The 224530-nt window shown below is 68.1% G+C and carries 211 protein-coding genes, 2 tRNA genes, 1 other RNA gene, 1 pseudogene and 1 riboswitch (2 of these 216 cut by a window edge); of the genes and pseudogenes, 99 read left to right on the top strand and 116 right to left on the bottom strand.

Annotated features, from left to right (window positions below):
* Nucleotides 1-419, top strand: the 3' portion of a protein-coding gene (locus ACZLZY_RS03190; RefSeq protein ID WP_472932002.1) for an endonuclease III domain-containing protein. 211 nt of this gene lie to the left of the window's left edge; the window shows 419 of its 630 coding nt (coding positions 212-630); its start codon lies beyond the left edge, outside the window; it ends in the stop codon at nt 417-419.
* On the opposite strand, the gene ACZLZY_RS03195 is transcribed toward ACZLZY_RS03190, so the two are convergent.
* The 14 genes from ACZLZY_RS03195 to infC all read right to left on the bottom strand — a co-directional run bounded on the left by ACZLZY_RS03195 (nt 409) and on the right by infC (nt 13489).
* Nucleotides 409-1029, bottom strand: coding sequence for a 2,3-bisphosphoglycerate-dependent phosphoglycerate mutase (locus ACZLZY_RS03195; protein ID WP_472932003.1), 621 nt, complete (start codon nt 1027-1029; stop codon nt 409-411). The genes ACZLZY_RS03190 and ACZLZY_RS03195 overlap by 11 nt on opposite strands.
* Nucleotides 1030-1288: 259 nt before the next feature.
* Nucleotides 1289-2116 carry a 4-hydroxy-tetrahydrodipicolinate reductase gene (gene dapB, locus ACZLZY_RS03200; RefSeq protein ID WP_472932004.1) on the bottom strand — a complete coding sequence of 276 codons (828 nt, stop codon included), beginning with the start codon at nt 2114-2116 and terminating at the stop codon, nt 1289-1291.
* A gap of 26 nt (nt 2117-2142) precedes the next feature.
* A complete protein-coding gene (locus ACZLZY_RS03205; RefSeq protein WP_472932379.1) occupies nt 2143-3942 on the bottom strand; it encodes an ABC transporter ATP-binding protein in 1800 nt (599 codons plus the stop codon).
* 94 nt (nt 3943-4036) lie between these two features.
* Complete coding sequence (locus ACZLZY_RS03210; protein WP_472932005.1) at nt 4037-5062, bottom strand: glucokinase; 1026 nt, start codon at nt 5060-5062, stop codon at nt 4037-4039.
* Between the two features lie 109 nt (nt 5063-5171).
* Nucleotides 5172-6194, bottom strand: a complete 1023-nt coding sequence (gene mepA, locus ACZLZY_RS03215) for a penicillin-insensitive murein endopeptidase (protein WP_472932006.1) — start codon at nt 6192-6194, stop codon at nt 5172-5174.
* A 121-nt stretch (nt 6195-6315) separates the two neighbouring features.
* A complete protein-coding gene (gene modA / locus ACZLZY_RS03220) occupies nt 6316-7101 on the bottom strand; it encodes a molybdate ABC transporter substrate-binding protein (RefSeq protein ID WP_472932007.1) in 786 nt (261 codons plus the stop codon).
* 136 nt (nt 7102-7237) lie between these two features.
* Nucleotides 7238-9664 carry a phenylalanine--tRNA ligase subunit beta gene (gene pheT, locus ACZLZY_RS03225; protein WP_472932008.1) on the bottom strand — a complete coding sequence of 809 codons (2427 nt, stop codon included), beginning with the start codon at nt 9662-9664 and terminating at the stop codon, nt 7238-7240.
* 104 nt (nt 9665-9768) lie between these two features.
* On the bottom strand, nt 9769-10200 hold the full coding sequence (locus ACZLZY_RS03230) for a hypothetical protein (protein WP_472932009.1): 432 nt from the start codon (nt 10198-10200) through the stop codon (nt 9769-9771).
* Nucleotides 10200-10484 (bottom strand): DUF2442 domain-containing protein, encoded by a 285-nt coding sequence (locus ACZLZY_RS03235; protein ID WP_472932010.1) that lies wholly within the window; start codon nt 10482-10484, stop codon nt 10200-10202. The genes ACZLZY_RS03230 and ACZLZY_RS03235 overlap by 1 nt, the downstream gene beginning before the upstream one ends.
* Nucleotides 10465-10701, bottom strand: a complete 237-nt coding sequence (locus tag ACZLZY_RS03240; protein ID WP_472932011.1) for a DUF4160 domain-containing protein — start codon at nt 10699-10701, stop codon at nt 10465-10467. Before ACZLZY_RS03240 ends, ACZLZY_RS03235 begins: the two co-directional genes overlap by 20 nt.
* Before the next feature lies 1 nt (nt 10702).
* The gene (gene pheS, locus ACZLZY_RS03245) at nt 10703-11785 is read right to left on the bottom strand and encodes a phenylalanine--tRNA ligase subunit alpha (protein WP_472932012.1); all 1083 of its coding nucleotides are present in this window, start codon (nt 11783-11785) and stop codon (nt 10703-10705) included.
* A 235-nt stretch (nt 11786-12020) separates the two neighbouring features.
* Complete coding sequence (gene rplT, locus ACZLZY_RS03250) at nt 12021-12437, bottom strand: 50S ribosomal protein L20 (protein WP_472932013.1); 417 nt, start codon at nt 12435-12437, stop codon at nt 12021-12023.
* A gap of 36 nt (nt 12438-12473) precedes the next feature.
* Nucleotides 12474-12674, bottom strand: coding sequence for a 50S ribosomal protein L35 (gene rpmI, locus ACZLZY_RS03255; protein ID WP_472932014.1), 201 nt, complete (start codon nt 12672-12674; stop codon nt 12474-12476).
* A 275-nt stretch (nt 12675-12949) separates the two neighbouring features.
* Complete coding sequence (infC, locus tag ACZLZY_RS03260; RefSeq protein ID WP_472932380.1) at nt 12950-13489, bottom strand: translation initiation factor IF-3; 540 nt, start codon at nt 13487-13489, stop codon at nt 12950-12952.
* 260 nt (nt 13490-13749) lie between these two features.
* Here infC and ACZLZY_RS03265 point away from each other — a divergent pair, with 260 nt between their 5' ends.
* Together ACZLZY_RS03265 and ACZLZY_RS03270 are read left to right on the top strand one after the other, a co-directional pair.
* A complete protein-coding gene (locus ACZLZY_RS03265; protein WP_472932015.1) occupies nt 13750-14553 on the top strand; it encodes an alpha/beta hydrolase in 804 nt (267 codons plus the stop codon).
* 270 nt (nt 14554-14823) lie between these two features.
* Nucleotides 14824-15429 (top strand): transglutaminase-like cysteine peptidase, encoded by a 606-nt coding sequence (locus ACZLZY_RS03270; RefSeq protein WP_472932016.1) that lies wholly within the window; start codon nt 14824-14826, stop codon nt 15427-15429.
* A gap of 29 nt (nt 15430-15458) precedes the next feature.
* On the opposite strand, the gene yacG is transcribed toward ACZLZY_RS03270, so the two are convergent.
* The 9 genes from yacG to betB all read right to left on the bottom strand — a co-directional run bounded on the left by yacG (nt 15459) and on the right by betB (nt 22313).
* Nucleotides 15459-15656, bottom strand: coding sequence for a DNA gyrase inhibitor YacG (yacG, locus tag ACZLZY_RS03275; protein WP_472932017.1), 198 nt, complete (start codon nt 15654-15656; stop codon nt 15459-15461).
* The gene (locus tag ACZLZY_RS03280; protein WP_472932018.1) at nt 15653-16294 is read right to left on the bottom strand and encodes a Maf-like protein; all 642 of its coding nucleotides are present in this window, start codon (nt 16292-16294) and stop codon (nt 15653-15655) included. The genes yacG and ACZLZY_RS03280 overlap by 4 nt, the downstream gene beginning before the upstream one ends.
* A gap of 21 nt (nt 16295-16315) precedes the next feature.
* Nucleotides 16316-16534, bottom strand: a complete 219-nt coding sequence (infA, locus tag ACZLZY_RS03285; RefSeq protein WP_056509387.1) for a translation initiation factor IF-1 — start codon at nt 16532-16534, stop codon at nt 16316-16318.
* 200 nt (nt 16535-16734) lie between these two features.
* Nucleotides 16735-18024: a UDP-N-acetylglucosamine 1-carboxyvinyltransferase gene (gene murA / locus ACZLZY_RS03290; protein WP_472932019.1), complete on the bottom strand. Its 1290-nt coding sequence runs from the start codon at nt 18022-18024 to the stop codon at nt 16735-16737.
* A gap of 278 nt (nt 18025-18302) precedes the next feature.
* Nucleotides 18303-18458 (bottom strand): hypothetical protein, encoded by a 156-nt coding sequence (locus ACZLZY_RS03295; RefSeq protein ID WP_472932020.1) that lies wholly within the window; start codon nt 18456-18458, stop codon nt 18303-18305.
* A 143-nt stretch (nt 18459-18601) separates the two neighbouring features.
* On the bottom strand, nt 18602-19150 hold the full coding sequence (locus tag ACZLZY_RS03300; protein ID WP_472932021.1) for a fasciclin domain-containing protein: 549 nt from the start codon (nt 19148-19150) through the stop codon (nt 18602-18604).
* Between the two features lie 345 nt (nt 19151-19495).
* On the bottom strand, nt 19496-20212 hold the full coding sequence (locus ACZLZY_RS03305) for an anti-sigma factor (protein WP_472932022.1): 717 nt from the start codon (nt 20210-20212) through the stop codon (nt 19496-19498).
* Nucleotides 20209-20760 (bottom strand): sigma-70 family RNA polymerase sigma factor, encoded by a 552-nt coding sequence (locus ACZLZY_RS03310; protein ID WP_472932023.1) that lies wholly within the window; start codon nt 20758-20760, stop codon nt 20209-20211. Before ACZLZY_RS03310 ends, ACZLZY_RS03305 begins: the two co-directional genes overlap by 4 nt.
* 89 nt (nt 20761-20849) lie before the next feature.
* Nucleotides 20850-22313 carry a betaine-aldehyde dehydrogenase gene (betB, locus tag ACZLZY_RS03315; protein ID WP_472932024.1) on the bottom strand — a complete coding sequence of 488 codons (1464 nt, stop codon included), beginning with the start codon at nt 22311-22313 and terminating at the stop codon, nt 20850-20852.
* A 177-nt stretch (nt 22314-22490) separates the two neighbouring features.
* Here betB and ACZLZY_RS03320 point away from each other — a divergent pair, with 177 nt between their 5' ends.
* Entirely contained in the window at nt 22491-22844 is a 354-nt protein-coding gene (locus ACZLZY_RS03320) for a DUF427 domain-containing protein (RefSeq protein WP_472932025.1), read from the top strand.
* Nucleotides 22845-23052: 208 nt separating this feature from the next.
* Entirely contained in the window at nt 23053-23634 is a 582-nt protein-coding gene (locus tag ACZLZY_RS03325) for a DUF1236 domain-containing protein (RefSeq protein WP_472932026.1), read from the top strand.
* A gap of 131 nt (nt 23635-23765) precedes the next feature.
* Here ACZLZY_RS03325 and ACZLZY_RS03330 read toward each other — a convergent pair whose 3' ends face one another.
* The gene (locus ACZLZY_RS03330; RefSeq protein ID WP_472932027.1) at nt 23766-24041 is read right to left on the bottom strand and encodes an Rdx family protein; all 276 of its coding nucleotides are present in this window, start codon (nt 24039-24041) and stop codon (nt 23766-23768) included.
* Nucleotides 24042-24128: 87 nt separating this feature from the next.
* The gene (gene msrA, locus ACZLZY_RS03335) at nt 24129-24854 is read right to left on the bottom strand and encodes a peptide-methionine (S)-S-oxide reductase MsrA (RefSeq protein WP_472932028.1); all 726 of its coding nucleotides are present in this window, start codon (nt 24852-24854) and stop codon (nt 24129-24131) included.
* Nucleotides 24855-25184: 330 nt separating this feature from the next.
* Here msrA and ACZLZY_RS03340 point away from each other — a divergent pair, with 330 nt between their 5' ends.
* The 4 genes from ACZLZY_RS03340 to ACZLZY_RS03355 all read left to right on the top strand — a co-directional run bounded on the left by ACZLZY_RS03340 (nt 25185) and on the right by ACZLZY_RS03355 (nt 31056).
* Nucleotides 25185-27995, top strand: a complete 2811-nt coding sequence (locus ACZLZY_RS03340; protein WP_472932029.1) for an ABC transporter transmembrane domain-containing protein — start codon at nt 25185-25187, stop codon at nt 27993-27995.
* Nucleotides 27996-28210: 215 nt separating this feature from the next.
* A complete protein-coding gene (locus tag ACZLZY_RS03345; RefSeq protein ID WP_472932030.1) occupies nt 28211-28672 on the top strand; it encodes a cyclic nucleotide-binding domain-containing protein in 462 nt (153 codons plus the stop codon).
* Nucleotides 28673-28739: 67 nt separating this feature from the next.
* On the top strand, nt 28740-29627 hold the full coding sequence (locus tag ACZLZY_RS03350; RefSeq protein WP_472932031.1) for an MBL fold metallo-hydrolase: 888 nt from the start codon (nt 28740-28742) through the stop codon (nt 29625-29627).
* Nucleotides 29611-31056 carry an adenylate/guanylate cyclase domain-containing protein gene (locus tag ACZLZY_RS03355; protein WP_472932032.1) on the top strand — a complete coding sequence of 482 codons (1446 nt, stop codon included), beginning with the start codon at nt 29611-29613 and terminating at the stop codon, nt 31054-31056. Before ACZLZY_RS03350 ends, ACZLZY_RS03355 begins: the two co-directional genes overlap by 17 nt.
* 86 nt (nt 31057-31142) lie before the next feature.
* On the opposite strand, the gene ACZLZY_RS03360 is transcribed toward ACZLZY_RS03355, so the two are convergent.
* The 12 genes and pseudogenes from ACZLZY_RS03360 to ACZLZY_RS03415 form a co-directional block, all read right to left on the bottom strand.
* Nucleotides 31143-32303 (bottom strand): ABC transporter permease, encoded by a 1161-nt coding sequence (locus ACZLZY_RS03360; protein ID WP_472932033.1) that lies wholly within the window; start codon nt 32301-32303, stop codon nt 31143-31145.
* On the bottom strand, nt 32300-33298 hold the full coding sequence (locus ACZLZY_RS03365; protein WP_472932034.1) for an ABC transporter permease: 999 nt from the start codon (nt 33296-33298) through the stop codon (nt 32300-32302). The genes ACZLZY_RS03360 and ACZLZY_RS03365 overlap by 4 nt, the downstream gene beginning before the upstream one ends.
* Before the next feature lie 160 nt (nt 33299-33458).
* Complete coding sequence (locus tag ACZLZY_RS03370) at nt 33459-35417, bottom strand: ABC transporter substrate-binding protein (RefSeq protein ID WP_472932035.1); 1959 nt, start codon at nt 35415-35417, stop codon at nt 33459-33461.
* Nucleotides 35418-35419: 2 nt separating this feature from the next.
* Nucleotides 35420-36682 (bottom strand): FkbM family methyltransferase, encoded by a 1263-nt coding sequence (locus ACZLZY_RS03375; protein WP_472932036.1) that lies wholly within the window; start codon nt 36680-36682, stop codon nt 35420-35422.
* The gene (locus ACZLZY_RS03380) at nt 36679-37479 is read right to left on the bottom strand and encodes a polysaccharide lyase family 20 protein (RefSeq protein ID WP_472932381.1); all 801 of its coding nucleotides are present in this window, start codon (nt 37477-37479) and stop codon (nt 36679-36681) included. Before ACZLZY_RS03380 ends, ACZLZY_RS03375 begins: the two co-directional genes overlap by 4 nt.
* Before the next feature lie 6 nt (nt 37480-37485).
* A pseudogene (locus ACZLZY_RS03385) lies at nt 37486-39354 on the bottom strand (ABC transporter ATP-binding protein); the annotation flags it as partial.
* Nucleotides 39355-39369: 15 nt separating this feature from the next.
* Nucleotides 39370-40134 (bottom strand): polysaccharide deacetylase family protein, encoded by a 765-nt coding sequence (locus ACZLZY_RS03390; protein WP_472932037.1) that lies wholly within the window; start codon nt 40132-40134, stop codon nt 39370-39372.
* Nucleotides 40131-41315, bottom strand: a complete 1185-nt coding sequence (locus ACZLZY_RS03395) for a glycosyltransferase family protein (protein WP_472932038.1) — start codon at nt 41313-41315, stop codon at nt 40131-40133. The genes ACZLZY_RS03390 and ACZLZY_RS03395 overlap by 4 nt, the downstream gene beginning before the upstream one ends.
* Nucleotides 41316-41325: 10 nt before the next feature.
* Nucleotides 41326-41976, bottom strand: a complete 651-nt coding sequence (locus ACZLZY_RS03400) for a histidine phosphatase family protein (RefSeq protein ID WP_472932039.1) — start codon at nt 41974-41976, stop codon at nt 41326-41328.
* Nucleotides 41973-43133 carry a glycosyltransferase family 4 protein gene (locus tag ACZLZY_RS03405; protein ID WP_472932040.1) on the bottom strand — a complete coding sequence of 387 codons (1161 nt, stop codon included), beginning with the start codon at nt 43131-43133 and terminating at the stop codon, nt 41973-41975. The genes ACZLZY_RS03400 and ACZLZY_RS03405 overlap by 4 nt, the downstream gene beginning before the upstream one ends.
* The gene (locus tag ACZLZY_RS03410; RefSeq protein ID WP_472932041.1) at nt 43130-44410 is read right to left on the bottom strand and encodes a glycosyltransferase; all 1281 of its coding nucleotides are present in this window, start codon (nt 44408-44410) and stop codon (nt 43130-43132) included. The genes ACZLZY_RS03405 and ACZLZY_RS03410 overlap by 4 nt, the downstream gene beginning before the upstream one ends.
* A 4-nt stretch (nt 44411-44414) precedes the next feature.
* Nucleotides 44415-45614: a glycosyltransferase family protein gene (locus ACZLZY_RS03415; protein WP_472932042.1), complete on the bottom strand. Its 1200-nt coding sequence runs from the start codon at nt 45612-45614 to the stop codon at nt 44415-44417.
* Nucleotides 45615-45865: 251 nt separating this feature from the next.
* Here ACZLZY_RS03415 and ACZLZY_RS03420 point away from each other — a divergent pair, with 251 nt between their 5' ends.
* From ACZLZY_RS03420 to ACZLZY_RS03445, 6 genes are all read left to right on the top strand, one after another.
* Nucleotides 45866-47608, top strand: a complete 1743-nt coding sequence (locus ACZLZY_RS03420) for an alkaline phosphatase (protein WP_472932043.1) — start codon at nt 45866-45868, stop codon at nt 47606-47608.
* 84 nt (nt 47609-47692) lie between these two features.
* On the top strand, nt 47693-48139 hold the full coding sequence (locus tag ACZLZY_RS03425; protein WP_472932044.1) for a hypothetical protein: 447 nt from the start codon (nt 47693-47695) through the stop codon (nt 48137-48139).
* A complete protein-coding gene (locus tag ACZLZY_RS03430; RefSeq protein WP_472932045.1) occupies nt 48139-48813 on the top strand; it encodes an ABC transporter ATP-binding protein in 675 nt (224 codons plus the stop codon). The genes ACZLZY_RS03425 and ACZLZY_RS03430 overlap by 1 nt, the downstream gene beginning before the upstream one ends.
* A gap of 4 nt (nt 48814-48817) precedes the next feature.
* Nucleotides 48818-50119, top strand: coding sequence for an ABC transporter permease (locus ACZLZY_RS03435; protein WP_472932046.1), 1302 nt, complete (start codon nt 48818-48820; stop codon nt 50117-50119).
* A 456-nt stretch (nt 50120-50575) separates the two neighbouring features.
* On the top strand, nt 50576-51301 hold the full coding sequence (gene gntA / locus ACZLZY_RS03440) for a guanitoxin biosynthesis heme-dependent pre-guanitoxin N-hydroxylase GntA (protein WP_472932047.1): 726 nt from the start codon (nt 50576-50578) through the stop codon (nt 51299-51301).
* A complete protein-coding gene (locus ACZLZY_RS03445; protein ID WP_472932048.1) occupies nt 51298-51891 on the top strand; it encodes a DUF1989 domain-containing protein in 594 nt (197 codons plus the stop codon). Before gntA ends, ACZLZY_RS03445 begins: the two co-directional genes overlap by 4 nt.
* Nucleotides 51892-52026: 135 nt before the next feature.
* On the opposite strand, the gene cobO is transcribed toward ACZLZY_RS03445, so the two are convergent.
* The 6 genes from cobO to ACZLZY_RS03475 form a co-directional block, all read right to left on the bottom strand.
* Nucleotides 52027-52665 (bottom strand): cob(I)yrinic acid a,c-diamide adenosyltransferase, encoded by a 639-nt coding sequence (gene cobO, locus ACZLZY_RS03450; RefSeq protein WP_472932049.1) that lies wholly within the window; start codon nt 52663-52665, stop codon nt 52027-52029.
* 1 nt (nt 52666) lies between these two features.
* Nucleotides 52667-56812 carry a cobaltochelatase subunit CobN gene (gene cobN, locus ACZLZY_RS03455; RefSeq protein WP_472932050.1) on the bottom strand — a complete coding sequence of 1382 codons (4146 nt, stop codon included), beginning with the start codon at nt 56810-56812 and terminating at the stop codon, nt 52667-52669.
* Nucleotides 56812-57903: a cobalamin biosynthesis protein CobW gene (cobW, locus tag ACZLZY_RS03460; RefSeq protein WP_472932051.1), complete on the bottom strand. Its 1092-nt coding sequence runs from the start codon at nt 57901-57903 to the stop codon at nt 56812-56814. The genes cobN and cobW overlap by 1 nt, the downstream gene beginning before the upstream one ends.
* Nucleotides 57904-57905: 2 nt before the next feature.
* Complete coding sequence (gene cobU, locus ACZLZY_RS03465) at nt 57906-58511, bottom strand: bifunctional adenosylcobinamide kinase/adenosylcobinamide-phosphate guanylyltransferase (RefSeq protein WP_496253519.1); 606 nt, start codon at nt 58509-58511, stop codon at nt 57906-57908.
* Complete coding sequence (locus ACZLZY_RS03470; RefSeq protein ID WP_472932052.1) at nt 58508-59260, bottom strand: CbtA family protein; 753 nt, start codon at nt 59258-59260, stop codon at nt 58508-58510. The genes cobU and ACZLZY_RS03470 overlap by 4 nt, the downstream gene beginning before the upstream one ends.
* Nucleotides 59261-59484: 224 nt before the next feature.
* Nucleotides 59485-59679 carry a CbtB domain-containing protein gene (locus tag ACZLZY_RS03475; RefSeq protein WP_472932053.1) on the bottom strand — a complete coding sequence of 65 codons (195 nt, stop codon included), beginning with the start codon at nt 59677-59679 and terminating at the stop codon, nt 59485-59487.
* 32 nt (nt 59680-59711) lie between these two features.
* A riboswitch (cobalamin riboswitch) is annotated at nt 59712-59961 on the bottom strand.
* A gap of 116 nt (nt 59962-60077) precedes the next feature.
* On the opposite strand from ACZLZY_RS03475, the gene ACZLZY_RS03480 reads away from it, so the two are divergent.
* Complete coding sequence (locus ACZLZY_RS03480; protein WP_472932054.1) at nt 60078-60923, top strand: SDR family NAD(P)-dependent oxidoreductase; 846 nt, start codon at nt 60078-60080, stop codon at nt 60921-60923.
* A gap of 6 nt (nt 60924-60929) precedes the next feature.
* Here ACZLZY_RS03480 and ACZLZY_RS03485 read toward each other — a convergent pair whose 3' ends face one another.
* Nucleotides 60930-62441, bottom strand: a complete 1512-nt coding sequence (locus ACZLZY_RS03485) for a cobyric acid synthase (RefSeq protein WP_472932055.1) — start codon at nt 62439-62441, stop codon at nt 60930-60932.
* Entirely contained in the window at nt 62438-63181 is a 744-nt protein-coding gene (locus ACZLZY_RS03490; RefSeq protein ID WP_472932056.1) for a TSUP family transporter, read from the bottom strand. Before ACZLZY_RS03490 ends, ACZLZY_RS03485 begins: the two co-directional genes overlap by 4 nt.
* Nucleotides 63182-63670: 489 nt before the next feature.
* Between ACZLZY_RS03490 and ACZLZY_RS03495 the strand changes: the two genes are divergently transcribed.
* The 6 genes from ACZLZY_RS03495 to cobM are packed head-to-tail and all read left to right on the top strand — an operon-like array spanning nt 63671 to nt 70382.
* On the top strand, nt 63671-64834 hold the full coding sequence (locus tag ACZLZY_RS03495) for a sirohydrochlorin chelatase (protein ID WP_472932384.1): 1164 nt from the start codon (nt 63671-63673) through the stop codon (nt 64832-64834).
* Entirely contained in the window at nt 64831-65469 is a 639-nt protein-coding gene (locus ACZLZY_RS03500; RefSeq protein ID WP_472932386.1) for a precorrin-8X methylmutase, read from the top strand. The genes ACZLZY_RS03495 and ACZLZY_RS03500 overlap by 4 nt, the downstream gene beginning before the upstream one ends.
* On the top strand, nt 65466-66806 hold the full coding sequence (cbiE, locus tag ACZLZY_RS03505; protein ID WP_472932057.1) for a precorrin-6y C5,15-methyltransferase (decarboxylating) subunit CbiE: 1341 nt from the start codon (nt 65466-65468) through the stop codon (nt 66804-66806). The genes ACZLZY_RS03500 and cbiE overlap by 4 nt, the downstream gene beginning before the upstream one ends.
* Nucleotides 66803-67531: a precorrin-2 C(20)-methyltransferase gene (gene cobI / locus ACZLZY_RS03510; RefSeq protein ID WP_472932058.1), complete on the top strand. Its 729-nt coding sequence runs from the start codon at nt 66803-66805 to the stop codon at nt 67529-67531. Before cbiE ends, cobI begins: the two co-directional genes overlap by 4 nt.
* Nucleotides 67528-69561, top strand: coding sequence for a precorrin-3B C(17)-methyltransferase (cobJ, locus tag ACZLZY_RS03515; RefSeq protein ID WP_472932059.1), 2034 nt, complete (start codon nt 67528-67530; stop codon nt 69559-69561). The genes cobI and cobJ overlap by 4 nt, the downstream gene beginning before the upstream one ends.
* Nucleotides 69558-70382, top strand: a complete 825-nt coding sequence (cobM, locus tag ACZLZY_RS03520; RefSeq protein WP_472932060.1) for a precorrin-4 C(11)-methyltransferase — start codon at nt 69558-69560, stop codon at nt 70380-70382. Before cobJ ends, cobM begins: the two co-directional genes overlap by 4 nt.
* Here cobM and ACZLZY_RS03525 read toward each other — a convergent pair.
* Nucleotides 70379-71167, bottom strand: coding sequence for a cobalt-precorrin-6A reductase (locus ACZLZY_RS03525; RefSeq protein ID WP_472932061.1), 789 nt, complete (start codon nt 71165-71167; stop codon nt 70379-70381). The genes cobM and ACZLZY_RS03525 overlap by 4 nt on opposite strands.
* Nucleotides 71160-72341: a cobalt-precorrin-5B (C(1))-methyltransferase gene (locus ACZLZY_RS03530; RefSeq protein ID WP_472932062.1), complete on the bottom strand. Its 1182-nt coding sequence runs from the start codon at nt 72339-72341 to the stop codon at nt 71160-71162. Before ACZLZY_RS03530 ends, ACZLZY_RS03525 begins: the two co-directional genes overlap by 8 nt.
* Nucleotides 72342-72394: 53 nt before the next feature.
* Here ACZLZY_RS03530 and ACZLZY_RS03535 point away from each other — a divergent pair, with 53 nt between their 5' ends.
* On the top strand, nt 72395-73699 hold the full coding sequence (locus ACZLZY_RS03535) for a cobyrinic acid a,c-diamide synthase CobB (protein ID WP_472932063.1): 1305 nt from the start codon (nt 72395-72397) through the stop codon (nt 73697-73699).
* A gap of 157 nt (nt 73700-73856) precedes the next feature.
* Entirely contained in the window at nt 73857-74900 is a 1044-nt protein-coding gene (gene cbiB / locus ACZLZY_RS03540; protein WP_472932064.1) for an adenosylcobinamide-phosphate synthase CbiB, read from the top strand.
* 3 nt (nt 74901-74903) lie between these two features.
* On the opposite strand, the gene ACZLZY_RS03545 is transcribed toward cbiB, so the two are convergent.
* On the bottom strand, nt 74904-75680 hold the full coding sequence (locus ACZLZY_RS03545; RefSeq protein ID WP_472932065.1) for an adenosylcobinamide-GDP ribazoletransferase: 777 nt from the start codon (nt 75678-75680) through the stop codon (nt 74904-74906).
* A gap of 222 nt (nt 75681-75902) precedes the next feature.
* On the opposite strand from ACZLZY_RS03545, the gene cobT reads away from it, so the two are divergent.
* Nucleotides 75903-76919, top strand: a complete 1017-nt coding sequence (gene cobT / locus ACZLZY_RS03550; protein ID WP_472932066.1) for a nicotinate-nucleotide--dimethylbenzimidazole phosphoribosyltransferase — start codon at nt 75903-75905, stop codon at nt 76917-76919.
* 49 nt (nt 76920-76968) lie between these two features.
* Here the strand turns inward: cobT and ACZLZY_RS03555 are convergent, their stop codons facing one another.
* The 5 genes from ACZLZY_RS03555 to ACZLZY_RS03575 all read right to left on the bottom strand — a co-directional run bounded on the left by ACZLZY_RS03555 (nt 76969) and on the right by ACZLZY_RS03575 (nt 80624).
* A complete protein-coding gene (locus ACZLZY_RS03555) occupies nt 76969-78504 on the bottom strand; it encodes a putative bifunctional diguanylate cyclase/phosphodiesterase (RefSeq protein WP_472932067.1) in 1536 nt (511 codons plus the stop codon).
* A 171-nt stretch (nt 78505-78675) separates the two neighbouring features.
* A complete protein-coding gene (locus ACZLZY_RS03560) occupies nt 78676-78876 on the bottom strand; it encodes a DUF3329 domain-containing protein (protein ID WP_472932068.1) in 201 nt (66 codons plus the stop codon).
* A gap of 222 nt (nt 78877-79098) precedes the next feature.
* Nucleotides 79099-79392 (bottom strand): type II toxin-antitoxin system RelE/ParE family toxin, encoded by a 294-nt coding sequence (locus ACZLZY_RS03565; RefSeq protein WP_472932069.1) that lies wholly within the window; start codon nt 79390-79392, stop codon nt 79099-79101.
* Nucleotides 79379-79633 (bottom strand): ribbon-helix-helix domain-containing protein, encoded by a 255-nt coding sequence (locus ACZLZY_RS03570; RefSeq protein ID WP_472932070.1) that lies wholly within the window; start codon nt 79631-79633, stop codon nt 79379-79381. The genes ACZLZY_RS03565 and ACZLZY_RS03570 overlap by 14 nt, the downstream gene beginning before the upstream one ends.
* A 109-nt stretch (nt 79634-79742) precedes the next feature.
* Nucleotides 79743-80624, bottom strand: coding sequence for a LysR family transcriptional regulator (locus ACZLZY_RS03575; RefSeq protein ID WP_472932071.1), 882 nt, complete (start codon nt 80622-80624; stop codon nt 79743-79745).
* Between the two features lie 122 nt (nt 80625-80746).
* Here ACZLZY_RS03575 and ACZLZY_RS03580 point away from each other — a divergent pair, with 122 nt between their 5' ends.
* Nucleotides 80747-82246, top strand: a complete 1500-nt coding sequence (locus ACZLZY_RS03580; RefSeq protein WP_472932072.1) for a CoA-acylating methylmalonate-semialdehyde dehydrogenase — start codon at nt 80747-80749, stop codon at nt 82244-82246.
* A 275-nt stretch (nt 82247-82521) separates the two neighbouring features.
* Here ACZLZY_RS03580 and sthA read toward each other — a convergent pair whose 3' ends face one another.
* The gene (gene sthA, locus ACZLZY_RS03585; protein ID WP_472932073.1) at nt 82522-83997 is read right to left on the bottom strand and encodes a Si-specific NAD(P)(+) transhydrogenase; all 1476 of its coding nucleotides are present in this window, start codon (nt 83995-83997) and stop codon (nt 82522-82524) included.
* Nucleotides 83998-84300: 303 nt separating this feature from the next.
* Between sthA and pabB the strand changes: the two genes are divergently transcribed.
* From pabB to ACZLZY_RS03600, 3 genes are read left to right on the top strand one after another with little or no spacing between them, the layout of a single operon-like run.
* Nucleotides 84301-85728 (top strand): aminodeoxychorismate synthase component I, encoded by a 1428-nt coding sequence (pabB, locus tag ACZLZY_RS03590; protein WP_472932074.1) that lies wholly within the window; start codon nt 84301-84303, stop codon nt 85726-85728.
* Complete coding sequence (locus ACZLZY_RS03595; protein WP_472932075.1) at nt 85725-86321, top strand: anthranilate synthase component II; 597 nt, start codon at nt 85725-85727, stop codon at nt 86319-86321. The genes pabB and ACZLZY_RS03595 overlap by 4 nt, the downstream gene beginning before the upstream one ends.
* Entirely contained in the window at nt 86302-87168 is an 867-nt protein-coding gene (locus ACZLZY_RS03600; RefSeq protein ID WP_472932076.1) for an aminotransferase class IV, read from the top strand. The genes ACZLZY_RS03595 and ACZLZY_RS03600 overlap by 20 nt, the downstream gene beginning before the upstream one ends.
* A gap of 13 nt (nt 87169-87181) precedes the next feature.
* On the opposite strand, the gene ACZLZY_RS03605 is transcribed toward ACZLZY_RS03600, so the two are convergent.
* Nucleotides 87182-87592, bottom strand: coding sequence for a diacylglycerol kinase (locus ACZLZY_RS03605; RefSeq protein ID WP_472932077.1), 411 nt, complete (start codon nt 87590-87592; stop codon nt 87182-87184).
* A gap of 245 nt (nt 87593-87837) precedes the next feature.
* On the opposite strand from ACZLZY_RS03605, the gene ACZLZY_RS03610 reads away from it, so the two are divergent.
* Together ACZLZY_RS03610 and ACZLZY_RS03615 are read left to right on the top strand one after the other, a co-directional pair.
* The gene (locus tag ACZLZY_RS03610) at nt 87838-88323 is read left to right on the top strand and encodes a MarR family winged helix-turn-helix transcriptional regulator (protein WP_472932078.1); all 486 of its coding nucleotides are present in this window, start codon (nt 87838-87840) and stop codon (nt 88321-88323) included.
* Between the two features lie 207 nt (nt 88324-88530).
* Entirely contained in the window at nt 88531-89487 is a 957-nt protein-coding gene (locus ACZLZY_RS03615; protein WP_472932079.1) for an aldose epimerase family protein, read from the top strand.
* 52 nt (nt 89488-89539) lie between these two features.
* Here ACZLZY_RS03615 and ACZLZY_RS03620 read toward each other — a convergent pair whose 3' ends face one another.
* Nucleotides 89540-90421, bottom strand: coding sequence for an SMP-30/gluconolactonase/LRE family protein (locus ACZLZY_RS03620; protein ID WP_472932080.1), 882 nt, complete (start codon nt 90419-90421; stop codon nt 89540-89542).
* Between the two features lie 167 nt (nt 90422-90588).
* On the opposite strand from ACZLZY_RS03620, the gene ACZLZY_RS03625 reads away from it, so the two are divergent.
* The 6 genes from ACZLZY_RS03625 to ACZLZY_RS03650 all read left to right on the top strand — a co-directional run bounded on the left by ACZLZY_RS03625 (nt 90589) and on the right by ACZLZY_RS03650 (nt 97524).
* Complete coding sequence (locus tag ACZLZY_RS03625; protein ID WP_472932081.1) at nt 90589-92229, top strand: OpgD/OpgG family glucan biosynthesis protein; 1641 nt, start codon at nt 90589-90591, stop codon at nt 92227-92229.
* Nucleotides 92226-92591 carry a hypothetical protein gene (locus ACZLZY_RS03630; RefSeq protein ID WP_472932082.1) on the top strand — a complete coding sequence of 122 codons (366 nt, stop codon included), beginning with the start codon at nt 92226-92228 and terminating at the stop codon, nt 92589-92591. Before ACZLZY_RS03625 ends, ACZLZY_RS03630 begins: the two co-directional genes overlap by 4 nt.
* Nucleotides 92592-92691: 100 nt before the next feature.
* Complete coding sequence (gene mdoH, locus ACZLZY_RS03635; protein WP_472932387.1) at nt 92692-94575, top strand: glucans biosynthesis glucosyltransferase MdoH; 1884 nt, start codon at nt 92692-92694, stop codon at nt 94573-94575.
* A 68-nt stretch (nt 94576-94643) separates the two neighbouring features.
* A complete protein-coding gene (locus ACZLZY_RS03640) occupies nt 94644-95870 on the top strand; it encodes an OpgC family protein (RefSeq protein WP_472932083.1) in 1227 nt (408 codons plus the stop codon).
* 168 nt (nt 95871-96038) lie between these two features.
* Nucleotides 96039-97394, top strand: a complete 1356-nt coding sequence (locus ACZLZY_RS03645; protein ID WP_472932389.1) for an L-lactate MFS transporter — start codon at nt 96039-96041, stop codon at nt 97392-97394.
* 10 nt (nt 97395-97404) lie between these two features.
* Nucleotides 97405-97524 (top strand): MFS transporter small subunit, encoded by a 120-nt coding sequence (locus ACZLZY_RS03650; RefSeq protein ID WP_472932084.1) that lies wholly within the window; start codon nt 97405-97407, stop codon nt 97522-97524.
* A 92-nt stretch (nt 97525-97616) separates the two neighbouring features.
* Here ACZLZY_RS03650 and ACZLZY_RS03655 read toward each other — a convergent pair whose 3' ends face one another.
* Entirely contained in the window at nt 97617-97781 is a 165-nt protein-coding gene (locus ACZLZY_RS03655) for a hypothetical protein (protein WP_472932085.1), read from the bottom strand.
* Between the two features lie 159 nt (nt 97782-97940).
* On the opposite strand from ACZLZY_RS03655, the gene ACZLZY_RS03660 reads away from it, so the two are divergent.
* The gene (locus tag ACZLZY_RS03660; protein ID WP_472932086.1) at nt 97941-98387 is read left to right on the top strand and encodes an RbsD/FucU family protein; all 447 of its coding nucleotides are present in this window, start codon (nt 97941-97943) and stop codon (nt 98385-98387) included.
* A gap of 19 nt (nt 98388-98406) precedes the next feature.
* Here the strand turns inward: ACZLZY_RS03660 and ACZLZY_RS03665 are convergent, their stop codons facing one another.
* The 7 genes from ACZLZY_RS03665 to ACZLZY_RS03695 form a co-directional block, all read right to left on the bottom strand.
* Nucleotides 98407-99228, bottom strand: coding sequence for a sulfite exporter TauE/SafE family protein (locus ACZLZY_RS03665; protein WP_472932087.1), 822 nt, complete (start codon nt 99226-99228; stop codon nt 98407-98409).
* Between the two features lie 155 nt (nt 99229-99383).
* A complete protein-coding gene (locus tag ACZLZY_RS03670) occupies nt 99384-100811 on the bottom strand; it encodes a gamma-aminobutyraldehyde dehydrogenase (protein ID WP_472932088.1) in 1428 nt (475 codons plus the stop codon).
* Nucleotides 100812-100822: 11 nt separating this feature from the next.
* Complete coding sequence (locus tag ACZLZY_RS03675; protein ID WP_472932089.1) at nt 100823-101635, bottom strand: ABC transporter permease; 813 nt, start codon at nt 101633-101635, stop codon at nt 100823-100825.
* Nucleotides 101625-102563: an ABC transporter permease gene (locus ACZLZY_RS03680; protein ID WP_472932090.1), complete on the bottom strand. Its 939-nt coding sequence runs from the start codon at nt 102561-102563 to the stop codon at nt 101625-101627. The genes ACZLZY_RS03675 and ACZLZY_RS03680 overlap by 11 nt, the downstream gene beginning before the upstream one ends.
* Complete coding sequence (locus ACZLZY_RS03685) at nt 102560-103558, bottom strand: ABC transporter ATP-binding protein (protein ID WP_472932091.1); 999 nt, start codon at nt 103556-103558, stop codon at nt 102560-102562. Before ACZLZY_RS03685 ends, ACZLZY_RS03680 begins: the two co-directional genes overlap by 4 nt.
* Nucleotides 103559-103782: 224 nt before the next feature.
* Complete coding sequence (locus ACZLZY_RS03690; protein ID WP_472932092.1) at nt 103783-104934, bottom strand: ABC transporter substrate-binding protein; 1152 nt, start codon at nt 104932-104934, stop codon at nt 103783-103785.
* Nucleotides 104935-105049: 115 nt separating this feature from the next.
* Nucleotides 105050-105532 carry a hypothetical protein gene (locus ACZLZY_RS03695; RefSeq protein ID WP_472932093.1) on the bottom strand — a complete coding sequence of 161 codons (483 nt, stop codon included), beginning with the start codon at nt 105530-105532 and terminating at the stop codon, nt 105050-105052.
* 110 nt (nt 105533-105642) lie between these two features.
* On the opposite strand from ACZLZY_RS03695, the gene ACZLZY_RS03700 reads away from it, so the two are divergent.
* Complete coding sequence (locus ACZLZY_RS03700) at nt 105643-106611, top strand: Bug family tripartite tricarboxylate transporter substrate binding protein (RefSeq protein ID WP_472932094.1); 969 nt, start codon at nt 105643-105645, stop codon at nt 106609-106611.
* An 82-nt stretch (nt 106612-106693) separates the two neighbouring features.
* Here ACZLZY_RS03700 and ACZLZY_RS03705 read toward each other — a convergent pair.
* Nucleotides 106694-106783, bottom strand: a tRNA-Ser gene (locus ACZLZY_RS03705).
* A gap of 245 nt (nt 106784-107028) precedes the next feature.
* On the opposite strand from ACZLZY_RS03705, the gene ACZLZY_RS03710 reads away from it, so the two are divergent.
* On the top strand, nt 107029-107328 hold the full coding sequence (locus ACZLZY_RS03710) for a hypothetical protein (RefSeq protein WP_472932095.1): 300 nt from the start codon (nt 107029-107031) through the stop codon (nt 107326-107328).
* Nucleotides 107329-107538: 210 nt separating this feature from the next.
* Nucleotides 107539-108540, top strand: coding sequence for a BMP family lipoprotein (locus ACZLZY_RS03715; RefSeq protein WP_472932096.1), 1002 nt, complete (start codon nt 107539-107541; stop codon nt 108538-108540).
* 171 nt (nt 108541-108711) lie between these two features.
* On the opposite strand, the gene ACZLZY_RS03720 is transcribed toward ACZLZY_RS03715, so the two are convergent.
* Nucleotides 108712-108915, bottom strand: coding sequence for a SlyX family protein (locus tag ACZLZY_RS03720; protein WP_472932097.1), 204 nt, complete (start codon nt 108913-108915; stop codon nt 108712-108714).
* Nucleotides 108916-109090: 175 nt separating this feature from the next.
* Between ACZLZY_RS03720 and ACZLZY_RS03725 the strand changes: the two genes are divergently transcribed.
* From ACZLZY_RS03725 to deoA, 7 genes are read left to right on the top strand one after another with little or no spacing between them, the layout of a single operon-like run.
* The gene (locus tag ACZLZY_RS03725) at nt 109091-110617 is read left to right on the top strand and encodes an ABC transporter ATP-binding protein (RefSeq protein WP_472932098.1); all 1527 of its coding nucleotides are present in this window, start codon (nt 109091-109093) and stop codon (nt 110615-110617) included.
* A complete protein-coding gene (locus ACZLZY_RS03730; protein ID WP_472932099.1) occupies nt 110614-111099 on the top strand; it encodes a VOC family protein in 486 nt (161 codons plus the stop codon). The genes ACZLZY_RS03725 and ACZLZY_RS03730 overlap by 4 nt, the downstream gene beginning before the upstream one ends.
* Nucleotides 111096-112235, top strand: coding sequence for an ABC transporter permease (locus tag ACZLZY_RS03735; RefSeq protein ID WP_472932100.1), 1140 nt, complete (start codon nt 111096-111098; stop codon nt 112233-112235). The genes ACZLZY_RS03730 and ACZLZY_RS03735 overlap by 4 nt, the downstream gene beginning before the upstream one ends.
* Nucleotides 112235-113203, top strand: a complete 969-nt coding sequence (locus tag ACZLZY_RS03740) for an ABC transporter permease (protein ID WP_472932101.1) — start codon at nt 112235-112237, stop codon at nt 113201-113203. Before ACZLZY_RS03735 ends, ACZLZY_RS03740 begins: the two co-directional genes overlap by 1 nt.
* Before the next feature lie 45 nt (nt 113204-113248).
* Nucleotides 113249-113641, top strand: coding sequence for a cytidine deaminase (locus ACZLZY_RS03745; protein WP_472932102.1), 393 nt, complete (start codon nt 113249-113251; stop codon nt 113639-113641).
* A complete protein-coding gene (locus tag ACZLZY_RS03750) occupies nt 113638-114435 on the top strand; it encodes a purine-nucleoside phosphorylase (protein WP_472932103.1) in 798 nt (265 codons plus the stop codon). The genes ACZLZY_RS03745 and ACZLZY_RS03750 overlap by 4 nt, the downstream gene beginning before the upstream one ends.
* A gap of 59 nt (nt 114436-114494) precedes the next feature.
* Nucleotides 114495-115811 carry a thymidine phosphorylase gene (gene deoA / locus ACZLZY_RS03755; RefSeq protein WP_472932104.1) on the top strand — a complete coding sequence of 439 codons (1317 nt, stop codon included), beginning with the start codon at nt 114495-114497 and terminating at the stop codon, nt 115809-115811.
* A gap of 7 nt (nt 115812-115818) precedes the next feature.
* Here deoA and ACZLZY_RS03760 read toward each other — a convergent pair whose 3' ends face one another.
* The 4 genes from ACZLZY_RS03760 to ACZLZY_RS03775 form a co-directional block, all read right to left on the bottom strand.
* Nucleotides 115819-116361: a retropepsin-like aspartic protease family protein gene (locus tag ACZLZY_RS03760; RefSeq protein ID WP_472932105.1), complete on the bottom strand. Its 543-nt coding sequence runs from the start codon at nt 116359-116361 to the stop codon at nt 115819-115821.
* A gap of 125 nt (nt 116362-116486) precedes the next feature.
* A complete protein-coding gene (upp, locus tag ACZLZY_RS03765; protein ID WP_472932106.1) occupies nt 116487-117116 on the bottom strand; it encodes a uracil phosphoribosyltransferase in 630 nt (209 codons plus the stop codon).
* 133 nt (nt 117117-117249) lie between these two features.
* Complete coding sequence (locus tag ACZLZY_RS03770; protein WP_472932107.1) at nt 117250-118446, bottom strand: phosphopentomutase; 1197 nt, start codon at nt 118444-118446, stop codon at nt 117250-117252.
* Between the two features lie 148 nt (nt 118447-118594).
* Nucleotides 118595-119077 (bottom strand): pilus assembly protein N-terminal domain-containing protein, encoded by a 483-nt coding sequence (locus ACZLZY_RS03775; RefSeq protein ID WP_472932108.1) that lies wholly within the window; start codon nt 119075-119077, stop codon nt 118595-118597.
* Nucleotides 119078-119309: 232 nt separating this feature from the next.
* Between ACZLZY_RS03775 and ACZLZY_RS03780 the strand changes: the two genes are divergently transcribed.
* The 9 genes from ACZLZY_RS03780 (at nt 119310) to ACZLZY_RS03820 (ending at nt 128319) form a co-directional block, all read left to right on the top strand.
* Nucleotides 119310-119486, top strand: a complete 177-nt coding sequence (locus ACZLZY_RS03780) for a Flp family type IVb pilin (RefSeq protein ID WP_472932109.1) — start codon at nt 119310-119312, stop codon at nt 119484-119486.
* Between the two features lie 101 nt (nt 119487-119587).
* A complete protein-coding gene (locus tag ACZLZY_RS03785; RefSeq protein WP_472932110.1) occupies nt 119588-120082 on the top strand; it encodes an A24 family peptidase in 495 nt (164 codons plus the stop codon).
* A 140-nt stretch (nt 120083-120222) separates the two neighbouring features.
* Nucleotides 120223-121038, top strand: a complete 816-nt coding sequence (cpaB, locus tag ACZLZY_RS03790; RefSeq protein ID WP_472932111.1) for a Flp pilus assembly protein CpaB — start codon at nt 120223-120225, stop codon at nt 121036-121038.
* An 8-nt stretch (nt 121039-121046) separates the two neighbouring features.
* The gene (locus ACZLZY_RS03795) at nt 121047-122651 is read left to right on the top strand and encodes a type II and III secretion system protein family protein (RefSeq protein ID WP_472932112.1); all 1605 of its coding nucleotides are present in this window, start codon (nt 121047-121049) and stop codon (nt 122649-122651) included.
* A complete protein-coding gene (locus tag ACZLZY_RS03800) occupies nt 122648-123391 on the top strand; it encodes a CpaD family pilus assembly protein (RefSeq protein WP_472932113.1) in 744 nt (247 codons plus the stop codon). Before ACZLZY_RS03795 ends, ACZLZY_RS03800 begins: the two co-directional genes overlap by 4 nt.
* Before the next feature lie 14 nt (nt 123392-123405).
* Entirely contained in the window at nt 123406-124674 is a 1269-nt protein-coding gene (locus ACZLZY_RS03805; protein ID WP_472932114.1) for a CpaE/TadZ family protein, read from the top strand.
* 69 nt (nt 124675-124743) lie between these two features.
* A complete protein-coding gene (locus tag ACZLZY_RS03810) occupies nt 124744-126246 on the top strand; it encodes an ATPase, T2SS/T4P/T4SS family (protein WP_472932115.1) in 1503 nt (500 codons plus the stop codon).
* 3 nt (nt 126247-126249) lie between these two features.
* The gene (locus ACZLZY_RS03815; RefSeq protein ID WP_472932116.1) at nt 126250-127257 is read left to right on the top strand and encodes a type II secretion system F family protein; all 1008 of its coding nucleotides are present in this window, start codon (nt 126250-126252) and stop codon (nt 127255-127257) included.
* A 69-nt stretch (nt 127258-127326) separates the two neighbouring features.
* The gene (locus tag ACZLZY_RS03820) at nt 127327-128319 is read left to right on the top strand and encodes a type II secretion system F family protein (RefSeq protein ID WP_472932117.1); all 993 of its coding nucleotides are present in this window, start codon (nt 127327-127329) and stop codon (nt 128317-128319) included.
* A gap of 99 nt (nt 128320-128418) precedes the next feature.
* Here ACZLZY_RS03820 and ACZLZY_RS03825 read toward each other — a convergent pair whose 3' ends face one another.
* The gene (locus ACZLZY_RS03825; protein WP_472932118.1) at nt 128419-129231 is read right to left on the bottom strand and encodes a tetratricopeptide repeat protein; all 813 of its coding nucleotides are present in this window, start codon (nt 129229-129231) and stop codon (nt 128419-128421) included.
* 111 nt (nt 129232-129342) lie between these two features.
* On the opposite strand from ACZLZY_RS03825, the gene ACZLZY_RS03830 reads away from it, so the two are divergent.
* Genes ACZLZY_RS03830 through ACZLZY_RS03840 form a run of 3 tightly spaced genes read left to right on the top strand, consistent with a single transcriptional unit; the run spans nt 129343 to nt 131985 of the window.
* Nucleotides 129343-130725: a leucyl aminopeptidase family protein gene (locus ACZLZY_RS03830; RefSeq protein ID WP_472932119.1), complete on the top strand. Its 1383-nt coding sequence runs from the start codon at nt 129343-129345 to the stop codon at nt 130723-130725.
* A 52-nt stretch (nt 130726-130777) separates the two neighbouring features.
* Nucleotides 130778-131128 (top strand): MarR family transcriptional regulator, encoded by a 351-nt coding sequence (locus ACZLZY_RS03835; RefSeq protein WP_472932120.1) that lies wholly within the window; start codon nt 130778-130780, stop codon nt 131126-131128.
* Nucleotides 131125-131985, top strand: coding sequence for a C40 family peptidase (locus ACZLZY_RS03840; RefSeq protein WP_472932121.1), 861 nt, complete (start codon nt 131125-131127; stop codon nt 131983-131985). Before ACZLZY_RS03835 ends, ACZLZY_RS03840 begins: the two co-directional genes overlap by 4 nt.
* A 35-nt stretch (nt 131986-132020) precedes the next feature.
* Here the strand turns inward: ACZLZY_RS03840 and ACZLZY_RS03845 are convergent, their stop codons facing one another.
* The 11 genes from ACZLZY_RS03845 to ACZLZY_RS03895 all read right to left on the bottom strand — a co-directional run bounded on the left by ACZLZY_RS03845 (nt 132021) and on the right by ACZLZY_RS03895 (nt 144830).
* Nucleotides 132021-132962 (bottom strand): 2-hydroxyacid dehydrogenase, encoded by a 942-nt coding sequence (locus ACZLZY_RS03845; protein ID WP_472932122.1) that lies wholly within the window; start codon nt 132960-132962, stop codon nt 132021-132023.
* Nucleotides 132963-132984: 22 nt separating this feature from the next.
* The gene (locus tag ACZLZY_RS03850; protein WP_472932123.1) at nt 132985-133638 is read right to left on the bottom strand and encodes an NUDIX domain-containing protein; all 654 of its coding nucleotides are present in this window, start codon (nt 133636-133638) and stop codon (nt 132985-132987) included.
* Nucleotides 133635-135296 carry an ABC transporter ATP-binding protein gene (locus ACZLZY_RS03855; protein WP_472932124.1) on the bottom strand — a complete coding sequence of 554 codons (1662 nt, stop codon included), beginning with the start codon at nt 135294-135296 and terminating at the stop codon, nt 133635-133637. The genes ACZLZY_RS03850 and ACZLZY_RS03855 overlap by 4 nt, the downstream gene beginning before the upstream one ends.
* A complete protein-coding gene (locus tag ACZLZY_RS03860) occupies nt 135293-136405 on the bottom strand; it encodes a cation diffusion facilitator family transporter (RefSeq protein WP_472932125.1) in 1113 nt (370 codons plus the stop codon). The genes ACZLZY_RS03855 and ACZLZY_RS03860 overlap by 4 nt, the downstream gene beginning before the upstream one ends.
* Nucleotides 136402-136866, bottom strand: a complete 465-nt coding sequence (locus ACZLZY_RS03865) for a type II toxin-antitoxin system VapC family toxin (RefSeq protein ID WP_472932126.1) — start codon at nt 136864-136866, stop codon at nt 136402-136404. The genes ACZLZY_RS03860 and ACZLZY_RS03865 overlap by 4 nt, the downstream gene beginning before the upstream one ends.
* On the bottom strand, nt 136835-137074 hold the full coding sequence (locus ACZLZY_RS03870) for a hypothetical protein (RefSeq protein ID WP_472932127.1): 240 nt from the start codon (nt 137072-137074) through the stop codon (nt 136835-136837). The genes ACZLZY_RS03865 and ACZLZY_RS03870 overlap by 32 nt, the downstream gene beginning before the upstream one ends.
* Nucleotides 137075-137084: 10 nt before the next feature.
* Nucleotides 137085-138206 (bottom strand): ABC transporter permease, encoded by a 1122-nt coding sequence (locus tag ACZLZY_RS03875; protein WP_472932391.1) that lies wholly within the window; start codon nt 138204-138206, stop codon nt 137085-137087.
* 103 nt (nt 138207-138309) lie between these two features.
* The gene (locus tag ACZLZY_RS03880) at nt 138310-139395 is read right to left on the bottom strand and encodes a microcin C ABC transporter permease YejB (RefSeq protein WP_472932128.1); all 1086 of its coding nucleotides are present in this window, start codon (nt 139393-139395) and stop codon (nt 138310-138312) included.
* Between the two features lie 72 nt (nt 139396-139467).
* A complete protein-coding gene (locus ACZLZY_RS03885) occupies nt 139468-141345 on the bottom strand; it encodes an extracellular solute-binding protein (protein WP_472932129.1) in 1878 nt (625 codons plus the stop codon).
* Nucleotides 141342-143291, bottom strand: coding sequence for an extracellular solute-binding protein (locus ACZLZY_RS03890; protein ID WP_472932130.1), 1950 nt, complete (start codon nt 143289-143291; stop codon nt 141342-141344). Before ACZLZY_RS03890 ends, ACZLZY_RS03885 begins: the two co-directional genes overlap by 4 nt.
* Nucleotides 143292-143543: 252 nt before the next feature.
* On the bottom strand, nt 143544-144830 hold the full coding sequence (locus tag ACZLZY_RS03895) for a c-type cytochrome (RefSeq protein WP_472932131.1): 1287 nt from the start codon (nt 144828-144830) through the stop codon (nt 143544-143546).
* Between the two features lie 210 nt (nt 144831-145040).
* Here ACZLZY_RS03895 and ACZLZY_RS03900 point away from each other — a divergent pair, with 210 nt between their 5' ends.
* The gene (locus ACZLZY_RS03900; RefSeq protein WP_472932132.1) at nt 145041-145787 is read left to right on the top strand and encodes a 3-deoxy-manno-octulosonate cytidylyltransferase; all 747 of its coding nucleotides are present in this window, start codon (nt 145041-145043) and stop codon (nt 145785-145787) included.
* Nucleotides 145784-146677, top strand: a complete 894-nt coding sequence (locus ACZLZY_RS03905; protein WP_472932133.1) for a prephenate dehydratase — start codon at nt 145784-145786, stop codon at nt 146675-146677. Before ACZLZY_RS03900 ends, ACZLZY_RS03905 begins: the two co-directional genes overlap by 4 nt.
* Nucleotides 146678-146705: 28 nt before the next feature.
* Here the strand turns inward: ACZLZY_RS03905 and nudC are convergent, their stop codons facing one another.
* The gene (gene nudC / locus ACZLZY_RS03910; RefSeq protein WP_472932134.1) at nt 146706-147632 is read right to left on the bottom strand and encodes an NAD(+) diphosphatase; all 927 of its coding nucleotides are present in this window, start codon (nt 147630-147632) and stop codon (nt 146706-146708) included.
* A complete protein-coding gene (locus ACZLZY_RS03915) occupies nt 147629-148042 on the bottom strand; it encodes an HIT domain-containing protein (RefSeq protein ID WP_472932135.1) in 414 nt (137 codons plus the stop codon). Before ACZLZY_RS03915 ends, nudC begins: the two co-directional genes overlap by 4 nt.
* Before the next feature lie 191 nt (nt 148043-148233).
* Between ACZLZY_RS03915 and ffs the strand changes: the two genes are divergently transcribed.
* Nucleotides 148234-148330, top strand: an RNA gene (gene ffs / locus ACZLZY_RS03920) — signal recognition particle sRNA small type.
* Nucleotides 148331-148418: 88 nt separating this feature from the next.
* Here ffs and ACZLZY_RS03925 read toward each other — a convergent pair.
* On the bottom strand, nt 148419-149021 hold the full coding sequence (locus ACZLZY_RS03925) for a methyltransferase family protein (protein ID WP_472932136.1): 603 nt from the start codon (nt 149019-149021) through the stop codon (nt 148419-148421).
* A 326-nt stretch (nt 149022-149347) separates the two neighbouring features.
* Between ACZLZY_RS03925 and ACZLZY_RS03930 the strand changes: the two genes are divergently transcribed.
* The 5 genes from ACZLZY_RS03930 (at nt 149348) to ACZLZY_RS03950 (ending at nt 154389) form a co-directional block, all read left to right on the top strand.
* Complete coding sequence (locus tag ACZLZY_RS03930) at nt 149348-151249, top strand: DNA polymerase III subunit gamma/tau (protein WP_496253527.1); 1902 nt, start codon at nt 149348-149350, stop codon at nt 151247-151249.
* 11 nt (nt 151250-151260) lie between these two features.
* Nucleotides 151261-151584 carry a YbaB/EbfC family nucleoid-associated protein gene (locus tag ACZLZY_RS03935; RefSeq protein ID WP_472932138.1) on the top strand — a complete coding sequence of 108 codons (324 nt, stop codon included), beginning with the start codon at nt 151261-151263 and terminating at the stop codon, nt 151582-151584.
* A 292-nt stretch (nt 151585-151876) separates the two neighbouring features.
* On the top strand, nt 151877-152482 hold the full coding sequence (gene recR, locus ACZLZY_RS03940; protein WP_472932139.1) for a recombination mediator RecR: 606 nt from the start codon (nt 151877-151879) through the stop codon (nt 152480-152482).
* 40 nt (nt 152483-152522) lie between these two features.
* The gene (locus ACZLZY_RS03945; RefSeq protein ID WP_472932140.1) at nt 152523-153140 is read left to right on the top strand and encodes a LysE family translocator; all 618 of its coding nucleotides are present in this window, start codon (nt 152523-152525) and stop codon (nt 153138-153140) included.
* A gap of 16 nt (nt 153141-153156) precedes the next feature.
* Complete coding sequence (locus tag ACZLZY_RS03950; protein ID WP_472932141.1) at nt 153157-154389, top strand: lytic murein transglycosylase; 1233 nt, start codon at nt 153157-153159, stop codon at nt 154387-154389.
* Nucleotides 154390-154585: 196 nt separating this feature from the next.
* On the opposite strand, the gene ACZLZY_RS03955 is transcribed toward ACZLZY_RS03950, so the two are convergent.
* Nucleotides 154586-155746 carry a DNA recombination protein RmuC gene (locus tag ACZLZY_RS03955; protein WP_472932142.1) on the bottom strand — a complete coding sequence of 387 codons (1161 nt, stop codon included), beginning with the start codon at nt 155744-155746 and terminating at the stop codon, nt 154586-154588.
* Between the two features lie 144 nt (nt 155747-155890).
* On the opposite strand from ACZLZY_RS03955, the gene def reads away from it, so the two are divergent.
* The 4 genes from def (at nt 155891) to ACZLZY_RS03975 (ending at nt 159919) form a co-directional block, all read left to right on the top strand.
* Nucleotides 155891-156400 (top strand): peptide deformylase, encoded by a 510-nt coding sequence (gene def, locus ACZLZY_RS03960; RefSeq protein ID WP_472932143.1) that lies wholly within the window; start codon nt 155891-155893, stop codon nt 156398-156400.
* Between the two features lie 235 nt (nt 156401-156635).
* A complete protein-coding gene (gene fmt, locus ACZLZY_RS03965) occupies nt 156636-157598 on the top strand; it encodes a methionyl-tRNA formyltransferase (protein WP_472932144.1) in 963 nt (320 codons plus the stop codon).
* Nucleotides 157598-158341, top strand: a complete 744-nt coding sequence (gene truA, locus ACZLZY_RS03970; protein ID WP_472932145.1) for a tRNA pseudouridine(38-40) synthase TruA — start codon at nt 157598-157600, stop codon at nt 158339-158341. Before fmt ends, truA begins: the two co-directional genes overlap by 1 nt.
* A gap of 342 nt (nt 158342-158683) precedes the next feature.
* Complete coding sequence (locus ACZLZY_RS03975; RefSeq protein WP_472932393.1) at nt 158684-159919, top strand: MFS transporter; 1236 nt, start codon at nt 158684-158686, stop codon at nt 159917-159919.
* Here ACZLZY_RS03975 and ACZLZY_RS03980 read toward each other — a convergent pair whose 3' ends face one another.
* Nucleotides 159920-160555: a hypothetical protein gene (locus tag ACZLZY_RS03980; protein ID WP_472932146.1), complete on the bottom strand. Its 636-nt coding sequence runs from the start codon at nt 160553-160555 to the stop codon at nt 159920-159922.
* 301 nt (nt 160556-160856) lie between these two features.
* Between ACZLZY_RS03980 and ACZLZY_RS03985 the strand changes: the two genes are divergently transcribed.
* A complete protein-coding gene (locus ACZLZY_RS03985) occupies nt 160857-162257 on the top strand; it encodes a lytic transglycosylase domain-containing protein (protein WP_472932147.1) in 1401 nt (466 codons plus the stop codon).
* 70 nt (nt 162258-162327) lie between these two features.
* On the opposite strand, the gene dapD is transcribed toward ACZLZY_RS03985, so the two are convergent.
* A complete protein-coding gene (gene dapD / locus ACZLZY_RS03990; protein ID WP_472932148.1) occupies nt 162328-163176 on the bottom strand; it encodes a 2,3,4,5-tetrahydropyridine-2,6-dicarboxylate N-succinyltransferase in 849 nt (282 codons plus the stop codon).
* A gap of 118 nt (nt 163177-163294) precedes the next feature.
* Between dapD and ACZLZY_RS03995 the strand changes: the two genes are divergently transcribed.
* Both ACZLZY_RS03995 and ACZLZY_RS04000 read left to right on the top strand, forming a co-directional pair.
* Complete coding sequence (locus ACZLZY_RS03995) at nt 163295-164143, top strand: LOG family protein (RefSeq protein ID WP_472932149.1); 849 nt, start codon at nt 163295-163297, stop codon at nt 164141-164143.
* A gap of 80 nt (nt 164144-164223) precedes the next feature.
* A complete protein-coding gene (locus tag ACZLZY_RS04000; protein ID WP_472932150.1) occupies nt 164224-164529 on the top strand; it encodes a hypothetical protein in 306 nt (101 codons plus the stop codon).
* Nucleotides 164530-164581: 52 nt separating this feature from the next.
* Here ACZLZY_RS04000 and ACZLZY_RS04005 read toward each other — a convergent pair whose 3' ends face one another.
* Entirely contained in the window at nt 164582-165292 is a 711-nt protein-coding gene (locus ACZLZY_RS04005) for a pyrimidine 5'-nucleotidase (protein ID WP_472932151.1), read from the bottom strand.
* A gap of 85 nt (nt 165293-165377) precedes the next feature.
* Between ACZLZY_RS04005 and ACZLZY_RS04010 the strand changes: the two genes are divergently transcribed.
* Nucleotides 165378-166283 (top strand): EamA family transporter, encoded by a 906-nt coding sequence (locus ACZLZY_RS04010; protein WP_472932152.1) that lies wholly within the window; start codon nt 165378-165380, stop codon nt 166281-166283.
* An 18-nt stretch (nt 166284-166301) separates the two neighbouring features.
* On the opposite strand, the gene ACZLZY_RS04015 is transcribed toward ACZLZY_RS04010, so the two are convergent.
* Nucleotides 166302-167600 carry an MFS transporter gene (locus tag ACZLZY_RS04015; protein ID WP_472932153.1) on the bottom strand — a complete coding sequence of 433 codons (1299 nt, stop codon included), beginning with the start codon at nt 167598-167600 and terminating at the stop codon, nt 166302-166304.
* Between the two features lie 148 nt (nt 167601-167748).
* Here ACZLZY_RS04015 and ACZLZY_RS04020 point away from each other — a divergent pair, with 148 nt between their 5' ends.
* Together ACZLZY_RS04020 and ACZLZY_RS04025 are read left to right on the top strand one after the other, a co-directional pair.
* Nucleotides 167749-168054, top strand: a complete 306-nt coding sequence (locus tag ACZLZY_RS04020) for a type II toxin-antitoxin system RelE/ParE family toxin (protein WP_472932154.1) — start codon at nt 167749-167751, stop codon at nt 168052-168054.
* Nucleotides 168051-168329 carry an addiction module antidote protein gene (locus tag ACZLZY_RS04025; protein WP_472932155.1) on the top strand — a complete coding sequence of 93 codons (279 nt, stop codon included), beginning with the start codon at nt 168051-168053 and terminating at the stop codon, nt 168327-168329. Before ACZLZY_RS04020 ends, ACZLZY_RS04025 begins: the two co-directional genes overlap by 4 nt.
* A 4-nt stretch (nt 168330-168333) precedes the next feature.
* Here ACZLZY_RS04025 and argB read toward each other — a convergent pair whose 3' ends face one another.
* Nucleotides 168334-169227: an acetylglutamate kinase gene (gene argB / locus ACZLZY_RS04030; RefSeq protein WP_472932156.1), complete on the bottom strand. Its 894-nt coding sequence runs from the start codon at nt 169225-169227 to the stop codon at nt 168334-168336.
* Between the two features lie 199 nt (nt 169228-169426).
* Between argB and ACZLZY_RS04035 the strand changes: the two genes are divergently transcribed.
* Entirely contained in the window at nt 169427-170023 is a 597-nt protein-coding gene (locus tag ACZLZY_RS04035; protein WP_472932157.1) for a histidine phosphatase family protein, read from the top strand.
* Between the two features lie 44 nt (nt 170024-170067).
* Here ACZLZY_RS04035 and ACZLZY_RS04040 read toward each other — a convergent pair whose 3' ends face one another.
* The gene (locus ACZLZY_RS04040) at nt 170068-171279 is read right to left on the bottom strand and encodes a winged helix-turn-helix domain-containing protein (RefSeq protein WP_472932158.1); all 1212 of its coding nucleotides are present in this window, start codon (nt 171277-171279) and stop codon (nt 170068-170070) included.
* A 90-nt stretch (nt 171280-171369) separates the two neighbouring features.
* Complete coding sequence (locus ACZLZY_RS04045) at nt 171370-173271, bottom strand: propionyl-CoA synthetase (RefSeq protein ID WP_472932159.1); 1902 nt, start codon at nt 173269-173271, stop codon at nt 171370-171372.
* A gap of 233 nt (nt 173272-173504) precedes the next feature.
* On the opposite strand from ACZLZY_RS04045, the gene ACZLZY_RS04050 reads away from it, so the two are divergent.
* Nucleotides 173505-174287: a hypothetical protein gene (locus tag ACZLZY_RS04050; protein ID WP_472932160.1), complete on the top strand. Its 783-nt coding sequence runs from the start codon at nt 173505-173507 to the stop codon at nt 174285-174287.
* Between the two features lie 33 nt (nt 174288-174320).
* On the opposite strand, the gene recQ is transcribed toward ACZLZY_RS04050, so the two are convergent.
* A complete protein-coding gene (gene recQ, locus ACZLZY_RS04055; RefSeq protein ID WP_472932161.1) occupies nt 174321-176132 on the bottom strand; it encodes a DNA helicase RecQ in 1812 nt (603 codons plus the stop codon).
* 386 nt (nt 176133-176518) lie between these two features.
* Here recQ and ACZLZY_RS04060 point away from each other — a divergent pair, with 386 nt between their 5' ends.
* Nucleotides 176519-176758, top strand: a complete 240-nt coding sequence (locus ACZLZY_RS04060) for a hypothetical protein (protein WP_472932162.1) — start codon at nt 176519-176521, stop codon at nt 176756-176758.
* A gap of 49 nt (nt 176759-176807) precedes the next feature.
* Here ACZLZY_RS04060 and ACZLZY_RS04065 read toward each other — a convergent pair whose 3' ends face one another.
* On the bottom strand, nt 176808-177080 hold the full coding sequence (locus ACZLZY_RS04065; protein WP_472932163.1) for a ribosome modulation factor: 273 nt from the start codon (nt 177078-177080) through the stop codon (nt 176808-176810).
* A gap of 161 nt (nt 177081-177241) precedes the next feature.
* Nucleotides 177242-177874, bottom strand: coding sequence for a glutathione S-transferase family protein (locus tag ACZLZY_RS04070; protein WP_472932164.1), 633 nt, complete (start codon nt 177872-177874; stop codon nt 177242-177244).
* Between the two features lie 383 nt (nt 177875-178257).
* Between ACZLZY_RS04070 and rpsU the strand changes: the two genes are divergently transcribed.
* The 3 genes from rpsU (at nt 178258) to ACZLZY_RS04085 (ending at nt 179544) form a co-directional block, all read left to right on the top strand.
* Nucleotides 178258-178515: a 30S ribosomal protein S21 gene (gene rpsU, locus ACZLZY_RS04075; protein WP_472932165.1), complete on the top strand. Its 258-nt coding sequence runs from the start codon at nt 178258-178260 to the stop codon at nt 178513-178515.
* Between the two features lie 172 nt (nt 178516-178687).
* On the top strand, nt 178688-178900 hold the full coding sequence (locus tag ACZLZY_RS04080) for a cold-shock protein (protein WP_472932166.1): 213 nt from the start codon (nt 178688-178690) through the stop codon (nt 178898-178900).
* 353 nt (nt 178901-179253) lie between these two features.
* Entirely contained in the window at nt 179254-179544 is a 291-nt protein-coding gene (locus tag ACZLZY_RS04085; protein ID WP_472932167.1) for a hypothetical protein, read from the top strand.
* 92 nt (nt 179545-179636) lie between these two features.
* Here ACZLZY_RS04085 and ACZLZY_RS04090 read toward each other — a convergent pair whose 3' ends face one another.
* Nucleotides 179637-179804: a hypothetical protein gene (locus ACZLZY_RS04090; RefSeq protein ID WP_472932168.1), complete on the bottom strand. Its 168-nt coding sequence runs from the start codon at nt 179802-179804 to the stop codon at nt 179637-179639.
* A 298-nt stretch (nt 179805-180102) separates the two neighbouring features.
* On the opposite strand from ACZLZY_RS04090, the gene ACZLZY_RS04095 reads away from it, so the two are divergent.
* Nucleotides 180103-180435, top strand: coding sequence for a hypothetical protein (locus tag ACZLZY_RS04095; RefSeq protein WP_472932169.1), 333 nt, complete (start codon nt 180103-180105; stop codon nt 180433-180435).
* Nucleotides 180436-180462: 27 nt separating this feature from the next.
* On the opposite strand, the gene ACZLZY_RS04100 is transcribed toward ACZLZY_RS04095, so the two are convergent.
* Entirely contained in the window at nt 180463-180882 is a 420-nt protein-coding gene (locus ACZLZY_RS04100) for a DUF1810 domain-containing protein (RefSeq protein WP_472932170.1), read from the bottom strand.
* Nucleotides 180883-181152: 270 nt separating this feature from the next.
* On the opposite strand from ACZLZY_RS04100, the gene ACZLZY_RS04105 reads away from it, so the two are divergent.
* Nucleotides 181153-181557, top strand: a complete 405-nt coding sequence (locus tag ACZLZY_RS04105; protein WP_472932171.1) for a host attachment family protein — start codon at nt 181153-181155, stop codon at nt 181555-181557.
* Between the two features lie 75 nt (nt 181558-181632).
* Here ACZLZY_RS04105 and ACZLZY_RS04110 read toward each other — a convergent pair whose 3' ends face one another.
* The 10 genes from ACZLZY_RS04110 to ACZLZY_RS04155 form a co-directional block, all read right to left on the bottom strand.
* Entirely contained in the window at nt 181633-182361 is a 729-nt protein-coding gene (locus ACZLZY_RS04110; protein ID WP_472932172.1) for a GntR family transcriptional regulator, read from the bottom strand.
* An 8-nt stretch (nt 182362-182369) separates the two neighbouring features.
* Nucleotides 182370-184169, bottom strand: coding sequence for an allophanate hydrolase (gene atzF, locus ACZLZY_RS04115; RefSeq protein WP_472932173.1), 1800 nt, complete (start codon nt 184167-184169; stop codon nt 182370-182372).
* Between the two features lie 111 nt (nt 184170-184280).
* Nucleotides 184281-184634 (bottom strand): cupin domain-containing protein, encoded by a 354-nt coding sequence (locus tag ACZLZY_RS04120; protein WP_472932174.1) that lies wholly within the window; start codon nt 184632-184634, stop codon nt 184281-184283.
* Nucleotides 184631-185293 carry a cysteine hydrolase family protein gene (locus ACZLZY_RS04125; protein ID WP_472932175.1) on the bottom strand — a complete coding sequence of 221 codons (663 nt, stop codon included), beginning with the start codon at nt 185291-185293 and terminating at the stop codon, nt 184631-184633. Before ACZLZY_RS04125 ends, ACZLZY_RS04120 begins: the two co-directional genes overlap by 4 nt.
* Entirely contained in the window at nt 185293-186864 is a 1572-nt protein-coding gene (locus tag ACZLZY_RS04130) for an ABC transporter ATP-binding protein (protein WP_472932176.1), read from the bottom strand. Before ACZLZY_RS04130 ends, ACZLZY_RS04125 begins: the two co-directional genes overlap by 1 nt.
* The gene (gene biuH, locus ACZLZY_RS04135) at nt 186861-187580 is read right to left on the bottom strand and encodes a biuret amidohydrolase (RefSeq protein ID WP_472932177.1); all 720 of its coding nucleotides are present in this window, start codon (nt 187578-187580) and stop codon (nt 186861-186863) included. The genes ACZLZY_RS04130 and biuH overlap by 4 nt, the downstream gene beginning before the upstream one ends.
* A gap of 14 nt (nt 187581-187594) precedes the next feature.
* Nucleotides 187595-188611 (bottom strand): formamidase, encoded by a 1017-nt coding sequence (locus ACZLZY_RS04140; protein WP_472932178.1) that lies wholly within the window; start codon nt 188609-188611, stop codon nt 187595-187597.
* Nucleotides 188612-188622: 11 nt separating this feature from the next.
* The gene (locus tag ACZLZY_RS04145) at nt 188623-189546 is read right to left on the bottom strand and encodes an ABC transporter permease (RefSeq protein WP_472932179.1); all 924 of its coding nucleotides are present in this window, start codon (nt 189544-189546) and stop codon (nt 188623-188625) included.
* The gene (locus ACZLZY_RS04150) at nt 189543-190652 is read right to left on the bottom strand and encodes an ABC transporter permease (RefSeq protein WP_472932180.1); all 1110 of its coding nucleotides are present in this window, start codon (nt 190650-190652) and stop codon (nt 189543-189545) included. Before ACZLZY_RS04150 ends, ACZLZY_RS04145 begins: the two co-directional genes overlap by 4 nt.
* Before the next feature lie 20 nt (nt 190653-190672).
* Nucleotides 190673-191785 carry a BMP family ABC transporter substrate-binding protein gene (locus tag ACZLZY_RS04155; protein WP_472932181.1) on the bottom strand — a complete coding sequence of 371 codons (1113 nt, stop codon included), beginning with the start codon at nt 191783-191785 and terminating at the stop codon, nt 190673-190675.
* A 446-nt stretch (nt 191786-192231) separates the two neighbouring features.
* Between ACZLZY_RS04155 and ACZLZY_RS04160 the strand changes: the two genes are divergently transcribed.
* A complete protein-coding gene (locus ACZLZY_RS04160) occupies nt 192232-193695 on the top strand; it encodes an amidohydrolase family protein (protein WP_472932182.1) in 1464 nt (487 codons plus the stop codon).
* A gap of 46 nt (nt 193696-193741) precedes the next feature.
* The gene (gene atzD / locus ACZLZY_RS04165) at nt 193742-194830 is read left to right on the top strand and encodes a cyanuric acid amidohydrolase (protein WP_472932395.1); all 1089 of its coding nucleotides are present in this window, start codon (nt 193742-193744) and stop codon (nt 194828-194830) included.
* 111 nt (nt 194831-194941) lie between these two features.
* Here atzD and ACZLZY_RS04170 read toward each other — a convergent pair whose 3' ends face one another.
* Entirely contained in the window at nt 194942-195586 is a 645-nt protein-coding gene (locus ACZLZY_RS04170) for a GntR family transcriptional regulator (protein WP_472932183.1), read from the bottom strand.
* A gap of 200 nt (nt 195587-195786) precedes the next feature.
* On the opposite strand from ACZLZY_RS04170, the gene ACZLZY_RS04175 reads away from it, so the two are divergent.
* The 9 genes from ACZLZY_RS04175 (at nt 195787) to ACZLZY_RS04215 (ending at nt 208548) form a co-directional block, all read left to right on the top strand.
* Nucleotides 195787-197409 (top strand): ABC transporter substrate-binding protein, encoded by a 1623-nt coding sequence (locus ACZLZY_RS04175; protein ID WP_472932184.1) that lies wholly within the window; start codon nt 195787-195789, stop codon nt 197407-197409.
* Nucleotides 197409-198356: an ABC transporter permease gene (locus tag ACZLZY_RS04180; RefSeq protein ID WP_472932185.1), complete on the top strand. Its 948-nt coding sequence runs from the start codon at nt 197409-197411 to the stop codon at nt 198354-198356. The genes ACZLZY_RS04175 and ACZLZY_RS04180 overlap by 1 nt, the downstream gene beginning before the upstream one ends.
* A complete protein-coding gene (locus ACZLZY_RS04185) occupies nt 198356-199243 on the top strand; it encodes an ABC transporter permease (RefSeq protein WP_472932186.1) in 888 nt (295 codons plus the stop codon). Before ACZLZY_RS04180 ends, ACZLZY_RS04185 begins: the two co-directional genes overlap by 1 nt.
* Nucleotides 199240-200247 (top strand): ABC transporter ATP-binding protein, encoded by a 1008-nt coding sequence (locus tag ACZLZY_RS04190; RefSeq protein ID WP_472932187.1) that lies wholly within the window; start codon nt 199240-199242, stop codon nt 200245-200247. Before ACZLZY_RS04185 ends, ACZLZY_RS04190 begins: the two co-directional genes overlap by 4 nt.
* Nucleotides 200244-201257, top strand: a complete 1014-nt coding sequence (locus ACZLZY_RS04195; RefSeq protein WP_472932188.1) for an oligopeptide/dipeptide ABC transporter ATP-binding protein — start codon at nt 200244-200246, stop codon at nt 201255-201257. Before ACZLZY_RS04190 ends, ACZLZY_RS04195 begins: the two co-directional genes overlap by 4 nt.
* 22 nt (nt 201258-201279) lie before the next feature.
* Nucleotides 201280-202860 (top strand): gamma-glutamyltransferase family protein, encoded by a 1581-nt coding sequence (locus ACZLZY_RS04200; RefSeq protein WP_472932189.1) that lies wholly within the window; start codon nt 201280-201282, stop codon nt 202858-202860.
* Nucleotides 202861-203255: 395 nt separating this feature from the next.
* A complete protein-coding gene (gene gmd, locus ACZLZY_RS04205; RefSeq protein WP_472932190.1) occupies nt 203256-204230 on the top strand; it encodes a GDP-mannose 4,6-dehydratase in 975 nt (324 codons plus the stop codon).
* A gap of 63 nt (nt 204231-204293) precedes the next feature.
* Nucleotides 204294-205223 (top strand): GDP-mannose 4,6-dehydratase, encoded by a 930-nt coding sequence (locus ACZLZY_RS04210; RefSeq protein ID WP_472932191.1) that lies wholly within the window; start codon nt 204294-204296, stop codon nt 205221-205223.
* A gap of 163 nt (nt 205224-205386) precedes the next feature.
* Nucleotides 205387-208548: a glycosyltransferase gene (locus ACZLZY_RS04215; protein WP_472932192.1), complete on the top strand. Its 3162-nt coding sequence runs from the start codon at nt 205387-205389 to the stop codon at nt 208546-208548.
* An 18-nt stretch (nt 208549-208566) separates the two neighbouring features.
* Here the strand turns inward: ACZLZY_RS04215 and ACZLZY_RS04220 are convergent, their stop codons facing one another.
* Both ACZLZY_RS04220 and ACZLZY_RS04225 read right to left on the bottom strand, forming a co-directional pair.
* Nucleotides 208567-209523, bottom strand: coding sequence for a rhamnan synthesis F family protein (locus tag ACZLZY_RS04220; protein WP_472932193.1), 957 nt, complete (start codon nt 209521-209523; stop codon nt 208567-208569).
* Nucleotides 209524-209693: 170 nt separating this feature from the next.
* On the bottom strand, nt 209694-214013 hold the full coding sequence (locus tag ACZLZY_RS04225) for a glycosyltransferase (protein WP_472932194.1): 4320 nt from the start codon (nt 214011-214013) through the stop codon (nt 209694-209696).
* 711 nt (nt 214014-214724) lie between these two features.
* Between ACZLZY_RS04225 and ACZLZY_RS04230 the strand changes: the two genes are divergently transcribed.
* Nucleotides 214725-215921, top strand: coding sequence for a metal-dependent hydrolase family protein (locus tag ACZLZY_RS04230; protein ID WP_472932195.1), 1197 nt, complete (start codon nt 214725-214727; stop codon nt 215919-215921).
* Nucleotides 215922-216138: 217 nt separating this feature from the next.
* Here ACZLZY_RS04230 and ACZLZY_RS04235 read toward each other — a convergent pair.
* From ACZLZY_RS04235 to ACZLZY_RS04255, 5 genes are all read right to left on the bottom strand, one after another.
* Nucleotides 216139-216215, bottom strand: a tRNA-Arg gene (locus tag ACZLZY_RS04235).
* Nucleotides 216216-216370: 155 nt separating this feature from the next.
* Nucleotides 216371-217792, bottom strand: a complete 1422-nt coding sequence (locus ACZLZY_RS04240) for a sensor histidine kinase (protein ID WP_472932397.1) — start codon at nt 217790-217792, stop codon at nt 216371-216373.
* 153 nt (nt 217793-217945) lie between these two features.
* Nucleotides 217946-219388 carry a dihydrolipoyl dehydrogenase family protein gene (locus ACZLZY_RS04245; RefSeq protein WP_472932196.1) on the bottom strand — a complete coding sequence of 481 codons (1443 nt, stop codon included), beginning with the start codon at nt 219386-219388 and terminating at the stop codon, nt 217946-217948.
* Nucleotides 219385-220137: a TVP38/TMEM64 family protein gene (locus ACZLZY_RS04250; RefSeq protein WP_472932197.1), complete on the bottom strand. Its 753-nt coding sequence runs from the start codon at nt 220135-220137 to the stop codon at nt 219385-219387. The genes ACZLZY_RS04245 and ACZLZY_RS04250 overlap by 4 nt, the downstream gene beginning before the upstream one ends.
* 222 nt (nt 220138-220359) lie before the next feature.
* Nucleotides 220360-220830: a phasin family protein gene (locus ACZLZY_RS04255; RefSeq protein WP_472932198.1), complete on the bottom strand. Its 471-nt coding sequence runs from the start codon at nt 220828-220830 to the stop codon at nt 220360-220362.
* Nucleotides 220831-221190: 360 nt separating this feature from the next.
* Between ACZLZY_RS04255 and ACZLZY_RS04260 the strand changes: the two genes are divergently transcribed.
* On the top strand, nt 221191-224530 hold the 5' portion of the coding sequence (locus ACZLZY_RS04260) for a histidine kinase dimerization/phospho-acceptor domain-containing protein (protein ID WP_472932199.1). It continues 944 nt past the right edge of the window; only the first 3340 of its 4284 coding nucleotides appear in the window; its start codon is at nt 221191-221193; the stop codon falls past the right edge of the window.

A 224530-nucleotide genomic window follows, 5' to 3' on the forward strand; every position in this document is an offset into this window, starting at 1 on the left:
ACATGAAGACGAAGAACATTCTGGCGCTCTGCCGGACCTTGATCGCCGAGCACGGGCGCATCGTGCCGGATACCCGCGAAGGGTTGATGGCGCTGCCGGGCGTCGGGCGCAAATGTGCCGACATCGTCTTGAGCTTCAGTTTCGGGCAGGACGTCATCGCCGTCGACACGCATGTCTTCCGCGTCGCCAACCGCATCGGCCTGACGGCGGCGAAGACCGCCGACGAGACCGCGCGGCAGCTGGACCGGGATGCTCCGGACTTTGCCCGCGCGGACGGCCATTTCTGGCTGATCCAGTTCGGCAAGGCGGTCTGCCAGGCACGCCGGCCCCTCTGCGAGGCCTGCTTCCTCACCGATCTCTGCCGCTGGTACGCCGCCGTCCGGGACGAGGGCGAACCGGCTGCGCTGATCAGGCGCTGAGGACGGCCTTTTCGGCGACGGTTGAATCGGCGTTCAGCCGGTAGACGATCGGGATGCCGGTGGCGATTTCCTCGGAAACGATGTCGGCGGGGCTCATGCCCTCCAGCGCCATCACCAGCGCGCGCAAAGAGTTGCCGTGTGCGGCGATGATGACGTTGTCGCCCGACAGCACCTTCGGCAGAATGTGGTGGATGTAATAGGGCCAGACGCGGGCGCCGGTATCCTTCAGGCTCTCGCCGCCGGGCGGGGCGATGTCGTAGGAGCGGCGCCAGATGTGCACCTGGTCCTCGCCCCACTTGGCGCGGGCATCGTCCTTGTTGAGGCCGGAGAGCTCGCCATAGTCACGCTCGTTGAGGGCGATGTCGCGGATGGTCGGGATGTGCGGCTGGCCGAGTTCCTCGAGCAGCAGGCTGAGGGTGCGCTGGGCGCGGAACAGCTCGCTGGTGAAGGCGGTGCCGACATGCAGCCCGTATTTGCGCAGGCGGCGTCCCGCGGTGCGGGCCTCCTCGACGCCCTTATCGGTGAGGTCGGGGTCTTTCCAGCCGGTGAAGAGGTTCTGAAGATTCCATTCGCTCTGACCGTGGCGGACGAGGACGAGGGTGCGGGTCATGCTTCACTCCAGCCAGCCGGATCGACGAGGGCCCGTCGCTCACGGCAGAAGCGAGTAACGGGTCGGACCATGAATCGCGGTCCTCAGGTGGTTTTGCCGCAAGCCGCGTCGCTTGGGAAGAGTCGCAGCCGCCCATCCGTCCTGCAACGCAAGGTTCAGGTGTGCCTGGCGACAGGCAGGATAGCCGGCTCCGGATGCAAGGGGCGACCCGGTCTCTCAGGATGGGGACGCCCCGGGGGGCGATCGAGGAAGGCGAGGGTCAGTCTTGCCCGGCCGTGCCGAGGCCGAGCACGTCGCGCATGGAATAGAGGCCTGGCGCCTTGCCGCGGGCCCAAAGCGCTGCTCGCAGCGCGCCGCGGGCGAAGATCGCGCGGTCCTCGGCGCGGTGGACGAACTCGATCCGCTCGCCTTCGCCGGCGAAGATCACGCTGTGCTCGCCGACCACCGAACCGCCGCGCAGCGTGGCAAAGCCGATCGCACCGGCCGGACGGGGGCCGGTATGGCCGTCGCGGACACGGACCGACGCTTCGCCGAGGTCGACCAGGCGGCCGGTGGCGGCGGCCTGGCCCAGCAGAAGCGCGGTGCCGGAGGGGGCATCCACCTTGTGGCGGTGGTGCATTTCGAGGATCTCGATGTCGAATTCCTCTTCCGGCAGCGCGCGCGCGGCCAGTTCGACCATGCTGGCCAGAAGATTGACCCCGAGACTCATATTGCCCGACTTGACGATGACCGCGCCTTGCGCCGCCTCGGCGATCGCGGTGTCATCTTCTGCCGAGCAGCCGGTGGTGCCGATGATGTGGACGATGCCGGCGTCCGCCGCATGGCGGGCGAGGGCGACCGAGGTGGCGGGCGTGCTGAAGTCGACGATCCCGTCGGCGCCAGCGAGCGCTTGCGCGATGTCGCTGGTGATGATGACCCCCGACGGCGAGAGGCCGGCGAGCTGGCCGGCGTCAGTGCCGAGTGCCGACGAGCCATCGCGCTCGATCCCGGCGTGCAGCACGGCGCCTTGCAGGGCGTCGATCGTCAGCACCAGCATGCGTCCCATCCGCCCGGCGGCGCCGACGACGACCAGTTTCATCGCGTCCATCGAACGCTCCCCTTGAGATCAGGCGGTCAGCGCGTCACCGAGGCGGCGAGCGCCGCGGCATGGTGGTCACGCGGCTGAAGGCCGTGGAATTTCGAATAGAGCCCGTCCTGCCGGCCGAGCAGCTCGCTGTGCGTCCCGCGTTCGACGACCTCACCGCCATCGATGACGAGAATCTGGTCGGCGCCGACGATGGTCGACAGCCGGTGGGCGACGACGAGCGTGGTGCGGCCCTTCATCACCGTGTCGAGCGCCGCCTGCACCAGGGTCTCCGACCGGTTGTCGAGCGCCGAGGTCGCCTCGTCGAGCAGGAGGATCGGCGCATTGCGCACCAGAGCGCGGGCGATCGAGAGGCGCTGGCGCTGGCCGCCCGACAGCGTCGTGCCGTTCTCGCCGAGCGGCGTGTCGAAGCCGTTCGGCTGGGTCAGGATGAACTCGGTCGCCTGCGCAAGGCTCGCTGCCGCCTCGATCTCCGCATCGGTCGCGTCGGGCCGGCCGTAGCGGATGTTGTCGCGGATCGTGCCCTCGAACAGATAGGGCTGCTGCGAGACATAGGCGATGTTGCCGCGGAGCGACGCCTTGGTGACGTCGCGGATGTCCTCGCCATCCACCAGGATCCGGCCTTCGGCGACGTCGTAGAAGCGCTGGACGAGCGAGATCACCGTCGACTTGCCGCCGCCGGACGAGCCGATCAGCGCCGTCGTCTTGCCGGCGGGCGCACGGAAGCTCAGCTTCCGCAGCACCAGTTCCTCCGGATAATAGCCGAAATCGACGTTCTCGAAGACGATCTCGCCGCGGTCGACGGTCAGCACTTTTGCGTCCGGGGCATCCGGCTGGCGGGGCTTCAGGTCGAGAATCTCGTAGATCATCTGGGCGTTCACCAGCGCCCGCTCGAGCTGCACCTGCAGCTTGGCGAGGCGCCGGGCGGGATCGTAGGCGAGCAGCAGCGCGGTGATGAAGGCGAACATCGAGCCGGGCGAGTAGCCGTGCTCGATGGCGCGGTAGCCGGAATAGCCGATCACCGCCGCCACCGCGATGCCCGCGACCGTCTCGGTCACCGGACCCGACCGCTCGGTGATCGCCGCGATGCGGTTCGACCGGCTTTCGGCGGCGAGGATCAGCGTCTCGATGCGGGCGCGCAGCGTCTCCTCCATGGTGAAGGCCTTCACCACAGTGATGCCCTGCGCCGTCTCCTGCATCGAGGCGAGGACGCGGGCGTTCAGGTCGATCGACTGGCGCGTCGCCACCCGCAGCTTCTTCGACAGGCTGGAGATCATCCAGGCCACCGGCGGCCCGGCGAGCAGCGCGATGCCCGAGAGCACCGGATCCTGGAAGATCATCACCCCGACCAGGAAGATCAGCGTCAGGAGGTCGCGCGCGATCGAGGTGACCGTGAGGTTCAGCGTGTCGCGGATGCCCGAGACGTTCTGGTTGATGCGCGCGGCAAGATGCGCGGAGCGGTTCTCGCCGAAGAAATCGACGGACAGCTCGGTCAGGTGGCGAAACAGCCGCCGCTGGTAGCGGGCGACGATGTTGTTGCCGATCCGCGACAGGATCACGCCTTGGAAATAGGTCGCGACGCCGCGCACCAGGAAGGTGAGGAAGATGGCGATCGGCAAGGCAAACAGCAGCGCGCGGTTCTGCTCGACGAAGATCTGGTCGATGACGTCGCGCATGATCCAGGCGAGGAAGGCGGTCGCGCCGGACACCACGACGAGGCAGCCGACCGCGATGGCGTACTGGCCGAGATAGTCGCGGCCGTTCTCGGCGATCACGCGCTTCAACAGCCGGATCACGAGGCCACGCTCGCGGTGGTCGGTCAGGGAGATCTTGGGTTTTTTCACGCTGGGCTATGCCGTCCGGAACACTCGATCGGGGGTCTATAGCCTCTCAGGCGCGTCCTGCCTATGCGCGAAGCCGGGGTCAGGCCGTCCAGCGGCGGCCTGTGGTCTCGATGCCGAAGAACCGCGGGGTCCGCGCGAAGGTCGCAAGACCCGACAGCGCCGCCAGCGGCTCGGTGATGATGTAGAGCGGGATCTCGCGCATCAGCGCTGAATGCGGCGCCTTGTCCTCGAAGGCCTGGCGCAGGCTTTCCTGCTTCAGGATCGGGATGATTCGCTGGAAGATGCCGCCACCGATGTAGACGCCGCCCCGCGCCATGAAGACCAGCGCGAGGTCTCCGGCGACGCGCCCGAGATAGGTGGCGAAGAGCTCGACCGCCTCGCCCGACTGGTCGTTGCGGCGGCTCGAGGCGGCCTCGGTGATCTCCGCCGGATCGGTATAGACCGGCGCCACGCCGTCGACCTTGCACAGCGCGTCGTAGATGTTGACGAGCCCGCGGCCGCACAGCACCTGTTCGGCCGAGACCCGGCCCTCGATGGTTTCGAGATGCGGCCAGATGGCGGTGTCGCGGTCGCTGCGCGGGCCGATGTCGATGTGGCCGCCTTCGCCGGCGACCGGGATCCACATCTTGCGGGCCCGCACGAGGCCAGCGACGCCAAGGCCGGTGCCGGGACCGACGACGACGCGGCTCGCGCCCTCGTGCGGCGTGCCGCCGCCGATCTTCTGGCGGGAACGCTCGGGCAAGGATGACACCGCCAGCGCCTGCGCCTCGAAGTCGTTGAGGACGATGATTTCATGCAGGCCGAGGGTCTGGAGCATGCCGCGCGGCCGGACGACCCAGGCGCAGTTGGTGAGCGCAATCTCGTTGCCGTCGATCGGCCCGGCCACCGCCAGCACCGCCGATTTCGGCTGCAGCGAAGTCTTGTCGAGCACGGTCGCCTGGATCGCGTCGTCGAGCGTCGCGAAGTCGGCGGTCTTCACCACCGGAAAGGTCTTCGGCTCGGCGAAGGCGTCCACCAGGAGCGCGAAGCGGGCATTGGTGCCGCCGATGTCGCCGATCAGGATCGGAAACTTCAGGGCCTGGCTGCTGTCGAGCGTCAGGGACATGGACCACCTGCCTTAAATCGATTGGTAAGCCCGCGGATTATCGCATTCACCGTCGAAAGCAAAGCCTGACCGGCAGGTCCTCCAAGCCAAAACCTGTCCGGTGCTCGGCCTATTGCAGCGGCCGGGACGAGGGGATCGGCACGCTCATTGGCGGCGTCCGGGCAAAGCCCGCGGCGGAAGCCGGCAAGGCGGTGGAGGCCGATGGCGTCAAGGCCGGGCGCGTCGTCCCGGCATAGGCGGTGCCGGCACCATCGGGGGCATTCAGGACGACGCGGCAGGCCTTGGGCATCGCCGACATCATCAGCGGCGCGCGGGGCTTTGGCGGCGGCGAGCCCGGCTTCGGCGGCTTCAAGGCGACATTGAACCAGTAGTCGAGATCGCCGCAGCCATCATTGCTCGACGGCCGGTCCTGCGCCTCGCAACCGGGCGAACCCGCCTGGCAGGTGAGGCGGACGTGGAAATGCTCATCATGCCCGTACATCGGCCGGACCTTGCTCAGCCAGGAGCGGTCGCCCCCGACGGTCTGGCAGAGCTTGCGCTTGACCCCGGGGTTGACGAAGATCCGCTCGATCTTCGGGTTCACCGCGGCCAGCTTCAGGATGTTCTCGTAGCTTTTGTTCCAGACGCGGTCGTCGACCTGGAACGTGCCTTTCCGCAGCACCGAGCGGAACGGAAAGTCCTCGCGTTCAGCGGCCGTCAGGCGCGGCGAGGGCATCGGCTGGAACCAGATGTCGGCGTCGAGGCCGATCTGGTGCGAGGCGTGTCCCGACGCCATGGGCCCGCCGCGCGGCTGCGAGATGTCGCCGACGAGAATGCCCGGCCAAATGCCCTTGGCGGCCGAGTCCTTGGAGAACTGTTCGAGGAAGGCGATCATCGCCGGATGGCCCCAGCGGCGGTTGCGCGAGAGGCGCATTTCCTGCCAGGTCGGACCGTCCACCGGCAGGGCCACGGCGCCGGCAATGCAGCCCTTGGAGTAGAAGCCAAGGCTCTCGGTCGGCATTGCCGCCGGCAATTGCGCCGCGCCGAACAGCTGCTTGGCCGGTACGGATTGCGCCGCGGCCGGAAGGCAGCCCAGCGCGAGCGCGGCAAGCGTCGCGATCCCAACGACCCGGTTCAGCGTTTTCCTGCTCATGCCCTGCACCCCGTCGGCGTCGCGCCGGCTCCCATCCCGCATGACGTGCACGCGGGGTGGGACCTTTTCGTGACCTTGGCGACACTGGCGCCGGAAAGCCTGCGCGAAGCTGGCGGGCGGTTCAGGGGAGGATGGGCGTCATTCCGCTTTTCTCGATCGCCGGGGCGGCGGTCTTGGAGGCGAGGAAGTCGATCAGTTCCTTGGCGGCCTCCGGCTCCTTCGACCCGACGACGAGGCCGGCGGAGAAGACCGTGACCTTCTGGACGTCGTCCGAAAGCACGCCGACGAAGTCCAAGCCCTCGATCGGCAGCAGTTCGGAGACCTGCTGGAAGCCGAGCTCGGCATCGCCGCGGGCGACCACCGTCCCAACGCGCTCGCTCTCGATCCGCTTCGCCTTGTCCTTGATCGCGTCCATCACGCCGAGCCGCGGAAACAGCTCTTCAGACAGGTAGGTCCCGCTGGCGCTGGCGGAGTAGGCGATCGACTTGGCGTCGAGCAGCGTCTTCTTCAGGGCGTCGGCCGAGGAGATGTCGGGCTTCGGCTCACCCTTGCGCACGGACACGCCGATCAGGGAGTTTGCGAGATCGACGCGGCTGCCGGGCACCACCTCTCCCGCCTCGATCAACTTGTCCATCGCACCGGACGCCATGATGACGACGTCGGCCGGCTCGCCGCGCTTCAGCCGGCTGGGGATGGAGTCGGAGGCGCCGCCTTGCGACGCGCCATAGGCGCTCTCGACGTCGTGCTGCGTGGTCTTCTCGAACGCCGGAAGGACTTCCTTATAGGCGGCGGTCAGCCCGCCGGAGGCCATCACGTGGATCTCGGCCGCCAGCGGCGAGACCGTCGAGAGAACAAGGGCGGCAAGGCCCGCGACGGCGGTCCCGGAAAGCCTGGAGATGTGAAGCATGCGATTCCTCCCAAATGCGTTCTGCCCCGACAGCGGCCGGGGCAGAAATGCACCTAGAAGGAGAATGCGACGAAAAGGCGCAGGAGATGGGTCGCATCGCCAGAGAGTTGTGGGCGCGCATTCGTCCTAAAGAGCGTCAGGTCCGCAGCACGCCGCCCGCGGCCTTCGCCACCTGCGCGACGATCTTCGCCGACACCGCCTCCAGCTCCTCGTCGGTCAGCGTGCGCTCCATCGGCCGCAGCGTCACCTCGACCGCGACCGACTTCTTGTCGTCGCCGAGCGCTGCACCGACGAAGATGTCGAACACCCGGACCTCCGACACCAGCTTGCGGTCGGCGCCCTCCACCGCGCGCAGGATCTTCTGCGTCTCGGTAGCAGCATCGACGACGAAGGCGAAGTCGCGTCGCACCGGCTGGAAGCTCGACAGGTTCAGCACCGGCTTGGTGCGGGTGGCCTTGCGCTTCGGCTCCGGGATCTCGCCGAGGAACACCTCGAAGCCGGCAAAGGCACCGGTGGCCCCCATGGTCTTCAGGGTCCGCGGGTGGAACTCGCCGAACTCGGCGAGCACGACCTTCGGGCCGAGCTTGATCCGGCCCGAGCGGCCGGGATGATACCAGGCGCTGGCGCCGGCCTCGATCTGTAGGTTGGCGACCGGCGCGCCGGCAGCCTCTAGCGCGGCGATCGCATCGGCCTTGGCGTCGTAGACGCCGACGGGCGCGGCATTGCCGCTCCAGAAGCGCCCGGCGCCGGCAAGGCCTGCCGTGCCGCGGCGGATGCCGCCGGCGACGCGCCGCTGCCCGTCCGGGAGGTCCGAGGCGTAGACGTGGCTGACCTCGAACAGCGCGACGTCGGGATTTCCGCGCGCGGCGTTGCGGCCGGCGGCGGCGATGAGGCTCGGCAGCAGCGAGGGGCGCATGTCCGAGAGGTCGGCCGAGATCGGGTTGGCCAGCCGCAGCGCGTCCGCCCCGCCGCCGAAGGCTTTCGCGTGGGCTTCCGGCACGAAGGAATAGGTCACCGCCTCGACCATGCCGCGGGCGGCGAGCGCCCGGCGCGCGGCCTTGTCGCGGATCTGCGGCGTCGTCAGGATGCGGCCGTTGACCGAGCCGAGGGGGGCGAGCGGCCGCGGCTCGATGAGGTCGACGCCCTTCATCCGCATCACCTCCTCGACGAGGTCGGCGCTGCCCTCGACGTCCGGCCGCCAGGTCGGCGGCACGACGGTCGCGCCGTCCGCATCGGCGCTGACCTCGAAGCCGAGGCGGGCGAGGAAGCCGGTCTGCTCCTCCGCCGACACGGCAAGGCCGGTCAGCCGCTCAACCTCGGTGAAGGCGAGGCGGATCGAGCGCCGATCGGGCGTTGTCTTGCCGGTGACGGCTACGTCCGACGCCGTGCCGCCGCAGATCTCCAGCACCAGCCGCGTCGCGAGTTCCAGCCCTGGCTCCATGAAGTCGGGGTCAACGCCGCGCTCGAAGCGGTAGCGGGCATCGGTGATGATGCCGAGCGCGCGGCCGGTGCGGGCGACGTTCAGCGGCTCCCACAGCGCCGATTCGATCAGCACGTCGGTGGTGGTCTCATCGCAGCCCGACGCCTCGCCGCCCATGATGCCGGCGATCGATTCGACGCCCCGATCATCGGCAATGACGCACATGCCGGGTGCGAGCGTGTGGGTGCGGCCGTCGAGGCCGAGGATGGTCTCTCCCTCGCGGGCGCTGCGCACCACGAGATCGCCCGAGACCTTGGCGGCATCGAAGACGTGCAGCGGGCGGCCGCAGTCTAAGGTGAGGTAGTTGGTGATGTCGACCAGCGCCGAGATCGGGCGCAGGCCGATCGCCAGCAGCCGCTTCTGCATCCAGTCCGGCGAGGGGCCGTTCTCGACGCCCGACACTTTGCGCAAGCCAAAGCCGCGGCAGAGCGAGGCGCCCTCGGCGAAGTCCAGGCGGACGGCGACGGGGCAGGGACCGTTGCCGGCGATCGGCTCGGTCGCCAGCGGCTTCAGCTTGCCGAGGCCGGCGGCGGCGAGATCGCGCGCGATGCCGTGAATGCCGGTGGCATCCGGCCGGTTCGGCGTCAGCCCGATCTCGACCACGGGATCGGCAAGATCGGCATAGTCGGCGAAGGCCGTGCCGACGGGGGCGTCCGCCGGAAGGTCGATGATGCCGTTGTGCTCGTCGGAGAGCAGCAGCTCGCGCTCCGAGCACATCATGCCGTTGGACACGACGCCGCGAATCTTGCCGACGCCGAGCGTCACGTCGAGACCGGGGACGTAGGTGCCGGGCAAGCCGAGCACGCCGATGAGCCCGGCGCGGGCGTTCGGCGCGCCGCAAACCACCTGCAGCGGCTGGCCGCCGTTCACCTCGGGCCCGGCGTCGACCATCAGCACCTGCAGCTTGTCGGCGTCGGGATGGCGCTCGGCGGAGAGCACCCGCGCGATGCGGAACGGGCGCATCGCCGCCTTGTCGTCGATGCCATCGACCTCGAGGCCGAGCGAGGTGAGCTTGTCGCAGAGCTCGGCGAGCGGCGCCTCGGTCTCGAGATGGTCCTTCAACCAGGAGAGCGTGAATTTCATGATGTCATCGACCTCAGGTCATCGGCCGGGCTTTCCCGCGGCAGAAAGGGTGTTGCGTGGGGGCCGGCGCACTGGCGCCCTCGCGGGCATGCCGGCGCCGGCCGTCAGAAGGGACCGCGCGGGGGATCGGCGGGCGGCAGCGGCGCGGTCGGCTGGACCGTCTGGATCGGCGTCCGCTCGGCCGCCTTCGTGAAGACGAAGCGGTAGACGAGAAGCGCCGACAGCGCGAAGCCGAAGACCGCGAGCAACGGCCCGATCGTCGTCGCGACATTGCCGATCATGACCGCTCCGACCAGGACCGGCAGTGCGAAGCCGACGAAGAAGGAAGCGAGCGCTGCCGGCGTCTGCGACATGTAGTGGTAGAAGACGGCGAAGATCACGCTGACCACCACGGCGACCGCGATGCCGCCGAAAGTGTCGACGAGCGCGAGGTAGTCGCCCGCGAACAGCCAGGCGAGAACGAGGAACACCAGCACGCCGATCACCGCGCCGCAGACGACGCCGATCGCTTCCAGGAAGATCAGTCGGATGGACATCAGGACCCCGCCGTATTGCGCGAGGGCGGAATTGCCCCCGGCGCCTTCTGGCCGCGCAGGATGCTGGCGACCGAAATGTCTTCGTCTAGCGCCGGCCAGTGCAGGCCCATGGGCGACAGCTCGATCAGGGACAGCGAGACGGCATCGGCCGAAAGAAGACGCGGATACCACCACAGCGGCGCGCTGAGCTCGCGACCGTCCTGCAGACGGACCCACAGTGATCCATCGCGGCAACCCGCCACGATCGGCTGCGTCGCTTCGACGTCAACGTCCAAAATGCTCATGCCAGACCTCCAGGAACTCTGCCTGCTTGTCTCGAACAACCTTCAGCACGTCGCCGAGGTCCCGGTCCGATAGACCGGCATTGGCAGCAAGACGGATATCCCGCAGCCAGATTTTCGCTTCGCGCCCATCCCGCACAACGTGGATGTTGGGCGGCTCCCAACCATCTACCGAGTAGAAGAAAAAACGATATCCCTTCCACCGCAGCAGCGGCGGCATGTTAGCTGCTCAAGCCACCGAAGAGCGTCGGCACGTCGAGCGGGCGGAAGCCGTAATGCTCGATCCAGCGCACGTCAGCGTCGAAGAAGTCGCGCAAGTCCGGCATGCCATATTTCAGCATGGCGATGCGGTCGATGCCCATGCCCCAGGCAAAACCCTGGTACTCCGCCGGGTCGAGCCCGACGCCGCGCAAGACATTCGGGTGCACCATGCCGCAGCCAAGGATTTCGAGCCAGTCCGTGCCCTCGCCGAAGCGGATCTCCGAGCCCGAGCGGTCGCACTGGATGTCGACCTCGAGGCTTGGCTCGGTGAACGGGAAGAAGGACGGGCGGAAGCGCATGTTGAGGCTCTCGACCTCGAAGAAGGTCTTGCAGAACTCGGTCAGCACCCACTTCATGTTGGCGACGTTGGCCGTCTTGTCGATGACGAGCCCCTCGACCTGGTGGAACATCGGCGTATGCGTCGCGTCCGAGTCCTGGCGGTAGGTCTTGCCGGGGATGACGATGCGGATCGGCGGCTTCTGCGCCTCCATGGTGCGGATCTGCACCGGCGAGGTGTGCGTTCGCAGCAGCTTCCTCTCGCCGTTCGCGTCCGGCTGGAGGAAGAACGTGTCGTGCATCTCGCGGGCGGGATGGCCGACGGGGAAGTTCAGCGCGGTGAAGTTGTAGTGGTCCGTCTCGATGTCCGGCCCCTCGGCGATCGAGAAGCCCATGTCGGCGAAGATCGCGGTGATCTCGTCGATCACCTGGCTGATCGGATGCAGCCGGCCGCGGGAAGCGGGCGTCGCGCGCACCGGCAACGTGACGTCGAGCGTCTCGGCGGCCAGGCGGGCTGATATCGCGACATCGGCCAGCGCCTCGCGGCGTTCCGCCAGCGCCACGGTCACGCGGTCGCGCAGGCCGTTGAGCTTCGGCCCCTCTTCGCGCCGCTCGTCCGGGCTCATCTTGCCGAGCCCCTTCAAGAGCTCGGAAATCTCGCCCTTCTTGCCGAGCGCGGCGACGCGGATCGCTTCCAGCGAGGCCTCGTCGGAGGCGCCGGCGATGTCGGTCGTCAGTTGCGCCTCGAGCGCGGCAAGATCGGTCACGGTCCACTCCATCCGGGTAGGTCGATTGGCCCAGAGCGTCGTCCGTCCGCTAGGACGCAAGACGCACTATCGGCCTTTGCCGGGGTTCTAACGTGCCGGGACGGCGAAGAAAAGCGCTCCCGCCATTCAGGCGATGCGCTGGCGCCCCTGCCACGAAAAAGGCCCGCGGGCGGATGCCGGCGGGCCTTTTGAAGGTCGGATGGAAAGTCTGCTGCCTCAGGCAGCTAGGCTGCCTTTAGGCGGCGCGGACTTCGCCGATCGCCCGCTCGTACGAGTTGGGGTTCTGTTCCTTCAGGTAGTCGAGCGCCGCCTTGGCCGAGGCGCAGAGCGCCGCGAAGGCTTCCGGCTCGTGGATCGCGAGGTCGGACATGACTTTCCGGTCGACTTCGATGCCGGTCTTGGTCAGGCCGTCGATGAAGCGGGCATAGGTCAGGCCATGCTCACGGACTGCCGCGTTGATGCGCTGGATCCAGAGGGCGCGGAAGTTGCGCTTCTTGGTGCGACGGTCGCGCGTCGCGTACTGCTTCGACCGGTCTACGGCGGCGAGCGCCGTGCGGATGGTGTTCTTCCGGCGGCCGCGGAAACCCTTGGCCTGCTCGAGAACCTTCTTGTGCTTGGCGTGCGAGGTGACGCCTCTTTTAACGCGTGCCATGATCTTGCTCCTTGATCTCTAACGCTGCCGGGCCGCTTAGCGGTTGTACGGCATGTAAATCTTGACGATCCGCTCGTCGGGCTTGGACAGAATCATCGTCCCGCTCGTGTTGCGCAGAAAGTCGTTGGAGCGTTTGATCATGCCATGGCGCTTGCCGGCAGGACCGGCCTTGACGCGGCCGTTGGCAGTGAAGCGGAAGCGCTTTTTCGCGGCCGCCTTGGTCTTCATCTTGGGCATTTTGCTCTCCTTGAGTGGAAGCGCGGCAGCGGTCACCGCTCGGGGAGCGGGGTCGCCAGCAATTCGAAGAATTTCGGATTGTCGCGCGGGGCATTTGGAGCGGCCACGGCATGCCCTGCCGGGTCGCTCGGTCGAAGACGGTCCCTATAGCGGACGGACCGGTGAAAAAGCAAGACCGGAAGCAGCTTTCGCCGTCCCGGTCCTGCTCTATTCTGCTGCTCCGCTTGCTGGCGAAGAAGTATCTATTGCCGGGACGCTCGCCCGGCCTCAGCTGGTCAGCCGCGCGGGGCGAGGACCATCATCATCTGGCGGCCTTCGAGCTTGGGCTCGGCTTCCACCTTGGCGATTTCAGCGGTCTCGTCGCGAACCCGGTTCAAAAGGACCATTCCGAGGTCCTGATGCGCCATTTCACGGCCACGGAAGCGCAGGGTCAGCTTGACCTTATCGCCTTCCTCGAAGAAGCGGCGGACCGCCTTCATCTTGGTCTCGTAGTCATGATCGTCGATGTTCGGACGCATCTTGATCTCCTTGACCTCGACCGTCTTCTGGCGCTTGCGCTGTTCGGCGGCCTTCTTCTGGCCTTCGTACTTCAGCTTGCCGAGGTCGAGGATCTTGCAGACCGGCGGATTGGCGGTCGGAACGATCTCGACCAGGTCGAGGCCAGCTTCTTCGGCGAGCGCCAGAGCTTCGGCCGTCGGCGTCGGGCCACGATTCTGGCCTTCAGCATCGATCAGCTGGACGAAGGGAATCCGGATGTCCTTGTTGGAACGCGGCCCTTCCTTCTGGACCGGCGGCGCACGAAATGGTCTGCGAATGGTCGTTGTCTCCTGGCTGTTGACGACACACGTTGACGATACACGGTGGCGGCGGATCGAGGGGCCGGCGGGTTGCCAGCCGGGCCCGCTCGGGCTCCGCTCACGCTGATGCTTTATCTCAGATGCCGGGCCTGATGCAGGTGTTTGATTCCACGCGTCACCCCGGTAGCTCCCCTGATATAGCACGGACGAACTGCATTTTCACCTCATCGTGTCAAGAAATGACGCGCCCCGCCTGAAACGGTCCGCAGGAAATCGCCATGAGCATCACGACCTATCCCGACGCCCCGCATTTCATCGCCGTCGGCGAGGGGGAGGCGCGCCGCGACATCGCCTGCTGCAGCTTTGCCGGCGAAGCGCCGGCGCTGCTCTGGCTCGGCGGCTATCGGTCCGACATGCGGGGCGGCAAGGCCGAGCGGCTGTCGGCGCTGGCGGCGGGCGCAGGGCTCGGCTTCTGCCGCTTCGACTATTCCGGCCACGGCGAGTCCGGCGGCAGCTTCCTCGACGGCACCATCTCGCGCTGGCTGGAGGAGGCGCAGGCGGTGCTCGCCGCCATGCCGGCGGGTCCGGTCATCCTCGTCGGGTCGTCGATGGGCTGCTGGATCGCGCTGCGCCTCGTCGCGGAGCTTCGCAAGGCGGGCGCCGGACAGCGGATCGCAGGCCTCTTGCTGCTCGCGCCGGCGCCCGACTTCACCCGCCGGCTCGTCGAGCCCGCTCTGTCGGACGCGCAGAAGGCCGATCTCCTGGCGAAAGGCCTCTGCACCGAGCCTTCCGCCTACTCACCCGAGCCGACGATCTACACCCGTGCCCTGCTCGAGGACGGCGCCCGGAACCTCGTGATGGACGATCTGATCGAGACCGGCTGCCCCGTCCACGTGATCCAAGGGATGATGGACCCGGACGTTCCCTTCAGCCATGCCCTCGACCTCGTCACGCTGCTGCCCTCCGAGGGCGTGGTGCTGACCCTTGTCCGCGACGGCGACCACCGGCTGTCACGCGAAGAAGACCTTCTGCGCATCGAGCAAGCCGCGCGCGATCTCATCTCCCAGGCGCGCGGCAGCTGACGGACTAAGGTTCCGGCCTCGAGATAGGGCTGACAGAATTGTCGCAGGCCTGTGACCGAAACGTCACAAGCCTGTTGTGAGCCGGGCGAAGTGCCTGTGCCATCGAGGCTTTTCGGTTCTTCCTACCACACACCCGCCTGCCGATGGCGTGTCATCGACCGTCTAAGCTTGCTTCAGCCGTGTCCCGGCTGGAACCGCCGCGTTGACTAGTTTTTGCGATGCACCCACCATCCCTTGGTCAGCAGATATTTCCGGTCTCGGAGGTCAGGCATGCAGGGAGCTCGCGCCATCGGCGCCGGGTTGGCGGTTGTCCTATGGGTTTTGACAGGGGTGGGCGCCGCGCGCGCCGACGCCATGACCGTCGGCCTTTCGACCACGGTGCCCATCGGGCATCATCTCTTCTGCCAGGAAAACCAGGGCGACTGTACGCGCCAGCCCGGGCCGCTCGCACCGCCGGTGGCACTGACCACCGGCCTTGCGGCCACCGTCGCCGCGATCAACACCGCCACCAATGCCGCGATCGAGCCGATGTCGGATGTCGAGCAGTACGGCGTCGAGGAGCGCTGGACCTATCCCGGCCGGCGCGGCGACTGCGAGGACTACGTCCTCTCAAAGCGCCGGGCCTTGCACGCCGCCGGCATCTCGCTCGACGACCTCCTGATCACCGTGGTGCGCAAGCGCAACGGCGAGGGGCACGCGGTGCTGACGCTGCGCACCACGGCGGGCGACTTCGTGCTCGACAACCTCGACTGGCGGGTCAAGCCCTGGCGGGACACGCCCTATACCTACGTCAAGCGGCAGAGCGCCCTCGATCCGCGCGACTGGCTGTCGATCGCCGACGGCCTCGACGTGGCGACCAGCGCGGTGCGGAAGTAACGGAGCGGATGTGAGAGGGGTTTGCGGCGCTACCGCTCGTCCTCGTCGGTCTCGGGGCTCGACAGCTCCTCGGCCGGGCCGGGGATGACGTAAGCGCCGGAAAGCCAGCGGTTGAGGTCGACCGCCTTGCAGCGCGGCGAGCAGAACGGAAACGTCGCCTGGCTCGATGCCTTCTTGCATTCCGGGCATTTTCCGCGCGGGCGCAGCGGGGTGACCGTCGCGGTCATGTCGCAGCCGGTGCGGCGCTGGAATCGCGCCAGCGCTGGTGGATGTCGAAACCTTCGCCGCCGATCAGCGCGATCGTCTCGTAGAGCGGCAGGCCGACGACATTGGTGTAGGAGCCGACGAGCCGCACGACGAAGCTGCCGGCGAGGCCCTGGATGGCGTAGCCGCCGGCCTTGCCGCGCCATTCGCCGGAGGCGAGGTAGCTGTCGATGTCGTCGCGCGACAGGCGCTTGAAGCGCACCCGCGTCTCGACCAAGCGCTGGCGCAGCTTCTCCGACGGGCCGATCAGGCATACGCCGGTGTGGACGCGGTGCGTGCGGCCCGAGAGGATGCGCAGGTTCGCCACCGCGTCGTCGATGAGCTCGGCCTTCGGCAGGATCTGCCGGCCGACGGAGACGACGGTGTCGGCCGAGAGCACCAGACGGTTCTCGCCCTCGCCGCGCTCCTTGAGGATGGCGAAGGCGGTCTCGGCCTTGGTCTTCGACAGCCGCTTGGCGAGCGAGCGCGGGTGCTCGGCGCGTTCCGGCGTCTCGTCGACGTCGGCCGGCAGCAGCCGCTCGGGCTCGATGCCCGCCTGCTGCAGAAGCTCCAGCCGCCGGGGCGAACCGGAGGCGAGCACGAGGTGGAGCTTCGTTGCCATCAGGCCGATACGTCCCGCCCGCTACTTGAAGCGGTAAGTGATGCGACCCTTGCTGAGGTCGTAGGGGGTCATCTCGACCAGCACCTTGTCACCGGTCAGCACGCGGATGCGGTTCTTGCGCATGCGGCCGGCGGTGTGCGCGATGATCTCGTGGTCGTTCTCGAGCTTGATGCGAAAGGTCGCATTCGGGAGGAGTTCGGTCACCAGACCCGGGAATTCGAGAACTTCTTCTTTCGCCATACGGACCTCAAACGGGAAAGGCGGCCGACGCTTTGGTCGGAGCCGCCAGGGACGGCCACGTCGCGACGTGGCCCTGAAGGAATGAATTGCGCCTTAAATCAGGCCTTTCGGCCGAAAAAGCAAGGCGGCGGGCGGCACGACGCCGTCCGCAAGGTAAAATCGCGCCAGCGCCGCCCCGGCAGAGGGACGGCGCGGACGGGTTAGCCGGAGATGCGCTCGACGTCGGCGCCGCAGGCAACGAGCTTCTCTTCCAGCCGCTCGAAGCCGCGGTCGAGATGGTAGACGCGGTTGACCGTGGTCTCGCCGTCGGCGACGAGGCCGGCGATGACCAGCGAGACCGATGCGCGCAGATCGGTCGCCATCACCTGGGCGCCAGCGAGCCGCGGCACGCCCTCGATCGTCGCGACCTGGCCCGACAGCGAAATCTTGGCGCCGAGGCGGGCCAGTTCCTGAACATGCATGAAACGATTCTCGAAGATCGTTTCGGTGATGTGCGAGACGCCGCTCGAGCGCGTCATCAGCGCCATGAACTGCGCCTGAAGGTCGGTTGGAAAGCCCGGGAAGGGGTCGGTGATGACGTCGACCGGCTGCACGCCGCCGCCATTGCGCACCACCCGCACGCCGTTCGGCACGTCGGTGATGACGGCGCCGGCCTGGCCGAGGGCGGTGAAGGCGTTCTGCAGGAGATGCGAGTTGGTGCCGTCGAGGATCACGTCGCCGCCGGCCATGGCGACCGCGATGGCGTAGGTGCCGGTCTCGATCCGGTCCGGCAGGACGCGGTGGCGGGCGCCCGACAGCGCGGTGACGCCGTCAATGGTGATGGTCGGCGTGCCGGCACCCGAGATCTTCGCGCCCATGGCGTTGAGGCAAGCGGCGAGATCGACCACTTCCGGCTCGCGCGCGGCGTTCTCGAGGACGGTCTGGCCCTTGGCGAGCGCTGCCGACATCATCATCACATGCGTCGCGCCGACCGAGACCTTCGGGAAGACGAAGCGGTTGCCGACGAGGCCGCCCTTGGCTTCGGCGACGATGTAGCCGTTCTCGATGTCGAGCGTTGCGCCGAGCGCGCGCAGGCCGTCGATGAAGAGGTCCACCGGCCGCGTGCCGATGGCGCAGCCGCCGGGCAGCGAGACCTTCGCCTTGTGCATCCGGGCCAGCAGCGGCCCGATCACCCAAAAACTCGCGCGCATCTTCGAGACCAGCTCGTAGGGCGCCACGGTGTCGACGATGGTGCGCGCGGTAAAGTGGATGGTCCGGCCGTTCGACGGCGTCTGGCTCATCCGCTTGCCGCTGACGGAATAGTCGACGCCGTGATTGCCGAGAATGCGGATCAGCTGCTCGACATCGGCGAGATGCGGCACGTTCTCCAGCGTCAGCGTGTCGTCGGTGAGCAGCGAGGCGATCATCAGCGGCAAAGCGGCGTTCTTGGCGCCGGAGATCGGGATCGTCCCGTTCAGCGTGTTGCCGCCCCTGATGCGAATACGGTCCATGTAAATACTGTCCAGCCTGGCACGAGCGGTAGAAGATTTCAGCGGCGCTACCAGCCAAACGCGCTGACAATGAGGCCCGAACGATCTGTCGTTGCAGCCGTGAGCGGCTGTTGCGGCGATGTCACGATCGGTGGACCGCTCTACACCAGCACCGTCCGACATTCAAATCCGCCGGACATCGCCGGCAAAAGACCGGCTTCAGGCAAATCCGCCGGACATCGCCGGCAAACGACCGGCGTCAGGCAAATCCGCTGGACATCACCGGCAACCGATCGGCGTCAGGGGCGGATCAGCGTGGTGATGCCGAAGATGACGAGGGCTGCCAGCGCCAGCCGCCAGAAGTCGATGCGCCGGCGGAGCAGCGGCAGGCCCAGCGGGCGGATCACCTGGACCAGCATCAGCAGGCAGATCAGAAGGGAGAAGAGCTTGGTCATCGGCCGCCTCTTCTAGCCGAGCCGCCCGCTGCCCGCCATGCGCTGCGGCATTATCTTCGCGACCTGACCAAAAAAGCCCGGCCGCCGTGCAGCGACCGGGCTCGTGCTTCACGCTGCCGGCGACGTCTCGCCGCGGTGCGCTCTTACTTCGGCATCAGGACGGAGCCGATGACGTGCACCACGCCGTTCTTCTGCTTGACGTCGGCGGTCTGAATGACCGAGCCGTTGCCCTTCTGGTCGATGACGATGAGCTTGCCCTTGCTCATCTTGACGGTCAGCGGGGCGCCCTCGACCGAGGTGAGGTGCATGCCGCCCTTCTTCTTGGCGCCGGCCATCAGTTCCTTGGCCGAATAATTGCCCGAGACCACGTGATAGGTCAGGATCTTGGTCAGCGTCGCCTTGTTCTCCGGCTTCACCAGCGTCTCGACGGTGCCGGCCGGCAGCTTGCCGAAAGCCTTGTCGGTCGGGGCGAAGACGGTGAACGGGCCCTTGGACGCCAGCGTGTCGACAAGGCCGGCGGCCTTCACGGCGGCGACGAGCGTCGACAGGTTCGGGGCGTTGGGCGCGTTCTCGGCGATCGTCATGGACGCGTACATCGGCGCGCCGCCGACCATCACCTGGGCGGAGACGGGGCTGGCCAGCGCGAGTGCTCCGGCGAGGATGGCGGCATAGGTCGAAAGGCTGCGGCTCATGTCAGGGCTCCCTGTTTCTCCCCGTTGTGGAGAGGTGCGGGATATACGAGTGCCCCCGAAGCAACGGATGCAGGCGGCCCGCTAATAAATTTGAAGGCGAGGCCAGTTCATTGCAAACGCGTCCTCTTTCACCGTCGCTAACAGCAAAAAGCACTTAAAAAACGCGGGCTTGCTTGCGCAGCGCATGTAACGGCGGCGGAATGTCGCAGCATCGTGTCCTCGGGCATGCTGGCGTCGACGCTGGTCGAGTGCCCGCACGCCCCCGGACGATGAGAGGCGCCAGGCCGCCGAACCCATCGTCCGGGGGCGTGCGATCGCCGTACGCCCGATCGGACGCACGGCACGCTAGATTTCCTTCAGCTCGCCCGTGGCGATGACCGGGCCGGTCGGCTGCCCGGTCGGCGAGCCGCCTGGCGGCTCCAGCGAGATCGCCAGCATCCCGCCCTTGGCGAGCTGTTCGCGGGTGATGTCGATGCGCAGCGGCGCGGTAGCGCTGAGAAGGCCGAGCGAGACCGGGTTCTCCTCCGGCGCGATCAGCCACAGTTGCTGCGCTTTCGCCGGATCGGTGTTGGCCGAGACCGGCACCAGCGTTGCGCTCAGTGCTCCTGGGTAGACCACCGCGGTATAGAGCGGCACACCGCCACCTTCGGCCGCGAGCGAAGCGGTGAGCGGCGGCAGCTGCGGCCGCGGCTGGACCACAACGAACAGCAGCGCGAGGCTGGCGGCCAGAAGGCCGAAAGAGCCGACGCCGAACCATTGCCAGAGATGCGACACGCGGCCGGCCGTTGCGGGCACAGCTGCCGGCGTCAGCGCAGCGCGGACGCGAGCGATGCGGGCGAGGTCGGTGTCGATCGCCTGCCAAAGGCCGGCGGGCGGCTCGACCGGCTCGATCGCGGTCAGCATCGGCGCGAGCCGCGTCTCCCAGTCCTCGACGGCGCGGGCGAACGCCGCGTCGCGGCGGACGCGCCGGGCGGCGCGGCTGCGGCCGGGACCATCCAGCACGCCCAGGGCGTATTCGGCGGCAAAGATGTCGTCGTCGACGAAGTCGGCAGCGTCGCTCATCGGTCGAGACACCCCTTGAGCTTGGCAAGGCCGCGGCGGATGAGGCTCTTCATCGTCCCGATCGGCGTATTGTCGCGCGTCGCCAGCTGCTCGTAGGTATGCCCGCCGTAGAAGGCGGACACGATGGCGCCGCGCGCCCGCTCGTCGAGGGTCTCGAGGCAGTCGACCAACTGCTGGTTGGCTTCGGTGCGCTCGAGCACGGCCAGCCCGTCAGGATCGGGCGCCGCGATATCCAGCGCCGCGTCGACCGGGCGGTCGCGCAGCCGGGGGCCGACGACCCGCAGGCGGTCGATGGCACGGTTGCGGGCGATGGTGGCCAGCCAGGTGATCGGGCTCGCCCGCGCGGCGTCGAAGCGATCGGCCTTGTTCCAGACCGTAAGATAGACTTCCTGCAACACGTCTTCCGCCTCTTCCCTGTCGGACAAGATACGCAGGCAGACGCCGAATAGCTTCGCGGAAGTTCTCTCATAGACATCACGCAAGGCGGAGCGGTCACCGTCGGCCACGGCCTGCAGCTTTTCCACCAGGAATTGACGCGCTTGGTCCACGCTCACGGTCTCATCAGCCAGTCTCGCATTGCGTGTCCTAACCACCAGCGGCGGCAGCGCTTGTCAATCGCCGCCGCCCTCTGCCCCGCTTAGTAAGGTGCCTCTGCCGATCCCATCTCGACATAGACGGACTTCAGCTGCGTGTAGTGTTCGATCGCCGCGCGGCCGTTCTCCCGGCCGAAGCCCGAGCGCTTCATGCCGCCGAACGGCATCTCGACCGGCGTCAGATTGTAGGCGTTGATCCAGCACGTCCCCGCCTGCAGCCTGGCGACCACGCGGTGGCCGCGGGCGATGTCGCGGGTGAAGACGCCGGCGGCAAGGCCCATCTCCGACGCGTTGGCGCGTTCGATCACCTCGGCCTCGTCGTCGAAGTCGAAGACGCACATCACCGGGCCGAAAATCTCCTCGCGGCCGATCCGCATGGTGTCGGTGACGTCGGTGAAGACCGTCGGCTCGACGAACAGGCCGTCGGCGAAGTTGGCGGGCCGTGCCGCCTTGCCGCCGAGCGCCAGCGTCGCGCCCTCCTCGGTGCCGAGCGCGAGATAGGACAGCACCCGGTCGTACTGCGCCCGCGAGACCAGCGGCCCCATGTCGGTCGCCTCGTCCATCGGATCGCCGAGCCTGATCTTTTCCGCGCGCGCCACGAGCTTTTCGACGAAGGCCGCGCGCACGCTGCGCTCGACGAAGACGCGCGTGCCGTTCGAGCAGATCTGGCCGGTCGAGTAGAAATTGCCGAGGATGGCGCCGGAGACGGCGGCGTCGAGGTCGGCATCGGCGAAGACGATGATTGGCGACTTGCCGCCGAGTTCGAGCGTCACCGGCTTGGTCTGCGCGGCGGCCGCCTGCATCACCCGCGCGCCGGTGGCGATCGAGCCGGTGACCGAGACCTTGGAGACCTTGGGATGGCCGACCAGCGCCGCGCCGACGTCGCCGGCGCCCTGGACGACGTTGTAGACGCCTTTCGGAACGCCCGCCTCGATCAGGATCTCGGCAAGCTTTAGCGCCGACAGCGGCGTCACCTCCGAGGGCTTGAAGATCATCGCATTGCCGCAGGCCAATGCCGGCGCGGCCTTCCAGCAGGCGATCTGGATCGGGTAGTTCCAGGCGCCGATGCCGACGCAGATGCCGAGCGGCTCGCGCCGGGTATAGGCGAAGGAGCCGCCGAGATCGATGTATTCGCCTTTGATGTCGGCGGCGAGCGCGCCGAAATATTCGAGGCAGTCGGCACCCGAGGCCGCGTCCGCCACCAGCGTCTCGGCGAGCGCCTTGCCGGTGTCGAGGGTTTCCAGCTCCGAGAGTTCGCGGTTGCGCGCGCGGATGATCTCGGCGGCGCGGCGCAGGATCCGGCCGCGCTCGGCGCCGGTCTTGGCCGCCCATTCCGCCTGGCCGAGGGCGGCCGAGGCGACCGCCTTCTCCACCGTCTCCGTCGTCGCGGCATGCAGCCGCGCGATGGCTTCGCCGGTCGCGGGGTAGAGGCTTTCGAATACCGCACCGGCGGGATCCTCGACATAGGCGCCGTGGATGAAGTGGGTGGCTGTCGGCTGGGCGCGCATGGCGATCTCTCCTGACCTGAAGACGTCGAGCCCCTTCTAGAACATCGCGGCGGATCGGCTAGCGGTTTTGCGACAGCCTCGGGCGGGGCAGGGCTGGGCGGGACCGGGGCGGGAGGGCGGCGGAACCGTGCCGTCCGGCCGCGGTTCTGAAGAATGAGACCTTCAAAGGAGCACGCCATGACCCCCGGTCAGGACCCATACATCACCATCGAGCGCGAGACGCGGCCGGTGACCGTCCACTTCAACGGCAACATCCTCGCCTCGACCAAGGAGGCACTGATGCTGCGCGAGGGCGGACACGAGCCGGTCTATTACATCCCGAAAGAGCATGTCGCGATGGAGTTCCTGCTGCCGACCGACCGGCACACAACCTGTCCGCACAAGGGAGAGGCGCAGTACTGGACGATTTCCGCTGGCGGCCACGCCGCCGAGAACGCCGTCTGGGGCTATGCCGCGCCGAAGGCGGGCGTGACCGAGATCGCCGATCACGTCGCCTTCTATCCCGACAAGGTCGTCATCGAAGTCGGCTGAACGGGCGGAGCGCATTCCCGCCGCCCTTTGCCAGCGGGGCTTGGGGGCCTGCTTCGATGGGCCCGACGAGGCGATGCCAGCCTGCCGGACTATCCTTCTGGCAGCGCTTCCGGCCTCAACCGGCCACATCCTGTGATCACGAAATCCGGAACATGGAACGACGAGCAGGGTTTTGACCCCGAAGGACATGCTCCAAAGGATCAAGCCCATGCGCAAGTTTCTCCTCTCGACGGCCCTTATGGCCGTGATAGCCGGCCCGGCGCTCGCCCAAGGGATCATCGTCGATCAGGGCGGGCCATCGGCGGGACCCGTCATCGCCGTGGTGCCTGCACCGCCGTCGGTTCGCCGCTACGTCGTCGACAATCCGACCCCGCCTGTCGTGCTCGAAGGACGTATCAGCCAGGGCAGCGTCGTGCCCGTCGACGTGCAACTCACGCCGGTGCCGGAACATCCCGGCTACGTCTATTTCTACGATGCCGACAACCGGCCGATCGTCGTCCGGGCCGAGGACCGCCAGGTGGTTTACGTCGACGAAGACGGCATTCCGGTCGAAGAAGGGGCGCTGGCCGCCGCACCGGACGACATGCCGGACGAACTCATCGGCTACGTCACCGACAATCCGCTAGACCCGGTGGCGATCGATGGCGATGTCGAAATCGGCTACGAGGTGCCCGCCAGCGCCGAACTGCAGCCGGTCGAGGGTTATGACGGCTATTCCTACTTCTACCATGACGGCCGTCCCTACGTGGTGAAGACCGCGGAACGGCGCGTCGTCTACTACGCCCGCTAAGCCGAAGGCACATCGCCCCGCCAGACATAGAAAGGCCGCGACACTTTTGGTGTCGCGGCCTTCGTTTGTTCAAAGGTCAGACTCTGAGATTTTGCGTGCTTGGTAGCGCGTCCTAAGAACGGTAACTTGGCTCAGCGGTCGTTGTGGCCGAGGTCGCGGCCGGGATCCATCCGGTCGCGCACCCGCTGCTTCAGCACCTTGGCCTCCGGAAAACCGCCATCGCGCTTGCGCTCCCAGATGACGTCGCCGTCATAGGCGATCTCGAATACACCTCCGGTCCCCGGCACCAGCGAGACCTCGCCGATGTCGGTGCCGAAGGTGGAGATGAGCTCTTGCGCCATCCAGCCGGAGCGCAGCAGCCAGTGGCACTGGGTGCAGAAGGTGATGGTGATCTTCGGTCCCGCCATGTCCGTCTCCTCCGGCGATTGCCTGAAGGCGAAGAGATGGCGGCACGGCGCGCCTGTGGCAAGCACCGACGCCCGCTTGCGCTGTGATCAGCTCTTGGCGTCGGCGACCAGCACAGGACTGGCCCGGAACATCGCGGGGAAGACCTGCTTTAGATTATCGATCTTCGGCTGGTCGTTGACGACGATGTACGGGTATCTCGGATTCTGCGCGAGAAAATCCTGGTGGTAGGCTTCGGCCGGATAGAACTTCGCCGCCGCATCGGTCCGCGTCACGATCTTCTCTCCGAACACGCCGGCCTTGTCGAGCTGGGCGATGTACTTCTCGGCAATGGTTTTCTGCTCCGGCGTCACCGGAAAGATCGCCGAGCGGTACTGCGTCCCATGGTCGGGCCCCTGGCGGTTCAGCTCGGTCGGATCATGCGCCACCGAAAAGTAGATCTGCAGGATCTGGCCGTAGGTGATCTGCTTCGGATCATACGTCACCGCCACCGTCTCGGCGTGGTCGGTCGAGCCGGTCGAGACCTGCTCGTACGTCGCCGTGTCAGCCTTGCCGCCGGCATAGCCGGAAACGGCGTTCTCGACGCCTTTCACGTGCTGGTAGACGCCCTGCACGCCCCAGAAGCAGCCGCCGGCGAGGAGCGCCGTCTCCATTCCCTTGGCCCCGCTCTCGTCGACCGCCGGGGGCGGGATGATGACGGCTTGCTCGGCCGCCTGCGCCGGCAGCTGGCTGACAAGGGCGCCGCCCCCGGCAAGCAGTGCGAGCGTCAGGGCGGCGATGCCGAAACGTTTCGTCAGATGGCTGTTGGCGGACATCGGTCCACTCCTTGGTAGCGTGAGAGGCGACAGGGCGAAGATGACGGAACCATTGGCGTCCGGACGGGCCAGCCGCGCGTGGAGCTGTCCCGCAGGCTGCATCGGGTCTTATTCTGCAGAAAATGGTCGCTCGCGCGCTCTCCCGCAAATCACAGCTGCGGCACGGCACTGCAACCGGTGTGGCGGGTCGGGACCAAGCCGGAGGTGAGCTGAGAAGGAGCGGGGTCGGCGGTACGGCAACACCTTTGCGATGGCGAGGGCGCTATTCTGGCGCCGCGTTCGCCGGACTGCTAGCATCGCCTCTCGCGAATCCAGGATATGACGGCGCCGATGTCAGTTTCGCTCTACCGTTATGCTTGGCTTCACACCAAGAAGCAGCAGATCTGGATGCTGTTCGTGGTCGTGGCCTCGATCCCGGCACTGTTCCTGTCGCTGAACCTTCCCAAGCTGATCGTCAACGGACCGATCCAGGGCCAGGGTTTCGAGGAGGGGGCGTCCGCGACGCACAACTATCTCGGCTTCTCGATTCCGCTGCCCGATTTCATCGGCAACGACCTGCCGGTGTTCGGCGGATTCGACCTCAGCCGCTTGCATGCGCTCTACCTCCTCAGCGGCCTCTTCCTGCTCTTGGTGATCATCAACGGCGGGTTCAAATACTACCTCAACACCTACAAGGGCCGGCTCGGCGAGCGCATGCTCCGGCGGATGCGCTACGAGTTCGTCGACCTCGTCCTGCGCTTCCCGATCCTGCGCTTCCGCCAGCTGCGCTCGCCCGAGATCGCCTCGATGATCAAGGACGAGCTGGAGCCGATCGGCGGCTTCATCGGCGATGCGGTGGTGACGCCGGTCTACCTGATCAGCCAGGTGCTCACCGCCATCGTCTTCATCTTCGTGCAGAGCTTCACGCTCGGCCTCGTGGCGCTCGGCGTGATGATGATCCAGGTGGTGCTGATCCCGCGCATGCGACGGCGCCTGCTGGTGCTCGGCCGCCAGCGCCAGCTCACCGCCCGCCAGTTCGCCGGCCGGGTCGGCGAGATCGTCGAGGGCATCTCGAGCGTCCACACCAACGACACGTCCAATTACGAGCGGGCCGGGGTGTCCGAGGAACTCGGGCGGATCTTCCTGATTCGCTTCGACATCTACCAGTGGAAGTTCCTGGTGAAGTTCCTCAACAACTTCCTCAGCCAGGTCACGCCTTTCATCTTCTATCTCTTCGGCGGCTATTTCGCGATCACCGGCCAGCTCGACATCGGCCAGCTCGTCGCCGTCATCGCCGCCTACAAGGACCTGCCCTCGCCGCTGAAGGACCTGATCGACTGGGACCAGATCCGTCTCGATGTCACCGTGAAATACGAGCAGGTGGTCGAGCAGTTCGACATTGACGACATCGCCGAGATCACGCTGCAGGAGCCGTCGAAGGCGGTGGTGGGGCCGCTCGCCGCGGGCTTCGTGCTGACCAATGTCAGCGCGCAGGACGAGTCGGACGGCCGACTGTTCGAGGAGGTGACGCTCGACCTGCCGATCCACCAGAAGGTGGCCGCGGTCGCCGCGATCGGCGAGGGGGCCGAGCATGTGGCGGAAGTGCTGGCGCGGCTTCGCCCGCCCGGCGCCGGACAGTTGACGCTGAACGGCACGCCGCTCGCCGCCCTGCCGGAGGCCGTCACCGGCCGCCGCATCGCCTATATCGACGCCTCCACCTATTTCCCCCGGACCAGCCTGCGCGAATCGCTTCTCTACGGCCTGAAGCACTACCCCGTCGGCCATGTCGAGCGCCCGAAGGATCGCCAGGAGGCACTGCTGCGGCACGAGACCCGGCTGTCGGGAAACACGCTGCTCGACGTTCGCGACGAGTGGATCGACTACCAGGCGATTGGTCTTTCCTCTGCCGCCGATCTGAACGGGCGGATCGCCACGGTGCTCCGGCTCGTCGTCCTCGACCGCGACGTGCAGCTCTTCGGCCTGCGCACGCGCGTGCCCCAGGCCTTTGAGGAGGAAGCTGCCGCGACCATCCTGCAGGCGCGGCACGCCTTCCGCGAGCGGCTGAAGGCCGAGGGCATGGAGGCCTATGTCGAGCCCTTCGATCCCGACCGCTACATCGTCAACGCGACGATCATGGAGAACATCGTCTTCGGCGCCCCGCGCGATGCCCGGCTCGGCCTGTCGCAGTTCTACGTGCATCCCTTTGCCCGGGAGACGCTGCGGGCCACCGGTCTTGCCGCCAGCCTGTTCGAGATCGGCCGCGATATTGCGGCGACGATGATCGACCTGTTCGGCGACCTCGAGCCCGGCAATCCGTTGCTGCAGCGCATTTCGGTGATGACGGCGGAAGAGCTCGGCGACTACCGTCAGGTGCTCGCGCGGGCCGCCGGTCGGAGCTACGAGCAGGCAGCCCAGCCCGAGCGGGCCGCCCTCGTGCGGCTGGCGCTGAGCTATATCGAGCCGCGCCACCGCCTCGGCTTCATCGACGACGCCTTCATGGCCAAGGTGGTGGAGACGCGCAAACTGTTCCGGAAGGAGATCCCGCCCGAGCTGGCAGAGGTGCTGGTGTTCAACGAGCCCGAGGAATTCAACCCGGCCTCCAGCATTCAGGACAACGTGCTCTTCGGCCGCATCGCCTACGAGCTCGCCAACGCCGGCGAGGCGGTCGAGGGACTGCTGCTCAGGAGTTTCGAGGAGATGGGGCTCGGCGGCATCGTGCAGGAGGCCGGACTGTCCTACGATCTTGGCGCCGGCGCCAAGCGCCTGTCGCTCGGCCAGCAGCAGAAGCTCGGCCTGGCGCGCGCGCTGTTGAAGGCGCCGGACTATCTCATCGTCAACCGCGGCCTGTCGGCGCTCGACCAGGAGAGCCAGTCGAAGATCTGCGCCTCGACGATCGCGTATGGCTCACAGGCCGAACAGCCTTTCGGCACGTTCTGGGTGCTGTCGGCCGCTGCCAACGCACAGCATTTCGAACGCGTCGTCGAGTTCAAGGGTGGCCGCGTCGTCGGCGACGAGCCGGTGACATCCGAAAAGCTGCCGGAGTTCGTCGAGGAGGTGGAGGCCGAACAGGCGGCGGAAACGCCGGCCGCAGAGAAGCCGCAACCGGTCGGCGAGGCGGATGCGGCGCCGCCACGCGTCGCTGCCGATGCGGCAGCTGAGTAACCCGGCGCCGCGCCGGGGCCATCCGGCCGCCGAAGCCGCTTCTTTGCCGGGCTAACGGTGGTCCCGGCAAAGCGAAGACTTGTCATGCGGGGTGGGATGACCGACAGTCCCCTCGACATTACATGGATGTCATCGCTCTTTCGCACGTTTGCGCGAATGAGACGGTGGCACGCTGCCAGCATGCGTAATTATCTCTCGCGGAGATCGTGGTCGTCATGAGCCTTTTGAAGAACGAGGTCGATATTCTGCGGCGCGTGCCGCTGTTTTCCGGCGTCGATGCTCCCAAGCTGAAGCTCCTGGCCTTCACCTCCCAGGTCGTGCGCTACCGCGCCAAGGAGAAGCTGTTCGCACAAGGCGATGCCGGCGACAGCGCCTATGTCATCCTCAGCGGCAAGGCGCGGGTGTTTGCCGACACCGACCGGGGCGAGATCGAGCTGGCCGAGGTGGGCGAGACCGACTTCGTCGGCGAGATCGCCATCCTCTGTGACGTGCCGCGCACCGCCACGGTCGAGGCGACCTCGGACCTGACCGCCCTGCGCGTCAACAAGGAGTGCTTCGGCGAGCTCCTCACCACCTTCCCGTCGATGGGCATCGCAATGCTGCGTGAGCTTGGCTTCCGCCTGAGCCGCACCACCGCGGACCTCGTCGCGGCGGAGTCGCGGAACGCGCACGGGTGATCGCTGTCCGCACGCGCATGGACACGGCCGGGTGCGCCGGCAAAGGGCCTGACGAGGGCATTCTTCAGTGAGCGACGACGGTGCGGAGGCGTTCAGCGTCAAGGTCTGGGGTGCTCGGGGCACGCTGCCGGGGTCGGGAGACCGGCAGCGGGTCTACGGCACCGAGACGTGCTGCGTCGAGATGCAGGTCGGCGGCCACCGCCTGATCTTCGATGCCGGCACCGGGATCGTGCCGCTCGGCTGGCAGCTCGCGGTGGAGGGCACCTGCGACATCGACCTGTTCTTCAGCCATGTCCATTACGACCACATCATGGGCCTGCCCTTCTTCGTGCCGCTGTACCGCAAGGGCTGCGCGATCTCGGTCTCGGCGGGGCATATGCTGGACGGGCGGTCCTGCGCCGACATCGTCACCGACTACATGCGCGCGCCCTTTTTGCCGATCACGCCGAAGGTCTTCGCCGCCGACATCGACTACCGCACCTTTGCGCCGGGCGACGTGCTGCATCCGCGTGACGGCATCCAGATCTCGACGGCCCGGTTGCAGCATCCGAACGGCGCCGTCGGCTACCGCGTCGCCCATGCCGGCAAGGTCGCGGCCTACGTCACCGATACCGAGCACGTGCCGGGCGAACTCGACGCGGCGGCGCTGGCTTTGTTCGAAGGGGCCGACGTGGTGTTCTACGACACCACCTACAGCGATGCGGAGATGGAGCGGCACAAGGGTTTTGGCCATTCCTCCTGGCAGCAGGGCGTGCGCCTGGCCGAGGCGGCCGGGGCGAAGCGGCTGGTGCTCTTCCACCATTCGCACATCCGCGACGACGACGAGCTGGCGCGGATCGAGGCGCAAGCGCAGGCCGCGTTTCCGGGTGCCATGCTCGGCCGGACCGGCCTGACGCTCGACCTGACGCTCGAGCCGGATCGGGCGCCGGCCACCGCCGATGTCGACCTTGGATGAGAGCCCCGACACCGCGCGGGTGAGCGGCCGGATCCGCTGGGCGGAGATCGCCGCGCAGCTGCGCGGAGGTTCGAGCGCCGAGACGCTATCGCCGACCATCCAGGCCCGCGTCGTGCGCCGCGACGATGTCGGCGAGGTGCTGGTGAAGATCATCCAGCTGTTCGTCGTCTCCTTCGTCTTCGGGCTCTACCTCATCGCCCCGCGGCCCGACGATGTCGGCATGCTGTCCTCGCCGACGCCCTATTTCTTCGTGGCCTATCTCGTGGCGACCTCCGCCGGCCTTGTCTGGGCGCTGCGCCCGCCGGTGCCGTCCGCCGTGGTCTACGCCTCGATCGCGCTCGATTTCATGCTGCTCTATCTCTTGATCTGGAGCTTCCACAAACAGTACGGCCAGCCGCCGAGCTTCGTCCTGAAGTCGCCGACGATGCTCTACGTCTTCCTGTTCATCGCGCTGCGCACGCTGCGCTTCGAGGTCCGCTTCGTCATCGCCGCCGGCGCCATGGCCGCCATCGGCTGGCTCTGCATCCTCGGCTGGGTGCTGATCTTCGATCCCGAGCACGCGGTGATCACCCGCAACTACGTCACCTACCTCACCAGCAACATGGTGCTGCTCGGCGCGGAAGCCGACAAGATTCTGCTGATCGTCCTGGTGACGGCGATCTCGGCGCTGTCGCTGACGCTCGCCAAGCGCCTCCTGGTGTCCTCGATTTCGGAGGCGGAGGCGGCTGGCAATCTCGCGCGCTTCTTCGACCCGACGGTGGCGGGCGACATTCGCGGCCAGGCGATCGACATCGCGCCGGGTGGCGGCACGTTGCGCGAGGCGTCGATCCTCAATGTCGACCTCCGCGGCTTCACCACCATCGCCGCGCGGCATCCGCCCGCCGACGTCATCTTCATGCTGGCAAGGGTCCAGGCCGTGCTCGTGCCGATCATCCGCGCGCATGGCGGCACGATCGACAAGTTCCTCGGCGACGGCATCATGGCGACCTTCGGCGCCGTCCGGCCGTCCGAGACCCATGCGGCTGATGCGCTGCGCTGCACCGAGGCGGTCCGCGAGGGCTTTGCCGGTTTCGTGCGGGCGGAGGGGCACGCCTCCTGGTTCGCCGCCGACGGCATCGGCGCCGCCGTCGTCGCAGGGCCGGTGATCTCGGGGCTCGTCGGCGTCGAGGGGAGGCTGGAGTTCACGGTGATCGGCAGCGCGGTGAACCTCTGCGCCAAGCTCGAGAAGTTCAACAAGGAGATCGGCTCGCTGGCGCTGACGACGCGGAAGACGCTGGCGAAGGCGGAGAGCCAGGGATTTGTCCCCGGCCGGTCGCTGATGCGGCAGCATACCGCCATTCCCGGCGTCGAGAGGCCGGTCGAGATTGTCATCCTGCAAGCGGGATCGACGCCGCGCCCCACACCGCCGCCATCCCGCGACGCCCTCTAGGCCTTGAACAGCAGAGCGTTTCTCCCGTGTCCCATCGGATGGCCGCCTCACCGCGGCGCTGCCTTGCCGCAGCGCCGGATGCTGTCTCAGTTCGACGAGTGGGGATCGACGGCGTCTCGCAGGCCATCGCCCAGGAACGAGAAGGCGAGCACCGTTAGCATCACCGGCAGCATGGGCAGCAGCAGCCAGGGATAGAGCGCCACGGCCTCGATGTTCTGCGCCTCCGACAGGAGAACGCCCCAGGAGGTGATGGGCGGGCGGAGGCCCAGGCCGAGGAAGCTCAGCGCGGTCTCGGCGAGGATCATCGAGGGGATCGACAGCGAGGCCGAGGCGATGAGATGGCTCATGAAGTTCGGCAGGAGATGGCGCGAGATGATGCGGCCGGGCGTCGCGCCCATCACCACTGCGGCGGCGGTGAAGTCCTCCTCGCGCAGCGACAGAAGTTTGGAGCGCACGGCGCGGGCGAGGCCCGGCCAGTCGAGGAGGGCCAGGATCAGCGTGATGCCGAAATAGACAAGGATCGGGCTCCAGGTCACCGGCAGCGAGGCCGACAGTGCGAGCCACAGCGGCAGTTCGGGGATCGAGCGCAGCGTCTCCGTCGCCCGCTGGACCCAGTAGTCGATCCTGCCGCCGAAATAGCCGGCGAGGCCGCCGAAGAAGAGGCCGAGCGCGAAGGAGATGGCGACGCCGACGAGGCCGACGGTCAGCGAGATCCGCGCCCCGTGGATCAGCCGCGACAGCATGTCGTGGCCGAGCCGGTCGGTGCCGAGGAGGAACATCGTGCCCCCCTCCGGCGGGCAGACGAGATGGAAGTCGCCGGGGATGAGACCCCAGAAATCATAGCGGTCGCCGCTGCAGAAGAAGCGGATCGGCATCGGCTTCGACGTGTCGGGGGTGTAGTTGCGCTGCAGCGTGTCGAGGTCGAGCACGCCCTTCATGTCGTAGACGAAGGGGCCGACGAAGCTGCCCTCATGGAACAGGTGGATGCCCTGCGGCGGCATGAAGATGTGCGAGGTGTTGCGCGTCTCCAGCCCATAGGGCGCGATGATCTCGGTGAAGAACACCGTGAGATAGGCCGGGACGAGGAAGCACAGCGCGATCAGCGCGATCCGGTGCCGCTTGAAGCGCCACCAGATCAGCTGGCGCTGCGAGGCCCGCATGTACTTCTCGGAATAGACCGAGCCTTCCGCGATGGTGCGGTCGGGATCGAAGGGCGCGGTGGAAACGACGTGTTCGAGCCGGCTCATGCCTTGCGCTTTCCGGTCAGGCGGACGCGCGGGTCGATCATCGCCAGGAGAATATCGGAGACCAGCATGCCGACGACGGTGAGGACGGCGAGGAACATCAGGAACGAGCCGGCGAGATACATGTCCTGGCTGCGCAGCGAGGAGAGGAGCATCGGCCCCGTCGTCGGCAGCGACATCACCACCGAGACGATCACCGAGCCCGACACCACTTGCGGCAGGAGCGTGCCGATGTCCGAGACGAAGGGATTGAGCACAGCCCGCAGCGGGTACTTTCGCAGGATCTTGCCCTCGGGCAGCCCCTTGGCGCGGGCGGTGACGACATAGGGCTTCTGCAACTCGTCGAGGAGATTGGCGCGCAGGCGCCGGATCATGCCGGCAGTGCCGGCCGTGCCGATCACCAGGACGGGCACCACGAGATGGCCGATCAGCGAACTGGTCTTGGCCAGTGACCACGGCGCGTCGGTATAGACCGGGTCCATCAGGCCGCCGACCGAGATGCCGAAGAAGGTGTTGGAGGCATAGAGCAGGATCAGCGCCAGGAGGAAGTTCGGGGTCGCCAGGCCGATATAGCCGAGGAAGGAGAGGCTGTGATCGGCGACGGAATACTGGTGCGTCGCGATGTAGACGCCGACCGGAAACGACACGGCGTAGATGAAGAGGACGGTGACGAAATTCAGCAGCAGCGTCAGGAACAGGCGGTCGCCGACCACTTCCGAGACTGGCATGTTGTACTCGAAGGAGTAGCCGAGATCGCCGCGGAACAGCCCGGTGACCCATTCGAAATACTGCAGCGGCAGCGACTTATCGAGACCGTACTGCTCGCGCAGGAAGGTGATGCGGTCGTCGGTGACGGACTCGCCCGCCGCCCGGAGCTCGGCGATATAGGTGGTGAGATAGTCGCCCGGCGGCAGCTGGATGATGATGAAGACGAGCACCGAGATCACCACCAGGGTGCCCAGCATCGTCAGGACGCGGTTGGAGAGATAGCCGAGCATGGGGCCTCGAGGCTGGGGCTGGCGGGAGCGCCATGCCGGACTTGCCGTTTCAGGAGGGGCGTCATGCCGGAGCCTGAACGCGAAGGGTGCGAAGAAGCCCCGCGGTTGGCGGGGCCTCCAGTCTCGTGCCCGGCCTGCTGCCAGGTCTTAGATGGCGCCCTCAGGGCGTCGCGGCCGCCTGCTGCTGCTGGCCGTCGCCGAAGTAGAAGGTGTCCGGTCGGTAGACGCCGAAGAACGCCCCCGGGTTGAAGTTGTAGATCGCCGTCTGCGGCACGTTCTGCAGCTTGTTCGACACCACCACCACCTGGTCGACGCCCGAGACGATGCCGATGCGGAAGGCCTCGTCGGCGCTGATGTCGAGCATCCGCTTCCAGATCGCGGCCTTCGCCCCCTCGTCCAGCGTCACCTTCCAGGTGCTGTTCAGCGACAGCAACTGCTGCACAGCCGGCAGGTCGGGCGCCTGGCCCATCGAGCCCTTGGTCTCGTAGTACTGGCCCCAGAGCGGCCACTCGTTCTGCTCGGAATTGGTCGCGGCCATCTCGCCGGGATCGCTGTCCGGCGTCGGATAGGCGTTCTCCATGCCGGTCCACACCGACATCAGCGTCGCGCCGGAGCCAAGGCGGCGCGAGAGCGTGTCGCGCTCGGTCGGCTTAGCGAGGATCTTGATGCCGATCTTGCGGTAGTCCTCGGCAATCAGCCCGAGCACGTCGATTTGCTCGAGGTCCTCGCCCGCCGTCTCGACGACGATCATCATCTGGCGCCCATCGGGCAGCATGCGGATGCCGCCGGAATCCTTCTCGGTCAGGCCGAGCCCGTCGAGCAAGGCGTTCGCCTTGTCGGGATCGTAGCTCGCCCATTTCTTGGTGCGTGCCTCGTCGTAGAGCGGCGAGCCCGGCAGCACGGTGTCGGTGATAGGCAGCGCCAACCCGTAATAGATCGCCTGGTTGATATCCTCGCGGTTGAAGCCGATCGACAGAGCGCGGCGGAAGTCGCTGTTCTGGAAAAGCTTGCGCCATTCCGGATCCTCGCAGTTGAGGTTCGGGTAGAGCGCCACCTGCGCGCCCTTGCCGTTCTTCCAGCGGCGAACCTGGTAGTCGTGCCGGGGCGCCGCCTGCTTCAGGAAGGCGTAGTTGCCGAAAGACAGGTAGCTCGCCTGCAGGTCCGCCTCGCCGGCGCCGGTCTTCGCCGGCACCAGGCGCGAACTCGCGATCGTCATGGCGACCTCGTCGATATAGGGCAACTGGTGCCCGGCGGTGTCGACGCGGTGGAAATAGGGGTTGCGGGCGAAGATGAAGCGGTCCGACGGCGGCTCGGTCGCCAGCACCCAGGGCTGCAGCGAGGGCAGGTCGGGATTGGCGTTCTTGTAGGACTGGTCGTACTTGAAGTGCAGCGCCACCCAGTTGCGCTGGCCCTTCTTTTCGACGAGCGCCGCCAGCTTCTCCGGATTGGCGTATTTCTTGTGGAATTTCTTGAGGTAGTGGGCCGGGCGATAGATGTCCAAGGGCTGCGCGCCGGCCAGCGCCGGCAGGAAGAAGGGATTGGGTTTCGCCCATTCATAGCGGATCGTCACGTCGTCGATGAAGGTCATGGTCGGCGGCTTGCCGTCGACCATCAACTCGCGCGGCGGCCCCTTGGCGCTCATCTCGGGATTGTTGACGATGTCTTCCCAGTAATAGCGGAAGTCGTCGGCGGTGAAGGGCTCGCCATCCGACCAGCGGTGACCCTTGCGCAGGTGGATGGTGAAGATCCGGCCTTCCTCGACGTCGATGGCGCGGGCGATATCGGGCACGATCTCCTGCTCGGGCGTATAGCCGGCAAGCCGGGCATAGCCGTAGACGACCATGCGCCTGGTATCCTTGGCCTGTCCCTCGACCAGCCGCAGCGTGCCGCCGTACTCGCCTTGGGTCGCGCCGCGCGCGGCCATGTCGACCACCAGCGGCTCGGCCGGCACGCGCTCGGTGATCGGCGGCAGTTCCTTGGCCGCGACTTTCTCCGCGAAGACCGGCTGTTCCTTCATGTCGGCGGCAAAAGCCGTCGCCGACAGGAGCGCGGCGGTGAGGGCGCCGAGCGCCGCGACGCGCAGGCGCCCCGAACGGGATGGGGATGGCGCGAAGAACATCGTCAATTCCCTCGTCTGTCGCCCAGTGGGGCGATCAAATAGTTGGAATGGCCCTTGTCGGAGAAGATTCGCTCGACCCGATAGTTCCGTTGCGTCATCCATTCAAAGAAAGCCAGTGTATTGTCATTGGCGATCTCGATGAAGATCAGCGGCCGTTCGCGCGCAATCGTCGCTTCCGCACCGGCCAGCACGCGCATCTCCATGGATTCGACGTCGATCTTCAGAAAGTCCACGCCTTTCGTCAAGGCATCGTCGAGGCGCATCACCGGGATCTCGCCCGCGGGGTCGTCGACGAGGCGCGAGGCGCCCAGCCCACCGCGCTCGGAGCGCACGGCATTGACCCGGCCGGGCCCGTCCGAGAGGCCGATGCCGAGCTGCGACAGGTCGACGTTCGAAAGATGGTTCGCCGCCACCGCCCGCCGCAGGATGGCGGCGACGTCGGGCAAAGGCTCGAACGGCAGCACCGAGGCCGCCTGCATCGGGCCGGCGAAGAACACCGTGTGGTTGCCGGTATTGGCGCCGACGTCAACGATCCGGCTGCCCGGCGCGACCCGGCGCATCAAAGCGTGCAGTTCTTCTGCCTCGAAGAAGTCGCCCCGGGTCTGGTCGCGCTCGATGCCGGCGTTCTCGCCGGTATAGGGCAAGAGGAAGGTCTCGCGCCCGAAACGCACCGGCAGCAGCACGGGATCGGCCGCGAGCCGCCGGATGACCGTCGCGCGCAGATCGGGGCCCGCCAGCGCCGGCGCAGCAGTGACGGTGGTCAGCGGCTGCGCGAGCTTGATCGCCGGAACCTTCGCCCAGAGCGCGAAGAGATAGTCGAGCCAGCGGGCGTCGGCCGGAAGCCCTGCAAGGATCGTCTCGGCTTCCGCGACGCGGACGAAGTGCGTCTCGCCGACCCACCAGTGCAGCAAGGCATGCCCCAGCCGCTCGGGCTCGTCGAAGGCGAGGCGCGACGGCCGCCAGACAGCCTCGCCGCTGCCGGCCACCGCGACCCCACCGAAGATGGCGCGATAGGGCGTGAGCGCCGGCGCGGCGATCGCCAGCGCGTCGGGGCGGAGCGTCTCCCCCAGCGACGGCGCGATCATCCAGTCGCAGCCCTCGGCACGTGCGCCGCTGCAAGCCTGCCGCAGCCGTTCCAACGGATCGGAACCGTCGATCGCCGCCAGCAGCACAACGTCCTTAAACCCGCCGTGGCACAACGCCCTGTGGCTGCCGGTCCCGTCGGCAGGGCTCAAAATCTCGGCGAAGACGGCCAGACGGCTCATGCCGGCTCGGCTGCGCGCGCCGGAATCCCGTCCGCGCCGACGGCCTCGGGGCCGAAACCGCGGCGGTAATTGTCGTGATAGGCGATGAGCGGCCCGTCGATCGGCCCGCTGGCATAGACGCCTAGCTTGAAATACGGCGCCTTCACCTCGTTGCGGTAGCCGAGCGGCCCGTCGAACTCGAACAGCGGCTTGCCGCCGAGAAAAGCGGAGATCGAGGACGTGCCGTGGCGCGACCAGCGAATCCGGAAGACGAAATCCAGCCAGCTGCCATGCGCGACGGCCGGGATCTCGTGGAACACGTAGCGCTTTTCGGGATCCGACGACGCGACCTCGGCGAAGGCACCGGTGAAGCGCAGCGTGCCGTCGAGGTAGCGCAGCGCCAGCGGCGGCTTGCCGGCGGGATCTCCGAGCGCGGCTTGGTCGTGCCATTGCGCCAGCACCACGCCGGTGCCAGCTGGCGGCTGGAATTCCGGCGGCAGGAAGGTCGAAAAGCTGTACCAGATGTCCCGATCGAAGGGCGGGTTGTACCAGTCGCGCAGCTCGGCGCGCAGGCCCTGGCTGACATGATCGCCCGGCCGCAGCTCGAAGCGGCAGGCATGTGTGCCGCTGCGCACGACGTCGCTCTGCACCACGGCGGAATGTGGGCCGGCCAGGCGCCGGACGCTCCAGCCCTCCAGCGAACCGCTGGCGAAGTCGAGGTTCGCCGTGTCGCTGCCCTTGGGATCGGTGGCGAGCGCCTTCTCGATCTCTGCGTGCTCCTCAGGCGTGCGTCCGCCAAGGTCCAGCCGTCTCGGCACTGTGTGCGCGCGGATATAGTGGTCGTCGCCTGCAGGGATGAGGTGCGGCTCGCCGTTTGCAGCGTCCGCGGCAAAGGGTGCCCCCCAGATTGCCGGGTTCGACTGGCGCTCGAGGCTGATCTTGTCGAAGTCGAGCCGGTGGTTCGGGTCCGGCTGCGGCACGGCGGAGATCAGCGCGCGGGTATAGGGATGCAGCGGCTCGCGGAACAGCGCCTCGCGCGGGGCGAGCTCGACGATGCGCCCCGCCGCCATCACCGCGATCCTGTCGGCGAGATAGTCGACCACCGCGAGGTTGTGCGAGATGAAGAGATAGGTCAGCCCCAGCGCCGATTTGAGGTCGCGCAGAAGGTTCAGGATCTGCGCCTGGATCGACACGTCGAGCGCCGAGACCGGTTCGTCGAAGATGATCAGCTCCGGCTCCAGCGCGAGGGCACGGGCGATGCCGAGCCGCTGGCGCTGGCCTCCGGAGAAGGAATGCGGGTAGCGGTTCATGTGGGTGTCGTCGAGCCCGACGAGCCGCAGCAGTTCGCTGACCCGCGCCTTGCGGCTCTTGGCATCGCCGATGCCGTGGATCACCAGCGGCTCCGACAGGATGCTGAGCACCGTCATCCGCGGATTGAGCGCGGAATAAGGGTTCTGGAAAACGTATTGCACCCGCGTGCGCCAGTCGCGCAGCCGCTCGCCATCGAGCGTCAGCACATCGATCATCGCCGCGCTCCCGGCGCCCGGCGTCTCGCGCATCTCCACCGTCCCGGCATCGGCGGTCTCCGAGCGGACGATGATCTTCGACAGCGTCGTCTTCCCGCAACCGCTCTCGCCAACGAGGCCAAGGCACTCGCCGCGGCGGATGTCGAGGCTGACGGCGTTCACCGCCATCGACAGCGCCTGCTGCTTCTTGCCGAGCCAGCGCGTCTCGCTGCGGTTGCTGAAGCCCTTGGACACGTCGCGGACCTTCAGCAGCACCTCCTCAGAACCGGCCTCGGGGGCCGCCTGCTTGCGGCGCCCGGCGGCGCTCGCCATGTCGACCTTGATTTCGCGGATCGGCATCAGCCGCTCGCCGGGCTCCATGTCGAAGCGCGGCACGGCCTTCAGCAAGGCCTTGAGGTAGGGATGGCGGGGCTCGGCGAAGAGATCCTCGGCGGTGCCGCTCTCCATCACCTTGCCATGGTGCACCACCACCATCTCGTCGGCCATGTTGGCGACGACGCCGAGATCGTGCGCGATGAGGAGGATGGCGGTGCCGTCCTTGTCCTGCAGCTGGCGCATTAGCTTCATGATCTCGGCCTGCACCGTCACGTCGAGCGCCGTCGTCGGCTCGTCGGCGATGAGCAGCGCCGGCTTGCAGATCATCGCCATGGCGATCATCGCGCGCTGGCAGAGCCCGCCCGAGAGCTCGAACGGATAGGCGTCGACCTTGCGCTCGGGATCCGGGAAGCCGACGGAGGCCAGCGCGTCGATGCTCGCCCGGCGCGCCACCTTGTCGTCGGCGCCGCGGTGGATCTTCAACACCTCGCCGATCTGGTCGCCGATGGTGTGGAAGGCCGAGAGCGAGGTCGTCGGCTCCTGAAAGATCATCGAGATCCGCCCGCCGCGGATTTTCGCGAAGGCCTCGGACTTCTGGCCGAGCGAGGCGAGGTCGATGCCGCCCTTGGCGCCGTCGTTGAACAGGATGCGGCCGTCGAGGCGCCGCGCGATCGGCGGTAGCAAGCCCATGATCGCCTGCGCCGTCACCGACTTGCCGGACCCGGATTCGCCGACGATGGCGACCGTCTTGCCCGCCTCGACGCGAAAGCTCAGCCCGTTCACGGCCCGCGTCTTGCCCGCCATGGTCTGGAATTCGACGGTGAGGTCTTCGACGCGCAGCAGATCGGTCATGGTGCCCCAGACAATTTAGCGTGTTGTCTCAAGACCTAGCAGTGTTTTCGCCGATTGCCAGCGACAGGCGGGATGTTCCGCGATTGCCGGCAAAAGAATCTCGAGAAAGCGGAAGCCTTCCGCATCGTGCACGAGATGATGGGTGAGGATGCCGGTCGGCTCGTCCCGCTCCGCCGTGCCGTCCGCCAGCCGCCCGAGCCGCGCCAGCAGCATGCCGAGCACCGCTTCCTCGCCGAGGAAGCCGCGGGTGCCGCGCCAGTCCACCGGGTCGACATGGGTGTTGATCCGGGGCAGGCCATCGCCGCGCGCAGTCCGGTCGCCATAGACCGAGAGCGCGGCGAAACCGAGCTGCGGCAGGCCCGCCACGACGTCCGAACCGATCCGGTTCCAGGGTGGCACCAGCATGTCGGCGACGTGGTTGAAGCCGGCCAGCCTCCGGCGCCCTTCGGCAAGTTCGACCAGTACGTCTGAGGCCGGGCGGTCGGCGCCGAGCTCGCATTTCTTGGCGCCCGCCGCGCCGTGGTTGGCGTGCGAATAGCCGTGCTGGAGCACTGTCACGCCCGGCAGTCCGTTCAGCCGCTCGGCCAGCGCCGGCTCGGCATGGGCCGGGATCACCGCCAGCGCCAGCGGCACGTCGCCGGCGACCGCGAGCAGCCGATCGAGTGCCGGCGTCGGCGCCACCGCGTCGTCGTCGCGCAGCCAGAAATCCACCGGCCGGCCATCCTCGCCGAGACGGGAGAGCGCATCCCGCAACTGCGTCCAGAGCGGCCCCCTCGTCATTTCCGGCGCTCCGCAACTTCCGCGACGAGACGCGCTGTGGTGGCGGCGCCGTCGAGCGCGAAGTCGACCGGGGCCATCGCCCGCCGCCGCGGCGCGTCGGCTAGCGCCGCGTCGACCGTCTCGGCGAGCCGGTCCAGCGCGCTTTCCGGCAGGACGTGGAGATAGCCGCGCTCTTCCAGCCGCCGCGCGCGGTCGGCCTGCTCGGTCTCGGCATCGCCGCCATAGGGCACGATGACCGCCGGAACGCCGGCGCGCAGGAGGTCGATCGTGGTGTTGTAGCCGCCCTGCGAGATCGAGAGCGCTGCCCGCGGCAGGATCTGCGTGAAGTCCGCGCGGAACCGCTCGACCACGACGGCCCCGCCGCCGTCCTTGTCCGCCCGCGCCGCCTCCGCCTCGATCTCGGCAAAGTCGGCGTCCGGCAGCCGGGGACCGGTCAACAGGCGCCAGTCCAGCCCATGCGCTTGGCTGCGTGGCCGCGCAGCGAGCGCTGCCCGCATCAAGGGCATGCCGACGCTGCCGCCGCCGGCCGAGACGAGGATTTCGCCGGCGCCGACGGTCTCGGTGCTGGCGCCCGGCGCAGGCGTGCCGATCGCGGCGCTGACATAGCCGGTGTAGTGCAGCTTGTCGGCGATCTCAGCCACCTCTCCAAAACTGTCGCCGAATTCCGCGAAGGCGGGGTCGCCATGCACCAGCACGGCGTCGAAATGCTCGGCCACCAGCCGGGCGGTCTCCTCCTCGCGTCCGGGCTTCGACGACCGCACGAGGATGTCGCGCACCGAGGAGAGGAGCGCCGGGCGCGGGCTGAAGGACGACACTTCCTCGATCAGCGGCAGCAGCTCGAAGCGGAACTGCCGGCGGCCGAAGGGGTACAGCTCGAACAGCACCACGTCCGGCCGCAGCGTCCGGGCGAGGCCAAGCAGAGCATCGCGCCGCCGCTCGCGCCAGGCATCGTCGACATCGCGCCCTTCGGCATCGACGAGGGTCGAGAAGGCCTCGTCGCGGATCATCGCCGGCGGCAGCTGGACGAGCCGCGCGCCGGGATAGGTCACCTCCGCCACCGGTTCGCCGCCATGCGCCACGGTCACCTCGAGCCCGGCCTCGCTCATGGCCGCGGCGATGGCGGCGGCGCGCTTGAGATGGCCGATGCCGAGGAGATGCTGGACGTAGAACAGGATTTTCACTTCGCGCCCCTCATCGGTCCGTCTCCGGATCTGTTGCCGCCGTTCCCGGACCGCTTTCCGCGTCCCCCGGATAGGGCGCGGGGATCGACGGTGCAAGCGCGATGCCGGCCGCGACGAGATGGAGGCGGCCGATGGCGTCGAGGCGGAAATGATGCGCGCAGCCGTCCGCGAGCCGCACCGGCGCCTTCGCCCGCATGTCCCACCCCGTGGCGATGGCGAAGAGCGCCCGCAGCACGCCCTTGTGCGTCACCACCACCGTCGGAGAGGTCAGCGCGGCGAGCCCCGCCAGCGCCCGCAGGCCGACCTCGCGCGGGCTCTCGCCGCCGCCGGGGCGGAAGTCGAGCCCTTTCGCCTCCTCCGCCGCAAAGGCCGCGCCGCCCTCCGCCCGGATGTCCGCGAGCCGTCGCCCCTCGAGCGAGCTCCAGTCCATCTCGGTCAAGGCGTCGAGCGGGGAGGGCGCGAGCCCCATCGCCGCGGCGGTGGCGACGGCGCGGGCGAGCGGGCTGGTCCGGCAAGCCCAGCCGCGCGCAAAGGCCGGCACCCGCCACCGCCGTGCCAAGGCGAGGCCCTCGGCCGAGAGCGGCACGTCGGTGCGCCCCTGAATCCGCTTCTCGGCGTTCCAGGCGGTCGGCGCATGGCGCAGGATCAAGAACTCGGTCATGCCGAGGGGGCCCGGGGCGTTTCCGCTTGCCTGGCGACGAGGCCGGCAAGGTCCGCGCGCAGGAAGCGGCTGGCGGCGTCGGTGTCGTTCAGCACCTTGGCCCGAAGCGCGGCGGCCTCGCCCATGCGCCGGGCGGCGGCGGGATCGGCGAGCAGCCGCGCCAGTGCCGCCTGGGTCGCCGCCGCATCGCCGGCGGGGACGATCAGTCCGCTCACGCCGTCGTCGAGGAGGGTGTCGATGCCGCCCGATCGCCCCGCGACGACCGCCAATCCCGACGCGGCGGCCTCGAGGAAGACGAGCCCGACCGCCTCCTTCACCGCCGGCCAGACGAAGAGGTCGGTCCCGGCATAGGCGTCGCGCAGCGACTGGCCTTGCCGGAGGCCGGCGAAGTGCACGGGAAGCCCCGCCATCGCCTGCCGCACCGACGCCTCCGCCGGACCGGCGCCGACCACGACGAGGTTCCATGGGCTGGCGCCGAGCCCCGCCAGCGCCTCGGCGAGCACGCGGTAGGAGGCAAGCTTCTGGTCCTCGCGCATCATCGCGACCGTCAGCAGCAGAGGCGCCGCCGGATCGAGGCCGAACTCGGCGGCGAGCGCCACCCGCGCCGCCTGCCGGGCCGCGGCGTCGCGCCGGAACGGGGCGGTGTCGATGAACAGCGGCAGCGGCGCCAGCACGCCGGGATGGCGCACCAGCGGCAGCAGGCAAGCGTCGTCCGTCGGGTTCAGACAGTAGATCCGGTCGGCCACGGCGATCGCCCGTCCGGCGGCGCGGTAGCCGGTGTCCCAGCGCCCGCCCGCTTGCTTTGGCGCATGCGAGGCCTCCGCAACGACGTAGGGAATGCCGAGCGCCCCCGCCACGATGGGCCCGAGATGGTCCGGCGCCTTGTGGTAGAGGTGATAGGTGAACCAGGCGTCGGGCCGCGTCGCGGGATCGGCGCGGTAGCGGGCGATCAGCCGCTCCGCCAGCGCTATGCCGAGCCGCTGCAGCCGTTCCTGGCGCACCGCATCGCCGCGGTCGTAGCTGCGGAACGCCGAGGCGAGAGCAACCGCCGCGCCGCCGCGCCGCAGCGCCTCGATCAGTAGCCGCGCCACCCGGAGGTCGCCCGACGGCACCGCCCCGGTCGGCGGCTTCATCGGCGCGTAGAAGGCGATCCTCATCGCCGGGGCCCGGGCGGCTCCCGCCGGAGGGTTTCCGTGATCCGCCGGTAAATCGTGGCGATCCCCTCGGAGTAGCCGAAATGCCCGGTCACCCGGGCCCGGCCGGCCTCGCCGAGCCGGTGCCGCAAAGCGGGGTCCCGGGCGGCACGGGCGACCGCGTCGGCGAAGGCGGCGGGCGCATCGGGCTCGACCAGCAGCCCTGTCTCGCCGTCGACGATCAGCTCCGGCACCGCCGAGACTTTCGTCGAGACGCAGAGGAGGCCTTGGCTTTGAGCTTCCATCAGGACGTTCGGCAAGCCGTCGCGGTCGCCGTCGTCGGAGACGCGGCAGTTGAGGACGAAGAGGTCGCTGGCGCGGTAGAGGTCGAGAATCTCCGCCTGCGCCAGCGTCCCCAGCCAGCGGATGCGGTCGGCGAGGCCGAGACGCTCGGCCAGCGCGCGCAGCTCGTCCTTCATCGGGCCGCCGCCTACGATCGAGAGCGTGAAGGCGAGCCCCGGCGGCAGCAGCGCCAGCGCCTCGAACAGGCCGCGATAGCCCTTCTTGTCGACCAGCCGGCCGACGGTGAGGAGCCGGACCGGCCGTGCCGGATCGCTGCCGTCGCGTGGGGCTTCGTCCAGTGCCTCTGCCGGCGTCCCGCCCGGTGGAAAGCGGGCGAAGTCGAGCCCGTGATAGACCAGCTCGACCCGCGAAGGGTCGGGCGCCAGCGCCTGCAGGTGCTCGGCGTTCGCCTGCGTGCAGGTAACCAGCCAGGCGCAGTCGGCGAGTTTTTCGCGCTTCTCCCAGTCCTCGAGCGTCCAGATGTCCTTGGCATGCGCCGAGACCGCGAAGGGCAAGCCGCGCATCTCGGCCGCATAGCGCGCGACCGAGCCTGGCGTGTGGAGGAAATGGACGTAGATCAGCCCGGTATCGTCGGGGAGTTCGGCCGCCATCACCAGCGCCTGGCCGAAACGCCGGCCGCGGTTCGGTGTCGGGTCGCGGCGGAAGTCGGCGATGAATTTTCGGAACGCCGCGCCATAGCCCGGCAGTTTTCGGGCGATGCGCCATCCCTTCAGGACGCGCAGCGGCTCCTGGTAGAGGTATTCCGGCAGGTAGCGCGGCACCTCGTCGATCTCGCGGTGCACGGGATGGTCGCGGTCATCGGTGGGAAAGCGCAGCGAGACGAGGCTGAGTGGCAGGCCGATGCGCTTCAGGCCGAGGATTTCCTGCGCGATGAAGGTCTCTGACAGCCGCGGATAGCCCTTGAGGACGATCGCGACCCGCGGTCGGCTGGTCTGCATCCGGTCAGCCGTGGCTGTCGATCAGGGCCGGACGCGTCGCCCGCTGCTCGGCGATCGAGGCCGAGAACAGCACCTCGATCTGCTCCAGCCCGGCGAGCAGGCCGGGAATCTGCGCCGCAGACGGCCGGGGCTGCGCGGGCAAGGCGTGCAGCGCCGCCGCCATCCGCGCGGCGGCATTGTCGCCGTTCGCCAGCAGCAGGCGCGCGAGGCCGAGCTCCTGCGCACGGCTCGCGCGGATGTACTGCTCCAGCCGGGGATGCGTGCGCGGCACGATCAGCGCCGGCTTGTCGAAGGAAAGGATCTCGCAGAACGTGTTGTAGCCGCCCATGGTCACGAGCCCTGCGGCGCCGTCGACCATGGCTTCCATGTTGGTGTGGAAGTTGATCGCCTGGATCCGGTCTAGTTTCGCGATCCGGTCGCGGAAGCCGGTGCGCTCGTCGCTCGACAGGAAGGGGCCGAACACGATCTTCGCCCGGTGCGGCAGGCTCGGATCGGCCTCATAGGCCGAGATCAGCCAGTCGATCATGACGTCGCCGTCATTGCCGCCGCCGGCGGTGACGAGGATGTAGGGCTCTTCTTCCGGCGTCTCGTCCGAGAAGGCGCCGATGGCGCGCCGGAGATAGCCGGTATAGCGCATCCGCTCCATCGTCTTATCGGCAAGGCCGACGCCGTCGAGCGGCTCGTAGACCACTTTCGGCCCGTAGACCCAGATCTCGTCGTAGAGCGTGTCGACCGCCTCGGTCGCGCCCTTGCGCTCCCATTCCTCGCGCAGCCGCGCCGGGTCATCCATCACCTCGCGGATGCCGAGGATGTTCTTGGTGCCGTTGGCCTTGAGGTAGGTCAGGCTGTCGCGCACCTCGCCCTTCAGGCCGAGCGGCTCTTTGTCGACGAGGAAGATGTCCGGCTTGTAGCGCTTGGCGGTCTCGAGGATGATGACGGAGCGGATCTCCATCAGGTCCTCGGTCGAGATGCCGAGGGCGGTCGGGGCGTAGTTGTTGTTGTCGAGCTTGACGATGCCGGGCACGCGGATGAAGTCGACGCGCGGGTGCAGGTCGAACGAGCCGACCACCGGCGAGCCCGAGATGATCAGCACCGACAGATCCTCGTGCAAGGACGAGAGATGGTTGGCGATCGTCTGGCAGCGCCGGAGATGACCGAGACCATAGGAATCGTGACTGTAGATGAGAAGCCGCTTACCGGTCATCCGAGGTCATCCAGTTGGCGGAGCGCGCACAAGTGCGGGCGGCGGTTTCACTGCGGCAACCTATCCCGCCATTGGCCGGAATTTGCAAGCGAGCCCCCAGGGAACTTCGTGCCGGGGCTTGGAGCACGCTTGGCTGCCGAAGAGCCACCTGCCACCGGGATGGAGGAAACCTGCCGCGTCCGGGGTGTCACGCGCCTGACATGCGAAGGGCCTAGCTGAAGTTCGACCTCACCAAGAACGGGACACCCGCCATGCGCACGCTTCTGGCCTTGCTTGCCGCCTCCACCGCTTTGGTCGGCGCTGCCGACGCCACGACCGTCTACCCGCTCGACCGTGCGACGGTGATGGCCGGCGCGCCCTTCGACATGAAGGTCGAGTTCGACATGGCGCTGAAGGCCGAGGACGTCACCGTGACGATCAACGGCGAGCCAGCCGCCAGCGTCCTTGGCAAGGACGTGTCGTTCACCGAGAAGGAAGCGGGCGTCGAAGCCTCCGCCGTCCTGATCCGCGGCGCGTCGATCGCCAAGGCCGGTGACTACACCGTGATCGCCAAGGCCGGCGACGAGACCAAGACCGTGACCTGGACCGTCTACGCCACGCCGGCCACGGCCAAGGCGAAGAACGTCATCTTCCTCCTCGGCGACGGCCTGTCCGTCGCGCACCGCACCGCCGCCCGGATCATGTCCAAGGGCATGACCGAGGGCAAGGCGAACGGCCGCCTGAACATGGACGACCTCGACCGGATGGCCTTCATCGGCACCTCGGCGACCGATGCCGTCGACACCGACAGCGCCAACACGATGTCGGCCTACATGACCGGTCACAAGACCGCCGTGAACGCCATCGGCGTCTATGCCGACCGCACCAAGGACAGCTTCGACGACCCGAAGGTCGAGACCCTGGCCGAGGCGCTGCGCCGCACCACCAAGAAGTCGATCGGCATCGTCTCGCCGGCCGAGATCGAGGATGCGACGCCGGCCGCCGTCGTCGCCCACACCCGCAAGCGCGCCGACAAGGCCGAGATCGTCGGCATGCTGCTCGACGTCAAGCCCGAGGTCGTGCTCGGCGGCGGCTCGGCCTATTTCCTCGCGAAGGAGACCCCGGGCTCCAAGCGCAAGGACGACAAGGACTACATCAAGCTGTTCCAGGATGCCGGCTACACCCTCGCCACCGACAAGGCGGGCCTTGCCACCGCGGCGGGTACCAATACCGGCCACATTCTCGGCCTGTTCCACACCGGCAACATGGACTCCACCCTCGACCGCGAGTTCCTGAAGAAGGGCACCGTCGGCAAGTTCCCCGACCAGCCCGGCCTCGTCGAGATGACCAAGGCGGCGCTCGGCGAACTCTCGAAGAATCCCGAGGGCTTCTTCCTGATGGTGGAAGGCGCCAACATCGACAAGATGTCGCATCCGCTGGATTGGGACCGCGCCGTGTTCGATACGATCGAGCTCGACCAGGCAGTCGGCGTCGCCCGCGAGTTCCAGAAGACCCATCCCGACACGCTGATCGTCGTCACCGGCGACCACACCCACGGCGTCTCGATCATCGGCACCGTCGACGACGACAAGCCGGGCGCCGACATGCGCGAGAAGGTCGGCACCTACGCCGCCGCCGGCTTCCCGAACTACACCGACGAGAACGGCGACGGCTATCCCGACAAGGTCGACGTCTCCCGTCGCCTCTTCCTCGCCGCCAATAACGGCCCTGACCACTACGAGACCTTCCGTCCGAAGCTCGATGGCCCGTTCGTGCCGGCCATCCAGAACGAGAAGAAGGAATACGTCGCCAACGAGGCCTACAAGGACGTGCCGGGCGCCGTGCTCGTCACCGGCAACATCCCGCGCGATGGCGACAGCGGCGTCCATGCCGTCGACGACGTCGTGCTGCAGTCGGCCGGCCCAGGCTCGGAAGACTTCAAGGGCTACATGGAGGAGAGCGACGTCTACCGCGTCCTCGTCGACGCCCTGGCCCTCGCCCCGGCGAAGCCGTAGTCTCCAACGCCAGGCGCAAGGCCTGCGGTACAATCGCGGGGCCCCGGTTCGCCGGCGGCCCCGCCTTCGATAGAGGAGCCGGTCATGTCCATCTCCCGCCGCCGTCTGCTCGGCGCATCGGCCTTGCTGGCGCTCGTGCCGCTGGTTCCCGCCGAGGCCAGCGAGGCGAGCCTCGACTTCGAGGAACTCTACGGCAAGGTCAGCCCGCTCGGCCTCTCCTTCTCCGACAAGGTGAAGAGCCTTGCCGGCAAGCCCGTCACCATGCGCGGCTTCATGGCGCCGCCGCTGAAGGCCGAGGCGAAGTTCTTCGTCCTGACCCAAATCCCGATGTCGATCTGCCCGTTCTGCTCGACCGATGCCGACTGGCCCGACAACATCGTCGTCGTCTACCTCGAGAGCGCCCAGACCTTCGAGCAGGCCAATGCCCTGATCGCGGTTTCCGGAAAGCTCGACGTCGGCTCCTGGACCGATCCCGAGACCGGCTTCGTCAGCCTCCTGCGCATCACCGGCGCCGACTTCGCCGGGGTTTGATGCTGGCGCTGGCTCTCCGCGATCTCGACGTTCGCTTCCCCGGCCTCGACCGCCCGGCGCTGGCCATCCCCGCCCTCGCCATCCCCGCTGGCGAGCATGTCGCCATCCGCGGCCCGTCCGGCTCCGGCAAGACCACGCTGATCAACATCCTGACGGGCCTCGATCGCGCCGGAACGGGCCGCGTCGGCTGGGGCGACACCGACATCGCGACTTTGAGCGAAACCGGCCGCGACCGCTGGCGGGCGCAGAATGTCGGGCTCATCATGCAGGAGTTCCACCTGTTTCCCGGCCTTTCGGCGCTCGACAACGTCCTCCTGCCGCAGCGCCTGTCGCGGCTGCGCCTGCCTCTCGGCCTCACATCGGAGGCCGGCCGCCTGCTCGCCCGCGTCGGCATAGAGCGCCCTGGCCAGTCCGTCGAAACGCTGTCGCGCGGGCAGATGCAGCGGGTCGCCGTCGCCCGGGCGCTGGTGGGGCGCCCCGGGCTCATCGTCGCCGACGAGCCGACCGCCAGCCTCGACGCAGAGGCCGGCGCCTTGGTCGCCGACCTCCTCCAGGAGCTCGCCGCCGAGATCGGCGCGACCTTGCTGGTGGCGACGCACGACCGGCGCCTTATCGAGCGGCTATCGCGCCATCTCCGGCTGGAAAACGGCCGGCTCCTTCCCAGCGAGGCTTGAGCCCATGTTGCGCTTTGTCCTCGCCGATCTTAGGCGGCACTGGATCGGCGTCCTCGCGATCGCCCTCATCATCGCGCTGGCGACCGCGCTCGGCGTCGCCGTCACGCTGCAGGAGCGCGCGCTGAGGCTCGGCAGCGCCCGCGCGGCGGCGGCCTTCGACCTCGTCGTCGGCGCGGCCGGCAGCGAAACGCAGCTGATCCTCTCCTCGGTCTTCCTGCAGCCGGCGGCCTTGCCGCTGATGCCCGGCGCCGTGTTGGCGAGCCTTGTCGCCGACCCGCGCGTCGCCTGGGCGGCGCCCGTCGGCTTCGGCGACTTCGCCGGCAATGCGCCGATCGTCGGCACGACGCAGCCGCTGGTCGACGGCCTCGGCGGAACCAAAGAGGGGCGTTCCTTCCAACAGCTTGGTGAGGCGATCGCCGGCGCCGATGCGCCGTTCGCCGTCGGCGCCAGCTTCACCCCGCTGCACGGCCGCCTCACCGAGGGCGGCCACGCCCACGGCAAGGTCAGCTACACCGTCGTCGGCCGGATGAAGCCGACGGGCACGCCGTGGGACAAGGCCGTGCTGGTCCCGATCGAAGCCGTCTGGGCCGTGCACGGCCATGGCGAGGCGCACACCGCCCCGGGACATGCGGAGGCCGGCCCCGTCTCGGAGGGACCTGTCTCGGCGGAGCCAGTTCTGGCCGAGCATGACCACGCGGACGGCGATGAGCCGCCTGCCGCGCCCGATCTCTCCCGCCCGATAGACCCCGCGGCGCTGTCGAGGCGAGACGCGCCGGGCCTTCCCGCGATCCTCGTCAAGCCAAAGACCATCACCGACGCCTACAAGCTGCGCACCGACTACCGCGGCGATGCGACGCTGGCGGTCTTCCCCGCCGAGGTGCTGACGCGCCTCTACGGCACGCTCGGCGACGCCCGCTTCATCCTTTCGGCGGTGGCGGCCGGGGCGCAAGGCCTGGTTGCCGCCGCGATCCTCCTCGTCGTCACCATCCATGTCCTGCAGCGGCGCCGCCAGATCGGCGCCCTTCGCGCTTTCGGGGCGCCGAGGGGCGTCGTCTTCGCCATCGTCTGGCTGGAAAGCTTCCTGATCGTCGCCCTCGGCGTCCTCGCCGGCTTCGGCCTCGGCATCCTGGGCGTGCGCTTGGCCTCGACCATGCTTGCCCGCACCACCGGCTTCCCGCTCCCGGTCGAGCTCCGTCCCGCCGACCTCACCGCCATCGCCGTGCTGCTCGCCGTCACCGCCGCGGCCTCGCTGGCCCCGGCCTGGCTCGGCTACCGGCAGTCTCCCGCGCAAGCGCTGAGGGGTTAGGGCTTCGTCCGCCCGAAAGGGAGCACGAACGGTGCTCTCTTTCCTTAAATTCAGATGATCCGCGTTTCAGTGCGGAAACCCCTCGCGCTATCGGCCGGAACTTGCAGGCTAGCCATGCCGAACTTGCAGGCTAGCGACGTGAGGCGGGGGAGGGACATCCCCTCTCCGTTCCCGTGCGTCCCGAAGGTCTTCGGTCGGTTCGAAAGCGCACTGAGAGGTGTGCTGTCGATGCGAAGGTGATGGCCGGAACCACAAATGCGGGCCAGCCCGCACTTTTCGGTTGCGCCATCAAGGCATTGACCCGCTTGCGTTTTCGCCCGGCTGCCGAGGGCGTGTCCCGATCCTGGCAGCCTGTCTTGCCCGCCAAGCCACCCCATCGACCCGCAGGTGCCGGTCCTTCCGGCCCGGAACAACGCTGGAAAGGGCGAGTTCACGGACTCCTTGATGGAGACCGGCATGCTCATGCAATCCGACGCGACGACGATCCCCCGGACGGAGGAAAAGCTGAGGGCGTTCATCCTCGACCAAGCCTTTCCCTGCGTTGGTGCGAAGTCTGCGGTGCAGAAGGGGACGATGACCGTCTACGTCGCGCGCAGCATCGACAGCGCCTGGAACGACGTGGAGATCCAGGACCGCCTGATGCGCTTTGCCTGGGAATACGCCAGGCAGCCGACGCTGTTCACGAGCTTTGCCGTCGTATTTGAGGGGCCGTCCGACCTCACCGAGGAGGCGTTCGAGACGCGGCTCTGGGAACGCGTCCAGTCGCTCGCCGACAAGGATGCCTGGCGCGGGCAGGCGCATGACGAGCGCGTCAGCCACGACCCGGACGATCCGCATTTCTCGCTGAGTTTCGGCGGCGAGGCGTTCTTCGTCGTCGGACTGCACCCGAAAGCCAGCCGTCCGGCGCGCCGCTTCGAGCATCCGACGATGGTGTTCAACCTGCACGACCAGTTCGAGATGCTGCGCCAGCAGAACCGCTATGAGAAGCTGCGCACCGCCATCCTTGACCGCGACGTCAAGCTCGCGGGCGACATGAACCCGATGCTCGCCCGGCACGGCACCATCTCGGAAGCCCGGCAGTACAGCGGCCGCGCCGTCCCGGAGGGCTGGTCCTGTCCGTTCAGCCGGTCCGATGCCGGGGTGGCCACGCTGACCCCTACCAAGCGGAAGGATGCCCGATGAGCGCGACCCACTCCCACACCATCCCGCCCCGGAGCGGGGAGGCGTTCGAGCTGAAGGCCGGACAGCAGCTGACGGTCATCGATCCGCTCGGCGGCCAGGTCGCTGATCTTCTGACCGTCGCCAAGGCCGACATCCGCGAAATGCTCTCGTCCGGACGGACGCTCGACTATGCCGAGCGGATCTACCTCACCACCGGCAACAAGCTCTATTCCAACCGCTCCAACGTGATGCTCGAGATCATCGCCGACACCGTCGGCCGGCACGATTTCCTGCTAACGCCCTGCAGCGAGGCGACATTCCGGCTCTGCTACGACAACGAGCCGCCGCACCGCGGCTGCCACGGCAACCTTGCCGCCGCGCTCGCGCCCTACGGCATCACGGACGACGCCATCCCCGTCGCCTTCAACTGCTTCATGAACGTCCCCGTCGACGGCGCCACCGGCACCTTCAAGGTGCTTCCGCCCCTCAGCAAGGCCGGCGACCACATCACCTTCCGCGCCGAGATGGACCTCATCGTCGGCCTCACCGCCTGCTCGGCCCCCGCGAGCAATGGCGGGACTTTTAAACCGATCGAATACCGTATCGCCTGACCAATACTGCCGGCGACAACGAGCCGATCTCCCCACCCGAGGGGGAGATGGCCGGCAGGCCAGAGGGGGCGAGCTGCCGGCAAGTTGTCAGCCAAGTCGCGATCGCGGCGCCCCGACTCTCTCGCCCGTCGCTCCCTAGAACTCGATGCCCCGCTGCGCCTTCACCCCCGCCCGGAACGGATGCTTGATCGCCTCCATCTCGGTCACCAGATCCGCGAACTCGATCAGCTCCTCCTTGGCGTTCCGCCCAGTGATGACGACGTGCTTCATCGCCGGCTTCTCCCTCAGCACCGCCAGAATGTCGGCGACGTCGAGATAGTCGTAGCGCAGCACGATGTTGAGCTCGTCCAGCAGCACGAGCTGGTGCTCCTCGTCCATGATCAGCGTCTTCGCGCGCTCCCAGGCGGCCTTCGCGGCCTCGATGTCGCGCTGGCGGTCCTGGGTCTCCCAGGTGAAGCCGTCGCCCATCGCGGTGATGGTGACGAGATCGGGAAAATGGTCGAGAATCTTGCGCTCGCCGGTTTCCCACTTGCCCTTCACGAACTGCACGACGCCGACCTTCATGCCGTTGCCCATGGCGCGGAAGACAAGGCCAAAAGCGGCGGTGGACTTGCCCTTGCCCTTGCCGGTGTGGACGATGACCAGCCCCTTCTCCACCGTCTTGGTGGCGAGGATCTTGTCGCGGGCCGCCTTCTTCTTCTTCATCTTGTCGGCGTGGCGGGCATCCAGCTCGGCCTCGGTCATGTTCAGGAGCGCTTCGGACTTCTCGGCCATGTCATGCTTTCTCGGTGTGGAATCGGTCGAGGTCGAATGTCGCCGAATTCGAGCGGGGAGACCACAGGCCGCGCTCGATCGCCTCGGCAAGCTTGGCGGTCATTTCGCGGAAGGCCGGGGCATTGTTGTCGAGGAAGAAGGCGCGGACATCCTCGTCCAGCACGAAGGCTTCGTAGACCGCTTCGAAATGATGCTGGCGCACCGCCCCGGTGGTCGCCGCGAAGGCGAAGAGATAGTCGACGGTCGCCGCCATCTCGAACGCGCCCTTGTAGCCGTGCCGCATGACGCCGGCGATCCATTTCGGATTGACCACGCGCGCCCGGACAACCCGGCCGATCTCCTCCTCGAGGGTGCGGATCACCGGGCGCTCGGGGCGGGAATGGTCGTTGTGGTAGACCCTCGGCCGGTGGCCGGAGACAGCTTCCACCGCCGCCGTCATGCCGCCCTCGAACTGGTAGTAGTCGTCGGAGTCCAGGAGATCGTGCTCGCGGTTGTCCTGGTTCTGCACGACGGCCTCGACGCCCGCCAACCGCGTCTCGAAACTGTCGCGCCGCGCCTCGCCCTCGGCATCGGACCCGTAGGCATAGGCGCCCCAGACGAGGAAGGCTTCGGCGAGATCGCCTTTGTCCGTCCAGCCCTTCTCGTCCATCAGGGCCTGCAGCCCCGCGCCGTAGGCGCCGGGTTTGGACCCGAAGATGCGGAAGCCCGCGCGCCGTTCCGCCTCGTCCGGCGCGATGCCGTCCGCCACGAGAGCCGCCGCCTCCGTCAGCATCCGTTCGGCGATCGGGTTGTCCGCGGCGTCCTCGTCGAGCGCGCCGACGGCCCGGATCGCCCGGTCGAACAGCGCGATCTGGTCGGGGAAGGCGTCGCGGAAGAAGCCGGAAATGCGCAAGGTCACGTCGACCCGCGGCCGGCCGAGGCGGGCGAGCGGGGTGATCTCGTAGCCGGTCACCCGGCCGACGTCCCACAGCGGCTTCACGCCGATCAGCGCCATCGCTTGCGCGATGTCGTCGCCGCCGGTGCGCATGTTGGCGGTGCCCCAGGCGGTGAGGCCGATCGAGGTCGGCCATTCGCCCTGGTCCTGCAGGTGCCGCAGCACCAGCAGCTCGGCCGACTTGCGGCCGAGCGTCCAGGCCGCTGGCGTCGGCACGCTGCGGGTGTCGACGGAGAAGAAGTTGCGCCCCGTCGGCAGCACGTCCGGCCGCCCGCGCGTCGGCGCGCCGGAGGGACCAGGCGCGACGAAGCAGCCGTCTAGACCGGCGAGCAGCCCCGCGAGTTCGGCCGGGCCGGAGGCGACGATGGAGGGCTGCAGCCGCTCGCGGATCTCGGCGAGCACCGGGGCTGTGGACGACCAGTGGATATCCTCTGCCGTCTCGCCTGCGACAAGCCTGGCTGCCAAAAGTTCCAGCCGCTCGACGGTGTCGCCGGCGGTGCGCCAGGGATCGGTGGACAGGCTGTGGAGAAGCTGTGGACGCGGTCCGGTCCAGGGGGCGGCCATGTCGCAGTCGAGGGGGTCGAAAGGCGGTGCCGAGAGGTCGCGCTCGGGGAGGCGGTCGGCCAGCGTTAGTGCCGTGGCACCCCCCTCTGTCCTGCCGGACATCTCCCCCTCAAGGGGGGAGATCGGATAGTCGCCGACCTCAACACGCTCGATCTCCCCCCTTGAGGGGGAGATGCCGGCAGGCAGAGGGGGGTGAGCCCCGCCGACGTTCCCCGCATGGATCCCGCCGACCTCTATCCCAGCGCCGCCGCTGAGCCCCAGATCCACCGCCAGTGCCCGGTGCAGCGACGCGTCCCGCGCCCCCATCCCCCGCGGCACCCGCGCCAGCGCCACCACCAGATCCGTCAGCAGCCGCCCGTCCGGCGCGACGCCGAAGACGTGCAGCCCGTCGCGGATCTGCATCTCCTTGAGGTCGCAGAGATGGGCATCGAGTTTCTCCAGCGCCGTTTCCGTCGCCTCGTCCACTGAAATCCCGGCATCCTCATCGAGCCCCGTCGCCCGCATCAAGTCGAGGATCTCGCCCGTCAGCAGCGTCACCCGGCGCGGGTCGCTGCCGGCGGCCTGGTAGACCTCGTCGACCAGCGCTTCCAGATCGCGCAAGGGACCGTAGCTCTCGGCCCGGGTCAGCGGTGGCGTCAGGTGGTCGATGATGACGGCCGAGGTCCGGCGCTTGGCCTGCGTGCCCTCGCCGGGATCGTTGACGATGAAGGGATAGAGATGCGGCACCGGCCCCATCACCGCCTCGGGGAAGCAGGCTTCAGACAGCGCCAGCGCCTTGCCGGGTAGCCATTCGAGGTTGCCGTGCTTGCCCATGTGAACAAGCGCATGCATCCCGAAGGAATGCCGGAGGAAGAAGTAGAGGGCGAAATAATTGTGCGGCGGCACGAGGTCGGGCGAGTGGTAGCTCTCCTTCGGGTCGATGTTGTAGCCGCGCGCCGGCTGAACGCCGACCATCACCGTGCCGAAGCGGGCGAGCGGGAGGGCGAAGCCAAAGGCGGGGTCGACGAAGGGATCGCTCTCCGGCGCCCCCCAGCGCGCCGTGACGGCGTCGCGGATGATGGCCGGCAAAGCGTTAAAATGCCGATGATAATCAGCGAGCGACATGGTCTCCCGCGTTTCACGTGAAACAATGCCGGCATTTGTCGGCCCGGCCATCAAGTGTTCGATCAGCGCATTGCCGTCCGCCGGAATGTCCTCGACACCGTAGCCAGCATCGCGCATCGCCCGGAGCACCTCGATCGTGCCGGCCGGCGTGTCGAGCCCGACGCCGTTGCCGAGCCGCCCATCGCGGTTGGGGTAGTTGGCGAGGAGGATCGCCATCCGCCGCGTTTCAACGGGCGTCCGCCGCAGCCGCGCCCAGGCGGCGGCGAGGTCGGCGACGTAGCGGACCCGGTCCGGCACCGCGCGGTGGGCGACGATCTCGATCTCGCAGCGCGCGTCCCATTCGCCCGCCGCCTTGAAGGCGATGGCGCGCGACAGCACCCGCCCGTCCACCTCCGGCAGCGCGACGTGCATGGCCAGATCACGGCCGGAAAGGCCTTGCGCGGATGCCTCCCAGGCCTCGACGCGACCGCCCGACAGCACCGCCTGCAGCACCACGGCGCCGCCTTCCTCCAGCACCGTCGGCACGCGTGGCCCGGTCGGCGAGGAGACGGCAAAGCCGGTGAGGTTGACGACGACGTCGGGCGGCCGGCGGGCGAAGAGGGCGCGGACGGTCTCGACCGAGACCGGGTCCTTCAGGCTGGTGACGTAGACGGGGAGCGGATCGAGCCCCGCCTGCCGCATTGCCGCGCACAGCGCCTCGACCGGCTCGGTCTGGCCGCTCTGGACGAGGGCGCGGTAGAACACGATGGCGGCGAGGGGTGGCGGTGCCACGTCCCGTTCCGTCAGCGGTGCGTCGGCTGGAAGTTGCGGGGATGGGTTGTGCGGCATCCCCACGGGTGCGGCTGGCACACCCCCCTCTGCCCTGCCGGGCATCTCCCCCTCAAGGGGGGAGATCGGATGATCGCCGACCGTAGCGCGCTTGATCTCCCCCCTTGAGGGGGAGATGCCGGCAGGCAGAGGGGGGTGAGCCCCGCCGACCCTCGATGGGCCTGCGGGCGATGGCAGCGCCAGCACCCCCGCCTTCAGCAATGGCTGCGCCTCGGCCGGCCAGTCGCCGTGCCCGAGCACCGCCCCGCAGCCCAAGAGAAACTTCTGCGCATTCTCCGCCCCGCCCTCGATCAGGCAGCGCCAGAGCCGCGCCCGCGCTTCCGGCGGCACGGTCGAGAACCGCTCGAGGCTCGGATCTGGCTTGTCGTCACCCGGCAGCGCGCACAGCATCACGCCCCGCGTCTCAGCCAGCTCCAGCAACGCCTCCAGCCCATAGGGCCAGTAGGCCGCGCCGCCGAGCAGCCTGACCACCACGAGCTTCGCGTGCCGCAGCGTGCGCTGGACATAGGCATCGACCGACATTGGGTGCGCCAGCCGCAGGAGGTTGGCGAGCCGAAGCCCCGGCGCGGCATCGCCGAGCGATCCAGCGGCCGCAGCAAGGCTTGCCAACTCCGTGTCGGCCGACGACAGCACGACGACGTCCGCGGGCGACTGGCCGAGATCGACCGCCTCGCCCGCTTCCGCCACGCTGCCGCGCTGGGCGAGGAGGAGATGCATCAGGCCGCCGCCGTCTCCCGCAAGCCGGTGAGGGCGGAGAGTTCGCTGGAGATCGCGGCCTCGGCCGCGGCGTCCAGCCGGTCGTGCAGGCCGATCACCACCAGCCGCGTCGCGCGCGCCTCGTCCGGCCGCCACGGCCGGTCGTAATAGGTCTCGATGCGCCGCCCGACCGCCTGCACCACCAGCCGCATCGGCTTGCCCGGCACGTCGGCGAACCCCTTGATCCGCAGGATGTCGTGCGCGGCGATGACGGCGGTGAGGCCCGCGGCGAAAGCCGCGGGATCGGCGACCGGGCCGGCCTCGGCGACGAAGCTGTCGAAGTCGTCGTGGTCGTGCATTTCGCCGCCCTCGTGCTCGATCTCGTGGTGCGAGCGGCGCTGGGCGATCTGGTCTTCGGTGGCGGCGCTGAGACCGAGCAGCACGTCGGCCGGCAAGATGCCGTTCTCGGCCGTCACCGCCTTCACCGCCCGCTCGCCGCAGACCGCTGCGACCTCGGCCCGCACTTCCTCGAGCGTTGCGGCATCGACGAGGTCGGCCTTGTTGAGGATGATGAGATCGGCGGCGCGGATCTGGTCCTCGAACAGCTCTTCCAGCGGGTTGTCGTGATCGAGGTTTTCGTCGGCGGCGCGCTGCGCCTTGATCGCGTCCTCGTCGTCGGCAAAGCGGCCAGCGGCGACGGCGGCGGCGTCGATCACCGTGACGACGCCGTCGACGGTGACCCGCGCCTTCACCTCCGGCCAGTTGAAGGCGGCGACCAGCGGCTGCGGCAAAGCGAGGCCGGAGGTCTCGATGACGATGTTGTCAAGCCGGTCGGCGCGCTCGAGAAGCTTGGTCATGGTCGGGATGAAGTCGTCGGCGACGGTGCAGCAGATGCAGCCATTGGTCAGTTCGACGACGTCCTCGGCCCGGCAGGTCTCGATGCCGCAGCCCTTCAGGATGTCGCCGTCGACGCCGAGGTCGCCGAACTCGTTGATGATGAGGGCGATGCGCCGGCCGCCGGCATTCTGCAGGAGGTTGCGGATCAGCGTGGTCTTGCCGGCGCCGAGGAAGCCGGTGATCACGGTGGCGGGGATCTTGGTGGTCCTGGACATGTCTATCCCTTCAAGGTCAGCGGCAGGCCCGCGGCGACGAACAGCACGCGGTCGGCAATTTCGGCGATGGATTGGTGCAGGCGGCCGGCATGGTCGCGGAACTCGCGCGCCATCGCATTGTCCGGCACGATGCCGAGGCCGACCTCGTTGGAGACGAGGACGACTGGCCCCTTCAGGCCGTCTTCGAGGATGGCGACGAGGTTGTCTGATTCACGTGAAACATTGCGCCCCTCGAGCATCAGGTTGGTGATCCAGAGCGTCAGGCAGTCGACCAGCACGGCGGTATCCTGGGCAGCATGTGCGACGAGGGCGGGCGCCAGTTCCAGCGGCACGTCGACGGAGAACCATTCCGGTCCGCGGCGCTCCCGGTGGTCGGCGATCCGCGTTTCCATCTCGCCGTCGAAGGCGCGGCCGGTGGCGAGGTAGACCGCCCGCCGCCCCGACCCCAGCACCATCCTCTCGGCCAGCCGGCTCTTGCCCGAGCGCGCGCCGCCGAGGACGAGCGTCGCGCCCGCTGCGAGCGTCGTGCCGGGTGCGGGTGTCGTGCCTGGCGAGAGTGTCGCGCCCGATGGCGGAGGCGCGACCGCGCCTGTCTCGCGGCCGGTCATGCCAGCGCGTGCCGGGCCGGCCGTCCCTCGCGCAGGCGGTCGAAGGCGTAGCCCGACAGCGCGGCGAGGATCAGCCAGAAGGCGGCCGCGGTGACGAGCGAGGCGACGGCGAACTCGGCCGCCAGCATCGGCGGCACCGGGCTCTCGAGAGCGGCGGGCCGCGGCGCGCCGTAGAGATGCGGCGCGATGAGCGCGACGCCGCCGAGCGCTTTCGCCCAAATTTCGCCGCGCAGCGCCAGCGCATAGACGCCGCCGGCGGCGAGGATCACGGTCGCCAGCCACCACATCTGCCGGGCGAAGAGATCGGCCGCCGGCATGGCCGGGAGTTCCGGCGGAAGGCTGAGCGCTGGCGCCAGCGAGAGGATGCAGAAGCCGGCAGCGCCCCAGAGCGCACTGTTGCGGACGGTGACCGCGCGGTCGAGGATGAGGCTGGCGGCGGCGAGGATCAGCGCGAAGCCCGCGCCGGTGACGAGGTTGGCGAGGACGGTGTTGAACAGCCGGCTGTCGGTCAGCGGCGGCGCCTCAGCCGCCTCCTGCGCGTCAGCCGGGGCGACGGCGGCATGGTCGTGGGGCGCGGCCGCGTCATGGCTGTGCGGCGCCGCCGTTTCGGCATGGGAGTGCCCACCTTCGCCCTCGAAGGTCTCGGCGTGAACGATCAACGGCACGATGCGGGCGTACTGGACAGGGGTGATCAGCAGTCCGGCGAGAAGGCCGGCGCCGAGCGCGGCGAGGAGAAAACGCGTGATCATGATAGCCTTTCGGCGGCCGCACCGGCGCTGCCTCACGGCAGGATCGCGGATGGGCCGATAGACGGAACGACACGACGACAGCCCAAGAGAGCCTGTCGAAACGACACGAGGCGAACGCCGGGCCGTCAGCACTGCAGGGCAGCGCGGCACGGAGTCCGGGCGTCTTAGGGAAGTTCGGGAGAGGGCGCGGTCAGGCCGACCGCGGCGTCTCCGTCAGCCCGCCATCAATGGCAAGGAAAGCCGAAGCCGTGCCGGGTGTCGTGGGCGGTGTCGTGCAGCGTCTGCGAATGGGCAAAGCCCACGCCGAAGATGAAGAAGGCGCCGAGGCCGAGGGCGAATAGGCCTGCAACAATCCTTGTTGCCGTCGAAGGCACGACTGCAGTGTCGATTGCAGTGCCGAGCGTCTGGGTGGAATTCATCAGGTCAACCTCCGTGAAGGCCGCGAGGGCGCAGCCTTTTCCATGAGATGGCAGGTCTCCTGGCTCACGGGTCACCGGCCTTCTCCTGCCTTCCCAGAGCAAAGCTCCAGTGGCGTTTCCATCCTGTCTTGGCGCACCAAGAACAGGACGGTGGAGAGGCCTCGCCGCTCTACAGTCGCGGGGTCGGCTGCGATACGGACCCCCTGTTTGGGTCGATCCTTCGCATTCCCTCTTAGCCCGAAACGCAACGTGCGCCGCGGGACCATCCGGGGCGGAGGATAGACGGCCGGGGGGGCGGGGGCAATGGCCGTTGGCGCTCTGCTGTCGCTATGCCCGCGCCATCGACCTTTGCCGCTTTCCGGCTATCTCCCGTGGCACTGACGCAACGGGAGCCCTCGATGACCCATCCCCTGATCTCATCCGGCCATGCCGCCTTCATCACCGGCGGGGCCGCCGGCATCGGCTTGGCGCTCGCCCGCCGGTTCGCCCGCGCCGGCATGCGCGTCTGCATCGTCGACCGGGACGAGGCGGCGCTGAAAGCTGCGATGGCCGAGCTCCAGGGGCTGGCCGGCGGCGAGGCGGACATGATCATCGCCGCCGCCAGCGACGTCGCCGACCGCGAGGCGATGGAGGCGCTGGCGGAAATGGTGTTCGGCCGCTGGGGCGCGGTCCACGTTCTTGTCAACAATGCCGGCATCCAGCCGGGCAGCGGCATCCTCGGAACAAGGGAGGCCTGGGACGCGGTGCTCTCGGTCAATCTCGGCGGGGTGATCAACGGCGTCCAGGTCTTCGTGCCGCGGATGATCGCGGGCGGCGAGGCCGGCCTCGTCATCAACACCGGCTCCAAGCAAGGCATCACCACGCCGCCGGGCGACCCCGCCTACAACGTCTCGAAGGCCGGCGTGAAGGTGCTGACCGAGGCGCTGCAGCACGAGTTCCGCAACCTCGAGGGCAGCCAGCTGTCGGCGCATCTCCTGATCCCCGGCTTCGTCTTCACCGGCCTCACCGCCAAGGGCCGCAGCGAGAAGCCGGACGGCGCCTGGACGGCAGACCAGACCGCCGATTTCGCGCTGGAACGGATCGTGGCGGGCGACTTCTACATCCTCTGCCCCGATGGCGAGGTGACGCGCGAGATGGACGAGAAGCGCATCCGCTGGGCCGCCGGCGACATCGCTGAAAACCGCCCGCCGTTGAGCCGTTGGCATCCCGACTGGGCGGAGAAGTTCAAGGCCTCGAAGGGCTGAGGCTGGCTACCCCCGTGCGATCGCCAGCAGCGCTTCGACGTCCAGCACCCGCTCCAAATCCGCGGCAATCGCGTCCAGCGCGTCTTCGACGCCTTGCCGATCATCGCGCAGGTCCGCTGCGAGCCCGAGGTCGGCGAGGAGGCGGCGGCGGAAGGCGTCGGCGCTGAAAAGGCCGTGGAGATAGGTGCCGGTGATCCGGCCGTCGGCGCTGGTCGCGCCGGTCGGGCGGCCATCGACGAGGGCGGAGGGGCGGGCGCAATCCGGTCCATCGGTGCGGCCGAGATGGATTTCGTAGCCGTCGAGCGGCGCGCCCTCGGGGGTCGTCGCCGATGTCGCGCGGACGGTCTTTTCCGGCGCCATCACCGTGGCGACGTCGAGGAGGCCGAGACCTTCCGCCTCGCGCACCGGGCCCTCGATCCCTTCGGGGTCGCTGACGGTGCGGCCGAGCATTTGGTAGCCGCCGCAGAGGCCGACGACCCGGCCGCCGCGGGCGGCATGGGCGGCGAGATCGCGGTCCCAGCCTGCGGCTCGGAAGGCGGCGAGGTCGGCGATGGTGGATTTCGAGCCGGGAATGACGATGAGGGCGGCGTCGCCGGGCAGGCTTTCGCCGGGGCGGACGAAGACGAGGTCGACGCCCGGCTCGGCCCGCAAGGGGTCGAGATCATCGAAATTGGCGATCCGGCCGAGCACCGGCACCGCCACCAACAGCCCACCGGTGCGCGGGCGGGACAGGCGCTCCAGCGCGACGGAATCCTCGGCCGGCAGCCGCGCGGCGGCCTTCAGCCAAGGCACGACGCCGAGCGACGGCCAGCCGGTGAAGCGCGTGACGGCGGCAAGGCCGTCGTCGAACAGCGAGACGTCGCCGCGGAACTTGTTGATGAGGAAGCCGCGGATCATCGCCCGGTCTTCTGGCGGAAGGATCACGTGCGTGCCGACCAGCGAGGCGATGACGCCGCCGCGGTCGATGTCGCCGACGAGCACCACGGGCACGTTCGCGGCGGTGGCAAAGCCCATATTGGCGATGTCGCCGGCGCGCAGGTTGATCTCGCCCGGCGAGCCGGCGCCCTCGACGATGACGAGGTCGGCGCCCTCGCAGACGTGGTTGAAACTCTCCAGCACCTTCGACAGCAGTGCCGGCTTCAGCCGCTGGTAGTCGCGCCCCTTCGCCGCGCCGAAGACGCGGCCCTGCACGACGATCTGGCTGCCGGTCTCCGATTGCGGTTTCAGGAGCACGGGGTTCATGTGCACGGTGGGTTCGGTGCCGCAGGCCAGTGCCTGCAGCCATTGCGCTCGGCCGATCTCGCCGTATTCAGCGCGACCCGAAGCGTCGTTGCTCGCCGTGCTGCCGGGGATGACGGCGACGGCGGCATTGTTCGACATGTTCTGCGGCTTGAACGGCCGGACGACCAGCCCGCGGCGGGTGAACAGCCGGCAGAGGCCGGCGACGAGCACGGTCTTGCCGACGTCCGAGCCGGTGCCTTGCAGCATGAGGGTGGCGGGGCGCGGCGTCCGGCTCATGACAGCAGCAGCTTGGTGGCCAGTGCCAGGCACACCACCACCAGCAGCGGCCGGATGAGTTTTGCGCCGAAGCGCATGGCAAAGCCGGAGCCGATCCGCGCGCCAAGGAACTGTGCGGCGCCCATGGCGAGCCCGAGCTTCCAGAGGATCACCCCGGAGAAGGCGAAGACGGCGAAGCCGCCGAGGTTGGAGGCGAAGTTCAGGAGCTTCGTGTGCGCCGTCGCCCGCAAGACGCCGTAGCCGGCGAGCGTGACGAAGGCGAGCATGAAGAACGAGCCGGTGCCGGGGCCGAACAGCCCGTCATAGAAGCCGACGATCGGCACGATCAGGCCGGTGAAGAAGGCTGGCGACACCCGCCGCTCCGCATCCTTGTCCGACAGGCCGGGCTTGAAGGCGAAGTAGAGCGCGATGGCGATGAGGAGGTAGGGGAGGAGCGTTTCGAGGACGTCGGTCGGCAGCACCAGCGCCGCGAGCCCCCCGACCACCGCGCCGGCGAAGGACAGAACCGCCGCCGGGGCGAGTTTCTTCAAATCGACATGGCCCTTGGCGGCATAGGAGATCGACGCCGAGCCGGAGCCGAACAGGCCCTGCAGCTTGTTGGTGCCGAGCGCCGTCAGCGGATCGACGCCCGAGAGCAGCAGCGTCGGAATGGTGATCAGCCCGCCGCCACCGGCGATCGAATCGACGAAGCCGGCGATGAAGGCAGCGAAGACGAGGAGGGCGAAGGTTTCGGCGAGCATGCGGGGGGCTTTCGGGGCGCCGGGGGCGTGGGGTGGCACGGTCGGTTTGACGGTTCAGAGGCCCGCGCTTCCGTCGTCATCCTCGGGGCCATGGCCCCGGGGACCCATGCCGCGACGCCATCGCGGCCGGTCCGGGTCAGAAGGACCGAATGTCTGCCGTACCGACTTCGTTCGACGATTTCGGCATGGGTCCCCGGGACTGGCGTCCCGAGGATGACGACGTTTGACGACAGCGCGGACTTTTCGGCGTCCAGGATGGCTTCCGCGTTCGTATCCTTCCCTCCTCACAAAGCCAACTTGATTTGACGTCCCGACCGCCGTGCTGTTTACCTCGGCGCGCCTGACGGTGCCCGGAAGACCCGGGCTGAGAGAGATTCCGGTGCGGCCGACCCAAACAGGGGGCCAGGACGGAGCTGTCGGATCGGTTCGCGTGGGGGCTCCCCGCGCGTCTCCTCCGGCGTTGAGAGGAGTGCGCGTGTGAAAGCCCTGATGATGTGCGGCCATGGCAGCCGCGATGCCGCCGCGATGACCGAATTTGCCGGCCTCACCACCAAGATGCGCGCGCGCCTGCCCGACTGGGCAATCGAATACGGCTATCTTGAATTTGCCAAGCCGATCATCCGCGAGGGGCTGGACGCGCTGCGCCAGCGGGGCGCGAAAGAGGTTCTGGCGCTGCCGGGCATGCTGTTTGCCGCGGGCCACGCCAAGAACGACATCCCCTCGGTGCTGAACACCTATGCCAAGGCGAACGGCCTCGACATCACCTATGGCCGCGAGCTCGGCATCGACCCGAAGATGATCCGCGCCGCCGGCGAGCGCATCCGCGAGGCGCTGCGCGGCACCGGCTGGCGCGACGGCGAGCCGCTGCACGACACCATGCTGATGGTCGTCGGCCGCGGCGCCTCGGACCCCGACGCCAATTCCAACGTCGCCAAGGTCATGCGGATGCTCTGGGAAGGGCTCGGCTTTGGCTGGGGCGAGACCTGCTATTCCGGCGTCACCTTCCCGCTGGTGCAGCCGGGCCTCGATCACGCCGCCCGGCTCGGCTACAAGAAGATCGTTGTCTTCCCGTATTTCCTCTTCACCGGCGTCCTGGTGCGGCGGATCTATGACCAGACCGACCTCGTCGCCGCCCGCCATCCCGGCATCGAGTTCGTCAAGGCGCCCTATCTCGGCGCGCACGACCTCGTCGTCGAGACCTTCGTCGATCGCCTCAGGGAGATCCTCGAGGGCACCAACAACATGAACTGCCAGATGTGCAAGTACCGCGAGCAGGTGCTGGGCTTCGAGGCCGAGGTCGGCCTGCCGCAGGAGAGCCACCACCACCACGTCGAGGGCGTCGGCTCCTCGGCCGACTGCACGCTCTGCGACATGACCTGCACCGGCGCCTGCCGCGCCGCCGCCATCGCCGCCATCGGCACCAACCCCGCCACCGCCGCCCCGCCGCCGCCCGAGCCGCATGCGCACGGACACGGGCACAGCCATAGCCATGATCACGGGCATGATTACGCACACGGCCACGATCACGCGCATGGCCATGACCATTCCCATGCCGCCGGACATGCTCACGGGCCGACGGGGCATGACCACGTCCACCACCCCTATCCCCAGGCCGACCACCCGCTCGGGCCGAAGTCTCTGGTCCGGGGCTGATGGACTACCTCAAGGATCCCGCGGCGATCTATGCGGCGAGTTTTGCGGCGATCCGGGCGGAGGTCGATCTCGACGGCGTGCCGGAGGAGGCGCATGACCTCGCGATCCGGCTGGTGCATGCCTGCGGGATGACGGATCTCGTGGGCGATCTCGTGGTCTCGCCGGGCGCGGTCGCTGCGGGCCGGGCGGCGCTGGCGGCGGGGCGGGCAATTCTCTGCGACTCCGAGATGGTGGCGCATGGGATCATCCGGCGGACGCTGAGCGCCCGCAACAAGGTGGTTTGCCGGCTTAACGATGACGGCGTGCTGCCGCTGGCGCAGGAGAAGGCGACGACGCGCTCGGCCGCGCAAGTCGACTTCTGGGACTGGGACCTCGATGGCGCCGTGGTGGCGATCGGTAATGCGCCGACGGCGCTGTTCCGCCTGCTCGAGCGGCTGGACGAGGGCGCGCCGCGCCCGGCGCTGATCCTCGGCCTGCCCGTCGGCTTCGTCGGCGCGGCGGAATCGAAGGCCGAGCTGATCCGCGACAGCCGCGGCATTCCTTACGTGACCGTGACCGGCCGGCGCGGCGGCAGCGCGCTGGCGGCCGCGGCCGTGAACGCGCTCGCCGCGGGCCTTGGCGGCGGCGTCGCATGACGGGAATGTCTGTTCCGCACGTTCCGTCCGTTCTGCATGAGGGCGACGCCCTGGCATCCTACGCCTTGCCGTGGCTGACGGTGATCGGCATCGGCGACGGCGGCCTTGCGACGCTGTCGCCGGAGGCGCGCGCGGTGCTGAACGGCGCGACGCTGGTGATCGGCGGCGCAAGGCATCTCGCGATGCTGGACGGCCCGCAGGAGACGCTGGCCTGGCGCTCGCCCTTCCGGGAGACGCTCGCCGATATCGCCGCGCGGCGGGGCTTGCCGACGGTGATCCTCGCGACGGGCGACCCCTTCTGGTTTGGCGTCGCCGCGACGCTCGCGGACGTCTATCGCCCCGACGAGATGCGCGTGCTGCCGACCGCTTCCGCCTTCCAGCTCGCCGCCGCCCGCCTCGGCTGGCCGCTGCAGGCGGTGGAGACGGTGAGCATTCACGGCCTGCCGCTCGCTGGCCTCCACCGGCACGTCCTGCCCGGCGCCCGGCTGCTGGTGCTGTCGGACAATGCCGGCTCGGCGGCCGAGGTGGCCGGCCTCCTGTGCGCGCGCGGCTATGGGCCGAGCCGGGTGACCGTGCTTGAGCATCTGGGCGGCCCCGCCGAGCGCATCCGCCAGGATCGCGCCGACGGTTTTGCGCTGGATGGCGTCGCCTCGCTGAACATCATCGCCATCGACTGCATCGCCGAGGCCGGCGCGCCATTGCTGCCAACGGTGGCGGGACTGCCGGACGACGCCTTCCAGCACGACGGCAAGATGACCAAGCGCGTCGCCCGTGCGGTGGCGCTGTCGGCGCTGGCGCCGTTTCCCGGCGCGGTGCTCTGGGATGTCGGTGCCGGCAGCGGGTCGATCGCGGTGGAATGGATGCGCGCCGCCCGGCGCACCCGGGCCGTCGCCTTCGAGCCGCTGGAGGCGCGAAGGGCGATGATCGCCGGCAATGCCGAGTCGCTCGGCGCGCCGGGGATCGAGATCGTCGGCGGCAAGGCGCCCGCGGTGTTCGCTGACGTCGATGGGGCGCCCGATGCGGTGTTCATCGGCGGCGGGCTGTCGGACGGGGTGTTCGAGCCGGCCTTCGCGCGGCTGAAGCCCGGCGGGCGGATGGTGGCGCATGCCGTGACGCTGGAATCCGAGCGGCTGCTGATCGACCTGCACGCCCGGCTCGGCGGCGAGCTGATCCGCCTCTCGGTCGACCGCGCCGAACCCGTCGGGCCGTTCCGCGGCTGGCGGCCGGCCATGCCGGTGGTGCACTGGGCGCTCGTCAAGGCAAGCGAGGCGACGCTGCCGGACAGCGAGCCGGGAAGAACGGGGGGCACACACCCGGCCCCGGCGCGGGCACCATGAGCGGCACGCTCTACGGTCTCGGCGTCGGCCCCGGCGATCCCGAGCTGATCACGCTGAAGGCGCTGCGCATCCTCCGCGCCGCCCCGGTGATCGCCTATCCCGCACCCGACACCGGGCCGAGCTTCGCGCGGCAGATCGTCGAGGGCCATCTCCCCGGTGGGCAGGAGGAGATCGCCATCGTCATCCCGATGCGGGTCGAGCGCTTTCCCGGCCAGGCGACCTACGACGCGGCCGCGGAAGCGATCGGTGCGCGACTCGCCGCGGGGAAGGACGTTGCCGTGCTCTGCGAGGGCGATCCATTCTTCTACGGCTCGTTCATGTACCTGTTCGAGCGGCTGGCGCCGCGCCATCCGACCGAGATCGTGCCCGGCATCTCCTCGGTGATGGCCGCCTCCGCCGCGCTCCGCCGGCCGCTCGCCGCGCGCAACGACGTGCTGACGGTCATTCCGGGACCGCTGCCGGACGCGGAGATCGCGGCGCGGATCGATGCTGCCGAGGGCTTTGCCATCCTGAAGCTCGGCCGGCATTTTCCGCGGGTGCGGGCGCTGGTCGGCAGCCTCGGGCTGACGGAGGCCTGCTGGTATCTCGAGCGCGTCTCGCTGGCGCAGCAACAGGTCCTGCCGCTCGGCGCGGCGCCCGCGGACGCCCCGTATTTCTCGATGATCCTCGGCTATACCGGCCGCGAGCCGGCGATCTCGGCCAATCCTGCAGGGAGAGTTTCGTGACCCCCGCCATCCTCGTCCTCTCCGCTGCTGCCCTGCCGCTGGCCGAGCGCATCCGCACCGCCCTCGGCGGCGAGATCCACGGCGCGACGGCCCGGGTCACTTCCGCCGATATCAGCTTTTCCGATGCCGGCGCGCATCTGCGCGGCCTTTTCGCCGCCGGCCGGCCGATCGTCACCGTCATGGCGGCCGGCGCGGTGATCCGCCTCCTTGCGCCCGTCCTCGGCGACAAGCGGGACGAGCCGCCGGTGCTGTCGGTCGCCGAGGACGGCTCGGTCGTCGTGCCGCTGCTCGGCGGCCATCACGGCGCCAACGATCTCGCGCGGACGCTGGCTTCGGCGCTCGGGGGCGTGGCCGCCGTGACGACGGCGGGTGACCTCCGCTTTGGCGTCGCGCTCGACGCGCCACCGGCAGGCTACCGCCTCGACCCCGCCTGCGACGCCAAGCGCGCCATGGCCGAACTCGTCGCGGGCGCCGGCGCCCGGCTGGAGGGCAAAGCGGCCTGGCTGGAGGCGTCGCGCTTGCCGTTTGCTGCCGATGTGGTCGATGCCGGCGCGGGAACTGCCGCTGGCACCGTCACGCTCGTCATCTCCGAGGCCGCTCGCGCGCCGCTGCCGCTCGAACTCCTCTACCGCCCGGCGACGCTGGCGCTCGGCATCGGCGCCGAGCGCCATGCCCCGGCCGAGGAGGTAATCGCGCTGGCCGAGGCGGTGCTCGCCGAAGCCGGTGTCTCGCCGTTGTCGCTGGCAGGGGTGTTCTCGCTCGACCTCAAGGCGGACGAGGCGGCAGTGCACGCCGTCGCCGCGCATTTCGCCGTGCCCGTGCGCTTCTTCGATGCCGCGACGCTGGAGGAGGAGGCGCCGCGGCTCGCGACACCGTCCGAGATCGTCTTCGCCGAGACCGGTTGTCACGGCGTCGCCGAGGGCGCGGCGCTCGCGGCCGCCGGGTCAGAGGGCCGGCTGCTGGTCGCCAAGCGCAAGGCAAAACGCAGCACCGCCGCCCTCGCGCAGGCGCCGCTTCCTATCGACATGGCGGCGAGCGGCCAGGCGCGCGGCACGCTCTACGTCGTCGGCATCGGGCCGGGCGGAACGGAATGGCGTTCGCCGGAGGTCAGCCGCATGGTGGCGAGCTCCACCGACCTCGTCGGCTACTCGCTCTATCTTGACCTCCTCGGGCCGCTGGCCGAGGGCAAGGTCCGACACGATTTCGACCTCGGCGCCGAGGAAAAACGGGTGCGCCACGCGATGGAACTCGCCGGCGCGGGTCGCACCGTCGCGCTCGTCTGCTCCGGGGATGCCGGCATCTACGCGATGGCGACGCTGGTCTTCGAGCTCCTCGACACGAAAGGCGTCAGCCCGGCCGCCGGCCGCATCGAGATCGCCGTGTCGCCCGGCATCTCGGCGCTGCAGGCCGCCGCCGCCCGCGCCGGCGCGCCGCTCGGCCACGACTTCTGCACCATCTCGCTGTCGGACCTCCTCACCCCCTGGGCCGACATCCAGCGTCGGATCCAGGCGGCCGCGGAGGGCGATTTCGTCATCGCCTTCTACAACCCCGTCTCCAAGCGCCGTCGCACCCAGCTCGCCTTCGCCCGCGAGCGCCTGCTCGAAAACCGGCCGGCCGATACGCCGGTGATCCTCGCGACCAATCTCGGCCGCGCGGGCGAGACGGTGCGCATCGTTCCGCTCGCCGCACTCGACATCGACGACGTCGACATGCTGACCGTGGTCATCGTCGGCTCCTCCGAGACGCGGGTGGTGGAGACGGGCGACGGCCGGCGCTGGGCGTTCACGCCGCGCGGCTATTCCGGGAAGGCGGGGACGGGGATGCGATCGTCCGCCGACGCTGCGATCTCCCCCCTTGAGGGGAAGATGCCTGGCAAAGCAGAGGGGGGTGCCCGAGGTGCCCATTCGTCCAGCCCGGCCATTTCAGACCTCAGCGGCAGTTCGCCCCCCTCTGGCCTGCCGGCCATCTCCCCCTCGAGGGGGGAGATCATCACTCCGCCATCCGCGCTCGATCGAAAGTCCTTGGCATGACCGTCCACTTCATCGGCGCCGGGCCTGGCGCGCCGGATCTCATCACCGTGCGGGGCTTGCGGCTGATCGAGGCTTGTCCGGTCTGCCTTTATGCCGGCTCGCTGGTGCCGGAGGCGGTCGTCGCGGCGGCGCCAGAGGGGGCGCGGGTGCTGGATACCGCGCCCATGACGCTCGACGAGATCATCGCCGAGATGGTCGCGGCAGACGGGAAGGGGCTCGACGTCGCGCGCGTGCATTCCGGCGATCCCTCGCTCTACGGCGCCACCGCCGAGCAGATGCGGCGGCTGAAGGCGCTGGGAATTGCGTATGACGTGACGCCGGGCGTGCCGGCCTTTGCCGCGGCTGCCGCGGCGCTGGCGACCGAGCTGACCGTGCCGGAGGTGTGCCAGACGGTGATCCTGACGCGCACGGCGATGAAGTCCTCGTCCATGCCGGCCGGCGAGGAGCTTTCGACGCTCGGCCAGAGCGGCGCGACGCTCGCCATCCACCTGTCGATCCGCAACATCCCGCACATCCAGCGCGAGCTGGAGCCGCTGGAAAAATACGGCCCGGACTGCCCGGCGATCATCGCCTACCGCGTCGGCTGGCCGGACGAGGCGTTCATCAAGGGCACGCTGTCGACGATCCAGGCCCAGGCGCGTGCGGCCAAGCTGACGCGCACCGCGCTGATCTTCGTCGGACGGGCGCTGGGGGCGACCGATTTCATCGATTCCAAGCTCTACGACGCGGCGCATGTGCATGTGCTCCGGCCGAAGCGGAAAGCCACGGCGGCGGCTGGAGGTTCTGACATGGTCGATGGACAGTCCGATGCCGAGGTTTAGAGCGGCCAAGCAGCTTTCGGGCGGAAGACGGCATTTCCGGTGTCTTCTAGCGTGAGGCCAGCGAGCCAGGCCATCGCGCCGTCGACGTCGGCCGCGTGCGGCGGCGCGGGCGCGGCGGCGCGCTGGATCATCACCACGGGGAGACCGAGATTGCGGGCCGCTTCGACCTTGGCATATGAGGCGGCGCCGCCGGAGTTGCGGCAGACAACATGGGTGATGCCGAACCGCTGCAGCATGTCCGCCTCCGCGCGCCAGTCGGGCGAAGGCTTGCCGACGATCACCTCGGCGGGAAACGGCAGGTCGGCGGGCGCGTCGACCATGCGCAGCACGGGGCTGAGGTCTGGCCGCGCCGCGAACGGCGCCAGATGCTGCCGGCCGAGCGCCAGGAGCGGCCGGGCGTTCGCGGGCAAGGCGTCACGCGCGGATGCGAGGCAGTCGGCCGTCGTCCAGCGGTCGCCGGGAACCGGCTCCCATTCCGGTCGCACCAGCGCCAGGCGCGCGATGCCAGCGATGCCTGCGGCCTTTTCGGCGTTGCGCGACATGCCGATGGCGAAAGGGTGCGTCGCGTCGACGAGCCGGGTGACGCGCTCTGCCGCGAGATATGCCGCGAGCCCCTCGGCGCCGCCGAAACCGCCGATGCGCAGTTCGCCGGCGGGCACGACCGGCAGCTTGGTGCGGCCGGCGAGCGAGACGATCAGTCGGTCCGCGCCGCGCTCGGCCGCGATGCGGGCGGCGAGGCTCAGCGATTCCGCCGTGCCGCCGAGGACGAGAATGGTGTCAGGCACGCGCGACCACCTGGCCCGCGCGGTCGACGACGATCACCTCGGCGTCCACCGCGGCGCCGCGCAGCGTGTCGGTGACGGTGGCGAGGGCGGCCGTGGCAACGGCGGCGGCAAGGTCGATGCCGGCGGCACGGCAGAGGTCGAGCACCGCCTTGGCGGTGTTGGCATTGAGGATGCCGGCCTGGAGGGCTTTGCCGTGGTCGGGGTCGAGCCGTTGGACGAGCGCATTGAGGAAGGCGAAGTCGACCTGGCTGCGGCCGGAGTGAAGGTCCAGCGCGCCCGCGGCAAGTTTTGTCAGCTTGGCGAAGCCGCCGGCGATGGTGACGCGCGGCACCGGATGGACGCGCAGGTATTTCAGGAGCCCGCCGGCGAAATCGCCCATGTCGAGGAAGGCGATCTCCGGCAGGCCGGGATAGAGCGCGCGGGCCGCGTCCTCGCTGGACGAGCCGGTGGCACCGACGACGTGGCCGAGGCCGGCGGCGCGGGCGACGTCGATGCCGCGGTGGATGGAGTGGATCCAGGCCGAGCAGGAGAACGGGTGGACGATCCCGGTCGTGCCGAGGATCGACAGGCCGCCGACGATGCCGAGCCGCGGGTTCCAGGTCTTTTCCGCGAGCGCGGCGCCGTTGGTGACCGCAATCTCGATCGCGACGTCAGCGGGGCGGCCGTGTTCGGTGCAGAGTTCCTCGACGACCGCCCGCATCAGAGCGCGGGGCACCGGGTTGATCGCCGGCTCGCCCGGCGGGATCGGCAGGCCTTCCAGCGTCACCATGCCGACGCCCTCGCCGGCGTGGAAGGTGATCCCGGAATCCGGCTTACCAAACCGGATCCGCGCGATGATTTCGGCGAGATGCGTGACGTCGGGATCGTCGCCGGCATCCTTGATGATGGTCGCCATCGCCATGCCGTTGCCGAGCGACTGGCGGGCGAGGGTGAAGCCTGGCGTCTCGCCCTTCGGCAGGCGGATCTCGACCGGGTCGGGAAAATCGCCGGTGAGGAGCGCGGTCAGTGCCGCCTTGGTCGCCGCGGTGGCGCAGGCGCCCGTCGTCCAGCCGCGCCGCAGCGCCGGAGCCTCGGTGCCGCCCGTCGGGGCCTCGGCACGGCGTCCCGGGGCGTCGCGTCGGGCGATGTCCGGCGCTGGGGCAGTGTCCGGTCGTTGGGGAGTGTCCGGCGCCATGTCCGGCTTATACGGTGTCCGGCGGTCCGGCGAAAGCTTTGGGAGCACACGCGATGCCCGGCCTGCTGATTGCCGCGCCGGCTTCCGGCTCGGGCAAGACCACGGTGACGCTTGGCCTGTTGCGCGCGCTCCGCCGGGCCGGCGCGCGCATCGCCTCGGCCAAGGCCGGACCGGACTATATCGACCCCGCGTTTCATGCCGCGGCAAGCGGGCGTCCTTGCGTCAATCTCGATCCTTGGGCCATGCGGCCGGCGCTTCTTGCTGCGCTGGCCGAGGAGGCAGTCGCGGGAGCGGGCTCCGGTGGGGCGGCCGAGGGTCTCGTCGTCGAGGCGATGATGGGGCTGTTCGATGGCGCTGCCGACGGGACCGGGGCCTCGGCCGATCTCGCCGCTTTGCTCGGGCTGAACGTCGTCCTGGTGGTCGATTGCGCCAAACAGTCGCAGTCGGTCGCAGCGCTGGTGCGCGGGTTTCGCGACCACCGGCCCGAGGTGAGGCTCGCGGGCCTTATCCTCAACCGCGTCGGCAGCGCTAGGCATGCCGGCATGCTGCAGGCGGCGCTCGTGCCGCTCGGCGTGCCCGTGCTGGGCGTGCTGCCGTCGGATCCGGGGCTGGCTCTGCCGGAGCGCCATCTCGGCCTGGTGCAGGCCGGCGAGCATGGCGATCTCGATGCCTTCCTCGACCGCGCCGCTGAATGGGTCGAGGCCGGGCTCGACCTCTCGGCGCTCCGGCGACTGGGAGCGACGCCGGCGCCCGGGGAGGGGCTGGCCGTGCCCCGCCTGCCGCCGCTCGGACAGCACATCGCAGTCGCCCGCGACACCGCCTTCGCCTTTGGCTACCCGCATCTCCTGTCGGGCTGGCGGCAGCAGGGGGCGTCGATCAGCTTCTTCTCGCCGCTGGCGGATGAAGCGCCGGAGGCGGCGGCCGATGCGGTCTATCTGCCCGGCGGCTATCCCGAGCTGCATGCCGGACGGCTCGCGGCGGCCTTGCGGTTCAAGTCCGGCATGCGGGCGGTGGCGGATCGCGGCGCCGTGGTCTATGGCGAGTGCGGCGGCTACATGGTGCTGGGCGAGGCGCTGGTGGATGCGGGTGGCGAAGCGCATGCGATGCTCGGCCTGCTGCCGGTCGCCACGAGTTTCGCCGAGCGACGCCGGCATCTCGGCTATCGCCGGGCGGTGATGGATTTTCCGTGGACGGGCGCGATGGCGGCGCACGAGTTTCATTATGCGAGCATCCTGTCGGAAGACGGGGCCGCGGCGCTGCTCAGGGCGAGCGATGCTATTGGCGCGGATCTCGGGGCCATGGGGCGCCGGGTCGGCACGGTCGGCGGGTCGTTTCTGCACGTGATCGACCGGGCATGATCGCGCGGGGTTGCCGGGCCACGACCCCCCTCTGCCCTGCCGGGCATCTCCCCCTCAAGGGGGGAGATCGGCGCGTCCCGGGTCGCACCACCGTATCGCAGCCGGCGGAGCGCCGCGTGCCGCCCCCGACGCGCCGATCTCCCCACCCGAGGGGGAGATGGCCGGCAGGCCAGAGGGGGGCGCGCTGCCGCCGCGGGACAGGCCCTGGAGAAACACCGACGTGACGGCGCATTTCCTCATCCTTCTCCTCGGCACGCTCCTCGACCGCCTGATCGGCGATCCCGACTGGCTGTGGCGGCGCTGGCCGCATCCGGTGGTGTGGATCGGAAGGGCGATCGGCGGGCTCGACCGTCGCTTCAACCGCGAAGACCTCTCCTTCGCCGCGCGCTGCCGCAACGGCGTTGTCGCCATCCTCGGGCTGATGGCGGTGGCCATCCTCTCGGGCCTGGCGCTGCACGCGCTGCTCGCCCGGCTTGGGTCCATCGGCCTCGTCCTCGAAGCCGGCATCGTTGGCATCTTCCTCGCCCAAAAGAGCATGGCCGAGCATGTCCGCCGCGTCGCCGAAGCGCTGGAGACCGGCGGGCTCGCCGAGGGGCGGCGGGCGGTGTCGATGATTGTCGGGCGCGATCCCGACCAGCTGGACGAGGCCGGTGTCTGCCGCGCGGCGATCGAGAGCCTTGCCGAGAACGCCTCGGACGGCATTGTCGCGCCGTGGCTGTTCTACCTCGTCTTCGGCCTACCCGGCCTTCTCGCCTACAAGGTGGTGAACACTGCCGATTCGATGATCGGCCACATGAGCGAGCGTCACCGTGCTTTCGGCTGGGCGGCCGCGCGGCTCGACGATCTCGCCAACCTCGTGCCGGCGCGGGTCAACGCGCTGATGTTCGCGGTTATCGCCCCGACGCTGCCGGGCGCGCGGGGTTCTCGCACTGTGTGGCGCATCGCCCGGCGCGATGCCGGCCTGCACCGCTCGCCGAATGCCGGCTGGCCGGAGGCTGCGGCCGCCGCTGCACTCGGCCTCGCCTTCGGCGGTCCGCGGCGCTACGGCGCGCTGGTGGTCGATGCGCCGCTGCTGCATCCCGAGGGGCGCCTTGCCGCTACAGGGGAAGACATCGACCGCGCTCTGGTGCTGCTGCGGCGCCTGTCGAACCTTCTGATCGCGCTGGCGCTCGGGCTGTTCCTCGTCGCGGGTCTCGGGTGATTTTCAGCCGGCGCTGACGGCGATCGCAAAGCCCAGCAGCGCTGCGATCTCGGTGAGCTGCTGGGCGGCGCCGAGGCAGTCGCCGGTCTGGCCGCCGAGCCGGTGAGTGATAAACTTGCGGAACTGGCCGAGGATCAGGAGGCAGAGAAGCAGCGGCAGGACGGCGCCGAGCGGCCCGGCGGCGATCCCACTGAGGACCAGCAAGCCGCCGCCGATGAGCCCGGCGATCCTGCCTGCGCGCGCCGGGGGCTGGCCGATCCGGGCGGCAAGGCCCCGCGGGTCGGCGCTCGGCAGGCTCGACCAGAGCCAAGCCATGGCGCCGCGGCTCGCCGCCGCGACCGCCAGCACGGCCAAGGCCGCAAGGCCGGGCCGTGCCGCGACGAGTTCCGCCAACAGCGAGATGCGGAGCGCCAGCGACAGGATCAGCGCCAGCGCGCCATAGGCGCCGATGCGGCTGTCCTTCATGATCGCCAGCGCCCGGGCCTTTGGCTTGTGGCCGCCGAGCCCATCGGCGACGTCGCCGAGGCCGTCCTCGTGCAGGCCGCCGGTGACGAGCACCATCGCCGTCACCGCGATCACGGCAATGCTCGTGGCGGACAGGCCGAGCGCGCTGCCGAGGAGGATCAGCAGCGCTGCCGGTAAGGCGGCGACGAGGCCGGCCAGCGGAAAGGCGTGCGCGTCGAGCCCCAGGGGATGCGCGCCGGTGAAGGCGCGCGACGCGGCGGGCAGGCGGGTGAGGAAGGCGAGGGTGCGGAGGGTGCTGGCGAGGAGTGGCGGCATGCGCCTTCATAGCGCGCCGAACGGCCTGCCGATATGCCCGGTGGATCCGGCGGTGTGATCCCCGGTGGTCCGGCCGACCGCTGCCCGGCAGGACACTCCCTGGCAGGACGGTGCTGCCCCCGGCGAGGGAGCGAAAGCGTGAGGGCCATGTACAGCGCGGCAGCGCGGCTTTAAGTCAGGCGCCTGATCCCTGCCTGTTTCCGGCTCGCCACGAGGTTCTCCATGTCCGCCACCGGCCTTCCCTTCGACGACATCCGCGCCCTCGTCCGGCAGATGCCGGGCCCGGACGTTGCCGCCGTCAACGCCAAGCGGGCGCGCGAGGGGCAGCTGACGAAACCCGCGGGCTCGCTCGGCCGGCTGGAGGAGATCTCGGAATGGCTCGCCGCCTGGCAAGGCCGCGCCCCGGCGGTGACGCGGCCGCTGGTGGCGATCTTCGCCGGCAATCACGGCGTCGCGGCCAAGGGCGTCTCGGCCTATCCGCCGGAGGTGACGGTGCAGATGGTTTCGAACTTCGCCGCCGGGGGTGCGGCGATCAACCAGATCTGCGCGGCCTACGACCTCGGCCTGAAGATCTTCGACCTTGCCCTCGAAGTGCCGACCGCCGACATTTCCGAAGAGGCGGCGATGGACGAGCGCACCTGCGCGGCGACCATGGCCTTCGGCATGGAGTGCCTGATGGGCGAGCCGGATCTCCTGTGCATCGGCGAGATGGGCATCGGCAACACCACGATCGCCGCCGCCGTCTTCGCCGCGCTGTTCGGCGGGCCGGCGAGCGACTGGGTCGGCCCCGGCACCGGCCAGGGCACCGAGGGCATGGCGCGCAAGGCGGCCGTGGTCGAGCAGGCGCTGGCGCTGCATGCCGATCATCTCGGCGACCCGCTGGAAGTGCTGCGCCGGCTCGGCGGCCGCGAGCTCGCGGCGATGGCCGGGGCGATCGTCGCCGCGCGCCTGCAGCGCGTGCCGGTGATCATCGACGGCTATGTCGCGACCGCGGCGGCAGCGATCCTCTGGTCGATCGACAAGTCGGCGCTCGACCACTGCCTGTTCGGCCATGTCTCGGCCGAACCTGGCCATATCGACGCGCTGGAGGCGATGGACAAGGTGCCGCTGCTGGCGCTCGGCATGCGTCTCGGCGAGGGTACGGGCGCGGCGATCGCGGCCGGCATCGTCAAGGCGGCCGCCGCTTGTCATTCCGGCATGGCGACCTTCGAGATGGCGGGCGTCACCGGCAAGGCATGATCGCTGATGCGCCGCACCACCGGCGGGCGCCGCTGGGCCGCACGGTGCCTCAGGCGCAGTCGCGGTGGGTCGGCGCGTTCTCGATGAAGGTCGCCACGTCCGACGCCTGCATGGCCTTGCCGAACAGATAGCCCTGGCCATTGCTGCAGCCGAGCAGCTTGAGGTGCTCGTACTGGCTGGCGAGTTCGATCCCCTCGGCCGTGGTTTCGACGCCGAGCCCCTGACCGAGCCCGACGATCGACTTCACGATCTTCGCCTGCTTCTCGTTGGCTTCGAACGAATTGACGAAGCTGCGGTCGATCTTGATCCGGTCGAACGGGATGTTGGCCAGCTGCGACAGGCTGGAGAAGCCGGTGCCGAAATCGTCGATGGCGATACGGATGCCGGCCGCCCGCAGCTCCCCGATGATCGCCATGGCCGCGTCGAGATCCCGGACCACGGCGCTCTCGGTGACCTCGAGTTCGAGGCGCTTGGCCGGCAGGCCGGTGTCCATGAGAATACGTATAATGCGAAGGCCGAGAAGGCGGTCGGTCAGCTGGGTCGGCGACAGGTTGAAGGCGAGATAGGTCTCGGCCGGCCAGGTTCTGGCGTCGAGGCAGGCCTGCCGCAGCAGCTGGCCCGACAGTTCGGTGATGAGGCCGGCCTCCTCGGCGAGCTCGATGAAGGTCGAGGGCGGCACCGCGGTGCCATCATCGAGCGTCCACCGGGCGAGCGCCTCGAAGCCACGGACCGCTCCCGTCTGCATGTCGACCAGTGGCTGGTAGTGCGGGCGGATGCTACCGCTGGTGATCGCCTTGCGCAGCGCCCGCTCGAGGTCGATCCGCTCCGCCAGAGCGTTCTGGAGGCTCGGATCGTAGGTGCAGACCGAGTTCCGGCCCTGGCGCTTGGCGGCATAAAGCGCGAGGTCCGCCTGCTGCATGGCCGCCTCCACCCCATGCCTCCCGCCGCAAGCTGCAAGGCCGACGGAGGCGCCGACTTCCACCTGGAGATCGGCGATCACCAAGGGACTGCTGAGGACCTGCACGATCTCCTCGCAGAGCGCCTTGGCCGCACTCCCCGTGCGGGGCGTGACGAGAAGGAACTCGTCGCCGCCGAGACGGATCGCGACATCCACCGGAAAGCTCTCGCTCAGGCGCCGGCCGATCGCGATGAGAAGCTCGTCGCCGCCGTGATGGCCGACGAGATCGTTGACCTTCTTGAAGCCGTCGAGGTCGATGGCGATGACGGAGCCGACCGATGACAGGCCCCAGTCGCCGTCGGCGAGGCGCGCCTCGAGGAAGTGGCGGTTCGGCAGCCGGGTCAGCGGGTCGTGATAGGCAAGCCATTCGGCGTAGCCCTCGGCCTTGTTGCGCTGGACGGCCTCCCGCTTCAGATCGGCGAGCCGCCGCCAGGCATAGACAAAGCCGAGCAGCCCCGTCGTCAGGAGGCCGAGGACGAGGTCGTCGGCCTGCCAGTGCTCGTTCTGCTCGAAGTATCCATGCAGGACCTCGTGCGCGTCGATGTGCTGCAGCAGGCCCCAGGCAACGACACCGAAAGCCAAGAGGATCGCGGCGTCACGGGTGGCCGCGTCGGGAAAGAGGCGCATGCGGATTCTCCCAGTCGCGGGTAACGGTAGCTTGCTATCAAAATGATGAAGAATCGTTTGCAGGTGTCACAAAAATCCGCCCGGGAGCGCCGCATTTTCTGTTGGAGCGGCCCTGGACGGAGAAGGCGCCCGCCCGCAAAAGGTGCGATCCTGCGGCGGTGGTCGGCGCTGCTACTTCACTTCGCCGGGCTGCTTCGGATAGGTGATCAGGAAGGTCCAGGCGGAGTAGACGGCGATGCCCAGCGTCAGCATGCCCCAGACCTGTTCGCCGTGATACCACTCGACCGCACTCCAGGCCGCCGTCACCGCGACGATGGCGATCCGGCGCCAGAGCGGGCGGAAGAAGGGGTGTTCCTGGTTCGACATCGCCATGCGCAAAGCTCCTGCACTGCGGCCGACGGACTTGAGGGCGTCCCCGGCCGCGCTGGCCCGTGATAGGCGGCATGAGGCGCGGCGTAAACCATCGCCTCAGTTGGCATTCCGAACGGTGCTCGATTGCTCTAAACCGCCACCAGCCTGGAAATGACCTCCCAAGGCCGTTTTATTTCTGGATCGACAGCCTCATTGTTCGATGAAGTAGGTCCTTCGGACCGCCTACCTCTGCAAATATTTGAACGTATCCTGGCCTGCGCCAAGAATGTCGAGGACCAGTATCGAGGTTTCGTCGCTTACGTAATAAATCGTATGTCGGCGGTGCACGAAGCAACGCATGTTCGCGCGTCTTTCCAAGGCCTTGCCCAGCGCCGAATTTGCCCGAAGAAGCTCGAAGGCATGGTGCAGGCTGTCGAAATAGAGGTCGGCCTGCGTCTCGCCGAAGGTCAGCAGTGAATAGGCATAGATCTCCGCCAGCCTCTCCTCGGCCTTGCGCGAAAGCCTATAGCCGGCCATCCGCCTTCAGCCTCGCCTTCACGGCCGCCATGATCTCAGGCAGTTGCCGGTCGCCGACGCCGCTCGCGAGTGCCTCGTCGAGCCGTTCGTACAGCGCATCCGTGTCGAGGGGCCGGCTCTCCCGGTCCTGGCGGAGGAGAGCTTCCACGAAGTCGCTGGCGTCGGCATAGGCGCCTTCCTCGACGCGGCGCGCGACATAGGCGTTGATGTCGTCGGGCAGGGAGATGGAGATCTGTCCCATGTTCAGCACCTCGCTTCGTCGATGGCTGGATTATAGCGCAAGTGGCCAACCTTCGCGAAGGCCTCTCCGAGCGGGCGCAATGGCGAGGAGGAATAAGGGTGAGGCGGCGTCAGAGGAAGCCTGCCTTCTCCGCCTCCACCATCTCGCGGATCGCCGCTGCCACCGCGGCGACGGCGGCGTTGCCGCGGGCGCTCTCGTGATAGACCAGCCAGTAGGCGCGGCGCAGTTCCCGCGCCGGCAGGACGCGCTCGAGGCCGGGGCGCTGACGGGCGATGAAGGCATGCAGGATGCCGATGCCCGCACCCGACGCCACCGCCTCGGTCTGCCCGAGCGCCGACGAGATCTCGAAACGGCTGCGGACGTTGCCGGCGATCTCGGCGGCGTAGTCGAGCGCGGGCGTCGACAGGAGATCGCCGACATAGCCGACCAGCCGGTGTCCCGCGAGGTCCTCCAGCGTCGCAGGCCGGCCATGGGCGTCGAGATAGGCGGTCGCGGCATAGAGGCCGAGCGCATAGTCGACGAGCTTCTGCGCTACCAGCCGGCCCTCTTCCGGGCGGTCCATGGTGATGGCGATGTCGGCCTCGCGCCGCGACAGCGAGAAGGCCCGCGGCACCGGCACGAGTTGGATGGTGAGGCCCGGATGCCTTTCCGTCAGGACGCCGACGCGCGCGGCGAGGAAGGCGGTGCCAAAACCGTCGGGCGCGCCGATCCGGATCGTGCCGCTGAGCCCGACCTCGGCACTGCCGAGCAGGGAGCGCGCCGAGAGCATTTCCGCCTCCATGCGTTCGGCGCCCGGCAGTAAGGCGGCGCCGTCGGCGGTCAGCGTGCAGCCGTTCGGCCGGCGCTCGAACAGCTTGGCCGCAAGCGCCTTCTCAAGCTGGTCGAGCCTCCGGCCGACGGTCGCGTGGTTCAGCCCCAGCCGGCGGGCGGCGGCGAGGATCTGGCCGGCGCGGGCGACGGCGAGGAAGAGCCGGATATCGTCCCAGTTCACTTGCATTCACCTTCGAGCGGAGCGGGGACGCTGGTTTTCGCACAACGGATGCGCGTTGGCATGTCTTGATTCGGTCCCGGTTTGGCGGACACTGCGCGGCATATCGGATCAGGGAGACGGACATGACCAGCATCGGCCACTTCATCGACGGCAAGCGCGTGCCGGGCTCGGCCGGCCGCACGGCCGACATCTTCAACCCCGCGACCGGCCAAGTGACCGCGCAGCTGTCGCTCGCGACCGCCGCGGACCTCCAGTCTGCGGTGGACGCGGCGAAGGCCGCGCAGCCGGCCTGGGCCGCGACCAACCCGCAGCGGCGCGCCCGCGTTTTCATGAAGTTCGTGGCGCTGCTCAACGAGAACATGCAGGAGCTCGCCGAGCTTTTGTCCTCCGAGCACGGCAAGACGATTGAGGATTCCAAGGGCGACATCGTGCGCGGGCTCGAGGTCTGCGAGTTCGTCATCGGCATCCCGCATCTCATGAAGAGCGAGTTCACCGAGGGCGCCGGGCCGGGCATCGACATGTACTCGATCCGCCAGGCGGTCGGCATCGGCGCCGGCATCACGCCGTTCAACTTCCCGGCGATGATCCCGATGTGGATGTTCGCACCCGCCATCGCCTGCGGCAACGCCTTCATCCTGAAGCCGTCGGAGCGCGACCCGTCGGTGCCGATGCGCCTCGCCGAGCTGATGATCGAGGCCGGTCTTCCCAAAGGCATCCTGCAGGTCGTGAACGGCGACAAGGAGACCGTCGACGGCATCCTGCAGCACCCCGACATCTCGGCGGTGAGCTTCGTCGGCTCGACGCCGATCGCCGCCTATGTCTATGCCGAGGCTGCCAAATTCGGCAAGCGCGCCCAGACCTTCGGCGGCGCCAAGAACCACATGATCATCCTGCCCGACGCCGATCTCGACCAGGCGGTCGACGCGCTGATCGGCGCCGGCTACGGCTCGGCCGGCGAGCGCTGCATGGCGATCTCGGTGGCTGTGCCGGTCGGCGAGGCGACGGCGAACGCGCTGATCGAGAAGCTGGTCCCGAAGGTCGAGGCGCTGAAGATCGGCCCGGCGACCGATGCCTCCGCCGATTACGGCCCGGTGGTCACCAAGGCCGCCCAGCAGAAGATTCTCGGCCTGATCGAGCAGGGCGTTGCCGAGGGCGCCGACCTGAAGGTCGACGGGCGCGGGTTCAAGATGCAAGGCTATGAGGACGGCTTCTTCGTTGGCTCCTGCCTCTTCGACCACGTCACCCCCGACATGGAGATCTACAAGCAGGAGATCTTTGGCCCCGTCCTCTCGGTGATCCGCGCCAAGACCTACGAGGACGCGATCGCCTTGCCGATGAAGCACGAATACGGCAACGGCGTCGCGCTCTATACCCGCGACGGCGACGCGGCGCGCGATTTCGCCAGCCGCATCAATGTCGGCATGGTCGGCATCAACGTGCCGATCCCGACGCCGATGGCCTACCACTCCTTCGGCGGCTGGAAGCGCTCGTCTTTCGGCGACCTCAACCAGCATGGCCCGGATTCGATCAAGTTCTGGACCCGGACGAAGACCGTCACCTCGCGCTGGCCATCGGGCATCAAGGCGGGCGCCGAGTTCTCGATCCCGACGATCTCGCACTGAGGCTAGAGCGCCGTGCGTCCGTAAGGACGCACAAAGGACGCTCTATCTTTTGAACCTGGCGCCTCGGTCGATGACATGGTGTGCCGGCGAGGCCCCAGCGGTGACGCTGTTTCTTCGCCCCTCCGGGGAGAAGTGGCCGGCAGGTCGATGAGGGGTACGCCGGAAGACCACCGCGCGTCCCTCTCGGGCGAGGCGGCGGTGCTTCCCCTCATCCCGCTGCCGCGACCTTCTCCCCGGAGGGGAGAAGAAGGCAGCCTTACCGGCCGCGCCTTTCGCTATTCGGCGGCGGCCGCGATCTGCGCGGCGGCCACCGGCTCCTTCGCCTCGACCGGATCCGCCGGCTCCGGGATGGCCGCGGACGGCGCGAAGGCGCGGTTCCAGGCGTCGAGGGCGGCAATCTTGTAGGCTTCGGCGAGCGTCGGGTAGTTGAACGTCGACTCCATGAAGTAGTCGATGGTGCCCTTGAGGTTCAGCACGGCCTGGCCGATGTGGACGAGCTCGGTCGCGCCCTCGCCGATGATGTGGACGCCGAGGAGGCGCCGGGTCTTCTTGGAGAAGATCATCTTCATCATGCCGGTCTCAAGACCCATGATGTGGCCGCGCGAGGTCTCGCGGAAGCGGGCGATGCCGCACTCGTAGGCGATCCCGCGCTTGCGGACCTCCTCCTCGGTCATGCCCACGGTCGAGATCTCCGGGACGGAATAGATGCCATAGGGAAAGAATTCCGGCGGCGGCGGCGGGGCGAGGCCGAAGGCGTGGCAGGCGGCGAGCCGGCCCTGCTCCATCGACGTCGAGGCAAGGCTCGGAAATCCGATCACGTCGCCGGCGGCGTAGATGTGCGGCACCGAGGTCTGCAGGGTCTTCGGGTCCACCGTGATCCGGCCGCGGTGGTCACTGGCGATGCCGACGGCGTCGAGGTTCAGCCCGTCGGTCTCGCCGACGCGGCCGGCGGCGAACAGCAGCACGTCGCTGGTCACGTTGCGGCCGCTGGCGATCTCGCAATGCGGCCGGCCAGCATGGTCGAGCGCGACCGACGTCACCTCGGAGCCCAAGCGGATCGAGACGTTGCGGTCGCGCAGTTCGTGCACGAATTCCTCGATCAACTCCTTGTCGACGAAGTCGAGGAAGCTCTCGCGCGGCTCGATCAGCGTGACCGCGACATCGAGGGCGGAGAAGATGGTCGCGTATTCGACGCCGATGACGCCAGCGCCGACCACCGTCAGGCTGCGCGGCAGCTTGTCGATGGTGAGGATTTCGTCGCTGTCGAGCACGTTTGTGCCGTTGAACGGAATGTAGGCCGGGCGGAACGGCCGCGTGCCGCAGGCGATGACCACGAAGGCGGCGGTGTGCACCTCGGCCTCGGTCTCGCTTTCGCGGACCTCGACCTCGTGCGGGCCGAGGAACCGTGCCAGCCCTTGCACCGTCTGCACGTAGTTGCGGCTGAACTGGTGCTCGAGCACGTCGACCTCGTGCTCCAGCGTCTTGGAGGTGCGGGCGAGAAGGTCGGCGGCGGTGATGTCCTTCTTGACGCGGTAGGAGCGGCCGTAGAAGCCGCGCTCGCGCCAGCCAGTGAGGTTCAGCACGGTCTCGCGCATGGTCTTCGAGGGGATGGTGCCGGTGTGGACGGAGACGCCGCCGACCTCGGCGCGCTTGTCGACCACCAGCACGGTCTTGCCGAGCTTGGCGGCTTGGATGGCGGCGCGCCGGCCGGACGGGCCGCTGCCGATGACGATGAGGTCGTAGTCTGCCATGTCGGCACTCCTCGGAGCTTTCCGGGCTGCGGCGGGCCGCAGCGTCGCGCCTGCTTAACCCAGCAAGATTGCGTGAGGCCGACAGGATTCCGTCGCCTGCCGCACCGCAGCATGACGCTATAAGGAGGGCAAAGCATCCCGCGATCAAGGGCCCCGGCGCCCGCGGCCGTGCCTCATCGGCCGAGCCATGCCGGCGCCACGCCTGCGGTGGAACGGCCGGCAGCGGCGGGCGCGGCAAAAGATCGCCGCGGCGCGCCGACTGACGCTTTGACGGAGCCGGGGAAGCATGCTTCACATCCGGCCATGTGGCAGCGACGCATCGATTTCATCGCCCCGGCCGAGGCCGCGGCACGGTTGCGCGGGATGGGCGGGCTCGCCTTCCTCGACAGCGCCATGCCGCATGAGGGCCTCGGCCGCTACGCCTATGTCGCGGCCGCGCCCTTCGCCGCCTTCACCGTCGACGCCGAGGGCGCCGTGTTCGACGGCGTGCGGCTGGAGGGGCGCCCGCTCGACTGCCTGCGGGAGGTGATGCAGCGCTTCGCGATGCCGGCCGTGCCCGGCCTGCCGCCGTTCCAGGGTGGCGCGATCGGCGCCATCGGCTATGATTTCGCCCAGCATCTCGAGGAACTCGACCAACCGCCGGGGCTCGATCCAGAGGCGCCGTCGCTGCTCCTGCACTTTTACGACACAGTTCTCGCCTTCGACCTCGAGGCGGAAAGTGCAACCCTTCTCTCCTCAGGTTTCCCGGCGGCGGAAAGCGACCGCGCCGCCCGGGCCGAGGCCCGCATCAACGCGTTCCTTGCGGCGCTCGAACGGCCTGCGGAGCGAGCTCCCGCCGCCGGGAGTGCGACGCTCGCCTGGTCGTCGAACTTTACCCGCGTGCGCTACGAGGCGGCGATCGAGACCGTGCGGGAGTACATCCTTGCCGGCGACATCTACCAGGCGAACGTCGCCCAGCAGTTCACCGCGACGCTCCCCCCGAAGTTCGACGGTTTTGCCTTCTATGAGCGCCTGCGGGCGGCCAATCCGGCGCCGTTCGCCGCCTATCTCGAGTTTCCCGGCCTGACGATCGCCTCCTCCTCGCCCGAGCGCTTCCTGAAACTCTCGGGACGCAGCGTCGAGGCGCGGCCGATCAAGGGCACCGCGCCGCGCTCCGCCGACCCGGAGGAGGATGCAGCGCTCGGCGCCGCCCTTGTCGCCTCGGAAAAGGACCGGGCGGAGAACATCATGATCGTCGATCTCCTGCGCAATGACATCGCCCGCGTCGCGACGCCCGATTCGGTCGAGGTGCCGGTGCTCTGCGGCCTCGAGAGCTATGCGGGCGTGCACCATTTGACCTCGGTGGTCTCGGCGACGCTGCGCGGCGACGCCGACGGGCTCGACCTCATCGCGGCCGCCTTTCCCGGCGGATCGATCACCGGCGCGCCGAAAATCCGGGCGATGGACATCATCACCGAGATCGAGGCTACGGCGCGCGGCATCTATTGCGGCTCGATCGGCTATCTGGGCTTCGACGGCGCGCTCGACCTCAACATCGCCATCCGCACGGTGACGCTGGCGAACGGCCGCGCCACGCTGCAGGCCGGCGGCGGCATCACTGTCCTCTCCGACCCGGCCGCGGAATATGAGGAAACGCTGACCAAGGCCGCGCGGGTGTTTGCCGCTTTCGAGGCTGCGCCTGCCGAAGGCAAGGGCGAGCCCGCGCCCGTGCCGGCCGGGGACGCCGCATGATCCTTGTCGTCGACAATTACGATAGCTTCGTCTTCAACGTCGCCCGCTATGTCGAGCGCGCGGGCGGCCGGACCGATGTGATGCGCAACGACAAGGTCACGGTCGACGAGATCGTGGCGAGGGCGCCGCGCGCCATCGTCGTCTCGCCCGGCCCTTGCAGCCCGGCCGAGGCGGGGGTCTCGCTGGAGCTGATCGAGAAGTTGTCGGGCACGGTGCCGATCCTCGGCGTGTGCCTCGGCCACCAGTGCATCGGCGAGGTTTTCGGCGGCAAGGTCGAGCGGGCGCGCCGGCCGCTGCACGGCCGCGCCTCGGCGATCCGGCACGACGGCCGGGACCTCTTCGCCGGCGTGCCGAGCCCGATGCAGGCGGGGCGCTATCACTCGCTGATCGTCGAGGAAACCGAGGCGATGGCCGGGCAACTCGTCGTCGATGCCCGTTCGGAGGAGGGGGAGGTGATGGGCTTGCGGCACCGCGAGCACCCGACCTTCGGCATCCAGTTCCACCCGGAATCGGTGCTGACGCCCGAGGGCCTCACCCTCTTCAAGAATTTTCTCGGGCTTGCGGAGCGCTGGCATGCAGACCGTCTGGACTAAGGGCGGCTTCGTGCCCGCCGACACCGCGGTCGACGCGCGCGACCGTGGCTTCCTGCTCGGCGACGGCCTGTTCGACACGGCGCTGGCGATCGGCGGCACCGTCTTCCGGCTGAAGCAGCACGTGGCGCGGCTGGCGGCGGCGCTGGAACTCGTGGAAATTCCGGTCGAGGCCGCCGAGATCGAGGCGGCGATGACGGCGCTGGCGGAGCGCCAAGGTGACGGCTCGATCCGCCTCACCGTGACCCGCGGTCCCGGCCAGCGCGGGCTTCGCTTGCCGTCCGAGCCGGCGCCGCTGATTCTGGGCTCCAGCGCACCGCTGACGCCCTCGCTGATGTTCGCCCCGATCCGCTGCGCGATGGCCGAGGTGCGCCGCAACGAGACCTCGCCGCTGTCGCGGATCAAGAGCCTTGGCTATCTCGACGCCATCCTCGCCTCACGCCGGGCGGAGCGGGAAGGGGCGAGCGAGGCGCTGTTCCTCAACACCAAGGGCGTCGTCGCCTGTTCCTCGCTCGGCAATCTCTTCGTCGCCGAGGGCATGGACCTCGCGACCCCGCCGCTGAAGGATGGCGTCCTGCCCGGCATCACCCGTGGCTGGGTGATCGAGGAGGGCGAGGATTTCGGCCTGCGCCCGATCGAGCGCTCGGTCACGCCGAAGAGCCTCGACGCCGCCGACGGGCTGTTCCTCACCAACAGCCTGCGGCTGATCTCGCCGATGACGCTGTCTGGAAAGGCGGAGAGCGCCGACGTGCCGGAGGCGGTCCGCCAGTTGATGATCGGGCTCTGCGAGGCGATCGCCCGCGACTGCGGCAAGGACCCGCGCGACCTCGGCGCGAAGCTGCCAGGCTAAGGCGCTTCGGACGTCAGCGCCGCCCGGCGCCGCCGGCGAGCAGCCAGGCTGGATCGAACCATGTATCGGCCGGGCCGTCATAGGGCACGCGGTTGATGTCCCAGTGCCGGACGAAGGGGGCGTAGACGTCCCAGACCCGCGGGCCGCCGCCGACATAGACGACGCGGTCGGGGAAGCGCGACAGCACTTCCTGCGGGTCCTCGTGCGAGCGGATTTCGACGATGGTGCGGTCGAGCTTCACGAAGGGCGGGAAGGACGCCACGGTGCGCGGGCCGGCGATCAGCACGTGGCCGCGGCTGACCTCGAAGAAGCGCTCGACGTCCTCGACGAAGGGACGGCCGGGATTGCCTTCCCAGGGCAGCACGCCGTCGAGGCCCAACTGGCCGCTATGGCCGATGGCACAGATCACCCTGATATCGGCCATGTCTTTCTCCGTTGAACGTCGCCGCGATCCACGCCAGCCTGCACAAACCCGCTACAACCGAACGAAATCGTACGGGGGCTGCCGCAACGAAAGGCTGAATTGTCAGTCGTGCATAGCGGCGGTATGAAGGACTTCGCGCAAATTGCAACGATCGGTCGCACGACTTGAATTGATGAAGGATTAACACTCCACAGCGACCGTTTCTGCCGATTTGGATCTTTGCTCTTATGGAAGATACCCGGACTTTGACTCCCAGCTTGATCAATGGGCGTAATTCGCCGGTGTCGAGCGGGGCCGATACCAGCCATATCGTCCCGTCGCTGCTCTCCATCGCTAAGTCGACCCGCGCCTTCCTCACCTTGGTGCTCAGCGAAATCGACCTGCATCCCGGCCAGGACCAGCTGCTCAACAGGCTGGAGCGGGACGCGCCGGTCAGCGTTTCGGCGCTCGCCGACCAGCTCGCCGTTCGCCCGTCGACCGTCTCCAAGATGCTCGACCGGCTGATCGAGAAGAAGCTGGTGCTGCGGGCCGCAAGCAACCGCGATGCCCGGCGCACCATGGTGATGCTGACCGAGGAGGGCGAGGCGGCCAAGGCCGCTGTCAAGGTGATCTGGGACCGGCTGGAAGCCGATCTCGTCAGTTCGCTGAGCCTTGCCGACGTCGCCCGGGTGACCTCGGTTCTGGACCAGGTCGACGATCTCCTCAGCGCCAAGCTGCGCCGGCTTCGCTAGCGCCCTACGGGTTTTCTCTGGGCTCTTCCTGCCAAGGCACGTGCGTGGTGCGCCGGTTTGACTTCCTCCCGCCCGGTCTCCTACAGCATCCCCCGGAAACCGGAGCGTTTTCCGGGGGCGCCGTTCTCAAGGAACGGGCGGCCGCCTGGAGCGGCAGCGTTCCCGTGGCGCCTTTTTCCCGGCGGCCGGCGGGCGGAGGAGACGGACATGACCGAGACGGTAACGCTGAAGACGGGCTCGATCGAGGTCGTCGTCCTCACGGCGGGGGCGTCGATCCAGTCTGTCCACCTCGCCGGGGTCGCGCATTCGCTGGTGCTCGGCACGCCCGACGCGTCCTTCTACGGGCCGGCCAACCGCGCCTTTCTCGGCGCCACCATCGGCCGCAATGCCAACCGCCTCGGCGGTGGCCGCCTGCCGGTCGACGGGACGGTGCACCAGCTCTCGATCAACGAGCCGCCGAACCAGCTGCATGGCGGCACGACAGGCTTATGGGCGCGCGAATGGACCATCGCGGAAAGCCGAGCGGACCGGGTGGTCATGACCCTCGTCTCGCCCGACGGCGCGGACGGCTATCCCGGCACCGCCAGCGTCCGGGCGATCTTCGCCGTCGAGGATTCCGGCACCCTCGTCATCCGCTACGAGGGAACGGTCGACCGGCGCAGCGTCCTCAACATGACGTCGCATCTCTATCTCAATCTCTCCGGCGAGGCTTCCACCCGCGATCATCTGCTGCAGGTCGGGGCCGAGGCCTATCTGCCGGTCGATGCGGCGCTGATCCCAACCGGCGCGGTGCAGCCGGTGGAGGGGACGGGCTTCGACTTCCGGACGCCCCGGCGTCTTTCCGACGGGCCGGACATGCTGGACCATAACTTCTGCCTCGACGGCGGCCGCACGGCCCGGCCGCGGCCGGTGGCGACGGTGCGCGGCGGCGGCGTCGAGCTCGAGCTTTCCACCACCGAAAGAGGCCTGCAGGTCTATGACGGGGCGCTGTTCGACGGCACGATCACCGGCCTCGACGGGCAAGGGATCGCCGCCTATGGCGGCATCGCCTTCGAGCCGCAGGAGTGGCCGGACGCGCCGAACCAGAAGGATTTTCCGCCGACGCTGCTCGGCCCCGGCGACGCCTACGCCCATGAGAGCGTCTACCGCTTCCGCCGCGTCTGACCCGGGGCGGCGACGCTTCATTCTCGCCAGCCGTGGCCGGACCCGTGGTCCGTCAGCCGAGGCGCACCGGAGGGTCGAGCCGGCCGCGGCATCCGATGTCGATGATGAAGGTCTTGCCGGACTGCGGGTGGCGGGCGAGCTCCTCAGGGCTCAGCTCGTCGCGCGCGGTGGTGATGGCGAGCCAGGAGAGGGTCGGGCCGCAGAAGGCCGGGCAGGTGGTGTTCGGGCCGCCGGTGGCGATCTCGCCGAGGAGGGTGGCGTCGCGGTCGAAGATGTCGACGCGCGCGCCGCCCCAGCGGGCGCTATAGAGGCGACCGTCGCGATCGAGGACGGCGCCGTCCGGACCGCTGGGATCGCCGGGGACCGCCTGGTGGAACACTTCCGGCTCGCCCATCGGCAGGCCTGTCGCGGGGTCGGTGGCGACTCGCCAGATCGTGCCGCGCGGGGTGTCGGAGAAATGCGCGTAGCTGCCATCCTCGGCAAAGCAGATCGCATTGCCGACGGTGAGGCCGGTGTAGAGCTGGCGCAGTTCCCCCTTGAAGAACCAGTAGATCGACCCGGCGCCCTCGGTCTTGTCGAGCGCCATGGTGGAGCACCAGAAGGCGCCGCAAGGATGCGTGCGGCCGTCATTGCTGCGCAGGTCCGGCCGGTCCGCCTCGATTGCCGCCAGCCGCTCCAGCGCGCCGTCGGAGCGCTGACGACGCCAGAGGCCGCTGGCGAGGAAAACCATGTCGCTCTCGGCATCGACTGCCGCGCCGGCCGAGCCCATCTCGGGCAACGGCTCCTCGGTCGTCATGTTTGTGACGAAGTCGTGGGTAAGCTTCTTCTGGCCGGGAATATCGAACCAGGCGAGTGCCCCGGTCATTGGGTTCACGGCAATTCCCTCGCCGAGCACCGCCGCCACCTCGCTCAATACGCCCGCAACCTGCCGCATCTTTCCTCGTCCCAAACCGCTTCGATCCTTCGTCAACGCTTTGGTCACGCAGATGGCGCATTAGAGCGTTATTAAGAGTCCCAATCGCCAGCCACTCGCTATGCAATGCGCAGAATTGTGCATATGCTAAGGGAGTGAGCAGCTGCACTATAAAAAGATCGATCTAGTTGAAACAGCGTCCCTATTTCTCCCGCCGCACCGCCCTGAAGATGGGCGTCGCCGCCGCCGTAATGGCGGCCGCCGCCGGCCCTGGTGCCGCGCAGGAATCGGCGCCTCCGCCGGCTCCCGTCCCGCCGGCGCCCACGCCCCCGGCTCCGCCGGCGCCCGGCGCCGAGACGACGGTGATCGACAATTTCGACTTTGAGTCCTTCTCGGCGATGATGCGTAAGCGGGCGGAGACGCCCTATGTCGAGAACGAGGCGGCGCTGCCGGAAGCGCTGACCAATCTCACCTATGACGAACATCGCGCCATCCGATTCCGGCCGGATCATGCGCTGTGGCAAGGCGATCCGCTTAGCTTTCAGCTGCAGGCCTTCTATCCCGGCGCGCGGGTCAGCGACACCACGCGGATCTATCTCGGCGACGGCAAGCGCTTCGAGCTGAAGGCCTTCTCCGGCGCCGATTTCGAATACCGCGCGCCGCTCGATCCAACGATCTTCCAGCGCATCACGCTTCCGGGTGTGGCAGGCTTCCGCCTGCACTACCCGCTTCAGCGTCCGGATTATTTCGACGAGCTCGTCACCTTCCTTGGCGCCAGTTATTTCCGGGCGCTCGGCATGGGCAACCGCTACGGCCTGTCGGCGCGGGGCCTTGCCATCAACACCGCGACACAGACGGCGGAAGAGTTTCCGCATTTCAGCGCCTTCTACATCGTCAAGCCGGAGCCGGGCGTGAATACCATCCAGCTCTTCGCCGAGCTGGACAGCCCGAGCCTTACCGGCGCCTACGCCTTCACCATCACGCCTGGCCCGGAGACGCTGATCGACGTCACCGCACGGTTGAACTTCCGCAACGCCGTCGACCGTCTCGGCGTCGCGCCGCTGACCTCGATGTTCACCTTCGGCGAAAACGACCGTCGCAACCGCGACGATTTCCGCCCGGAAGTGCACGATAGCGATGGCCTGTCGATCCACCGGCGCAATGGCGAGCGACTATGGCGCCCGCTGAAGAACCCCGAATCCCTGGCGCTGTCCTATTTCCAGGAAACGTCGCCGGCGGCTTTCGGCCTGATGCAGCGCGACCGTGACTTCTCGCACTACGAGGACATTGAGTCGCGCTACGAGCTTCGCCCGTCGCTGATGATCGAGCCGCTCGGCGACTGGGGTCGCGGCATGGTCGAGCTGGTCGAGATTCCAACCAACTCCGAGATCAACGACAACATCGTCGCCTTCTGGGTGCCGGAGAAGAAGCCCGATGCCGGCAGCCAGTACGAATTCCGCTACCGCATGCGCTGGGGCAATGTCGTGGAGGAGGCCGCGGGCCTCGCCTATGTCGCCGGCACCTATGGTGGCGTCGGTGGCAACGCGGCCGACGAGACGCCGCCGAACACGCGCCGCTTCGCGATCAACTTCATCAAGGGCACCATCGGCAACCTGCCGGCGGACGCCGTGCTGGATGCCATCATCGACACGCCCGACAATGCCAAGCTGGTGCACACGGCGCTCGATCGCCTGCCGGACGGCGGATGGCGCCTGTCGCTCGAGATTCAGAAGCTGAACTCCGCCCCGGTGGAACTGCGGGCGAAACTTTCAATGCTGCAACGCATTGTCACTGAAACATGGCTCTATCAATGGACGGATGCCGTATGACCGTGTTCGCAACACTCCCCGAGAAAACCGTACCGCTCGACCGTGTCGCCCCCTTGCCGCGTCATCCGGTTCGCAGTCTTCGTACATCCGGCACGCTCCTTGGACGTCCCGATCTCTCGGATGAAGCGCTTCTGGCGGCGATCGCCGAGCGTTTGGTCTTCGAGGGTCGTGATCCGTCACACGCCCCTGGCGTGCTGAAGGCAGCTATCGCAGGCAAGCCGCTCGCGCTGGCCATGCTGCGCAAGCTGGTCCTGCCGGCGCCGCAGTCGGCGCTGGTCATGCCGATCCAGTCGATCCTGCGGGAGCGTTCGCCCGAGCGCTCGGCTTCCCCCTGGTCAAAGCTCGTCTCGTTCGGCCGCTGATCTCGGCCGCCAAGCGCTAATTCTGCTAGCTGGCTGCTGGTTCTTTGTTGCTTCTCTTCGTCTGAGCCGTTTTGCGGCCGGGTGGCGGGATGCACGGGAAATTGATAAAGCTACGCGAGACTTCGCACTTCCGGGCCAGGACGCCGTTCCTGGCGTCATGCTTCGTCCGACAATAGGCCGCCCCTTGATCGCCTTTCGCCGTTTCTGCTTCGCCGCCACCGCGGTGATCCTCGCGCTCATCGCCGGCGGACTGTTCGCGTCGATCGTCACCGCCAGCGGCACCAGCCGGCTGCAGGTGCTGCAGGTCTCGCTGCTGACCATCTGCTGCGTCTGGTTGGCATGGGGTTTCAATACCGCCGTCACCGGCATCCTGTCGGGCATCGGCGAGCGCAAGTCGGTCTCCATTCCCTCGCGTTCCAGCCCCAACCGCACCGCCATCCTCGTCCCCGTCTACAACGAGGACCCGAAAGCGGTTTTCGGCCGGATCGCGGCGATGATGGAGGGCCTCAGGGCAATCAAGCGTCTCGACGGCTTCGACTTCCACGTCCTCAGCGATTCCACGAAGGCGGAGTTCGTCGAGGCGGAGCGCCGGGCAACCTTCGTGCTGGCCGCCGAGCTGGAAGTCGCGGGGCACCTCTACTACCGCAACCGCGTCAAGAACATCGGTCGCAAGGCCGGCAATGTCGGCGACTTCGTCACGACGTCGGGCGGCGCCTACGCCTACATGCTGGTGCTCGATGCCGACAGTCTGATGCGGCCGCAGACCATTCTCGAAATGGTCAACCGCATGGATGCCGATCCCGAGCTCGGCCTGCTGCAGACGCAGCCGCTGATCATCGGCCGCCGCACGCTGTTCGGGCGCGCGCTGCAGTTCTCTGCCGCGCTGTTCTCGCCGGTGTTCTCGCGCGGCATCGCCGCGCTGCAGGGCCGCGAGGGGCCGTTCTGGGGCCACAACGCGATGATCCGGGTGAAGGCCTTCGCCGATTGCTGCGGCCTGCCCTCGCTGCCGGGCAAGGCGCCTTTCGGCGGCCACATCCTCAGCCACGACTTCGTCGAGGCCGCACTGCTCGCCCGCGGCGGCTACCGTGTCCGGCTGGATCCCGACCTCGAGGGTTCCTACGAGGAAGCCCCGTCCAACCTCATCGAATATGCCAAGCGTGACCGTCGCTGGTGCCAAGGCAACCTGCAGCACGGCAGGCTGATCACGGCGCCGCAGCTGAACCTCTGGAGCCGCATTGCGCTGGTCTGCGGCATCATGGCCTATGCCGCGTCGCCGATCTGGCTGATGTTCCTGATCGTCTCGCTGCTCGACCCGATCATCGCCGCCGAGCCGAACTATTTCCCCGCCGACTCGCTGTTCCCCGTCTTCCCGACTCCCGAGACCGGCAAGGCGCTGCTGCTCCTGTTTGGCATCTTCCTGCTGCTGCTCTTGCCGAAGACGCTGATCGCCTTCGCGAGCGCCTTCGGCTCCAAGCGCAAGTCGTTCGGCGGTGCCTGGCAGGTGCTGGCGGGTGCCACCGCCGAGCTCGCGATGACCTCGACGCTGGCGCCGATCATGATGATGTTCCAGTCGAAGGCCGTCGGCGAGATCCTGATCGGTGCCGACAGCGGCTGGCCGGCCACCGAGCGCGAAGACGGCAGCTTGCCGCTGCGCGATTCCTTCAAGGCCAGCTGGTACATGGTCATCGCCGGCACCGCGCTGCTTCTCGCGACCTTCTTCTACTCGCCGAACCTCTTCCTCTGGGTCTGCCCGATCGCCGTCCCGCTGATGTTCTCTCCTCTGCTCATCAGCCTGTCCGGCAATCCGCAGCTCGGCGATTTCGCGCGCCGCCACGGCCTCTTCGCCACGCCCTTCGAGCTCGACCCGGAGCCCGTCGTCCGCGCGTCCGAATCCTGGCGTCGCCGGCTGGAAAATATTCTCGACGGCCATGCTGTCGACAAGGAGACCCGCCAGGCTCCGGTCCTGGCTGCCAATCCGGCCTGATCGACGACGATCGTCACCGGCAGCGTGGCATCTCCACTATGCCGATAGCCTTCGGAGCCGAAGAACGCATGCCGTCAGAGACAGCCGTCCCGCCGCCGAAACCCGTCAGAGACCAGCGGGTCGACTTCTACCGCGGCATCGCGCTCGCGATGATTTTCGTCAACCACGTGCCCGGCAACATCTGGGAGAACTACACCTCCCGCAATTTCGGCTTCTCCGATTCCGCCGAGCTCTTCGTCTTCCTCGCCGGGTTCGCCTCGGCCTTCGCCTATGCCAAGCCCTTCCTCGGCGGGGCGCGGCTGGTGACGCTGCTGAAAGCCTGGCGGCGGGCGGGCGTCCTCTACCTCGTCCACATCATGCTGACGATGTTCGCCATCGGCCTGTTCTGCTGGGCGGCGCTCGCTTTCGGGCGCGGCGACATGCTGCTGCATTTCGGGCTCGAGACCTTCATCACCCGGCCGATCGAGGCGCTGGTCGGGGTCATCACGCTCTCGCACCAGCTCGGCTACGTGAACATTCTGCCGATGTATTCGGTGATCCTCCTAATGCTGCCGGTGCACCTTCTCCTGGTGAAGCTCGTCGGGCGGCACGGCATGCTGCTGGCGTCGGGCCTGTTCTGGCTGCTCACCGGACTTTACCGGCTCGACATTCCGAACTTCCCCTATCCCGGCGGCTGGTTCTTCAACCCGCTGGCCTGGCAGTTCATCTTCGCCATCGGCCTGTGGTGCGGCCTGTCGAAATGGCAGCGGTCGCAGCCGGCGGTGCCATATAACGGCACTCTCTACACGCTCGCGATCGCCTATCTCGTCGGCGCCTACGTGTTCGTTGGCCTCGATGCCTGGGGCTCGGAGCGGCTGCTCGGCTGGCCGTTCCTGATCAGCTATTTCGACAAGACCTTCGTCACGCTGCCGCGGCTGCTGCATCTCCTGGCGATGATCTACGTCTTTGCGCACGCGCCGCTCACCTCGCCGCTGCAGCGGGTCGGCGCGAACAACCCCTTCACCCTTCTCGGACGTCATTCCCTACCGGTGTTTGCGCTGGGAACTGCGTTGTCGCTGATCGCGCAGATTGTGCATTTCGGCCGGCCCTCGACCTTCCTCTACGACTCGGTCCTGATCGGCGTGGGCTTGGCTCTGCACTTTGCCCTCGCCGCCTATCTCGACTGGTGGAAGCGCACCAAGCCAGCGCCGAAGGCGGCACCGCGTCCGGTTGTCGCAACGCCCGTCGCGTCGCCGTTTGTCGGGACCATTGCGCCGAAGCAAAGCGAGGCGCTCGCGTCGACGCCGACGGCCTGAGCAACATCAAATAAAACCGCTGATATGTGTCGTGCCGCTTCGCTGCGACTTGCCGGCACTGGCCTGCTGCTATTCATCAGCCCTTCGTACGATTGCGGCTGACGGCAAAAGCGTTAAGCGTGCAACCGAACTCTGGGAGGAAACGCGGTGGCGACGACAAGCAATGACATGGGGCGAGGCGGCTGGCTGTCGCGGTCCCGCACGGTGGCCGAGCCCGGCTTCAACCGCTGGCTGGTGCCCCCGGCCGCGCTCTGCGTGCATCTGTGCATCGGCCAGGCCTACGCCTTCTCGGTGTTCAACAAGCCGTTGTCGCTGCTGATCGGCGGTACCGAGCCCGCCGTCGGGCAAGACTGGACGATCCCCTCGCTCGGCTGGATCTTCTCGATCGCCATCGTCTTCCTCGGCCTGTCGGCGGCCTTCGGCGGCGCCTGGGTCGAGCGGGTCGGGCCGCGCCGGACCATGGCGACGGCCGCCTGCTTCTTCGGCGGCGGCTTCCTCGTCGCCGCGCTCGGCATCTCCACCCACCAGCTCTGGCTGGTCTATCTCGGCTATGGTGTGCTCGGCGGCTGCGGCCTCGGCCTCGGCTACATCTCGCCGGTCAAGACGCTGATGACCTGGTTCCCGGACCGGCCGGGCATGGCCACCGGCATGGCGATCATGGGCTTTGGCGGCGGCGCCTTCATCGCCTCGCCGCTCTCGGTCTACCTGATGAGCCAGTTCAGCGTCGCCGGCACCTTCGTCGCGATGGGCCTGATCTACTTCGTCTACATGATGGTCGGCGCGACCCTGGTGCGCGTGCCGCGCGAGGGCTGGCTGCCGGAAGGCTATGTGCCCGCGACGAAGTCGAGCGGCCTCGTCACCTCCGCCAATGTCCATGTCGACGAGGCGCTGAAGACGCCGCAGTTCTGGCTGCTCTGGGGCGTGCTCTGCCTCAACGTCACGGCCGGCATCGGCGTGCTCGGCCAGGCCTCGCTGATGAGCCAGGAAATGTTCCCGGGTATCATCACCCCCGCCGCGGCCGCCGGCTTCGTCGGCCTGCTCAGCCTGTTCAACATGGCCGGGCGATTCTTCTGGGCCTCGACCTCGGACTATATCGGCCGGCGCAACACCTACATGATCTTCTTCGCCCTCGGCGTCGTGATCTACGCGCTGGTGCCGACCGCCGGGCAGATGGGCTCGATCGTCCTGTTCGTGCTGCTCTACGCCATCATCCTGTCGATGTACGGCGGCGGCTTCGCCACCATCCCGGCCTATCTCCGCGACGTGTTCGGCACCAAATATGTCGGCGCGATCCACGGGCGGCTCCTCACCGCCTGGTCGGTGGCGGGCGTCGCCGGGCCGGTGCTCGTCAACTACATCCGCGAGTACCAGATCGCCAACGGCGTGGCGAAGGCCGACGCCTATACGGTGACGATGTACATCATGGTTGGCCTCCTGGCGGTCGGCTTCCTCCTGAACTTCCTGATGAAGCCGGTCGCCGCCAAGCACCACCTGCCGGCCGATCCCCGTCCGCTGGCCGCCTGAGGAGAGAGCGATGAACGAGAAAATCACCACCAGCCCGATCCTCGTGGCGCTCGCCTGGATCTTCGTCGGCCTGCCGCTCGCCTGGGGCGTCGTGATGACGCTGAAAAGCGCGATGGCGCTGTTCGCCTGAAACAACAACGCCCGCGCCGGGGGACGGCGCGGGCGTCTGTCAGACTGAGGAAAGGCCGGATGCCGCAGGGCGTCCGGCCTTTCTGCGTTGGACTACTTGCCGGTGGGGGCCTTGATCTCGGGATAGGTCTTGCGGTTGCGCAGGGCCTCCTCGATCTCGTCCTGCTGGACGCGCTGGGCGCCCTGGTCCTTCATCCGGTCCTCGTCGTCTGGCTGGTCCTGCTGATTGTCGAATTCGTCGGTGGGAATGCGGCTCATGGTGATCTCTCCTCTATGCACCTGACATAGGGCCCGCCCGCCGGGTGTCACGGGTGGGCGGGTTAGAGAAGGCGTCTGCTAGGGGCGGATCGCCCTGGCTTCCGCTCGGGTTTGTCCGCTGGTACGACGTCGGGGCCGAAGCATTCATCCGGAGGACACATGCTGAAGACGATACCGCCGATCATCGGCAGCGAACTGCTGGCGATCCTCGCCGAGATGGGCCATGGCGACGAACTGGTGCTCGCCGATCGCAATTTCCCGGCCGTCTCGACCGCCAGGGCCACCGTCAGCGGCAAGCTGGTGCAGCTGGCCGGGGTCGACACGACGGAGGCGGCCCGCGCGATCCTGACGCTGCTGCCGCTCGACAGCTTCGTCGATCAGCCGGTGCGGCGCATGGCGGTCGTCGGCGACCACGAGGCGGTGCTCGAGGTGCACGCCGACATGCAGGCGGTGGTCGATGCCGCCGAGGGCAAGAGCATCGGGATCGAGAAGGTCGAGCGCTTCGCCTTCTACGAGGCGGCGCGCCGCGCCTATGCCGTGGTGCAGACCACGGAGTCGCGGCCCTATGGCTGCTTTCTCCTGAAGAAGGGCGTCGTCTTCGACTGAAGCCCCGCCGTTCAGGAGCTCAGACGAGGTCCCACACGAACTGCAGCGCCACGACGAGGAGGAAAATGCCGAAGGCCAGCTGCAGGCGGCGCTTCGACAGGCGGTGCGCCAGCCGCGCGCCGATCGGGGCGACGAGCATGGCCGCCGGCGCCACGATCAGCGTCGCGGCGAGACTGACATAGCCGAGGCTGAAGGCGGGCAGGCGCGGATCGCCCCAGCCCGCGACGCCATAGGAGACGAGGCCGGGGATGGCGATGATGACGCCGACGCCGGCGGAGGTCGCCACCGCCTGGTGCATCGAGCGGCCCCAGGCGGTCATGAAGGTGTTGTTGAGGACGCCGCCGCCGATCCCCATCAGCGCCGACAGGAGCCCGATGAGGAAGCCGGCGAGCGAGCGTCCGACAAGGCCGGGTAGGTCGGTGCCGAAGCTCAGCGGCAGCCGGCCGATGATCATCTTCAGCGCCAGCACGAACGCGATGGCGGCAAAGATCCCCTTTAGCGCGGCGGTGGAGGAGTAGGCCGCGACCACTGTGCCGGCGATGACGCCGAGCGGCACTGCCACCACCCATTCGCGCAGCAGCGCCATGTCGACCATGCCGGGATGGCGCCGGTGCGCGGCGAGCGAGCGCAGCGCCGTCGGCACGATGATCGCCAGCGAGGTGGCAATCGAGAGGTGCATGGTGATCGCCGGGTCGACGCCGAGCAAGGTGAAAGTGTGGTAGAGCACCGGCACGAAGATCGCCCCGCCGCCGACGCCGAACAGCCCGGCGAGCAGCCCGCCGAGCACGCTGGCGGCAAGGAGGGTGAGGAGCATGGGGACGAGGAGGGCGATGTCGGGCATCCCCGCTCTTACGGGCCCGCACCCCCGCCGGCAATGCCGCATCGTAAGCATGGGGCCGACGCGCCTCTGCGGCCAGGTCGCCGGCGTTGGGACCGGGCCGGGGCGAAGCTGTCCCGGTGCCCTCGATCGCCCGTTGGCGGTTGATCCGCTCCGGCCTAGCCGTGGTTGATCATGACGTGGCGGACGACCGTGTAGTCCTCGAGGGCGTATTGCGACATGTCCTTGCCGTAGCCCGAGCGCTTCAGGCCGCCATGCGGCATCTCGTTGACCAGCATGAAATGGGTGTTCACCCAGGTGCAGCCGTAGCGCAGCCGCGCCGCCGTCGCCATCGCGCGCGAGACATCCTTCGTCCAGACCGAGGAGGCGAGGCCGTAGTCGGAATCGTTCGCCCAGGCGACCGCGTCGTCGGTGTCGGAAAAGCGGGTGACCGAGACCACCGGGCCGAATACCTCGCGCCGGACGATCTCGTCGTCCTGCCGGGCGCCGGCGATCACCGTCGGCTGGAAGTAGAATCCGCGATCGCCCGCGACCTTGCCGCCGGCGGTGACCTCGACGTGCTTCAATTCCGTGGCGCGGTCGACGAAGCCGGTGACGCGGTCGCGCTGGCGGCCGGAGATCAACGGGCCGATCTCGTTCTCCGTGTCGTCGGCGAGGTCGTAGCGGATGCCGTTGACCGCCGAGGAGAGGTCGGCGACGAGGTTGTCGTAGATCTTCCCGCCGGCATAGATGCGGCAGGCGGCGGTGCAGTCCTGGCCGGCATTGTAGAAGCCGAAGGCGCGCAGCCCCTCGACCACGGCCGACAGGTCGGCATCGTCGTAGACGATGACCGGCGCCTTGCCGCCGAGCTCCAGATGCGTGCGCTTGACCGTCGTCGCTGCCGCCTGCAGCACCTTCTGGCCGGTGCCGACATCGCCGGTGATCGAGACCATGTCGATGCCGGGATGGTGGATCAGCGCATTGCCGACGCTGGCGCCGCGGCCGAGGATGACGTTGACGACGCCCTCCGGCAGGATGTCCGCGAGAAGGCGCGCAAACTTCAGCGCGGTCAGCGGCGTCTGCTCGGAGGGCTTGAAGACCACGGTGTTGCCGCCGGCGATCGCCGGCGCGAGCTTCCAGGCCATCATCATCAGCGGGTAGTTCCACGGCGCGATCGAGCCGACGACGCCGACGGGATCGCGCCGGATCATCGAGGTATGGCCGGGCAGGTACTCGCCCGCGACCTGGCCCGGCAGCGTGCGCACCGCCCCGGCGAAGAAGCGGTAGCAGTCGGCGATGGCCGGGATCTCGTCGTTGAGGACGGCGTTGATCGGCTTGCCGCAGTTCAGCGATTCCAGCGCGGCAAAGCCTGCTGCGTCCGCCTCGATCGCATCGGCGATCTTCAGCAGATAGCCGGCGCGCTGGGCGGGCGTCGTGCGCGACCACGTCTCGAAGGCTCTCGTCGCCGCCGCGACCGCCGCGTCCACCTGCGCGGCGGAGGCTTCCGTAAGGGTGAGGATGGTCTCGCCGGTGCGCGGGTTGAGGACGGCCTCCTCGGTCTCCGTGCCGGCTGTGAAGGCCGTGCCGATCAGCATCTCGGTGTCCATGAGAGTCTCCGTTATTTGCCGGCGCCGGCGACGCTGTCGCCATCGCGGGTGAGGTAGAAGGCGGCGAGAATCGGCAGGAAGGTGACGAGCACCACGACCAGCGCGACGACGTTGGTCACCGGGCGCTGCCGCGGGCGGATCAGCTCCTCCAGCATCCACAGCGGCAAGGTCTGCTGCTGGCCGGCGGTGAAGGTGGTGACGATCACCTCGTCGAAGGACAGCGCGAAGGCGAGCATGCCGCCGGCGAGCAGCGCCGTGCCGATGTTCGGCAGCACCACGTGCCGGAAGGTCTGGAAGCCGTCGGCGCCAAGGTCCATCGAGGCCTCGATCAGCGAGCCCGACAGCCGCCGGAACCGCGCCACCGCATTGTTGTAGACGACGACCACGCAGAAGGTCGCGTGGCCGAGCACGATGGTCCAGAACGAGAAGGGGATGTCGGCGATCGAGAAGGCCGAGCGCAGCGCGATGCCGGTGATGATGCCGGGCAGAGCGATCGGCAGGATGACGAGGAGCGAGATCGTCTCGCGGCCGAAGAATTTCGTCTGGCTGACGGCGGCAGCGCAGAGCGTGCCGAGCACCAGCGCGATTGTCGTCGAGACCGACGCCACTTGGACCGAGAGCTTCAGCGCGGCCCAGACGTCCGGCCGGTCCCAGGTCACCGCGAACCATTTCAGCGTCAGGCCGGGCGGCGGCCAGACGAAGCTCTTCTCCTCGGTGGTGAAGGCGTAGACGAAGATGATCGCGAGCGGCGCCAAGAGGAAGACGAGCCCGGCGCCGGCGGCAAGCTTCAGGCCGAGCGGGGCGGGGGCGGCCTCAGAGCGCATCGAACGCCCCTTGGCGCTTCGCCATCCAGAGATAGAGGCCCATGATGACGATCGGCACCACGGTGAAGGCGGCCGCCAGCGGAATGTTTCCGGCGGTGCCTTGCTGGGTGTAGACGGCTTGGCCGATGAACAGGCGGGACGAACCGACGATCTGCGGGATGATGTAGTCGCCGAGGGTCAGCGAGAAGGTGAAGATCGAGCCGGCGATGATGCCCGGCAGCGCCAGCGGGAAGATCACGTGCCGGAACGTCTCGGACGGCGTCGCGCCAAGGTCGGCGGAGGCGTCGGTGAGGTTGACCGGCACCCGCTCGAGCGCAGCCTGCGTCGGCAGGATCATGTAGGGCAGCCAGATGTAGACGAAGACGAGGAAGGTGCCGATGTAGCTGACCGACAGCGAGTTGCCGCCGATGCCGGGGATACCGAGCACCGCGTCGAGCACCGGCGTCAGGTGGAGCGTCTGGAACAGCCAGGTGAGGATGCCCTCCTTGGCGAGGATCAGCTTCCAGGCATAGACCTTGACGAGGTAGCTCGACCACAGCGGCAGCATCACGCAGAGGTAGAACAGCGCCTTCCACGCCCCCTTGGCGTGGCGCGCCGCGAAATAGGCGATGGGGAAGGCGATGATCCCGGCGGCGAGCGTCACCGCGGCCGCCATCACCACGGTGCGCAGGATGATCGCGAAGTTCGCCGGCTGCAGCAGGGCCGCATAGGTCGAGAGCGTGAACTCCTCGACGATGACGCCGGAGAAGTCGTCGAGCGAATAGAAGCTCTGGACCAGCAGCGCGGCGAGCGAGCCGAGATAGACAAGGCCGAGCCAGGCGACCGGCGGCGCCAGCAGCAGCACGATCAGAAGGTTCGGCCGCCGCCAGAGGAGGTCCGACAGCCGTCCGGCGAGCCCCGGCCGCCGCGGCAGGACGACGGCGCTCACGCCGGCTCCATCAGGTGCAGCGCCTCGGGGGCGAAGCCGATGGCGATCGGCTCCCCGATGGCAGGGATGGAAGTGCCCGCCGGGACGACGGCGTGGAGGCGGAGGCCGCCGAGGTCGATGCCGAGCCGCGTTGTGGCGCCGAGATAGCTGGTCGAGGCGAGGCGCCCGGTGAGGTGGTCGGGCGCAATGCCCGGCGCCACCAGCCGCACCGCCTCCGGCCGCAGGCTCGCCCAGCGCGCCTCGAGGCCGACGCGGCCGGCAAATTCCGGCGGCAGGACGTTGGACGAGCCGACGAAGTCGGCGACGAAGCGGTTGACGGGCCGCCGGTAAATCTCCTCGGGGGCGCCCACCTGCATCACCCGGCCCTCGCTGAACACCGCCACCCGGTCGGCCATCGACAGCGCTTCCCCCTGGTCGTGGGTGACGAAGATGAAGGTGATGCCGAGCGTCTGCTGCAGGCTTTTCAGCTCCTCCTGCATGCTCTCGCGCAGCTTCAGGTCGAGCGCGCCGAGCGGCTCGTCGAGCAGCAGCACTTTCGGCCGGTTGACGATGGCGCGGGCGAGCGCGACGCGCTGGCGCTGTCCGCCGGAGAGCTGGCCGGGCTTGCGCTCGCCATAGCCGGCAAGTTTCACGAGGTCGAGCGCGGCGTCGGCCTCAGCGCGGCGCTCGCGCTTCTCGACCTTCCGCAGCATCAGGGAGTAGGCGACGTTGTCGCGGACGTTCAGATGCGGAAACAGCGCATAGTCCTGGAAGACCGTGTTCACCGCCCGCCGGTAGGGCGGCACGCCCGTGACGTCCTCGCCGAAGATCGCGACCGCGCCCGCGCTCGGCTGCTCGAAGCCGGCGATCACCCGGAGGCACGTCGTCTTGCCCGAGCCGGACGGCCCGAGCATCGCGAAGAACTCACCCGGCACAATGTCGAGATCAACCCCGTCCATCGCGCGGACGGCGCCGAAATGGCGGGAGACGGCGCGGAGCGAGACGGCTGGGGTCATGGGGCATGAGATCCTGGAGGATGCGGGCTTTAATGACGGCTGATCTCCCCCCGGGAGGGGGAGAGGCCCGGCAGGGCAGAGGGGGGCAAGCTGCCGCCAGCTTCGCCTGTTTTCGCAACGGCGACGGCCGAGCGCTATGGCACCGGCAGAGCGCTATGGCGCCCCCTCTGCCTGCCGGCATCTCCCCCTCAAGGGGGGAGATCGAAACCGCTCGACCCTTGCCGTCAGCCGCCCATCACCGCGATGTAGTCCGACACCCAGCGCGAGTACGGCACGCATTCCCCTTGCGCGCATTTCGCCGTCGGGGTGCGCCAGAAGCGGATCTTGTCGAAATTGTCGAAGCCGTTGGTCTTGCAGCCCTCCGCCCCGAGGAGGTCGCTCGCCTTGCATGCGTCGGGCACGGCCGGGACCGAGCCGAACCAGGCGGCGACGTCGCCCTGGACTTTCGGGTCGATCGAGTGCTCCAGCCATTTATAGGCGCAGTTGGGGTGCTCGGCGCCGCTCGCCAGCATGGTCGTGTCGGCCCAGCCCGTCGCGCCTTCCGCAGGGATCGTCGAGGCGATTTTCTGCTTGTCGGCGGTGAGCGTGTTGACCTGGAACGGCCAGGAGCCGGAGGCGACGACGCCCTCGGTCTTGAAGTCGTCGACCTGGACCGCCGCATCGTGCCAGTAGCGGCCGACGAGCGCGCGCTGTCCCTTCAGGAGCTCGAGCGCTGCGGCATACTGCTCCTCGCTGAGGGCATAGGGATCGGTGATCTTCAGCTCGGGCTTCGTCGCCATCAGGTAGGTCGCGGCGTCGGCGATGTAGATCGCGCCGTCATAGGCCTGGACACGCCCGGCATTGGTCTTGCCGTCCGGCAGATCCATCTTCTCGAACACGACGTTCCAGCTGGTCGGCGCTGTTTTGAACACCTCGGTATTGTACATCAGGACGTTCGGCCCCCACTGGTAGGGAACGCCGTAATGCTTTCCGTCGACGGTGAACCAGGCCGCATCCTTCAGCCGCGGATCGACCTTCGACCAGCTGGGGATGAGGTCGGTGTTCACCGGCTGCACCTTCTTGCCGGCGACGAGGCGCAACGAGGCGTCGCCCGAGGCGGTGACGAGGTCGAAGCCGCCCTGGTTCATCAGCGTCACCATCTCGTCGGAGGTGGCGGCGGTCTTGACGCTGACCTTGCAGCCCGTCTCCTTCTCGAAGCCGGTGACCCAGTCATAGCCCTTGTCGGTCTCGCCGCGCTCGATGTAGCCGGGCCAGGCAACGATACGCACTTCGCCCTCGCCGTCGCCGACGGCGGTCATCGCGGTCTGCGCGACGGCGTGGCCGGCAAAGGCCGCGGCCATGAGGCCCACGGTACAGGTCCTGAGAATCGACGCCATGTTGTCACCCCTCTTCTGCCGCCCCACCGCGGGCCTTGCAAAGACGAGCTTATCGCGCCGCCGAGCCAGCGCAATCGGGGTGCTTCAAAAATCCGCGAGGGGAAATGAAGCGCGGCTACCTCTTGTACTGCTGCGCCCATTCCGCCGGCGGCGCCGGACGCGGCAGCGCCAGGCCCTGCTTCTGGCAATTGGCGAGAAGGCCGGCGACGACCTCGGAGTCGAGCGTCGCGGCGCGGGCGTCGCCGGTCTCGAAGGCGGTGCGGTCGCGGTCTGCGACGTCGCATTCGGCCTGCGTCACCTGGCTGGCGACGTTCTCGACCTGCTGCACCGCCGTGCCCTCGCTGTAGAGCGCGCGGCCAATGAGCGCTGCGGCGGCAAGGCAGGCCAGAGCGATGAGGATCTTCGTCGAGCGTTTCAAGGGGTCGGCTCCATCAGGCGGGAGAGGGCGGTTGGGCGAGCAACCAGCGGGAATGGGTTGGGTTGCCTGACAGGCGCAGAGGCATTGCAGCTTGTCCAGCACCAGCACCAGCACCAGCACCAGCACCAGCACCAGGGAGGGAACCAGAACCAGCGCTACCGCCAGCGAGGGTGCGGGCAACGCAGAACACCCTTCGACGAATGGGGCGGTCGATTGCGCTCCCAGACCGCGCTAGGCTCGCCGTCCCGGCGACGACCGCCGCAAAGATAGACGATCTGGGAGAGACGAAAATGAAGCGGAGATCCTTTCTGGCGCTGGCCGCCGCCCTGTCCCTGACGGGCAGCGCCTTGGCGCAGGACGCCTATCCCGACAAGCCGATCCGGCTCGTCGTGCCGTTCGCGGCCGGCGGCTCGACCGACCTCGTCGCCCGCGTGGTGGCGCAGGCGATGGGCGAGCGGCTGGGGCAGCAGATGGTGATCGAGAACCGCGGCGGGGCCGGCGGCAATCTCGGCGCGACTGCGGTCGCCGAGGCCGATCCCGACGGCTACACCATCCTGATGGGCACGATCGCCACGCACGCGCTCTCGGCCTCGCTCTATGCCGTCCCGCCCTTCGATCCGGAGAAGGACTTTGCCCCGGTCGTGCTGCTGGTCACCGTGCCGAACGTCCTCACCGTCAACAAGGACTACCCGGCCAAGACCGTGCAGGAGCTGATCGCGCGGCTGAAGGAGAAGCCCGGCGAGGAGGTCTATTCCTCCTCCGGCAACGGCACGCCGCTGCATCTTTCCGGCCAGCTGTTCATGTCGATGACGGGAACCGAGATGGTGCACGTGCCCTACAAGGGCTCCGGCCCGGCGCTGGTCGACGCGATCTCCGGTGACGTGCCGATCAACTTCGACAACCTGCCGTCCTCGACCGGCTTCATCAAGTCCGGCGCGCTGCGGGCGCTGGCGGTGACCACCAAGCAGCGCGCGGCGATCTTCCCGGACGTGCCGACGATGGAGGAAGCGGGCGTGCCGGGCTACGAGACCAATACCTGGAACGCGCTCTTCGCCCCCGCCGGCACCCCGCCCGAGGCGGTCGCGGCGCTGAACGCGGCGGCGAACGCGGTGCTGGCAGACCCGGCGGTGAAGGAGAAGCTCGCCAATGTCGGCGCCGAGACGGTCGGCGGCACCCCCGAACAGCTCGCCGCCCACGTAAAGTCCGAAATCGCCCGCTGGCGCCCGGTGATCAAGGCCGCCAACGTCCAGATGGACTGAGGCGCATCGCGGCTGGGTCCGGGGGCGCGGCACCTTCGGACCTGGCCGAATGGCAGAAGTCGAGCAGGATAGATCAAGGTAATGGCGGAGAGAGGGGGATTCGAACCCCCGTTACGCTTTCACGTAAACACACTTTCCAGGCGTGCGCCTTCAACCACTCGGCCACCTCTCCATCCCCGCTCCGTCGGCGCGGGCGCCAGGCGGGTCGGGGGCTCGCGGGCTTCGAGGAAGTCGGCGAGTCGGTTGGGGGCGACTTATAGCGAGAACCCCCCTCTGTTCAAGGGGCTTTCGGTGATGGCGCGTGTTGCCGCGGTTAAGGGCGGCCGCGCAGCGCTGGATCGGCGGGCAATTCCGCTCTAGAAGGGCGCGGGCTACGGCGCGGGAAGCGCGGCGCGTTCGCCTATCAGGGGAGGCCGCATGATCCGATTTCTGTTTCGCCTCGCCGGCCAGATCGTCCTCGCCGTGGGCCTGGTCTTCGCGGTCGCCGACATCGCCCGCTCGCTCGCCAACGATGCGCTAAGCCTCACGACATTGGCGGAAGCGGCGGCGGCCTTGCGCCTGCCGCTCGCACCGGCGGAGGGCGATGCGAGCGTGCTCGACGTGATCGCGCTGGTCTCGGCCTGGCCGGCGGCGCTGGTGCTGGCGGTGCTGGCCTTCGTGCTGATGTTTTTCGGTCGCCGGCCCGGCCCGGTCCGCGGTCAGCCGCCCCGGCGCTGATCGCGCTCTCAAGCCGGGCTGGAAGCCGGGCGGTCGGAGTGGCTTGGTGCGGCCGGCGTCAAACCCCGTGGAGCTTCGTCCGGTGGCGCAGAAAGAGCGTGAAACTTCACCCCGCGCATGCCAGTCTCAGGCCTTGAAGGCCGGGATTGAGGGCGATCCCGCCGGCTTAACGGGGCGGCCCCGCTGCCCATCGCAAGGATCTGGAGCGAGATGAAAAACTTTGTGGCGGGCCTTCTGGCCGCGACCGTCCTGACCGCAAGCCTGACGACGGCCGAGGCGGCCGAGATCAGCCCGGCGGTGGTCTATGACATGGGCGGAAAGTTCGACAAGTCGTTCAACGAGGCCGGCTACACCGGCGCCGAGAAATACAAGAAGGACAAAGGCACCGAATACCGCGACTTCGAGATCCAGAACGATTCGCAGCGCGAGCAGGCGCTGCGTCGCTTCGCCCAGCGCGGTGCCTCGCCGATCGTCGGCATCGGCTTCAGCCAGGCCGCGGCGATCGAGAAGGTCGCCAAGGAGTTTCCGGAGACGAAGTTCGTCATCATCGATTCCGTCGTCGACCTGCCCAATGTGCGCTCGGTGCTGTTCTCCGAGGAGCAAGGCTCCTATCTCGTCGGCATCCTCGCCGGCATGAAGTCGGCGACCGGCACGGTCGGCTTCGTCGGCGGCATGGACATCCCGCTGATCCGCACCTTCGCCTGCGGCTATGTTGGTGGCGTGAAGGCCGCCAAGGCCGACGCCAAGGTGCTGCAGAACATGACGGGCACGACCGGCTCCGCCTGGAACGACCCGGTGCGCGGCGGCGAGCTCGCGAAATCGCAGATCGACCAAGGCGCCGACGTGATCTTCCATGCCGCCGGCGGCACCGGCATCGGCGTGCTGCAGGCAGCCTCCGACGCCGGCAAGTTCGGCATCGGCGTCGATTCCAACCAGAATGCCCTCCATCCCGGCCACGTCCTGACCTCGATGGTCAAGCGCGTCGACAACGCCGTCTACAAGGCCTTCGACGATGCGGCGAACGACAAGTTCACCGCGGGCGCGGTGACGCTCGGCCTCGCTGATGACGGCGTCGGCTACTCGCTCGACAAGGACAACGAGGCGCTGATCACGCCGGAAATGAAGGCCGCGGTCGAGAAGGCCAAGGCCGACATCGTCGCCGGCACGGTGAAGGTTCACAACTACAATTCGGACAGCGCCTGCCCGTATTGAGGTGAGCTGACTTCTGCTTGAGGGGGGGGGGAGCTGCCGGCAGGCACCGGGGGGGCGAGATCTGCCTCCCCCGACGTGGCGGCAGCTTTAGGCGGGAAGGCGCTTCGCCCTATGGCGCCCCTCTCTGGCCTGCCGGCGATCTCCCCCTCGGGTGGGGAGATGGCCCCGTCTTCAGTAATGCGGCGGCTTGGTCTGCTCGGGGGCGGGGGCCATTTCCTCCAGCGCCTGGAAGCGGTCGCCGAGACTGCGGGCCGCCTTCAGCAGGCGATCGATCGCCTCGCCCTGGCGCTGGACCTCGGCCGAGAGGTCGTCGATCACCTGCTGCTGGTGGGCGAGCGTCATCTCCAGCGCGTCGATGCGGTCGGTGTCGGTCATGGCATGTCCCCGTCGGTCGTGGCGCACTGAAGGCTGCCGGCGCGCCGGCCCAAGATCACGAAGCGGCGGGTCTTGTCGAGGCCGTTCCCTGGTGGATGCCGGCCGGCCGGCGGCGCGGGGAGGCTGGCCTTCCGGCGGCGGGCCCCTTAAACTTGGCCGGCACAAGGGAGCAGGCATGGCGGCCATCGAACTCATCGGGATCGGCAAAAGTTTCGGCGCGGTGCGTGCCAATCACGACATCAGCTTGTCCGTCGAAAAGGGCTCGATTCACGGCATCGTCGGCGAGAACGGCGCCGGCAAGTCGACGCTGATGTCGATCCTCTACGGCTTCTACCAGGCCGATGCCGGGGAAATCCGCGTCGGCGGCAAGCCCGTCGCCATCACCGACACCTCAGCCGCCATCGCCGCCGGCATCGGCATGGTGCACCAGCACTTCATGCTGGTCGACAATTTCACCGTGGTCGAGAATGTCATGCTCGGCGCCGAGCAGTCGCCTTTCCTGCGCGCCGGCATCGGCAAGGTTCGGGCCGAGCTGAAGCGGCTGGCACGCGAGCACGCGCTCGACGTCGACCCCGATGCCGTGGTTGGCGAACTGCCCGTCGGCCTGCAGCAGCGGGTGGAAATCTTGAAGAGCCTCTACCGGCGCGCCGACATTCTGATCCTCGACGAGCCGACGGGCGTCCTGACGCCGGCCGAGGCCGATCACCTCTTCGGCGTGCTGCGGCAGCTGCGCGACGAGGGCAAGACGATCATCCTCATCACCCACAAGCTGCGCGAGATCATGGACGTCACCGACACCGTCTCGGTGATGCGCCGCGGCGAGATGGTGGCGACGCGCCGGACGGCCGAGACCAATGTCGCCGAGCTCGCCGAGCTGATGGTCGGCCGCCGGGTGCTGCTGCGGGTCGACAAGGCGCCGGCGACCCCCGGCCCCGTCAAGCTTGCCGTGCGCGGCCTGACGGTGCGGGACGGGCGCGGCGTCGCGATGGCGAAGGACATCTCGTTCGAGCTGCGGGCCGGCGAGATCGTCGGCATTGCCGGGGTCGCGGGCAATGGCCAGTCGGAGCTGCTCGAGGCGCTGGCCGGGATCCGCCGTGCCGAGGCGGGAGCGGTGACGCTGCTTGGCCGCGAGATCGACCCGGCGTCGGGCGCCGTCGATCCCGCCGAGATGCGGCGGATGGGCCTTGCCCACGTGCCGGAGGACCGCCACCACATGGGACTCGTGCTGGCATTCGAGGAGGCGGAGAACGCCATGCTCGGCTATCACGGCGATCCCCGCTTCACCCGAAACGGCCTGCTCGATCTCGCCGCCATGCGCCGCGACGCTTCGGAGAAGATCGCGGCCTACGACATCCGGCCCGCCGACTGCCGGGCGAAGACCGCGAATTTTTCCGGCGGCAACCAGCAGAAGATCGTGCTCGCCCGCGAGATGGAGCGCGACCCCGCGGTGCTGCTCATCGGCCAGCCGACGCGCGGCGTCGACGTCGGCGCCATCGAGTTCATCCACCGCCGCATCGTCGCCATGCGCGATGCCGGCAAGGCGATCCTCCTCGTCTCGGTCGAGCTCGACGAGATCCAGGCCCTCTCGGACCGCATCCTGGTGATGTTCGATGGGCGGATCGTCGGCGAATGCGCCGCGGGTGCGGCGGAGAATCAGCTCGGTCTGCTGATGGCCGGCATCGGGAGGGAAGTGGCGGCATGATGCGCGACGCCCGGATTTCGCTGGTGACGCTGGCGGTCGACGATCTCGACCGGGCGGCGCGCTTCTACGTCGCCCTCGGCTGGACGCGCACCAGCGCCGGCAATGACGGCGTCGTCTTCCTGCAGGGCGAGCGCATGGTGCTCTCGCTGTTCGGTCGGCGCGACCTGGCAGCCGATGTCGGCCTGTCGAGCCAAGGCGACGTGCCTTTCCCCAACACGGCGCTGGCGGTGAACTTTCCAAGCGAGGCCGATGTCGACCGGGTGTTCGAAGCCGCCACCGCGGCCGGGGCGCGGCCGATCAAGCCGCCGGAGCCGACCATCTGGGGCGGCTATTCCGGCTATTTCGCCGATCCCGACGGCCATCTCTGGGAACTGGCGCACAATCCCTTCTTCCGCCTGACCAAGAAAGGCCATCTTGACCTCGGCAAGCCGACGAGAGACAGCGGCGCCGAAGAAGCCGCCGCCGCGAAAGGCCTTGCATGAGCCGTCCCTATGCCAAGCTGCCGCCGCTGGTGGATTTCGGCCTGATCCCCTTGCTCAACGTCGTGTTGGCCTTCGCGGTCGCCGGCCTCGTGGTGCTGGCGGTCGGCGAGAGCCCGGTAGAGGCGGCCGAGCTGATGTGGCGCGGCGCCTTCGGCTACGGCGAGGGCATCGGCTTCACGCTCTACTACACCACCAATTTCATCTTCACCGGCCTGGCCGTCGCCGTCGCCTTCCATGCCGGCCTCTTCACCATCGGCGGGGAGGGCCAGGCCTATCTCGGAGGGCTCGGCGTCGCGGTCGTGGCGCTGAGCCTGGGAGACATCGTGCCTTGGTGGGTGACGCTGCCGGTCGCGGTGCTCTCGTCGGCCGCCTTCGGCGCGCTCTGGGCCTTTATGCCCGGCCTGCTGCAGGCCAGGCGCGGCGCGCACATCGTCATCACCACCATCATGTTCAACTTCATCGCCGCCAGCCTGATGAACTATCTGCTGGTCGGGCCGCTGAAGCTCGCGGGCTCGATGCAGCCGGCGACCCGCACCTTCGCCGAGGGCGGACAGGCGCCGAAGCTGACCGGCCTGTTCGAGATGATCGGCCTCGACCTCGGCGGCGCGCCGCTGAACGTCACCTTCCTCATCGCGCTCGTCGCCGCGCTCGCCGTCTGGGTGCTGATCTGGCGCACGCGGCTCGGCTACGAGCTGCGGACCCTCGGCCATTCGCCGAGCGCGGCGCGCTATGCCGGCATGTCGGAGACGCGGCTGATCCTCGTCGCCATGACGCTGTCGGGGGCGCTCGCCGGCATGATGGCGCTGAACCCTGTGATGGGCGACCAGGCGCGGCTGCAGATCGACTTTCCCGAGGGCGCCGGCTTCGTCGGCATCGCGGTGGCGCTGATGGGCCGCGGCCATCCCGCCGGCATCCTGCCCGCGGCGCTGCTCTTCGGCGTGCTCTACCAGGGCGGGGCGGAACTCGCCTTCGACATGCCGGCGATCTCGCGCGACATGATCGTCATCATCCAGGGTCTGGTGATCCTGTTCGCTGGCGCGCTGGAGAACATGATCCGGCCGGGTGTCGGCATCGCCTACGGCTTTCTGTCGCCGCGGGCGAAGACGCCGGCGGTCGCAGCCGGGGAGCGCGCGTGATGGATTTCGGCGTGATTCTCAACGTCGCCGATTCAGCGATCCGGCTGTCGACGCCGCTGCTCTTCGCCGCGCTCGCCGGGCTCTATTCCGAGCGGGCAGGGGTGTTCGACATCGGCCTCGAGGGCAAGATGCTGATCGCCGCCTTCGCCTCGGCGGTGGCGGCCGCCGCGACCGGTTCGGCACTGCTCGGCCTTGCCGCGGGCGTCGCTGCCGCCGTCGGCTTCGCGCTGGTTCATGGCTTGGCGTCGATCACCTACCGCGGCAACCAGATCGTCTCCGGCATGGCGCTGAACTTCGTCGCGATCGGGCTGACGGTGCTGCTTGGACAGAACTGGTACGGGCAAGGCGGGCGCACGCCCTCGCTGCCGGAGAGCGCGCGCTTCGGCGCCGTGACGCTGCCGGGGGCCGAGACGATCGGCACCATTCCGGTCCTCGGGCCGATCTACCAGACGCTGGTGTCCGGGCAGAACGTCCTCGTCTACGTCGCCTTCCTGATGGTGCCGCTGGCCTGGTGGGTGCTGTTCCGCACCCGTTTCGGCCTCCGGCTGAGGGCGGTCGGCGAGAACCCGGCGGCGGTCGACACGGCCGGCATCTCGGTCGCCTTCCTGCGCTACCGCGCGGTGATCGTCTGCGGCGTCCTCACGGGGCTCGCCGGGACCTATCTCGCGCTCGCGCAGTCGGCCGGCTTCAACCGTGACATGACCGCGGGCAAGGGCTACATCGCGCTCGCCGCTTTGATCTTCGCGAAATGGCGGCCGGTGCCCGTGATGTTCGCGTGCCTCCTTTTCGGCTTTCTCGACGCGGTGTCGATCCGCATCCAGGGCGTCGAGTTGCCGGTGGTCGGTCAGGTCTCGGTGCAGTTCGTCCAGGCGCTGCCCTACCTCCTGACCGTGGTGCTGCTCGCCGGCTTCGTCGGCAAGGCGGTGCCGCCGAAGGCCGGCGGCGTGCCCTATGTGAAGGAGCGGTAGTTCCGCCACCCGCACCGGCCTCGGCCCTACCGCAAAGGAAACGTGATGTCCGACGACCTGTTCTCGCTGGCCCGTTCGGCCCTGCGAAAATCGCATGCGCCCTATTCGAAGTTTCCGGTGGGCGCGGCGATCCGCACCCGCGACGGCCGGCTGTTTGCCGGCTGCAACGTCGAGGTGGTGAGCTTTCCCGAGGGCTGGTGCGCCGAGACCACGGCGATCGCCCAGATGGTGATGGACGGCGGCGGGCGCATCGCCGAGATCGCCGTGCTCGCCGAGAAGCTGGCGCTTTGCACGCCCTGCGGCGGTTGCCGCCAGCGCATCGCCGAGTTCGGGACGCCGGAGACCAAGGTGCACCTCTGCGACGAGACGGGCGTGCGCGAGACCATTTCACTCGGCGAACTGTTCCCGCGCGGCTTTGCGGCGGAGAACCTGGGATGAGCGTCGACATCGAAGCGCTGAAGGCCAAGCTCGGCGGTCGCAAGGCGCGGATCGCCCTGATCCTCGGCTCCGGCCTTGGCGGGCTCGTCGGTGAACTCGAGGACCCGTTGGCGATCCCTTACGCCGAGATCCCGGGCTTCCCGCAAAGCGGCGTCAGCGGCCATTCCGGGGAGCTTGTGGCCGGGCGGCTGAACGGCATCGACGTCCTCCTCCTGTCGGGCCGCGTGCATTACTATGAGAAGGGTGATGCCGCAGCGATGCGGCCGGCGCTGGAGGCGCTGAAGGCGCTGGGTGTCTCGATCCTCGTCCTCACCAATGCGGCGGGATCGCTGCGGTCCGAGATCCGCCCCGGCGCCGTCATGCTGATCGAGGACCACATCAACTTCTCCGGCGAAAACCCGCTGATCGGCGAGCCGACGGACGCGCGCTTCACCGGCATGACCGAAGCCTATCACGAGGACCTCCGCCGGGTGATGAAGGAAGCCGCCGTGGAGGTGGACGCGCCGCTGTCGGCGGGCGTCTACATGTGGTTTTCCGGCCCGTCCTTCGAGACGCCGGCCGAGGTCAACATGGCGCGCATCCTCGGCGCCGACGCCGTCGGCATGTCGACCGTGCCTGAGACGATCCTCGCCCGCTTCCTCGGCCTGAAGGTCGTGGCGGCCTCGGTCATCACCAATTACGGGGCCGGCATGACCGGCGCCGAGCTCTCGCATGCCGAGACCAAGGACGTGGCGCCGCGGGGCGGGGCGATCCTCGCCCGCATCCTCAAGGCGGCGCTGCCGCGGTTTCTCTGAAGACCGGCCATGCCCGCTCGCTTCTTTTCTGCCTGCCGCCTGAAGAAAGGCCTTTGCCGATGACCCGTCTCCCCCAGGAAATCATCCGCCAGAAGCGCGACGGCGGCACGCTCGCGGCCGAGGACATCAAGGCCTTCATCGCCGGTTTCGAGGGCGAGCGCGTCACCGAGGGACAGGTCGCGGCGTTTGCGATGGCCGTGTTCTTCAACGGCATGCAGAAGGCGGAGACCGTGGCGCTGACTGAGGCGATGCGTGATTCCGGCGATACGCTGGACTGGTCGGGCTTCGACCGGCCGATCCTCGACAAGCATTCGACCGGCGGCGTCGGCGACAACGTCTCCTTGATGCTGGCGCCGATCGTCGCGGCCTGCGGCGGGGCGGTGCCGATGATTTCCGGCCGCGGCCTCGGCCATACCGGCGGCACGCTGGACAAGATGGAATCGATCCCCGGCTATTCCGTCACCCCGGACAATGCTTTGTTCCGCAAGACAGTGGCCGAGGTCGGCTGCGCGGTGATCGGCCAGACCGGGCGCCTCGCCCCGGCCGACAAGCGCTTCTACGGCATCCGCGACGTTACCGCGACGGTGGAATCGATCCCGCTGATCACCGCCTCGATCCTGTCGAAGAAGCTGTCGGCGGGCCTGCAAGGGCTGGTGCTCGACGTGAAGTCCGGCTCCGGTGCCTTCATGGCGCGGGAGGAGGATGCGGCGGCGTTGGCGGCAAGCCTCGTCGAGGTCGCCAACGGCGCAGGGCTGAAGACCATCGCCCTCCTCACCGGCATGGACGAATCGCTCGCCTCGGCTGCCGGCAACGCCGTCGAGGTCGAGAACGCCGTGCGCTTCCTCACCGGCGACCGGCAGGACGCGCGGCTGCTCGATGTCACGCTGGCGCTCGCCGGCGAGATGCTGGCGCTCGGCGGCCTTGCGCCCGACGCCGGCGAGGGGCGGCGCAAGGCCGAGGCGGAGCTCGGCGATGGCCGGGCCGCGGAGGTATTCGGGCGGATGGTCGCAGCGCTCGGCGGGCCCGCCGATTTCGTGGAGCGCTTCGGCGCCTACCTGCCGAAGGCCGAGATCATCCGCGACGTCGGCGCCGCGGCCGGGGGCTATGTCACAGCCGTCGATACCCGTGCGCTCGGCCTTGCCGTCGTCACCCTCGGCGGTGGCCGGACGCGGCCGCAGGATCCGGTCGACCACGCGGTCGGGCTGACCGACCTCGTCGGCTTCGGCGCGCGGTTGATGCCGGGCGACCCGCTTTGCCGGATCCATGCGCGCTCGGCGGAGGCGGCGCAGGCTGCCGCGGATCGTATCCAGAAAGCGTATACAATCGCACCGGACGCCGTCGCCGTCCGTCCGGCGGTGCTGACGCGCTTCGGCTAAGCCGCGCCTACTGCACCAGGCTCAATTGATCCGACTGGACCTCGAAGCGTTTCAGCTTGGACAGGAAGCTCATGCCGAGCAGCGTCGTCGGCAGCCCGGTGCCGCGGGCGACCATGATGTCCACGTCGTCCACGGCGACATTGCCGATCTGGATCCGGTCGAGTCGGGCCAGCGCCACGGCGGTCTCGCCGTTCGCGGTCTGCGCCTTGTGGCGGTAGTCGGCGGCCGAGAGCTGGATGCCGAGCTGGCGGGCAGTGGCTTCGCTCATCGAGACATAGGTCGCCCCGGTATCGATCAGAACCGGCACCGGTCGCCCGTTCATCCGCGCCGCCGTGCGGAAGTGCCCGTCCGGATCGGCGTCGATGCGGGCGCGGCCGGACAACAAGGGAGGGGCGCTCGGCCGAGCGGCGACCTCCACCACCGCGGGCGCCGCGGTGACGGCCTCCGCCCGCTGCTCGTCGGCCATCCGCTTCTGGTAGCGCTCGAAAGTCGAGGGAAACAGGAAACCCAGGACGGCGGCGCCCGCCATGAACACCACGACTTTCTGCATTCGATCTCAAGCTCCGCCCACGCTCCCCGCAAGAAGAGCCATGGCCGAACCCTGTCACGCCTTTCATTAACGCTGCGGCGTGCGTCCGGCGGCGATTGCCGAAAGGGTTGCCAAGCGGTTAACGGCTATTTGGTGCCGTACATCCGGTCGCCGGCATCGCCGAGGCCCGGGACGATGTAGCCCTGTTCGTTGAGGTGGCTGTCGATCGAAGCGGTGTAGATGGCGATGTCGGGATGCGCTGCGCGGAAGCGCTCGATGCCCTCGGGAGCCGCCAGCAGGCAGAGGAAGCGGATGTTCTTCGCGCCGCGCTCCTTCAGCCGGTCCATGGCGGCGATCGCCGAATTGCCGGTGGCGAGCATCGGGTCGACGACGATGACGAGACGGCTGGCGAGGTCTTCCGGCGCCTTGAAGTAGTATTCGACCGGCATCAAAGTCTCGTGGTCGCGGTAGACGCCGACATGGGCGACGCGGGCGGCCGGCACGAGGTCCAGCATGCCCTCGAGCAGGCCGTTGCCGGCACGCAGGATCGAGGCGAAGACCAGCTTCTTGCCCTCGAGAACCGGCGAATCCATCGCTACCATCGGCGTTTCGATCCGCTTGGTGGTGAGGTCGAGATTGCGCGTCACCTCGTAGCAGAGCAGCGTCGAGATCTCGCGCAGCAGCCGGCGGAAGCTCGCCGTCGAGGTTTCCTTGTCGCGCATGATCGTCAGCTTGTGCTGGACCAGCGGGTGATCGATGACGGTAACGCCGTCCATGCCGCAAACCTTTCCTCGAAATTTCTCGGGCCGAACCTAGTCGGTGGCGGCGCGCACGCCAAGCGCGGCAGCGCCCGCACACGGGCCGACACCGCCAAACTCCACGCTTTTCGTGCCCTTCCTGCCGAACCTTCTAGAGAAAGCTCGTGCCGTGCGGCCCCGGTGGCAGTCCGAGATGGGCGGCCATGCTCTCGCCGATGTCGGCAAAGCTCTTGCGGTGGCCGATCCCGCGGGGAGCGATGCCGGGGCCGAAGCCGAGCACCGGCACGTTTTCGCGGGTGTGGTCGGTGCCGGGCCAGGTCGGGTCGCAGCCGTGGTCGGCGGTGACGAGGGCGAGATCACCGGGGCGGAGGGCGGCGAAGAGCTCCGGCAGCCGGGCGTCGAAGGCCTCGAGCGCGGCAGCATAGCCGGGAACGTCGCGGCGGTGGCCGAACAGCGAGTCGAAGTCGACGAAGTTGGCGAAGACGAGGTCGCCGTCTTCAGCATCGTCCAGCGCGCCGAGAAGCGCATCGAACAATGCCATGTTGCCGTCGCCCTTGCGGACCTCGCTGACGCCCTGGTGGGCGAAGATGTCGCCGATCTTGCCGATGGCGATCACCCGGCGGCCGGCGGCGACCGCGCGGTCGAGCAGCGTCGGCTCCGGCGGGGGCACGGAATAGTCGCGCCGGTTGGCGGTCCGGCGGAAGTTTTCAGCGGTCTCGCCGATGAAGGGGCGGGCGATGACCCGGCCGATATTCAGAGGGTCAACGTGTTTTCGCGCGCTTTCGCAGAGCGCATAGAGCCTGTCCAGACCGAAATGCGTCTCGTGCGCGGCGATCTGCAGCACGCTGTCGGCCGAGGTGTAGACGATCGGCTTGCCCGTGCGGATGCTCTCCTCGCCGAGCTCCGCGATGATCTCGGTGCCCGAGGCATGGCGGTCGCCGAGAATGCCCGGAAGGTCGCCGTCGTCGACCAGCTGCTGGACGAGGGAGGCCGGAAAGGTCGGGATCGCCTGCGGGAAATAGCCCCAGTCGAAGGTGACGGGAACGCCGGCGATCTCCCAGTGGCCGGACGGCGTGTCCTTGCCGCGCGAGACCTCGCCGGCCGAGCCCCAGAGACCGCTCGGCGCGCCGCCTGCCGTCGGTGCCCCGGCGGCTTGGAAAAGCCCGAGCGTTACGAGGTGCGGCAAGGCGAGTGGACCTTGCCGCAGGCCGGGGCGATCGCCTCGGCCGGATGCGCAGGCTTGCGCGATATGGCCGAGCGTATCGGCGCCGACATCGCCATAGGCGGCGGCATCTGCCGCCCCTCCGATCCCGAAGGAATCCATCACGATGAGAACGGCACGGCCCACGACATCTTCTCCCACAGCGCGCCGAGGCTTCCGGCGCGGGCGGCCAGTCTACGACATCGGCGGGGGAGGGGGAATCGCGGATGCCGCATGGCTGCCTTGGCAGGCGTGTCGTTATCGGCCCCCGCGACGGCCCCGATGGGTTGACCCGTTACTTGTTGCCGCTGGTCGCCATGGTCTGGCGGGCGGTGAACTGGCCCGAGGCGCCCGCGAAAGCGGTCTCGTTGTCGCCAATGGTCACCGTCGGCTCGCAGGTCGGCAGGCAGGCCAGCGTCGTCCGTTCGGCTTGGCGGTAAATGCGGACGGTGCCCGCCTCAAAGCTTTGGACAGCCACTTCCTCGTCGACGATCGACTTGCCGTCGCCATCGAGGATGACGAGGTTGGTGATGCCGTAGGACCGTCCGGTGAGAACCAGCGTGGTGGAATCGTGCACGGTGACGTCGACGATCGACGGGTTGCCGATGATCACCGTCTCGGCCGCGCGGTCGATCTTCAGGACGCGGGCATGGTCGACCGAGACGTGGAGGCGCCCGTCGGCGGCCGTGGCCGGAGCGGCCGATGCCGGGATGATGAAGGCCGCGCCGGATGCGGCGATGGCGATCGCGGCGAAGATGACGCGGCTGTGCCTGAACATGAGAGAGCCCGCCTTGACGCTGGTTAAGGCTTCTTCCCTAGCATGGCTTGGTGAATGAAGGTTTAAGCGGACGGCAGCCCTGATAAGTCGTTCAGCCACCAACATATTTTTCGGGATAAATTAAGCTTATTCTTTAAAACGATCGAAATCAGCCGCCGCTAGGGTGACCTCATCCGACCGACGAGACCGCGTCGCCGGGCCAGTTTCCCCACACGGATCCAAGGAGCTTTCCATGTCCAACCTGATCAAGCGCTTCGCCAAGAATGAATCCGGCGCGACCGCCATCGAGTACGGCCTCATTGCCGCCCTCATCGCCGTCGTCATCATCACTGCCGTGACCCTTGTCGGCACCAACCTGACCACCGTGTTCAACAACATCGCGGGCAAGCTTTCCGGCAAGGGCGCCTAAACGTCAGACGAATTGAAGTAACTGTGTGGGATGGTGGTGAGGCTTTCGGCCTCACCACGTTCCCTCCGTAAAAAGGGTTGTAGTCGATGCTGGCGGCCGCCTTGTTGGTCATCTTTCCGTTCGCGATGATCTACGCGGCTTTTTCCGACCTCGTCTCGATGACCATTTCCAACCGTGTTCCGGTGATCCTGTCGGTCGCCTATATCGTACTGTCGCTGGCGCTTGGGGTGCCGGCGTTCGAAATGGCGATGCATGTTTGTATCGCCCTTGTTTGCCTCGCGGTCACCTTCGGCTTCTTTGCCGCGGGATGGATGGGGGGCGGCGACGCAAAACTTGTGGCTGCGACCGCTTTGTGGTTCGGACCAAGCCAGACCCTGATGGAATATCTTGCCATCGGCAGCGTCTACGGCGGCCTCCTGACGCTCGGCCTGCTGGCGATACGGATCAATCTCGTCCCTGCGACCGGCATCGACTTCGTCGACCATCTGCTCGACCAGAAGACCGGTATCCCCTACGGCATCGCGCTCGGCGCGGCTGGGCTGACCAGTTATTCCTCGAGCGCCTGGATCGAGTACGCCCTCCAAAGCATGGGGTGAACCGGTCGTTGCAGAAGCCTGAACAAAGCGTCACCAGGTCTGCCGGGGCGTAGGGCTTCGTTAACCATATAGTGAGGGTTTGTCCCCCATAAGATGTCCAACCTGCCCGTGTTCCGCGGGTGCTCGAGAGAGGGTTGGACATGAATATCGCCCGCCTTGCGGTGCTCGGAATAGCGATCCTCGCCGCGGGCGGTGCCGGACTTCTGGCCATGACCATGTCGTCGCAGGAGTCCGCCGAGCCCGTGATCATCACGGCGGCGCCCGCCGAACCCCCGATCAAGCTGACCGAAGTGCTCGTCGCGTCGAAGGACGTGCCGATGGGCTCGTCGATCGCCGACGCGCTGACCTGGCAGAAATGGCCGGAAGACGGCGTCAGCAGCACGTTCATCCTGAGGACGACGCGCCCGGAGGCAATCGAGGAGCTGAAGGGTTCCGTCGCCCGGCAGTCGTTCTTCAGCGGCGAGCCGGTGCGTGAAAGCAAGCTGATCAAGACCGATCGCGGCTTCATGTCGGCCATCCTGCCCGCCGGCAAGCGCGCCATCGCCATCCAGATCTCGGCCGACACGTCCGCCGGCGGCTTCATCCTGCCGAACGACCATGTCGACATCATCATGACCCGGCGCAAGGTCGACGGGCAGGTGGCCGGCACCTACGACACCGAGACCATCCTGCGCAATTTGCGCGTCCTCGCCATCGACCAGACGATCGAAGAGCAAGACGGCACGAAGGTCGTCGTCGGCTCGACCGCGACGCTCGAGGTCGATCCGACACAGGCCGAAGCTTTGATCGCCGCCCAGCCGATCGCCGAGAAACTGGTGCTCGCGCTGCGCTCGCTGGAGGATTCGATCCCCGGCTCCGCAGGCTACGCCGCCTTCCTACTCGAGGGCGAGAAGAGCCCGAGCCGCATTCGCCTGGTCCGCTACGGCCAGTCGTCCGACATCACGACCAAGAAGTGACGAGCGCCATGCTGATCTCACCACAGACGCGTCCTCGCCGTGCATCGGGCGCCCGCAGCCTTCTCGCCGGCCTGATGGCGCTCACCACTGCGCTCTCGCCGGTCGTCGCCTCGGTGTCCCCGGCGGCGGCGGCCAACAGCTCGATCGTCCAGGTCAACCGGCCGCAGCAGACGATCAGCCTCGGCCTCGACAAGTCGAAGGTCATCGACCTGCCGGTCGACGCGCACGACATCCTCGTCGCCAACCCGGCCGTCGCCGACGCGGTGACCCGGACGGCCCGGCGCATCTACATCTTCGGCAAGCAGATCGGCCAGACCAACATCTTCATCTTCGACGCCCGCGGCAAGGAGATCGCCGTCCTCGATCTCCGGATCGAGCGCGACATCAGCGGGCTCGAGAGCTCGATCCGGAAATACGTCGCCGATGCCGACGTCAAGGTCGAAATCCTTAACGACAACGTCGTTCTGACCGGCACCGTGCAGACACCGCAGGACGCGGCCCGCGCCGTGCAGCTGGCGGAGATCTACCTCACCGGCGGCGAGGCGACGACCGGCTCCTACATCAAGTCGGCAACCTCGGGCGCCGGCCCCGAGGGCGGCGCCGTCGCCCTTGCGCAGGAAAACCGCCGGCAGAGCCAGATCGTCAACCTCCTGCAGATCCAGGGCGACGATCAGGTCATGCTGAAGGTGACCGTCGCGGAAGTGCAGCGCTCGGTGATCAAGCAGCTGGGCTTCAACGGCTCCGCCAGTGCGGTGATGGACGGGATCACCATGGGGGCGGTCTCCGACAATCCCTTTGCCCTCGGCAAGGCGGCCACCGACTCGGCGCTAGGTCTTGCCGGGTCGATCGGCTCGGGCAGCATCGACGCTCAGTTGAACGCCATGGAGCAGGCCGGTGTCATGAAGACGCTTGCCGAACCCAGCCTGACCGCGATCTCCGGCGAGTCCGCGAGCTTCAAGGTCGGCGGCACCTTCAATGTTGCCGATGGCAAGGACGAAACCCCGGAGACACGCACGCCGATCCTGAACGCCGGCGGCAACATCGTCGGCTACGATACGACGCCGGCCTCGGTCACCTACACCAGCAAGGAGATCGACTACGGTATCGGTCTCGACTTCACCCCGGTCGTGCTGTCGCCGGGCCGCATCAGCCTGAAAATCCGCACTGCGGTCTCCGAACCGACATTCGAGAGCCCCTTCACCTTTCCCAAAGGCGCTGCGCCGGCGGTCAACCAGATCGGCATCCGCAAGCGCCTTGCCGATACCACGGTCGAACTGCCGTCCGGCGGTTCCATGGTCATCGCCGGTCTCGTGCGCGACGAGCAGCGCCAGGTGATCTCCGGCTTTCCAGGCCTGTCAAAGATCCCCGTCCTCGGCACGCTGTTCCGCAGCCGCGACTTCCAGCGCTACGAGACCGAGCTGGTGATCATCGTCACGCCCTATCTGGTGCGCCCGACCGCCCGCGCGAAGCTCGCGCGGCCGGATGACGGGCTCAACTTCTCCTCCGATGGCGCCGGCAATTTCCTCGGCCGCATCAACCGCGTCTACGGCGCGATGGAAACCAAGCTCCCCCCCGGCCGGTACCACGGCGTTGTCGGATACATCTACAAATGAGCGCTTCGAGGAAAGTCTCCGTCCTGTCGCCGTTCCCGCCGCGCCTTGCCCCGGGGAAGGGGCGGCGTGCCGCTCCCGCCTTGATGCTGCTGGCGGGTCTCGCGCTCCTCGGCGGCTGTGCCGACCGGCACTCGATCGAGGTCGGCGCCATCCCCGACGACTACCGCACCCGCCACCCGATCACCGTCGGCGAGGCGGAAGAGACGCTGGACATCCCGGTCGTCTCGTCGGAGAGCCGCCTGCCGTCGGCCTCGCGCGACCGGATCAGCCATTTCGCGACGCGCTTCCTGCGCTCGGGCTCGGCTGCCATCCGCGTGCTCCTGCCCTCGGGCTCCGAGAATGCGGGGGCGGCTGAACTCGCTTCCCGCGACGTGATCCGCACCTTGCGCCGGGAGGGCATCAAGGCCGACCGCATCCTGGTGCAGCCCTACCGGACCGCCGGTTTCAATGGGCCGTCGCCGATCCGGCTGTCGTTCGCTACCTTGAAGGCCGCGACCGAGCGCTGCGGCCGTTGGCCGGAAGACCTCGGCGATACCCACGAGAACAAGAACTACTTCAACTTCGGCTGCGCCAGCCAGCAGAACCTTGCCGCGCAGATCGCCGATCCGCGCGATCTCCTGGAGCCGCGCGGCCTCGGCGAGATCGACGCTGAACGCCGCACCAACATGCTGAGCGACTACCGCCGGGGTGCCGCGACGGCTTCGGACCGGTCGAACACCGAAACTGACTACGACTGGTAGGCGGGAAAACGACGATGATCGACAGAAGCACTACCGATCGCCTGGACGACGCTGTCGGCGAGGAGGCGTCGCTGATGGACGCCGTGCGCCCGATCCCGCGCATCTCGATCCAGGCTTTCTGCGAGAGCGAGGGCGTCGCAAGGCCGATCGAGCGGGCCGGCGAGGACCGGCGCATGGCCAAGGCACACGTGCGCGTCCACATGGGCGGCATCCGTGCGGCGACCGACCACTATGCCAGCGCCCCGACGCCGAACCTCGTGATCCTCGAATCGCGCTTCGCGCCGACCGAGCTCCTCGCCGAGCTCGAGGGGCTCGCCGATGTCTGCGATCCCGGCTCGAAGGTGATCATCGTCGGCCACTACAACGACGTTCCGCTTTACCGCGAGCTGATCCGCCGCGGCATCTCGGAATATCTCGTCGCGCCGATTTCCATGGCGGACCTGATGTCGGTGATCTCGACACTGTTCATGGCGGCCGATGCCGAGCCGATGGGCCGCACCGTCGCCTTCGTCGGCGCCAAGGGCGGCGTCGGCTCCTCGACCGTCGCCCATAATGTCGCCTGGTCGATCTCGAAGCTGTTTTCGAGCGACGTCGTCCTTGCCGATCTCGACCTGCCTTTTGGCACCGCCAACATCAACTTCGACCAAGACCCGGCGCAAGGGATCGCGGAGGCGGTGTATTCGGCCGACAGGATGGACGACGTCTTCCTCGACCGTCTGCTGTCGAAGTGCGCCGAGCACCTGTCGCTGCTGGCGGCGCCCTCGATCCTCGACCGCACCTACGACTTCGACGCCGAGGCCTTCAGCGCGCTGATCGAGACCGCCCAGCGCTCGACGCCGATCGTCGCGCTTGACGTGCCGCATGGCTGGACGGAGTGGACGAAGAGCGTCCTGTCGCGCGCCGACGAGATCGTCATCACCGCAACGCCCGACCTTGCCAACCTGCGCAACGCCAAAAACCTCATCGACACGCTGAAGCGCAGCCGCCCGAACGATCGGCCGCCGCATCTCGTGCTGAACCAGCTGCAGATGCCGAAGCGCCCGGAGATTAGCCCGCAGGAGTTTGCCGACCCGCTCGGCCTGACCCCGATCGCGCTGATCGGCTTCGATCCGGCGGTCTTCGGCACGGCGGCCAACAATGGCCGGATGATCGCCGAGACCGACGGCAAGCATGCCTCGGTCGAGGCCTTCCAGCAGATCGCCCATCTCCTGACCGGCCGTACCGAGGCTAAGAAGGCGAAGAAGCCGAGCCGCGACTTCCTCGGAAGACTGCGGCGCAAGTAGCCAGACGGCATGCCGGCATGCCCGTCCGCAAGGGCTTAGGGCGGGGCTGAGGCCCAGAAAGAGTAGACCATGTTCGGAAAACGCGGAAACGAAGGGACCAAGGACCGGGCAGCGGGCGCCGGCGGGCTTGCCGTTGCCGAGCGGCCCTCGCCAGCCCCGCAGCGCGACCCCGCCCCGAGCCGTGCGGTCGAGCCGGTGAGGGCAGCGCCTTCCGACGTCCGCGAGCCCCCACGCGCCGCGCCGACGGTCATTGCGCCGCCACAGGCGGCAGCGCCGCGCGAGCGGTCCGGCAGCTATTACGAGACGAAGACGCAGGTCTTCGCCGCGCTGATCGACACGATCGACCTGTCGCAGCTCGCGCGGCTCGACGCCGAAAGCGCGCGCGAGGAAATCCGCGACATCGTCAACGACATCATCGCCATCAAGAACTTCGCGATGACCATTGCCGAGCAGGAGGACCTCCTCGGCGACATCTGCAACGACGTGCTTGGCTACGGTCCGCTGGAGCCGCTCCTGATGCGCGACGACATCGCCGACATCATGGTCAACGGGGCGCGCAAGACCTTCATCGAAGTCGGCGGCAAGGTCATCGAGACCAATGTCCGGTTCCGCGACAACCAGCAGCTCCTCAACATCTGCCAGCGCATCGTCAGCCAGGTCGGCCGGCGCGTCGACGAGGCCTCGCCGATCTGCGACGCGCGCCTGCCCGACGGCAGCCGCGTCAACGTCATCGCCCCGCCGCTCGCCATCGACGGCGCCGTGCTGACCATTCGAAAGTTCAAGAAGGACAAGCTGACCCTCGACCAGCTGGTGCAGTTCGGCGCGATCTCGCCGGAAGGGGCGACGATCCTCCAGATCATCGGCCGCGTCCGCTGCAACGTCATCATTTCCGGCGGTACCGGCTCGGGCAAGACGACGCTCTTGAACTGCCTGACGCGCTACATTGACGAGGACGAGCGCATCATCACCTGCGAGGACACGGCCGAACTGCAGCTGCAGCAGCCGCATGTCGTGCGCCTCGAAACCCGCCCGCCCAACATCGAGGGCGAGGGAGAGGTGACGATGCGCGAACTCGTCAAGAACTGCCTGCGCATGCGGCCCGAACGCATCATCGTCGGCGAAGTGCGCGGACCGGAGGTCTTCGATCTCTTGCAGGCGATGAACACCGGCCATGACGGCTCGATGGGCACGATCCACGCCAACAGCCCGCGCGAGTGCCTCAACCGCATGGAATCGATGATCGCCATGGGCGGCTTCACCTTGCCGGCGAAGACCGTGAAGGAGATCATCGTCGGATCCGTCGACGTCATCGTCCAGGCCGCCCGCCTGCGCGACGGCTCGCGCCGGATTACCCACATCACTGAGGTGGTGGGCATGGAAGGCGACGTCATCACCACGCAGGACCTCTTCGTCTACAATATCCTCGGCGAGGGCGCCGACGGCAAGCTGCTCGGCAAGCACTCGTCGACCGGCATTGGTCGTCCGGTGTTCTGGGACCGGGCCCGCTACTACAATGAAGAGCAGCGTCTGGCGGCGGCGCTGGACGCGGCCGACGTGAGCACGAGGCTCTAGCCGATGTCCGGCCTCACCATCCTCCTCTTCGTGATGCTGACGACCTTATCGGCCGGGGCAATCGCCTACGTCGTCCTGCAGCCCCGAATGGCCGCGGAGAAGAATGCCGAGGCACGCCTGAACCAGTTCAAGCGGGCGGAGACCGACGGCAATTCCAAGCGCATCGCCCGCGACCGCGTGCAGGAGGCGAGCAAGCGCCGCAAGACGATCCAGAACTCGCTGAAGGAGATCGAGGAGAAGCAGAAGGTCCGCTCCAAGCACGCGGCAAGGCCCAGCCTGCGCCGCCGGATGGACCAGGCGGGCATGTCGATGAGCGAGAAGCAGTTCCAGTTGATCAGCATCGCGGCGGGCCTTTTGTTCGGGCTGGTCGCGCTGATCATCCAGTCCTCGGTGCTGGTCGCGCTCGGCATCGGCATCGTCGCGGGCTTCGGCCTGCCGCGCTGGCTGATCAACTATCTGCGCAACCAGCGACAGAAGAAGTTCATCGCCGAGTTCCCGAACGCGGTCGACCTCATCGTGCGCGGCGTCAAATCCGGCCTGCCGCTGAACGACACGCTGCGGATGATCGCCAGCGAGGCGGCCGAGCCGGTCCGCTCGGAGTTCAAGAAGATCGTCGAGGCCCAGCAGATGGGCATGACCGTGCCCGAATCCGTCGAACGGCTCTACCAGAACATCCCGCTGTCGGAGACGAACTTCTTCTCGATCGTCATCACCATCCAGTCGCAGGCCGGCGGCAATCTTTCCGAGGCGCTGGGCAACCTGTCGCGGGTGCTGCGCGACCGCAAGAAGATGAAGCAGAAGATCCAGGCCATGTCGATGGAGGCCAAGGCCTCCGGCGGCATCATCGGCTCGCTGCCGTTCGTCGTCGGCGGCCTCGTCTACGTCACCAGCCCCGATTACATCTCGCTGCTGTTCAACACCTCGACCGGCAACATCATCCTCGTCATCTCGGCGTTCTGGATGATGCTCGGCATCTTCGTGATGAAGCAGATGATCAACTTCGACTTCTGAGACGGCGGGCCTGCCAGCGCCCAGCGCTCGCTCGACCTGCAACGCCCCGAGCGGAATGGAAACGGTGCCATGCAAAGCCTTTTCGCCCTTGTCGGGCTCACCAGCGCCCAGGCGCTGGCGATCTTCGTCTGCATCACCGTGTTTGCGACGATCATGAGCATCGCGCTGCCGCTGCTGCAAGGCAACGAGCTGAAATCGCGGATGAAGGCGGTCGCCCTCGAGCGCGAGGAGGTGCGGGCCCGCGAGCGGGCGCGGATGTCGATCGAGAAGGAGCGCGGGCGCAAGGGTTCGGTCCGCCAGGCGGAGAGTAAGGGCTTTGCCGCCGCCGTCGTCGAAAAGTTCGACTTGAAGAAGGCCCTCGCCGACGAGAAGACCGTCGGGCAGCTGCGCATCGCCGGTTACCGCGGCCAGCGCCCGCTGACGCTCTTCCTGTTCGCCCGGGCCACCTTGCCGCTGGTCTTCCTCCTGGCGGCGATCATCTACATCTTCGTCATCGGTGCGCTGGCCGACCGGCCGTTCATGATCCGGGTTCTGATCTGTATTGTCGTCGCCTATCTCGGCTTCTACCTGCCCAACATTTTTATCTCGCAGAAGGTCTCCAAGCGGAAGCTCTCGATCGGCCGGGCCTGGCCCGATGCGCTCGACCTCCTCTTGATCTGCGTCGAATCCGGCCTGTCGATCGAGGCGGCGTTCCGGCGGGTGTCCGACGAGATCGGTATCCAGTCGGTGCCGCTGGCCGAGGAACTGGTGCTGGTCTGCGCCGAGCTCTCCTACCTGCCCGACCGCAAGACCGCCTATGAGAACCTCTTCCTGCGCACCGGCATCGACGACGTCCGCTCGGTGACGACTGCGCTGATCCAGGCCGAACGCTACGGCACACCGCTCGGCCAGGCGCTGCGCACGCTGTCCCAGGAAAGCCGCGACACCCGCATGAACAAAGCCGAGAAGAAAGCGGCCGCCTTGCCGCCGAAACTCACCGTGCCGATGATCCTGTTCTTCCTGCCGGTCCTCTTCGCGGTCATCATCGGACCTGCCGTCATCCAGGTCATGTCGCGGACCTGATCACCCGGTGGTCGCCGGCAAGGCTGCAGGACCGCAACAGAAAAGGCCGCGTCCCGGTGGGAGCGGCCTTCGGCATGTCGGGTTGCGCTTGCGAAGGGGTCAGGACTTCTTCGAGTCCTGGTCCTTCAGCATCGACCAGGTGTTCTGCTGCTTCAGCATGCCCTTGAGATAGGCGACGTTGGCGGCCGCATCGTCGGGCGAGAGCTCGGCCCGGGCGATCTCCTCTGCCTCGGCGAACCGGCCCTGCAGGCCGATGACGAGCGCGAGGTTCTGGCGGATGCGGCTGTCGGCGCCGGGCCGCTCCACCGCCTGGCGCAGATAGGTCTCGCCCGACTTCAGATCGTTGGCAAGGACATAAGACATGCCGAGATTGGAGAGGATGGCCGGCTCGTTCGGCTGGATCTCCAGCGCCTTGCGATAGAGCGTGCGCGCGCCGTCGGACTGGCCGAGCTGGTCGAGGATCGCGCCTTCCGCCGAATAGAGCTTCCAGTCCGGAAAGTCCGGGGTCTGGGCGCGGCGGATGGTCTCTAGCGCCTTCTCGAGCTCGCCGGCGGCGGCCAGCGCCTTGCCGTAGGCGGCGAGAACCGCGCGGTCCTTGGGATGGGCGATCGCCATCTGCTGCATCACCGCGAGCGACTGGTCGTTGCGGCCGGCCATCTGCAAGGCGGCGGCATAGCCGAGGCCGACCGACTTGTCCTTCGGGGTCTTCTCGTAGGCCATGCCGTAGGTGGTGAGAGCGCCCTGCAGCTCGCTCGAAGACATGCGGTCCATCGGCTTGGCCGTCCGCGGCGCACCGATCGAGCCGGTATGCATCTTGGAAGTCTGGGCGCATCCGCCGAGGAGACCGGCGGCGATGGCGACGACAAAGGCCTTCCGATAAGCGCCGCGGCAGCTATGATCCGTATGACGCATATCGGTCCTCGCATGGATCCGGCGATCCGCCGGTAACTGAGAAGGCCGACAATAAAGTGTTAACCCTAATGAGGCGTTAACGCTGCCTTCCGCCGAAAGGGATACCCCGACATGACGAGCCTCCTACCCGCCGATGCTTCTGGCGCGCGCCCGATCTGGGCCGCTTCGCCCGCCGCGCTCGAAAGCCTGCCGCTGCCGGCGGCCCGCTGGGCCAAGGCCAGCGCCTACAAGGCCGGCGCCGGCGAGGTTCTCCTGGTGCCGGGGGAGGAGGGGGCGATCCTCGGCGCGGTGCTCGGCCTCGGCAGCGACAGGACGGCGGACGGCCCGCGGCGCTCGCTGCTGGCGGGGGCACTCGCCGGCCTGCCGGAGGGACCATGGCACCTCGCCGACGGCCACGGCCTCGATGCCGATCTCGCAAGCCTCGCCTTCCTGCTCGGCGGCTATCGCTTCGACCGCTACCGCGCCAAGCCCAGCCAGGCCGTGCCACCACAGCTGGTGTTCGCCGGCCAAGGCGAGCAAAGCGAGACGGAAGCGCTCGCCGCCGGCGTGTTCCTCACCCGTGACCTCATCAACACGCCCGCCAACGACATGCTGCCGGACGCCATCGAGGCGGCGGTCCGCACGCTGGCAGTCGATCACGGCGCCGAAGTGTCCTCGATCGTCGGCGATGATCTTCTCGCGCAGAATTTCCCGATGATCCATGCGGTCGGCCGGGCGAGCTCCGTCGCGCCGCGGCTGATCGACATGACTTGGGGGCGCACCGATGCGCCGGCGGTGACACTCGTCGGCAAGGGCGTCAGCTTCGACACCGGCGGGCTCGACATCAAGCCGGCCTCCGGCATGCTCCTGATGAAGAAGGACATGGGCGGCGCCGCCAACGTGCTCGGCCTTGCGCGGATCATCATGGCGCTGAAGCTCGACATCCGGCTGCGCGTGCTGATCCCCGCCGTCGAGAACGCCATCGCCGGGGCGGCCTTCCGCCCGAGCGACATCCTCAAAAGCCGCAAGGGAAAGACGGTCGAGATCGGCAATACCGACGCGGAGGGGCGGCTGATCCTCGCCGACGCCCTGGCGCTGGCCGACGAGACGGCCCCGCAGGTGCTGATCGACATGGCGACGCTGACCGGGGCCGCCCGCGTCGCGCTCGGCCCCGACCTGCCGCCCTTCTTCACCGACGACGAGACGCTCGCCGCTGAGCTCGCCGCGGCGTCCGCTGAGGTGGCCGACCCGATCTGGCGGCTGCCGCTTTGGCAGCCCTATGCCAAGAACCTTTCCTCCAAGATCGCCGACGTGAACAACGTGACGCCGGACGGGTTTGCCGGCGCGATCACCGCCGCTTTGTTCCTGCAGGACTTTGTCGAGAAGGCCGGCGCCTGGGCGCATTTCGACGTCTATGGCTGGCGTCCGCAGGCGTCGCCGGTCGGGCCCGTCGGCGGCGAGGCGCAGGCGATCCGGGCGATCTTCAGCGTGCTAAAGCAGCGCTACGGGCGCTAAGCTCGGCGAGAACTGAAACGGAAGCGAAACGAACGCGTGCTAGAGCAAGGTCATGGGCATCGAGCTTAGACCTGCGCAGGCGCTTCGGCTTCTCCACCAGACGGCCTTGCTGCAGGCCTGGGAGGACACGCACGATCTGACCTTGCGGCAGACCGCGATCCTCCTCACCATCTATCTCGAGGCCCCGCCGCATACCGTGCGGGGCCTCGCCGCCCGGCTGAACGTCACCAAGCCGGTGATCACCCGCGCCCTCGATACCATGGGCGCGCTCGAATTCGTCGAACGGCGGCGCGACCCCGCGGACAAGCGCAACGTGCTCATCCGGCGCACCGTCAAGGGCAGCCTCTACGTCTCCAAGATGGCGGACCGGCTGGTCGAACAGGCAGGAGCCCTCGCACCATGAGCGACACCCTGGACAAGCGGCTGAACGCCTATCGCCCGGACCTCGCCGACACCCGGCTGAGGGTCAAGGTCGACGCGGACGTGTTCGTCGAGGGGCGGCCCGAGCGGGTTCTGGTCTCGTCGGCCGCGCTGCGGCGCGAGCCACGGCCGGATGCGGCGCAGGAGACCGAGGCGCTGTTCGGCGAGGACGTCCTCGTCTTCGAGACGACCGAGGAAGGTTTTGCCTGGGTGCAGCTGGCCGCCGACGGCTATGTCGGCTGGATGGCGGCGGCAGCGCTCGGGGCGGCCGACGGGGTGCCGACGCACAAGGTCGGCGTGCCGCGCACGCTGTTGTTTCCCGGCCCCGACATCAAGATGCCGCCGCTGATGGGCTTGCCGATGGGGGCGCGTCTGACGGCGCGGGGCGAGGCGAGCGACCGGAACGCCGCCTATGTGCTTGCCGCCCCCGCCGGCGCGGTGGTGGCGCAGCATCTCCGGCCGATCGACCATGCTGCCGCCGATTTCGTTGGTGTCGCCGAACGCTTCGTCGGGGTTCCCTATCTCTGGGGCGGCAAGACGACGCTCGGCATCGACTGCTCCGGCCTCGTCCAGATCGCGCTCGGCATAGCCGGCGTCGAGGCGCCGCGCGACACCGACATGCAGGAGCGCGGGCTGGGGACCGCGCTCGCCGAGGGGACCCCGCTGCGGCGCGGCGACCTTGTCTTCTGGAAGGGGCATGTCGGCATCATGCTCGACGTCGATCGCCTGCTGCATGCCAACGCGCACCACATGATGACGGCGGTCGAGTTGCTCGCCGAGGCCACGGCGCGGGCCGAGGCGCGGGGCTCCCGTGTGACCTCGATCCGCCGTCTCGGCTGAGCCGCCTGGCGCAGGGCACCTTGAAATAAGCCGGCTTAGTAACCGGCACTCCGGTCGACGAGATGCTTCAGCGGCTCGCCGCGCTCGAAGGCGTCCATCTGCGCGAGGATCAGCGGCACCAGCGCTTCCGCATCGGAAGATGCGGCGGCGTGTGGCGTGACGAAGACCCGCGGGTGCTTCCACAGCGGGCAGGAGGCCGGCAGCGGCTCGGTCTCGAAGACGTCGAGCGAGGCCTCCATCAACACCTTGTCGTCCAGCGCCTTCAGGATGTCCGCCTCCACCTGCAGGCCGCCGCGGCCGGCATTGATCAGCACCGGGCCGCCGATCGGCGTATTCTGCTTCATTCGCGCGAACAGGCCGGCATTCAGGATGCCCTTGGTGTCCGGCGTGATCGGCAGCAGCACGACCACGATGTCGGAAACGGCGAGGAAGCCATCGAGACCGTCGCTGCCGTGAAAGCCGCGGATATCAGCGACCTCTTTCGGCGAGCGCGACCAGCCGGCGATCCTGAAGCCCAGCATGGACAGCTTCCGCGCCGCATCGGTGCCGAGCTCGCCGAGCCCCATGATGCCGACGGTGATATCGGATGCCGCCGGCTGCATCCGCTCGTTCCAATGGCCTGCCGCCTGCTGCGCGCGGTAGGTCGGCCCACGCCGGAAATGGTCGAGCACGCGCCAGACGACGTATTCGCTCATCCGGGCGCTGAGGTCCGGTGCGACGATGCGGGCGATCGGAACGTTGGGTAGATGCGGGTCGGCAAGGACATGGTCGACCCCGGCGCCGAGCGAGAAGATCGCCTTGAGGTTCGGCAGCTTCTGCAGGATGCCGGCGGGCTGCTTCCAGACCACGGCATAGTCGATCGTCGCATCGTGCTCGCTCGCCGGTGTCAGCACCACCGAGCGGCGCGGCGCGTGCCGGTTCAAGACGTGCAGCCAATGGTTCGGCTGGAAGCCGGTGACGGACAGGAGAATCGTCAAGTCAGGTCCTCTCTGGGGCCGGTCAGCGCGGTTCCGGCAAGGTGGCAAGAAGGCTCGCCGCCCGGGCGCGGCCCTTGCGGGCGAACCAGTGGGTGCAGGCGATGAGGAAGCCGTTCTCGATCCGGCCCTCGTCCACCGCCTCGATCAGCGCGTCGACGTCGGCGGCGATCGGCCGGATGTCCTCGTGCTCCTCGGCGAGCCCCGCTGCGCTCGCCAGCGCCGACGCGTCGACGAGGGCGAGGAAGATGAAGGCGTATTCGTCGGTGAGGCCGGGCGAGGGCAGCATGGTGAAGCAGCGTTCGACGCCGAGGGCTGCGAGCCCGCTCTCCTCCTGCAGCTCCCGCGCGGCGGCCGCCTCCGGCGCCTCGCCCTCGTCGACGAGGCCGGCGGGGAGTTCGAGCGCTGCGGCATTCGCCGTCTTCAGCGCGGCGCCGATGCGGAACTGGCGGATGATGACGATGCGGTCGAGCACGGGGTCGTAGGGGATGACGATGACCACCGAACCGGTGGCGATCAGCTCGCGCCTGAGCGGCCCGATCTCGCTGATACCGTCGAGCGAGCGGTGCCGAAGCGTCACCGCCTCGAAAGGGCGAAAGCCGTCGCAGAGACGTTCGCGGCGCTCGATGGTGACGGCAAGCGGCTGGTCGGACAGGGCATCGCGGTAGTGGCTGGTCATTGCGCGGCGATGTCCGTCGGCGCGGTCGCGATGTCGAAGGCGGCCGCCATCAGCGCCTTGGTATAGTCGGTCTTCGGCCGCTCGAAGATTTCTTCCGCCGGGCCGCGCTCCATCACCTCGCCGTTGCGCATGACGATCACCTCGTTGGCGAGCGCCCTGACGACCTTCAGGTCGTGGCTGATAAAGAGATAGGCGAGGTCGTGCTTCTGCTGGAGGCTGCGCAGGAGGTCGACCACCTGCGCCTGGACGCTCATGTCGAGCGCCGAGGTCGGCTCGTCGAGCATGACGAAACGCGGGCTCAGCACCATGGCGCGGGCGATCGCCACGCGCTGGCGCTGGCCGCCGGAGAATTCGTGCGGGTAGCGAAAGCGGGTCGCCGGGTCGAGCCCGACTTCGCTGAGTGCTGAAACGACGCGGGCGTCCCGTCCGTCGACGGAGAGCTGCGGTTCGTGCACTTTCAGCCCTTCCGCGATGATGTCGGCGATCGACATGCGCGGCGAGAGCGAGCCGAAGGGATCCTGGAAGACGATCTGGATGCGCTTGCGCAAGGGGCGCATCGCCTTGAACGAGCGCTGGTCCAGCCGCTCGCCCTCGAAGCTGATCGCGCCCTTGGACGAGATCATTCGGCAGAGGGCGAGGCCGAGCGTTGTCTTGCCCGAGCCGGACTCGCCGACGACGCCGACCGTCTGGCCGGCACGCAGGCTGATGTCGACGCCGTTGACCGCCTTGATGTGGTCGGTGGTCCGGCGCATGAACCCGGTCTTCACCGGGAACCAGACCTTCAGCCCCTCGGCCGCCATGACCACGGGGGCGTTGAGGTTGGCCGGGGGCGGCGTGCCGCGCGGCTCGGCGGCGAGCAGGTGCTTGGTGTAGTGGTGCTGCGGGTTGGCGAAGATCGCCTCGGTCGGCCCGGTCTCGACGATCTTGCCGTGGTACATCACGCAGACCCGGTCGGCGATTTTGCGGACGATGCCGAGGTCGTGGGTGATGAACAGCATCGCCATGCGGCGCTTCTGCTGCTGCACCTTCAGGAGTTCGAGAATCTGCGCCTGCACGGTGACGTCGAGCGCCGTGGTCGGCTCGTCGGCGATGAGAAGATCGGGCTCGTTGGCCAAGGCCATCGCGATCATCACGCGCTGGCGCTGGCCCCCCGACAGCTGGTGCGGATAGGCGTCGAGGCGCTTTTCCGGGTCGCGGATGCCGACCTGGTGCAGGAGTTCGAGCGTCCGGCGGTTGGCCTCCTTGTCGGACACGCCGCGGTGGATCTTCAGGACCTCGCCGACCTGCCGCTGGATGGTGTGCAGCGGGTTGAGCGAGGACATCGGCTCCTGGAAGATCATCGAGATCTTGTTGCCGCGCACCTTTCGCAGGTCCCGCTCGTCGTCGTCGATGAGGTTTTCGCCGCGGTAGAGAACGGCGCCGCCGGGATGGCTGGCGGAGGGATAGGGCAGGAGCTTCAGGATCGACAGCGCCGAGACCGACTTGCCCGACCCGCTCTCGCCGACTAGCGCCAGCGTCTCGCCGGCCGCGATGTCGAAGGAGACGTCGTCGACGGCGAGCGTCGTCTTGCCGTTCTGGTGGAAGGCGACCTTCAGCCCCTGCACCGAGAGCAGCGGGCCCTCGGCAGCGGCAACTGGTGCGGCGGAAACAGAGCTCATGCGACGGATCCCGTCAGGTTGGCGCGGTGGCTGTGTGCGGGGTGCCCATGGGCATGTGGTTTTGCCGGTGCCGCGTGGTCGTGCCCGGCGTGCGCATGGCTGTGACCGGAATGGTCATGGCCCGCGTGAGGATGGCTGGCGTGGTTCTCGCCGTGCCGGGCGCCCGGCCCGCTGCAGTCATGGCGGCCGTCGGCGCAAGGCCCGCTCTCGATCTCGACGGTGGCATGGTCGATGGCAAAGCGCTCCGCGAGCGCCCGCTTCACCGCGCGCACCGTTTCCGTCGGGTCGGTGCCCTCGGTGATCCGGGCATGCAAGGTCGCCGCGCGGATCTTCGGCGTGATCGCCCAGACGTGGAAATGGTGGACGTCGACGATGCCGACCACCGTCGCCTCGAGATGCGCGCCGACATCGGGGGCGGCGACGTCCTTCGGTGCGCCCTCGAGCAGGATGTGCCCGGAATCGCGGACGAGGCCCCAGGCATTGCCGAGGATCAGCAGCGAGACCAGCACCGAGAGGAGCGGGTCGATGGGCGTCCAGCCGGTCGACAGGATCACGAGCGAGGCGACGATGGCCGCGACCGAGCCGAGGAGGTCGCCCATCACGTGCAGCAAGGCGCCGCGCATGTTGAGATCCTCCTTGTCGCCGCCGTGCAGGACGAAGAAGGCGGCGATGTTGACGAGGAGGCCGCCGACGGCGACGACCAGCATCGGTCCGCCGAGCACCGGTGCCGGATTGTCCAGCCGGTGCCAGGCCTCCAGGATGATCAGGCCGGCAATGCCGAATAGGACGAGCCCGTTGGAATAGGCGACGAGGATCTGAAAGCGGCCATAGCCATAGGTCTTGCTGGCATCGGCCGGCCGGCGCGACAGGCGGATGGCGAAGAAGGCGAGCGCAAGGCCCGCGAAGTCGACGAACATGTGCCCGGCATCGGCGAGCAGCGCCAGCGATCCCGAGATCACCCCGCCGGCGATTTCCGCCAGCATGAAGGAGCCCGTGAGCGCCGCTGCCCAGAGCAGGCGCTTCTCGCTGGCATGGCCGGCATGGTCGTGACCGTCATGACCCCCGGGGCCGTGGTCGTGTCCGGCATGGTCGTGGGAGTGAGCGGTCATGGCCATAGGTCCAGCTTGTTGGCATCCTCGATGGAAAGGCGCAGGATGCCATCCGGCATTCTCAGTCGCCTGTCCGAGGAAATCAAAAGATCGCACTGCATGGTCATTGCCGTGGCGACATAGATAGAGTCCGGCGTCTTCGTGCCGGACATGGCACGGAAATTCGCGGACTGGATGAGGATGTCGCGGTCGATCGGCACGACTTCCATAAGGTCGTCGCTCTTGAGAAATTCTTCGTAAGCGGCGGCGATGTCCTGTTCGCCATTGCGAAGGGGGGCGACCAGGACTTCGGCCAAAGTTAATTCGCTGGTGAAAATCCGAGCCAGCCCGATCCTCGCCCGATCGAACACGAAACCGATCGCCGTTTCCGCACTCTCGATGAAGCGGATGATGGCATTGGAATCCAGATAGACCCGCGACGTCGTCAAACTAATCCCATTCATCCCGAAGGGCGCGGACACGGGCGACCGCCTCTTCGATGCTCGTATTCTTATGCGCTGCGATCCCCGCGAATTTGATGTACCGCGGCACTTCCGCTGCTGCCTGAGCCTCAGGCTTGGCCTCCAGCGTGACGCGGACGACGTCCTCGGGTCCGAAATCGCCGCGGATCGCCTCTGGTAGATCGCTAACCGCGACATCCTCGGTCACCACTTTCCTCGCCTTGTCCATTCCCCTCTCCTCACCGGAAACTCTTGCGCGGGTCAAAGGCGTCGCGCACGGCCTCGCCGACGAAGACCAGCAGCGAGAGCATCAGCGACAGTACCACGAAGCCGGAGATTCCGAGCCAGGGCGCCTGCAGGTTGTTCTTGCCCTGCGCGAGCAGTTCGCCGAGCGAGGGAGAGCCCGGGGGCAAGCCGAAGCCGAGGAAGTCGAGGGAGGTGAGGGTGGTGATCGAGCCATTGAGGATGAACGGCAGGAAGGTCAGCGTCGCCACCATGGCGTTTGGCAACAAATGCCGGACCATGATCGTCCAATCGCCGACGCCCAGCGCGCGCGCTGCGTTCACGTACTCGAAGTTTCTCGCCCGCAGGAATTCGGCGCGGACGACGCCGACGAAAGAGACCCAGGAGAACAGCAGCATGATGCCGAGGAGGATCCAGAACCCCGGCGGCAGGATCGCGGCGATGATGAGGAGGAGATAGAGCACCGGGATCGACGACCAGATCTCGATGAAGCGCTGGAAGAGAAGATCGACCCAGCCGCCGAAATAGCCTTGCACCGCGCCGGCCGAGACGCCGATGACGGCCGACAGGCCCGTGAGGATCAGGCCGAACAGCACCGAGATGCGGAAGCCGTAGATCAGCCGCGCGGCGACGTCGCGGGCCTGGTCGTCGGTGCCGAGCCAGTTGGTGTTGCCGAGGACGCAGTTCGGATCGTTGACGCCCTGCGGATAGCGGGCGCAGCGCTCCTCCTTGGTGAAGGTCCAGGACGGCGCCGAGGGGGCGGGCGTCGGGATCTCGTTGTTCACCGTGCGGTAGGAGTAGCGGATCGGAGGCCAGACCATCCAGCCGTTCGCGGTGATCTCCTCCTGCACGAACGGATCGCGGTAGTTGGTCACCGGCAGGAAGCCGCCGAAAACCTCTTCCGGATAATCGACGAAGATCGGGGCGTAGTACTCGCCCTTGTATTCGATCAGCAGCGGCTTGTCGTTGGCGACGAACTCGGCGCCAAGCGTCGCCACGAAGAGGAAAAGGAAGATCCAGAACGACCAGACGCCGCGCCGGTTGGCCTTGAAGCTCTGGAGGCGGCGGGCGTTAAGCGGCGACAGCCGGCTGCGCGCGACCTGGGCGCCGGGCGCCATCTGGGCGATGCCGGCGGTATCGGTGCTGGCGTCCTCGCGCGCCTCGACGGCGGCGGGGACGGTCGAGCCGGTTTCGGTCAGGTTCTCTCGGGTCGTGTCCATCTCAGACCTCCCGCTTCTCGAAATCAATGCGGGGATCGATCCAGGTATAGGTGAGGTCGGAGAGGAGGGCCGTGACAAGGCCGATCAGCGAGAAGATGTAGAGGGTGGCGAAGACCACGGGGTAGTCGCGCTTGTAGATGCTTTCGAAACCGAGCAGGCCGAGGCCGTCGAGCGAAAAGATCGTCTCGATCAGCAGCGAGCCAGCGAAGAAGGCGGAGATGAAGGCGCCGGGGAAGCCGGCGACGATGATCAGCATCGCGTTGCGGAAGACGTGTCCGTAAAGGACCTTGTTCTCGGTGAGGCCCTTGGCCCGCGCGGTGGTGACGTACTGCTTGCGGATCTCGTCGAGGAAGGAGTTCTTGGTCAGGAGCGTCGTCGTGGCGAAGGCCGAGAGCGACAGCGCGATCAGCGGCAGCGTCAGGTGCCAGAAATAGTCGGCGATCCGCGCCGGCCAGGAGAGCTCGCTCCAATTCTCCGACGTCAGGCCCCGCAGCGGGAAGAGATCGTAGAAAGAGCCGCCGGCAAACAGCACGATCAATAGGATTGCGAACAGGAAGCCGGGAATGGCGTAGGCGACGATGATGACGCCGGAGGTCCAGACGTCGAAGGTCGAGCCGTCCTTCAACGCCTTGCGGATGCCGAGCGGGATCGAGATGCCGTAGGACAGGAGCGTGATCCAGAGGCCGAGCGAGATCGACACCGGCATCTTCTCTATGATGAGGTCGAGCACCGAGACCGAGCGGAAATAGCTCTCGCCGAACTGGAAGCGGCTGTAGTCCCAGATCATCTTGCCGAAGCGCTCGAGCGGCGGCTTGTCGAAGCCGAACTGTACCTCGAGCTTTTTGATGAAGGCGGGGTCGAGCCCTTGCGCGCCGCGGTAGCCGCTGTCGGTGCTGCCCTGGCCGCCGAAGTCGCTGGCGCCGCCGCCGATGCGGTCGGCGCCGTTGCTGCCTTGGCCTTGCAGGTTCGCGATCACCTGCTCGACCGGGCCGCCCGGCGCGAACTGGATGACCGCGAAGGAGATCGCCATGATCCCGAGCATGGTCGGGATCATCAGCAGCAGCCGTCGTAGGATGTAGGCGCCCATAGGGTCTCGTCACCTTGGTGGGTGGCGTCCGCGGGGAGGGCGGAGGCCGGTCGTCGTCTCACGTCGAACGTGTCAGGCGCGGCCGATGGCTTTCGCCTTGGCCTCGTCGAACCACCAGAGCGATTCGACGGGGAAGCCGAAGTCGGGCTTCTGCTCCTTGAATCCGAACATGTCCCAGTATGCAACTCGGTGCACGCCGGCGCTGATGTTCGGGAGCCAGTCGAGGCGGGTGCGCAGGACCCGGTCGAGGCAGCGCATGGCGAGCGTCATCTCCTCGCGGGTCTTCGCGCCACCGACCCCCTCGATCAGCGCGTCGACGGCCTTGTCGGCCATTCCCGGCAGATTGTAGGAGCCGGGATAGTCGCGCGCGGCGCTGCCGAAGAAGATCGACAGGCCCTCGCGGGTCTGCGTCGCGCCGAGGCTGAAGGCGGCCAGCACCATGTCGTAGTCGTAGCTGTTCTGCCGGTCGGTGTACTGCGCCTCGTCGACGAGGCGGAAGCTCGCATCGACGCCGAGCCGCCGCAGCGTGTCGAAGAACTTGCCGTAGACGCGTTGCTGCTCGGCGCCGTTGATCATGTGCTCGAGCTTGAACACCTCGCCCTTGGCGTTGACGAGGCGCCCGTCCTGCTGCTTCCAGCCGGCGGCGGCAAACAGCTGCGAGGCCTCGCGCAGCAGCTTGCGGTCATTTCCGCTGCCATCGCTGACCGGCTGCACCCAGACCTCGCCGAAGACTTCCGGCATCAGGTCGGCGCGCAGCGGCTCGAGGATCGCCAGCTCTTCGGCTGAAGGGGCGCCGGTGGCGACGAAGTCCGAGCCCTCGAAGCAGGAATTGGAATGGGTCCGCAGGCCGAAGAGAAGGTTGGCGTTGGTCCATTCGAAGTCGAAGCAGAGGTTGATTGCCCTCCGCACCCGCACGTCCCGGAACCGCTCGCGCCGCTGGTTCAGCGCCCAGCACTGGAATTTAGGGCGGGTTTCCTCGGGAAACTCGCGCTTGACCACGCGCTTGGCGGCGACCGCCGGAAATTCGTACTCGGTCGCCCAGGCGCGGGTCGTGAACTCCTCGCGAAAATCGATCTCGCCCTTCTTGAAGGCTTCGAGCGCCGGCTGGCGGTCGCGGAAGAAGTCGATGCGGATGGTCTGGAAATGGTCGAGGCCGCGCGCGAAGGGGAGGTCTTTCGCCCAGTAGTCGGCCCGCTTCTCGTATTCGATGAACTGGCCGACCTTGAAGCGCCCGACCTGATAGGCGCCGCTGCCCGGGATTTCGGTGAGATCGTTGGTCTCGAAGGAGCGGTTGCCAAAGAAGGCTTTCGGCAGGATCGGGATACCAAGCGCCTCCAGCGCCTCCTGCTGGGTCTGCTTTCCGGAAAAGACGATCTTCACCGTCCGCGCGTCGACCGCGACGACGTCGGTCACGGCCTTGAGGATCGTTGTCAGCGCCGGATGGCCTTTTTCTTTAATCGTCAGATAGGAGAAGGCGACGTCCTCGGCGGTGACCGCCGCGCCGGTCGAGAATTTCGCTTCCGGGCGCAGGACGAAGGTGAAGCTGCTGCGGTCGGCCGAAAGACTGACGCTCGCCGCCAGCACGCAGTACAGGCTGTCCGGCTCGTCCAGCGAGGACACCATCAGCGCGTCGTAGAGCTTCTCGACGCGCGGCGGTGCGTTGCCGCGCAGCACGAAGGTGTTCAGCGTGTCGAAGGTCTGCGTCGACTGGTTGAACAGCCAGTTCGGCACCGAATAGTTGATCCGCCCGCCTTGCGGGGCGTCGACCGCGGCGTAGTCGAAGGCCTGGAAGTCGGGGCCGTATTTCAGGTCGCCGAAAGCCGAGACGCCGTGCAGCGGCGTTTCCGTCGGCGTCGCCGCGAAGGCGAGGCGTGGCAACGCCGCAGACGCGCCGGCTGCCACCAGCAGCTGGCCGAAACGGCGGCGCGTCAGGCCCAGCGCCGTGCTCATCGCGCCGCCGGGATCTTGGCGGCCTTCGCCTGATCATACCACCAGATCTGTGGCCAGCCGACGCTGTATTCCGGCAGCTTCTCGGGATGCGAGAAGCGGTCCCACATGGCGATCCGCTGATCCTTCGGCACGTAGGAAGGGATGATGTACTGGTTGGCGAGCAGCACTCGGTCGAGCGCATGGGTCGCGGCGATCAGCGTCGGCCGGTCCTTGGCCTGCACCACCTCGCGCACCAGGGCATCGACGGCCGGGTTCTTGATGCCGGCATAGTTCTGCGAGGCCGGCTTGTCGGCGGCGGCCGCGCTGAAATAGTCGTACTGCTCGTTGCCGGGCGACAGCGACTGCGCCTGACCGCCATAGATCATGTCGTAGTCGCGGCCGCGCACCCGGTTGACGTACTGCGAGGGATCGACGGTGCGGATGCGCATCTCAACGCCAATCCGCTTCAGGCTGTCCTGGTACTGCGTCACGACACCCTCCAGCGCCGGCCCGTTGAGGAGTACCTCGAAGGACAAAGGCGCGCCGGTCTTCACCTCGACCATGCGGCCGCCCTTTTGCTCGTAGCCCGCCTGCTTCAGGAGGCCGACGGCGGCGCGCAGGTTGTCGCGAATCTTGGCGTTGTCGCCGGCGACCGGGTTGGCATAGGGCGCGGTGAAGACGCTGTCGGGGATCTGCCTCCGCAGCGGCTCGAGGAAGGCGAGCTCGTCGGGGCCGGGCACGCCCGAGGAGGCGAGCTCGGTGTTGAAGAAGAAGGAGTTCGGGCGGACGTATTCGCCGAAGAACAGCGTGCGCTGCATGGTCTCGAAGTCGAAGGCGAGGTTCAGCGCCTTGCGCACGTTGATGTCCTGGAACACCGGACGGCGCAGGTTCGGGATGAAGCCGACCATCAGCCCGGCGGTGCGGTAGGGGTTCTCGTAGCGCGTCTTCGTCACGAAGCCGTCCCGCGCCGCCGGGAAATCGTAGCCCGAAGCCCAGCGTGCGGCCTTGTTCTCCAGCCAGTAGTCGAACTGGTTGCCCTTGAACGCCTCGAAGGCGACGGTGTCGTCGCGGAAGTAGATGTACTCGATCCGATCAAAATTGTTCTGCCCGACATTCACCGGCAGCGTGGCGCCCCAGTAGTCGGGCACCCGGACATAGCTGATGCCGCGACCGGTCGAGACGCTGTCGACCTTGTAGGGCCCCGAGCCCAGTGGCGGCTCCAGCGTCGTCTCGGTGATGTCGCGCTGCTTTCCGGCGGCGTTCTTGCCGGTCCACCAGTGCTTCGGCAGGACGATCAGCTGGCCGACGATGTTCGGCAGTTCGCGGTTGTTCTTCTCGTCGAAGGTGAAGGTCACCTCGCGCTCGCCGGTTGCCGCCGCCGACTGGACGTGGCGGTAGTAGAAGCCCTGGCTCGGATTGACCTCCTTCAGCGTCTCGAAGGTCCAGATCACGTCGTCGGTGGTGATCGGCGTGCCGTCGTGCCACTTCGCCGAGGGGTTCAGCCGGTAGGTCACCGAGGAGTAGTCGGCGGGATAGGAAATGGCGTCGGCGATCAGCCCGTAATTCGTCGAGCTCTCGTCGCTCGAGGGCGCCATCAGCGTCTCGTAGACGAGGGTGATGCCCTCGGCGACGTCGCCCTTGGACAGGATCGGGTTCAGGCTGTCGAAGGTGCCGCTGCCGTCAAGCCGAACGGTGCCGCCTTTCGGGGCATCCGGGTTGACGTAATCGAAGTGCGGGAAGCCTTCCTTGTACTTCGGCTCGCCGATCAGGCTGGTGCCGTTTCGCCAGTCGTGGGTGGCGGCTGCGGCCGGCAGGGCCGGGGCGATCTTCTCCGGCGCGTTCTCAGGTACCTTGGCGCCGGCGACCGCGGCGGAACCCTGGTCCTGTGCCAGGCTGCCCGAGGGGGCGAGCGTTCCGAGGAGGCTGGCGAGAAGCAAGGCGCGGGCGGATCGCGAGAGCAGCGTCAAATAAGACCTCCGGTGCGGCAGACAGATGTTCACCACCGTCGGGGCGGTTTGTGGCCTTCGTTCGGCGCGCGCGGCGCATGACGAAAGTTTCACCCGGCTAGAAACCCGCGGCAGCATCAGCCTTTTCATGCAGGCCCCGGTCCCACAAGTCAAAACTCCGGCAGCTTCGGCCGCTTACAAGCGCTCCCGCCCATACAAAAAAGCCCCGGCGTGGGCCGGGGCTTCTAAAGGTAAAGCAGCCGCCGATGGCGCTTACTTCGGGTTGCCGCTCTCGTCGAAGGTGGCGAGGTAGGCCAGCACGTTGGCGATGTCCTCCGGCTTCTTCAGGCCGGGGAAGGCCATCTTGGTGCCGGGCACGAGGCCCTTCGGGTTGGCCAGCCACTGCGTCAGCAGCGCCTCGGTCCAGGCCGGGTTCGTCCCGGCGAAGGCCTTCAGCGCGGGCGAGAAGTTGTAGCCTTCGACGCCGGCGACGGCCTCGCCGATGATGCCGTTCAGCTCTGGGCCGACCTTGTTCGCTGCACCCGCGCCGACGGCGTGGCAGGCCTGGCACTTCTTGAACACGTTGGCGCCGGCCTTGGCGTCTCCCGCGGAAGCGGTCTGCGTCGCGGCAGGGGCGGCGGGCGCGGCAGCGCCCTGCTGGGCAGGGGCAGCGGCCGGTGTGGCCGGAGCCGGGGCCGCAGGGGCGGCCGGTGCGGCCGGAGCCGGGGCCGCAGGAGTGGCTGGTGCTGCTGGTGCCGGTGCGGCCGGAGCCGGGGCGGCAGGCGCCGCGGGTGCCGTTGCCGGAGTTCCGGCAGGTGCGGGGGCCGCCGGTGCCGGGGTGGCGGCCGGTGCCGCCGGCGAAGCAGGTTCAGGCGTCGAGGTTGCCGGAGCTGCTGCGGCCGGCGCAGGGGCCGCGGCATCGGCAGCCGGCGGGGCGGCATCGGCGGTCGGGGCCGCGCCATCTGTCGCAGGCGCGGCGGCAGCGTCAGCCGGGGCAGCCGCAGCCGGATCCGGCAAGGCGGCCGGGCTGGCGGCGAGGGTTCTGAGGTAGGCGATCAGGTCGGCACGGCCCTGCGGATCCTTGAGGCCGGCAAAGCCCATCGCGGTGCCCGGCACGTACTGCTTCGGCGCCTTGATGAAGTGGTAGAGGTGATCATAGTCCCAGTTGACCGAGCTGCCCTTGGAGAAATCCTTCATGGCGGCGGAATAGGAGAAGTCGCCGATCGAGGCGATCGGGCGGTTGACCACGTCCCAGAGATGCGGGCCGACCTTGTTCGGGCCGCCTTCTTCGCCGCTGTGGCAGGCCTGGCACTTCTTGAACTCGGCCGCGCCCTTCTCGGGATTGGCCGAAGCGAGGAGCGTCGCGATCGGCGGATCCTCCGCGACGGCCGCCGCGGCGCCTTCGCCGGCAGCCGGAGCCTCAGCGGCGACGATCGTGTAGCCGGAAGTCTCCGGTGTCTCGGAATGATAGATGCCGCCCGCGAGCAGGCTTCCGCCGAAAACGAGGAAGACCGTCGCCAGGACGGCGCCGGCAATCTTGTTGAACTCGAAAGAATCCATGGACAGAGCGGCTCCCGGGTCGATGAGGCCGTCTGTTGCGGCCGTTTTGGCACTGAGCAGAAGACGCGTGAGACCCGGTCTTTTGCGGATTGAGGGCAACATCTGTAGAAGGCGCTGCGAAGCAACCTTTTGACACTCCGGTGCCGATCATTCAATCCGCTCCTTAGCATCTTTCCAAGTTTCGCCGTCATCCATGTTTCCCAGGGCCCCATGTCCATCCTGATCCTGATCCCGGCCCGCATGGCCTCCACCCGCCTGCCGGGAAAGCCGCTCGCCGACATCGCCGGCCGGCCGATGATTGTCAGGGTAGCCGAACGTGCCTCGGCTGCCGGCATGGGCCGGGTCGTCGTGGCGACCGACACCGAGGCCGTGCGCGCGGCGGTGACCTCGGCAGGCTTCGAGGCGGTAATGACGCGCGCCGACCATCCGTCGGGCTCGGACCGGATCTTCGAGGCGCTGACGAGCCTCGACCCCGACGGCTCGGTCGAGACCGTGATCAACCTCCAGGGCGACCTGCCGACGATCGAGCCGGAGGCGGTCCACCAGGTGCTTGCGCCGTTCGAGGACCCGCGCTGCGACATCGCGACGCTGGCGGTCGAGATCCGGTCGGAGGCCGACCGCGTCAACCCGAACATCGTCAAGCTGGTGGGGTCGCCGATCGCGCCGGCGCGGCTACGGGCGCTCTACTTCACCCGGGCGACCGCCCCCTGGGGCGAGGGGCCGCTCTACCACCACGTCGGCATCTACGCCTATCGCCGCGCCGCGCTGGCGCGCTTCGTCGCCTTGCCGCCCTCGACCCTCGAGAGCCGCGAGCGGCTGGAGCAGCTGCGGGCGCTGGAAGCCGGCATGCGGATCGACGCCGAGATCGTCGACACAGTTCCGCTCGGCGTCGACGCGCCGGAGGACCTCGAGCAGGCCCGCCTCCATTATCATGCCACCGCTGGAGCTGCCCGATGAGCCGCAACAACCTCATCGCCTTCCAGGGCGAGGCCGGCGCCAACTCCGATACCGCCTGCCGCAACATGTTTCCCGACCGGGTGCCGCTGCCGTGCCCGTCCTTCGAGGATGCGTTCGCCGCCGTCACCAATGGCGAGGCGGATCTTGCGATGATTCCGATCGAGAACTCGATCGCCGGCCGGGTCGCCGACATCCACCACCTCCTGCCGATCTCAGGCCTGAAGATCGTCGGGGAGTATTTCCTGCCGATCCGCTTCCAGCTGATGGTGCTGCCGGGCGTGTCGCTGAGCGAGATCCGCAGCGTCCACAGCCATATCCATGCGCTCGGCCAGTGCCGCGCCATCATCCGCTCGCATGGCTGGAAGCCCATCGTTGCCGGCGACACGGCAGGCGCCGCGCGCATCATCTCAGAGGCCGGCGACCGCAGCGCGGCGGCGCTGGCGCCGCGCCTTGCGGCCGAGCTCTACGGGCTCGATATCGCCGAGGAGAACGTCGAGGACGCCGACAACAACATGACCCGCTTCGTCGTGCTGTCGCGGCCGGGTCCGGAAGACGATGCGTTATGGACGGCGCGCGACGCCGGCCAATCGCCTGTCAGCCGCAACGTCGTCACCACCTTCGTCTTCCGGGTCCGCAACATCCCGGCAGCGCTCTACAAGGCGCTCGGCGGGTTTGCCACCAACGGCGTCAACATGACCAAGCTTGAAAGCTACCAAATCGGCGGCAGCTTCTCGGCGACGCAGTTCTACGCCGACATCGAGGGCCATCCGCACGATCCAGCCGTCGCGCGGGCGCTGGCGGAGCTCGCCTTCTTCTCGGCCGAGCTTGCTATCGTCGGCGTCTACCCCGCGGCCCCCGACCGCCAGCAGTTTCTGACGCCGGCGGAATAGCTGCCGTTAACGAGCCAACTGAGCACCCTCAGTCGGTGAGGTCGACGAAGGCTTGCGCCAGATGGTGCGCGATGGCGAAGGGTTTGGGCGCGGTCAGGCCGTCGGGATGCGTCTCGGCGATCATCGCCTTGACCTCGTCGCGGCCGAACCAGCGGCAGTCCTCGAGTTCCACCGTGTCGAAGCGGATCTCGGTTGAGGTGGCAAGCGCCATGCAGCCGATCATCAGCGATCCCGGGAAGGGCCAAGGCTGCGAGGAGTGGTATCGGACCTCGCCGACGGCAATTCCGGCCTCCTCCATCGTCTCGCGCCGCACCGCCTGTTCCAGCGTCTCGCCGGGCTCGATAAAGCCGGCAAGGCAGGACCACATCTTTTCTGGAAAACGCGGCGAGCGGCCGAGCAGGCAGCGGCCGGCCCCGTCGTGGATCAGCATGATCGACACCGGATCGGTGCGCGGGAACTGCACGTCGTCGCAGCCGGGACAGCGGCGCCGGTAGCCGGCGGCATCCGACAGCGTCGGCGTCCCACACTTGCCGCAGAACCGGTTGCGCGCGTGCCAGTTCAGGAGATGCTCGGCCTGGCCGAGCTGGCTTTCGGTGTCGGCGTCGAGCAGGCGTCCGGATGCCAACGCCCGCAGCGGCTCGGCCCGGATGCCGGTCTCCTCCTCGGGCGGCAAGGTGAGGGCCATTGCGGCAAGGCGCGGCCCGAGCCCGTCGGGATCGTGGCCGAGAAGGACGATGTCGCCATCCCCCGCCAGCGCCAGGGCCGCGGCGGTGTCAAAGCGCGGATCGACGCTACTGGCATCGCCGCGGCAGAGCCAGCGCCCCTCGTGCATCAGGTAGACACGGGCCAGCGGGTCGGCGAGCGCATTCGCCAGCGTGTCCGGCAGACGGTTCTCGCCATCGCGGACGAGGCGGTTGCCGGCAAAGCCGAGCGGCACGGTGCCCTCGGCCCTCATGGCGCGAGCACTCCCTCGCGGATCGTTCGCACGAACGCCTCTGCCGCATCCGGCGCGTAGGGAACGGCGGTGCCGACACCCCAGACCGGGCCCGGCCAAGCCGTGTCGCCGGTGCGTCGCGCGATGACGTGCATGTGCAGCATCGGCACGACATTGCCGAGCGCGCCGAGGTTCATCTTGTCGGCCATCACCGTCTCCTTCAGGCATTTGGCGACGAGCGCGGTCTCGAAGGCCAGCATCGTCTGGTCGAGCGGGCTGAGGTCGTGCACCTCGGTGATGTCGTGGCGCTTCGGCACGAGGATCAGCCAGGGCCAGCGGCTGTCGTTCATCAGCCGGAGGTCGCAGAGACCGAGCGGGGTGACGGGCAGCGTGTCACGGGCGAGCCGGGGGTCGAGTTCGAAGCCGCGCATGGGGGGATCCGTCGGAGGAAGGGGAGATGTCCACCATCTAGAGTCTCCCGGCCAAAAGGGGAATCGGTCTTCGCTGCAAAACATCAGGCTTCCCGGGGTATTGTGCCGCCGGGGAGGGGCAGCATCGCGATCTCGACGATGACCGGATGCGGGTCTTGCGTTTTGGCGGCAAAAGCGCGATATGAGCGCCGGGAGGTTGGTGGTGGACGAGCCACTCGCCAACCGGGTCAGATCCGGAAGGAAGCAGCCCCAACGAGCACGGCACGGGTCATCGTGCCAGCCTCCCACCTTTTTCCTTCCTGCTGTAAACATGCTGCCGCGGTACTGGCCGGTCCCCTCGGGACTACGGCCTGCGGAATCGTGGTCGTGCCGCGCGTCACGAGATCCGCAGCAGCACGGGCAGGATCCCGGCCTGCTGCAGCGTCTCCACCACCTCGAAAGCTGGTATGGCGACGAAGAACACCATGCCATCGGTCAGCGTCCGGTAGACCAGGCGCGTGCGCACGGTCAGCTCGGTCTTGTCGCGAAACTGGCCGAAGCGCGGAAAGAAGCGCGGAACAGCGTCGAGATAGGCCTGGTAGGCCGCGCCGAACTGCACCGACAGGTACTGCTCCTCCCGGCGGATGACGATCAGGAAGCTCGCGATGCAGGCGATGAGGAAGATCAGCGCCAGCAGGATGCTGCCGGTCTGCGCGCCGACACCGGCCGCCGCGATCGAGGAAAACACGTAAAGCGGGTTGCGGGTGATCGAGTAGGGGCCGGTCGAAACGATCTCCGACGCCTTGCGGCCACCGATATAGAGCGTGCACCAGATCCGCCCGAGAATGCCGACGACGATCAGGCCGCGGCCAATCGCCTCGACATATTCGTGGAACTGTCCGTCCGAGCTCGAGCGCACCACCAGCAGCAGCACGAAGGCGATGCCGATCAGAATGGCGAGCGCCAGACGGCGAAAGGACTGGTATCGGGACAACGCCATGGAACGCTCCTGGGGGACATGCGCCCCCCGGCGGAGGTCTGCATCGGCAAATCGTCTGCGGCGCGCCGTGCAGCGAAGGCTGTTGCCGCGCGACGGCGGCAGATGCGCGGAACTCGTGGCCGCATTGCGGCGCTTCAAAAGCTTGCCGTCTTGCTCTACCCTCGCCTTGCAATCTTCCGGCAGCCGTTCCAGATGCGCTGCAGCACCGTATCGCCATACCCGCGGCCTACAGGGCGCTCCCAGTGTTCGTTTCAACGCGACGTTCGTGCTGCGATGTGCCGCAGAATTAACGGAGCGCAGCGGTAACCGAAGGACGACTGCCGAGGATGGACGATCAGGAAAAACCCGAGATGGCCGAGGCCTACCGCGTGCTCGCGCGGAAATACCGGCCGACCAGCTTCGAGGACCTGATCGGCCAGGAGCCGATGGTGCGCACGCTCACCAACGCCTTCGAGACCGGCCGCATCGCGCAGGCCTGGATGCTGACGGGCGTGCGCGGCGTCGGCAAGACGACGACCGCCCGCATCCTCGCCCGTGCGCTGAACTACGAGACAGCGGAGATCCACGAGCCGACGATCCACATGCGCACGCCCGGCATCCACGACCAAGCGATCATGGAAGGCCGGCATGTCGACGTGGTCGAGATGGACGCGGCTTCGCACACCGGCATCGACGACATCCGCGAGATCATCGCCCAGGTGCGCTACCGCCCGGTCTCGGCGCGCTACAAGGTCTACATCATCGACGAGGTCCACATGCTGTCGACGCAGGCCTTCAACGGCCTGCTGAAGACGCTGGAGGAGCCGCCGGAGCACGTGAAGTTCGTCTTCGCGACGACCGAGATCCGGAAGGTGCCCATCACCGTCCTGTCGCGATGCCAGCGCTTCGATCTCCGCCGGGTCGACGCCGCGACGCTGATCGGCCATCTCGGCCGGATCGCCAAGGCCGAGAACGTCGAGGCCGAGGACGACGCGTTGCGCCTCATCGCCCGCGCCGCCGAGGGCTCGGTGCGCGACGCGCTGTCCTTGACCGACCAGGCAATCTCGCACGGCGCCGGCGCCATCGGCGCCGAGACCGTGCGCGACATGCTCGGCCTTGCAGACCGCGGCAGGGTGATCGACCTTTTCGAACACCTAATGCGCGGCGACGCGGCGGCGGCGCTCGGCGAACTCAGGGCGCAATACGATGCCGGCGCCGATCCCGTCGTGGTGCTGGCCGACCTTGCCGACTTCACCCATCTCGTGACCTCGCTGCGCTTCGTCCCGGATTCAGCCGATGACGCGACGCTGTCGCCCGCCGAATCGGGCCGAGGCCTGGAGCTGTCGAAGACGCTGTCGGTGCGCACGCTCTCCCAGGTCTGGCAGATGCTGCTGAAAGCGATCGAGGAGGCGCGCGCCGCCACCTCGCCGCGCCAGGCGGCGGAGATGGCGATGATCCGCATTGCCTATGCAGCGGACCTTCCCTCGCCCGCCGACCTCGTCCGGCTGATCCAGACCGGCGCCGGTCTTCCCACCGGGACGCCGCAAATCTTCGGCCCGCCAGGAAACGCCGCCGAGGGCGGCGCTTCCGCTGGTTCAGCGCTGTCCATGCCGGCCGGCAACGGCGTGGCGCGAACGGGCGCGACCGCGTCCGCCGTCTCGGCGCCCATCGCCTCCCAGCCCGCGGCGCCTGTGATGGCGTCGCCGCCGCGGCTGATGCTGGCGGCGCAGGGCCAGCGTCCCGCGGCGCAGCCTGCCCCGCAGCCGATGGAGGCGATGCCCGATATCCGCAGCATGCAGGACCTCGTCGCGCTGTCGGAGAAGCACCGCGATTCGCTGATGAAGGCCTCGCTGACGCGCTACATCCGGCCGGTGAAGATCGAGCCGGGGCGGATGGAGATCTCGCTGACCGACGGCGCGCCGCGCTCGCTGCCGGGCGACCTGCAGCGGCGCCTGCTCGACTGGACCGGCAAGCGCTGGGTCGTCACCATTTCCAACGAAGCGGGCGCGCCGACCATCGCGGAGGCGGCCGAGGCGCGCCACACGGCGCTCGTCACCGACGCGATCGCCGATCCCGAGGTCGCCGCCATCCTGCAGCAGTTTCCGGGCGCCAAGGTGATCGACGTCCGGCTGCGCGGCGACGCCGCGGCCGAGGCGGAAGCGGTCGAGAGCCTCTATCCCGGCAGCGCCGGCAGTGCCGACTTCACCCCCGAGCCGCCGCTCGAATCCGACGACGACGACGATTTCTGAGGAGAAATGACGTGAAAGACATCCTGGGCATGATGAAGCAGGCGAAGGCCATGCAGGAGAAGATGCAGGACCTGCAGCAGGAGATCGCCGACATCTCCGCCACCGGCCAGTCCGGCGGCGGCCTCGTCACGGTCCGGCTGAACGGCCGCACCGAGCTGGTGCAGCTGAGCATCGATCCCTCGCTGATGAAGGAAGACGAGAAGGACATCCTTGAGGACCTCATCGTCGCCGCCCATGCCGACGCCAAGGCCAAGCTCGAAGTGGTGATCCAGGAGAAAACGCAGGCGCTGACCGCCGGCCTGCAGCTGCCGGGCGGGATGAAGCTGCCGTTTTAGGCGGGTTCGGGGAGGGGATGGCGTTGCGGTGGCGGTTGCTGGCGCGGCGATGACACTTCGCGGTTTCGGCCCAGGCTAGGGAACGTTGACAGGCCTGGCGAAACCTCAACTCTTCGTCATCCCGGGTCAAGCCCGGGATGACGTAACTGAAGCGGCTTGCGTCCTGTCCCGACGCCGCAAGGCGGCGCCCTCCGGTTCCGCCCAAATGCCCGAACAACAGCCTCGCTGAATCTTATCGGTCGGCACCGTGCCGCCCGCCCACGCCGCTCTCACCTCCACTGCGATAGATCCCATGGCAAAACCCATCGCCGGCCCCGAGATCGAGCGGCTGATCCAGCTGCTGGCCAAACTCCCCGGCCTCGGGCCGCGGTCGGCGCGGCGGGCGACGCTGCATCTCGTCAAGCGCAAGGAGCAGCTGCTGGGGCCCTTGGCGCAGGCGATGAACCAGGCGCTGGAGCGGGTGCTGGTGTGCTCGGTCTGCGGCAACATCGACACGCAGGACCCCTGCACGATCTGCCGCGACCATGCGCGCGACCAGTCGCTGGTGGTGGTGGTCGAGGATGTGTCCGACCTCTGGGCGCTGGAGCGGGCAAAAGCCTTGAACGCCGGCTACCACGTGCTGGGCGGCGTGCTGTCGCCGCTCGACGGCGTCGGGCCGGAGGACCTCACCATCCCGCAGCTGGTCGAGCGCATCGCCAAGGGGGCGGTGCGCGAGGTGATCATCGCGGTGAACGCCACCGTCGAGGGCCAGACCACGGCACACTACATCACCGACCAGCTCGCCGGCTTCGACGTCAAGATCACCCGCCTCGCGCATGGCGTGCCGGTCGGCGGCGAGCTGGACTATCTCGACGAGGGCACGCTGTCGGCCGCCATGCGCGCGCGGACGGCGTTCTGATGCTGAAACGATCTGGAAAACCTGCGGGGAGGAACCTCCGATGACGGCGACGAGCCTTGCCACCTATTGCCTGGCGCTGGCCATCGCCGCCGCCATTCCGGGCCCGGGGGTCGTCGCCCTCGTCGCGCGTTCGCTCGGCTCGGGCTTTCGGCACGGAATGGCCTTCCTCATGGGACTGGTGCTGGGCGACGTCGCCTACCTCGCCGCGGCCTGCTTTGGCCTTGCCATCCTCGCGGAGACCTTCGGCGAGGTGTTCACCGTGATCCGCTACCTCGCGGCCGCCTATCTCCTCTACCTCGCCGTCGCCCTCTGGCGCTCGGCCGGCGCGGTGGGGCGGATCGAGGCGATGGCCTCCGAGAAAAAGACGAAGAGCTTCATGGCCGGCTTCGTGATCACGCTGTCGAATCCGAAGACCATCTTCTTCTACCTCGCCTTGCTGCCGACCCTGCTCGACCTCTCCAAGGTCGGCCTTCGCGATTTTGCGGTGCTGGTGCCGGTGACCGCCCTCGTGCTCTTCGCCGTGCTCACGCCGTATGCGGCGCTTGCCTGGCGCGCCCGCGCCACGCTGCGCCGGCCGGAAATGCTGGCGCGGCTCAACCGCTCGGCCGCGGCGATCCTGGCCGGGGCCGCCGTCTGGACCGTGATGCGAAGGGTTTGAGGACATGAGAGCGAAGATGAAAGCGCGCTTTGCCGCCGTGGCCTTGCTGATGCTGGCGCCCGTCGCCGCGTCGGCGCAGGGGACCTCGGTCGACAAGGGGTTCCAGGCCTTCCTCGAGAAGGACATCTGGCCGGCTGCAAAAGCGCGCGGTGTCTCCCGCCGCGTCTTCGACGACGCCTTCAAGGGCGTGAAGCCGAACCTCAAGCTGCCGGACTTGCAGCTGCCAGGGGACACGGCGAAGGTCGAGGAGAAGAACCGGCAGGCCGAGTTCCAGAGCCCCTCGGCCTATTTCGACGAGAAGAGCATTGCCGGCGTCGCCGCCAAGGGGCGGGTGCTCGCGAAGACGCATGCGGCCGTGCTCGCGCGGATCGAGAAGCGCACGGGCGTGCCGGCGGCGGTGATCCTCGCGATCTGGGGCCGGGAATCCGGCTATGGCGCGGCGAAGATCCCCTACAACGCCTTCGAGGTGCTGGCGACGAAGGCCTATCTCTCGCGCCGCAAGGAGATGTTCCGCACCGAGCTCCTGTCGGCGCTCGACATCGTCGCCGACGGCCATCTGACGGTCGCCGACATGCGCTCCTCCTGGGCCGGGGCGCTCGGCCAGCCGCAGTTCATGCCCTCGAAATTCATGGCCTATGCCGTCGACCAGGATGGCGACGGGCGGCGTGACATCTGGAAGTCCGTGCCCGACACGCTGGCCTCGATCGGCAACTATCTCCAGCAGTCCGGCTGGGTCGCTGGCCGCGACTGGGGATACGAGGCGAGCGTGCCCGCAGGCGTTTCCTGCACGCTGGAGGGGCCGGACCAGGGGCGGCCGATCGCCGACTTCACCAAGGGCGGGGTCACGCGGATCTCCGGCAAGGCGTTTCCATCGGGCGAGGCGCGGGCGACGGGGCATCTGATGATGCCGGCCGGCCGGCTCGGCCCGGCCTTCATCGCGACGCCGAACTTTTACGTCATCAAGACCTACAACAATTCCGACCTCTACGCCCTCTACATCGGCCAGGTCGCCGATCGCATCCGCGGTGGCGGGGCTTTCGAGGGCTCATGGAAACGGGTCGAGGGCATGACCCGCGGCGACGTGGCCCGGCTCCAGGAGCGGCTGGTGTCGCAAGGTTACGACGTCGGCGGCGCCGACGGCCTGCCGGGCTTCAAGACGCGGCGGGTGATCGGCATGGTGGAGAAGAAGCTCGGGCTTCCGGAGACATGCTGGCCGAGCAAGGGCCTGGCCGCCAAGTTGAGAGGCTAGCCGATCTCCCCCCTTGAGGGGGAGATGTCCGGCAGGGCAGAGGGGGCGCCGAAGGGCGCCGGGGTTTGAAGCTCTGCCTATCACGGCCGCCGGACAGCGCTGTGTTTGCGAAATGCGTTCAAGCAGAAGTTTGCGGCAGTTCGCCCCCCTCTGCCTGCCGGCATCTCCCCCTCAAGGGGGGAGATCGACCATCGCTTCACTCCGCGATCTGTCGCGCGACCAGCGGCTCGGCCTCGCCGAGTTCGACGAGCGCGATCTTCTCGCCGCGCTTCAGGAGCTTCTCGGTCGAGACGAGGATCTGGTCGACGTCCCGTCCGGTTTGCGTGAAGTGCGTCCGCAGCGCGGCGACGCGGGCGTCGAGGCGGCCGAGGTCGTCGGTGAGGAGGCGCACTTCCTTCTGGATCAGGCCCGCCTCCTGGCGCATGCGGGCATCGCGCAGGATCGCCTGCACCACCTGGATCGACAGCATCAGGAGCGAGGGCGAGACGATCACCACCCGCGCCCGGTGCGCTTTCTGGACGATGTCGGGAAAATGCTCGTGCAGCTCGCCGAAGATCGATTCCGAGGGCACGAACAGGAAGGCGGTGTCCTGCGTCTCGCCGGGGATGAGGTATTTCTCCGCGATCGCCTTCACGTGCACGTCCATGTCGCGGCGCAGGCGCTGGGCCGAGAACAGCCGGTGCGCCTCGTCCTCCGCCTCGCGGAAGGCCGACCAGGCCTCCATCGGGAACTTCGCGTCGATGGCGAGCGAGGGCGCGCCGTTGGGCATCGAGATCAGGCAGTCCGGCCGCTTGCCGTTCGACAGCGTCGCCTGGAAGGTGAAGCCGCCCATCGGCAGCCCGTCGGCGACGATCGCCTCCATCCGCCCCTGGCCGAAAGCGCCGCGGGTCTGCTTGTTGCTGAGGATGTCCTGCAGCCGGACGACTTCGCCCGCCAGATCCGAGATCCGCCCTTGCGCCCGGTCGATCATCGCCAGCCGCTCGGCCAGCGCCGAGAGGCTCTGCTTTGTCTCCTTGGTGGTGTCGAGAATGGATTGGCCGACCCGGTTCGACATCCCGTCGAGCCGCTCGGCCAGGGTGCGCGCCATGTCCGCCTGCCGCTCGCCAAAAATCTCCGCCATGGTCTGCATCCGCCCGGTGACCTCGGCCTGCGAGCGCAGGATGGCATCGAGCCTGTCGGAGGACTCGGCCGACAGCGCCTCCATCTCGCGCCTCAGCCGCGAGCGGCTGGCAAGGAGCATCAGGACGGCGAGCGTGAGGACGAGGCAGAGCCCGGCCAGCGCCGCGGTGCCGACGCTGATCACATGGCCGGAGAGGACGAGCAGCGGTGCATCAAAGGCATCGAGGGCGGAGGACATCCGCCAGCCATAGCGCGGAAACCGGGGGCGGGCTAGATCAAAACGGGAACGGATGCGGCGATCCGCTGTCGGACAACGTCTCTGGGGACGCGGGGGCAGGGGCTTCGGATTGACGGTCCCGCCGGCAGGCATTAGGTGAGCGCGATGACGATCAAGCCCCTCATCATCCTGCCCGATCCGGTCCTGCGCCAGGTCTCCCGCCCCGTCGAGACCGTCGACGCAGCGCTCCGCGCGCTCGCCGACGACATGCTGGAGACGATGTACGATGCGCCCGGCATCGGCCTTGCCGCGATCCAGATCGGCGAGCCCTTGCGCATGCTGACCATCGATCTCTCCGGCGAGGACGAGGAGAAGGCCCCGCGCGTCTTCCTGAACCCCGAAATCCTGTCGTCCTCCGACGCGCGCTCGACCTACGAGGAAGGCTGCCTGTCGATCCCCGATTATTACGCCGAGGTCGAGCGGCCGGCGACGGTCGTCGTCCGCTATCTCGGCCTCGACGGCCAGCAGCACGAGGAGGAGGCGAGCGGGCTGCTCGCCACCTGCCTGCAGCACGAGCTCGACCACCTCAACGGCGTGCTGTTCATCGACCACATCTCGAAGCTCAAGCGCGAGATGGTGGTGAAGAAGTTTACTAAGCTCGCGCGGCGGGGGTGAGGAGCGGCCTGGGGTAGAGGGAGCTGCGTTGCGACGCGTCAGTTTCGTCATCCCGGCCTTGAGCCGGGATCCATTCCAAGCCGTGCAACATGCCGTCTAAGGGTGGACCTTCCCGGACGTTCTGACTCGGACTGCGACGTCACCGCCGAGGAATGGATCCCGGATCAAGTCCGGGATGACGAGCCTTTTTAGGCCTGCGCGGCACCAGCGCCGACAAACTGGAGACCACCCCCTCATGCCGCTGACCGTCGTCTTCATGGGCACGCCGGCCTTTTCGGTGCCGACGCTCACCGCCTTGTCGGACGCCGGGCACCGGATCACTGCCGTCTACACCCAGCCGCCGCGCGCCGCCGGGCGCCGGGGCCTGACGCTGACGCCGTCGCCGGTGCAGGTGGAGGCCGAGCGGCTGGGGCTGCCGGTGCGCTCGCCGCTGTCGCTGAAGGATCCGGCGGAGATTGCCGCGCTGACGGAGCTAAAAGCCGACATCGGCGTCGTCGTCGCCTACGGCCTGCTGCTGCCGCAGGGCGCGCTCGATGCGCCGCGGCACGGTTGCCTCAACGGCCATGCCTCGCTGCTGCCGCGCTGGCGCGGGGCCGCGCCGATCCAGCGGGCGATCGAGGCGGGCGACCGGGCGACCGGCATGATGGTGATGCGGATGGAGGCCGGGCTCGATACCGGCCCTGTGGCGATCACCGAGGAACTCGCCATCGGCGACACAGAGACCGCGGGCGAGCTGCACGATCGGTTGTCGGCGGTGTCGGCCGCGGCGATGGTCGAGGCGCTGGCAAGGCTCGAGGCGGGCACGCTGACCTTCGAGGACCAGGACGCGATCGCCGCGCGTACCAGCCGCCAGATGGTCTACGCCCGCAAGATCGACAAGGCCGAGGCGGAACTCGACTTCACCGCCAGCGCCGAGGCCGTCGCGCAGAAGATCAACGCCTTCTCGCCGTTCCCCGGCGCGTGGACCTTGCTCGACGTCGGCGCCGGCCCGGAGCGGGTGAAGTTTTTGCGGGCGGCGGTCGAGACTGGACGGGACGGCGCGGCGATGGGCGCGCTTCTCGACGACCGCCTGCTGATCGCCGCGGCAAACGGGGGCGCCGTGCGCGTGCTCGACCTGCAGCGCGCCGGCGGCAAGCCGATGAGGGCCGCCGATCTCCTGCGCGGCACGCCGCTGCCGGCCGGCGGCCGGGCCGGCTGATGCCCCGCTACAAGCTGACCATCGAATATGACGGCACGCGCTATGTCGGCTGGCAGCGGCAGAAGAACGGCTATTCCGTGCAGGAGGCGATCGAGACGGCGCTCGCCGGCTTCATCGGCGAGGCGGTGACGATCTTCGGCGCCGGGCGAACCGATGCGGGCGTCCATGCGTCCGGCCAGGTCGCGCATGTCGACTTCGCCAAGGAGTGGGAGACCGACACCGTCCGCGACGCGATGAACGCGTTCCTGCGCCAGGAGAGCGTCTCGATCCTTTCCGTCGACCGGGTGCCCGATGGTTTCGATGCCCGCTTCTCGGCGCGCAAGCGGCATTATCTCTACCGCATCTTCAACCGCCGCCCGCCGCCGGCGCTGCTGGCGGGACAGGTCTGGTGGGTGTGGAAGCCGCTCGACGTCGCCGCGATGGATAAAGCCGCCAAGCTGCTCCTCGGCACGCACGACTTCACCACCTTCCGCTCCACCCACTGCCAGGCTAAGAACCCGGTCCGCACGCTCGACCGGCTCGACGTGGTGAAGGGGCCGGGCCACGAGGTGCACATCCACGCCTCCGCGCAGTCCTTCCTGCACAACCAGATCCGCTCGCTCGCCGGCTCGCTGAAGCTGATCGGCGAGCACCGCTGGACCGGCGACGACCTCGTCGCGGCGTTGGAATCGCTCGACCGCAAGCGCTGCGGCCCGGTCGCCCCGCCGGACGGCCTCTACCTCACCCAGGTCGATTATCCCTGACGTTCCCGCTTGCGGGAACGGCACTCTGACCCTCCTGCCTTCGGGAACGGCATCCCGACGTCCGCGCCTGCGGGAACCGCACCCCAGACGTTTCCTGCCGGCTGGAACGGCGCGAGCCTGTCCTTGGTGACGGCAACGTCCTGCCCTCCATGCCCTTGCCGCCCGGACAGGCCCTGCAAAAAGACGATGCCTGCCATGCAATCGCTGGCTAGGTGCGCCGGCATCGGGCCGCTATCGCTAAGTCTTACCTTCTAAAAGGCCCCGCCCGACCGCATCAGATCCGCCTCCCGTTTTGGGCGCGGGTCCTCCCGTGACGAGGCCCGGAGACCGCCCGTGACAGAGATCTCCGCCGTCGAGGCCGCCACCCTTCTCCCCGCCAGCAACACAGTGCCGCAGGCCTCGCGCCGCACCGGTGCGCTGACGGAACTCGCGCTCGCGACCGGGAGCTTTGCCATCGGCACCGGCGAGTTCGCGATCATGGGGCTGTTGCCGAACGTCGCGGACGGATTGGCGATCTCGACGCCGCAGGCTGGGCACATCATCAGCGCCTATGCGCTCGGCGTCGTCATCGGCGCGCCGGTGATCGCGGTCGCCGCCGCCAAGCTCAGCCGGCGCTTCCTGCTCTTGTCGCTGGTGGTGATCTTTGCGCTCGCCAACCTCGCCAGCGCGCTGGCGCCGACCTACGGCTCGCTGCTGGTCTTCCGCTTCCTGTCGGGCATGCCGCACGGCGCCTATTTCGGCGTAGCCGCGCTCGTCGCGGCGTCGATGGTGCCGCACCACAAGCGGACGCAGGCGGTCGGCCGGGTGATGCTGGGGCTGACGGTGGCGACGCTGATCGGCACGCCGCTCACCACCTATGTCGGCCAGGTGTTCGGCTGGCGCTCGCTGTTCGCCATCGTCGGCGCCATCGCGGTCCTCACCTTCGTACTGGTCTGGACACTGGTGCTGCAGGACAAGGTCAAGGAGGGCGCGAGCCCGATGCGCGAGCTCGGCGCGTTCCGGCGCAGCCAGGTCTGGTACACGCTCGGCATCGCCGCCATCGGCTTCGGCGGCATGTTCTCGGTGTTCAGCTACATCGCCGACACCGCCATGCAGGTCGCCGGCATGGACGCGTCGAGCGTGCCGATCATCATGGTGCTGTTCGGCGCCGGCATGGTCGGCGGCAACATCGTCGGCGCCTGGCTGGCGGACCGCTCGCTGATGGGCACGATCGGTGGCATGCTGGTGGTCGACACGATCGTCCTCATCGTCTTCGCGCTGACGGCCTCGAGCCCGGTGATGCTGTCGATCTGCGTCTTCCTGATCGGCTGCGGCGTCGCCGTCGGGCCGGCGCTGCAGACCCGGCTGATGGATGTCGCGGGTGATGCGCAGACGCTGGCGGCCGCCCTCAACCACTCCGCCTTCAACGTCGCCAACGGCCTCGGCGCCTGGCTCGGCGGGCTTGCGATCGCGAGAGGCTACGGCCTTGCCGCCACCGGCTGGGTCGGCGCGGTTCTGGCGGTCGGCGGCTTCCTCATCTTCCTCCTGGCGCTGGTCAGCGAGCGACGCGCGGGCGCACGGCAAGCCTCTGCCGCCTGATCAGATCAGCGCGACGCCGGTCACGTCCATCACCGCGCCATAGGCGAGGAGCGAGGTCACGATCATCAAGGCCACGACGGCGATCGCCGCCGGCAGGTCCCGGCCGATCGCCGATGCGGCAAGGCGGATGGTGAGGACGATGGAGCCGAGGCCGACGGCGTAGCCGATGCCGTCCATCACCGGGTTCGGCCCGGTGGCGTAGAGCAGCAGCCAGTAGGGCGCGAACAGCCAGGCGAGCAGCGCGCCGCCCCAGTTGGTGGCGACCACCAGCGGCACGATCTTGCGGCGGAAGCCGATCGATTTTGCCAGCACCATCAGCACCAGCACCGGCAGGATCCAGGCCAGCGCATCGGCCAGCGCGTGCGCCGCGTAGATCATCACCGGCCCGGCATCGGTCGGATGCCCCGCGCGCTCGCTGGCCTCGTACTCGATCCAGGACAGCACCAGCGGCGGCGCCGAGACAATCATCGCAAAGAACGAGGTCCAGAAACCGTCGGCCGAGAGATCGAGCCGTCGCAACCCTTCCGGGTTTCCCGCCATCAGCTGCGCCGAGCCGGCGAAATACTGCAGCACCTCACTGACGGTCGGCGTCGTCTCGGGTGTGGGCGGGGAGCCTGCGGGAAAGGACGACGTCATGGGTATCCGCCAGCGAAGCGAGAGAAGCATCCGCTCTATTGGCCATGCCGGCGGTCTCTTCGACAAGCCCCTTGCGCGGCTGCTGCGACAAACGGGAGGGCGGCAGAGGGAATGGCTTTTCCACAGGCAATGGATTTCGAGCCAAGCCTCGCGCCATGTTTGGCGGCAATAGTTGCCAAAAGGTTGCAGTCCGGTGCACAACGTGATCGGCGCCCCGTTGGGGCCGCGCCTTGCCTTCTCGCTGCCATGATTGGCACCGATCTGAATTCATGAACGATCTTTAACGTTCTCGGAGAACAGCATGCGATCAGCAACGAAAATGCTTCGGCGGTCCGTCGCCCCTGCCAGCTTTCGTCCGATCGCCCTGATCGCTCTCTCCGCCCCGTTCTTCCTCACGGCCTGCGTCTCCAACCAGGCTGGCACCAAGACCAGCACGCTGGAGCCGAAAAACCAGTCGGGCACGCCGAGCGTCGATGCCTATGGCTACGCGCCGGTGCGGATCGCTGCGTTCAGCGATGGCCGCCGCGTCGCCCAGCCCTCGCAGAAGCCCGACGCCGCCAAGCTCGCCGCCGCGCCGCCTGCACCGGCGCCGGCGCCAGTTGCCACCACCGCCGCCGCGGGCAAGACCGCGCGCCTTTCCGCCGCAGCGCCGGCAGCGCCGGCCGCGGCCGAGCCGGCCGTCGAGGTCGCGGCCCTGCAGGCGGATGTCGCCGAGCGCAAGGCGACGACGCTGGCGCCCGAGATCCTCGTCATCGCGCCGGACGATCTCGTGGCCCGCGCTGCCGTGGTCGCAGCGCAGAAGCGTCCCTCCGCGCTCGACAACGTCGCAGCGGTCGCGACGGCGTTGAACCCGGTCAACGCCGTGCCGGCGACCGTTGCCGCCGTCGCCGATACCGCCGTCGCGGTGAAGACCGCTGCCGTCGAGACCAGCGCCAAGGCCTACACCGTCGTCACCGAGCGATTTGGCGATACGTTCGGCGGCAAGGACACCATCACCGGCAGTGCGTCGATCGACAAGATGATCGAGCAGGCTGCGGCCGACAACAACATCCCGAGCGAGCTCGCCTATGCGGTCGTGCGGGTGGAAAGCCACTACAATCCGAAGGCGCGGGGCAGCGGCGTCTACGGCCTCTCCCAGATCCAGCCATCGACGGCCCGTAGCCTCGGCTTCTCCGGTCAGGCCTCCGATCTCTACGACCCAGAAACCAATCTGCGCTACGGCATGAAGTATCTCGCCGGCGCTTGGAAGCAGAGCGGCCACGACGTCTGCGGCGCCGCGATGAAATACAAGGGCGGCCACCGCACCACCGTGATGAGCCGGTCGGCCGCAGCCTATTGCGCCAACGTCAAGCGCCACATGGCCGCCATCGAGCGCCGTCGCGGTCCCGTCAATGCCGGAACGCTGGTCGCCGCCAACGAGCGCCAGCGGCAGGTCGACGTCGCATCCAACCCTGCCACGATCCGCGCCCGGGCCGCGATCGCCTCGGTCCGCAAGGGCACCGTCGCACCGGCCGCGACGGCACCGGTCGCCGTCGCCAGCACGGTGACCGCCGCGCCCGCCGCCCCCGGTGCGATCGCGCCGCTGCCGGGCGTGCGCCAGAGCATCGCGCCCGTCGCCGTCGCGGCGAGCGAAGGCGGCCGTGGCGGTCGCATTCTCACCTCGGCCAAGCCGATGGCCGCCTCGCTCGCCTTCGACGAGTAGGCTCTTCTTTAATAAGCCGACGACGCCGTCCGGGTCCTGCCCGCGACGGCGTCGTCGTTTCAAAGGGAGATCAGCTGCGCAGCAGCTCGTTGATCGAGGTCTTCGAGCGCGTGCGCTCGTCGACGCGCTTGACGATCACCGCGCAGTAGAGGCCGGGACCGGGCGTGCCGTCCGGGAACGGCTTGCCGGGGAGGGTGCCGGACACCACCACCGAATAGGCCGGCACCTCGCCATAGCTGATCTCGCCGGTCGCGCGGTCGACGATGCGGGTGGACTGGCCGATATAGACGCCCATGCCGAGCACCGAGCCCTCGCGCACGATGCAGCCCTCGACGACTTCCGAGCGGGCGCCGATGAAGCAATTGTCCTCGATGATCGTCGGGCCGGCCTGCATGGGCTCCAGCACGCCGCCGATGCCGACGCCGCCGGAGAGGTGGACGTTCCGACCGATCTGCGCGCAGGAGCCGACGCTTGCCCAGGTGTCGACCATCGTGCCGGTGTCGACATAGGCGCCAAGGTTGACGAAGGACGGCATCAGGATGACGTCGCGGGCGATATAGGCCGAGCGGCGGGCGATGGCGCCGGGCACCGCGCGGAAACCGGCCTGACGGAACTCGGCATCGCCCCAGCCCGCCCACTTCGCCGGCACCTTGTCGAACCAGTGGGCGCCATCGGGGCCGCCGGAGACGGTCGACATCGGGTTCAGCCGGAACGACAGCAGCACTGCCTTCTTCAGCCATTGGTGCGTCGTCCAGGCGCCGTCCTCGCCGCGCGAGGCGACGCGGGCCTCGCCGCTGTCGAGGAGGTTCAGCGCTGTATCGACGGCATCACGGACCTCGCCCTTGGTATCGGTCGAGACCGTATCGCGGGCGTCGAAAGCGGCTTCGATCGTCTGGGCCAGGGAATCATGGGGGGTCATCGGGCAGCTCTCCGGGTCGGACAATCGTTTTATCCTGCCGTCTTCGTCTAGTAGAAGGTCCCGAATCGGTCAATCGACGGGGCCCCTCACCCTCGCGACCAGCGATAAGGCGATGCGCATGACGAACGACGACAAGGCCAAGGGCACCTGGGACCCGTTTCCGAGTTCGCATTCGGACAAGCAGAAGCTTGCTACGAAGCCCGATACGCCGCAGACGCGGTCGCCGAGCTACCGCCTCGCCTATGCCGACGAGGATTTTCTGACGAGCGAAGCGATGCGCGGGGTCCGCCTGCAGCTCGAGCTGGTGAAGACCGAGATGGCGCTGGTCGAGGCCGGAATCCTCTCGACCGTGGTGCTGTTCGGCGGGGCGCGCATCCCCGAGCCCGGCAAGGCCGCCTGGGCGGCGCGCAACCCGGCCCAGAAGGCGCGGCTGGAGGCCAATTCGCGCTTCTACGCCGAGGCCCGGCGCTTTGCCGGGCTCTGTTCGCAGCACTCGGCCGATGCCTCCGGCAGCAAGGAGTTCGTGGTCGTCACCGGCGGCGGGCCAGGCGTGATGGAGGCCGGTAACCGCGGGGCCGGCGATGTCGGCGCGGTATCCATCGCGCTCAACATCGTCCTGCCGCACGAGCAGGCGCCCAACCTCTACGCGACGCCCGAGCTCTGCTTCAACTTCCACTATTTCGCCATCCGCAAGATGCACTTCCTGCTGCGCGCCAAGGCGATGGCGATCTTCCCCGGCGGCTTCGGCACGCTCGACGAGCTGTTCGAGGCGCTGACGCTGATCCAGACCCGGCGGATGCAGCGCATTCCCGTGGTGCTGTTCGGTTCGGAATTCTGGCGCAAGGTGCTGAACCTCGATGCGCTCGCCGAGGAAGGCGTCATCGCGCCGGAGGACGTCGACCTCATCACCTTCGTCGACACCGCCGAGGAGGGCTGGGTGGTGATCCGGCAGTTCTACGGCTTCTAGCGCCCGCCCATGCAACAGGAACCCGCCCGCCGACGCGGCGTTGAAAAGCAGGGCCGGCATGGGCCGGCGAGGAGATGAGCATGGGCGACGGCGAAGACACCGATTCCGAAATGATGCGGATCCAGCAAGGCAAGGACGCCCCCGCGGCCATCGCGCCAGACGAGACCCATGCCCCGCCGGAGCGTTCCGACAGCGACCCGGTCAGCGCGGCCGGACGTGACTCGGCAAAAGCCGGTGCGGCCCGTTATCCGCAGAACCAACAGGACAAGGTTCTTTCCGACAACCAGCGGTCCGACTATTCCACCGAGGCCGAGGTGCTGGAAAAGGGCGATCGTCCGGACAAGCCGCCGCTTGCTGGCGCCGGCCGCTCGCTGCTCGGCCGCTGACCTCGGCGACTTCCAGCGCCGACTGTCTCACCGATAGTCTCGGCGCTGGTCCTCAGCGGATGGAGCGGAGGAAGCCGGTGAGGTCGTCGGTGATGAAGTCGATGTGCTCGCCGTCGCGGCCCTCGTGCTCCCAGACGTCGCCGAGCACTTCCTCGAGGTTCGGCGGGACGATCAGGACCGTGCGCATGCCCAGGCGCTTCGGCACTTCGAGGTTGCGTGCAAGATCCTCGAACATCACTGCCCGCGTGCCCTCGATCCCGAACAGGCCGACGAACTTGTCGTAGGTCGCCTGGGCAGGCTTCGGGTTGAGGCCAGCCGCCACGATGTCGAAGATGTCCTCGAAATGGTCGAGAATACCAAGTGCCCGGGCGGTGCGCTCGGCATGGCCGCGGTCGCCATTCGTGAAGATGAACTTGCGGCCCGGTAGCCGCTGGATCTCGACGCCGAGGTCGGGGTCGGCGGCAAGGCCGGAGTAGTCGATGTCATGAACGAATTCGAGGAAGGCGTCGGGATCGACGTCGTGGACGCTCATCAGCCCGCGCAGCGTCGTGCCGTGTTCGCGGTAGAAGTCCTTCTGGACTCGTCGCGCCTCCTCGGGCGGCAGCTTCAGGAAGTCGGCGACGAAACTCGTCATCCGCACGTCGATCTGGGCGAACAGATTGGTCCGGCGCGGGTAGAGCGTGTTGTCGAGATCGAACACCCACTCGCTGACATCGGCAAAATCGGCGGGAGCGGCGTCGGCGGTCTTTCGAATATCGGTCATCTGGCTCGGTGGGCTGGAGAGGATCCGGTCGCCGCGGGCGGGACCAAGGTGCTAAGGCGGTGAGATCGTCAACCGGAATGCCGCCATGCCTTTGTGGATACCCCTTACCATCGCCGCGGCCTTCCTGCAAAACGCCCGCTCGACCCTGCAGAAACAGCTGAACGGCGAGTTGAAGGCCACGGGCGCAACGTTCGCGCGCTTCGGCTTCGGCTTCCCCTTCGCGCTGATCTACCTATTGTCGCTGAACCATCTCGGAATGGACTGGCCCCGCGCGACGCCCGACTTTTTCGTCGCGGTGGCGCTGGGCGGTCTCGCGCAGATCGGCGGGACGTTCTTCCTGGTCAGCCTGTTCGCACTGCGCAATTTCATGGTCGGCACGGCCTATTCGAAGACCGAGCCGGTGCAGGCGGCGCTGTTCGGCTTGCTAATCCTCGGCGAGACGATCTCGGTAGCCGGGACGGCCGCCATCATCGTCGGCGTGATCGGCGTCGGCTGCATCTCGCTCGCGGGAAAGACCGCGGCGACGGGGGGCTGGCGCGGAGCCCTGTTCTCGCAGGCGGCGGGGATCGGCGTTCTCTCCGGCGCGCTGTTCGGCATCTCCGCCGTCGCGTTCCGCTGGGCCTCGCTCGCGCTCGACGGGGGCGAGGTGATGATCCGGGCCGCCTATGCGCTGGCCTTCGCGACGGCGTTCCAGACGGTCGCCATGCTCGCCTGGCTGGCTGTGCGCGACCCGGCGGAGCTTCGGGCCATCGGGCGGTCGTGGCGGCCCTCGCTCGCCGTCGGGCTCGTCGGCGTCGCCGGCTCGATCGGCTGGTTCACCGCCATGGCGCTGCAGAAGGTCGCCTATGTCAGGGCGCTCGGCCAGATCGAGCTGGTGTTCACCTTCGCCTCGTCGGTCCTGTTGTTTCGCGAGCGGATCCGGCCGATGGAGTTCATCGGCTGCGTCCTCATCCTCGCGGCGATCCTGGCGCTTCTGTCCGGGACCGCCTGAGAGAGCCGCGCGCCCCAGTCAGCTCGGCTGGCGCTCGAGATGGGCGTTCTTCGGCATGGCGAGGAGCGCCAGCGCCGTCACCACCGCAGCGAGCGACATGTAGTAGCCGACCGAGGCGAGGCCGCCATGGTTGGTGGCGAGCGTCGTCGCGATGTAGGGGGCGAGCGAGGCGCCGACGATGCCGCCGAGGTTGAAGGTCAGCGACGCGCCGGTGTAGCGCACCGAGGTCGGGAACAGCTCCGACAGCGCCGTGCCGAGCGGCCCGTAGGTGCAGCCCATCAGCCAGAAGCCGATGATGGAGAAGGCGACGGCGCCATAGCCGGTGCCCGAGCCGAACAGCGGCGCGAACAGGAAGCCGAAGAGGAAGATGAAAGCGGTCGTCACCATCAGCGTCTTCTGCCGGCCGTAGCGGTCGGCAAGCTTGGCCGAGAACGGGATGGCAAGGCCGAAGAACACGACGCCGAGCATCTGGATCGGCAGCAGCTGGTCGCGGGTGAAGCCGAGCTTGGTGGTGCCCCAGCTCAGCGTGAACACTGTCATGAGGTAGAACAGCACGAAAGTCGCAAGCGCCGCGAAGGTGCCGACGAACAGTTCCTTCTTGTAGTCGGTGAAGACGGTGAGGAAGGGGACCCGCACCCGCTCGTCCTTGTCGATGGCTTCCTGGAAGACCGGCGTCTCGGTGATCTGCAGCCGGACGTAGAGGCCGACGAAGACCAGCAGCGCGCTGGCAAGGAAAGGAATGCGCCAGCCGAAGGAGAAGAACTGCTCGTCGGTGAGGAGGTCGCTGAGGATCAGGAAGCTGCCAGTGGCGCAGATGAAGCCGATCGGCGCGCCGAGCTGCGGGAACATGCCGTACCAGGCGCGCTTGCCTTCCGGTGCGTTCTCGGTGGCGAGCAGCACCGCGCCGCCCCATTCGCCGCCGAGGCCGAGGCCCTGGCCGAGCCGGCAGAGCGCCAGCAGCAGCGGCGCGACGATGCCGACGGAGGCATAGGTCGGCAAGAGGCCGATGGCGATGGTCGAAACGCCCATGGTCATCAGCGCCGCCACCAGCGTCGCCTTGCGGCCGATCCGGTCGCCGAAATGGCCGAACAGCGCCGCGCCGATCGGCCGGGCGAAGAAGGCGATGGCGAAGGTCGCGAAGGACTGCAGCATCGCCGTGGTCTGGTCACCGCCCGCGAAGAACAGTTTTGGGAACACGATCACCGCGGCCGTGGCGTAGATATAGAAGTCGAAGAATTCGATCGTCGTGCCGATGAGGCTGGCGAAGAGAACCCGGCCCGGCGAATTGCGGGGCGTGACGGCGGCGGCTGAGGACACGGGGCTTCTGCTTTCCAATAGGCAAGACGGGCGAACGGGTTGCAGCCGCAGTACCGCAGGTTACGTCACGCCACAAGCGGAATCCGTAACGCCGGGTACGGTTGGGGTGCGGTGCTTGACGACCGTATCCGATAGGATACAGTGCTGAATGCTCACGATCTTGATGTCGGATGAGTTCGACCATTGGCTTTCTAAGCTAAGCGACAGGCGTGGGCAGGCGCGAATCGTTGCGCGCATTCGGTCTGCGGGACTGGGCAATTTCGGCGATGTCGCATCCGTCGGTGGGGGCGTCTCGGAAATGCGTGTGCACGATGGCCCCGGCTATCGCCTATATTTCGCACGCCGCGGCGAGACGGTTTTTCTGTTGCTTGTCGGTGGCGACAAGTCTGGACAGAGGCGCGATATCGAGCGGGCCAAGGAGATGCTCGCACGGCTTGACGGAAAGAATGAATGACCCGACTTATTCTCTTCGACGCATCCAGATATCTCACCGACGATACGGCGATCGCTGAGTATCTCGCGGCGGCGCTCGAGGACGATAACCCAGATCTCTTCATCGCGGCCCTCGGCGACGTCGCGAAGGCACGGGGGATGACAGGCATTGCCGATGCGACGGGGCTCGGCCGCGAAAGCCTCTACAAGGCTCTGGCTCCTGGGTCGAAGCTGCGTTTCGAGACGGTGCGCAAGATCATGGACGCACTGGGCGTCAAGCTCACCGTCTCGGTCTGACGCTCTACGGAACGATCAGCGTTCCCGCGCCGTGCTCGGTCAGGAGTTCCAGCAGAACGGCGTGACGGGTCTTGCCGTTGAGGATGACGACGCCCTCGACGCCGCGCTCCAGCGACTGGATGCAGGTCTCGACCTTCGGAATCATGCCGGCGGTGATGGTGCCGTTGCGGATCAGCTGGCGGGCTTCGGAGACGGAGAGCTCCTTGATCAGCTGGCCTTGCTTGTCGAGGACGCCCGGCACGTCGGTGAGGAACAGGAGGCGCGACGCCTTCAGCGCGCCGGCGATGGCGCCGGCGAAGGTGTCGGCATTGATGTTGTAGGTGTGGCCGTCGCGGCCGGGGGCGACCGGTGCAATCACCGGGATCATTTCCGAGCGGGCGAGAAGGTCGAGGAGGGTGCGGTCGACCTCGACGGGCTCGCCGACGAAGCCGAGATCCAGCACCCGCTCGATGTTGCTGTCGGGGTCGATCACGGTCTTCTTGGCCTTCTCGGCGAAGACCATGTTGCCGTCCTTGCCGCAGAGGCCGATCGCCCATTCGCCCTCGGCATTGATGAGGGCGACGATTTCCTTGTTGATCGAGCCGGCGAGGACCATCTCGACGATCTCGACGGTGCGCTCGTCGGTGACGCGCAGGCCGTGCTCGAACTTCGATTCGATGCCCATCTTGGCCAGCATCGCCCCGATCTGCGGGCCGCCGCCGTGAACGACGATTGGGTTGATGCCGGACTGCTTGAGGAGGGCAATGTCGCGGGCGAAAGCCTTGCCGAGCTCGGCATTGCCCATGGCGTGGCCGCCGTATTTCACGACCACGGTCTTGTGCTCGTAGGCCTGCATGAAGGGCAGGGCTTCGGCGAGGAGCGCCGCCTGCTTCTCGCCGTCGGGGGAATGGGCGTCCATGCCGGGGTCCTTCGAAAGAATGCCGTGAGGGTCGCGCGACGCTTTAACGGCATTCGCGCACAGCGGCAATCGGCTGGATGCCGCTATGCGTCTCCTGGTCCCGCAGCTGTGACCGGTCAGGGCTTTCGCCGGGCGGCCGACGGTGGAAGGATGGGGTGGCCCTTCGACGGCGGACGGTCTAGCAAGCGGGAGTTCTACCATGGTGCCTGCCCGGGACAGCGCGTGGCGATGGCTTCAGGCGGTCGCGCTGGCCTGCTCGTTCCTCGCAGCGTCGGCGGTGGGGGCGTCGGCAGACGGGGCGGCGGCGGGATGGGTGGCGCTGAAGGCGCCCGGCACGCATGTCCTGATGCGCCATGCGATCGCCCCCGGCACCGGCGACCCCGAGGGTTTCACCCTCGGCGACTGCACCACGCAGCGCAATCTCGATCGGCAGGGCAGAGCGCAGGCCGAGCGGATCGGCGCCTCCATCCGGGAGGCCGGGATCACCGTCGACCGCGTCCTCAGCAGCGAATGGTGCCGCGCCCGCGACACCGCTGCCTTGCTCGGCGTCGCGCCGGTGGTCGCCGAGCCCGCGCTGAACTCGTTCTTTGAGGATCGCGGCACCGCCGATGCCGCCAGCCGCGCCGTGCGCGACCGCCTCGCCGCGCTGCCGCCGGGCGAGAAGCTGGTGATGGTGACGCACCAGGTGAACATCACCGCCCTCACCGGCATCTTTCCAGCTTCCGGCGAGATGATTGTCGTCGCGCGGGAGGCGGACGGCACGCTGGCCGTCCGGGGACGGATCCGACTCGACTGACGGCTGCTGGTGCAGACGGCAATTTGGCTCGGCTCCGGCCCGCCTCAGCTTGCCGGCAGATGCGACGCCGCATCGGCCAGCCGAGGCCCGAAATCGCCCGCCGGCTGCACGGCGAGGCTGTCGAGGCCGAGCCAGCTGGCCATGCGCCGCAATTCCCGGCACAGCGCCTCGGCCGTCTCGGGCGGCGCGTTTGGTTCGGCATGGGCGGAGAGCACGAGGAGCGTTCCCGCCTTCCGGTCGGCCTTCAGGTCGACGCGGGCGACCAGCCGGTCGCCGAGGAGGAAGGGCAGGACGTAGTAGCCGTGCACGCGCTTCTCGGCCGGCACGTAGATCTCGATCCGGTAGCGGAAGCCGAACAGGCGCTCGGTGCGCGCCCGCTCGAACACCAGCGGATCGAAGGGCGAGAGCAGCGCGGCGGCGGCGATCGCCCGCGGACGCCGCGCCGACGGATCGAGAAAGGCCGGTTGCCGCCAGCCCTCGACGCTGGCCGGCAGCAGCACGCCGTCCTCGACCATCTCGGCAAGGCGCGGCCGGACGTCCGCGGGCGCCAGGCGGAAATAGTCGGCAAGGTCGGCCGCGGTGGCAATGCCCAGCGCCTTCGCCGCGATCAGGAGGAGGGCGCGGTGCGCGGCCGCGCTGCCGGGCGTCGGCGCCGCGACGATGGCCGGAGGCAGCACGCGCTCCGGCAGATCGTAGACCCGCTCGAAGCCGCGCCGGGTCGCGGTGGTGATGCGGCCGGACCAGAACAGGAATTCCAGCGCCCGCTTGGTGTCGCTCCAGCCCCACCAGCCGCCGGCGCCCTTCGGCGCCGCGAAGTCGGAGGACGAGAGGGCTCCCTCCGCCACGATGCGCTGCAGAACCGCCTCGACCTCGGCCTTCTGCTCCCGGGCGAAGCTTGCAAGCCCGCCATAGATGCCCTCTCCCGCGGCGGCGCGCTGCATGCGCCAGCGCAGCAGCGGCTGCGTCTCCAGCGGCAGCAGCGAGGCCTCGTGCGCCCAATATTCGAAGAGTTTTCGCGGTTTGCCCCAGGCCGCCTGCTCCAGTGCCGCCCGGGGATAGTCACCAAGCCGCGAGAACAGCGGCATGTAATGGGCGCGCGCGGAGACGCTGACCGAGTCGATCTGCAGCAGCCCCAGCCGCCCGATCACCCGGTTCATCCTGCGCCAGTCGGCGGCCGTGTCCGGGCGCTTCTCGGCAAAGCCTTGCGCCGCCAGCGCGATCCGGCGGGCGAGCCTTGCCGGAAGGTGCTCCGTCATGCCGCCTGTCCCCGCCTCTCGGCTGTTCTGCCCGTCGTCCATCGCGGCGGACCTTCGGGGAGGCGGCCCGCCGGGTCAAGTCGCCGGCTTCTACAGCCCGAGCGCGCGCCGGAGATCGTCGAGCGCTGCGGCATCCTCGATCGTCGCCGGCATATCGAAGGGCGTGCGGTCGACGATTTTCTTCATCGTGCCGCGCAGGATCTTGCCCGAGCGTGTCTTCGGCAGGCGGTCGACGACGACCACCTTGCGAAACGCGGCGACCGGGCCGATGCGCTCGCGCACAAGGTCGACCAGTTCGGCCTCGACCACCGCATCGCCGAGGCGGTTGGAGTTCTTGAGGACGACGAAGCCGCAGGGCACCTCGCCCTTCAGCGCGTCGTGCATGCCGATGACCGCGCATTCGGCGACGGCCGGGTGGCCCGAGACCGCTTCCTCCATCTCGCCGGTCGACAGACGGTGGCCGGCGACGTTGATGACGTCGTCGGTGCGGCCCATGACGAAGAGGTAGCCATCCTCGTCGAGCGAGCCGGCGTCTGCCGTCGAGTAGTAGCCGGGAAAGGTCTCGAGATAGCCGGCGCGGAACCGGTCGTCGGCATTCCAGAGCGTCGGCAACGCGCCGGGCGGCAGCGGCAGTTTCAGGGCGATGGCGCCGAGGCCGCCGGGCGGCAACGGCGTGCCGGCCTCGTCGAGGATGGCGATGCTATAGCCCGGCATGGTGACGCCGGGGCTGCCGTACTTCACCGGCAGGATCCCGAGGCCGACCGGGTTGCAGGCGATCGGCCAGCCGGTCTCGGTCTGCCACCAGTGATCGATCACCGGCACGTCGAGCGCCCGCTCGGCCCAGCGGATGGTCTCGGTGTCGGCGCGCTCGCCGGCGAGGAACAGGGTGCGGAAGGCCGAGAGGTCGTGATGCCGGGGCAGAACGCCCTCCGGGTCCTCCTTGCGGATCGCTCGGATCGCCGTCGGCGCGGTGAAGAGCGCTGCCACCTTGTGCTCGGCGATCACCCGCCAATAGGTTGCTGCATCCGGCGTGCCGACCGGCTTGCCTTCGAACAGTACGGCCGTGCAGCCCTTCAGGAGCGGGCCGTAGACGATGTAGGAATGGCCGACGACCCAGCCGACATCGGATGCCGCCCACCAGACTTCGCCTTGCTGCACGCCGAAGATCGAGCCCATCGACCAGTGCAGCGCGACCATGTGGCCGCCATTGTCGCGCACCACGCCTTTCGGCTGACCGGTCGTGCCGGAGGTGTAGAGGACGTAGAGCGGGTCTGTCGCCTTGAGGACCGCGCAAGGCACCTCGCGCCCCTCCGCGATGCCGTCGAGCGCGGTGGCGCGCAGGCTCGCCCAGTCATGGTCGAAGCCCTCGGCCATTGCCGCCGGCGACTGCGGACGCTGCAGGATCACGGTTGCGTCCGGCCGGTGCCGGGCCTTGGCGATGGCGGCGTCGAGCAGCGGCTTGTAGGGCACGATACGCGCCGGCTCGATGCCGCAGGAGGCCGACAGGATCACCTTCGGCCGGGCATCGTCGATCCGCGTCGCAAGCTCGGCCGCGGCAAACCCACCGAACACCACCGAGTGGACGGCGCCGATGCGGGCGCAGGCGAGCATGGCGACCACCGTCTCGGTCACCATCGGCATGTAGATGATCACCCGGTCGCCCTTGATGACGCCGAGATCCTCAAGGCTCGCCGCCAGCGCCTGCACTTCCAGCAGCAGCGCCGAATAGGAGAGAGTGCGCTGCGTGCCCGTTACCGGCGAATCGTGGATGATCGCCGCCTGGTCGCCGCGGCCCGCCAGGACATGACGGTCGAGGGCGTTGAAGCAGGTGTTGCAGGTGGCATCGGGGAACCAGCGGCCGTAGACGCCGGCATCGGCGTCGAACGCCATCGTCGGCGGCTGGGTCCAGTCGATCGCCTTCGCCTGCTCCATCCAGAACGCCGCCGGATCCTGCTGCCATTCGGCATAGACGGCGCGGTAGTGGCTCTCCATGCGTTCCCTCCCGGATGGGGCCGCCCTGCGGCCGCAGATCACGCAGGTCTCCGCCCGCTGTCATCCCGGGCAGTCTAGGCCCGAGGCTGCCGGATGCAAATGGGACTTTCGCCGCCTCCGGTGACTAGGTGGCTCCGCAGATTGCAGGGGATGGCCGATTGCAACCGGCTGCGGCCCGCGGTTGAGTGAAGCCGGCATCTGCCAGTTTGAGCGGGGGCGGCATGGCGCATGGCATGGCCCTCTATCTCTCACTCTCGCGCGCCATTTGCGGACTCGCGCTGCTGGCGCCGACGCCTGCCCAGTCCGGCGCGTGGACGCTGCCGAAGGGCCGGGGCCAGGTGATCGTCAGCGGCCTCTACAGCGAGGCGCTGGAGGCGTTCGACGGCAAGGGCAGCGCCGGCACCATTCCGGCCTTCCGCAAGGCAGAGCTCAGAGTCTATGCCGAATACGGTCTCGCCGAGGGGCTGACCGCGATCGCGCGGACGGAGATGAAGACGGAGGCCGCCGGCGCGCCCATGGCGCTGGAGGATGCCCGTTTCGGCCTCTCGGGCCTCGGCGCGCGCCTGCGGCTTTTTGAGGATGACGGCGCCGTTGTATCGATCGAGGCGACTGGCCTTCTGCCGACGGGGCAAGGCGCCCGGCGGTGGGAGGGCGACCCGGACGCCGAGATCGACCTGCGGCTGCTTGTGGGCCACGGCTTCACGCTCGGCGACTGGAGCGGCTTTGCCGATCTTCAGGGCGCCTATCGCCTGCGTCCCGGGGCCGAAGCGGACGAGATCCGCGGCGACCTGACCTTCGGCTTGCGCCCCCGCCCGCGGCTTCTCTGGATGGCGCAGAGCTTCAACACGTTCTCGGTCGGTCACACCGCCGACCATCGCGAGCATAAGGCCGAGGTGAGCGTCGTCTACGACCTGACGCAGAGCCTCTCCGTGCAGCTCGGGGGAATTGCCACCGTCGCCGGCGAGAACGCCTTGCGCGAGCGGGGCGTGGTCACGGCGCTCTGGGTGCGCTTCTGACATCATGCGTCCTTCCGGACGCACAAGGATGCTCTAGTTGGCGCGCTGGCGCTCGTGCTCGAGCACGGCGAGGAACGCCTCGCCATAGCGCTCCAGCTTGGCCTGGCCGACACCCGGCAGGGCGATCATCGCGTCCAGGCTGTCCGGCGGGGTCTGCGCCATCGCCTTCAGCGTCGTGTCCTGGAACACGACATAGGGCGGCACGCCTTGCGCCTTCGCGATTCTCGTCCGCTCGGCCCGCAGCGCGTGAAACAGCGCCTGAGCCTCCGCCGGCAGGTCGACCGCCGCCGGGCTGGTCGAGCGGCGCGCCTCGGTCGACTTGCGCGGCCGGTCTTTGCGCAAGGTGATCTGGCGCTCGCCGCGGAACACGTCGCGCGCACCCTCGCCGAGCTTCAAGGCGCCGTGCGACTCGTGGTCGACGACCAGCAGGCCGCTGGCGGTGAGCTGGCGCAGCACCGACTGCCAGGTCTTTCCGTCGACATCCTTGCCGGCACCGAACACCGCCTGGTTCTCGTGCCCGAAGCGCAGCACCTTCTCGGTCGCCTTGCCGGTAAGGACGTCGACGACGTGCCCGGCGCCAAAACGCTGGCCGGTGCGATAGACCGCCGCCATCGCCTTTACCGCGGCGTCCGTGCCGTCGAAGGTCTCGACCGGCGAGCGGCAGGTGTCGCAATTGCCGCAAGCATGGTCGTAGACCTCGCCGAAATAGGCGAGCAGCGCCTGGCGACGGCAGCCGGTGGTCTCGCAGAGGCCGAGGAGGGCGGTCAGCTTGCCGCGCTCGACGCGCTTGACCTCCTCGGGCGCCTGCCCGTCGTCGATCATCCGCCGACGCTGGACGACGTCGCCCATGCCGTAGCTCATCCAGGCATCGGCTGGCGCGCCATCACGGCCGGCGCGGCCGGTCTCCTGGTAGTAGGCCTCGATCGAGGAGGGGAGGTCGAGATGGGCGACATAGCGCACATCGGGCTTGTCGATGCCCATGCCGAAGGCGACGGTGGCGACGAGGCAGAGGTTCTCTTCTTTCAGGAAGGCATCCTGGTGCGCGCCGCGCTTCGATGCGTCCATGCCGGCGTGATAGGGCAGCGCGCGGATTCCTTGCGCCGACAGCCAGGACGCGGTGTCGTCGACCTTCGCCCGCGACAGGCAGTAGACGATGCCGCTGTCGCCCTCGTGCTCGGCCAGGAATTTGAGGAGCTGAGCTTTCGCATTGTCGCGCTCGACGATGGAATAGCTGATGTTCGGCCGGTCGAAGCTCGAGGAGAAGACCCGGGCGTCGCCGAGATCGAGCCGCTCGATGATGTCCGCGCGCGTCATCGGGTCGGCGGTCGCCGTCAGGGCGATGCGCGGCACGCCGGGAAAGAGTTCGCCGAGATGCGAGAGTTCGCGGTAGTCCGGCCGGAAGTCGTGCCCCCACTGGCTGACGCAGTGCGCCTCGTCGATGGCGATGAGCGCGACCTTCGCGTCCTGCAGCATGCGGCGGAAGCCGGAGGTGGAAGCGCGCTCGGGGGCGACGTAGAGAAGGTCGAGGGTGCCGTCGGCGACCTGGCGGCGGATGTCGGAGGCTTCTTCCGGCGAGATCGACGAGTTCAGCGCGGCGGCGGCGACGCCGGCCTGGCGGAGCGCCTCGACCTGGTCGCGCATCAAGGCAATCAGCGGCGAGACGATGATCGCGACGCCCGGCCGGCAGAGGGCGGGCACCTGGTAGCACATCGACTTGCCGGCACCGGTCGGAAACAGCACGACCGCATCGCCGCCGGACGTCACATGCCGCACCACGTCTTCCTGCTGCCCGCGAAACGCCGCATGGCCGAAAACGTCCTGCAGGACATCGGAGGGATCCTTCAACTGGCCGTGCTCCTTGCCGTGGTCATCTCGCCGAGATGGGGAGTACGGCGAGATAGGGCAAACCCTTCGATCCCGTCAACGGAGCCGCTGTCGGCGTATCGGCGGGCATCCTCTTCCGGTGGCATCCGTCACCCGCAGGGCCGGGTTTCCGATCGCTCGACGATGCCCGGACACGCCGCTTCGCTAAGCGTCGTGTCCAGGCGCAATGATTGACAGAGCGGGCCTTGGCTGCAATTCGGCCCCGTCGCAGCCCGGCAGCGGGCGCCTTAGGGGCCTGTGGTTCAGCGCCGCCATCCCGTTTTTGCCGGGTGCGGCGCCGTCGGGTGGCCGGGTTCTCTTCCGTGAGATCGCGCGGTCTTTTCCATCCATGTCCACAAGCAGCAGAAATGCAGAAGATAGTTCAGGTCGTCGTCGTCCTTCTCGTCGCCGCGGTCGTGATGCTGGGCGGTCGCTGGTACATGTACGTGGCGCTGAGCGACACACCGTATGACGAGGTCGGCATCGCGCTGAACGGATACGCGCCGGCGCCGCTGCGGACCTGGGGATGCCGGAAGATGCAGTCGCGGTTCGAAGGCCAGCTGCCGCCCTATGGCTGCACTTCGCCGGACGGCAGCAGCTGGCTGTAGATGATGATCGGCGCGGCACGCGGTCGTGCCACGCCGCGACGACGCAGCTTCAGGGCCGGGGCGTCGCCGGCGCGGCGATGGTTTCGGCGCCGGCCTCGTAATCGTCGGCACCGATCACGTCGGCCAGCTCCTCGCTGCTGATCCCGCCGGACGTCTCCAAGGAAGTGTCGGGCTGTCCAGCGGACGGCGCAAGGGAAGCCTGGCTCTGCCATCCCGCAAGCCAGTCGCGATGCGCCGGCGATCCCAGAGCGTGCGGGCAAGCTTCCTGCGGCTCCCCGTTCCGCGCGGCGGTGGCGCCTTCCTCGGTCGCAATGGTCGTCATGTCCCAATCCTTCTCTTTCCGGCGCCCGGCCCGTCGATATCTCGGCAGAACGGATAGCGTCCCAACCGGTGGCGGGGCGCAGGCGCACTCAGACGCTAGTCGGTGACCGTCCGATGCGCCATCCCGTCCCGGCCCACAGGAACGGGATGGCGCTGCGACGATCAGGATTTCGGCTGCGTCTCAACGAAGCTCGGCAGAGCCTCGATGCGCTGCCACCAGTCGGCGATACCTTCCGACGCAAAGAGCGCGTCCTTGTCCGGCGTCATCGTGACGTAGGCGATGACCGGCGCGAGATAGAGATCAGCGAGGCTGAGCTCGCCGGCGATGAAGGGTGAGGATCCGCGGATCTTCATGAGATAGTCGATCAGTTTCCGCCCCGTCTCGATTCCGGACTTGCGCATGTCCTCGTTCTTGCCGCCAACGAAGTCGGGGAAGAGGTGATAGGCGGCGACGCCGCCGACGAGGGCGTTGTAGCCGTAGGAATCGATCAGCCCGATCGTCATGTCCATCCGGGCCCGGTCGCGGGCATTGCCGGGGGTCAGCGACTTTCCCGGCAGCACGTCGTCGAGATAGCGGGTGATCGCCGACGTCTCGATCAGGCGAAGGTCGCCGTGATCGAGTACCGGCACCTTGCCGAAAGGATGGCGCGCCAGATGCTCGGGCTTTTGTGGCTCTCCGGCGAGGACGTCGACAGGAACCTGCTCGTAGTCGGTGACGTCCTTCTCCGCGAGCAGCATCTTGACGGTGCGCACATAGGTGGAGCCGTCGAAGCCCCAGAGCGTGATGTCGGCCATTGTTTCTCTCCCTTGGCATGATGGTCGACACGGGTTTATAGGCGGGCGCATTCGCCCGGCATCCCGCACACGCCGATGTGAGCAGTCCTGCGGCCGGACTTTCGGTTACCAAGGCGCACTAGGTTCGTTGCACCAGCACTGATTTCCCCTATGGCCTCTGACGCCGGAATGTTGTAGGGAACCCCAAAGCGCGGTGGACCGGCTCGTCACGAGCCGACGCCTCCAATGGCTTCGGGCGAAGAACAGGCGGGCGGCAACGTCCGGTCATGCTCCGAAACTGAAGCCAGGTCATGATGGCATTCGCTACCCTGACAGCAAGTTTTGTGCGAAATAGCGTCCGACGCTGCCGATGCGGCGGGACCTGTCTACGTTAGGATTTTTTTTTGAGAGTCGAAGTTCGCGACAACAACATCGATCAGGCCCTCCGCGTCCTGAAGAAGAAAATGCAGCGCGAAGGCGTGTTCCGCGAGATGAAGGCACGCTCGTTCTTCGAGAAGCCTTCGGAGAAGCGCGTTCGCGAGAAGGCAGCGGCCGTCAGCCGCGCCCGCAAGAACGCCCGCAAGCAGCTGCAGCGCGAAGGCCTGCTGCCGAGCCCGAAGAAGAAGGTGTTCGAGCGCGGCGCTCCCGCCCCTCGCACCTGATCCTGCCGCGCCTTTCGGGGCGCGTGGGCACTTGATCCAATTCAACAGCGGACACACCGAAGATCGGCTGCGATCCTCGGTGTGTCCGCTGTTGTCGTTTTCAGATTGCCCTGCCGACCGGCAGGGGTTTGTTACCACGGGCGCATGCGCCCGGTTCTAGAAGGAATATCCCATGGCCCAGACCGGCACCGTCAAGTTCTTCAACATGAGCAAGGGTTTTGGCTTCATCACCCCGGACAACGGCGGCGCCGACCTGTTCGTTCACATCTCGGCTGTCGAGCAGTCCGGCATGTCCTCGCTCTCCGACAACCAGAAGGTTTCCTTCGACGCCGAGCCGGACACCCGCGGCAAGGGCCCGAAGGCCGTCAACCTTCAGGCGCTCTGAGCGCCTTCAGGTACCCACCCAGATTACAACCCGCTGGCAGAAATGCCGGCGGGTTTTTTGTTGCCGTTACGGTGTGGAAATCCGCTGGGGACGGAGAACAATTTCGTTGGTTTCACAACGCGTTGCAGCGGGTTCACAAAACCGCATCCGCCATGCAACTCCAAAGCGTTAACGCCCGTTAATCTGCGACCGCGCTCCCGGCGCCTTGCAGGAACATCAGATGATCATCTCCTCGTCCCGCCGTCCCGCCACCCCTATCATTGCAGCCCCGATCTGGCAGATCGCCGCAACCGCCGCCGCCATGATGATGGTGGGAGCGATGGTTTTCATCTGAGGAAGGGGTGACCGAAGAGATGGCGCCGCCGGAGCCAGACCAGGAGGAGCCGGTGCCCGCCGAACCCGACCTCGAGTTCTCGCCACTCGGCGGCCTCGTCACGCGCGACGAGCGGACGGTTCAGGTGCTGATCTTCCGGATTGTCGGCAGCCACCGTGGCTGGGCCATGGAGGTCGTCGACATCAACAACACGACGACAAGCTGGGATACGCTCTTCGCGACGGAGCGTGAGGCCTACGAAGAATTCAACCTCGTTTTCGACGAAAAAGGGATTGCGGTCTTTCTCGGCCCGGATGAATTGGCGAACTGAGTTTTCGCTTCCTGCGAATCTGCCCACGAAAATAATGCCTTAATAGAAAGCATTTGTGCCGGCAGGCGTTTCAAAGCCTGCCGGCGATTCCCTTACTCTTCGGCGTAGCTGTCGTCTTCCTCGTCGTCGTCCGACTTGAAACCCTCGCGCCAGAGATCGAATTCATCCGTTCCCTTCTCGTAGGGATTGGCGGAGATGCGCTCGCCGTCGGAAGCGGCGATCTTGCCCTCTTCGAAGGGACCTGCGTCTGCGTTCGACATGAAATGATCCTGTAATTGGAGCCGTGATGCTCGCAGGAATCACCGAACCGGCCTGCGGTTCCCTCGCGAGCGCAAAGCAACGCGATCGTTTTTAAAAAAGTCGTTGGCTGCGCCATGGTTGATGGTTCTGCGCGGTCTTGGAACTGCGCCCTCAGGCCAGCAAAACGCACCTGCCGGCCTGCCAAAGGCGATGCAGAAATGACGCACCATCAGAGGCTTAACGAGAAGCGCTCATTCCTATTAAGCTTCTGTTAACCACACCGGCGGCATCGTGTCCTTGTCCAGCAAGGAGGCCAAGATGAGCAACCGATACGCACCGAACGAAGCGGTCTGTCCCATCCCATACGAACTCTTGGCCTTGCTGCTCCGGTCGAACGCCGAGCGGGTGAGGGAAGTGGTTCTGCAGCTGTCGCCGACCCATCGGGCCAGCCTTGCAGTCTTTGCTTTCGGCCGGTCGCATATGCGCTCGCTCGGGCTCACCGTGGCGTCGGCTTGCGACGAACACTCGCTGGCCGAGGTGGCTGGCGTCGCCGGCGAGGTCCTGTTCGAGCAGTCGCGCGGCGCCCAGACCCCCGAGCTCGACACCGCCAGCCGTCATCGCCGTCCGATCTCGCTCGCCCGCGTCGCCTGATACCTGCCACCTGCCCGCTGTCACCGTTCAGGCGAGCTTTGCGATGGTCAGGGGATCGCGCTCCCCATCGAAATACTGGTCGAGCGCTTCCTGGAAGATCGTTTCTTCCGGCACGGCCTCGGCGAACAGCGTCATCGACGAGCGAAACTTCATGTCGTCGGGCGTGCCGAAGATCGCATGCGCGCTTCGCCCGTTCACCGCGCAGACGAGGCGCACCGCCTGGCGTAGCCGGGCGCCGAGCACGCCGTCGCCGAGATAGGCCCGCGCCTCCGCGAGCGAGCCGAGCGCAAAGCGCTGGGCCATGTCGCTCTGGCCGAGGCCGGCGATCTGCGGAAACACGAACCACATCCAGTGGCTCGCCTTGCGCCCTTGCCGCAGTTCGGCAAACACCGCATCGATGACCGGATCCTGCGCCGCGACGAAGCGGCTGAAATCATAGGCGGCCATTAGCTCTTCCTCCCTTGAGCATTGAAGCAGGCGTCCTGGCGCGCAGCGGCAGAGTAACGACGGTGCCTGAAGCAAACGCCGTCAGAACCGTTTCCCGTGCCACCACGCACCGGACACCATCGGTGCTGGCAGGTATCTGGCGCAGATCGACGGAAAAGGCATCCAAACGGCGGCGGCGACGTTGTGCGGGCAGGACGAGCCGGACGCACGGTTCGGTTCGCTTGACCTTGCCGGTCCCTCGGGGATCGGCCGACAGCCTGGAGAAGCAGCATGAAGATCCCCAAGGGAGCCACCGTCGCCGTCCTCGACGGCCAGAAGCTCAGCCTGTTCCACAACACCGGCGACGAGGCGAACCCTTCGCTGAAGGCGTCCGCTACCCCGACGATCAACACCGACAACAAGAGCGGCGGCGTCGGCCATCCCAGCAGCTCGGCCAACCCTTCGGATAGCCAGCAGGACGAGGACGGCTTCACCGCCGGCATCGCCGATTACCTGAACAAGCAGGCGATCGAGGGCAAGATGAAGGACCTCGTCGTGATCGCAGCACCGCGCGCGCTCGGCGAGCTGCGCAAGCACTATCACGCAAAGCTCAAGGACATTCTGGCCGGCGAGCTCTCCAAGGACCTGACGGGCCAGAGCAGCGACGCCATCGAAAAGGCGATCGCCGCCGCCTGATCAAGGCAGCCGCGACGAGATGAAAAAGGACCGCGCCCGACGCGGTCCTTTTTCTATGCGCATATCAAAGACGGCTCACCCCTGGCGGCGGGCGTGTACGCTGTCAGGCGCAACCAATCGTGCCGCACCGCCGACGTCGATGGCGGCGACCGTCCGCTCCACCGTCTCCTCGACCACCGACAGATGCCGCAGCATCGCCTGTGCGGCGCCCTCGGGATGGCCGTCGATGATGGCCGCGACGACGAGGCCATGTTCCCGCTGCGAGCTCTCGATCCGGTGCAGCGCCTCGAACTGCAGGCGCCGAAACGGCTGGAGGCGCCGCTGCACCGACTGCACCAATCCTTCAAGAAAGGCGTTGTGCGCGCCGGAATAGAGGCTCTGGTGGAAGCGGTCATTGTGCAGGCGGTAGGGCTCGATGGCGCCGGCCTCGACCAGCGCGGCACCTTCCGCATGCAGCACGGCCAGCGCGTCGCGCTCAGCGCCGGTCATGGCTTCGGCCGACATGCGCGCGCAGAGGGCCTCGAGCTCGCCCATCACGCGGAACATGTCGTGCAGCTCCGCATCGGAAATCTCGGTCACCACCGTCCCGCGGTGCGGACGCGAACAGGCAAGCCCGATGGTTTCGAGCTGGCGGAGGGCTTCGCGGATCGGCGTGCGCGACACCGCGAACTCCTCGGCGAGCGAAGTCTCGTCCAGCGCCTCGCCGGGCCGGAGAATGCCGTGCACGATCCGGTCGGACAGAACCTCACGGATCATCTCGGCCTGGGTGCGTTTCGGCGCGGGGGGCTTGGGGCGTCTGGCCATGGACTGCGTCAGGCCGGATTCGCCTTCGACGCGACATAGGCCCGCCAGCCGCCAAACTGGGTGACCTCCAGCGCCCCCTCGACCGCAGCCGACTCGCAGATGAAGCCGGACACCAGCGTGCCGTCCTCGAGCGTCAGCTTGCCGATGCCGAGCGGCTGCGGAATGCCGGCGACGAAGCGCCCGAAGCCGGCGGCGTCGAGCGACCAGACCTCGACCGCCAGGCCCGGGCCATCGAACCCCGGCGCGCGGATGAGGCCGGGCTTCGGCGGGACGGTGCCGGCGAGGGCGTAGAGGCGGTAGTCGCCGGCCGTCTTCGTCTCCCGCACGAGGCGGCCGCCGAGCGCCGTCAGCTCGCGGTTCAGCGGCATGCCGGTGAGATGCGCCCCGACCACCACGACGAAGAGGCGGTCCTCCGGTAACGCGGGCACGGTCGGTGGAACGAGGTCGCGGTCGAGGCCGGCGCCAGTGCCGGCCGACGCGTGGAGAAGCGCGGCGAAAGGAGCGAGCGCCGCGTCGGTATCCTCAGGCGCGACTAGCTGCACGCCGAAGGGCAGTCCGGCCGGCGTGAACCCGGCGGGCACGGCGATCGCCGCGCAGCCGAAGAAGTTGGCGAAGTTGGTGAAGCGGCCGAAACGCGCGTTCAGCGCCACCGGATCGGCGCGCATGGCCTCGACGCTCTGGATGTCGGGCGAGGTCGGCAGCAGCAAGGCATCGACCGCGTCCCAGCTCGCCTCGGCCTGCCGCCGGAAGGCTTCGAGCCGGTACTGTCCGTCGAACGCATCAACCGCCGTCATGCCGCGCGCCCGCTCGATGATGCCGCGCACGGTCGGATCGAAGGATTCCGGGTGGGTGCCGAGGAAGGCGGAGACGGCGTGCAGCCGCTCGGCGACCCAAGGCCCCTCGTAGAGGAGGGCCGCCGCCTCGCGGAACGGCCGGTAGTCGAACTCGACGATCTCCGCCCCGGCTGCCCGGGCGCGCTCGATCGCGGCGTCGTAGAGCGCGCGGTAGGCCACATTGCCGAAGAACTCGCGCTCGGCCTCCGTCGGAACGCCGAGCCGGAGCTTGCCCGGAAGGGTCACGGCGCCGAAGCGGCGGGCGTAGACGTCGGCGGCATCAAACCCTTCCGCCACCCGCCGCGCCGCGTCGGCATCGGCAACACCGGCGGCGAAGATGGTGACGACGTCGATCGACCGGCAGGCCGGCACCACGCCGGTGGTGGGTATCCGGCCGGGCGAGGGTTTCAGGCCGACGATGTTGTTGAAGGCGGCGGGGACGCGGCCCGACCCGGCGGTGTCGGTCCCGAGCGAGAAGGCGGCAAGCCCCGCGGCCACGGCGACGGCCGAGCCCGAGGACGAGCCGCCGGAGACATAGGCCTCGTCGAAGACGCAGCGCGGCGCCCCATAGGGCGAGCGCGTGCCGTTGAGGCCAGTGGCGAACTGGTCGAGATTGGCCTTGCCGACGAGGAGCGCGCCGGCCGCCACCAGCCGGGCCACCACGGTGGCGTCGGCGTCCGGCACATAGGCGAAGTCCGGGCAGCCGGCGGTCGTTGGCAGGCAGGCGACGTCGATATTGTCCTTCACGACAAAGGGCATGCCCCAGAGCGGCAGTGAATTCGGCTCCGGCGCCCGCGCCACCAGCGCACCGGCCGCCGCCCGCAGCGCGTCCGGCGACACGCGCGTGATGAAGACGGCGGGGTCGGCGCCATCGAGGCGCGGCAGCAGCGCCTCCACCAGCGCCAGCGGGGTCAGGCCATCGTCATAGGCCTGACGCAGCCGGGCAAAATCGAGGATGGGGGGAAGCTGGGTCATATCCGGACTTTCGGCATTGCAAGGCATGGGCTCAAGGCACGGGCTTCAGGGGTCGGCTAAGGGGTGGGCCCAAGGGTTGGGCATGGTCGTTGACGGTGGGAAAGAGCGAGTTCAGTCCGCATCCAGCAAGCGCACCGGCGCAGCCCAGGAGATCAGCACGGTGCAACCTTCCTCCGACCAGACGCGGTGCCGGCTGCCGGTCCGGTTCAGGACGACGTCGCCGGTGCGGTAGGTGCCGTGCTCGTCGCTCTGGCTGCCCGACAGGACGCAGATCGTCTCGAGCCCGGTATGCTCGTGCCGGGGTACCGAGGCGCCGGGCCGGTAGCGCAGCAGCGCTAGGGCCGGCCCGGTCCCTGCCTCGGCCCGCTGCAGGTGACAGATCTCGACACCCTCGCGGAAGGGCTCGTAGGCCGCCTTGGCGAACCCGCCGGTGAGGAGGGCGGGAAACAGCAGCGGGACGCTCATGGCAAGGCCTCCAGAAGGGCGTCGACGGTCGCGGTCCAGCCTACGATCCCGCCCTGGGCGCGGATCATCTCCAGCGTCGCTTGCTTGAAGGCGGGAAAATAGCTGGCCGTGGCGTCCTCGGCGAGGATGCAGTCATAGCCGCGGTCGTTGGCCTCGCGCATCGTCGTCTGCACGCAGACCTCGGTGGTGACGCCGGCGAGGACGAGCTGGGTGAGGCCGCGGCGCTCGAGCTCGGCAGTGAGATCCGTGGCGTAGAAGGCGCCCTTGCCGGGCTTGTCGAGGACGGTCTCACCGGGCAGCGGCGCGAGGGCCGGCACGATCTCGGCGCCCGGCTCGCCGGCGATGAGGATGCGCCCCATCGGGCCGGGATCGCCGATGCGCTGCCCCGGCGTGCCGCGGGCGCGCTTGGCCGGCGGGCAGTCGGAAAGGTCCGGCCGGTGGCATTCGCGGGTGTGGAGGATCGGCAGGCCCGCCGCGCGAAAGCCGGCGATGAGCCGGGCCACGGCCGGCACGATGGCGTTGACCGGTCCGACGTCGTTGCCAAGGCTTTCGCCGAAGCCGCCAGGCTCGAGGAAGTCGCGCTGCATGTCGATGACGATGAGGCCGATGCGAGCGGCGTCGAGCGGGAAGGGCGAGGGCAGAGCGGAAGCGACCAGCATCACGCGTGCCCCGCCATGGCGCGGCCGATCACATAGGGATCGGCGCCGGCGCCGCCCGGTGTCTCGAACACGATGCGGCCCTCGAACATCACCAGGATCCGGTCGGACAAAGCGACGACCTCGTCGAGATCCTCGGAGACGAGGAGAACCGCGGTGCCGCGGTTGCGGGCGGCGAGGATTTCCGCGCGGATGTCGGCCACGGCGCCGAAATCGAGGCCGAAGCAGGGATTGGCGACGACCAGGAGATCGGTCGCGCCATCGAGTTCGCGCGCCAGCACCGCGCGCTGCACGTTGCCGCCGGACAGCGTCGCGATCGGCGAGGAGGGCGACTGCGTCTTGACCGAATAGGCCGCGATCAGCCGCTCGGCAGCCGCGCGCATCGCGCCGCGGTCGAGCAGCCGGCGGCGGCGACCGGAGGGAGCGCGGTCGAAGGCGCGGAAGGCGAGGTTGTCCGAGACGCTCATCGTGCCGACGCAGGCATTGCGCAGCGGCTCCTCCGGCAAGCAGCGCACCTTCATCGCCTGCGCTTCCCGGCGGCTGGCGCGGTAGGGCTTGCCTTGCACGCTGAGCGCGCCTGAGGTGACGGGCGTCTGGCCGGACAGGACCTCAACCAGCGTCGTCTGGCCGTTGCCGGAAATGCCGGCGATGCCGACGATCTCGCCGGCCGCGACCTGCAGGTGCTCGATGCGGATCGCGCCGCGCTGATCGGGAAGCCCCGCCTCCAGCGCCGCGGCTTCCAGTACCGCGGACGATGCCGGCATTTTGGCGCGCTCGGGAAAATCGGTGAGGTCGCGCTCGCCGATCATCAGCCGCGCCATCGCGTCGATCCCAAGATCGGCCACCCGGCCCTTGCCGACCTCGCGGCCGCGGCGCAGCACCGTCACCCGGTCGCAAAAGCTGGTGACCTCGGCGAACTTGTGGGTGATGAGAAGCACCGCCATGCCGCTGCTGCGGGCGAGATCGCGCAGGAATGAGAGCACCTCCTGCGCCTCGCCCGGCGTCAGCACCGAAGTCGGCTCGTCCAGCACCAGGACACGCGAGCCGAGATAGAGCTGCTTCAGGATTTCCGTCTTCTGCCGCTCGCCGGCCGACAGGCGGTCGACAGGAGTGTCCATCGGCACCTTCAGCGGCATGGTCGCCATGAAGCTCTCGAGCCGGCGCCGCTCGGCAGGCCAGTCGATCAGCGTCGGCACGTCGGCGCCGGCCATCACGAGGTTCTCGAGGACGGTCATCGAGGGGACCAGCGTGAAGTGCTGGTAGACCATGCCGATCCCGAGCCGCCGCGCGTCGCGCGGCGAGGCGATCGTCTGCTCCCGCCCGTCCAGCACCACGGCACCGGCCTCCGGGCGGTAGTAGCCGAGGATGGATTTGACCAGGGTCGACTTTCCCGCCCCGTTCTCGCCGAGCAGCGCGTGGAACTCGCCCGGCATCAGCGCGATCGAGACGTCGTCGAGCGCGGTGAAGGCGCCGAAGCGCTTGGTGAGCCCGATCGCCTCCAGCAGCGGACGGGTCGGCGCGGACCCGTCCGCCGCCGTCTCGTCCAGCGCCTCGGGGCGGGAGAGGGCGCTCACGCCGCCGGTCCCGCCGGCGTGTCGGCGAGGCCGTCGATCAGCGCAGCGCTGGTTGCCACGGCGCCGAAGACTCCGCCCTGCATCGTCACCATCTTGATCGCCGCGTCGTGGTTGCCCCTGTCGGTCGCCCCGCAGCAATCCTCGAGGATCACGCATTCGAAGCCCCGGTCGTTCGCCTCGCGCATGGTGGTGTGGACGCAGACGTCGGTGGTGATGCCGGTGAGGATGAGGTTGCGGATGCCGCGGGCATTGAGGATCAACTCGAGGTCGGTCGCGCAGAACGAGCCCTTGCCCGGCTTGTCGATCACCACCTCGCCCGGCAGCGGCGCTAGCTCGGAAATGATCTCCCAGCCTGGCTCGCCGCGCACCAGGATGCGCCCGCAGGGTCCGCTGTCGCCGATCCCCGCGCCGATCTGCTTTGAGCGCCAGCGCTTGTTGGCGGGGAGGTCAGCAAGGTCCGGCCGGTGACCCTCGCGGGTGTGGATGATCGGGTAGCCGCCCGCGCGCATCGCGGCGAGCACCGCCCGGATCGGCTCGATCGGCGCGCGGGTGAGCGACAGGTCGTAGCCCATCGTGTCGACATAGCCGCCGACGCCGCAGAAGTCGGTCTGCATGTCGATGATGACGAGCGCCGTGTTGTCTGGCCGCAGGCTGCCATCGAAGGGCCAGCGGTACGGAGTGGAGGCGATGGTCCGGTGCACAGTCACGGTGTCCACTGTCTCGTCTCCCCTCACTCGGCCGCGAGCTTCAGCGGTCCGCCATAGAGGCGGGTCGGCGCGGGGAAGCCGCAGGGCGTGCCGTCGGTCACCTTCACCGCGTCCTCGTAGGGCAGGCGGTAGGTGCCGGCGACGAGGTCCTCCATGTAGGTGTAGGGGCAATCGCCGGCGCCGCCCTTCACTGCGACGTAGCCGCGATGGGCGAACTGGTAGGGGTTGTTCTCGACGCCCCAGCCGAGGCGGGCCTCCCGCACGAGGTCGGGCCGCACCTCGGCCGAGATGATCTCATCGACCCGGCCGGAGGTGCCGTGCGCGATGACGGTGCCGTCGAAGTTGACGATCATGCCCTCGCCCATGGAATCGAACGAGCCGTCCGAGCCGCACATGCAGACATTGGCGGTGATCATCAGGTTGGAGAAGGCGTTGGCCTGGTTGGTGAAGCGCCAGGACTGGCGGATCGGCGCGGTGTAGCCGGCCGTGCGCAGCATGATCTCGGCGCCCTTATAGGCGCATTCATGCGCCATTTCCGGGAACATGCCGTCATGGCAGATGATCAGCGCGAGCTTCGCGCCTTTCGGGCCGTCGATCACGGGAATGCCGAGATTGCCCGGCTCCCAAGGCTCGACCGGGACCCAGGGGTGAAGCTTGCGGTAGTTCAGGCGGATCTCGCCGGTGTCGTCGATGATGAGGCCGGTATTGTAGGGCATGCCGCCGGGGTTCAGCTCCATGATCGAGAAGCAGCCCCAGATCGCGTTGTCGCGGCAGGCTTTTGAGAAGGCCGCGACCTCTGGTCCGTCGATCCGGCACATGATCTCCGGATTGGTGTCCATGGAGAGGCCGTGCAGGGCGTATTCCGGGAAGACGACGAGGTCCATCGTGCCAAGATTGCGCCGGGCCTTGGCGACCATCTCGACGATCCTTTCCGTCTGCCGGGCGAGATCCGCGGGGGTGACCACGGTGGGAAGCTGCAGCTGCACGCAGCCGATGACGACGCCGTGTTCCGACTTGTTCAGTCCGCCGAGACCGTTCATGCGGGTTGCTCCTATTTCGTGATGGACAGCTCGCGCGGGGCACCCTCGAGGGCGCGCCGCGGCGAGGAGGTGAGGATGAGGATGATAAGGGTGAGGACGTAAGGGGCGGCGTAGAAAAGGTAGTAGCCGCCGGTGACGCCGACCGACTGGAGGGCGGGGCCGAGCGCCCCGGCGCCGCCGAAGAGGAGGGCCGCCGCAAAGCAAGCGACCGAGTTCCACCGTGCGAAGATGACGAGCGCGACGGCGATGAGGCCCTGGCCCTGCGAGATCCCCTCGTTCCAGGAGCCGGGATAGTAGAGCGAGAGATAGGCGCCGGCGACGCCGGCCATGAAGCCGCCAAAGGCGGTGGCGAGGATCCGCACCGGCAGGATCGCGTAGCCCATGGCGCGGGCGGCATCGGCGCTGTCGCCGACCATGCGCAGCACAAGGCCGATGCGGGTGCGGCGGAAGACGAAGCCGAGGCCGAAAGCGATGGCGATGCCGATCGGGAACAGCGGGCTGATCTGCAGCGCCGCCTTCACCGCCGGCTGGCTGGTCCAGAAGCCGAGGTCGATCGACGGCAGCATGGGCGCCGCCGGCTGGATCAGCGGCTTGCCGAAGAAGAAGGCGAGCCCCATGCCGAACAGCATCAGCGCGATGCCGACGGCGATGTCGTTGACGTTGCGCAGCGAGCAGAGCGCGCCGTGCAACAGGCCGAACAGCACGCCGCAAAGGCCGGCGGCGAGGACCCCGAGCCAGGGCGAGCCGGTATAGAGCGAGCCGCCATAGCCGGCCATCGCGCCGAAGACGAGCGTGCCTTCGAGCCCGAGGTTGATGCGCCCGCTCTTCTCCGTGACGCATTCGCCGAGGCTGACGAAGAGGAAGGGGACGGAGACACGGATGGCGCCGCCGAGAATGGCGACGGCGACGCTCCAGAGGCCGAGATCATCGCTCATGCCGAAGCTCCCGCAGGCTGGCCGCGGCGGCGCACAAGGCGGCCCGCAAAGGTCTCGGAGACGAGGATCGACAGGAAGAGCAGGCCCTGCAGCACCAGCATGGTCGCGTCCGGCAGGCCCATCCGCCGCTGCACCAGGCCGCCGGAGGCCTCGATGCCGCCGATCAGGATCGCCATCGGGATGATCGCGAGCGGGTTCTGCCGGGCGAGGAAGGCGACGAGGATGCCGGTATAGCCGTAGCCGGCGATCAGCGAGGCATTGGCCGAGCCTTGCACGGCGGCGACGTCGATCATGCCCGCGAGCCCCGCCGCCGCGCCCCCCGCCACCGCGAAGGCGACGACGAGCCGGCCGACCGGCAAGCCCTGCACGGCCGCCGCGCGCGCATTGCCGCCGGCGATGCGGGCGGCGAAGCCGAAGGTCGTGCGCTGGATGACGAAGGCGGCGGCAAGGCAGGCGACGACGCCGACCGCAAACCCCCAGTGGACGTCGATCCCCGGTATCGTCCCGAGCTTCAGCTCGGGCCCGAGCGGCGCGGTCGAGGGCTTGTTCAGCGAGGCGGGGTCGCGCAGCGGCCCTTCCACCAGATGGTTGAAGACGGCGATGGCGATGTAGGCGAGGAGCAGCGAGGAGATCGTTTCATTGACGCCGCGCCGGTGGCGCAGCCAGCCGGCAAGGCCAATCCAGATCCCGCCGGCCGCCATGCCGCAGACCGCCATGGCCGGAAGCGCAAGCGCGGCCGGGACCCCGGCCATCAGCGTGCCGCCCGCCGCCGCGGCGAGCCCGCCCAGGACAAACGCTCCCTCGCCGCCGATGACGACGAGGCCGAGCTGCGCCGGCAGAGCGACGCAGAGCGCGGTGAGGAGCAGCGGCGCCGCCCGCTGCAGCGTGTTCGCCACCGAGAAAGCGGTGCCGAAGCCGCCGCGCCAGACCAGCTGGAAGAACTCGGCCGGCGACTTGCCGAGCGCCGCGATGAAGACCGCGAAGACCGCAAAGCCCACGAGGATGGCAAGGACCGGCAAGGCCACGGCCTCGATCCGCCGGGCCGCGACCTCGGACAGCGCGGCGCCGCCGAGCCGGGCCACCGGGGAGGAGAGGGGTAGGGTCATCTTGCCGGTCCCGCCCTCGCTCAGTTCGTCGAGCCGATGACGCCCTCGACGAGGTAGTCCATGCTCTCCAGCTCGATCGCGGTCTCGGGATAGCGGGCGCCGGCGGCGACGACCTCCTTGCCCTTGTTGTCCTTCAGCGGTCCCTGGATGACGGCATAGCCGCCCTTCATCATCTCGGCCCGCACCGCGTCGGCCTGTTTGCGGGCGGGCTCGCCGACCATCGCGCCGTAGGGGCTCGACTTGACGAAGCCTTCCGCCAGACCGCCGCGCAGGAAGTTCGGCAGCGCCTCGCCCGCCTGCGCCTTCTCGACGAAGGAGCGGTAGACGTTCTCCCAGTTCCACTCGGCGCCGGTGAGGTAGTGATCGGGCGCGAGCGCGGCCTGGCTGGTGTGGTAGCCACAGACGAAGGCGCCGCGGCCGGCGGCCGTCTGCGTCAGCACTTTCGGGCCGTCGACATGGCTGGTGATGACGTCGATGCCCTGGTCGACGAGGGCGTTGACGGCTTCCGCTTCCTTGACCGGCATCGACCAGTCGCCGGTGAAGATCACCTGGGTGGTGATCGAGGGATCGACCGAGCGGGCGCCGAGGGTGAAGGAGTTGATGTTGAGGAGCACCTGCGGGATCGGCTTGGCCGCGATGAAGCCGAGCTTCTTCGACTTCGTCTGGTGGGCGGCGATGATGCCGGAGAGATACTGCGCCATGCCGATATAGCCGAAATAGGACCCGGCATTCTTCGGGTCCTTGTCGCTCCAGAGGCCACCGCAATGGCGGAACTGCACCTCGGGATTGGCGGCGGCGACGTCGAGCACGAAGGGCTTGTAGTAGCCGAACGAGGTCGGGAAGATCAGCTTGGCGTCGTCGAGCTCGACCATCGACTGCATCGAGCGCACCACCGCCTCGCTCTCCGGCACGTTCTCCTCTTCCAGCACCGTGACGCCGGCCATCGCCTTCACCGCGGCGGCGCCCTGCGCATGCGCCTGGTTGTAGCCGAAATCGTCCTTCGGCCCGACATAGAGGAAGCCGATCGTCATGTCCGCGGCACGGGCCGGGCCCGCCCGCATGATGAGCGGGCTGGCAGCGAGAGCGGCGGCGCCGGTGAGGAAGCGGCGGCGGTGAAGCGGAAGGAGGGCCATGGCAAAATCCAATCTCGGGGTCCGATACGGGGATTGCATGCAATGACCGTGCCAACGCCGCATCCGGCTGTATTGGCTGGCTAATTAGTGGTTCGAGAGGAAGGCGCCGATCTCTTTTTGCTTGTTTTGTGGGCAGACAAGGGCGCGATCGCTGGCCGCTTGTGCAGTGTGGCAAGCTGTGTGGGGCCTGGCTTAGGGTGGCAGGTCTTTCTTCCCGGCGACGATCGCGGGGATGCAGGCGCCGCGGGTGGGAACTGCTGCGGGCTTGTGTATGCTCCAGCGATTCGGGTGGCCGACGGCACCCCTTCTCGCCGCGCACCGGCCGGCGGCCCGCTCCCCTCGCTACAGGAAGCCGATGTGCCTTTGACCCACCTTCTTCCGACGCCTGCACGCCACGGATCCGCTCCCGCCGAAGGCCGCCTTCTGCCGTCCGCGGGCGCTGTCGCTTGATCCCGGACCGGCGGATCATCGACTGTGCCGGGGTGATCGGCGCGCCGGCGCTCTCCCCCACTCTGCCGGCGCGCCTGGAGATTTCAGGTGGGTTGATCACGGACGTCGCCGCCTCCGCCTTTCCGGCTGAAGGGGGAAAGCCGCCGCGCCGCGTCGCGATGCCGGTGCTGGCCAACGCCCATGATCATGCGCGGCCGGTTCGCGCCAGCTCGTTCGGGGCGGGCGGCAAGCCGCTCGAGCTCTGGCTCAGCCATCTCGCGCTGCTGCCGCATGTCGATCCCTATCTGTCGGCCTGCGCCTCGCTCGGCCGCAGCGTCCTCGGCGGCGCCGGCGCGGTGATGGTGCACCACACACGGTTCCAGAGCGTCGGCCGGCTTCCGCAGGAGGCGGCCGAGACCGCGCGGGCGGCCCGCGACATCGGGGTGCGCATCGGCTTCGCCCCGGCGCTCCGCGACATCAACCCGCTGGTCTACGGCCCGGCCGATCCGGTTCTGGCGGCGCTGCCGCGGCCGGCGCGCGCGGCCATCGCCCGGCGCATCGCCGCGCCGCCGCCGACCGTCGCCGAGCATTTGCGGCTGGTCGACGACACCGCCGCGGCGGTCGGGGAGGGCGCTTGCGTGCAATACGGGCCCGCCGGCCCGCAGTGGTGCAGTCCGGCGCTCCTCGAGGCGGTCGCGGAGGCTTCGGCGCTGACCGGTCGGCGCGTGCACATGCATCTCCTCGAAACCCGCTACCAGCGGGCCTGGGCCGATGCCGCCTATCCCCAAGGCCTCGTCGCCTATCTCGCCGAGATCGGCCTCCTGTCGCCGCGCCTGACGCTCGCGCACTGCACCTATGCCCGGCCGGACGAACTGGCGCTGATCGCCGAGAGCGGCGCGACGATCGCCGTCAACACCAGCTCCAACCTGCAGATCCGCTCGGGCATCGCGCCGGTCGGCGACATGGTCCGGGCGGGATGCCGCATCGCCCTCGGGCTCGATGGCCTGGCGCTCGACGAAGACGACGACGCCTTGCGCGAAATGCGCCTCGCCAACCTCCTGCACCGCGGCTGGGGGTTCGACGCGGTGATCGCGCCCGAAGCGCTGCTCGACATGGCCATGCGGAACGGCCGGGCCTCGATCACCGGCGTTGACGCCGGCGGGCGGATCGCCGCGGGGGAGCCCGCCGATCTCCTGCTGCTCGACCTCGACCGGCTGGATGCCGATGCCCTCCTGCCCTGTTCGGATCCTTTGGACCTGCTGCTCGCCCGGGGTGTGAAGGCCGATATCGCGGAGATGATCGTCGGCGGCCGCACCATCCTCGCAGACGGTCGGCTGACCGGCATCGACCACTCCGCCGCGCAGCGCGAGCTGATGGACCGGCTGCGGCACGGCATCGGCGCGTCCGCCGACCTCGCCGCGGCCCTGCCGCATCTCGAAGCGGCGCTGGGCGCCCATTTCCGCGCCCCGCCTTGCTGCTGAAGTTCCGCCGGCCTCCCGCCGGCAGCCTGACCCGAGGAGACCGACCCTGACCGCTCCCGTCGCCCGCCTTCACCGCGTGCTCGCCGCCGCTCCCGACGATGTCTCGGGTCTTCAAGCCCTCGTGCGCGCCGGCCGTCTGGATCCCGCCGGCATCGTCGCGATCCTCGGCAAGACCGAGGGCAATGGCTGCGTCAACGATTTCACCCGCGGCTTTGCCACCCGCGCGCTGACGGATTTTCTGGCGGCCGAGATCGGCGAGGCCGCCGCCCGCGTGGTCCTCGTCATGTCCGGCGGCACCGAGGGCGCGCTCAGCCCGCACTGGCTGGTGTTCGAGCGTGCCAGCGACGCAGAGACTTCGGGGGCCGGCGGCATGTCGCTGGCGCTCGGCGCCGCCATCACGCCGGACCTATTGCCCGAAGAGATCGGCCGGATGGCGCAGGTCGATGCGGTCCGGGCCGGCGTCACCGCGGCGATGGCGCAAGCGGGGATCACCGATCCCGCCGACGTGCATTTCGTCCAGATCAAGTGCCCGCTGCTGACCTCGGCCCGGATCGCTGCGGCAGCCGAGCGCGGCGCTCCCTGCGCCACGGGCGATACGCTGAAGTCTATGGGCCTGTCGCGGGGCGCGAGCGCGCTCGGCGTCGCGTTGGCGCTCGGCGAGATCGACGCCGCAGCGCTCGGCGACAGCCGGATCGGGGCCGACATGAACCTCTATTCCGGCCGCGCCAGCACCTCGGCCGGGATCGAGCTGATGGGCCACGAGATCCTCGTTCTCGGCATGAGCGCAGCCTGGCGCGGGCCGCTGGCGATCGATCACGCGGTGATGGCCGACGCGATCGACGCCGAGCCCGTGCGCGCGGCGATGGCTAGGCTCGGCATCCCCGCCGGTGCCGGCTTCAGGGCGCTGCTCGCCAAGGCGGAGGCCTCGCGCAGCGGCCGGGTGCGCGGCAGCCGCCACACCATGAACGACGACAGCGACATCTCGGCCACCCGCCATGCCCGCGCCTTCGTCGCCGGCGTCCTTGCCGGCCTCGTCGGCACGACCGAGATCTTCGTTTCCGGCGGTGCCGAGCACCAAGGCCCGGATGGCGGCGGTCCCGTTGCGATCATTGCCGAGCGGATGCCAACGCGCTAATCGCGCCAGCCCCGCGTCGGCCGCCCCGCAGAGGGCGGCCGACGCGCTCTTCGCAGGGACGGAGGCTTCGCAGGGACGGAGGCTTCGCGGGGACGGTGGCCTTCGCGCGGGTCAGGCCCCGGCGCTGCTCCGGACGATCGCCATGATGCCGAGGAAGGAGGCGGCGACGTGGGCGCGCATCAGCCTCAGCGCCTCCTCGCCGTCCTGCGCGAGGATCGCCGAGAGGATCGCCCGGTGCTCGGTCCGCGAGCTCTGGATGCGGGCGATGCGGGCGCGGAACTGCGCGCCGCGCCAGGGCAAGGTGCGCAGGCTGATATCGGCGAGCGTCGCCGCCAAAACGGGGTTATGCGCGCCCTGGTGGATGGCGGCATGGAAGCGGGCATTGGCCTCGGCATAGTCGACGCCGTCCTCTTCGCCCTCCGCAACGATGGCTGTCAGCGCCTGGCGTTCGACCTCGGTCATCCGCAGCGCGGCCAGGCGCGAGACCAGCCCCTCGAGCTCGCCGACCGCCTCGAACAGCGCCTGCAGGGCCGAGGGCTCCATTCGCCGGACCACGAAGGCGCGCCGCGCCCCGCGCTCCGCGAGACCGGCCGCGCTGAGGCGTTGCAAGGCCTCGCGCACCGGGGTGCGGGAGACGCCGAAAGCCTCGGCCAGCGGCTGTTCGTTCAGGACGTCGCCGGGCCCGAGCTTTCCCTCGACGATCTGCTCGATCAGCGCGGAATGGATCTGATCCGCCCAGCCACGGGGTGTCTGCATATTATCTACTCGTGCTTATTATTTAGGCTTGCAATTGTATACACAACGCCATCAAAGTCGACATCAGAAGATCGGCAGCGGAAAGAGGTCGCCCAGAAGAGGCTTTCGACGGGCCCCGGCGATGCGGACCACCGAGCTTTTCCCGTCGCCGTCGCGCGATCCGGTCCCGCGGGAAGGGGACAACGGAGAAAGGTCCAGACATGACGAACGAGACTGCCGGCAAGATCGACCACAAGCGCATCCTGGAAGAGCGGATCACGCTGCGCATGGGCCGCCGCACCCTCCTGAAGGGTCTCGGCGCCGGAATCCTCACCGCGGCCGGCGCGGGCTTCATGCCCGGCGAGGCGCGCGCCCAGCAGAGCGGCCATATCCGCATCGCCGCGATCAAGCACATCGACACGCTCGACCCGCACTTCACCTTCTTCCTGTCGGCCGTGCAGGTGATCAACAACATCCACAACGGCCTCCTGAAGGTGACCTATGACGGCACCGCGGTGAAGTTCGAGCCGGATCTTGCCGAGAGCTGGGATCTCGAAGACGACAAGACGCACCTCTTCAAGCTGCGCGCCGGCGTCAAATTCCACGACGGCACGCCCTGCGACGCCGAGGCGGTGAAATTCTCGCTGATGCGCGTCAAGGCCGGGACGCCCGCCTCGCCGCATGCCTGGAAGCTGGAACTGCTCGACGAGATCGAGATCGTCGACCCGCTGACCGTGCGGCTGAAATTCTCGGAGCCCTACGCCTTCCTGCCGGTGGCGCTGACCGGCTCGACGGGCCGCGCCGGCACCATCGTCAGCCCCGCGGCGGCCCAGAAGTACGGCCTCGACTACGGCCGCAACCCGGTCGGCACCGGTCCGTTCAAGTTCGTCTCCTGGAAGGAGAACGACTCGATCGAGCTCGAGGCCAATCCCGATTATTTCGAGAAGGGCCTGCCGAAGCTGCAGCGTGCCTCCTTCATGCTCATCGACGAGGCGAGCACCGCCGTCGCGGCGCTGCTGTCGGGCCAGATCGACGGGATGACCGACTGCCCGATGCAGCTGGTGGCCCAGGTGAAGCAGATCCCGACGGTCACGCTCTACGGCGAGGTCGAGGGCAACTACACCTATATCGGCATGAACAACCGCGCCGCCCCCTTCGACGACGTGAATCTCCGCCGGGCCGTCGCTTTCGCCATCGACCGGGATACCTTGCTGAAGCGGTCCTATTTCGGGCTGGCGCAGCAGGCCTTCAGCCCGATCTCGCCGCCGATGACCGGCTATTACGACCCGAAGATCGACGAGACCGATCGCGGTCACCGCTTCGACCTCGCCAAGGCCAAAGAATTCCGCGCCAAGGCCAAGAACCAGGGCGAAATCGCGGTCACCTACATCATGGCCGAGCGTGGCCCCGTCGGTACCCGCGTCGCCCAGACCATCGTGCCGATGCTGGCCGAGATCGGCATCAAGGTGAACCTCGAGCTCCTGGAGCCGGCCGCCTGGGTTCAACGGATGAAGGACGGCAAGTTCGAGATGCTCGATTTCGACTGGGTCGCCGATCTCGACCCGGAGGAGACGATCTTCCCCGAGTTCAAGACCGGTGGCTCCTGGAACTACTGGGGCTGGTCCAGCCCAGAATTCGACCGGCTCTGCGTCGAGGCGCAAACCGAAATCGACGTGCCGAAGCGCGCCGCGCTCTACCACAAGGCCGAGGACATCCTGATGGACGAGGCGCCGATCGCCATGCTCGCGCACATGCCGATCTACAAGGTGTTCTCCAAGAAGGTGCAGGGCTTCGAGTACATTCCCTGTGATCTCGTCAACCTGCACGGCGTGAGCATGTCCTGATGCTGGCGCAGGCGGCAGGCAAGGTCTTCCAGACCCTCGTCGTCCTCCTGATCGTCTCGATCGCCAGCTTCTCGCTCCTGAAGCTGGCGCCCGGGGATCCGGTGATGCTGATGCTAGGCTCGGAATTCTCGCAGGAAAGCTACGATCAGCTGCGCACGGCGCTCGGCCTCGATCAGCCGGTCGTCGTCCAGTATGTCTCTTGGCTCGGCAATTTCATCACCGGCCATTGGGGCGTCTCTTATGTCGGGCGCGCCGACATCTTCGACTATGTCGTCCACCAGGCGCTGCCGGTGACGCTGACGCTCACCGCCTGTTCCATCGTGCTGGCGGTGCTGGTCGGCATCCCCCTCGGCGTCGTCTCGGCGGTGAAGAAGGACAGCATCTGGGACGCCGGCATCGCGGTGTTCGCGCTGACCGGGACCGCGTTTCCCTCGTTCTTCCTCGGCATCTGCCTGATCTGGTTCCTCGCCGTGCAGCTCGGCGCCTTTCCGGTGATGGGCTTCGTCGCGCCGTGGGACGACCTTTGGCTCGGCCTGTACCACATGGTGCTGCCGGCGCTGACGCTCTCGACCTTCTTCATCGGCATGATCGTGCGCATCACCCGCGCCTCGCTGGTCGACGTGCTCGACCAGCCCTACATCGCCGCCGCCCGCGCGCGGGGCGAGCCGGAATGGCGGGTGATTTGGGTGCATGGCGTGCGCAACATCGCCATGCCGGTGGTCACCATGATCGGCCTGCAGCTCGGCGGCATCCTGCAGGGCGCTGTCCTGACGGAGACGGTGTTCTCGCTGCCCGGCATCGGCCAGCTCCTCACCGGCGCAGTGCTCGGGCGCGAATACATGCTGGTGCAGGCGGCCGTGATGCTGACGGCGGTGCTGTTCATCGTCGTCAACCTCATCGTCGATCTGTCCTATCCTTTCATCGATCCGAGGCTGAAGCCGCGCTGATGACCGTTTACGATACGCTGCCTGCCGCCGGCCTGCCGGCCGCGACACGCCCCCGTCGCCAGACGTCGCTGTTCCTGCGCCGGCCCTTCTTCACCCTGGCGCTCCTCGTCACCCTCGGCTTCGTCGTCTGCGCCCTCTTCGCGCCGCAGCTCGCCCCCTACAGCCCGACCGACCAGTCGATCGAGGCGATGATGGCCCCGCCCGGCGGCGCGCATCTCCTCGGCACCGACAGCTACGGGCAGGACATCTTCTCCCGCATCATCCATGGCGCCCGATACGCGCTTCTGATCGGCGTCGTCTCCGTCCTCATCGGGGCGCTCGGCGGGCTCGTCCTCGGCATTGCGGCGGGCCTTGCCAGCGGTTGGACCGAATGGTGGCTGATGCGGCTGATCGATTCGATCCTGGCGCTCCCCTCGCTGATCCTTGCCGTCGCCTTCATCGCCATTCTCGGCCAGGGCGTCGACAAGGTGATCCTCGCCGTCGGCTTCTCGCTGATCGGGCCTTTCGCCCGCACCGTGCGCTCCGACGTCTTGCAGGTGAAGGTGCAGCTCTTCGTCGAGGCCGCCGGCCTGATGAGCATTCCGCGCCATACCGTGATCCTCCGCCATATCCTGCCGAACGTCCTCTTCCCGCTGCTGGTGCAGGTGACGATCCGCGTCTCCGAGGCGATCCTCGTCTCGTCCTCGCTCTCCTTCCTCGGCATCGGCGTCACCCCGCCGACGCCCGACTGGGGGCTGATGATCGCCGAGGGCCGCGGCTTCGTCTCCTTCGCGGCCTGGATGTCGGGCATGCCGGGCCTGGCGCTGGCCTTGCTCCTCATCGCCCTCTCGATCGTCGGCGACGGCGTGCGCGAGGAGTTCGATCCAAAACTCCGGAGCGCCCGATGAACGCCGCCGTGACCCTCCACGCCTCCACCCCCGTCGCCCCCGTGATCGCAGCGTCGAGGGCCGAGGCCTTGCTGGACGTCGAGGGCCTGACGCTGCACCGGGGCGGCAAGCGCATTCTCGACGCGGTCTCGCTCACCGTCGGGCGCGGCGAGACGCTGGCGCTGGTCGGCGAGAGCGGGGCCGGCAAGTCGACCATCGCCGTCGCGCTGATGGGGCTCCTCGGCCGCGGCGAGGCTGAGATCGAGGGCCGCGCCCGCTTCGACGACGTGCCGGACCTCGTGACGCTGAAGGAGAAGGGCTGGGCGAAGCTGCGCGGACGGCGCCTGTCCATGGTCTTCCAGGACGCCGGATCGGCGCTGAACCCTTGCTACACCGTCGGCAGCCAGCTGATTTCGGTCTTGCGCCGCCATCTCGGTCTGGACCGCCGCGCAGCGCGGCTCCGGGCCGTCGCGCTGCTCGAGGATGTCGGCATCAACGATGCCGCGGCGCGCCTTTCCGCCTTTCCGCACCAGCTTTCGGGCGGCATGCAGCAGCGGGTGATGGTGGCGATCGCGCTCGCCTGCAATCCGGACCTCCTGTTCGCCGACGAGCCGACCTCGGCGCTCGACGTGACGATCCAGGCGCAGATCGTCCGGCTGATCCTCGACCAGACCAAGGCGCGCGGCGCGAGCTGCATCTTCGTGCTGCACGACCTCGCGCTCGCCAGCCAGTCCTGCGACCGGATCGTCGTGCTCTATGCCGGGCAGGTGATGGAGGCCGGCGACTGCCGCACCGTGCTCGAGCATCCGCGGCACCCCTATACCAAGCTCCTGAAGTCCTGCGTGCTGGAGATCGGCACCAGCGACCTCGAGCCGCCGGAAGGTGGCGTTCCGAGCTATGATGCCATGCCGACCGGCTGTCGTTTCGCCAGCCGCTGCCCCGCCGTCCTGCCGCGCTGCGCCGCCGAGCGCCCGCCGCTCGCCGAGGTCGACGGCCGATCGCTCGCCTGCTGGAATCCGCAATGACCGCCCTTGCCGCACCGCTCCCGACGAAGACAGCGCCTTTCCCGGAGGGCCCGCCGCTGTTCGAGCTTCTCGACGTCGAGAAGGTCTACCAGGTCACCCGCCCCGCCGGCTTCCTGAAGCGACGGCAGCAGAACCTCGCCGCGCTCGACGGCGTGCGCCTCAGCATCCGCCGCGGGGCGAGCGTCGCGCTGGTCGGCGAGAGCGGGTCCGGCAAGTCGACGCTGCTGCGCGTCCTCCTCGGCCTCACCGAGCCGTCGCAGGGCCTCGCGCTCTACCAGGGCAAGGCGGTCACCGAGATGCGGGCGGCGGGGCCCGATTTCGCCCGCGACGTCGCGATGATCTACCAGGACGCCCGCGGCTCGCTGAACCCGCGCATGACCGTCGGCGCGCTCATCGCCGAGCCGCTGCGCCATTTCGCCATCTGCGCCACGGACGAGATCGAGGCGCGCGTCGCGCAGCTGCTCGGCCGCGTCGGCCTCGCCGCCGAGGTCGCCGCGCGCTATCCGGCCGCGCTGTCCGGCGGGCAGGTGCGGCGCGTCGCCATCGCCCGGGCGCTCGCCTCCAACCCCTCGGTGCTCGTCGCCGACGAGGCGGTGTCCGGTCTTGACGTCTCGACCCAGGCCCAGCTCCTCAACCTCCTGCGCAAGCTGCAGCGGGAAATGGGGCTGACGCTGTTCTTCATCACCCATGATCTCGGCGTCGCGAGCTATCTCTGCGAGGAGATCGCCATCATGTATCTCGGCCGCATCGTCGAGACCGGCCCGACCAATGCGGTGCTGGCCGCGCCCGCGCACCCCTATTCGCTGGCGCTGCGCCATGCCTCGCCGGAGTTCTTCCAGCCGATCACCGATCCGCTGCCGGGCGAGATTCCGAGCCCGCTCGACCTGCCGAGAGGCTGCCGCTTCTCCGGCCGCTGCGCCTACGTCCAGGCCGATTGCCATGCCGACGACCCGGCGCTGGTGCAGCGCGTTCCCGGACGCGCCGCCGCCTGCTACCATCCCCTTTCCTGAGCAGACCGAAAGCCTTTCCCCCATGTTCGACTTCTTCTCCGCCCGCCGCCCGACGACCTATGCCTCGACGGCGATGATCGCGACCTCGCACCCGCTGTCGACGGCGGCCGGCCTCGAAGTGCTGCAGGGCGGCGGCAATGCGGTGGACGCGGCGATCGCGGCGGTGGCGGTGCAGTGCGTCGTCGATCCGCTGATGACCGGCATCGGCGGCGACTGCTTTGCGCTCTATGCGCCGGCGGGCGGGGCGGTGACGGCGCTGAACGGCTCCGGCCGGGCGCCGGCGGCCGCCACCGTCGCGGCGCTGAAGGCGGCGGGGCTGACCGACGAGATCCCGCAGACCAGCCCGCATTCGGTGACCGTCCCCGGCGCGATCTCGGCCTGGTGCCGGCTGCATGCCGACCACGGCTCGCGGCCGCTCTCGGCGCTGTTCGCCCGGGCGATCGGCTACGCCCGCGACGGCTTTCCGGTGACGCCGCGCGTCGCCATGGACTGGGCGAACAATGCCGCGACGCCGGCCGGCGACGTCCATGCGGCCGCGCACTTCCTTCCCGGCGGCAAGGCGCCCGCGCCCGGCGACCGCTTCGCCCAGCCGCTGCTCGCGGAGCGCCTCGCGGAGATCGCTGAAAAGGGTGCGGCCGGTTTCTACCAAGGCGACACGGCGGCCAAGATGGTCGCGCATCTCCAGTCGCTCGGCGGCCTCCACACGGTAGAGGATTTCGCTGCCGGGACGGACGGGGCGACCTGGGTCGAGCCGATTTCCGCCGACTATCGCGGCTTCACCGTGCACGAGTGCCCGCCGAACGGGCAGGGGCTCGTCGCGCTGGTGATCCTGAAGATCATGGAGGGCTTCGACGTCGCCGGCATGGGCGAGGCCGACCGCATCCATCTCCTCGCCGAGGCGACGAAGCTTGGCTACCACCACCGCGACGCACTGATCGGCGACAGCGACCATTGCGAGGGCGTCGCCGAGACGCTGCTCTCGGAGCGGACGATCGCCGCGCTGCGGGCGCGGATCAAGATGGACCGGGCGCTGCCGCCGGCGCTCTGGGACGAGCCCGAGCACGAGGACACGATCTATCTCAGTGTCGTCGACGCGGCCGGCAATGCTATCTCCTTCATCAACTCGATCTTCCACGGCTTTGGCTCGAGCCGGCTCGACCCCGCGACCGGCGTGCTCTTCCACAGCCGCGGCGCCTCCTTCCGGCTGATCGAGGGCCATCCCAACGCCATTGCCCCCCGCAAGCGGCCGATGCACACCATCATTCCAGGCATGGTGACGAAGGACGGGCGCACGCTGATGCCCTTCGGCGTGATGGGCGGCCAGTACCAGGCGACCGGCCATGCCGCTTTCCTCTCCGGCCTCATCGACAGGGGCCTCGATCCGCAGGCGGCGATGGACGAGCCGCGCAGCTTCGCCCATGCCGGCACGCTCGACCTCGAGCCCGGCATCGGCGAGGCGACCCGCGCCGATCTTTCCGCCCGTGGCCATGTCCTCACCACCGCCGCGAGCCCGATCGGCGGCAGCCAGGCGATCCGCATCGGCGACCATCTGCTCGAGGGTGGCTCCGACAGCCGGAAGGACGGCATGGCGCTCGGCTTCTGACCGCCGCGACGCCGGCAAGGCCGACGTCGACCACGGCGACCGCCTCGTTGAGGGGGCGGGCCTGCAGCATCGCCCGTCGAGACGCTTGAACCACGCCGCTGGCTGCCGGCGAGCGAGATGTTGCTGCAGCATTGCTACCCTGAAGGGCGTTGTCCTCGGACGCCACCGCCGAGCAATTGCGCAGGCGCTAAAGGGCGTGGCGTTGGCGTCGGGCAGTGCCAGGCGGGGGGGTGGCACGCCCGGCGGAATCAGCGATTGCCTTCATCATCGGCTTGCCTAGATGCGGACATCATGTTCAGGCTTGGTGAAGCATAGCCAGCTTGAGGCCCCATCGTCACCTTGCGTCGCAAGGTAATGCAGCGGCGGTTCCGCGCAGTTCTTAAAGTGTGATTTCCATGACGAAAAAAGCCCTGGTGACCGGCATTCTCGGTCAGGACGGCGCCTACCTCTCGCAGCTCCTCCTCGACAAGGGATACGAGGTATATGGACTGGTCCGGCGCTCCAGCACCTCGGAAGTCAACGATGTGCGCCTGAAGTGGCTGGGCATCGCCGACCGGGTGCAACTCCTCGACGGCGACCTGCTCGATCTTTCCGGCCTCACCCGCACGGTGCGCGAGGTGGCGCCCGATGAGGTCTATAATCTGGCAGCCCAGTCCTTCGTGAAATCCTCCTGGCAGCAGCCGATCCTGACCGGCAACGTCACCGGGCTGGGCGTTACCAACGTCCTCGAGGCGGTCCGCCTGGAATGCCCGGGGGCGCGCTTCTATCAAGCGTCGTCCTCGGAAATGTACGGTCTCATCCAGGAGCCGATGCAGTCGGAGACTACGCCCTTCTATCCGCGCTCGCCTTATGCCGTCGCCAAGCTCTACGGGCACTGGATCACCGTCAACTACCGCGAGAGCTTCGGCATCCATGCCTCGAGTGGCATCCTCTTCAACCACGAGTCGCCGCTTCGCGGCCTCGAATTCGTGACCCGGAAGGTCACAGACGGTGTCGCGCGCATCAAGCTTGGACTGTCCAGCGAGCTTCGTCTCGGCAATATCGACGTCAAACGCGACTGGGGCCATTCGCGCGACTATGTCGAGGCGATGTGGCTCATGCTGCAGCAGGACGAGCCGGACGACTACGTCATCGCCACCGGGCGGACCGTGACCGTGCGCGACATGTGCCGCATCGCCTTCCAGCATGCGGGGCTCACCATGGACGATCACCTGGTGATCGACGAGAAACTGTTCCGGCCGGCCGAGGTGGACGTTCTCCTGGGCGATCCCACCAAGGCCCGGAACAAGCTCGGCTGGCAGTCGAAGACGACGCTGGAAGAGATGATCACGGAAATGGTCGACGCCGACCTACAGCGCCTTCGGCCTTGAAGCTGCAGGCCGCGTCCGGCATGGTCGCGCCTGTTCCCTTTTAAGCCTCGACGGAGACCGAGCTTGACGAAACCCCGCGTGGCGGTCACCGGCGCGTCCGGCTTTGTCGGGCAATGGCTGATGCGTCACTTTGCCGAGGTCGGCGTGGCCGCGGTGCCGTTCTTTCCGCCGGGCATTCAAGGTCTTGGCGACACCGGACTGATCCGGGCGACCCTGACGGAGCTGCAACCCGATTGCGTGGTGCATCTGGCGGCCATTGCCGCGCCCGCCGAGGCGCGCCGCGATCCGCGCGCGGCTTTCGACGTCAACCTGACCGGCACCTTGAACCTCGCAGAGGCCATCCTGGCCTCTTCCCCGCGGACGCGGCTCGTGTTTGCCGGCAGCTCGGAAGCCTACGGCCGCAGCTTCAATCATTTCCCCGAGGGCCTGACCGAGAGCGCACCGCTAGAGCCGGCCACCCTCTACGGCGTCACCAAGGCCTCGGCCGATCTGCTGCTCGGGCAGATGGCCGGCAGCGGGCTCGACACGGTGCGTTTTCGCCCCTTCAACCACACCGGCCCCGGGCAGACCGACGCCTATGTCGTCTCGGCTTTCGCACGGCAGATCGCCGAGATCGAGAAGGGCTGGCAGCCACCGGTCGTGTCTGTCGGTGATCTGGAGGCGGAGCGCGACTTCCTCGACGTCCGGGACGTGGTCAGGGCCTATGCGCTGGCGGCCCTTTTGCCTGAAAGCTTGCCGCCGGGGATCGCGATCAATCTCGCCAGCGGCACGGCGCGCCGGATCTCGACCATTCTGGAAGCACTGCTGGCGATGAGCCCCCAGGCGATTACGGTCACCCAGGATCCGGCGCGGATGCGCGCCAACGAGATCCCGCGCGCCGTTGGCGACGGCGCCCGCGCGCGGGCGCTTCTCGGCTGGTCTCCGAGCATCCCCTTCGAGACGACGCTGCAAGACGTGCTGGCGCATTGGCGGGCAGCGGACCGCCCTCTCTAAAAGGTGCCCGAGGCGGGCGCGCGGCGCACTTGCGGCGATCCATAGCTGGATATATCGGACCGCCGGTCCAGATGTTTTCCGATGCCGTCTCGGCACGGTCAATCTCGGACGATTCCGAGGCAGGAAGCGAATGAATATGGCAGATCCGTCGCACAAGATTCTGATGGTTATTCCGTCGATCGAGGGCGGCAGCCTGTTGGAGCGGATGTTGCCGACGCTGCGCTTCGCGCCGTCCAGCATCGTCGTCCTCGACCAGGGCAGCACCGATACGACGGAGGCCGTGTGCGCGGCGGCCGGGGTCGAGATCGTCCAGCTCGGCCATCCCCATACCTACACGCAGGCCTGCAACATCGGCGCCGATCTCGCCCGCATCCGCGGCCTCGATTATGTCTGCGTCTCCAACAACGACATCGTGTTCCGCACCGACGTGATGGGCGAGATGCTGGCGGAGATGGAGCGCGATCCGCGGCTCGGCATCGTCGCGCCCTCGCAGAACATCATCGAGGAAAACAGCAACGAGCAGCCGCTGTCCTACCGGGTTTTCTGGAACCTCGACCGGGTCGATTTCTTCCACGACACACACCCCGCCGAGGGGGCGGCGACGCGTCTGGAGTCCGACTTCTGCGAGCTGACCTGCGCGCTCGTCCGCCTCTCGGCTATTGATGAGATTGGATTTCTCGACGACGAGTTCGGCTTCTACCACGAGGATGCCGATTTCGGGTTCCGCCTGCGGCAGGCGGGCTACAGCTGCGCCTATCTTCCGGCCTCGCAGATCGACCATTTCTCGAGCTCGACCTTCAACCAGGAGAAGCTGGCCCGCAAGGCCGACTATATCGCGAAGAACAAGCTCTACTTTGCTGAGAAGCATCTCGGCCTCGGCGTCCACCTGGCCGAGCCGGACCCGCGGTCAGAGGAAGAGAAGGATGCCAGCACCGGGCGGCTGTATTCCTATCTCAGGCGCTTCGGGCTGATCGACAAGAATGCGCCGGAGCTCGTCCTGTCCCATGCGGACGCCGACACCAGCGACTATCTCTACACCAGCTTCGAGGGCGACAGCCTTCCTGAAAGCTGGCTTGCCCACAAGGACCGCTACCGCGCCGTTTTCGCGGCCTCGAGGCGAATGCGGGATGCCTTTGCCGACGCTGGATTTGCCAACTGCTTCCACATCCCGCGCGGGGTCGAGACGGACATCTTCCACCCGTCGGGTCCGGCCGTCCGTTTCTTCGACGAGCCGACCTATCTCGCCGTTCTCAGCGAGGGGGATCGTGGGTCCGCCGATGCTATTCTCGCAGCGTGGCGCCGCTTCGTGGCGGATGGAAAATCGGCACGACTGGTCCTGATGGGGCCGGGCCTTTTGACCGTACTGCCGGCCAGGCCGGACAGTAGCTATCGCTGGTCGGGTTTCGAGATCGCGCGTTTCAACGCCGAGCGGATGGACGTCTACCAGACGCTCTCGCCGGTGAGCGCGCAGGAGAGGGCGCGGATCTTCCGGAGCGTCGACTTCACGATCGCCGGCGAGAGCGCCGATCAGGCCTTCATGACCATCATCGAGGCCGAGGCTTGCGGGGTGCCGTGCCTGTTCAACCATGACGGATCGCTCGGCGAGCTCACCTTCGAGGGCGGGCTCGCCTTCCCGGGGGGCGATGCGGTCGGCAAGGCCGCGCCGGAAGAGCGCCCGGCGGAAGCGTTTGTCGACGGGCTGTTGCGCCAGCTGGAAGACAGCTTTGCCCTCAGCCTTGCTGAACGCCGGAGGATCGGCGAGCGCGGGCTCTACGAGGTCCGCAACGGATATACGCTGCGCCATACGGCAATGGCGCTGCGGCACGCCCTGTCGCAACTACAGACGCGCGACCCGAGTGCCATCGTCGAAAGCCTCAGGCGCCGCCAGCCTCTGGTGCAGGCCATCGCCCTCGACGGCGAGCAGGCCGGGACCTCCTCCCTCATGGCGCGCCGCTTGAGCGGCCTTGCCGCGCGCCGGGTCCAGACGGCGGGACGCCTGACGCTGCAGCTCGGGACGCTCTGGGAGGAGCAAGGCTTCGGCAATGCCAGCCGGGCGACGCTCGGCGAACTCGGACACTTCCTGCGGTCGCGTTCGGACAGGGTGGTGCGTCTGCGGCAAGGCGCCGGCAAGCGCCTGAGGCGGACGGGGCAGTCCGCTCTCGATGTCTACCGCCGCCGCATCGCGCCGCTCGCCGGCTCGGCGCTCCTGATCGGCTACATCGATGCGCAGCTCGGCCTCGGGCAGTCGCTGCGCGGCATGGCGCTGGCCCTCTCGAAGACCCGCACGCCATTCTCCATCTATCCCTTCGGCATCGGCGTGGAGGGACGCCGAGCGGGTCCCTATATGCCCGAGCGTTACGATTTGAACCGCGCCCACGCCGTCAACGTCATCGAGGTGACGCCCGACGAGCTGGCGACCGTCTTCGGCAACATCAGCGCACTGCACTTCGACCGCAGCTACAATGTCCTGCGCACCTACTGGGAACTCGGAAAGGCGCCTGAAAGCTGGCGTCCGAAACTTAAAGCCGTCGACGAGATCTGGGCCCCCAACGACTTCGTGGCCGAGAGCTTTCGGACGATCTTCGACAAGACGATTACCGTCGTCCCGCCTTGCGTCATGCTGCCGGAAGTGGAGACCGATGGCCGAAGCCGGTTCGAGCTCGAGGACGATCGCCGGTACTTCCTGTTCTCGTTCGACTATTATTCGTTCCCGCAGCGCAAGAACCCGCTGGCGGTGGTGCGGGCCTTCCGAAAGGCCTTTCCGGACCCGTCGAGCCGCGTCGGCCTGATCGTCAAGTCGACGGGCGCGGAGGGCCATTTCCCCGAGATCAAGGAAGCGCTTCTCACTGCCGCGCGGAATGATCGCCGGATTCGGATCATCGACCAATCGCTGTCGCGCTCCGACATGTTCGCCTTGATGAACGCTGCCGATTGCTATGTCTCGCTGCACCGCGCCGAGGGCTTTGGCCTGGGAATGGCGGAGGCCATGGCGATGGGCAAGCCCGTCATCGCCACGAACTATTCCGGCAACACGGAGTTTTTGCGCGACGATACCGGCTATCCCGTCCCCTTCCGCCTGAAGCGGGTCGGGCCCGACGACTACGTCTATGCCGAGGGTCAGGTCTGGGCCGATCCGGACGAGGCGGCTTGCGCGGCGGCGATGGCCCGCGTCGTCGCCGATCCGCAGGAGGCCGCGCTGAAGGCCAAGGCCGGCCAGGCCTTCATCGAAGAGCGATACGGCCCGGCCAATGTCGGCCGGATCGTCGAGACGCGTTTGGCCGAAATCCACGCGGCCTTGCCGCAAGCGACGGCCCGCAAGCCTTGACCGCAGCGCGGGTGGCGGTCAGCGACCGGCGAGCGTCTTGAGGAGACGCCGAAGGGGCGCGGGGAGCGCACGGTAGGCGGGGCCAAGGAAGCGGAGAATGCGCATCCGCCTCGGTGCAGCCGTTGGCGGCGGGGCAAAGGCGGCCGAGGCAGGTGACACGTAGGGCGCGGGGAACAGGAAGTTCGGCTCTTCGGTATGGGCCTGCGTCGCCGAGAGTAGGCTCGATTCCGGAGTGTCCGGGCTGGAGGCCATGAGGACCGGCATGGCCACGCTGAGAAACCCCTGGCGTCGCGCCTCGACCGGAAACAGCCGCTCCATTCCATGCGCCATCGTCCCGTCGAGCTGCCCTTCCTCTGGTTCGAAGAGCGGCGGAAGCCCCTTATCCGCCAGCGCCGCCAGAGCGGGACGGCGAAACCAGAACATGCTGCCTGCGGCGAAATAGGCGCCCTCCATGTCCGCCTCGGTGAGGCCGTCGCCGACCACCGACATGGTCCGCTGCATCGCCGGCCCGTTGACGAGGATCCAGGGTTTCACCGGCAGGCAGAAGCCCGAGGGTGTGACGAAGCCGATCCGCGGATCACCGGCGATCTTCGCCACGATTGCCTCGGTGCCCTCCGGCGACGGCAGGAGGGAATCCAGCAGTTCGGCCCGCCATTGGGCACCATCGGCCCGCTGCGGCGACTTCTTGGTGTGCAGCTTCAGGCCGATCCCGAAATCCTCGGTCTCGGCGAGCGCCCGCAGGAACGGCAGGATGTCCCGCCCCCGGTTTTCCACCATGATGAGGCGGTGGGACAGGAGATGCGGCGTTTTCGGCAATGCGAGATCGCCCATCGGACGCGATGTGGTCATCACCAGGTGAAAGGGGAGGGTCAGCCGCCGGGCGATAAGGCCCGACATCTCCTGCCAGATCTCGGGGTAGTGGATGTGGACGAGAACCGTCACCGGTGTCGCGGACGAAGATACGGGTAGCGGCATGACGGTCCCACCGAGCGACGAACCGGCGCCTTATCTCCGGCGGCACCCAGCGGGTCAATGCGGGAAGCGCCCCGGGCTCGCCGACCGGCGCATTGGGTGCCGCGACAGCGCGGCGCCGAGGCGGGCGGCGGGTCACTGGAGCCCGGCTGCGCTGGAACAGGCCGGCCCTCTCAGACGGAGTGCGATGACCGGTCTGCCTTGATGGCCTTGAGGCGTTCGAGAATCCGCACGCTGGCGGCCTCTACCGACAGGTGATCCTTGGCGTCGGCCCTCGCCCTCTCGCCGAGAGCCGCCGCCCTTGCCGGGTTGTCGTAGAGCTCGCGCATCAGCCTCGTGGCATGGTCCGTTGATGGCTCGGCCCAGTGGTAGGACGCCTCGTAAGGCGGGATGTCACGGCCGAGCTCTACGATATCGCAGTCGACCAGGAGGCTGTTCTCGTCGGTCATGAAGTCGAGATTGCCGGAATAGCGCGTGGCGATCACCGGCTTGCCGAGCATCATCGCCTCGGCCATCGTCAGTCCGAGGCCCTCGCTCCGGTGCAGCGACACGTAGGCGTCGCAGGCCTCGGTCAGCGACAGCGTCTCGTCCGCCGTGAAGGTCTGGTCGATGATGTGGATGTTGGCGCCCTCGATGGCCTGCAGCAGTTCGCCGACCTCGCTGCCCTCATAGCCGTTGGTGGTGGTCTTCAGGATGAGGTCGACCGGTTCGGACGGATCGAACGCCTGGCGGAAGGCGCGGATGAGGCCGAGCGGGTTCTTGCGTTCCATGATGCTGCTCATGTGGAACGAGAAGAGGAAGGTGAAGCGTCCCTCGCGCCAGCCGGGCACGCCGAAAGCCTCGCGCGGGCGCACCCGAAACGGCGCCAGGCGGACGCCGGGGAACAGGGTCTGAACCGGGACCGTCAAAGTTTTGCGCAAGGCCCCGGCGACGAACTCCGTCGCCGTCCAGACCTCGTCGACCGTCGCGGCACGCTCGGCCCAGTGCGCCGGCACCTCGTCGAACTCCCAGTACCAGTAGCCGATCCGGTAGGGTTTCGGCGATCGCTCCGCCAGATCCGCGACCTCGTAGGCGCCGACGAAATGCGGGTCCGGCTGGGCGTGGATGATGGTGACGTCGTAGGCTTCGAGGCCCCCGAAGCTGTCGTGGTCTGGCTCGTCGCGCAAGGTGGTGCGCAGATCGCGCTGCGACACCCCGCCGCCGCCGACGGCGATCGCCCCCGACAGGGATTCGGCGGAAACGCGGAGGCCCGAGGGGTAGCAGAAGTGCCCGAGGATAGTGGCGCCGGGAAGGGCGAGCTTCTCCGCCGTGCCGTCGCCGGCGCGATCGGCACACCACGAGGCCAGCCCCGCGTCCAACGATCCTTTGCCGCCGCTGAGCCAGGCGAGGAGCGCCGCCGCGCCCTCAGTGGTCGCAAAGGCGTTCGGGTGCGCGGCCTGCCAGTCCGCGCGGGCGTAGTAGGCGAGCCGCAGTTCCTCGCTCGGCGTCAGGCCTGGCTGCCAATGTTCGGGCCGCAGCCAGGACGCCGAGGAGGGGATCAGATACCGCTCGGACAGCCAGATGGCGAAGGCGTCGGCGCCGAACCGCGTCAAGCCGGTAGGGTGCGCCTGCTGCCAGGCCGGGGTGAAGCGGTAGGTCTTGACGAGGGCGGCGGCCGGATCCTCTGCCGTTGCCATGAGAAACCACCAGATTGCCTCGAGGCGCAGTCCGGCCTCGTCGTCGCCATGCCGCAGCAGCCAGGTAGCCAGTCCCCTCTGGCCGGCCGGGACGAGGCCGAGCGGATAGGCCGCCCGGAGATCGCCGCGGTGGAAATAGGTGCTGAGGCAGACGGCTCCGGGGTTTCCACCGAGGGCATCGGCGATGTGACGACGCGCCTCGCTCGGCAGACGAAGCTGGTCGGCACCCTCTGCTGCAAGCCAGCGGGCAAACGCGCCTTCTGTGCCTTCGCTCAGGGCTTTCGGAAACCGCTGGCGCAGATCGGGCCGCGTGCGCAGGAGGTCGATAATCCAGCGCACCGCGCCCCAATGGTCGGCGATGGCTGCCACCGGTTGCGGCGGCCAGAGGAGCGCAGCCGACGGCAGCTCCGTCGCCGCCTGGACCTCGGCGAGATCGTAGAGGTCGAGCTCGGTCTCCCGCAGCGGGTGTTCCGACAGAAGGCGGGTGACGATGGTCTTCAGATTGTCGCTGTTGTCCGGCTCGCCCGGCTGGCGAAGCGCGATGGCCGGCTGGTGGGGGCTGAGGGCGGGATGCAGATAGGGGTCCTCGTCCACACCGAGGCGCCGCACCTCTTGCGCCGAGCGGGCCATGTCCTCCATCGGGTTCTCGTGCCCGCGGCTGGCGCCCTCGTGATGGGTGAGGACGGCGAAGGGCGTATAGGCGGTCCGCCAGCCGGCGCGGTGCGCGCGAAGGCAGAGCGCGACATCGCTGTTGGCGATGCGGTAGGCCTCGTCGAAGCCGCCGACGCGGTTGAAGACCTCGCGCCGCACCATCTGGCAGGCACCCATGATGGCCAGCCAGTTGCGGGTCTGGTTGGTCGAGCCGAAGGGGCCCCATGCGCTTTCGTCCGCCTTGTACGACAGGAGCGCGAAGAGGTGGATGCCGACACCGACGCCGGCATGTTGAAGTTCGCCGGTGGGATAGCGCAGCTTGGCGCCCACGACGCCGACGCCGGGAAGGCTCGCCACGCGCACCAGTTCGCCAAGCCAGCCGCTCTCGACCACCTCGATGTCGTTGTTGAGAAAGAGCAGCAAGTCGCCGCGGGCTTCGCGGGCGCCGCGGTTGCAGACGGCCGAATAGTTGAAGGCGCCGCTGAAGGTGACGACGCGAACCCGCTCGTCGCGCTCGAGCGCGGTGTAGAGATCGAAGATCGCCGCATCGTAGGAATTGTTCTCGACGATGATGATCTCGAGCCGCTGATAGGCGGTCTCGTCGAGAAGGCCGCGGACGCAGCGCTGCAGCATCTCGGCATTGTTGCGGTTTGGAATGATCACCGAGACCAGCGGCGCGTCGGGAACGGTCCAGGACGAGCGCTGGGTTCCGTCGGGCTGCGTCTCGACCGCCGGTCCCTCGATGCCGAGGCTTTGCCAGTAACCGCGAAGCACCGCGCGGTGGTCTGCGGCCGCGGTGCTTTCGGGCGCCGGGCGGTCCCGGTCGCTGCCGGGGGCTCGATGACAGAGAACCTGCGGAACCCGCGAGATCGCCTCGCCGCTTGTCCCGGTCCCGTCCGCCAGCCGGAGGTTCAGGCTCCATTCCGCCCCGGCTGAATCGCTCGGCCGAAAACCTCCAGCCGCGGCGACGGCGGTCCGCGACAGGAAAGCGCCCCGGCCGACATAGTTGTAGGCCTGCAGCAGCTGCGGGGAGAAGGACGGCTTGAACTGCGGCCGGCTGCGGCTGCCGCCAGCCGACATCTCGTCCTCGTCGCCGTAGACGACGGCGATGTCGGGCTTGCCATCGGCCGCGTTGGCGACGGCCGCAAGGCTGCCCGGCGCAAGCCGGTCGCCGGGATCGAGCACGCAGATGAAACGGCCGCGGGCTTGTTCAGCCAGTGCGCCTAGAACCTCCCCTCGGCTGGCCGAGCCGGGGATCGTCACGCGCCTGATTCTCGCATCATCGGCGACCGCCACGGCACCTTCGGGCGTTGCGACGAGACATTCCCAGTCGTCGAACATCTGGCCCGTGAGCGAGGCGATCGTGGCAGCTGGCGCGCCCTCGTCGGCGCCTGTCCCGTCGGACGCGGCTTCGGGAACGAGAATGCTGAACCGCAGCACCGTTCTCCCGTCCGCATCGACCAGGGGCTCGGCCGGGCGGTCACTTTGCGTCTCGAACAGCTGGATCCAGTCCTGGTAGGCCTGGTTGTCGGGATCGGCGGGGGCGAACAGAGGCGCCAGCGTCTCCATCAACTCACCCGGAAGGCCGTGCGGCTCCCCGCGCTGGCGCAGGAGCGCGAGGCGCTGGCGCGTCTTCCATGGGGTCGCCGCCCACCAGAGTGCCTTGAAGACGCGGCGACCGTGCCACCGCACCGGTGCCGGCACGCGCGAGGCCAGCCGGAGCACGTGCGTCAGCACCTGCCACGACGTCGACGTCAGCACGGCATCGCGCTCGGCCCTGACGGCCGCGGTTGCCGCTTGTTCCGCGCTCAGCGCTGCCGCGAGGCTGGCAGCCTCCATCTGTCGGTCGGCGCTCTCATGCGTCAGCCGCTCAATCTGCCTTTCGGCATTCTGGGTGCGCAGCGCGGCCTCGTTCGCGCGCTTGACGGCCTCGCTCGCCCGCTGCGCAAGCTCGCGCGCCCAGGCGCTCTCCCTGTCCCGCGCAGCGCTCGCCTTCTCGCGCGCGGCCTCGGCCCGGTCGAACGCCTGGCGAAGGGCGATTTCGCTTCGCTCGAGCTCGGCGATCCGCCGGGCTGACGCGTCGCCCTGAGACGATGCCGGGTCGTTCGGCAGTGCCGGCTCATCCTTGCCGGATGGGGCGTCGGACGGCGAGGAAGATGACGTCACGCAAGGCCTCTTGCCGGGTTGGTCGAGCCTGCTGCCGCAGGCGCGAAAGCATTCGCGGTACCTTTAAACGCTGATTTGAGGCAATCCAACGTTCTGTCCGCGAAATGCGACCGTCCGCCGCTATGGCGCTTCTTGTGCGCGGGGCCCCTTGGCGAAGTGCCTTGCGGAGCCAAACCGCATCCGTCCTTCTGGCGTCCCGATGCTTGTCGCCAGGGCGGGAAGGTTGGCAGGCCTTGCGGTCTCGGGAAAGCGTGGCGTTCGGGACGTGCGGGGTGACGGGATGAGGGTTTAATCCCGTCATCTGTATTTCTTTTTAGTTCGAGATGTATTCCACCCAAACGAGTCGGATGTTGCTGTCGGAGCGGTGGCTCTGATACGGTCTATTAAAGAATTAATTAATGTAGACAAAATATAAGGTATGCGAACCAGGCGGAGGCTGTTATGTTCCATTGCGCGCTGGCCGACGAAGCTTTGGGCGTCGCAGGCGGATGTCTTTGCCGGCAGCCGGGTTTTGCGCGGCTCAATGGTCTCCTGACGCAACGGCTTTCCCGCCGCTCCCTCCTGGCGGGGGCGGGCGCTGTTCTGGCGGTTTCGGCTTTCGGGGCGGGGGAAACCCGTGCCCGGTCCCCGGCGCCGCCGCCCGGCCCGGTCGTCTTTCGAAACGTCAGGCTGTTCGACGGGGTTTCGGATCGGCTACGCGACGGCATCACGGTGGTCGTCGCCGGAAACACGATCCTGTCGGTCGAGGCCGGCGAACGGGTGGCCGGTCCGAATGACCTCGTCATCGACGGCGGCGGGCGCACGCTGATGCCCGGGCTGATCGACAACCACTGGCACGCGATGATGGCGGCGTTGAGCCTGACGACGCTGCTGACGGCGGATGTCGGCTACATCAACCTCGTCGCGGCGGACGAGGCCGAGAAGACCCTGATGCGCGGCTTCACTACCGTTCGCGACATGGCCGGGCCGAGCTTCGGCCTGAAGCGGGCGATCGACACGGGACTGGTCCGCGGCCCGCGCATCTGGCCATCGGGCGCGATGATCTCGCAAACCTCCGGCCACGGCGACTTCCGGCTGCCTTACGAGGTGCCGGCTGCCGCCGACGCGCCGCTCAGCCGCGGCGAGGTCGTCGGCGGCGGCATGATCGCCGACGGCGTCGACGAGGTGCTGAAGCGGGTGCGCGAGCAGTTGATGATGGGTGCCAGCCAGATCAAGCTGTCGGCGGGGGGCGGCGTCGCGTCGAACTACGACCCTCTCGACGTCAGCCAGTACACCGAGCCGGAGTTCCGGGCCGCGGTCGAGGCCGCCGAGAACTGGGGCACCTATGTCGCCGTCCACGCCTACACGCCGCGCGCCATCCAGATGGCGGTCCGCAGCGGCGTGCGCTGTATCGAGCACGGACAGCTGATGGACGACGAGACCGCGGCGATCATGGCCGAGAAGGCGGTCTGGCTGTGTGCCCAGCCCTTCCTCGACGACGCGGATGCCAACCGGCAACCCGAGGGCTCGCCCAACCGGGCGAAACAGATCCAGATGTCGCGCGGCACCGACACGGCCTATGCGCTGGCCAAGAAGCACGGGCTGAAGACGGCCTGGGGGACCGACACGCTGTTCGACGCCCGGATGACCGCGCGCCAGGGGGCGCAGCTGGCGAAGATGAAGCGCTGGTACAGCCCGTTCGAAATCCTGAAGATGGCCACCGGCACCAATGCCGAACTTCTTGCCATGTCCGGTCTGCGCTCTCCCTATCCCGGCAGGCTCGGCGTCGTGGAGCCGGGAGCCTTGGCCGATCTGCTCCTGGTCGATGGGGATCCGACCGATGACATCGACCTCGTCGCCGATCCCGATGCGAACTTCAAGATCATCATGAAGGACGGGCTCGTCTACAAGAACGAGCTGCGGGCGTAAGCGGGATCGGCGGCCGGCGCAGGCTGGGAGTTTGCTCGTCCTCGTCTCAAGCAGGCTGCCATCTGACGCAAGCGCTGCTGACGCAATCGAGCGCGCGTCAGCGAAGCAGGCGGCTGGGTGGCGATCGTCAGTCCCTATTCGGGGCGGACTCGCTTTTCAGCGATCGCGGAGGCCATTTCTGGCCCCGGCGCTGACATGTGCGGAATGTAGATTAAAGTGGTGCGCCCGAAGAGATTCGAACTCCTGACCCCCAGATTCGTAGTCTGGTGCTCTATCCAGCTGAGCTACGGGCGCGACCGGCCGGTGGAGAACGTGTCCCCGTCCGGCAGTGAGCGGGTACTAAAGGCTGGTGCCGGCAAATGCAAGACGGTCGGGCAAGAAAGTTGGGCAGGAATGTCGCGCTCTCCTGCCATCGGGCCGGCTGAGACTGCCGCCGACCCAGCGCTTGCTCACCCCGCCGTGCCGACCGTGCCGGCCACGGGGACGCGCGGATTAACGTCGGAGGGAGCGCGGATTGCTGCGGCGGGCCGGGCGGGCAGGATGATGTCGAAGCGGGCGCCGGGCATGTCGGGGCCGAGGGTGATGCTTCCGCCGTGCGCCTCGACGATCTCGGCCGCGATGGCAAGCCCGAGCCCCGTGCCCCCGGCGCGGGTCGAGCCGCGAAACGCCTTGAAGAGGTGTTGCCTCGCCTGCTCTGGCAGGCCGGGGCCGGTATCCTCGACGGAGATCAGCGTGTCGCCGTCCGGCAGCTGGCGCGCCGCGATGGTGATGCGCCGCACCACGGCCTCGCTGTCCTCGCTCTCCAGGGCCTGGACCGAGTTGCGGCAGAGGTTGCTCAGCGCGCGGTAGAACTGGTCGGGATCGACGTCGATCTCGCAGGCCTCGCCGACCGCGTTGACGACCTCGATGCTGCTGGACACGACGAGGGTCTCGATCACATCCTCGACCAGCCGCCGCAGCCGCACCTTGCGCTTGGCCGGCGGGCTTTCGACCGCCCGGCCGTAAGCGAGGACAGACTGGGTGTAGACGAGGGCGCGGTCGAGGCTGCGGATCAACTGCGGGGCGAAGCGCTGGATCCGCGGATCCTCGAGGTCCGACAGCCGGTCCGAAATCAGCTGCGCCGAGGCGAGGATGTTGCGAAGATCATGGTTGATTTTCGAGACGGCGAGCCCGAGATCGGCGAGGTGGCGCTGCTCGCGCAAGGTCTTGGCGAGCGCCGTCTGCATTTCGGCAAGCTCCGCCTCGGCAAAGCCGATCTCGTCGGCGCGGCCGGAGGCAACGATGATCCGGTCGGCATCCGCCGGGTTCTCGCCGAAGCGGACCATCGAGCGGGTCATCGCGGTGATCGGCCGGATCAAAAGCGCCGAGATCGCGAGATAGACGAGGATGGCGGCAAAGCTCGCGATCGCCAGCGAGAGCACGAAGATGTTGCGGGAATAGCCCAGCATCGCCCGGCGTAGCGGCGCTTCCTGGACCACGACCTCGGCGGTCATCCCGGCGTCGCCGACCGGTCCGTAGACCCGCATCGTCCGATCGCTGCCGAACAGCAGCGTGTCGAAGGCGCCGCCGATGAGGCGCAGCCAGCTCTGGGTGCCGAGGTCGACCTGTATCTCGATGGCGCCGAGATCGTCGCTGCGGGCCAGCAGCCGCGACACGCCGCCGTCGACGATGGCGATCAGCTGGGCGTCCAGCGCGCGCAGCAGGCCCGCTTGCTGCTCGATCCCAAGCACCGGCCCGCCTTCGACCGTGACCTGCTCGACGGTCAGGCCGGCGATCGCCGCGGTCTCGATCTTCTGGCGCAGCCATTCCTTGCGGAAATTGGCGACCGACGGCACGAAGATCAGCACTTCGGCGATCATCACCGCGACCATGGTCAGGACGAGCAGGCGGCCGGACAGCCGGCGCAAGGGCGCCGTCGTCGCACCTTTCCGGCGCCATGCCTCGGGGGTTTCACGCCGCCAGTACAATGAGATCTGATCCTTCGAGGTCCTGCTGGGCGCGGGGGTGGCGGAAGAACTGTCCGGTTATCCCCAGAGGGCCAGAAAGCGCGTCGCCGCCCGAATGATCCCGCGGCGCCCATAGGGAGCAAAATAGGCGGTCGCCGCCCTTTTTCCAATCTCGCCGAAGGTCGGGTAGGGGGAAATGAAATCCTGCAGCTGCCGCATGCCCATCCGCCGCGCGAGGGCCAGCGCCAGCAGGTTGGTGACCTCGCCTGCGCCGGTGCCCGCGACGCTCGCGCCGAGCAGCCGTCCCCGCCGTCCCACCACGAGCTTCAGCAGCCCATCGGTGCGCTTTTCCGTCTGCGCGCGGTCGTTCTCGCCATAGCCGACGGTCAGCACTTCCACGCTGAGCCCACGCGCCCGCGCCGCCGCCTCGGTGAGGCCGACATGGCCAAGCTCGGGGTCGGTGAAGGTGACGTGCGGCAGGCCGTCGAGGTTCTCGCGCACCGGCAGCCGGAAGAGGACGGCCCGCGCGACCAGCCCGGCATGATGGTTGGCGCGGTGGGTGAACTGCGGACCGCCCACGGCGTCGCCGATCGCGTAGACCCGGCGGTTGGCGGTGCGCAGGCTCTTGTCGACGGTGATGCCCGACCTGTCCGCCGCGATGCCGGCTTCCCGCAGCCCGAGCGAGCCGGCGTCGACCTCCCGCCCGACAGCGACGAGGAGATGGCTGCCGGTGACGGTCTCCCACGCCCCGCCGGCACTACTGAGGGTCAGGGCGATCTCCCCGGCGCCGCCGGAGGCGCAGAGCACTTGCGTCGTCTCGCGGATGTCGACCCCTTCGCCGATCAGCCGATCGCGGACGATGGCGACGAGGTCCGGGTCGTCGCGCTTGAGCACCGTGCCGCTGTCGACCAGCGTGACGGCCGAGCCCAGCCGCCGAAAGGCCTGCGCCATCTCGAGGCCGATCGGGCCGCCGCCGATGACGAGGAGGTGCCGGGGAAGGGTGTCGAGCGCGAACAGCGTCTCGTTGGTGAGGAAAGGCACGGTGGCGAGCCCCTCGATCGCCGGTATCCTCGGCCTCGAGCCGGTGGCGAGGACAAAGCGCCTGGCGCGGATCAGCGTGCCGCCGGCGATCACCGTCTGCGGATCGACGAAACGCGCCTCGGCAGCGATCACGTCGACGCCGAGGCGCGTGAACCGCTCGACCGAATCGGCCGGAGCGATCGCCGCGATCACCCCGCGGACATGGGCCATGACGGCGGGAAAATCGACCTCTGGCGGCCCCGCCGAAATGCCGAAAGCGGGCGCCGCGCGGATCGCCGCCGCGTGCCGTGCCGCGGCGATGAGAGCCTTGGACGGCACGCAGCCATGGTTCAGGCAGTCGCCGCCCATCTTGCCGCGTTCGACGAGGACGACGGAAGTGCCGAAAGCCGCAGCGGCCGCGGCAAGGCTGAGGCCGCCCGATCCCGCGCCGATGATGCAGAGGTCGGGCGTCAGCACGCCGGTCTTGCGGCCGCGGCTCACGGACGGCCCGCCGGACCTGCCGCAGGCTGTGCCGCCGGGTCCGGCCGGATGACCCACTTCTTCAGGCCGAGGCCGGCCAGCGACAGCGCGGTCAGCCCGACGAGCGCGACGGTCAGCTGCCAGGTCATCAGGTCACTCAGCGACAGGCCGTCGACCTTGCCGGCGATCTTCAGCGCCCGCTCCAGGCCGCTGCCGAGGAAGGCATAGGTCATCGCCCCCGGAATGATGCCGAGGAGGGTGGCGAGGACGAAGGTCTTCAGCGGGATGTCGAACAGCGCCGGGCCGATGTTGAGGGCGGCGACCGGCAGCAGCGGCGTCAGGCGCAGCGCCAGGAGGTAGGTGAAGGCATCGCGGCGAAAACCCTCGGCAAAGCGCTGGACGCCAGTGCCCGCGCGGTTTCGCAGCACCGTCCCGAAAGCCGACCGCGCCGCGAGGAACAGGAGGGTTCCCCCGATCGTCGCGCCGAGGATGGCGATGAGGCCGCCGATCCACCAGCCGAACAGGAAGCCGGCGGCGACGGTGAGGATGACCGGGGCAGGGAAGATGAAGGCGATGGCGATGGTATAGAGAACCACCGATCCGGTCACCGCGAGGACGAAGTGCTTGGAGACGGCCGCCTTCAGCGCAGTCCGGCTGGCATAGAGCTGATCGAGCGACAGGTATTCCTTGACGCCGCAGGCATAGGCGAGCGCCAGTCCGGCGACGATAAGCGCGATGGGCGCATAGCGCCACCATGACTGAACCTGCATTGGTACTGTCTAACCCTTGCCGCCAGTCTCGCCTTCTAGGGGGGATAGGCGCCGGCGTCCATTGCCGCAGCCTACGCGTGGCCGCCATAGCGCGCTCTGCACGAGTTCGTGCGGGGAGGCACTGGTCGATGGACAGCGCGGCCTCGCTGAGCGCTCATGGCCGCAAACGACGACGACCGGGCGCAAGGCCCGGTCGCTCATGCCGATGAAGGTATGTCTCGTTCAGAGGCTCTTGGCGGCGCCCGCGGCCTTCTGGAAGGCTTCGCGGGCGGGCTTGGTCAGTTCCTGGGCCACCGACTGGACCAGCGCCTGCATTTCCTTGGTCTGGTCCGTCGCCGCCTCGATCTGACGGCGCACATAGCTGGTCTGCATCTCCACCACTTCGGCGAAGGATTTGGCGGCCATCATCTTCTCGAGATGGGCAAAGCCCATTTCGGCATTGCTGCGCATCGCCTCGATGGCCTTCTTCGACAAGGACAGCGAACTCTGATGCACGTTCTCCATCGTCGACTCCATCGTCTTCGTGGCGTCGTCGGCGGCAGTCTTCATCCGCGAATAGGCTTCCTTCGACTGCTCCATCGACTTCTGCGTCATGGTGCGAAACGTCTCGGTCATCTTCGACGGGTCCATGCCCATCATCGACTGCGCCTGGTTCATCATGTCCTGCGCGTTTTGCTGCGACGAATCTATCATTTGCTGCGCTCCCGCTTGTCTCCCGCACCTCAGCCCAGCGCTTCGGTGGTGGACCTTTCTCGTTTTCGACGGCGCTTCCGCCCGGGCGATGCCCGTCCTCCCGAAAGCGCCGGATCACTTAAGGCTCGGCCCTTTGGCCGTAGGCCCTAAGCTGCCTATTTGTTTAGCAGATCGCATTGTGCACTGCAACATATTCTGACGCCAGCGAGGGATCAGCTTAGAGCTTTAATTAACCCTTCTGCAAAGCCGTCGGGTGTGGGCGCCAAAGCTTCTGGATAAGCCTGCGCCCTGTGATTATTAATGAGACGTTAAGCCAGTGCTGGGGCGCCATGCCGCCAGCTCGCCACGGATCGGTTCGGAATGACCAGACTGCCAGGATCCTCGCCGCTCGCCATCATGACGCTGCGCGAAGTCCGTGACGCCGGCGCCGCCGGTGCGGGGCTCGTCGCCTTCGACCTCACGCTGGGCGAGGTGCTCTGGGCCAACGCCCCCGGCCGCGCGGCGCTCGGGCTGTCGGTCGGCGAGACCAGCCTGGACGCCACCGCGCTCATCGCGCGGCAGATCAAGGCGTCCGCCCGCTCGGTCGAGAGCTGGGGCGAGGCGCGCATTCTCGTCCGTTCGTCCGTCGGCCGCGCCTCCAAGGCCGTGGTCGCAACACTTCGGCGCATCGAGGCGGCCGACCTGGTGCTGCTGACCTTGCCCGACCTGCGGCCGGCGGTGAGTTCCGACGTCGCCTGGGCGGGGAGCCTTCTGGCCGACAGCCGGCTTGAGACTGCCGCCATCTATGATGCCGGGGGCGCCCTGGCCGCCACAACGGCGTTCCGCGCGACCGACAGCCTTGCAGAAGGCATCGCCTCCTTCATCGCGGCGGGGCAGGCGCTCGGCGAGGTCGACGATCCCGCGGCGCAGACGACGCTCGCTCTCGTCGGCGAAGGCCTGGTGCTGGTCCAGCAGGAGCCGCGGCCCGCCGCGCCGGCAGCGCCTGAAGAGCCGGCCGATCCTCTCGATTCGGAGGGGGAGCCAGCGCCGCGCAGCTATTTCTCGGTCAAGCGCCGCAAGCTCTCCAGCGACCGCGGTGGCCGGATGAGCATGAACGGCCTGCTCCAGCGCTGGCACACCCGCCAGACCGGTGCCGATCAGCCTGAGACCATCGAGGACCCTCTGCCGGAAGCGCCGGCTAGCGACGAAGCGCCGGACGCAAGTCCGGACGCCTCTCCCGATGCGCCGATGGCAGCGGAGCCGCAGGCCCGGGCGCCCGTCGATACGGCGGAACCGGTGGCACCCTCGCGTGCCGTCGACGGTTCCTTTGAGGCCTCACCGGCGCCGGTATTACCCGAGCAAAGCGTCGAGGCGACCATATCTTCGCCCGAGCCGGAGCTGCCGTTCGCGGCAGCCGACGCGGGTCTTCCTGTCGAAACTGAAGCAGATGAGAAGGCGTCCGCGACGGCCGAGCAGGTCGACGCGCCTGCCGATGCGGCGGATCTCCCTCACGAGCCGGAAACCGTCAAGCTTTTGGCCGACGAGAATGCAGTAACCGAGCCGCCTGTCGCTTCAGACGATGCGTCCGATACGGTCGCTGGCGAAGATTTCGCGATGGCGGCCTCCGTGGCCGACACAGTCCGTCTGGCCCGGGATGTGCCTCCGGCTACTGAGGCCCTGTCATCGGAAACCGAGCCGGCGGGCGACTGCTCGTCTGCCGAGCCGCAGGCGGCCGAGCCTATGGCGCTACAGCCCACGGCACCGCAGCCTGTGTCGTCGCGCGACGCGGTTCCGCCCTCGGCAGAGGCGAGCGATGCCGCGCCTCCCTTCCAGCCGCGCTTCGACATGGCGCCGGTGCGCTTCGTCTGGCAGATCGACCGTGAGGGCAAGTTCCGGACGTTGACGCCGGAATTCTCGGCGGCCGTCGGGCCGCAAGCGGCCGATGTTGGCGGCCGCAGTTTTCGCGAGGTCGCCACGGTTTTCGGTTTCGACGCGGATGGCGAGATCGCCCGGCTTCTCGACCGCCGCGATACCTGGTCCGGCCGCAGCATCCTCTGGCCGGTCGAAGGCAGCGATCGCAAGGTGCCGGTCGATCTTGCAGCCCTTCCGATCTATGCCCGCGACCGTAGTTTCGACGGTTTCCGCGGTTTCGGAATCGTCCGGATGAACGAGTCGGTCGAGGACCCCGAGGCCATCGGCATGATCCTCGGCGACCGTCCCGTCGCTGCCGAGGCCGGCGCTCCGCCCGTCACCGACGTCTCGCCGGAGGAGGCGGCCGAGCCTGTGCCGGGCGCTGTTCCTGAGACCGAGACGGCGACGGCGCAGAAGCCGCTGCTGAAGACGTTCGAGGCGGCATCTTTCGGGCGCCGGCCGGCCGCGCCAGTGGAGGAAGAGGCGACGTCCGAGGCGCTCGCGTCGAACCCTGATGCCGCCCCGACCGACGGCACGCCGAAGGTCATCCAGCTGGAAGAGCGCCGCCGCCCGCGCGAGGGGGCGCTGTCCGACGCCGAGGAGGCGGCCTTCCGCGCGATCGGCCTGAAGCTCGGCGAGCGCGCCGGGATGGTGCCGAAGACGGTCACCGACACGCTTAACCCCGCGCCGACCGATGCGCGCGCTCAGCATGTGGCGCCGAGCCTTCCGGTGCCCGCCGACGAGCCCGGTCGTCCGGCGGAAACAGCGGCCGAGCCTTCGCCGCTGCCGGCCGACGATGCGCAGCGCGCCACCGAAGCGGCTGAGGCCGATGCGGATGGAGCGGAGATCGAGATCCCTGCGTCGGGCGTGATACATGAACCAGCCGAGCGCGTTCCCGCTGAGGACGACCTCGCCGGCGGCACGGAGCAGCACGCCGCGGAAGAATCCGCACGGCCGGTTGTGGTGACGGTCTCGCCTTGGGCCTCCGCCCCGGCGGAGCTCTCCACTGAGCCCAACGACGCAGTGGGCGACGGGACCGCGAGCGCCGAGTCCACACCCGAAGAGGCGGAGACCGGCGAGGCGACGGCGCGCCCCGTGTTCTCGCCCGAGCCATCGGCTGAACTTGAAGACGCCGCTCTCGGCGTCGCCGACTTCGCGACTGCCGCACCCGAGGCGATCGCACCGGAAGAGGACGCTCCCGTTGCTGGGGACGCCGAGACCGTTGACGATCACGAGGAAGCCGTGGTCGACGAGGCCGCGGAACAGGCGGCGCTCGCCTTGGATCTCGAAGCCGTCTTCGCCTCGCTGCCGCTGCCGGTGCTGGCCGAGGCGCACGGCCGGCTGGTCTATGGCAATCGCGAGTTCCAGGATCTCAGCGGGTATGAAAGCATCGAAGCGCTGGAGGCGGCCGGTGGCCTGGAGGCCCTGTTCGCCGACCGCGGCGATCTCGGCCATGCCGGCGAACTGGCGATCCGAAGGTCCAGCGGGCAGGTGATCGACGTGCGCGTGCACATGCAGCGGGCGACCTTCGGGGGGCGCTCCAGCCTGCTGATGTCGTTCACGCCGTCGCCGCGGGATGCCGCCGCCGTGGCGCACTTGCCGGAGGTGCCGGAAGCCGCGCCGGAGACGGTCGATCTGCGCCAGCAGGTCGAGGAACTGCAGACGGTGTTGGATACCGCGACCGACGGCATCGTGCTGCTCGATCCCGCCGGCACGATCCGCGGCATGAACGGCTCGGCGCAGGCCCTGTTCGGCACGGGCGAGGGCGATCACAGCGGGCGGCATCTCTCCACCCTCTTTGCGCACGAGA

The sequence above is a fragment of the Mesocryomonas lacus genome, assembly GCF_055730135.2.

Bases quoted from the DNA above. Each gene is read 5' to 3' on its own strand.
- ACZLZY_RS04065 (WP_472932163.1), bottom strand. From the start codon at position 177,080: ATGACGACCATTGCGACCGAGGAAGGCGCCACCGCCGCGCGGAACGGG.
- ACZLZY_RS04085 (WP_472932167.1), top strand. From the start codon at position 179,254: ATGGCGCCGCCGGAGCCAGACCAGGAGGAGCCGGTGCCCGCCGAACCC.
- ACZLZY_RS03675 (WP_472932089.1), bottom strand. From the start codon at position 101,635: ATGCGCTCTGAGGCCGCCCCCGCCCCGCTCGGCCTGAAGCTTGCCGCC.
- ACZLZY_RS04145 (WP_472932179.1), bottom strand. From the start codon at position 189,546: ATGAGCGATGATCTCGGCCTCTGGAGCGTCGCCGTCGCCATTCTCGGC.
- ACZLZY_RS03420 (WP_472932043.1), top strand. From the start codon at position 45,866: ATGCGCACGCTTCTGGCCTTGCTTGCCGCCTCCACCGCTTTGGTCGGC.
- ACZLZY_RS03605 (WP_472932077.1), bottom strand. From the start codon at position 87,592: ATGGCCGATATCAGGGTGATCTGTGCCATCGGCCATAGCGGCCAGTTG.
- ACZLZY_RS03945 (WP_472932140.1), top strand. From the start codon at position 152,523: ATGACGGCGACGAGCCTTGCCACCTATTGCCTGGCGCTGGCCATCGCC.
- ACZLZY_RS03640 (WP_472932083.1), top strand. From the start codon at position 94,644: ATGCCGTCAGAGACAGCCGTCCCGCCGCCGAAACCCGTCAGAGACCAG.
- ACZLZY_RS03685 (WP_472932091.1), bottom strand. From the start codon at position 103,558: ATGACCCCAGCCGTCTCGCTCCGCGCCGTCTCCCGCCATTTCGGCGCC.
- ACZLZY_RS03305 (WP_472932022.1), bottom strand. From the start codon at position 20,212: ATGAGCGACGCTGCCGACTTCGTCGACGACGACATCTTTGCCGCCGAA.
- ACZLZY_RS03280 (WP_472932018.1), bottom strand. From the start codon at position 16,294: ATGGCAACGAAGCTCCACCTCGTGCTCGCCTCCGGTTCGCCCCGGCGG.
- ACZLZY_RS03670 (WP_472932088.1), bottom strand. From the start codon at position 100,811: ATGGACACCGAGATGCTGATCGGCACGGCCTTCACAGCCGGCACGGAG.
- nudC (WP_472932134.1), bottom strand. From the start codon at position 147,632: ATGAGGGCCGAGGGCACCGTGCCGCTCGGCTTTGCCGGCAACCGCCTC.
- cobT (WP_472932066.1), top strand. From the start codon at position 75,903: ATGTCCGCCACCGGCCTTCCCTTCGACGACATCCGCGCCCTCGTCCGG.
- upp (WP_472932106.1), bottom strand. From the start codon at position 117,116: ATGGACGGCGTTACCGTCATCGATCACCCGCTGGTCCAGCACAAGCTG.
- ACZLZY_RS03580 (WP_472932072.1), top strand. From the start codon at position 80,747: ATGACCAGCATCGGCCACTTCATCGACGGCAAGCGCGTGCCGGGCTCG.
- ACZLZY_RS04025 (WP_472932155.1), top strand. From the start codon at position 168,051: ATGACCCGACTTATTCTCTTCGACGCATCCAGATATCTCACCGACGAT.
- gntA (WP_472932047.1), top strand. From the start codon at position 50,576: ATGCTCATGCAATCCGACGCGACGACGATCCCCCGGACGGAGGAAAAG.
- ACZLZY_RS03265 (WP_472932015.1), top strand. From the start codon at position 13,750: ATGAGCATCACGACCTATCCCGACGCCCCGCATTTCATCGCCGTCGGC.
- ACZLZY_RS03595 (WP_472932075.1), top strand. From the start codon at position 85,725: ATGATCCTTGTCGTCGACAATTACGATAGCTTCGTCTTCAACGTCGCC.
- ACZLZY_RS04050 (WP_472932160.1), top strand. From the start codon at position 173,505: ATGGCCCTCTATCTCTCACTCTCGCGCGCCATTTGCGGACTCGCGCTG.
- ACZLZY_RS03905 (WP_472932133.1), top strand. From the start codon at position 145,784: ATGAGCCGCAACAACCTCATCGCCTTCCAGGGCGAGGCCGGCGCCAAC.
- ACZLZY_RS03880 (WP_472932128.1), bottom strand. From the start codon at position 139,395: ATGGGCGCCTACATCCTACGACGGCTGCTGCTGATGATCCCGACCATG.
- ACZLZY_RS03300 (WP_472932021.1), bottom strand. From the start codon at position 19,150: ATGAGCCGCAGCCTTTCGACCTATGCCGCCATCCTCGCCGGAGCACTC.
- ACZLZY_RS04105 (WP_472932171.1), top strand. From the start codon at position 181,153: ATGAAGATCCCCAAGGGAGCCACCGTCGCCGTCCTCGACGGCCAGAAG.
- ACZLZY_RS03730 (WP_472932099.1), top strand. From the start codon at position 110,614: ATGATGCGCGACGCCCGGATTTCGCTGGTGACGCTGGCGGTCGACGAT.
- ACZLZY_RS03555 (WP_472932067.1), bottom strand. From the start codon at position 78,504: ATGCGCCTCTTTCCCGACGCGGCCACCCGTGACGCCGCGATCCTCTTG.
- recR (WP_472932139.1), top strand. From the start codon at position 151,877: ATGGCAAAACCCATCGCCGGCCCCGAGATCGAGCGGCTGATCCAGCTG.
- ACZLZY_RS03810 (WP_472932115.1), top strand. From the start codon at position 124,744: ATGTTCGGAAAACGCGGAAACGAAGGGACCAAGGACCGGGCAGCGGGC.
- ACZLZY_RS03650 (WP_472932084.1), top strand. From the start codon at position 97,405: ATGAACGAGAAAATCACCACCAGCCCGATCCTCGTGGCGCTCGCCTGG.
- ACZLZY_RS04000 (WP_472932150.1), top strand. From the start codon at position 164,224: ATGGGCGACGGCGAAGACACCGATTCCGAAATGATGCGGATCCAGCAA.
- ACZLZY_RS03330 (WP_472932027.1), bottom strand. From the start codon at position 24,041: ATGGCGGGACCGAAGATCACCATCACCTTCTGCACCCAGTGCCACTGG.
- ACZLZY_RS04190 (WP_472932187.1), top strand. From the start codon at position 199,240: ATGAACGCCGCCGTGACCCTCCACGCCTCCACCCCCGTCGCCCCCGTG.
- ACZLZY_RS04220 (WP_472932193.1), bottom strand. From the start codon at position 209,523: ATGCCGCTACCCGTATCTTCGTCCGCGACACCGGTGACGGTTCTCGTC.
- ACZLZY_RS03535 (WP_472932063.1), top strand. From the start codon at position 72,395: ATGCCCGGCCTGCTGATTGCCGCGCCGGCTTCCGGCTCGGGCAAGACC.
- ACZLZY_RS03700 (WP_472932094.1), top strand. From the start codon at position 105,643: ATGAAGCGGAGATCCTTTCTGGCGCTGGCCGCCGCCCTGTCCCTGACG.
- ACZLZY_RS04080 (WP_472932166.1), top strand. From the start codon at position 178,688: ATGGCCCAGACCGGCACCGTCAAGTTCTTCAACATGAGCAAGGGTTTT.
- ACZLZY_RS03820 (WP_472932117.1), top strand. From the start codon at position 127,327: ATGCAAAGCCTTTTCGCCCTTGTCGGGCTCACCAGCGCCCAGGCGCTG.
- ACZLZY_RS03270 (WP_472932016.1), top strand. From the start codon at position 14,824: ATGCAGGGAGCTCGCGCCATCGGCGCCGGGTTGGCGGTTGTCCTATGG.
- infA (WP_056509387.1), bottom strand. From the start codon at position 16,534: ATGGCGAAAGAAGAAGTTCTCGAATTCCCGGGTCTGGTGACCGAACTC.
- ACZLZY_RS04175 (WP_472932184.1), top strand. From the start codon at position 195,787: ATGACGAACGAGACTGCCGGCAAGATCGACCACAAGCGCATCCTGGAA.
- ACZLZY_RS03895 (WP_472932131.1), bottom strand. From the start codon at position 144,830: ATGGATTCTTTCGAGTTCAACAAGATTGCCGGCGCCGTCCTGGCGACG.
- ACZLZY_RS04255 (WP_472932198.1), bottom strand. From the start codon at position 220,830: ATGATAGATTCGTCGCAGCAAAACGCGCAGGACATGATGAACCAGGCG.
- ACZLZY_RS04185 (WP_472932186.1), top strand. From the start codon at position 198,356: ATGACCGTTTACGATACGCTGCCTGCCGCCGGCCTGCCGGCCGCGACA.
- ACZLZY_RS04070 (WP_472932164.1), bottom strand. From the start codon at position 177,874: ATGGCCGACATCACGCTCTGGGGCTTCGACGGCTCCACCTATGTGCGC.
- ACZLZY_RS04155 (WP_472932181.1), bottom strand. From the start codon at position 191,785: ATGGCCCTCCTTCCGCTTCACCGCCGCCGCTTCCTCACCGGCGCCGCC.
- ACZLZY_RS03660 (WP_472932086.1), top strand. From the start codon at position 97,941: ATGCTGAAGACGATACCGCCGATCATCGGCAGCGAACTGCTGGCGATC.
- ACZLZY_RS03480 (WP_472932054.1), top strand. From the start codon at position 60,078: ATGACCCATCCCCTGATCTCATCCGGCCATGCCGCCTTCATCACCGGC.
- ACZLZY_RS04150 (WP_472932180.1), bottom strand. From the start codon at position 190,652: ATGACCCTACCCCTCTCCTCCCCGGTGGCCCGGCTCGGCGGCGCCGCG.
- ACZLZY_RS03415 (WP_472932042.1), bottom strand. From the start codon at position 45,614: ATGACCGGTAAGCGGCTTCTCATCTACAGTCACGATTCCTATGGTCTC.
- ACZLZY_RS03955 (WP_472932142.1), bottom strand. From the start codon at position 155,746: ATGTCCTCCGCCCTCGATGCCTTTGATGCACCGCTGCTCGTCCTCTCC.
- ACZLZY_RS03645 (WP_472932389.1), top strand. From the start codon at position 96,039: ATGGGGCGAGGCGGCTGGCTGTCGCGGTCCCGCACGGTGGCCGAGCCC.
- ACZLZY_RS03690 (WP_472932092.1), bottom strand. From the start codon at position 104,934: ATGGCGTCGATTCTCAGGACCTGTACCGTGGGCCTCATGGCCGCGGCC.
- cobM (WP_472932060.1), top strand. From the start codon at position 69,558: ATGACCGTCCACTTCATCGGCGCCGGGCCTGGCGCGCCGGATCTCATC.
- ACZLZY_RS03915 (WP_472932135.1), bottom strand. From the start codon at position 148,042: ATGCGCGGCTTCGAACTCGACCCCCGGCTCGCCCGTGACACGCTGCCC.
- ACZLZY_RS03725 (WP_472932098.1), top strand. From the start codon at position 109,091: ATGGCGGCCATCGAACTCATCGGGATCGGCAAAAGTTTCGGCGCGGTG.
- ACZLZY_RS04215 (WP_472932192.1), top strand. From the start codon at position 205,387: ATGGTTATTCCGTCGATCGAGGGCGGCAGCCTGTTGGAGCGGATGTTG.
- ACZLZY_RS03360 (WP_472932033.1), bottom strand. From the start codon at position 32,303: ATGAGCCGGCTCGAACACGTCGTTTCCACCGCGCCCTTCGATCCCGAC.
- cobU (WP_496253519.1), bottom strand. From the start codon at position 58,511: ATGACCGGCCGCGAGACAGGCGCGGTCGCGCCTCCGCCATCGGGCGCG.
- ACZLZY_RS03980 (WP_472932146.1), bottom strand. From the start codon at position 160,555: ATGACGTCGTCCTTTCCCGCAGGCTCCCCGCCCACACCCGAGACGACG.
- ACZLZY_RS03565 (WP_472932069.1), bottom strand. From the start codon at position 79,392: ATGGCCGGCTATAGGCTTTCGCGCAAGGCCGAGGAGAGGCTGGCGGAG.
- ACZLZY_RS03760 (WP_472932105.1), bottom strand. From the start codon at position 116,361: ATGCAGAAAGTCGTGGTGTTCATGGCGGGCGCCGCCGTCCTGGGTTTC.
- ACZLZY_RS03355 (WP_472932032.1), top strand. From the start codon at position 29,611: ATGTCGACCTTGGATGAGAGCCCCGACACCGCGCGGGTGAGCGGCCGG.
- ACZLZY_RS04090 (WP_472932168.1), bottom strand. From the start codon at position 179,804: ATGTCGAACGCAGACGCAGGTCCCTTCGAAGAGGGCAAGATCGCCGCT.
- ACZLZY_RS03430 (WP_472932045.1), top strand. From the start codon at position 48,139: ATGCTGGCGCTGGCTCTCCGCGATCTCGACGTTCGCTTCCCCGGCCTC.
- ACZLZY_RS03340 (WP_472932029.1), top strand. From the start codon at position 25,185: ATGTCAGTTTCGCTCTACCGTTATGCTTGGCTTCACACCAAGAAGCAG.
- ACZLZY_RS03860 (WP_472932125.1), bottom strand. From the start codon at position 136,405: ATGACCGCTCACTCCCACGACCATGCCGGACACGACCACGGCCCCGGG.
- ACZLZY_RS03985 (WP_472932147.1), top strand. From the start codon at position 160,857: ATGCGATCAGCAACGAAAATGCTTCGGCGGTCCGTCGCCCCTGCCAGC.
- ACZLZY_RS03825 (WP_472932118.1), bottom strand. From the start codon at position 129,231: ATGCGTCATACGGATCATAGCTGCCGCGGCGCTTATCGGAAGGCCTTT.
- ACZLZY_RS03875 (WP_472932391.1), bottom strand. From the start codon at position 138,206: ATGGCGCCCGGCGCCCAGGTCGCGCGCAGCCGGCTGTCGCCGCTTAAC.
- ACZLZY_RS03320 (WP_472932025.1), top strand. From the start codon at position 22,491: ATGACCCCCGGTCAGGACCCATACATCACCATCGAGCGCGAGACGCGG.
- ACZLZY_RS03365 (WP_472932034.1), bottom strand. From the start codon at position 33,298: ATGCTCGGCTATCTCTCCAACCGCGTCCTGACGATGCTGGGCACCCTG.
- ACZLZY_RS03240 (WP_472932011.1), bottom strand. From the start codon at position 10,701: ATGCCGCCGCTGCTGCGGTGGAAGGGATATCGTTTTTTCTTCTACTCG.
- ACZLZY_RS04170 (WP_472932183.1), bottom strand. From the start codon at position 195,586: ATGCAGACACCCCGTGGCTGGGCGGATCAGATCCATTCCGCGCTGATC.
- ACZLZY_RS03925 (WP_472932136.1), bottom strand. From the start codon at position 149,021: ATGGCGTTGTCCCGATACCAGTCCTTTCGCCGTCTGGCGCTCGCCATT.
- ACZLZY_RS04250 (WP_472932197.1), bottom strand. From the start codon at position 220,137: ATGCAGGTTCAGTCATGGTGGCGCTATGCGCCCATCGCGCTTATCGTC.
- ACZLZY_RS03445 (WP_472932048.1), top strand. From the start codon at position 51,298: ATGAGCGCGACCCACTCCCACACCATCCCGCCCCGGAGCGGGGAGGCG.
- ACZLZY_RS03855 (WP_472932124.1), bottom strand. From the start codon at position 135,296: ATGAGCTCTGTTTCCGCCGCACCAGTTGCCGCTGCCGAGGGCCCGCTG.
- ACZLZY_RS03850 (WP_472932123.1), bottom strand. From the start codon at position 133,638: ATGACCAGCCACTACCGCGATGCCCTGTCCGACCAGCCGCTTGCCGTC.
- ACZLZY_RS03995 (WP_472932149.1), top strand. From the start codon at position 163,295: ATGACGAACGACGACAAGGCCAAGGGCACCTGGGACCCGTTTCCGAGT.
- gmd (WP_472932190.1), top strand. From the start codon at position 203,256: ATGACGAAAAAAGCCCTGGTGACCGGCATTCTCGGTCAGGACGGCGCC.
- ACZLZY_RS03655 (WP_472932085.1), bottom strand. From the start codon at position 97,781: ATGAGCCGCATTCCCACCGACGAATTCGACAATCAGCAGGACCAGCCA.
- ACZLZY_RS04010 (WP_472932152.1), top strand. From the start codon at position 165,378: ATGCCTTTGTGGATACCCCTTACCATCGCCGCGGCCTTCCTGCAAAAC.
- modA (WP_472932007.1), bottom strand. From the start codon at position 7,101: ATGCTTCACATCTCCAGGCTTTCCGGGACCGCCGTCGCGGGCCTTGCC.
- ACZLZY_RS03950 (WP_472932141.1), top strand. From the start codon at position 153,157: ATGAAAGCGCGCTTTGCCGCCGTGGCCTTGCTGATGCTGGCGCCCGTC.
- ACZLZY_RS03235 (WP_472932010.1), bottom strand. From the start codon at position 10,484: ATGAGCATTTTGGACGTTGACGTCGAAGCGACGCAGCCGATCGTGGCG.
- rplT (WP_472932013.1), bottom strand. From the start codon at position 12,437: ATGGCACGCGTTAAAAGAGGCGTCACCTCGCACGCCAAGCACAAGAAG.
- argB (WP_472932156.1), bottom strand. From the start codon at position 169,227: ATGGACGCCCATTCCCCCGACGGCGAGAAGCAGGCGGCGCTCCTCGCC.
- ACZLZY_RS03375 (WP_472932036.1), bottom strand. From the start codon at position 36,682: ATGAGCCGTCTGGCCGTCTTCGCCGAGATTTTGAGCCCTGCCGACGGG.
- ACZLZY_RS03390 (WP_472932037.1), bottom strand. From the start codon at position 40,134: ATGACGAGGGGGCCGCTCTGGACGCAGTTGCGGGATGCGCTCTCCCGT.
- ACZLZY_RS03400 (WP_472932039.1), bottom strand. From the start codon at position 41,976: ATGACCGAGTTCTTGATCCTGCGCCATGCGCCGACCGCCTGGAACGCC.
- ACZLZY_RS03345 (WP_472932030.1), top strand. From the start codon at position 28,211: ATGAGCCTTTTGAAGAACGAGGTCGATATTCTGCGGCGCGTGCCGCTG.
- murA (WP_472932019.1), bottom strand. From the start codon at position 18,024: ATGGACCGTATTCGCATCAGGGGCGGCAACACGCTGAACGGGACGATC.
- ACZLZY_RS03830 (WP_472932119.1), top strand. From the start codon at position 129,343: ATGACGAGCCTCCTACCCGCCGATGCTTCTGGCGCGCGCCCGATCTGG.
- ACZLZY_RS03900 (WP_472932132.1), top strand. From the start codon at position 145,041: ATGTCCATCCTGATCCTGATCCCGGCCCGCATGGCCTCCACCCGCCTG.
- cbiB (WP_472932064.1), top strand. From the start codon at position 73,857: ATGGCCGGCAGGCCAGAGGGGGGCGCGCTGCCGCCGCGGGACAGGCCC.
- ACZLZY_RS03325 (WP_472932026.1), top strand. From the start codon at position 23,053: ATGCGCAAGTTTCTCCTCTCGACGGCCCTTATGGCCGTGATAGCCGGC.
- ACZLZY_RS03775 (WP_472932108.1), bottom strand. From the start codon at position 119,077: ATGTTCAGGCACAGCCGCGTCATCTTCGCCGCGATCGCCATCGCCGCA.
- ACZLZY_RS03210 (WP_472932005.1), bottom strand. From the start codon at position 5,062: ATGTCCCTGACGCTCGACAGCAGCCAGGCCCTGAAGTTTCCGATCCTG.
- ACZLZY_RS04040 (WP_472932158.1), bottom strand. From the start codon at position 171,279: ATGACGGAGCACCTTCCGGCAAGGCTCGCCCGCCGGATCGCGCTGGCG.
- ACZLZY_RS03570 (WP_472932070.1), bottom strand. From the start codon at position 79,633: ATGGGACAGATCTCCATCTCCCTGCCCGACGACATCAACGCCTATGTC.
- ACZLZY_RS03815 (WP_472932116.1), top strand. From the start codon at position 126,250: ATGTCCGGCCTCACCATCCTCCTCTTCGTGATGCTGACGACCTTATCG.
- truA (WP_472932145.1), top strand. From the start codon at position 157,598: ATGCCCCGCTACAAGCTGACCATCGAATATGACGGCACGCGCTATGTC.
- ACZLZY_RS04095 (WP_472932169.1), top strand. From the start codon at position 180,103: ATGAGCAACCGATACGCACCGAACGAAGCGGTCTGTCCCATCCCATAC.
- pabB (WP_472932074.1), top strand. From the start codon at position 84,301: ATGTGGCAGCGACGCATCGATTTCATCGCCCCGGCCGAGGCCGCGGCA.
- ACZLZY_RS03745 (WP_472932102.1), top strand. From the start codon at position 113,249: ATGTCCGACGACCTGTTCTCGCTGGCCCGTTCGGCCCTGCGAAAATCG.
- ACZLZY_RS04110 (WP_472932172.1), bottom strand. From the start codon at position 182,361: ATGGCCAGACGCCCCAAGCCCCCCGCGCCGAAACGCACCCAGGCCGAG.
- ACZLZY_RS03840 (WP_472932121.1), top strand. From the start codon at position 131,125: ATGAGCGACACCCTGGACAAGCGGCTGAACGCCTATCGCCCGGACCTC.
- ACZLZY_RS03435 (WP_472932046.1), top strand. From the start codon at position 48,818: ATGTTGCGCTTTGTCCTCGCCGATCTTAGGCGGCACTGGATCGGCGTC.
- ACZLZY_RS03600 (WP_472932076.1), top strand. From the start codon at position 86,302: ATGCAGACCGTCTGGACTAAGGGCGGCTTCGTGCCCGCCGACACCGCG.
- ACZLZY_RS03560 (WP_472932068.1), bottom strand. From the start codon at position 78,876: ATGGCGATGTCGAACCAGGAACACCCCTTCTTCCGCCCGCTCTGGCGC.
- ACZLZY_RS04240 (WP_472932397.1), bottom strand. From the start codon at position 217,792: ATGGTCGCGGTGATGATCGCCGAAGTGCTGATCTTCGTGCCGTCGGTC.
- ACZLZY_RS03620 (WP_472932080.1), bottom strand. From the start codon at position 90,421: ATGCGGCAGGTTGCGGGCGTATTGAGCGAGGTGGCGGCGGTGCTCGGC.
- cbiE (WP_472932057.1), top strand. From the start codon at position 65,466: ATGACGGGAATGTCTGTTCCGCACGTTCCGTCCGTTCTGCATGAGGGC.
- ACZLZY_RS03495 (WP_472932384.1), top strand. From the start codon at position 63,671: ATGATGTGCGGCCATGGCAGCCGCGATGCCGCCGCGATGACCGAATTT.
- yacG (WP_472932017.1), bottom strand. From the start codon at position 15,656: ATGACCGCGACGGTCACCCCGCTGCGCCCGCGCGGAAAATGCCCGGAA.
- def (WP_472932143.1), top strand. From the start codon at position 155,891: ATGACGATCAAGCCCCTCATCATCCTGCCCGATCCGGTCCTGCGCCAG.
- ACZLZY_RS04195 (WP_472932188.1), top strand. From the start codon at position 200,244: ATGACCGCCCTTGCCGCACCGCTCCCGACGAAGACAGCGCCTTTCCCG.
- ACZLZY_RS03195 (WP_472932003.1), bottom strand. From the start codon at position 1,029: ATGACCCGCACCCTCGTCCTCGTCCGCCACGGTCAGAGCGAATGGAAT.
- ACZLZY_RS04005 (WP_472932151.1), bottom strand. From the start codon at position 165,292: ATGACCGATATTCGAAAGACCGCCGACGCCGCTCCCGCCGATTTTGCC.
- sthA (WP_472932073.1), bottom strand. From the start codon at position 83,997: ATGGCAGACTACGACCTCATCGTCATCGGCAGCGGCCCGTCCGGCCGG.
- cobO (WP_472932049.1), bottom strand. From the start codon at position 52,665: ATGGCCGAGAAGTCCGAAGCGCTCCTGAACATGACCGAGGCCGAGCTG.
- ACZLZY_RS04035 (WP_472932157.1), top strand. From the start codon at position 169,427: ATGGTGCCTGCCCGGGACAGCGCGTGGCGATGGCTTCAGGCGGTCGCG.
- ACZLZY_RS04060 (WP_472932162.1), top strand. From the start codon at position 176,519: ATGCAGAAGATAGTTCAGGTCGTCGTCGTCCTTCTCGTCGCCGCGGTC.
- ACZLZY_RS03485 (WP_472932055.1), bottom strand. From the start codon at position 62,441: ATGAGCCGGACGCCGCGCCCCGCCACCCTCATGCTGCAAGGCACCGGC.
- msrA (WP_472932028.1), bottom strand. From the start codon at position 24,854: ATGTCCGCCAACAGCCATCTGACGAAACGTTTCGGCATCGCCGCCCTG.
- ACZLZY_RS03870 (WP_472932127.1), bottom strand. From the start codon at position 137,074: ATGGACAAGGCGAGGAAAGTGGTGACCGAGGATGTCGCGGTTAGCGAT.
- ACZLZY_RS03545 (WP_472932065.1), bottom strand. From the start codon at position 75,680: ATGCCGCCACTCCTCGCCAGCACCCTCCGCACCCTCGCCTTCCTCACC.
- betB (WP_472932024.1), bottom strand. From the start codon at position 22,313: ATGCGCGCCCAGCCGACAGCCACCCACTTCATCCACGGCGCCTATGTC.
- dapB (WP_472932004.1), bottom strand. From the start codon at position 2,116: ATGGACGCGATGAAACTGGTCGTCGTCGGCGCCGCCGGGCGGATGGGA.
- ACZLZY_RS03405 (WP_472932040.1), bottom strand. From the start codon at position 43,133: ATGAGGATCGCCTTCTACGCGCCGATGAAGCCGCCGACCGGGGCGGTG.
- cobN (WP_472932050.1), bottom strand. From the start codon at position 56,812: ATGCATCTCCTCCTCGCCCAGCGCGGCAGCGTGGCGGAAGCGGGCGAG.
- ACZLZY_RS04100 (WP_472932170.1), bottom strand. From the start codon at position 180,882: ATGGCCGCCTATGATTTCAGCCGCTTCGTCGCGGCGCAGGATCCGGTC.
- ACZLZY_RS03295 (WP_472932020.1), bottom strand. From the start codon at position 18,458: ATGACCAAGCTCTTCTCCCTTCTGATCTGCCTGCTGATGCTGGTCCAG.
- ACZLZY_RS03410 (WP_472932041.1), bottom strand. From the start codon at position 44,410: ATGCAGACCAGCCGACCGCGGGTCGCGATCGTCCTCAAGGGCTATCCG.
- ACZLZY_RS03615 (WP_472932079.1), top strand. From the start codon at position 88,531: ATGACCGAGACGGTAACGCTGAAGACGGGCTCGATCGAGGTCGTCGTC.
- deoA (WP_472932104.1), top strand. From the start codon at position 114,495: ATGACCCGTCTCCCCCAGGAAATCATCCGCCAGAAGCGCGACGGCGGC.
- ACZLZY_RS03735 (WP_472932100.1), top strand. From the start codon at position 111,096: ATGAGCCGTCCCTATGCCAAGCTGCCGCCGCTGGTGGATTTCGGCCTG.
- ACZLZY_RS03230 (WP_472932009.1), bottom strand. From the start codon at position 10,200: ATGTCCATCCGACTGATCTTCCTGGAAGCGATCGGCGTCGTCTGCGGC.
- ACZLZY_RS03835 (WP_472932120.1), top strand. From the start codon at position 130,778: ATGGGCATCGAGCTTAGACCTGCGCAGGCGCTTCGGCTTCTCCACCAG.
- ACZLZY_RS03425 (WP_472932044.1), top strand. From the start codon at position 47,693: ATGTCCATCTCCCGCCGCCGTCTGCTCGGCGCATCGGCCTTGCTGGCG.
- ACZLZY_RS03710 (WP_472932095.1), top strand. From the start codon at position 107,029: ATGATCCGATTTCTGTTTCGCCTCGCCGGCCAGATCGTCCTCGCCGTG.
- ACZLZY_RS03370 (WP_472932035.1), bottom strand. From the start codon at position 35,417: ATGTTCTTCGCGCCATCCCCATCCCGTTCGGGGCGCCTGCGCGTCGCG.
- ACZLZY_RS03885 (WP_472932129.1), bottom strand. From the start codon at position 141,345: ATGAGCACGGCGCTGGGCCTGACGCGCCGCCGTTTCGGCCAGCTGCTG.
- ACZLZY_RS03665 (WP_472932087.1), bottom strand. From the start codon at position 99,228: ATGCCCGACATCGCCCTCCTCGTCCCCATGCTCCTCACCCTCCTTGCC.
- ACZLZY_RS04200 (WP_472932189.1), top strand. From the start codon at position 201,280: ATGTTCGACTTCTTCTCCGCCCGCCGCCCGACGACCTATGCCTCGACG.
- ACZLZY_RS04140 (WP_472932178.1), bottom strand. From the start codon at position 188,611: ATGAACGGTCTCGGCGGACTGAACAAGTCGGAACACGGCGTCGTCATC.
- dapD (WP_472932148.1), bottom strand. From the start codon at position 163,176: ATGACCCCCCATGATTCCCTGGCCCAGACGATCGAAGCCGCTTTCGAC.
- pheT (WP_472932008.1), bottom strand. From the start codon at position 9,664: ATGAAATTCACGCTCTCCTGGTTGAAGGACCATCTCGAGACCGAGGCG.
- ACZLZY_RS03475 (WP_472932053.1), bottom strand. From the start codon at position 59,679: ATGAATTCCACCCAGACGCTCGGCACTGCAATCGACACTGCAGTCGTG.
- ACZLZY_RS03795 (WP_472932112.1), top strand. From the start codon at position 121,047: ATGCTGATCTCACCACAGACGCGTCCTCGCCGTGCATCGGGCGCCCGC.
- cpaB (WP_472932111.1), top strand. From the start codon at position 120,223: ATGAATATCGCCCGCCTTGCGGTGCTCGGAATAGCGATCCTCGCCGCG.
- ACZLZY_RS03780 (WP_472932109.1), top strand. From the start codon at position 119,310: ATGTCCAACCTGATCAAGCGCTTCGCCAAGAATGAATCCGGCGCGACC.
- ACZLZY_RS03930 (WP_496253527.1), top strand. From the start codon at position 149,348: ATGGACGATCAGGAAAAACCCGAGATGGCCGAGGCCTACCGCGTGCTC.
- atzF (WP_472932173.1), bottom strand. From the start codon at position 184,169: ATGACCCAGCTTCCCCCCATCCTCGATTTTGCCCGGCTGCGTCAGGCC.
- cobI (WP_472932058.1), top strand. From the start codon at position 66,803: ATGAGCGGCACGCTCTACGGTCTCGGCGTCGGCCCCGGCGATCCCGAG.
- ACZLZY_RS03470 (WP_472932052.1), bottom strand. From the start codon at position 59,260: ATGATCACGCGTTTTCTCCTCGCCGCGCTCGGCGCCGGCCTTCTCGCC.
- ACZLZY_RS04125 (WP_472932175.1), bottom strand. From the start codon at position 185,293: ATGCTGGTCGCTTCCGCTCTGCCCTCGCCCTTCCCGCTCGACGCCGCT.
- ACZLZY_RS04045 (WP_472932159.1), bottom strand. From the start codon at position 173,271: ATGGAGAGCCACTACCGCGCCGTCTATGCCGAATGGCAGCAGGATCCG.
- cobW (WP_472932051.1), bottom strand. From the start codon at position 57,903: ATGTCCAGGACCACCAAGATCCCCGCCACCGTGATCACCGGCTTCCTC.
- ACZLZY_RS03630 (WP_472932082.1), top strand. From the start codon at position 92,226: ATGACCGTGTTCGCAACACTCCCCGAGAAAACCGTACCGCTCGACCGT.
- mepA (WP_472932006.1), bottom strand. From the start codon at position 6,194: ATGAGCAGGAAAACGCTGAACCGGGTCGTTGGGATCGCGACGCTTGCC.
- ACZLZY_RS03530 (WP_472932062.1), bottom strand. From the start codon at position 72,341: ATGGCGCCGGACACTCCCCAACGACCGGACACTGCCCCAGCGCCGGAC.
- ACZLZY_RS03715 (WP_472932096.1), top strand. From the start codon at position 107,539: ATGAAAAACTTTGTGGCGGGCCTTCTGGCCGCGACCGTCCTGACCGCA.
- ACZLZY_RS03800 (WP_472932113.1), top strand. From the start codon at position 122,648: ATGAGCGCTTCGAGGAAAGTCTCCGTCCTGTCGCCGTTCCCGCCGCGC.
- ACZLZY_RS03750 (WP_472932103.1), top strand. From the start codon at position 113,638: ATGAGCGTCGACATCGAAGCGCTGAAGGCCAAGCTCGGCGGTCGCAAG.
- ACZLZY_RS04020 (WP_472932154.1), top strand. From the start codon at position 167,749: ATGCTCACGATCTTGATGTCGGATGAGTTCGACCATTGGCTTTCTAAG.
- ACZLZY_RS04180 (WP_472932185.1), top strand. From the start codon at position 197,409: ATGCTGGCGCAGGCGGCAGGCAAGGTCTTCCAGACCCTCGTCGTCCTC.
- ACZLZY_RS04120 (WP_472932174.1), bottom strand. From the start codon at position 184,634: ATGAGCGTCCCGCTGCTGTTTCCCGCCCTCCTCACCGGCGGGTTCGCC.
- ACZLZY_RS03490 (WP_472932056.1), bottom strand. From the start codon at position 63,181: ATGCTCGCCGAAACCTTCGCCCTCCTCGTCTTCGCTGCCTTCATCGCC.
- ACZLZY_RS03805 (WP_472932114.1), top strand. From the start codon at position 123,406: ATGATCGACAGAAGCACTACCGATCGCCTGGACGACGCTGTCGGCGAG.
- ACZLZY_RS03740 (WP_472932101.1), top strand. From the start codon at position 112,235: ATGGATTTCGGCGTGATTCTCAACGTCGCCGATTCAGCGATCCGGCTG.
- fmt (WP_472932144.1), top strand. From the start codon at position 156,636: ATGCCGCTGACCGTCGTCTTCATGGGCACGCCGGCCTTTTCGGTGCCG.
- rpmI (WP_472932014.1), bottom strand. From the start codon at position 12,674: ATGCCCAAGATGAAGACCAAGGCGGCCGCGAAAAAGCGCTTCCGCTTC.
- ACZLZY_RS03720 (WP_472932097.1), bottom strand. From the start codon at position 108,915: ATGACCGACACCGACCGCATCGACGCGCTGGAGATGACGCTCGCCCAC.